General features: G+C 69.8%; 220 protein-coding genes and 1 pseudogene (2 of these 221 running past the window's edge). 113 read left to right on the top strand and 108 right to left on the bottom strand.

Going from position 1 to position 225,631, the window contains the following annotated elements; translation table 11 throughout:
* Positions 1-564: the 5' portion of an alpha/beta fold hydrolase gene (locus tag ACQEU1_RS14255; protein WP_433200633.1), read on the bottom strand. Its footprint begins 144 nt before the window's first position; 564 of the gene's 708 nt are visible here — the first part of the coding sequence; the start codon lies at positions 562-564; its stop codon lies off the left edge, out of view.
* Between the two features lie 156 nt (positions 565-720).
* Between ACQEU1_RS14255 and ACQEU1_RS14250 the strand changes: the two genes are divergently transcribed.
* The 3 genes from ACQEU1_RS14250 to ACQEU1_RS14240 are packed head-to-tail and all read left to right on the top strand — an operon-like array spanning position 721 to position 2,907.
* Positions 721-1,689 (top strand): hypothetical protein, encoded by a 969-nt coding sequence (locus ACQEU1_RS14250; RefSeq protein WP_433200630.1) that lies wholly within the window; start codon positions 721-723, stop codon positions 1,687-1,689.
* 13 nt (positions 1,690-1,702) lie between these two features.
* Positions 1,703-1,993 carry an antibiotic biosynthesis monooxygenase gene (locus ACQEU1_RS14245; protein WP_433200627.1) on the top strand — a complete coding sequence of 97 codons (291 nt, stop codon included), beginning with the start codon at positions 1,703-1,705 and terminating at the stop codon, positions 1,991-1,993.
* 26 nt (positions 1,994-2,019) lie between these two features.
* A complete protein-coding gene (locus ACQEU1_RS14240; RefSeq protein ID WP_433200624.1) occupies positions 2,020-2,907 on the top strand; it encodes an LLM class flavin-dependent oxidoreductase in 888 nt (295 codons plus the stop codon).
* Between the two features lie 50 nt (positions 2,908-2,957).
* Here ACQEU1_RS14240 and ACQEU1_RS14235 read toward each other — a convergent pair whose 3' ends face one another.
* Together ACQEU1_RS14235 and ACQEU1_RS14230 are read right to left on the bottom strand one after the other, a co-directional pair.
* On the bottom strand, positions 2,958-3,497 hold the full coding sequence (locus ACQEU1_RS14235) for a YceI family protein (protein ID WP_433200621.1): 540 nt from the start codon (positions 3,495-3,497) through the stop codon (positions 2,958-2,960).
* 31 nt (positions 3,498-3,528) lie between these two features.
* The gene (locus ACQEU1_RS14230) at positions 3,529-4,146 is read right to left on the bottom strand and encodes an isochorismatase family protein (protein WP_433200618.1); all 618 of its coding nucleotides are present in this window, start codon (positions 4,144-4,146) and stop codon (positions 3,529-3,531) included.
* Positions 4,147-4,259: 113 nt separating this feature from the next.
* Between ACQEU1_RS14230 and ACQEU1_RS14225 the strand changes: the two genes are divergently transcribed.
* Together ACQEU1_RS14225 and ACQEU1_RS14220 are read left to right on the top strand one after the other, a co-directional pair.
* Entirely contained in the window at positions 4,260-5,360 is a 1,101-nt protein-coding gene (locus ACQEU1_RS14225; RefSeq protein ID WP_433200615.1) for an NAD(P)-dependent alcohol dehydrogenase, read from the top strand.
* A gap of 17 nt (positions 5,361-5,377) precedes the next feature.
* Positions 5,378-6,220, top strand: a complete 843-nt coding sequence (locus ACQEU1_RS14220; protein WP_433200612.1) for an alpha/beta hydrolase family protein — start codon at positions 5,378-5,380, stop codon at positions 6,218-6,220.
* Between the two features lie 62 nt (positions 6,221-6,282).
* On the opposite strand, the gene ACQEU1_RS14215 is transcribed toward ACQEU1_RS14220, so the two are convergent.
* Positions 6,283-7,260 carry an NADPH:quinone reductase gene (locus ACQEU1_RS14215; protein ID WP_433200609.1) on the bottom strand — a complete coding sequence of 326 codons (978 nt, stop codon included), beginning with the start codon at positions 7,258-7,260 and terminating at the stop codon, positions 6,283-6,285.
* Between the two features lie 62 nt (positions 7,261-7,322).
* Positions 7,323-8,795, bottom strand: coding sequence for a tannase/feruloyl esterase family alpha/beta hydrolase (locus ACQEU1_RS14210; protein ID WP_433200606.1), 1,473 nt, complete (start codon positions 8,793-8,795; stop codon positions 7,323-7,325).
* 93 nt (positions 8,796-8,888) lie between these two features.
* Here ACQEU1_RS14210 and ACQEU1_RS14205 point away from each other — a divergent pair, with 93 nt between their 5' ends.
* A complete protein-coding gene (locus tag ACQEU1_RS14205; protein WP_433200603.1) occupies positions 8,889-10,493 on the top strand; it encodes a serine/threonine-protein kinase in 1,605 nt (534 codons plus the stop codon).
* 48 nt (positions 10,494-10,541) lie between these two features.
* Here the strand turns inward: ACQEU1_RS14205 and ACQEU1_RS14200 are convergent, their stop codons facing one another.
* Together ACQEU1_RS14200 and ACQEU1_RS14195 are read right to left on the bottom strand one after the other, a co-directional pair.
* Positions 10,542-10,736 (bottom strand): ferredoxin, encoded by a 195-nt coding sequence (locus ACQEU1_RS14200; RefSeq protein WP_382444937.1) that lies wholly within the window; start codon positions 10,734-10,736, stop codon positions 10,542-10,544.
* A 3-nt stretch (positions 10,737-10,739) separates the two neighbouring features.
* Entirely contained in the window at positions 10,740-11,948 is a 1,209-nt protein-coding gene (locus ACQEU1_RS14195; RefSeq protein WP_433200599.1) for a cytochrome P450, read from the bottom strand.
* Positions 11,949-12,017: 69 nt separating this feature from the next.
* Here ACQEU1_RS14195 and ACQEU1_RS14190 point away from each other — a divergent pair, with 69 nt between their 5' ends.
* The 12 genes from ACQEU1_RS14190 (at position 12,018) to ACQEU1_RS14135 (ending at position 26,810) form a co-directional block, all read left to right on the top strand.
* Complete coding sequence (locus ACQEU1_RS14190) at positions 12,018-12,656, top strand: TetR family transcriptional regulator (protein ID WP_433200596.1); 639 nt, start codon at positions 12,018-12,020, stop codon at positions 12,654-12,656.
* A gap of 602 nt (positions 12,657-13,258) precedes the next feature.
* The gene (gene pstC, locus ACQEU1_RS14185; RefSeq protein ID WP_433200593.1) at positions 13,259-14,272 is read left to right on the top strand and encodes a phosphate ABC transporter permease subunit PstC; all 1,014 of its coding nucleotides are present in this window, start codon (positions 13,259-13,261) and stop codon (positions 14,270-14,272) included.
* Positions 14,269-15,321 (top strand): phosphate ABC transporter permease PstA, encoded by a 1,053-nt coding sequence (gene pstA / locus ACQEU1_RS14180; protein ID WP_433200590.1) that lies wholly within the window; start codon positions 14,269-14,271, stop codon positions 15,319-15,321. The genes pstC and pstA overlap by 4 nt, the downstream gene beginning before the upstream one ends.
* On the top strand, positions 15,321-16,883 hold the full coding sequence (gene pstS / locus ACQEU1_RS14175; RefSeq protein WP_433200587.1) for a phosphate ABC transporter substrate-binding protein PstS: 1,563 nt from the start codon (positions 15,321-15,323) through the stop codon (positions 16,881-16,883). Before pstA ends, pstS begins: the two co-directional genes overlap by 1 nt.
* A complete protein-coding gene (locus tag ACQEU1_RS14170) occupies positions 16,880-19,258 on the top strand; it encodes a hypothetical protein (protein ID WP_433200584.1) in 2,379 nt (792 codons plus the stop codon). The genes pstS and ACQEU1_RS14170 overlap by 4 nt, the downstream gene beginning before the upstream one ends.
* 93 nt (positions 19,259-19,351) lie before the next feature.
* On the top strand, positions 19,352-20,332 hold the full coding sequence (locus tag ACQEU1_RS14165) for a hypothetical protein (protein WP_433200581.1): 981 nt from the start codon (positions 19,352-19,354) through the stop codon (positions 20,330-20,332).
* 20 nt (positions 20,333-20,352) lie between these two features.
* Positions 20,353-21,924: an Ig-like domain repeat protein gene (locus tag ACQEU1_RS14160; protein ID WP_433200578.1), complete on the top strand. Its 1,572-nt coding sequence runs from the start codon at positions 20,353-20,355 to the stop codon at positions 21,922-21,924.
* Between the two features lie 55 nt (positions 21,925-21,979).
* Entirely contained in the window at positions 21,980-22,960 is a 981-nt protein-coding gene (locus ACQEU1_RS14155; protein ID WP_433200575.1) for a DUF916 domain-containing protein, read from the top strand.
* A 40-nt stretch (positions 22,961-23,000) separates the two neighbouring features.
* Positions 23,001-23,636: a hypothetical protein gene (locus tag ACQEU1_RS14150; protein ID WP_433200572.1), complete on the top strand. Its 636-nt coding sequence runs from the start codon at positions 23,001-23,003 to the stop codon at positions 23,634-23,636.
* Positions 23,629-25,059, top strand: a complete 1,431-nt coding sequence (locus tag ACQEU1_RS14145) for a hypothetical protein (protein WP_433200569.1) — start codon at positions 23,629-23,631, stop codon at positions 25,057-25,059. Before ACQEU1_RS14150 ends, ACQEU1_RS14145 begins: the two co-directional genes overlap by 8 nt.
* Positions 25,056-26,033 carry a sortase gene (locus tag ACQEU1_RS14140; protein WP_433200566.1) on the top strand — a complete coding sequence of 326 codons (978 nt, stop codon included), beginning with the start codon at positions 25,056-25,058 and terminating at the stop codon, positions 26,031-26,033. The genes ACQEU1_RS14145 and ACQEU1_RS14140 overlap by 4 nt, the downstream gene beginning before the upstream one ends.
* Positions 26,034-26,042: 9 nt before the next feature.
* Complete coding sequence (locus ACQEU1_RS14135; protein ID WP_433200563.1) at positions 26,043-26,810, top strand: phosphate ABC transporter ATP-binding protein; 768 nt, start codon at positions 26,043-26,045, stop codon at positions 26,808-26,810.
* A gap of 7 nt (positions 26,811-26,817) precedes the next feature.
* On the opposite strand, the gene ACQEU1_RS14130 is transcribed toward ACQEU1_RS14135, so the two are convergent.
* The 7 genes from ACQEU1_RS14130 to cysD are packed head-to-tail and all read right to left on the bottom strand — an operon-like array spanning position 26,818 to position 33,333.
* On the bottom strand, positions 26,818-27,135 hold the full coding sequence (locus ACQEU1_RS14130; RefSeq protein WP_433200560.1) for a hypothetical protein: 318 nt from the start codon (positions 27,133-27,135) through the stop codon (positions 26,818-26,820).
* Between the two features lie 47 nt (positions 27,136-27,182).
* Positions 27,183-27,635, bottom strand: coding sequence for an SRPBCC family protein (locus ACQEU1_RS14125; RefSeq protein ID WP_433200557.1), 453 nt, complete (start codon positions 27,633-27,635; stop codon positions 27,183-27,185).
* Positions 27,632-28,411 (bottom strand): SDR family oxidoreductase, encoded by a 780-nt coding sequence (locus tag ACQEU1_RS14120; RefSeq protein WP_433200554.1) that lies wholly within the window; start codon positions 28,409-28,411, stop codon positions 27,632-27,634. Before ACQEU1_RS14120 ends, ACQEU1_RS14125 begins: the two co-directional genes overlap by 4 nt.
* On the bottom strand, positions 28,411-29,559 hold the full coding sequence (locus ACQEU1_RS14115) for a sulfotransferase family protein (protein ID WP_433200551.1): 1,149 nt from the start codon (positions 29,557-29,559) through the stop codon (positions 28,411-28,413). The genes ACQEU1_RS14120 and ACQEU1_RS14115 overlap by 1 nt, the downstream gene beginning before the upstream one ends.
* Entirely contained in the window at positions 29,556-30,611 is a 1,056-nt protein-coding gene (locus ACQEU1_RS14110; protein WP_433200548.1) for a hypothetical protein, read from the bottom strand. Before ACQEU1_RS14110 ends, ACQEU1_RS14115 begins: the two co-directional genes overlap by 4 nt.
* A gap of 59 nt (positions 30,612-30,670) precedes the next feature.
* Positions 30,671-32,446: an adenylyl-sulfate kinase gene (cysC, locus tag ACQEU1_RS14105; RefSeq protein WP_433200545.1), complete on the bottom strand. Its 1,776-nt coding sequence runs from the start codon at positions 32,444-32,446 to the stop codon at positions 30,671-30,673.
* Complete coding sequence (cysD, locus tag ACQEU1_RS14100) at positions 32,446-33,333, bottom strand: sulfate adenylyltransferase subunit CysD (protein ID WP_433200542.1); 888 nt, start codon at positions 33,331-33,333, stop codon at positions 32,446-32,448. The genes cysC and cysD overlap by 1 nt, the downstream gene beginning before the upstream one ends.
* A 317-nt stretch (positions 33,334-33,650) precedes the next feature.
* On the opposite strand from cysD, the gene ACQEU1_RS14095 reads away from it, so the two are divergent.
* Positions 33,651-34,262 carry a TetR/AcrR family transcriptional regulator gene (locus tag ACQEU1_RS14095; RefSeq protein ID WP_433200539.1) on the top strand — a complete coding sequence of 204 codons (612 nt, stop codon included), beginning with the start codon at positions 33,651-33,653 and terminating at the stop codon, positions 34,260-34,262.
* A gap of 9 nt (positions 34,263-34,271) precedes the next feature.
* Here ACQEU1_RS14095 and ACQEU1_RS14090 read toward each other — a convergent pair whose 3' ends face one another.
* The 8 genes from ACQEU1_RS14090 to ACQEU1_RS14055 all read right to left on the bottom strand — a co-directional run bounded on the left by ACQEU1_RS14090 (position 34,272) and on the right by ACQEU1_RS14055 (position 42,525).
* Positions 34,272-34,802, bottom strand: a complete 531-nt coding sequence (locus ACQEU1_RS14090) for a cysteine dioxygenase (protein WP_433200536.1) — start codon at positions 34,800-34,802, stop codon at positions 34,272-34,274.
* A 30-nt stretch (positions 34,803-34,832) separates the two neighbouring features.
* Entirely contained in the window at positions 34,833-35,828 is a 996-nt protein-coding gene (locus ACQEU1_RS14085) for a YeiH family protein (protein WP_433200533.1), read from the bottom strand.
* 69 nt (positions 35,829-35,897) lie between these two features.
* Positions 35,898-36,800, bottom strand: coding sequence for a LysR family transcriptional regulator (locus ACQEU1_RS14080; RefSeq protein ID WP_433200530.1), 903 nt, complete (start codon positions 36,798-36,800; stop codon positions 35,898-35,900).
* 16 nt (positions 36,801-36,816) lie between these two features.
* Entirely contained in the window at positions 36,817-37,458 is a 642-nt protein-coding gene (locus ACQEU1_RS14075) for a hypothetical protein (RefSeq protein ID WP_433200527.1), read from the bottom strand.
* 69 nt (positions 37,459-37,527) lie between these two features.
* Positions 37,528-39,246 carry a S8 family peptidase gene (locus ACQEU1_RS14070; RefSeq protein WP_433200524.1) on the bottom strand — a complete coding sequence of 573 codons (1,719 nt, stop codon included), beginning with the start codon at positions 39,244-39,246 and terminating at the stop codon, positions 37,528-37,530.
* Positions 39,247-39,389: 143 nt separating this feature from the next.
* Positions 39,390-40,526, bottom strand: coding sequence for an aromatic ring-hydroxylating oxygenase subunit alpha (locus tag ACQEU1_RS14065; RefSeq protein WP_433200521.1), 1,137 nt, complete (start codon positions 40,524-40,526; stop codon positions 39,390-39,392).
* Positions 40,527-40,558: 32 nt separating this feature from the next.
* Positions 40,559-41,113 (bottom strand): TetR/AcrR family transcriptional regulator, encoded by a 555-nt coding sequence (locus ACQEU1_RS14060; protein ID WP_433200518.1) that lies wholly within the window; start codon positions 41,111-41,113, stop codon positions 40,559-40,561.
* 50 nt (positions 41,114-41,163) lie between these two features.
* Positions 41,164-42,525: a cytochrome P450 gene (locus tag ACQEU1_RS14055; RefSeq protein ID WP_433200515.1), complete on the bottom strand. Its 1,362-nt coding sequence runs from the start codon at positions 42,523-42,525 to the stop codon at positions 41,164-41,166.
* Positions 42,526-42,574: 49 nt separating this feature from the next.
* Here ACQEU1_RS14055 and ACQEU1_RS14050 point away from each other — a divergent pair, with 49 nt between their 5' ends.
* On the top strand, positions 42,575-43,714 hold the full coding sequence (locus ACQEU1_RS14050) for a HEAT repeat domain-containing protein (RefSeq protein WP_433200512.1): 1,140 nt from the start codon (positions 42,575-42,577) through the stop codon (positions 43,712-43,714).
* On the opposite strand, the gene ACQEU1_RS14045 is transcribed toward ACQEU1_RS14050, so the two are convergent.
* On the bottom strand, positions 43,704-44,444 hold the full coding sequence (locus tag ACQEU1_RS14045; protein ID WP_433200509.1) for a DeoR/GlpR family DNA-binding transcription regulator: 741 nt from the start codon (positions 44,442-44,444) through the stop codon (positions 43,704-43,706). The genes ACQEU1_RS14050 and ACQEU1_RS14045 overlap by 11 nt on opposite strands.
* 49 nt (positions 44,445-44,493) lie before the next feature.
* Here ACQEU1_RS14045 and ACQEU1_RS14040 point away from each other — a divergent pair, with 49 nt between their 5' ends.
* Positions 44,494-44,853, top strand: a complete 360-nt coding sequence (locus ACQEU1_RS14040; RefSeq protein WP_433200506.1) for a DUF4406 domain-containing protein — start codon at positions 44,494-44,496, stop codon at positions 44,851-44,853.
* On the opposite strand, the gene ACQEU1_RS14035 is transcribed toward ACQEU1_RS14040, so the two are convergent.
* Complete coding sequence (locus tag ACQEU1_RS14035; protein WP_433200503.1) at positions 44,841-45,446, bottom strand: phosphoribosylanthranilate isomerase; 606 nt, start codon at positions 45,444-45,446, stop codon at positions 44,841-44,843. The two genes, ACQEU1_RS14040 and ACQEU1_RS14035, sit on opposite strands and share 13 nt — an antisense overlap.
* 274 nt (positions 45,447-45,720) lie before the next feature.
* Between ACQEU1_RS14035 and ACQEU1_RS14030 the strand changes: the two genes are divergently transcribed.
* Positions 45,721-47,445, top strand: a complete 1,725-nt coding sequence (locus ACQEU1_RS14030) for an L-aspartate oxidase (protein ID WP_433200500.1) — start codon at positions 45,721-45,723, stop codon at positions 47,443-47,445.
* 76 nt (positions 47,446-47,521) lie between these two features.
* Here ACQEU1_RS14030 and ACQEU1_RS14025 read toward each other — a convergent pair whose 3' ends face one another.
* From ACQEU1_RS14025 to ACQEU1_RS13995, 7 genes are all read right to left on the bottom strand, one after another.
* Entirely contained in the window at positions 47,522-47,854 is a 333-nt protein-coding gene (locus tag ACQEU1_RS14025; protein ID WP_433200497.1) for a LuxR family transcriptional regulator, read from the bottom strand.
* The gene (locus tag ACQEU1_RS14020) at positions 47,851-48,279 is read right to left on the bottom strand and encodes a cupin domain-containing protein (RefSeq protein ID WP_433200494.1); all 429 of its coding nucleotides are present in this window, start codon (positions 48,277-48,279) and stop codon (positions 47,851-47,853) included. Before ACQEU1_RS14020 ends, ACQEU1_RS14025 begins: the two co-directional genes overlap by 4 nt.
* Positions 48,276-48,647, bottom strand: coding sequence for a cupin domain-containing protein (locus ACQEU1_RS14015; protein WP_433200491.1), 372 nt, complete (start codon positions 48,645-48,647; stop codon positions 48,276-48,278). Before ACQEU1_RS14015 ends, ACQEU1_RS14020 begins: the two co-directional genes overlap by 4 nt.
* 51 nt (positions 48,648-48,698) lie before the next feature.
* On the bottom strand, positions 48,699-49,043 hold the full coding sequence (locus ACQEU1_RS14010) for a hypothetical protein (protein WP_433200488.1): 345 nt from the start codon (positions 49,041-49,043) through the stop codon (positions 48,699-48,701).
* Between the two features lie 150 nt (positions 49,044-49,193).
* Positions 49,194-50,084: a helix-turn-helix domain-containing protein gene (locus tag ACQEU1_RS14005; RefSeq protein WP_433200485.1), complete on the bottom strand. Its 891-nt coding sequence runs from the start codon at positions 50,082-50,084 to the stop codon at positions 49,194-49,196.
* 135 nt (positions 50,085-50,219) lie between these two features.
* On the bottom strand, positions 50,220-51,239 hold the full coding sequence (locus ACQEU1_RS14000; protein ID WP_433200482.1) for a CU044_5270 family protein: 1,020 nt from the start codon (positions 51,237-51,239) through the stop codon (positions 50,220-50,222).
* Positions 51,232-51,768, bottom strand: coding sequence for an RNA polymerase sigma factor (locus tag ACQEU1_RS13995; RefSeq protein ID WP_433200479.1), 537 nt, complete (start codon positions 51,766-51,768; stop codon positions 51,232-51,234). Before ACQEU1_RS13995 ends, ACQEU1_RS14000 begins: the two co-directional genes overlap by 8 nt.
* 266 nt (positions 51,769-52,034) lie before the next feature.
* On the opposite strand from ACQEU1_RS13995, the gene ACQEU1_RS13990 reads away from it, so the two are divergent.
* Positions 52,035-53,318, top strand: a complete 1,284-nt coding sequence (locus ACQEU1_RS13990; protein ID WP_433211494.1) for a glycosyltransferase 87 family protein — start codon at positions 52,035-52,037, stop codon at positions 53,316-53,318.
* Here the strand turns inward: ACQEU1_RS13990 and ACQEU1_RS13985 are convergent.
* Both ACQEU1_RS13985 and ACQEU1_RS13980 read right to left on the bottom strand, forming a co-directional pair.
* Positions 53,263-53,838, bottom strand: a complete 576-nt coding sequence (locus ACQEU1_RS13985) for a DUF4360 domain-containing protein (protein ID WP_433200476.1) — start codon at positions 53,836-53,838, stop codon at positions 53,263-53,265. The two genes, ACQEU1_RS13990 and ACQEU1_RS13985, sit on opposite strands and share 56 nt — an antisense overlap.
* 99 nt (positions 53,839-53,937) lie before the next feature.
* Positions 53,938-54,762: a class II glutamine amidotransferase gene (locus ACQEU1_RS13980; RefSeq protein WP_433200473.1), complete on the bottom strand. Its 825-nt coding sequence runs from the start codon at positions 54,760-54,762 to the stop codon at positions 53,938-53,940.
* Between the two features lie 100 nt (positions 54,763-54,862).
* On the opposite strand from ACQEU1_RS13980, the gene ACQEU1_RS13975 reads away from it, so the two are divergent.
* Positions 54,863-55,348 carry a hypothetical protein gene (locus ACQEU1_RS13975; RefSeq protein ID WP_433200470.1) on the top strand — a complete coding sequence of 162 codons (486 nt, stop codon included), beginning with the start codon at positions 54,863-54,865 and terminating at the stop codon, positions 55,346-55,348.
* Between the two features lie 43 nt (positions 55,349-55,391).
* Here the strand turns inward: ACQEU1_RS13975 and ACQEU1_RS13970 are convergent, their stop codons facing one another.
* A complete protein-coding gene (locus ACQEU1_RS13970; protein WP_433200467.1) occupies positions 55,392-55,880 on the bottom strand; it encodes a GlcG/HbpS family heme-binding protein in 489 nt (162 codons plus the stop codon).
* A gap of 111 nt (positions 55,881-55,991) precedes the next feature.
* On the opposite strand from ACQEU1_RS13970, the gene ACQEU1_RS13965 reads away from it, so the two are divergent.
* The 3 genes from ACQEU1_RS13965 to ACQEU1_RS13955 all read left to right on the top strand — a co-directional run bounded on the left by ACQEU1_RS13965 (position 55,992) and on the right by ACQEU1_RS13955 (position 58,554).
* The gene (locus tag ACQEU1_RS13965) at positions 55,992-56,954 is read left to right on the top strand and encodes a sensor histidine kinase (protein WP_433200464.1); all 963 of its coding nucleotides are present in this window, start codon (positions 55,992-55,994) and stop codon (positions 56,952-56,954) included.
* The gene (locus ACQEU1_RS13960) at positions 56,951-57,556 is read left to right on the top strand and encodes a response regulator (protein ID WP_433200461.1); all 606 of its coding nucleotides are present in this window, start codon (positions 56,951-56,953) and stop codon (positions 57,554-57,556) included. Before ACQEU1_RS13965 ends, ACQEU1_RS13960 begins: the two co-directional genes overlap by 4 nt.
* 116 nt (positions 57,557-57,672) lie before the next feature.
* On the top strand, positions 57,673-58,554 hold the full coding sequence (locus tag ACQEU1_RS13955; protein ID WP_433200458.1) for a hypothetical protein: 882 nt from the start codon (positions 57,673-57,675) through the stop codon (positions 58,552-58,554).
* 28 nt (positions 58,555-58,582) lie between these two features.
* Here the strand turns inward: ACQEU1_RS13955 and ACQEU1_RS13950 are convergent, their stop codons facing one another.
* Both ACQEU1_RS13950 and ACQEU1_RS13945 read right to left on the bottom strand, forming a co-directional pair.
* The gene (locus ACQEU1_RS13950) at positions 58,583-59,146 is read right to left on the bottom strand and encodes an ester cyclase (RefSeq protein WP_433200455.1); all 564 of its coding nucleotides are present in this window, start codon (positions 59,144-59,146) and stop codon (positions 58,583-58,585) included.
* A gap of 11 nt (positions 59,147-59,157) precedes the next feature.
* Entirely contained in the window at positions 59,158-60,207 is a 1,050-nt protein-coding gene (locus ACQEU1_RS13945) for a hypothetical protein (protein ID WP_433200452.1), read from the bottom strand.
* Between the two features lie 79 nt (positions 60,208-60,286).
* Here ACQEU1_RS13945 and ACQEU1_RS13940 point away from each other — a divergent pair, with 79 nt between their 5' ends.
* On the top strand, positions 60,287-60,952 hold the full coding sequence (locus ACQEU1_RS13940; protein ID WP_433200449.1) for a TetR/AcrR family transcriptional regulator: 666 nt from the start codon (positions 60,287-60,289) through the stop codon (positions 60,950-60,952).
* Here the strand turns inward: ACQEU1_RS13940 and ACQEU1_RS13935 are convergent.
* Positions 60,925-61,260 (bottom strand): hypothetical protein, encoded by a 336-nt coding sequence (locus tag ACQEU1_RS13935; protein WP_433200446.1) that lies wholly within the window; start codon positions 61,258-61,260, stop codon positions 60,925-60,927. The genes ACQEU1_RS13940 and ACQEU1_RS13935 overlap by 28 nt on opposite strands.
* 66 nt (positions 61,261-61,326) lie before the next feature.
* Here ACQEU1_RS13935 and ACQEU1_RS13930 point away from each other — a divergent pair, with 66 nt between their 5' ends.
* From ACQEU1_RS13930 to ACQEU1_RS13910, 5 genes are all read left to right on the top strand, one after another.
* Positions 61,327-62,157, top strand: a complete 831-nt coding sequence (locus tag ACQEU1_RS13930; RefSeq protein WP_433200443.1) for a phosphatase PAP2 family protein — start codon at positions 61,327-61,329, stop codon at positions 62,155-62,157.
* Positions 62,158-62,222: 65 nt separating this feature from the next.
* Positions 62,223-63,104 (top strand): class A beta-lactamase, encoded by an 882-nt coding sequence (gene bla / locus ACQEU1_RS13925; RefSeq protein WP_433200440.1) that lies wholly within the window; start codon positions 62,223-62,225, stop codon positions 63,102-63,104.
* Between the two features lie 187 nt (positions 63,105-63,291).
* Positions 63,292-64,986: a cellulase family glycosylhydrolase gene (locus tag ACQEU1_RS13920; protein WP_433200437.1), complete on the top strand. Its 1,695-nt coding sequence runs from the start codon at positions 63,292-63,294 to the stop codon at positions 64,984-64,986.
* 1 nt (position 64,987) lies between these two features.
* Positions 64,988-65,884 carry an NAD-dependent protein deacetylase gene (locus tag ACQEU1_RS13915; RefSeq protein ID WP_433200434.1) on the top strand — a complete coding sequence of 299 codons (897 nt, stop codon included), beginning with the start codon at positions 64,988-64,990 and terminating at the stop codon, positions 65,882-65,884.
* Positions 65,881-66,129 (top strand): DUF4419 domain-containing protein, encoded by a 249-nt coding sequence (locus ACQEU1_RS13910; protein WP_433200431.1) that lies wholly within the window; start codon positions 65,881-65,883, stop codon positions 66,127-66,129. The genes ACQEU1_RS13915 and ACQEU1_RS13910 overlap by 4 nt, the downstream gene beginning before the upstream one ends.
* Here ACQEU1_RS13910 and ACQEU1_RS13905 read toward each other — a convergent pair.
* Positions 66,126-66,482: an RNA-binding S4 domain-containing protein gene (locus ACQEU1_RS13905; protein WP_382446123.1), complete on the bottom strand. Its 357-nt coding sequence runs from the start codon at positions 66,480-66,482 to the stop codon at positions 66,126-66,128. The genes ACQEU1_RS13910 and ACQEU1_RS13905 overlap by 4 nt on opposite strands.
* A gap of 9 nt (positions 66,483-66,491) precedes the next feature.
* Between ACQEU1_RS13905 and ACQEU1_RS13900 the strand changes: the two genes are divergently transcribed.
* The gene (locus tag ACQEU1_RS13900; RefSeq protein WP_433200427.1) at positions 66,492-67,043 is read left to right on the top strand and encodes a chorismate mutase; all 552 of its coding nucleotides are present in this window, start codon (positions 66,492-66,494) and stop codon (positions 67,041-67,043) included.
* 8 nt (positions 67,044-67,051) lie between these two features.
* Here the strand turns inward: ACQEU1_RS13900 and ACQEU1_RS13895 are convergent, their stop codons facing one another.
* Positions 67,052-67,375, bottom strand: a complete 324-nt coding sequence (locus tag ACQEU1_RS13895) for an STAS domain-containing protein (protein WP_433200424.1) — start codon at positions 67,373-67,375, stop codon at positions 67,052-67,054.
* Positions 67,376-67,418: 43 nt separating this feature from the next.
* On the opposite strand from ACQEU1_RS13895, the gene ACQEU1_RS13890 reads away from it, so the two are divergent.
* The 5 genes from ACQEU1_RS13890 (at position 67,419) to ACQEU1_RS13870 (ending at position 73,435) form a co-directional block, all read left to right on the top strand.
* Entirely contained in the window at positions 67,419-68,411 is a 993-nt protein-coding gene (locus ACQEU1_RS13890) for a glycosyltransferase (RefSeq protein WP_433200421.1), read from the top strand.
* Between the two features lie 133 nt (positions 68,412-68,544).
* Entirely contained in the window at positions 68,545-70,212 is a 1,668-nt protein-coding gene (locus ACQEU1_RS13885) for a peroxidase family protein (protein WP_433200418.1), read from the top strand.
* A gap of 60 nt (positions 70,213-70,272) precedes the next feature.
* Positions 70,273-70,734, top strand: a complete 462-nt coding sequence (locus ACQEU1_RS13880; RefSeq protein WP_433200415.1) for a DoxX family protein — start codon at positions 70,273-70,275, stop codon at positions 70,732-70,734.
* Between the two features lie 58 nt (positions 70,735-70,792).
* Positions 70,793-72,010 (top strand): MFS transporter, encoded by a 1,218-nt coding sequence (locus ACQEU1_RS13875; protein WP_433200412.1) that lies wholly within the window; start codon positions 70,793-70,795, stop codon positions 72,008-72,010.
* 27 nt (positions 72,011-72,037) lie between these two features.
* Positions 72,038-73,435, top strand: coding sequence for a serine hydrolase (locus tag ACQEU1_RS13870; RefSeq protein WP_433200409.1), 1,398 nt, complete (start codon positions 72,038-72,040; stop codon positions 73,433-73,435).
* 21 nt (positions 73,436-73,456) lie between these two features.
* Here ACQEU1_RS13870 and ACQEU1_RS13865 read toward each other — a convergent pair whose 3' ends face one another.
* The 4 genes from ACQEU1_RS13865 to ACQEU1_RS13850 are packed head-to-tail and all read right to left on the bottom strand — an operon-like array spanning position 73,457 to position 75,472.
* Positions 73,457-74,047 carry a nitrile hydratase subunit alpha gene (locus tag ACQEU1_RS13865; RefSeq protein WP_433200406.1) on the bottom strand — a complete coding sequence of 197 codons (591 nt, stop codon included), beginning with the start codon at positions 74,045-74,047 and terminating at the stop codon, positions 73,457-73,459.
* Positions 74,040-74,306 carry an SH3-like domain-containing protein gene (locus ACQEU1_RS13860; protein WP_433200403.1) on the bottom strand — a complete coding sequence of 89 codons (267 nt, stop codon included), beginning with the start codon at positions 74,304-74,306 and terminating at the stop codon, positions 74,040-74,042. The genes ACQEU1_RS13865 and ACQEU1_RS13860 overlap by 8 nt, the downstream gene beginning before the upstream one ends.
* A complete protein-coding gene (locus tag ACQEU1_RS13855; RefSeq protein WP_433200400.1) occupies positions 74,299-74,550 on the bottom strand; it encodes a hypothetical protein in 252 nt (83 codons plus the stop codon). The genes ACQEU1_RS13860 and ACQEU1_RS13855 overlap by 8 nt, the downstream gene beginning before the upstream one ends.
* 1 nt (position 74,551) lies before the next feature.
* Complete coding sequence (locus ACQEU1_RS13850; protein WP_433200397.1) at positions 74,552-75,472, bottom strand: DUF1731 domain-containing protein; 921 nt, start codon at positions 75,470-75,472, stop codon at positions 74,552-74,554.
* A gap of 98 nt (positions 75,473-75,570) precedes the next feature.
* On the opposite strand from ACQEU1_RS13850, the gene ACQEU1_RS13845 reads away from it, so the two are divergent.
* The 7 genes from ACQEU1_RS13845 to ACQEU1_RS13815 all read left to right on the top strand — a co-directional run bounded on the left by ACQEU1_RS13845 (position 75,571) and on the right by ACQEU1_RS13815 (position 82,915).
* A complete protein-coding gene (locus ACQEU1_RS13845; protein ID WP_433200394.1) occupies positions 75,571-76,599 on the top strand; it encodes a substrate-binding domain-containing protein in 1,029 nt (342 codons plus the stop codon).
* Between the two features lie 33 nt (positions 76,600-76,632).
* Positions 76,633-77,931 (top strand): ABC transporter substrate-binding protein, encoded by a 1,299-nt coding sequence (locus tag ACQEU1_RS13840; RefSeq protein ID WP_433200391.1) that lies wholly within the window; start codon positions 76,633-76,635, stop codon positions 77,929-77,931.
* On the top strand, positions 77,928-78,803 hold the full coding sequence (locus ACQEU1_RS13835; protein ID WP_433200387.1) for a carbohydrate ABC transporter permease: 876 nt from the start codon (positions 77,928-77,930) through the stop codon (positions 78,801-78,803). The genes ACQEU1_RS13840 and ACQEU1_RS13835 overlap by 4 nt, the downstream gene beginning before the upstream one ends.
* Positions 78,803-79,630, top strand: a complete 828-nt coding sequence (locus ACQEU1_RS13830; RefSeq protein WP_433200384.1) for a carbohydrate ABC transporter permease — start codon at positions 78,803-78,805, stop codon at positions 79,628-79,630. The genes ACQEU1_RS13835 and ACQEU1_RS13830 overlap by 1 nt, the downstream gene beginning before the upstream one ends.
* Positions 79,627-80,577 carry a hydroxyacid dehydrogenase gene (locus tag ACQEU1_RS13825; RefSeq protein ID WP_433200381.1) on the top strand — a complete coding sequence of 317 codons (951 nt, stop codon included), beginning with the start codon at positions 79,627-79,629 and terminating at the stop codon, positions 80,575-80,577. Before ACQEU1_RS13830 ends, ACQEU1_RS13825 begins: the two co-directional genes overlap by 4 nt.
* Positions 80,578-80,682: 105 nt before the next feature.
* Positions 80,683-82,395, top strand: a complete 1,713-nt coding sequence (locus ACQEU1_RS13820; RefSeq protein ID WP_433200378.1) for a DUF2264 domain-containing protein — start codon at positions 80,683-80,685, stop codon at positions 82,393-82,395.
* A 37-nt stretch (positions 82,396-82,432) separates the two neighbouring features.
* On the top strand, positions 82,433-82,915 hold the full coding sequence (locus tag ACQEU1_RS13815) for a hypothetical protein (protein WP_433200375.1): 483 nt from the start codon (positions 82,433-82,435) through the stop codon (positions 82,913-82,915).
* Positions 82,916-82,942: 27 nt separating this feature from the next.
* Here ACQEU1_RS13815 and ACQEU1_RS13810 read toward each other — a convergent pair whose 3' ends face one another.
* From ACQEU1_RS13810 to ACQEU1_RS13800, 3 genes are all read right to left on the bottom strand, one after another.
* Positions 82,943-83,323, bottom strand: a complete 381-nt coding sequence (locus tag ACQEU1_RS13810) for a class I SAM-dependent methyltransferase (protein WP_433200372.1) — start codon at positions 83,321-83,323, stop codon at positions 82,943-82,945.
* A gap of 60 nt (positions 83,324-83,383) precedes the next feature.
* A complete protein-coding gene (locus ACQEU1_RS13805; RefSeq protein ID WP_433200369.1) occupies positions 83,384-83,791 on the bottom strand; it encodes a VOC family protein in 408 nt (135 codons plus the stop codon).
* A gap of 68 nt (positions 83,792-83,859) precedes the next feature.
* Positions 83,860-85,005, bottom strand: coding sequence for an acyl-CoA dehydrogenase family protein (locus ACQEU1_RS13800; protein ID WP_433200366.1), 1,146 nt, complete (start codon positions 85,003-85,005; stop codon positions 83,860-83,862).
* A gap of 94 nt (positions 85,006-85,099) precedes the next feature.
* On the opposite strand from ACQEU1_RS13800, the gene ACQEU1_RS13795 reads away from it, so the two are divergent.
* Entirely contained in the window at positions 85,100-85,759 is a 660-nt protein-coding gene (locus ACQEU1_RS13795) for a winged helix-turn-helix transcriptional regulator (RefSeq protein ID WP_433200363.1), read from the top strand.
* Between the two features lie 107 nt (positions 85,760-85,866).
* Positions 85,867-86,316: a DoxX family membrane protein gene (locus ACQEU1_RS13790; protein ID WP_433200360.1), complete on the top strand. Its 450-nt coding sequence runs from the start codon at positions 85,867-85,869 to the stop codon at positions 86,314-86,316.
* A gap of 297 nt (positions 86,317-86,613) precedes the next feature.
* On the opposite strand, the gene ACQEU1_RS13785 is transcribed toward ACQEU1_RS13790, so the two are convergent.
* A complete protein-coding gene (locus ACQEU1_RS13785; RefSeq protein WP_394621213.1) occupies positions 86,614-86,988 on the bottom strand; it encodes a PH domain-containing protein in 375 nt (124 codons plus the stop codon).
* Between the two features lie 83 nt (positions 86,989-87,071).
* On the opposite strand from ACQEU1_RS13785, the gene ACQEU1_RS13780 reads away from it, so the two are divergent.
* The gene (locus ACQEU1_RS13780; protein ID WP_433200356.1) at positions 87,072-87,599 is read left to right on the top strand and encodes an SgcJ/EcaC family oxidoreductase; all 528 of its coding nucleotides are present in this window, start codon (positions 87,072-87,074) and stop codon (positions 87,597-87,599) included.
* Here ACQEU1_RS13780 and ACQEU1_RS13775 read toward each other — a convergent pair.
* The 3 genes from ACQEU1_RS13775 to ACQEU1_RS13765 are packed head-to-tail and all read right to left on the bottom strand — an operon-like array spanning position 87,556 to position 89,713.
* Positions 87,556-88,824, bottom strand: coding sequence for an ATP-binding protein (locus tag ACQEU1_RS13775; protein ID WP_433200353.1), 1,269 nt, complete (start codon positions 88,822-88,824; stop codon positions 87,556-87,558). The two genes, ACQEU1_RS13780 and ACQEU1_RS13775, sit on opposite strands and share 44 nt — an antisense overlap.
* A complete protein-coding gene (locus ACQEU1_RS13770; protein ID WP_433200350.1) occupies positions 88,821-89,468 on the bottom strand; it encodes a response regulator transcription factor in 648 nt (215 codons plus the stop codon). The genes ACQEU1_RS13775 and ACQEU1_RS13770 overlap by 4 nt, the downstream gene beginning before the upstream one ends.
* Positions 89,469-89,506: 38 nt before the next feature.
* Positions 89,507-89,713, bottom strand: a complete 207-nt coding sequence (locus ACQEU1_RS13765) for a DUF6886 family protein (protein ID WP_433200347.1) — start codon at positions 89,711-89,713, stop codon at positions 89,507-89,509.
* A 183-nt stretch (positions 89,714-89,896) separates the two neighbouring features.
* On the opposite strand from ACQEU1_RS13765, the gene ACQEU1_RS13760 reads away from it, so the two are divergent.
* The 7 genes from ACQEU1_RS13760 to ACQEU1_RS13730 all read left to right on the top strand — a co-directional run bounded on the left by ACQEU1_RS13760 (position 89,897) and on the right by ACQEU1_RS13730 (position 100,676).
* Positions 89,897-90,925 carry a hypothetical protein gene (locus ACQEU1_RS13760; RefSeq protein ID WP_433200344.1) on the top strand — a complete coding sequence of 343 codons (1,029 nt, stop codon included), beginning with the start codon at positions 89,897-89,899 and terminating at the stop codon, positions 90,923-90,925.
* A 484-nt stretch (positions 90,926-91,409) separates the two neighbouring features.
* Entirely contained in the window at positions 91,410-92,387 is a 978-nt protein-coding gene (locus ACQEU1_RS13755) for an ABC transporter permease (RefSeq protein WP_382445880.1), read from the top strand.
* Positions 92,388-92,403: 16 nt separating this feature from the next.
* On the top strand, positions 92,404-93,381 hold the full coding sequence (locus ACQEU1_RS13750; protein ID WP_433200341.1) for an ABC transporter permease: 978 nt from the start codon (positions 92,404-92,406) through the stop codon (positions 93,379-93,381).
* Positions 93,381-95,510 (top strand): ABC transporter ATP-binding protein, encoded by a 2,130-nt coding sequence (locus ACQEU1_RS13745; RefSeq protein ID WP_433200338.1) that lies wholly within the window; start codon positions 93,381-93,383, stop codon positions 95,508-95,510. The genes ACQEU1_RS13750 and ACQEU1_RS13745 overlap by 1 nt, the downstream gene beginning before the upstream one ends.
* Positions 95,511-95,596: 86 nt before the next feature.
* A complete protein-coding gene (locus ACQEU1_RS13740) occupies positions 95,597-97,288 on the top strand; it encodes an ABC transporter family substrate-binding protein (protein ID WP_433200335.1) in 1,692 nt (563 codons plus the stop codon).
* A gap of 80 nt (positions 97,289-97,368) precedes the next feature.
* Positions 97,369-98,247, top strand: coding sequence for a hypothetical protein (locus ACQEU1_RS13735; protein WP_433200332.1), 879 nt, complete (start codon positions 97,369-97,371; stop codon positions 98,245-98,247).
* 41 nt (positions 98,248-98,288) lie between these two features.
* Positions 98,289-100,676 carry a caspase family protein gene (locus ACQEU1_RS13730; RefSeq protein WP_433200329.1) on the top strand — a complete coding sequence of 796 codons (2,388 nt, stop codon included), beginning with the start codon at positions 98,289-98,291 and terminating at the stop codon, positions 100,674-100,676.
* Here the strand turns inward: ACQEU1_RS13730 and ACQEU1_RS13725 are convergent.
* Together ACQEU1_RS13725 and ligD are read right to left on the bottom strand one after the other, a co-directional pair.
* A complete protein-coding gene (locus ACQEU1_RS13725) occupies positions 100,655-101,590 on the bottom strand; it encodes a DNA polymerase domain-containing protein (protein ID WP_433200326.1) in 936 nt (311 codons plus the stop codon). The genes ACQEU1_RS13730 and ACQEU1_RS13725 overlap by 22 nt on opposite strands.
* A complete protein-coding gene (gene ligD / locus ACQEU1_RS13720) occupies positions 101,580-102,524 on the bottom strand; it encodes a non-homologous end-joining DNA ligase (RefSeq protein WP_433200323.1) in 945 nt (314 codons plus the stop codon). Before ligD ends, ACQEU1_RS13725 begins: the two co-directional genes overlap by 11 nt.
* 60 nt (positions 102,525-102,584) lie before the next feature.
* Here ligD and ACQEU1_RS13715 point away from each other — a divergent pair, with 60 nt between their 5' ends.
* Positions 102,585-103,304, top strand: a complete 720-nt coding sequence (locus tag ACQEU1_RS13715; protein WP_433200320.1) for a thioesterase II family protein — start codon at positions 102,585-102,587, stop codon at positions 103,302-103,304.
* 9 nt (positions 103,305-103,313) lie between these two features.
* Positions 103,314-103,958, top strand: a complete 645-nt coding sequence (locus ACQEU1_RS13710; protein ID WP_433200317.1) for a maleylpyruvate isomerase N-terminal domain-containing protein — start codon at positions 103,314-103,316, stop codon at positions 103,956-103,958.
* A 123-nt stretch (positions 103,959-104,081) separates the two neighbouring features.
* Here the strand turns inward: ACQEU1_RS13710 and ACQEU1_RS13705 are convergent, their stop codons facing one another.
* Positions 104,082-104,444, bottom strand: coding sequence for a DUF5997 family protein (locus tag ACQEU1_RS13705; RefSeq protein ID WP_433211491.1), 363 nt, complete (start codon positions 104,442-104,444; stop codon positions 104,082-104,084).
* Positions 104,445-104,517: 73 nt separating this feature from the next.
* Between ACQEU1_RS13705 and ACQEU1_RS13700 the strand changes: the two genes are divergently transcribed.
* The 6 genes from ACQEU1_RS13700 (at position 104,518) to ACQEU1_RS13675 (ending at position 115,642) form a co-directional block, all read left to right on the top strand.
* A complete protein-coding gene (locus ACQEU1_RS13700; protein WP_433200314.1) occupies positions 104,518-105,228 on the top strand; it encodes a LysR family transcriptional regulator substrate-binding protein in 711 nt (236 codons plus the stop codon).
* 185 nt (positions 105,229-105,413) lie between these two features.
* Positions 105,414-108,149 (top strand): AAA family ATPase, encoded by a 2,736-nt coding sequence (locus ACQEU1_RS13695; protein WP_433200311.1) that lies wholly within the window; start codon positions 105,414-105,416, stop codon positions 108,147-108,149.
* Between the two features lie 551 nt (positions 108,150-108,700).
* Entirely contained in the window at positions 108,701-109,150 is a 450-nt protein-coding gene (locus ACQEU1_RS13690) for a hypothetical protein (RefSeq protein WP_433200308.1), read from the top strand.
* A gap of 152 nt (positions 109,151-109,302) precedes the next feature.
* Positions 109,303-111,900, top strand: coding sequence for a helix-turn-helix transcriptional regulator (locus ACQEU1_RS13685; protein ID WP_433200305.1), 2,598 nt, complete (start codon positions 109,303-109,305; stop codon positions 111,898-111,900).
* Positions 111,900-114,572, top strand: a complete 2,673-nt coding sequence (locus ACQEU1_RS13680; RefSeq protein ID WP_433211488.1) for an ATP-binding protein — start codon at positions 111,900-111,902, stop codon at positions 114,570-114,572. Before ACQEU1_RS13685 ends, ACQEU1_RS13680 begins: the two co-directional genes overlap by 1 nt.
* A gap of 395 nt (positions 114,573-114,967) precedes the next feature.
* A complete protein-coding gene (locus ACQEU1_RS13675; RefSeq protein ID WP_433200302.1) occupies positions 114,968-115,642 on the top strand; it encodes a PAS domain-containing protein in 675 nt (224 codons plus the stop codon).
* A gap of 259 nt (positions 115,643-115,901) precedes the next feature.
* On the opposite strand, the gene ACQEU1_RS13670 is transcribed toward ACQEU1_RS13675, so the two are convergent.
* Positions 115,902-116,612, bottom strand: a complete 711-nt coding sequence (locus ACQEU1_RS13670) for a Crp/Fnr family transcriptional regulator (RefSeq protein ID WP_433200299.1) — start codon at positions 116,610-116,612, stop codon at positions 115,902-115,904.
* Positions 116,613-116,718: 106 nt separating this feature from the next.
* Here ACQEU1_RS13670 and ACQEU1_RS13665 point away from each other — a divergent pair, with 106 nt between their 5' ends.
* Complete coding sequence (locus ACQEU1_RS13665; RefSeq protein ID WP_433200296.1) at positions 116,719-117,636, top strand: PucR family transcriptional regulator; 918 nt, start codon at positions 116,719-116,721, stop codon at positions 117,634-117,636.
* Between the two features lie 115 nt (positions 117,637-117,751).
* A complete protein-coding gene (locus ACQEU1_RS13660; RefSeq protein ID WP_433200293.1) occupies positions 117,752-118,516 on the top strand; it encodes a PucR family transcriptional regulator in 765 nt (254 codons plus the stop codon).
* Here the strand turns inward: ACQEU1_RS13660 and ACQEU1_RS13655 are convergent.
* Positions 118,510-118,935, bottom strand: a complete 426-nt coding sequence (locus ACQEU1_RS13655; RefSeq protein WP_433200290.1) for a YciI family protein — start codon at positions 118,933-118,935, stop codon at positions 118,510-118,512. The genes ACQEU1_RS13660 and ACQEU1_RS13655 overlap by 7 nt on opposite strands.
* 113 nt (positions 118,936-119,048) lie before the next feature.
* Here ACQEU1_RS13655 and ACQEU1_RS13650 point away from each other — a divergent pair, with 113 nt between their 5' ends.
* Together ACQEU1_RS13650 and ACQEU1_RS13645 are read left to right on the top strand one after the other, a co-directional pair.
* Positions 119,049-119,441 (top strand): CoA-binding protein, encoded by a 393-nt coding sequence (locus tag ACQEU1_RS13650; RefSeq protein ID WP_433200287.1) that lies wholly within the window; start codon positions 119,049-119,051, stop codon positions 119,439-119,441.
* A gap of 79 nt (positions 119,442-119,520) precedes the next feature.
* Positions 119,521-120,414, top strand: a complete 894-nt coding sequence (locus tag ACQEU1_RS13645) for a ParB/RepB/Spo0J family partition protein (protein ID WP_433200284.1) — start codon at positions 119,521-119,523, stop codon at positions 120,412-120,414.
* Between the two features lie 76 nt (positions 120,415-120,490).
* Here ACQEU1_RS13645 and ACQEU1_RS13640 read toward each other — a convergent pair whose 3' ends face one another.
* On the bottom strand, positions 120,491-121,594 hold the full coding sequence (locus tag ACQEU1_RS13640) for a helix-turn-helix domain-containing protein (protein ID WP_433200281.1): 1,104 nt from the start codon (positions 121,592-121,594) through the stop codon (positions 120,491-120,493).
* 121 nt (positions 121,595-121,715) lie between these two features.
* On the opposite strand from ACQEU1_RS13640, the gene ACQEU1_RS13635 reads away from it, so the two are divergent.
* Complete coding sequence (locus ACQEU1_RS13635) at positions 121,716-122,297, top strand: NUDIX domain-containing protein (RefSeq protein ID WP_433200278.1); 582 nt, start codon at positions 121,716-121,718, stop codon at positions 122,295-122,297.
* 328 nt (positions 122,298-122,625) lie between these two features.
* Here ACQEU1_RS13635 and ACQEU1_RS13630 read toward each other — a convergent pair whose 3' ends face one another.
* On the bottom strand, positions 122,626-123,585 hold the full coding sequence (locus ACQEU1_RS13630) for a hypothetical protein (protein WP_433200275.1): 960 nt from the start codon (positions 123,583-123,585) through the stop codon (positions 122,626-122,628).
* A gap of 240 nt (positions 123,586-123,825) precedes the next feature.
* On the opposite strand from ACQEU1_RS13630, the gene ACQEU1_RS13625 reads away from it, so the two are divergent.
* Positions 123,826-125,646: a S8 family serine peptidase gene (locus ACQEU1_RS13625; protein ID WP_433200272.1), complete on the top strand. Its 1,821-nt coding sequence runs from the start codon at positions 123,826-123,828 to the stop codon at positions 125,644-125,646.
* Positions 125,647-125,663: 17 nt separating this feature from the next.
* On the opposite strand, the gene ACQEU1_RS13620 is transcribed toward ACQEU1_RS13625, so the two are convergent.
* Positions 125,664-126,284 (bottom strand): L-threonylcarbamoyladenylate synthase, encoded by a 621-nt coding sequence (locus ACQEU1_RS13620; protein ID WP_433200269.1) that lies wholly within the window; start codon positions 126,282-126,284, stop codon positions 125,664-125,666.
* A 103-nt stretch (positions 126,285-126,387) separates the two neighbouring features.
* On the opposite strand from ACQEU1_RS13620, the gene ACQEU1_RS13615 reads away from it, so the two are divergent.
* Entirely contained in the window at positions 126,388-128,034 is a 1,647-nt protein-coding gene (locus tag ACQEU1_RS13615; protein WP_433200266.1) for a glutamate--tRNA ligase, read from the top strand.
* Between the two features lie 25 nt (positions 128,035-128,059).
* Here the strand turns inward: ACQEU1_RS13615 and ACQEU1_RS13610 are convergent, their stop codons facing one another.
* Both ACQEU1_RS13610 and ACQEU1_RS13605 read right to left on the bottom strand, forming a co-directional pair.
* Positions 128,060-128,878 carry a phosphotransferase family protein gene (locus ACQEU1_RS13610; protein WP_433200263.1) on the bottom strand — a complete coding sequence of 273 codons (819 nt, stop codon included), beginning with the start codon at positions 128,876-128,878 and terminating at the stop codon, positions 128,060-128,062.
* A gap of 9 nt (positions 128,879-128,887) precedes the next feature.
* A complete protein-coding gene (locus ACQEU1_RS13605; RefSeq protein ID WP_433200260.1) occupies positions 128,888-129,343 on the bottom strand; it encodes a glycine-rich domain-containing protein in 456 nt (151 codons plus the stop codon).
* Positions 129,344-129,499: 156 nt separating this feature from the next.
* Here ACQEU1_RS13605 and ACQEU1_RS13600 point away from each other — a divergent pair, with 156 nt between their 5' ends.
* The 3 genes from ACQEU1_RS13600 (at position 129,500) to ACQEU1_RS13590 (ending at position 134,323) form a co-directional block, all read left to right on the top strand.
* Complete coding sequence (locus ACQEU1_RS13600) at positions 129,500-130,567, top strand: helix-turn-helix domain-containing protein (RefSeq protein WP_433200257.1); 1,068 nt, start codon at positions 129,500-129,502, stop codon at positions 130,565-130,567.
* An 18-nt stretch (positions 130,568-130,585) separates the two neighbouring features.
* Positions 130,586-131,245 carry a YdcF family protein gene (locus ACQEU1_RS13595; protein ID WP_433200254.1) on the top strand — a complete coding sequence of 220 codons (660 nt, stop codon included), beginning with the start codon at positions 130,586-130,588 and terminating at the stop codon, positions 131,243-131,245.
* 468 nt (positions 131,246-131,713) lie between these two features.
* Positions 131,714-134,323: a glycoside hydrolase family 3 protein gene (locus ACQEU1_RS13590; RefSeq protein WP_433200251.1), complete on the top strand. Its 2,610-nt coding sequence runs from the start codon at positions 131,714-131,716 to the stop codon at positions 134,321-134,323.
* Between the two features lie 50 nt (positions 134,324-134,373).
* Here ACQEU1_RS13590 and ACQEU1_RS13585 read toward each other — a convergent pair whose 3' ends face one another.
* Positions 134,374-134,928, bottom strand: a complete 555-nt coding sequence (locus ACQEU1_RS13585) for a TetR/AcrR family transcriptional regulator (protein ID WP_433200248.1) — start codon at positions 134,926-134,928, stop codon at positions 134,374-134,376.
* A 91-nt stretch (positions 134,929-135,019) separates the two neighbouring features.
* Here ACQEU1_RS13585 and ACQEU1_RS13580 point away from each other — a divergent pair, with 91 nt between their 5' ends.
* Positions 135,020-135,799, top strand: a complete 780-nt coding sequence (locus ACQEU1_RS13580) for an alpha/beta hydrolase (RefSeq protein ID WP_433200245.1) — start codon at positions 135,020-135,022, stop codon at positions 135,797-135,799.
* Here ACQEU1_RS13580 and ACQEU1_RS13575 read toward each other — a convergent pair.
* From ACQEU1_RS13575 to ACQEU1_RS13555, 5 genes are read right to left on the bottom strand one after another with little or no spacing between them, the layout of a single operon-like run.
* Positions 135,796-136,395, bottom strand: a complete 600-nt coding sequence (locus ACQEU1_RS13575) for a YigZ family protein (protein WP_433200242.1) — start codon at positions 136,393-136,395, stop codon at positions 135,796-135,798. The two genes, ACQEU1_RS13580 and ACQEU1_RS13575, sit on opposite strands and share 4 nt — an antisense overlap.
* On the bottom strand, positions 136,392-137,456 hold the full coding sequence (locus ACQEU1_RS13570; protein WP_433200239.1) for an ATP-dependent DNA ligase: 1,065 nt from the start codon (positions 137,454-137,456) through the stop codon (positions 136,392-136,394). The genes ACQEU1_RS13575 and ACQEU1_RS13570 overlap by 4 nt, the downstream gene beginning before the upstream one ends.
* Before the next feature lie 15 nt (positions 137,457-137,471).
* Positions 137,472-138,581, bottom strand: coding sequence for an MAB_1171c family putative transporter (locus ACQEU1_RS13565; protein WP_433200236.1), 1,110 nt, complete (start codon positions 138,579-138,581; stop codon positions 137,472-137,474).
* On the bottom strand, positions 138,582-139,094 hold the full coding sequence (locus tag ACQEU1_RS13560; RefSeq protein ID WP_433200233.1) for a hypothetical protein: 513 nt from the start codon (positions 139,092-139,094) through the stop codon (positions 138,582-138,584).
* A 3-nt stretch (positions 139,095-139,097) separates the two neighbouring features.
* On the bottom strand, positions 139,098-139,535 hold the full coding sequence (locus ACQEU1_RS13555; RefSeq protein ID WP_433200230.1) for a helix-turn-helix domain-containing protein: 438 nt from the start codon (positions 139,533-139,535) through the stop codon (positions 139,098-139,100).
* A 200-nt stretch (positions 139,536-139,735) separates the two neighbouring features.
* Between ACQEU1_RS13555 and ACQEU1_RS13550 the strand changes: the two genes are divergently transcribed.
* Positions 139,736-140,125, top strand: a complete 390-nt coding sequence (locus ACQEU1_RS13550; RefSeq protein ID WP_394621164.1) for a hypothetical protein — start codon at positions 139,736-139,738, stop codon at positions 140,123-140,125.
* Here the strand turns inward: ACQEU1_RS13550 and ACQEU1_RS13545 are convergent.
* The 3 genes from ACQEU1_RS13545 to ACQEU1_RS13535 all read right to left on the bottom strand — a co-directional run bounded on the left by ACQEU1_RS13545 (position 140,122) and on the right by ACQEU1_RS13535 (position 142,775).
* Positions 140,122-140,529 carry a DUF3574 domain-containing protein gene (locus ACQEU1_RS13545; RefSeq protein WP_433200227.1) on the bottom strand — a complete coding sequence of 136 codons (408 nt, stop codon included), beginning with the start codon at positions 140,527-140,529 and terminating at the stop codon, positions 140,122-140,124. The two genes, ACQEU1_RS13550 and ACQEU1_RS13545, sit on opposite strands and share 4 nt — an antisense overlap.
* Before the next feature lie 68 nt (positions 140,530-140,597).
* Entirely contained in the window at positions 140,598-141,839 is a 1,242-nt protein-coding gene (locus ACQEU1_RS13540) for a ThuA domain-containing protein (protein WP_433200224.1), read from the bottom strand.
* 84 nt (positions 141,840-141,923) lie between these two features.
* Entirely contained in the window at positions 141,924-142,775 is an 852-nt protein-coding gene (locus ACQEU1_RS13535; RefSeq protein ID WP_433200221.1) for a lytic polysaccharide monooxygenase auxiliary activity family 9 protein, read from the bottom strand.
* A gap of 87 nt (positions 142,776-142,862) precedes the next feature.
* Between ACQEU1_RS13535 and ilvA the strand changes: the two genes are divergently transcribed.
* Positions 142,863-144,098 (top strand): threonine ammonia-lyase IlvA, encoded by a 1,236-nt coding sequence (gene ilvA / locus ACQEU1_RS13530; protein WP_433200218.1) that lies wholly within the window; start codon positions 142,863-142,865, stop codon positions 144,096-144,098.
* A gap of 86 nt (positions 144,099-144,184) precedes the next feature.
* On the opposite strand, the gene ACQEU1_RS13525 is transcribed toward ilvA, so the two are convergent.
* Together ACQEU1_RS13525 and ACQEU1_RS13520 are read right to left on the bottom strand one after the other, a co-directional pair.
* The gene (locus ACQEU1_RS13525) at positions 144,185-144,829 is read right to left on the bottom strand and encodes a DUF4360 domain-containing protein (RefSeq protein WP_433200215.1); all 645 of its coding nucleotides are present in this window, start codon (positions 144,827-144,829) and stop codon (positions 144,185-144,187) included.
* Between the two features lie 52 nt (positions 144,830-144,881).
* Positions 144,882-145,505, bottom strand: a complete 624-nt coding sequence (locus ACQEU1_RS13520) for a DUF4360 domain-containing protein (protein ID WP_433211485.1) — start codon at positions 145,503-145,505, stop codon at positions 144,882-144,884.
* A gap of 374 nt (positions 145,506-145,879) precedes the next feature.
* Between ACQEU1_RS13520 and ACQEU1_RS13515 the strand changes: the two genes are divergently transcribed.
* Positions 145,880-146,125: a mycoredoxin gene (locus tag ACQEU1_RS13515; RefSeq protein ID WP_090069138.1), complete on the top strand. Its 246-nt coding sequence runs from the start codon at positions 145,880-145,882 to the stop codon at positions 146,123-146,125.
* Here the strand turns inward: ACQEU1_RS13515 and ACQEU1_RS13510 are convergent.
* The 5 genes from ACQEU1_RS13510 to ACQEU1_RS13490 all read right to left on the bottom strand — a co-directional run bounded on the left by ACQEU1_RS13510 (position 146,122) and on the right by ACQEU1_RS13490 (position 150,410).
* Positions 146,122-146,613: a DinB family protein gene (locus tag ACQEU1_RS13510; protein ID WP_433200211.1), complete on the bottom strand. Its 492-nt coding sequence runs from the start codon at positions 146,611-146,613 to the stop codon at positions 146,122-146,124. The two genes, ACQEU1_RS13515 and ACQEU1_RS13510, sit on opposite strands and share 4 nt — an antisense overlap.
* A gap of 53 nt (positions 146,614-146,666) precedes the next feature.
* The gene (locus ACQEU1_RS13505) at positions 146,667-147,698 is read right to left on the bottom strand and encodes a glycoside hydrolase family 19 protein (protein WP_433200208.1); all 1,032 of its coding nucleotides are present in this window, start codon (positions 147,696-147,698) and stop codon (positions 146,667-146,669) included.
* Between the two features lie 209 nt (positions 147,699-147,907).
* Positions 147,908-148,603 carry a chitinase gene (locus tag ACQEU1_RS13500; RefSeq protein ID WP_433200205.1) on the bottom strand — a complete coding sequence of 232 codons (696 nt, stop codon included), beginning with the start codon at positions 148,601-148,603 and terminating at the stop codon, positions 147,908-147,910.
* Between the two features lie 120 nt (positions 148,604-148,723).
* A complete protein-coding gene (locus ACQEU1_RS13495) occupies positions 148,724-149,107 on the bottom strand; it encodes a VOC family protein (protein WP_433200202.1) in 384 nt (127 codons plus the stop codon).
* Between the two features lie 40 nt (positions 149,108-149,147).
* Positions 149,148-150,410 carry a BNR-4 repeat-containing protein gene (locus ACQEU1_RS13490; protein WP_433200199.1) on the bottom strand — a complete coding sequence of 421 codons (1,263 nt, stop codon included), beginning with the start codon at positions 150,408-150,410 and terminating at the stop codon, positions 149,148-149,150.
* Between the two features lie 41 nt (positions 150,411-150,451).
* Here ACQEU1_RS13490 and ACQEU1_RS13485 point away from each other — a divergent pair, with 41 nt between their 5' ends.
* Positions 150,452-153,658, top strand: a complete 3,207-nt coding sequence (locus tag ACQEU1_RS13485; protein ID WP_433211482.1) for a GH92 family glycosyl hydrolase — start codon at positions 150,452-150,454, stop codon at positions 153,656-153,658.
* A gap of 64 nt (positions 153,659-153,722) precedes the next feature.
* Here ACQEU1_RS13485 and ACQEU1_RS13480 read toward each other — a convergent pair.
* A pseudogene (locus ACQEU1_RS13480) lies at positions 153,723-154,619 on the bottom strand (acyltransferase family protein); the annotation flags it as partial.
* A gap of 124 nt (positions 154,620-154,743) precedes the next feature.
* Here ACQEU1_RS13480 and ACQEU1_RS13475 point away from each other — a divergent pair.
* Positions 154,744-155,637, top strand: coding sequence for a hypothetical protein (locus tag ACQEU1_RS13475; protein WP_433200196.1), 894 nt, complete (start codon positions 154,744-154,746; stop codon positions 155,635-155,637).
* Here ACQEU1_RS13475 and ACQEU1_RS13470 read toward each other — a convergent pair.
* Positions 155,632-156,540: an RluA family pseudouridine synthase gene (locus ACQEU1_RS13470; RefSeq protein WP_433200193.1), complete on the bottom strand. Its 909-nt coding sequence runs from the start codon at positions 156,538-156,540 to the stop codon at positions 155,632-155,634. The two genes, ACQEU1_RS13475 and ACQEU1_RS13470, sit on opposite strands and share 6 nt — an antisense overlap.
* Positions 156,541-156,633: 93 nt before the next feature.
* Between ACQEU1_RS13470 and ACQEU1_RS13465 the strand changes: the two genes are divergently transcribed.
* Entirely contained in the window at positions 156,634-157,497 is an 864-nt protein-coding gene (locus ACQEU1_RS13465; RefSeq protein ID WP_433200190.1) for an EamA family transporter, read from the top strand.
* Here the strand turns inward: ACQEU1_RS13465 and ACQEU1_RS13460 are convergent.
* On the bottom strand, positions 157,400-158,287 hold the full coding sequence (locus ACQEU1_RS13460) for a LysR family transcriptional regulator (protein WP_433200187.1): 888 nt from the start codon (positions 158,285-158,287) through the stop codon (positions 157,400-157,402). The two genes, ACQEU1_RS13465 and ACQEU1_RS13460, sit on opposite strands and share 98 nt — an antisense overlap.
* A gap of 80 nt (positions 158,288-158,367) precedes the next feature.
* On the opposite strand from ACQEU1_RS13460, the gene ACQEU1_RS13455 reads away from it, so the two are divergent.
* Both ACQEU1_RS13455 and ACQEU1_RS13450 read left to right on the top strand, forming a co-directional pair.
* Positions 158,368-158,970, top strand: coding sequence for a hypothetical protein (locus ACQEU1_RS13455; RefSeq protein ID WP_433200184.1), 603 nt, complete (start codon positions 158,368-158,370; stop codon positions 158,968-158,970).
* Positions 158,967-159,638 (top strand): fibronectin type III domain-containing protein, encoded by a 672-nt coding sequence (locus ACQEU1_RS13450; RefSeq protein ID WP_433200181.1) that lies wholly within the window; start codon positions 158,967-158,969, stop codon positions 159,636-159,638. Before ACQEU1_RS13455 ends, ACQEU1_RS13450 begins: the two co-directional genes overlap by 4 nt.
* Before the next feature lie 179 nt (positions 159,639-159,817).
* On the opposite strand, the gene ACQEU1_RS13445 is transcribed toward ACQEU1_RS13450, so the two are convergent.
* Entirely contained in the window at positions 159,818-160,471 is a 654-nt protein-coding gene (locus tag ACQEU1_RS13445; protein WP_433200178.1) for a hypothetical protein, read from the bottom strand.
* Positions 160,472-160,656: 185 nt separating this feature from the next.
* On the opposite strand from ACQEU1_RS13445, the gene ACQEU1_RS13440 reads away from it, so the two are divergent.
* From ACQEU1_RS13440 to ACQEU1_RS13420, 5 genes are read left to right on the top strand one after another with little or no spacing between them, the layout of a single operon-like run.
* Complete coding sequence (locus ACQEU1_RS13440) at positions 160,657-162,804, top strand: hypothetical protein (RefSeq protein WP_433200175.1); 2,148 nt, start codon at positions 160,657-160,659, stop codon at positions 162,802-162,804.
* The gene (locus ACQEU1_RS13435; protein WP_433200172.1) at positions 162,801-163,766 is read left to right on the top strand and encodes an AAA family ATPase; all 966 of its coding nucleotides are present in this window, start codon (positions 162,801-162,803) and stop codon (positions 163,764-163,766) included. Before ACQEU1_RS13440 ends, ACQEU1_RS13435 begins: the two co-directional genes overlap by 4 nt.
* Positions 163,763-164,869, top strand: a complete 1,107-nt coding sequence (locus ACQEU1_RS13430) for a DUF58 domain-containing protein (RefSeq protein ID WP_433200169.1) — start codon at positions 163,763-163,765, stop codon at positions 164,867-164,869. Before ACQEU1_RS13435 ends, ACQEU1_RS13430 begins: the two co-directional genes overlap by 4 nt.
* Positions 164,866-165,129 carry a hypothetical protein gene (locus tag ACQEU1_RS13425; RefSeq protein ID WP_433200166.1) on the top strand — a complete coding sequence of 88 codons (264 nt, stop codon included), beginning with the start codon at positions 164,866-164,868 and terminating at the stop codon, positions 165,127-165,129. The genes ACQEU1_RS13430 and ACQEU1_RS13425 overlap by 4 nt, the downstream gene beginning before the upstream one ends.
* Positions 165,126-167,123 carry a transglutaminase domain-containing protein gene (locus tag ACQEU1_RS13420; protein ID WP_433200163.1) on the top strand — a complete coding sequence of 666 codons (1,998 nt, stop codon included), beginning with the start codon at positions 165,126-165,128 and terminating at the stop codon, positions 167,121-167,123. The genes ACQEU1_RS13425 and ACQEU1_RS13420 overlap by 4 nt, the downstream gene beginning before the upstream one ends.
* Here the strand turns inward: ACQEU1_RS13420 and ACQEU1_RS13415 are convergent.
* From ACQEU1_RS13415 to ACQEU1_RS13405, 3 genes are all read right to left on the bottom strand, one after another.
* The gene (locus ACQEU1_RS13415; RefSeq protein WP_433200160.1) at positions 167,120-167,611 is read right to left on the bottom strand and encodes a hypothetical protein; all 492 of its coding nucleotides are present in this window, start codon (positions 167,609-167,611) and stop codon (positions 167,120-167,122) included. The genes ACQEU1_RS13420 and ACQEU1_RS13415 overlap by 4 nt on opposite strands.
* Positions 167,612-167,694: 83 nt before the next feature.
* Positions 167,695-169,320 carry a serine/threonine-protein kinase gene (locus tag ACQEU1_RS13410; protein WP_433200157.1) on the bottom strand — a complete coding sequence of 542 codons (1,626 nt, stop codon included), beginning with the start codon at positions 169,318-169,320 and terminating at the stop codon, positions 167,695-167,697.
* Positions 169,321-169,384: 64 nt separating this feature from the next.
* Positions 169,385-169,867, bottom strand: coding sequence for a DUF4230 domain-containing protein (locus ACQEU1_RS13405; protein ID WP_433200154.1), 483 nt, complete (start codon positions 169,865-169,867; stop codon positions 169,385-169,387).
* 258 nt (positions 169,868-170,125) lie between these two features.
* On the opposite strand from ACQEU1_RS13405, the gene ACQEU1_RS13400 reads away from it, so the two are divergent.
* Genes ACQEU1_RS13400 through ACQEU1_RS13390 form a run of 3 tightly spaced genes read left to right on the top strand, consistent with a single transcriptional unit; the run spans position 170,126 to position 171,897 of the window.
* Entirely contained in the window at positions 170,126-171,013 is an 888-nt protein-coding gene (locus tag ACQEU1_RS13400) for a proteasome assembly chaperone family protein (protein ID WP_382443345.1), read from the top strand.
* 11 nt (positions 171,014-171,024) lie between these two features.
* Entirely contained in the window at positions 171,025-171,384 is a 360-nt protein-coding gene (locus ACQEU1_RS13395; RefSeq protein WP_433200151.1) for an MmcQ/YjbR family DNA-binding protein, read from the top strand.
* Positions 171,385-171,897, top strand: coding sequence for a YciI family protein (locus ACQEU1_RS13390; RefSeq protein WP_433200148.1), 513 nt, complete (start codon positions 171,385-171,387; stop codon positions 171,895-171,897).
* Here ACQEU1_RS13390 and ACQEU1_RS13385 read toward each other — a convergent pair.
* The 8 genes from ACQEU1_RS13385 to ACQEU1_RS13350 are packed head-to-tail and all read right to left on the bottom strand — an operon-like array spanning position 171,894 to position 177,501.
* Entirely contained in the window at positions 171,894-172,442 is a 549-nt protein-coding gene (locus ACQEU1_RS13385; protein ID WP_433200145.1) for a cysteine hydrolase family protein, read from the bottom strand. The genes ACQEU1_RS13390 and ACQEU1_RS13385 overlap by 4 nt on opposite strands.
* The gene (locus tag ACQEU1_RS13380) at positions 172,439-173,626 is read right to left on the bottom strand and encodes an MFS transporter (RefSeq protein ID WP_433200142.1); all 1,188 of its coding nucleotides are present in this window, start codon (positions 173,624-173,626) and stop codon (positions 172,439-172,441) included. The genes ACQEU1_RS13385 and ACQEU1_RS13380 overlap by 4 nt, the downstream gene beginning before the upstream one ends.
* Entirely contained in the window at positions 173,623-174,051 is a 429-nt protein-coding gene (locus ACQEU1_RS13375; RefSeq protein ID WP_433200139.1) for a MarR family winged helix-turn-helix transcriptional regulator, read from the bottom strand. The genes ACQEU1_RS13380 and ACQEU1_RS13375 overlap by 4 nt, the downstream gene beginning before the upstream one ends.
* Positions 174,052-174,088: 37 nt before the next feature.
* Entirely contained in the window at positions 174,089-174,544 is a 456-nt protein-coding gene (locus ACQEU1_RS13370; protein ID WP_433200136.1) for a dihydrofolate reductase, read from the bottom strand.
* Complete coding sequence (locus ACQEU1_RS13365; RefSeq protein WP_433200133.1) at positions 174,541-175,338, bottom strand: thymidylate synthase; 798 nt, start codon at positions 175,336-175,338, stop codon at positions 174,541-174,543. Before ACQEU1_RS13365 ends, ACQEU1_RS13370 begins: the two co-directional genes overlap by 4 nt.
* Before the next feature lie 9 nt (positions 175,339-175,347).
* Positions 175,348-175,950 carry a nitroreductase family protein gene (locus ACQEU1_RS13360; protein WP_433200130.1) on the bottom strand — a complete coding sequence of 201 codons (603 nt, stop codon included), beginning with the start codon at positions 175,948-175,950 and terminating at the stop codon, positions 175,348-175,350.
* Positions 175,950-177,041: an acyl-CoA dehydrogenase family protein gene (locus ACQEU1_RS13355; protein ID WP_433200127.1), complete on the bottom strand. Its 1,092-nt coding sequence runs from the start codon at positions 177,039-177,041 to the stop codon at positions 175,950-175,952. Before ACQEU1_RS13355 ends, ACQEU1_RS13360 begins: the two co-directional genes overlap by 1 nt.
* Positions 177,042-177,063: 22 nt before the next feature.
* Positions 177,064-177,501, bottom strand: a complete 438-nt coding sequence (locus ACQEU1_RS13350) for a MarR family winged helix-turn-helix transcriptional regulator (protein ID WP_433200124.1) — start codon at positions 177,499-177,501, stop codon at positions 177,064-177,066.
* Between the two features lie 83 nt (positions 177,502-177,584).
* Between ACQEU1_RS13350 and ACQEU1_RS13345 the strand changes: the two genes are divergently transcribed.
* Positions 177,585-178,349: an SDR family NAD(P)-dependent oxidoreductase gene (locus ACQEU1_RS13345; RefSeq protein WP_433200121.1), complete on the top strand. Its 765-nt coding sequence runs from the start codon at positions 177,585-177,587 to the stop codon at positions 178,347-178,349.
* Between the two features lie 52 nt (positions 178,350-178,401).
* Positions 178,402-179,187 carry an aldo/keto reductase gene (locus ACQEU1_RS13340; protein ID WP_433211479.1) on the top strand — a complete coding sequence of 262 codons (786 nt, stop codon included), beginning with the start codon at positions 178,402-178,404 and terminating at the stop codon, positions 179,185-179,187.
* A gap of 510 nt (positions 179,188-179,697) precedes the next feature.
* On the opposite strand, the gene ACQEU1_RS13335 is transcribed toward ACQEU1_RS13340, so the two are convergent.
* From ACQEU1_RS13335 to ACQEU1_RS13310, 6 genes are all read right to left on the bottom strand, one after another.
* Entirely contained in the window at positions 179,698-181,026 is a 1,329-nt protein-coding gene (locus tag ACQEU1_RS13335; RefSeq protein ID WP_433200118.1) for an ABC transporter permease, read from the bottom strand.
* Positions 181,026-181,745: an ABC transporter ATP-binding protein gene (locus tag ACQEU1_RS13330; RefSeq protein WP_433200115.1), complete on the bottom strand. Its 720-nt coding sequence runs from the start codon at positions 181,743-181,745 to the stop codon at positions 181,026-181,028. Before ACQEU1_RS13330 ends, ACQEU1_RS13335 begins: the two co-directional genes overlap by 1 nt.
* Positions 181,745-182,737, bottom strand: coding sequence for an efflux RND transporter periplasmic adaptor subunit (locus tag ACQEU1_RS13325; RefSeq protein ID WP_433200112.1), 993 nt, complete (start codon positions 182,735-182,737; stop codon positions 181,745-181,747). Before ACQEU1_RS13325 ends, ACQEU1_RS13330 begins: the two co-directional genes overlap by 1 nt.
* A gap of 195 nt (positions 182,738-182,932) precedes the next feature.
* Entirely contained in the window at positions 182,933-185,800 is a 2,868-nt protein-coding gene (locus ACQEU1_RS13320; RefSeq protein ID WP_433200109.1) for an AAA family ATPase, read from the bottom strand.
* Positions 185,801-185,869: 69 nt separating this feature from the next.
* Positions 185,870-186,058, bottom strand: a complete 189-nt coding sequence (locus tag ACQEU1_RS13315; protein WP_433200106.1) for a hypothetical protein — start codon at positions 186,056-186,058, stop codon at positions 185,870-185,872.
* On the bottom strand, positions 186,055-188,661 hold the full coding sequence (locus ACQEU1_RS13310) for a type 2 lanthipeptide synthetase LanM family protein (protein WP_433200103.1): 2,607 nt from the start codon (positions 188,659-188,661) through the stop codon (positions 186,055-186,057). Before ACQEU1_RS13310 ends, ACQEU1_RS13315 begins: the two co-directional genes overlap by 4 nt.
* A gap of 141 nt (positions 188,662-188,802) precedes the next feature.
* Between ACQEU1_RS13310 and ACQEU1_RS13305 the strand changes: the two genes are divergently transcribed.
* Positions 188,803-189,975: a helix-turn-helix domain-containing protein gene (locus ACQEU1_RS13305; RefSeq protein ID WP_433200100.1), complete on the top strand. Its 1,173-nt coding sequence runs from the start codon at positions 188,803-188,805 to the stop codon at positions 189,973-189,975.
* Here ACQEU1_RS13305 and ACQEU1_RS13300 read toward each other — a convergent pair.
* Positions 189,972-190,562 carry a superoxide dismutase family protein gene (locus ACQEU1_RS13300; protein ID WP_433200097.1) on the bottom strand — a complete coding sequence of 197 codons (591 nt, stop codon included), beginning with the start codon at positions 190,560-190,562 and terminating at the stop codon, positions 189,972-189,974. The two genes, ACQEU1_RS13305 and ACQEU1_RS13300, sit on opposite strands and share 4 nt — an antisense overlap.
* A gap of 13 nt (positions 190,563-190,575) precedes the next feature.
* Positions 190,576-192,969: a hypothetical protein gene (locus ACQEU1_RS13295; protein WP_433200094.1), complete on the bottom strand. Its 2,394-nt coding sequence runs from the start codon at positions 192,967-192,969 to the stop codon at positions 190,576-190,578.
* 119 nt (positions 192,970-193,088) lie between these two features.
* On the opposite strand from ACQEU1_RS13295, the gene ACQEU1_RS13290 reads away from it, so the two are divergent.
* The gene (locus ACQEU1_RS13290) at positions 193,089-194,966 is read left to right on the top strand and encodes a S41 family peptidase (protein WP_433200091.1); all 1,878 of its coding nucleotides are present in this window, start codon (positions 193,089-193,091) and stop codon (positions 194,964-194,966) included.
* Between the two features lie 102 nt (positions 194,967-195,068).
* Here ACQEU1_RS13290 and ACQEU1_RS13285 read toward each other — a convergent pair whose 3' ends face one another.
* The gene (locus ACQEU1_RS13285) at positions 195,069-195,995 is read right to left on the bottom strand and encodes a LuxR C-terminal-related transcriptional regulator (protein ID WP_433200088.1); all 927 of its coding nucleotides are present in this window, start codon (positions 195,993-195,995) and stop codon (positions 195,069-195,071) included.
* Positions 195,996-196,177: 182 nt separating this feature from the next.
* On the opposite strand from ACQEU1_RS13285, the gene ACQEU1_RS13280 reads away from it, so the two are divergent.
* On the top strand, positions 196,178-197,974 hold the full coding sequence (locus tag ACQEU1_RS13280) for a S8 family serine peptidase (RefSeq protein WP_433200085.1): 1,797 nt from the start codon (positions 196,178-196,180) through the stop codon (positions 197,972-197,974).
* A gap of 52 nt (positions 197,975-198,026) precedes the next feature.
* Here the strand turns inward: ACQEU1_RS13280 and ACQEU1_RS13275 are convergent, their stop codons facing one another.
* Positions 198,027-199,259 carry a glycosyltransferase gene (locus tag ACQEU1_RS13275; RefSeq protein WP_433200082.1) on the bottom strand — a complete coding sequence of 411 codons (1,233 nt, stop codon included), beginning with the start codon at positions 199,257-199,259 and terminating at the stop codon, positions 198,027-198,029.
* Between the two features lie 97 nt (positions 199,260-199,356).
* Between ACQEU1_RS13275 and ACQEU1_RS13270 the strand changes: the two genes are divergently transcribed.
* The gene (locus ACQEU1_RS13270; protein WP_433200079.1) at positions 199,357-200,103 is read left to right on the top strand and encodes a PIG-L family deacetylase; all 747 of its coding nucleotides are present in this window, start codon (positions 199,357-199,359) and stop codon (positions 200,101-200,103) included.
* A gap of 58 nt (positions 200,104-200,161) precedes the next feature.
* Here the strand turns inward: ACQEU1_RS13270 and ACQEU1_RS13265 are convergent, their stop codons facing one another.
* The 4 genes from ACQEU1_RS13265 to ACQEU1_RS13250 all read right to left on the bottom strand — a co-directional run bounded on the left by ACQEU1_RS13265 (position 200,162) and on the right by ACQEU1_RS13250 (position 206,123).
* Positions 200,162-200,776: an LPXTG cell wall anchor domain-containing protein gene (locus ACQEU1_RS13265; protein WP_433200076.1), complete on the bottom strand. Its 615-nt coding sequence runs from the start codon at positions 200,774-200,776 to the stop codon at positions 200,162-200,164.
* Positions 200,777-200,911: 135 nt separating this feature from the next.
* The gene (locus ACQEU1_RS13260) at positions 200,912-203,782 is read right to left on the bottom strand and encodes an AAA domain-containing protein (RefSeq protein ID WP_433200073.1); all 2,871 of its coding nucleotides are present in this window, start codon (positions 203,780-203,782) and stop codon (positions 200,912-200,914) included.
* 174 nt (positions 203,783-203,956) lie between these two features.
* Positions 203,957-204,619, bottom strand: coding sequence for a Ku protein (locus ACQEU1_RS13255; protein WP_394621107.1), 663 nt, complete (start codon positions 204,617-204,619; stop codon positions 203,957-203,959).
* A 118-nt stretch (positions 204,620-204,737) separates the two neighbouring features.
* Positions 204,738-206,123, bottom strand: a complete 1,386-nt coding sequence (locus ACQEU1_RS13250; protein ID WP_433200070.1) for an SDR family NAD(P)-dependent oxidoreductase — start codon at positions 206,121-206,123, stop codon at positions 204,738-204,740.
* Between the two features lie 35 nt (positions 206,124-206,158).
* Here ACQEU1_RS13250 and ACQEU1_RS13245 point away from each other — a divergent pair, with 35 nt between their 5' ends.
* From ACQEU1_RS13245 to ACQEU1_RS13235, 3 genes are read left to right on the top strand one after another with little or no spacing between them, the layout of a single operon-like run.
* The gene (locus ACQEU1_RS13245) at positions 206,159-206,848 is read left to right on the top strand and encodes an HAD family hydrolase (RefSeq protein ID WP_433200067.1); all 690 of its coding nucleotides are present in this window, start codon (positions 206,159-206,161) and stop codon (positions 206,846-206,848) included.
* A 54-nt stretch (positions 206,849-206,902) separates the two neighbouring features.
* Positions 206,903-208,105, top strand: a complete 1,203-nt coding sequence (locus ACQEU1_RS13240; RefSeq protein ID WP_433200064.1) for a DUF4231 domain-containing protein — start codon at positions 206,903-206,905, stop codon at positions 208,103-208,105.
* Entirely contained in the window at positions 208,102-208,518 is a 417-nt protein-coding gene (locus tag ACQEU1_RS13235) for an SLATT domain-containing protein (RefSeq protein ID WP_433200061.1), read from the top strand. Before ACQEU1_RS13240 ends, ACQEU1_RS13235 begins: the two co-directional genes overlap by 4 nt.
* A 279-nt stretch (positions 208,519-208,797) precedes the next feature.
* Here the strand turns inward: ACQEU1_RS13235 and ACQEU1_RS13230 are convergent, their stop codons facing one another.
* Positions 208,798-209,481 (bottom strand): DUF2306 domain-containing protein, encoded by a 684-nt coding sequence (locus ACQEU1_RS13230; protein WP_433200058.1) that lies wholly within the window; start codon positions 209,479-209,481, stop codon positions 208,798-208,800.
* 91 nt (positions 209,482-209,572) lie between these two features.
* Here ACQEU1_RS13230 and ACQEU1_RS13225 point away from each other — a divergent pair, with 91 nt between their 5' ends.
* From ACQEU1_RS13225 to ACQEU1_RS13185, 9 genes are all read left to right on the top strand, one after another.
* Positions 209,573-209,788, top strand: coding sequence for an RNA-binding S4 domain-containing protein (locus tag ACQEU1_RS13225; RefSeq protein ID WP_433200055.1), 216 nt, complete (start codon positions 209,573-209,575; stop codon positions 209,786-209,788).
* A 377-nt stretch (positions 209,789-210,165) separates the two neighbouring features.
* A complete protein-coding gene (locus ACQEU1_RS13220; protein ID WP_433200052.1) occupies positions 210,166-211,659 on the top strand; it encodes a sugar transferase in 1,494 nt (497 codons plus the stop codon).
* Between the two features lie 14 nt (positions 211,660-211,673).
* On the top strand, positions 211,674-212,699 hold the full coding sequence (locus ACQEU1_RS13215; protein ID WP_433200049.1) for a Gfo/Idh/MocA family protein: 1,026 nt from the start codon (positions 211,674-211,676) through the stop codon (positions 212,697-212,699).
* Positions 212,696-213,682: an NAD-dependent epimerase/dehydratase family protein gene (locus tag ACQEU1_RS13210; RefSeq protein ID WP_433200046.1), complete on the top strand. Its 987-nt coding sequence runs from the start codon at positions 212,696-212,698 to the stop codon at positions 213,680-213,682. Before ACQEU1_RS13215 ends, ACQEU1_RS13210 begins: the two co-directional genes overlap by 4 nt.
* Before the next feature lie 307 nt (positions 213,683-213,989).
* Positions 213,990-215,114, top strand: coding sequence for a DegT/DnrJ/EryC1/StrS family aminotransferase (locus ACQEU1_RS13205; protein ID WP_433211476.1), 1,125 nt, complete (start codon positions 213,990-213,992; stop codon positions 215,112-215,114).
* 184 nt (positions 215,115-215,298) lie between these two features.
* Positions 215,299-220,038: a DUF4082 domain-containing protein gene (locus tag ACQEU1_RS13200; RefSeq protein WP_433200043.1), complete on the top strand. Its 4,740-nt coding sequence runs from the start codon at positions 215,299-215,301 to the stop codon at positions 220,036-220,038.
* A 7-nt stretch (positions 220,039-220,045) separates the two neighbouring features.
* Positions 220,046-220,693: an acetyltransferase gene (locus tag ACQEU1_RS13195; protein ID WP_433200040.1), complete on the top strand. Its 648-nt coding sequence runs from the start codon at positions 220,046-220,048 to the stop codon at positions 220,691-220,693.
* Positions 220,690-221,769, top strand: coding sequence for a DegT/DnrJ/EryC1/StrS family aminotransferase (locus tag ACQEU1_RS13190; RefSeq protein WP_433200037.1), 1,080 nt, complete (start codon positions 220,690-220,692; stop codon positions 221,767-221,769). Before ACQEU1_RS13195 ends, ACQEU1_RS13190 begins: the two co-directional genes overlap by 4 nt.
* The gene (locus ACQEU1_RS13185; protein WP_433200034.1) at positions 221,769-222,329 is read left to right on the top strand and encodes an acyltransferase; all 561 of its coding nucleotides are present in this window, start codon (positions 221,769-221,771) and stop codon (positions 222,327-222,329) included. The genes ACQEU1_RS13190 and ACQEU1_RS13185 overlap by 1 nt, the downstream gene beginning before the upstream one ends.
* A gap of 41 nt (positions 222,330-222,370) precedes the next feature.
* On the opposite strand, the gene ACQEU1_RS13180 is transcribed toward ACQEU1_RS13185, so the two are convergent.
* A complete protein-coding gene (locus tag ACQEU1_RS13180; RefSeq protein ID WP_433200031.1) occupies positions 222,371-223,102 on the bottom strand; it encodes a maleylpyruvate isomerase family mycothiol-dependent enzyme in 732 nt (243 codons plus the stop codon).
* A gap of 107 nt (positions 223,103-223,209) precedes the next feature.
* Between ACQEU1_RS13180 and ACQEU1_RS13175 the strand changes: the two genes are divergently transcribed.
* The 4 genes from ACQEU1_RS13175 (at position 223,210) to ACQEU1_RS13160 (ending at position 225,545) form a co-directional block, all read left to right on the top strand.
* Positions 223,210-224,058, top strand: a complete 849-nt coding sequence (locus ACQEU1_RS13175; protein ID WP_433200028.1) for a helix-turn-helix domain-containing protein — start codon at positions 223,210-223,212, stop codon at positions 224,056-224,058.
* Between the two features lie 37 nt (positions 224,059-224,095).
* Entirely contained in the window at positions 224,096-224,209 is a 114-nt protein-coding gene (locus ACQEU1_RS13170) for a DUF397 domain-containing protein (protein WP_433200025.1), read from the top strand.
* Positions 224,210-224,563: 354 nt separating this feature from the next.
* On the top strand, positions 224,564-224,938 hold the full coding sequence (locus ACQEU1_RS13165) for a DddA-like double-stranded DNA deaminase toxin (protein WP_433200022.1): 375 nt from the start codon (positions 224,564-224,566) through the stop codon (positions 224,936-224,938).
* A 67-nt stretch (positions 224,939-225,005) separates the two neighbouring features.
* Entirely contained in the window at positions 225,006-225,545 is a 540-nt protein-coding gene (locus tag ACQEU1_RS13160; RefSeq protein ID WP_433200019.1) for an Imm1 family immunity protein, read from the top strand.
* 10 nt (positions 225,546-225,555) lie between these two features.
* Here ACQEU1_RS13160 and ACQEU1_RS13155 read toward each other — a convergent pair whose 3' ends face one another.
* A protein-coding gene (locus ACQEU1_RS13155) for an O-antigen ligase family protein (protein WP_433200016.1) crosses the window boundary here: on the bottom strand, positions 225,556-225,631 show its final stretch. 1,253 nt of this gene lie beyond the right edge of the window; only the last 76 of its 1,329 coding nucleotides appear in the window; its start codon lies beyond the right edge, outside the window — the gene reads right to left on this strand; the stop codon is at positions 225,556-225,558.

The raw sequence follows: 225,631 nt of genomic DNA, 5'->3' as shown, positions 1-225,631 counted from the left end.
GTCCGCCTCGGCGATGACGAACCAGCTCGGCAGCCCGCGCCACGCCTGCGGGCCCTCCGCGGCCTCGTTCAGCGCGGCGATCGTGATCGGGCGCTGCGTGACCGCCATCAGCCGCGCCTGCTCCTCGGGCACGTCCGCCGCGAACTGCCGGTGGTAGAGCTCTTGCGCCACATAGGCGTCCTGGTTTCCGTCGGGCAGGTCGACCGTGCGCAACGTCTCGCCGAGCGTGCTGCCGGGGAACTTCCCGGACAGGCTCGCGCCGCTCTCCCCGGCCTCCGGCGCGAACGCGGCCACGTAGACCAGCGCCGTCACGTTCTCCGCGCCCGCACCGGCCTTGCTGATGACCATGCCGCCGTACGAGTGGCCGACCAGGACGACCGGTCCCTCGATCGAGTCGACGAGCGCACGGACCTGGGTCGCGTCGAAGGCGACCGAGCGCAACGGGTTGGCCGCCGCGACGACGTGGTGTCCCTCCGCCCGCAGGCGGTCCGCGACCGGACCCCAGCCGCCGGACTCCGCGAAAGCTCCGTGTACCAGAACGATGGTGGGTTTCATGCGGTCCATCCTGGTCGCGCCGCACGCCGTCAGTGCCCGTCACATGACTGTCGTCCGGCGGTGCGCGTGACGGTCGTTTCGACGACGGTCATTTGACAGACGCACGGACACCGCCTTGCGGAGGAACGTTCTCCCCATCGGAACGGACTGTCCACGGAGGACGACATGACCAGCACGCTCGTCCAGCCCGGCGCCCCAGCGCAGCCGGTGACGAGAATCCCGCTCACCACGTTCGCCATCGGCTTCGGCCTCGCGGGCCTCGCCGGCGCGTGGAGGTCGGCGACCCCCGCGCTGGGCCTGCCGGCCGCGGTGTCGCAGGTGTTCTACGCGGTCGCGGCGATCGCGTGGGTGTGGCTGGTCGTGGCCCACCTCGTCCGCGGTGCCAGAGGCGAGGAACGGCTGATCGACCAGATCAGGCACCCCGCCCAGGGGCCGGTCGCGTCGCTCGCCCCGGTCACCGCGATGCTGCTGGCCGCCCAGCTCCACACGTACTCGCACACCGCGGGGTGGGTGCTCTACCTGTTGGCGTTAACCGGATCCGCCGCGCTGGTGGTCGTCGTGTTCGGCTGGTGGTTCGAGGGCGGCCTGGAGCACGAGGCACTGCACGCCGGGTACCTGCTGCCGACCGTCGCACCCGGACTAATCGGCGCCGACGTGGCCGCGAAGATGGGCAACACAGGTCTCGCCTGGGGACTGTTCGCCACCGGCACGTTCTTCGGCATCGTCCTGACGGGGATCGTGGTGCAGCGACACTCGTTCCGCGCCCCGCTGCCGGACGCGCTGGCGCCCACCGCGATGATCCTGCTCGCGCCGCCCGCGGTCGGCGGCCTCGCCTGGTTCACGCTGAACGGCCACGTGATCGACCCCGTCGCGGACTCGATCGCCGGTGTCGGCGTGGTGCTGCTGCTGATGCAGATCGGCCTGCTTCCCCGCTACCGCAGGCTGAAGTTCTCGATGGGCTTCTGGTCGTTCACCTTCCCGCTGGCCGCCGCGGTCTCGCTCGCCGAGCAGTGGCTGAACATCGCCCAGCCGGACGGATGGCGGTGGATGACCGGCGCGTTGCTGCTGGCCATCACGGTGTTCATCGGCACGATCGGGTGGCGGTCGATCCCTGGCTTTAGTCACAAATCTTGACTATCATAAATTCATGACTACTTCAGTGGAACTGACCCGCTTCCGCGTGGCGCCGGAGAACGTCGAGGCGCTGCTCGCCGCCCGTCCGGGGATGATCGCCGACTTCGAGGCCGACCGCGAGGGGTTCCTCGGCGCCCGGCTCGTGCGGCTGGGCAACGACGAATGGCTCGACATCGTCGAATGGCGCTCCTCGCAGGACTACGCGTTGTCGAGTGCGAAGGGTCCGAACCTCCCAGGCATCAAGACGTTCTTCGCCGCGATCGACTCCCTTGTCAGTGCTGAGGAAGGCGTGCTCTCCGAGTAGGGGAGCGCACCTCGAAGGAGACAGTTGTGCTGCAGGCACTCAGCTTCGGCGTCTCGGTCGTGCCGACCGCCGACATCGACGAGAACAGGGCGGTCGTCGCGGCGGCCGAACGGGCGGGGCTCGACCTCGTCGGCGTCCAGGACCACCCGTACGTGGCGGACTACCTCGACGCGTTCGCGCTCATCGGCGACTTCATCGCCCACACCAGGAAGATCTCGTTCTTCCCCGACGTCGCGAACCTCCCGCTGCGGCCGGCGCCGATGCTCGCCCGCCAGGCGAGCGCGCTGAGCCGACTGTCGAACGGCCGGTTCCACCTCGGCCTCGGTGCCGGCGGCTACTGGGACGCGATCACCAAGCTCGGCGTGCCGCGCCGCAGCCCGAAGGAAGCCCTTGCGGCTCAAGCGGAAGCGATCGAGCTGATGCGCGCGTTGTGGCAGCCGCGCCAGAACGTGACGACGCAGGGCGACTGGTACTCGGTGTCGAGGCTGACGTCCCAGCCGCCCGCTCCCGGTGGCGTGGAGATCTGGGTCGGCGCGCAGGGGCCGCGCAGTCTCGCGCTCACCGGGCGGGCCGCAGACGGCTGGGCCGCACCGATTCCGTCGTACCTGCCGTACGAGAAGTGGGCCGGGAGCAACGCCCTGATCGACCGGGCGGCGACCGAGGCCGGGCGTGAACCGGGGTCGGTGCGCCGGATCGCGCAGCTCGTCGGCACGATCACGGACACGCCCGGACCCGTCGACCTGCAGGGGTCGGCGCCGATCCGGACGGACGCGCAGGGCTGGGCGGACGTGCTGACCAAGCTCGCGATGCAGTCGTTCACCGGGTTCGTGCTGTGGCCGGAAGGTGACGCGGCGGACCAGGCTCACCGGTTCGGTGAAGAGGTCGCGCCGGTCGTGCGCGTCCGGTTGGACTGACGGCAAAAAGCCGGGCGCCTTGCGGGCGCCCGGCTCGGTTCTCGCGGTGATCAGGCGGCGGGAACGGCCTGGATCTCCAGCGTCACGTCGGTGGCGTCCCCGATCAGCAGGGGCCCGCCGGGCAGGGAGGCGTTCCCGTTCACGCCGAACGCCTTGCGGGAAACCCTTGCGGTGGCGTGGAAGGCGACCCGGAACGAGCCGAAGTGGTCGGTGCCGGAACCCAGCGGGTAGAGGTCGAACTCCACGGGCTGGGTCACGCCGCGGAACGTCAGGTCGCCGCGCAACGCGAACCGTTCGCCGTCCGCGATCAGCTCGGTCGACGTGAACGACGCGCTCGGGTGGTTCTCGACGTCGAAGTAGTCGGCGGAGCTCAGGTGCGCGTCCCTTGGCGCGATGCCCGTGTGCAGCGACTGCGTGCCGATCTGGGCGGTGACCGAGGACTTCTCCGGATCCTCCGCGATCTCGACGGTTCCGGAGATGTCGTCGAAGGTGCCCCGCACCCGTCCGGCGACGAAGCGGGTGGCGAAGGTGACAGAGGAGTGGGCGGCGTCGATGACGTAGCTGCCGGCCGGGAAGGTGATGTCCATCATGGGTTCCTTTGTCTGCGTGGTCTGCTTCGGACTACTTCTGGTAGGACGCGACGACCTGGCCGAGCAGGGTGCCGAAGTCCATGTCGAGGGCGCCGTACACCTCGCCGGCGACCTCGCGGGCGTTGTCGCCGAGGATCTCGACCATCAACGTGGCGTAGTCGCTGACGATGACGCCGGCCTGCTGCATGCGGGCGATGCCTGCTTCCCGCTTGGTGGCGGAGAAGGTGCCGGACGCGTCCACGGCGACGTAGGTCTGGTAGCCGTCGGCGAGCGCCGCCATCGCCGGGAACGCGGCGCAGACCTCGAGGCTGATGCCCGCGATGATCAGCTTCGTCGCGCCGGTCGCCCGCACGGCGGCGCGCACTCGTTCGTCGTGCCAGGCGTTGACGGTGGAGCGGTCGTGGATCTCCTGCGATTCCGGCAGAACCGCGAGCAGTTCGGGAATCGACGGGCCCCACATGCTCGTCGCGGCCGTCGTGGTGTGGATCACCGGCACGCCCAGGGCCTGCGCCGCCTTCGCGAGCCCCACGACGTTGTGCTTGAGCTCGTTCACCGTGATGTCCCGGACGCCCGTGAACAGGCCGACCTGGTGGTCGACCAGCAGGACCGCGGCGTTCTCGGAGGTGAGCCGCTCGAGGAACGCGTTCATGGTGTTCTCCCGTTGAGGTCATGAACCTGGATAGTCACTAAGCTTGACTATCACGATACATGACTTATTGTGGGGTGCAAGAGCAACGCCCAACGGGCAAAGGGGTGAGTGAAGTGGGACAGCGCACAGCAGCGGCCGTCGTGTCCTCCGCCGGAGCGGACTTCGTCCTGCGGGACGTCGAGCTGGACGAGCCGGGGCCGGGCGAGGTGCTCGTCCGCGTCGAGGCGACCGGCATGTGCCACGCGGACCTGGCGGCGCGCGACGGCGACTTCCCGTTCCCGCTGCCTGGCGTCGTCGGCCACGAGGGCGCGGGCGTGGTCGAGCGCGTGGGGCCGGGCGTCACGTCCTTGCGACCCGGTCAGCGGGTCATGCTCACGTTCGACTCGTGCGGTGTCTGCCAGGCGTGCCAGGCCGGTGTGCCGTCGCAGTGCGCGGAGTTCCTGCCGCGCAACTTCACCAACGGCCAGGAGAACCTCGCGCTCGACGGGCAGCGCCTGCACGGCGGCTTCTTCGGCCAGTCGTCGTTCGCCGGGCACGCCCTGTCGACCGTGCGCAACACCGTCGCGGTGCCGGACGCGGCCGCGCACCTGCCGGCCGAGGTGCTCGCGCCGCTCGGCTGCGGCGTCCAGACCGGCGCGGGCGCGGTGCTGAACGTGCTGAAACCCCCGGCTGGAGCCAAGGTCGCCGTCTTCGGCGCCGGCGTGGTGGGCCTGTCCGCGGTGATGGCGGCCGCGCTGCTGCCGTTGTCCGAGATCGTCGTGGTCGACGTGCACGACTCGCGCCTCGACCTCGCCCGCAGGCTCGGCGCGACCCAGGTCGTCAACGCCCGCGTCACGGATCCCGTTGCCGCGCTGAAGGACCTGACCGGCGGCGGCCCCGGCTACGTGGTGGAGAGCAGCGGTGTTCCTGCGGTCTTCGCGCAGGCGTTGAAGAGCCTGCGCATCGGCGGCGCGGCGGCGATCGTCGGCGTGCCCCCGTTCGGCGTGACCGCGCCGGTCGACGTCGCCGACATCGTGAACGACAGCAAGCGCGTTCTCGGTGTGGTGGAGGGCGAGAGCAACCCGCCGATCTTCCTGCCGCTGCTCGCCGAGATGGTGGCGGACGGCCGGATGCCGGTCGGTGAGCTGGTGGAGACGTTCGCGCTCGCGGACGTGGAGAAGGCGGCCGAGGCGATGAAGTCCGGCCGCGTCGTCAAGCCCGTGGTCGTTCCCTGAGGGTGAAAGAGGACTTCATGTTTCGCAAGATCGCTTACGGTGCCGAGCCGTCGCAGTTCGGGTACCTGCACCTGCCGGTGGGGTCTGGGCCGTTTCCCGTTGTGGTCATGGTGCACGGTGGGTGGTGGGCCGCCATGTGGGACGACACCGCGGTGCAGCCGTTGATCGCTGACCTGGTGGGGTCCGGGTGTGCGGTGTGGAGCATCGAGTACCGGCGGATGGGGGAGGCCGGAGCCGGGTGGCCGGGGACGTTCGCCGATGTCGCCGCCGCGGTGGATCTGGTGGCCTCGTTGGACGCGCCGCTCGATCTGTCTCGGGTCGCGGTGGTCGGGCACTCGGCCGGCGGGCATCTGGCCACCTGGACCGCGCATCGTTCCGCATTGCCCGCCGGGGTGGTCGGGGCTTCGCCAGTCGTGCCGTTGGCCGGGGTCGTGTCGATCGCCGGGGTGCTGGACCTGGTCGCCGCTGACGGGGCTCGGCTGGGGACCGAGCTCGCGGATCTTTCCGGGGAGCCGCCGCGGGGTGCGCCAGGACCGTCCGGGCCTGACTTCTGGCCCGTTGTGGCGGCCGGGGTCGGGGCTGGGATGACCCGGTTCCTGATGGGGGTTTCGGCTGGTGAGGATCCTGGGGTCTACGCGTTGGCTTCGCCGGTGGAGATGGGGGACGGCGGGGTGCCGGTGCTGGCTGTGCACGGGTCTGCGGATGAGGTGATTCCCGCTGAGTTCAGCCGGACTTATGCGGAGCGGCATGCGTTGGCGGAGTTCGTGGACTCACCCGGTGGGGATCACTTCAGCGTGATCGAACCCGATGGGCACGCCTGGACCGTGGCTCGGAAGTGGTTGGCGGAGAAGCTTTCCTGACCGCGCACAACGGAAAGGGTGCCTGGCCGCTCTGTGGCCAGGCACCCTTTCCGTTGTGGGAATTAGAGAGTGATGATCACTCGGCCTGCCGCGCCCGTGCGTTCGGCGGCGTCCTGGGCCTCTGCCGTCTGGTCCAGGGTGAAGCGTTCCGCGATCGGGTAGGCCAGGTCGCCTGCCGCCAGCGCGGCGGTCAGGTCCCGGGCCGCCTGGTCGTTGGCCTCCTCCGGGAAGTCGTCGTTGCTCAGGTGCTGAACGGTGATGTTCTTGAACGCCAGTTGCCAGTACGGGAGCGGGGCTTCCGGGTCGCTGGTGGCGTAGGTGGCGATTACGCCGTTGTACTTCAGGATCTCCACGTCGAACTGCGCGTTGCCGGCCAGGTCGATCTCGGCCACTCGGTCCACGCCGTCCGGGGCGATGGTCTTGATCTGGGCGACCGGGTCTTCGGTGTCCAGGCTGATCACGTGGTGGGCGCCTGCTGCTTTGACCTCGTCGATCTGGGCGGAGTGGCGGACGGTGGCGATGACCGTGGCGCCTCCTCGGCGGGCCACGGCCAGGGCTGCTCTGCCCACTCCGCCCAGCGGGCCGGTGATCAGAACGGTTTTGCCCTCCACCGGGCCGCTGGCGAAGACCGCTCGATGGCCTGTGATGCCGGGGATTCCCACGATCGCGGCCTGTTCCAGGTCGACCTCGTCGGGCAGGTGCACGGCGTGGGCGGCGGGGACGACCACGTACTCGGCCGCCGTGCCGAACGGGCGGTAGGACTGGGCGAGGTAGACCCAGACCCGGTCGCCGACGCGGGTGGGCGAGACGTTGGTGCCGACCGCGTCGACGATGCCCGCGCCGTCGCCGTGGGGGACGACTCTCGGGAACGTCATCGTGGAGCCCCAGTAGCCGCGGCGTTTTCCCACGTCGCCCACGTGCACGCCGGAGACGGCGACCTTCACCCTGACCTCGTCCGGGCCCGGTTCTGGTCTTGGGACCTCGCCCACCTGGAACACCTCGTGGGCTGGACCCTGCTTCTCGTAGTAGGCGGCGCGCATTTCGGGCTCCCTCCGGTCGGATGTAGTAACTGTACTTGATAGTCACTAATCCTGACTAGTTGCTAGAGGCAGCGGTAGCTGGAGCTCGCCTTCGGGTCGCCGTGCAGGTAGCGGGAGGTGCGGGGGTAGGCGCAGAGGTCGCGGCTGCTGTCCGCGGTGGTGGCGGGCAGGGTCGCCGGGGCCTTGCCGCGTTCCACCCAGTCGACCAGGGACTTCAGCGGGTTCACCGGCTGGGGGCCGGTGCCACCGGCGCAGTGGTCGACACCGGGGGCGGTGAAGAGGCGGTAGAAGTCGTTGACGTCCCCCATGCGGCGTTCGACCTGCTCGCGGTACTTCAGCAGGCCGCCCGGAGGGATGAGCTGGTCGTTGGTGCCCACCCAGGTGATCAGCTTGCCGCCTGCTCGGCGGAACGCCGTGAGGTCGGGGTTCGCGGTGCCGATCGAGCCGTCGAACTCGCGGACGGACTGGCGGAAGAGGTCGCGGTACTGGGCGTAGGTGAGGGTCGCGGTGTCGAAGTTCGGTTGCTTCAACAGGAAGTTCTGCACCCACAGCGACGCCACCGGGAAGCCGGGGCCGGGGAAACCGGGGATGGTGCCCGCCAGCCAGATCGGGTCGGCGCCCTTCGGCAGGCCCGGCCAGAGGCTGCGGCCCCGTTCGTCGGTCGGGCCGTCCCAGATCTTGCGCATGACGTCGGCGTCGGCCTTGGAGATGGTGACCTCGGTGTTGTCGCAGAGGATCCTCTTGCCGACGAGCTGACGCGGGTCGTAGCCGCAGCGGTCCGGCCGGTCGACGATGCCGTTCGTGACGCCGTCGGTCGCGTCGCACGCGGAGATCGCCGCTGCGCGGAAGGCGTTCAGGACGCAGTTGCCGAGCACGTGCTTTTCGTTGGCCTGCACGGTTTGCGGCCAGAGGGTGGCCACGGCGAACTGGGACCAGTGCACGGCAGGGGCGACGGCCAGGACGCCGTCGTAGTCGTCCGGGTGGTTCTGGACCTCGGCGTAGCCCTGGCGGCCGCCGGTCGAGCAGCCGTTCCAGTAGGAGTAGGTGGCGGAACGCTGGTAGTGCTTGCGCACCACCTGCTTCGCGAGGACCGCCGCCTCGTGCACGGACCGGGTGGCGAAGTTGGTCAGGAGGGTCTGGTCGAGCCGGCCGTTCCGCACCGCCCAGCTCGCGTTCAGGCCGTCCAGGACGCCGGCGTCGGTGGTCACGGCCGCGTAGCCGTCTTGGAGGGCCTGCGAGAACGGGGCGCCGGTGTCGCCTGCCGCGTAGGCGCTGCCGCCGACGCCCTGGAGGCGTCCGGTCCACGCCTGGGGGAGGCCGATGGTGACCTTCACGTGGTCGTCGGTGTGCGTGAGCGTCACGGTGATCTCGCAGTGCGAGGGGTGGCTCACGGCGTCCACGGACTCGATCTTCGCGCCGGCCGGGGCGGTGACGGCCACCGGTGCGCAGTTCTGGGGTGCCGCCGAGGCCGGTGCTAGCGGGGACAGGCCGGTCAGGAGCAGGGTGGTGGCCAACAGCTTCGTCAGTCGTCTCACGCCCGGCGACGCTAGGAGGGGGTGCCCGGTGGTCGCGCCCGTCAGGTGACGGTGCCGGTGTACGTCACCGGACCGGGTGACAGACTTCCGCGCATGCGCGAGGTGGGGAACAGACGCTACCGGCTGGTCCGCGAGCTGGGGCGCGGTGGCATGGGGGCCGTCTGGCTCGGCCAGGACACCGTGCTCGGCCGGGACGTGGCCGTGAAGGAACTGTTGCTGCCCGGCAACGTTCCGGCAGAAGAGCGCGCGATCTACCAGGAACGCGTGTTGCGCGAGGCGCGCATCGCGAGCCAGCTGCGGGACCCCGCCGTGGTGACCGTCTACGACCTCATCTCCGAGGACGGCCAGACGTTCATCGTGATGGAGCTGATCAACGCGCCCACGCTGGAGTCGCTGGTCGAGAAGTCGGGGCCGCTCACCACCCGCGCCGCCGCGACGCTGGCCGGGCAGCTGCTGGCCGCCTTGGAAGCTGCGCACGAGTCGGGCGTCGTGCACCGGGACGTCAAGCCGGGCAACGTGATGGTGCCGGGCAAGGGCACCGCGAAGCTCACCGACTTCGGCATCGCCCAGTCCGTCGACGACCCGCGGCTGACGGCCACCGGCACGTTGATCGGCTCGCCCGCGTACATGGCGCCGGAACGCCTGGCGGGCGGCGAGGCCTCACCGGGCTGGGACCTGTGGGCGCTCGGGGCCACGCTGTTCTTCGCCGTGGAGGGGCGCGGCGCGTTCGACCGGCCCACCACCTCGGCGACGATCCTCGCGGTGATGAGCGAACGGCCGGTGCCGCGCGTGACCGGCCCGCTCGGCGAGCTGATCACCGGCCTGATGGAACCCGACCCTGGCCGTCGCCTCGGGATCGTGCAGGCGCACCGGCTGATCGAGCGCGCGCTGCTGATGGCGGAGCTCCACCCGACCGTGCCGCCCGCGTTCACCGGGCCGGTGGTCGACGGCAGGCCCACGATGGCCGGGCCGACGCTGAACGTGGACCCGGCGAGGCTGAACGGCTCGGGCCCGCTGCCGGCCTTCGGGCCGCCGCCCACGTCCGGGCCGGTGGTGATCGGGCAGTTCGCGCCCGCGCCGTCCGTGGCGGTGCCGCCGCGGCGCAAGCGGTCGGTCGGGCTGTTCCTGTCCGCGACGCTCGTGCCGTTGTTCCTCGTCGGCGCGATAGTCCTGTTGTACTTCACCGTGTTCAAGCCGATGATCGACAACATCGGCGGCGTGGGCATCGTCGACGGACCCGCCAGCACCGCCGCCATGCAGCCCGTGCTGACCCTCGGGCCCGACGGCGACCTGAAGCACGACTCGCTGATGTCGTTCCCCGACGCATGCCTCACCTGGACGCCGGCCAAGGACGTCCGCAAGATCGAGATCAAGGACCGCGTCGGCTGCTACGCCGAACACGAGACCGAGCTGCTCGACACCGTGCTCGCCAACACCGAGATCGAGAAGGACGTCCCGTACCCCGGCGTCGAGGAGCTGACGAAGGTCGGCGGCACCGGGTGCACGAAGACGTTCCTGTCCGGCAAGGTGACCGGGCAGGACAAGGAGAAGACCCTGCGGTACTGGGTGATCATCCCGACCGCGGAGGCGTGGAAGGTCAAGACCGAGAACGGCTACCGCAGCTCCGACCGGCTGATCTACTGCTTCGTCGGCAAGGCGGACGGCTCGAAGCTGGTCGAGCCGCTCATGAAGGACTGAGTCCGATGTGGACCTCGCGGGCGCAGGACGCGCCCGCGAGGCGCTTTTCTAGTCCTCGACCGCGATCGCCGACGCCGGGCACACCGCCGCCGCGTGCCGCACGTCCGCGAGCCGTTCGGCCGGCGGGCTCGCGTCCAGCAGGTCGACGAGGCCGTCGTCGTCGCGCTGGTCGAACACGTCGTCCGCGGCCAGCACGCACTGGCCCGCTCCGACGCACTTGCCCTGGTCCACCACTACCTTCACGGTCTACCTCCAGGTCACGGGCAGCTCGGCGACGCCACCGGTGAGCGTCGCGCGGACCTGCAGCTGGTCGAGTTCCTTGGCCAGGCGCATCTGCGGCAGGCGGCGGGCCAGCGCGCGGAACACCACGCGCAGCTCCGTGCGGGCCAGCGAGGCGCCGATGCAGAAGTGCGCGCCGTGGCCGAAGCCGAGGTGCGTCCTCTCCGGACGGTCGGGGTTGAACTCCTCGGCCTCGGAGTACACCGTCACGTCCCGGTTGGCCGCGTTGATGGAGAGCACCAGCGCGTCGCCGGCGTGGATTGTCACGCCCGCGAGGTCGACGTCCTCCTTGGCGTAGCGCAGCAGTCCCAGGTCGCCGGGGGCGCCGAGGCGCATGACCTCCTCGACCACCGCGTCGACGCGGCCGTCCGGGTCGGCGACCAGGGCGTCCCAGCGGGAGCGGTCGGTGAGCAGGAACAGCACGCCGAGGCCGATGCGGTTGACCGTGGTCTCGTGGCCCGCGAACAGCAGGCCGACGCACAGCCGCACCATCTGCACGTAGTCGAACGACGGGTCCTCGGCCTGCGCGCGCACGAGGTCGGAGATCACGTCCTCGCCGAGCCGGCCGCGCTTGCCCTCGACGAGCCCCACCATGTAGCGGAAGAACTCCTCCCGCGCGGCGTGGGCCTCCTCGCCGATCTCGGTGCTGGCCATGCGTTCGGACAGCGACGCGAACAGGTCGTTGTCCTCCTCCGGCACGCCGAGCAGCCCGCAGATCATGGCCACGGGCAACGGGAACGCGAGCCCGCGGTGCAGGTCCACGACGCCGGTCCTGGAGTGCTCCTCGGTCAGCGTGTCGAGGCACGCGTCGACCAGGCGTTCCATGTTCTCGCCCAGCAGCCGCATCCGCTTGGCCGAGAACGCGGGCGTGAGCAGGCGCCGCATCCGCGTGTGGTCGGCCTCCTCGGTCGCGTACTCGCCGGTCGGGCCGTCCTGCACGGCCGAGGTCGAGATGCGCGACGCCTTCTCCGGTTCCGGGTGGGAACGGCCGAAGCGCTTGTCGCCCAGCAGGAGCTTGACCTCCTCGTACCGGGTGACGAGCCACGCGGGGTCGCCCGCCGGTGTGGTCACGGGCGCGATCGGCGCCTCGCGCCGCAGCACCTCGTAGAGCGGGGCTAGATCGAGGACGTTCGGCCTGGCCAGCGGCAGCTGCAAGCGCTCTGCGTCAATGCTCATGCACCGACCGTAGCGCTTAATGGCAGATGGTGCCAATAAATGTGCTCTGCCGTGTGGTTGAATCGCCCGATGACGGACGTTGTGACGCAAAAGCCGCGCCGGGGCAGGCCCCCGGTGAGCGACGAGCAACGTCAGCGTCAGCGGCTCGACCTCTCCCGGCACGCGGTGCGCCTCTTCGCCGAACAGGGCGTCGCGGCCACGTCCGGGGAGCAGATCGCGCAGGCCGCGGGCGTCTCCGAACGCACGTTCTGGCGCTACTTCCCGCAGAAGGAGGCGTGCGTCGAACCGTTGCTCACCAAGATGGTCGACGCGTTCTGCATCGTGGTGCGCGCCTGGCCGCGCGAGCTCGAACTGATCGACCACCTCCGCGAGGCCTACACGCCGTTGCTCGACGCGGCCTCCGACGAGGACATCGAGGCCGTTCTCGCGGTCGTCCGGCTCACCCAGAACGAACGTGCGTTGCGCGCCGCGTACCTGATGCTGCGCGAACGGGCCGAGGACGCGCTCGCGGACGTGCTCGCCCAGCGCGCCGGGCTCGGCAGGGACGCCATCGAGGTGCGGGTGCAGGCGGCCGCGATGAGCGCGGTGCTCAAGGTTGCGACCGACGACGTCGCCAGGGCTGCGGCGGACGGGGTAACCAGGGCCACCCTGGAGGGGCATCGGGAGCAGATCGCCGCAGCGCTGCGAGGGCTTTCGCAGATGCTGTGACCGAACGGTCACGAATGGTCATGCAGTCTCCAGTGAGGAAACTGGTTACCTCTTGCAGGCTGGTTCTTAATCTGACGTCAACGTTGGAACCGAAACATTCCGAGTGGCGTCGGGGCCGAAACCAGTGATGGGAGAACCGCGATGGCGGTTGCCCGTTTCCAGATCTACAGATCCGCCAGTCGGGGTAGTGTCACGTGGCGATTGCTCTCCGCGAACAATCGCGGAATCGGAAAAGCAGCCGCTCCGTATCCGAGTGATGACGAATGCGCGAAAGCGGTTGCGCAGCTGAGGGAAGTGCTGTCCAGCGGTCGGGCCATGCTGACCAGGGACGCGCAGTTGTGGTCGTGGAGATTGGAACTCGGGGGAGTCGATCTCGCTGTGTCGTGCCGCAGTTACCAACGGCGACTTCAGGCCCAGTACGCGGTGCGCAGCTTTGTCGAATTGGCGGCTGACGCGCCGATAGCCGGTTCGGAGTAATACCGATCCCAAATCGCCGGTCGCGTTCGTTCGTTGTTCACGATCAAGCCGGGGCGGCGACATTTTCACGGGTTCTGCTTGCGTTCAGCTCGATTACCGGACTTTCCACGGACAGCGGAGCACCGATGACGCAGTTGATCGACGCCGAACCAGGGCAGCGCGCAGCCGACGGCCCACGCCGCCGGTTCCGCGCGCCCGGCGGTGCCGACCGCGTGTTCCGGCTCGTGCTGCGCGCCGCGGGGCTCGGCGTGCTGGTCATGATGGCGACGGTCGGGTCGTTCCTGCTCACCCGCGGTGCGGACGCGATCTCCAAGAGCGGGTGGGACTTCCTCACCACGCAGGAGTGGGAGCCGGACTCGCTCAACTTCGGCATCGCGTCGGTGCTGATCGGCACGCTGCTGATCGCGTCGGTCGCGCTCGTCGTCGCCTTTCCGCTCGCGCTCGGCGTGGCGCTCTACATCTCGGAGTACGCGCCACGCCGGCTCAAGCGGTTCCTCACGAGTCTCGTCGACCTGATGGCCGCAGTGCCCAGTGTCGTCTACGGCCTGTTCGGATCGACCTACCTGCAGTGGAAAGGCGTCGACGTCCCGCGCTGGCTGTCGATCCAGTTCGGCTGGGTTCCTTTCCTGCACGTGGACGGCGCCAACCCGGACGACCCGCTGGCGACCGATTCCGCCTACGTCACCTCGACTTTCTGGGCAGGCCTCATCGTCGGGTTCATGGTGATGCCGTTCATCTGCTCGGTGATGCGGGAGGCGTTCACCACTGCGCCGCAAGGAGAACGCGAAGGCGCCTACGCCCTGGGGGCCACGCGCTGGGGCATGATCCGCAGCGTCGTGCTGCCGTTCGGCCGCAGCGGCATGATCGGCGGGACGATGCTCGGCCTCGGCCGCGCGCTCGGCGAGACCATCGCGGTCGCCATGATCATCGCGCCGGTCTTCGTGATCCAGACGCAGATCCTCGGCAGCGGCGGCAACTCCGTGTCCGCGCTGATCGCCTCGCGCTGGGGAGCGGCCAGCCCGTTCGGCCTCTCCGCGCTGATGGCCGCCGGGCTCGCGCTGTTCCTGCTCACCCTCGTCGTCAACTTCGCCGCCTCCGCGGTGATCGCGCGCAGCCGTTCCGGGCAGGGATCCGAATGACCACAACAGAAGTACGCCGCGTCACGAACGCGGCCAGGCGCACCGACGTCACGGCGGCGCTCGGGTCCCTGGTGGCCGCGTCCGCGCTCACCGGGCTGCTGTTCGACCAGATCGCGCCGTTCTCCGGCGTCGTCGGGTTCGCCGCCATCGCGTACGGCGTCTTCCTCGCGCTGTACGCGTTGATGGTGTCGCTGGACGGCGACGCGCTGGCGGTGCGGGACAAGCTCGCGTCCGCGGTCGTGCACAGCCTCGCGTTCATCGCGCTCGGTGCGTTGATCTGGATCGTGGTCTACCCCATCTACATGGGGCTGCCCGCGTTGGGGCACCTCAACTTCTTCACCGAGGACATGGCCGACGCCGGCACGCTCGACCCGCTGGAACTCGGCGGCGTGCTGCACGCGGCGGTCGGCACCCTCCAGCAGATCACGATCGCGCTCGTCATCACCGTCCCCTTGGGACTGACGTGCGCGGTGTTCCTCAACGAGACCAGGGGAGTCTTCACCCGGCTCGTCCGCACCGTCGTCGAGGCGATGACCGCGCTGCCGTCGATCGTCGCGGGTCTCTTCATCTACGCGTCGCTGATCCTCGTGCTGGGATTTCAAAGGTCAGGCTTCGCGGCGGGCTGCGCGATCAGCGTGATGATGCTGCCGATCATGATCAGGGCCGCGGACGTGGTGGTGCGCCTCGTGCCGAGCTCGTTGAAGGAGGCCTCGTACGCGCTCGGGGCAGGGCAGCTGCGGACGGTCTGGTACGTCGTGCTGCCGACCGCGCGCAGCGGCCTCACGACGAGCGTTCTGCTCGCCACCGCGCGAGGAATCGGCGAGACCTCGCCGGTGCTGATCACCGCGGGCTTCACCCCGTTCCTCAACTGGAACCCGTTCGCGGACTCCCAGGTGTCGCTGCCGCTCGCGACGTTCCAGCTGGTGACGTCGTCGGAGGAAACCATGAAACAACGCGGGTTCGGCGCCGCCGCCGTGCTGATGGGACTGGTGCTCGTGCTGTTCGTGCTCGCCAGGCTCATCGGCGGCCGCGCCCACGGAGGAAGATGATGAAGAAGCTGGCAGTCCTCCTCGCGGTGCTGTTCCTGGCCGTCCCAATACCGATCGGCACAGTCCCCACAGCGCAGGCGCAGAACTACACGCCGATCTCCGGCGCCGGGTCGACGTGGAGCTACAACGCCCTCGACCAGTGGCGCAAGAACGTCGTGCAGTACGGCATGCGGATCAACTTCGCGGGCACCGGCTCGACCGACGGCCGCAACCAGTTCAAGGCGGGCCAGGTCGACTTCGCCGTCTCCGAGATCCCTTACGGGCTCACGGACGCGGGGGTGCGGGACGTCCCGCCGAAGGACGGCACGTACGCGTACATGCCGATCGTCGCCGGCGGCACGGCGCTGATGTACAACCTCAAGATCGGTGGCAAGCGCGTCACCAACCTGAGGTTGTCCGGGGAGGTCGTCACGAAGATCTTCACCGGCGTGATCACGTCGTGGGCCGACCCGGCGATCGCGAAGGACAACCCCGGCCTGAAGCTGCCGGACCGCAAGGTCGTGCCGGTGGTCAGATCCGACGGTTCCGGTACCAGCGCGCAGTTCACCGGCTGGATGGCCGCGCAGCACGGCGGCATCTGGGACGACTACTGCCGCAAGGCCCGCCGCGCCACGCCGTGCGGCTTCACCTCGAACTACCCGCTGATCGCGCCCGCCGTCGGCCAGTCCGGCTCGCTCGGCGTCGCGAACTACGTGCGCCAGGACGGCAGCGAGGGCTCGATCACCTACGTCGAGTACTCCTACGCCCGCAACGCCGGGTTCCCGGTCGCGAAGCTGTTGAACAGCAAGGGCTACTACGTCGAACCCAAGGCGCAGGCCGTCGCCGTCGCGCTGATGCAGGCGAAGATCAACTCGGATCTGACCCAGGACCTCGGCGCGGTCTACACCAACGGCGACGCCCGCAGCTACCCGATGTCGAGCTACAGCTACATGATCCTGCCGATCGCCGAGGGCGGGAAGTTCAACAAGGACAAGGGCCGCACGCTCTCGGACTTCGCCTACTACTTCCTGTGCGAGGGCCAGCAGCAGGCCGACCGGCTCGGGTTCTCGCCGCTGCCGATCAACCTCGTCCGCGCCGGCGTCGACCAGGTGGCCCGGATTCCCGGCACCACCCGGCAGAACAAGGACATCAGCAAGTGCAACAACCCGACGTTCTCCGCGGACGGCTCGAACACCCTCGCCACGACCGCGCCGCAGCCGCCCGAGTGCGACAAGCAGGGCCCCACGCAGTGCAAGGAGGGCACGGGCGGCGCGACGGAGAACACTGAGCCCAACAACAACGGCGGCACGAACAACAACAACACCGCAACCAACGGTGACAACCCCACGGGCAACCCGACCGACGCGCCCGCCGACGCGTCGCAACCCGGCGAGGAGACGGTCGACCCGGTGACGGGGGAGACCGTGCGCCGGTCGAGCCAGAGCGCAACCGCCACCCCGGTGTCGGTGTCGTTGCGGCAGAGCAACTCCGCGCTGCTGATCGTCGTGATCACCATTCTGCTGGTCGTGCTGGTGTTCGGCCCGCCGCTGGTGTCCCGCTGGCTGCGCGGAGGTGGCCGATGACCAGGCTGGTGCTCGCCGCGCTGCTGTTGTTCGGGGCGGTCGTCGTGTGGCCCTCCGACGCGGTCGCGCAGGACTCGTCCGCCGTCACGGTGTCCGGCAAGGGCGACTACGCGAACCTCAAGATCACCGTCGCCCAGACCAGGGACCTGATCAACCAGACCGTGCACGTGAACTGGACCGGCGGCAGGGAGACCGGCCCGGTCGGCCGGTTCGCCACCAACTACCTGCAGGTCATGCAGTGCTGGGGCGACGACCCGGCGGGCCCGGCCCGTGAGCAGTGCCAGTTCGGCGGTCTCGAGGCGCAGAACGGCCTGGGCCTCGGCAACTTCACCAAGAGCAGGCAGATCGCCTACAACGACCCGAAGGACCCCGTCGAGCCCACGCCGATCCCGCCCCAGGGCGCCGCGTTCGCGCAGTTCCACGCCGTCACGGGCAAGACGACCCCGTCGTACGGCGAGTTCTTCGACGCGGGCACGACCAACGAGGTCCCGTTCGCCAAGACCCGCGCGGACGGCACCGGCGAGATCGACTTCGAGGTGCAGACGGCGCTGGAGGCGTACGGCCTCGGCTGTGGCAGCGTCACGAACGGCACCCCGCGGCACTGCTGGCTCGTCGTGGTTCCCCGTGGCGACAAGGAGGTCAACGGCCGGACCGTCGGCGTCGACCACACCAGCAACAACCTCGACTCGTCACCGCTCAGCCAGAGCAACTGGAACAACCGGATCGCGGTGAAGCTCGACTTCCGCCCGGTCGGCCGCGCCTGCCCGATCGGTGCCGCCGAACGCCCGCTGACCGGTCACGAGTTCGTCGCCGACGCCGTCGCCCGCTGGCAGCCCGCGTTGTGCGCCAACAACGGCACGGTCTTCGGCTTCACCCAGGTCCCGGACGGCATCGCCCGCGACCAGCTCGGCCTCGACGCACCCGGCGTGGTGTTCACCAGCGAACCCGTTGCCACACCGGCACGTCCGACCGTCTACGCGCCGGTCGCCGTCTCCGGGTACGCCATCGCGTTCGTGCTGGAACGCCAGTCGCGCGGCCCCGAGGTCGAGACCGATCCCAAGGTGTGGCAGCGGGACGGCCAGCTGATCACCTCGCTGAACCTCACGCCGAGGCTCGTCGCGAAGCTGCTCACCCAGTCCTATCGGGACGCCGTGCCGGGCAACCAGACCTACCTGCAGAAGAATCCGCGCAGGCTCAACGACGACCCGGACTTCCTGGCGATCAACGAGGAGTTCAAGACCTACGGCGCGTTGATGAACGCACTCGACATCCTCGCGCCGTCAGTCGACCTCGACGCCACCAAGGCGTTGTGGACGTGGATCAACGCCGACACGGACGCCCGCGCGTTCCTCGACGGCTCGCCCGACCCGTTCGGCATGGTGGTGAACGAGAAGTACCGCAACCTCGCGCTGCCGTTGCCGAACTACCCGAAGGCCGACCTGAGCTGCAAGGACCTCGCGTTCCCGCTCGGCCCCGACTGCGCGCTGATCTCCCGGCCGCTGTCGGCGGACCTGCACGAGGGCGGCCGCGCGATCAGCCGCGGCGACACGCTCGGCAAGCTGCCCAACGGCCTGCCGGACCCGCTCGACCCGTCCAAGCCCGGCTACTCGAAGTCGCCGCGCCAGCCCACCGGCGAACGCAGCCTGCTCGCCGTCGTGGACACCGCGACAGCACAGCGGTACGGCCTGCCCACGGCCTCGCTGCGCAACGCGGCGGGCCAGTTCGTCGCCCCCACCCCGGAAGGCCTCGGCGCGGCCCTGGACCAGCTCTCGCCGACCGAGGTCGCGGGCGTGAAGATCGCCAACCCGGCGGGCAGGAACGCCAAGGCCTACCCGCTGCCCAACGTCACGTACGCGGCCGCCGTGCCGTCCGCGATGGACCAGGCGGCCGGCGCGGACTACGCCAAGTTCCTGAGGTTCGCGGCCGGACCCGGCCAGACGCTCGGTGAGGCCGACGGCCAGCTGCCGCGCGGCTACCTGCCGCTGCCGGACACCCTGCGCGGTCAGGCGAACGACGCCGCCGCGATCGTGGAACGGGACGCGGGCAAGCCGATCACCACGCCGGAGAACACGCCGCCCCCACCGCCGGCGGACAACGTGGTGAACAACCCGCAACCGCAGGCGAACAACCCGGCCACGCCGCAACAACCGCCCGTCGCGCCGCCGGTGCCCGCGAAGCCGTCCGACCAGCCGACGCCGAAGCCCGTGGCCGCGCTGCGGGACACGCCGTCGATGCCGGTGACCTGGCTGCTGCGCCACCTGCTGGCCGTCGCGCTGATCGCGGGCGCGCTCGCGACCGCGGCGGGACCTGTGCTTTCACGGCTGTCGAGCCGTGTGAGACGCGAACCCGAGGAGGTGAGCCAGCCCGGCCCGTGACGGAGTTGCCCCTCCACACGGACCGGTCCGACCGGTTTGCACCGTGCGCGGACACCAGTCCACGCACACCCTTTCGCAGAAAAGGATACTGCAGTGAGCCCGAAGCGTTTGCTTTGTGCTGCCGTCGCCACGATGGCCGCGGCCGCCCTGGTCGCCGCACCCGCCGCCCAGGCGGACCCGACCGGTACGCCCAACTTCCGCGACATCGTCGCCGTCGGCTCGGACACCACGCAGACCGTGATGAACGGCCTGTCCGACGCGATCACCATCAACGGCAACAAGGTCATGGGTTCGTACGACGCCCGTGGGTCGGCCACGATCCAGACCAAGGAGACCGGCTGCACGATCCCCAGACCGGCCTCGTCCGGTGAGGGTGTCAACGCGCTCGTCGCCGCGGTCGAGGGCAACACGAACTGCGTGCAGGTGGCGCGGTCGTCGTCCAACAGCGCGTCGACGTTCCCCGGCAAGAACCTGACCTACATCCCGTTCGCCGTCGACGCGATGACCTACGCGGTCCGCAGCGACAGCACGGTGTCGAAGAAGCTCACCACGGCGCAGCTGAAGTCGATCTACAACTGCACCGCGCCGGGTGTCGGCACGAACTTCAAGCCGTTGCTGCCGCAGTTCGGTTCGGGCAGCCGCGACTTCTTCCTGAAGCAGCTCGGCCTCACCAACACGGCGAACTACACCACGCAGTTCCCGTGCGTCATCGACACCGACGTGAACGGCGAGCCGATCCAGGAGCACGTCGGCACGTACCTCACCGACACCAAGCAGATCCTGCCGTACTCGATCGCCGTGTACGCCTCGCAGATCTACGGCAACGCGCCGGCCGCGCAGGGCAAGGCCGTGCTGGCCACGTTCAACAACGTCGCGCCGACGGTCCTCAACACGTCGTCGTCGTTCAAGCGCGACGTCTACAACGTCGTCCCGTCGCAGAAGCTCTCCGAGTCCGCGTACTCGCAGCTCTTCGTCGGCGGCACGTCGCTCGTCTGCACCCGGACCGACGTCATCACCCAGTTCGGCTTCGGCGTCAACCCGAACTGCGGCTCCACGCAGATCGTCACTCCCTGATGGCTTCGGAAAGGTCAGCTGTGCGCACCAACCTCCGCCGCATCGCCGCGGGTGCCGCCGTCGTCGCCGTCTCGGTGATGGCCGCGCTCGGCACCTCCGGCACCGCCCTCGCCGCCCCGCCGGTCGGCAACCTGGGCACGCTCTCGGTCAGCAAGCAGTCCGGTAACGACCTGGACGCCCTGACCTACGTCACGTCCGCGCCGTGCGCGTCGGGCTCGGACGGCTACAACCTGTTCGTCTACGGTCCTGGCGGCTTCACCAACGGCCTGATCGGCACCACGCCGACCGACGTCGGCTTCTCCACCTCGGCGCCGATCACCGTGCTGCAGGGCCTGTCGTTCCGCGACATCGCCGTGGACAACACCACGACGATCACGCCCGGCACCTACACGATCGCCGTGAACTGCGTCGACCTGTTCTCGCAGGAGGTCGTCGGCACCTTCACCCGCACCATCTTCTTCACCAGCGCGACGGCGTGGCAGGCCACGGACCCGAGCGCCCCGGTGACCACGACGACCGCGCTCTCCGTCGCCCCGAACGCGCCCGTCGTCCAGGGCACCTCGGTGACGCTGACCGCGAACGTCACCCCGGCCTCGGCCACCGGCACCGTCCAGTTCAAGGACGGCGCGGGCAACCTGGGCAACCCGGTCGCCGTGTCGAACGGTGTCGCGTCCCTCGTGACGACGGCGCTTCCCGTTGGCGCGCGCCAGCTCTCGGCCGTGTTCACGGGTTCCGCCGGCAACATCACGGGCTCCACGTCCGCCGTGGTCTCGTACCAGGTCAACGCTCCGGTCGCGACGCCGACGACGACCTCGCTCGCCGTCACGCCGGGTGGCACGGCCGCGCAGTTCAGCACGGTCACGCTGAACGCGACCGTGGCTCCTGCCGGTGCCGCCGGCTCGGTGCAGTTCCTCGACGGTGCCGCGAACCTGGGCAACCCCGTCGCCGTGTCGGGTGGTTCTGCCACGCTGACCACGTCGGCGCTCGCCGTGGGCTCGCACAGCCTGACCGCGCGTTTCGTGCCGGCCTCCGGCGCGTTCGAGACCTCGGTCTCGGCCGCGATCCCGCTGGAGATCACGGCGTTCGCGGGCGTCTCGGCGTCCGAGACGATCACCACCGAGGTCAAGGCCGGTGAGCTGCTGATCAGCGTGGCGAACCAGAACGTGACGCTGCCGTCCCCCGTGATGGCCGCCGACGGTTCACTCCTGACCACGGCCGGTGCGCTCAATCCCATCACCGTCACGGACACCCGTGCCGGCAACCCCGGCTGGAACGTCTCCGGCCAGGTGACGGACTTCGCCAGCGGTGCCAACGCCATCAACGGCGCGAACCTCGGCTGGACCCCGAAGATCGTCGACAAGTCCCCGGTGCAGAACATCACCGCGGGTCCGAACGTCGACCCCGCCAACGCTCTGGTCCCCGGCGCCTCGGCGCCGAACGGCCTCGGCCTGGCGGCCGCGCGCACGCTCGCCACGGCGGCGTCGCTCGGTGGTAACGGCACCGCGAACCTGTCGGCCGACCTGGCGCTGAAGGTGCCGACGTCGACGCAGGCCGGTACCTACACCGCCACGCTCACCCTCACCGCCATCTGATTGCCCGTGGGTGGTGGCTCCGGCCACCACCCACACCTTCTCCGAAGGGTTCCGCATGTTCTGGCGCCTTCTCGTTCCCTGCCTGCTCCTGGTGGGCTTCGCCGTCCCCGCGCACGCCGCCGAACCCGCGACGTTCGGTGTGCGGCCCGCGACCGCGGAGGCGCCGGACAGCCGTTCCGACTTCAGCTACAGCGCGACTCCCGGCGCCGTGGTGAAGGACTTCGTCGCCGTGTCGAACGTGTCCGCGCAGCCGTTGAAGCTGCGGGTGTACGCGAGCGACGCGTTCAACACCCCCGAGGGCGGGTTCGACCTGCTGCCGTCCGGCCGCGAGTCGACGGACCTCGGCAAGTGGGTGGTCGCCGACCGGCCAGAGGTCGAGGTCGGCCCGCGCTCCACCGTGATCGTCCCGTTCGCGCTGACCGTGCCCGCGAACGCGACCCCCGGTGACCACACCGCCGGTCTGGTGGCGTCGCTGACGACCGAGGCCACCGGCACGGACGGCCAGCGCGTCGCCGTCGAGCAACGCGTCGGTGCCCGCATCTACCTGCGCGTCTCCGGTGACCTGGCGCCGCGGCTGAGCATCGAGGGGCTGACGGCCTCCTACCACGGCCGGTGGTTCGGTTCCGGTGAGACCAAGCTGAGCTACGTCGTGCGCAACACCGGCAACGTCCGGTTGGGCGGCAAGCAGAAGGTGTGGGTCGAGACGCCGTGGGGGTCCGTTGTGGACGGACCGGCGCTCGGCGACCTGCCGGAGCTGTTGCCCGGCAGCACGTTCCGGGTGAGCGCGGTGGTACCCGGGGTGCTGCCCGCCGGGTGGATCGACGGCGTCGCGCACATCGACCCCGTCGCCCAGGCCGGCACCTCGCCGCTGCCCGCCGTCGCCGAGGCGCGGACGACCACCGCCGCGCCGCCGTGGATCGTGGTCATCGCCCTGCTGGGCATCGCACTCGTCCTGGTGCTTCTGACGCTGCGGCGCCGCCGCTCGAAGCCGTCCCCTGTCACTCCTGCGCGGGAGGTCGAACGTGTTGGCGCGTAGTGTTCTTGTTGCCCTGATGGTGTTCCTCTGCTTGCCAGGGGTGGCTTTTGGCGCCCCGCTGGGCAAGCTCGTCGTCACGCCGGGGGAGAGCCGCGACGCCGCGCCCGTCCGGCTGACGACCGCCGCCGGGTGCCCCGCCGCCGCGACCGGGTACTTCGCCACCATGAACGGCCCGGGGTTGCCGGGCGCGGGCATCGTGATCGTCGCGAACGGGGACGTCGGGATGACGCACGACGCGCCGTTCGAGGTGCCGGTGGCGTTGACGTTCAAGGACCTCGCGGCGGACAACAACGTGACGTTCCAGGGCAAGTACGAGCTCTCGCTGCACTGCATCGACTCGTTCAGCCAGCAGAGCTTCGGCGCGTTCACCGGCTCGGTGGACTTCGGCACGGACGCCCGCTACGTCGCCATCGGCGAGGCGAAGGGCCCGCAACGCCCGGCGGCGCCGCTGATGCCCAGCGTTCCGGAGACCGCGTCCGATCCCACGCCCGACCCGGACGCCGCTCCGGAGCCGTCGACGCCCGAGGAGATCTGGCCGGAGGCCGCCGGTGCCGAAACCGGTGGCGCCCAACCGTTCCTGTACATCGCGATCGGCGTCGTCGCAGGCGGCGCCCTGATCGCGCTCGGCATGGCGTTGCTGCGACGCCGGCCTTCCAAGGGAGACAACGATGCGTAAGAGATACCTGCTGGCGTCCGCCGCCGCGGCCGTGGGCCTCGCGGGCCTCGCCGCACTCGTCGCCGTGGCCCCGAGCCAGGCCGAACCGCCGGTCGCGACCCTGGGTGTGCTGTCCGTGCAGCCCACGACCGGTCTCGACATCACCGCGCCGACCTACACCACCTCGGCGGGCTGCCCGACCGACTCCGACGGCTACAACCTGTTCGTCTACGGCCCCGGCGGTTTTGTGGACGGCCTGATCGGCACCACGCCGACCGACGTCGGGTTCTCGACGTCGTCGCCGTTCCCGGTGCTGCAGGGCCTGTCGTTCAAGGACATCGCGGTCGACAACAGCACCGCCGTCGTGGCAGGCAAGTACACGATCGTCGTGTCCTGTGTGGACCTGTTCACGCAGGAGGTCAAGGGCACGTTCACCCGTGAGCTGTTCTTCACCGACGCCACGCACTACCAGGCGACGGACCCGAGCAGCACCACCACGACGACCACTACGACGACGACTCAGCCCACGACCACGACGTCGTCCAGCACCACCACGACCCAGCCCACCACCACGACGACTCAGCCGACGACGACCACGACTGAGCCGACCACCACGACGACTGAGCCGACCACCACCACGACCACGACTCAGCCGACGAGCACCACCACGACGACCACGACCGTTCCCACCAGCACCACCACCAGCACGACGTCGTCCACCACGTCTTCCACGACGACGAGCACCACGACGTCGACGACCACGTCCTCGACCACCACCACGACCCAGCCGACGACGACCACCACCAACCCCGGTGGCTCGTTCACGCTGGCCGTGAGCAAGCAGACCGGCAAGGACATCGAGGCGCCCACCTACACGACGTCCACCGGCTGCGGCGAGAACGACGCCGACAACTACCAGATGTTCATCCACGGCCCCGGCGTCTTCCAGGGCGGCCTGATCGCCGCCACGCCGTCGGACGTCGGGTTCTCCAAGACGAGCCCGATCAACGTCCTGCAGTACCTGTCGTTCAAGGACATCGCGGTCGACGCGGGCGGCGAGATCGTGGCGGGCGACTACCGGGTCGAGGTCGACTGCATCGAGTCGTTCGGCGGCACGAAGCACCGCACGTTCACCACGGGCATCCGCTTCACCAACGCCACCGACTGGCAGGTGATCGGCGCCCCGCCCACCACGACGACCACCACGCAGCCGACCACGACGACGACTCAGCCGTCCACCACCACACAGCCGACCGACACGACGGACACGACCACCACCGACACGCCGACGGACACCACGACCACCACCACTGCCGGTGGTGGCACCCAGACCATCGGCCTGGCGGTCACCGGTTCGCCGTTGCAGAACGTGCTGGTGCTCGGCGGCCTGCTGGTCGTGATCGGTGGCCTGGTCCTCTACATCGCCCGCCGGCGCCGCGCGTGACCACGACCGAGATGCCGGTGCCACCGGAACCCCCGGTGGCACCGCACGGCGACACGCTGGTGGCGGAGGCCCCCAACCTCTGGGCCCCGCCACCGGCGGCACCCGACCGCCCCGCCGTCCTGGTCGAGGAGGCCCCCGCCCTGCGCACCGCGGGGCAGGCCCTCGGCATCGTCGGCGCGCTGCTGCTGTGCTTCGTCGTGCAGTTCACCCTGGTTGGCGCGCTGAAGCACGAACGCGACCAGTCCCAGGCGCACACCGACTTCCGCGTGCACCTGGCCAACGCCACGGCCCCGGTCTCGGCGCTGACCGAGGACGGCCGCCTGATCGAGTCCGGCACCCCGGTCGCCATCCTGGAGATCCCGCGCCTGGGCGTGCGCGAGGTCGTCGGCGAGGGCACGTCCTCGTCGGCGCTCGCGTCCGGCCCCGGCCACCTGCGCAGCACGGTCATGCCGGGCCAGGCGGGCACCGCGGTGATCCTCGGCAGGCGCGCGGGCTACGGCGGGCCGTTCGCCCAGGTCAACAAGGTCGTGCCGGGCGACGAGATCCGCGTGACCACCGGCCAGGGCGAACACCGCTACCAGGTGCAGGGCGTCCGCAGAGCCGGTGCGCCCCAACGACACGTGCCCGCCGCGGGCAAGGGAGCGCTGACGCTCGTCACCGCCGACGGCCCGTACTTCATGCCCACCGACGTGCTGTGGGTGGACGCGAAGCTCACGACCGAGGTGATGCCGACCTCGGGCGCGCTGCCGTCGTTCGCCGTGCCGGACAACGAACGCGTGATGGCGAGCGACCTCACCGCCCTCGTGCCGGTGGCGGTCTGGGCGCTCGTGCTCGTGGCGGCCGCGTTCGCCGTCGTCTACCTCAAGCAACGCGTCGGCCGCTGGCAGGCGTGGGTCGTCGGCGTGCCGGTGCTGGGCACGCTCGGCCTCACCCTCGCCGACCACGCCGCGGCGTTGCTGCCCAACCTCATCTAGGGGAGTTCCATGCTCGACGCGCGTTCGATCTCGGCCTGGTTCGGCGACCGCAAGGTCCTCGACCGGGTGTCCCTGGACATGCCCGCGGGCACCGTGACCGCCCTGATCGGCCCGTCGGGCTGCGGCAAGTCGACGTTCCTGCGCATCCTCAACCGCATGCACGAGCTCGTGCCCGGCGCGACGCTCGCCGGCGAGGTCCTGCTGTCGGGCGAGGACATCTACGACGCGGGCCGCAAGCTCACCGACGCCCGCAAGCAGATCGGCATGGTGTTCCAGAAGCCGAACCCGTTCCCGGCGATGTCCATCTACGACAACGTGGTGGCGGGCCTGAAGCTCACCGGCCTGCGGGCTGGCCGCGGCCAGAAGGACGCGCTGGTCGAGGAGTGCCTCTCGAAGGCCGGCCTGTGGCTGGAGGTGCGCGACCGCCTGCGGCAGCCGGGCGGCGCGCTGTCCGGTGGCCAGCAACAACGTCTGTGCATCGCGCGCTCGCTCGCGGTGCGCCCCAAGGTGTTGCTGATGGACGAACCCTGCTCGGCCCTCGACCCGACGTCGACCCGCCGCATCGAGCAGACCATCGCCGAGCTGGCCCACGAGGTCACGATCGTGATCGTCACGCACAACATGCAGCAGGCGGCGCGCGTCTCGCAGCAGTGCGCGTTCTTCCTGGCGGAGCAGGGAACTCCGGGCGTGATCGTGGAGTCGGGACCCACCCAGCAGATCTTCGAGGCGCCGGTGGACCAGCGCACGTCCGACTACGTGCACGGCCGGTTCGGTTAGACCGCGGTCACGGCACGGACAGGTTCGACAGGGAGTACGCGACCAGGACGAAGAACGCGATCAGCAGCACCACGCCGAACGTGCCGCCGATGATCAGCCCCGTGCCGAACGCCTTCCAGCGCGCGGACGACCGCACCTTCAGCACGACTCCGGCCACGACCGACCCGAGCGCGATCCAGATGAAGGCGTAGGCGTACTGGCCGCCCTGCCACCCGAGTGACTCCAGCACGTCGTTCTGCATGCTGACGAAGGTGAGCAACAACAGCCCGAGAGTGGTGGCGAAGCCCGCCACTCCCGCGACTGTGTGACTCTTGGTGTCGTTCACACGTCGAGAGTGCCGCGAGCGTCCGACGGGGGCATCGGTACAACTACTCACCCGCCGCCCAGCGCCTCCACGCGGTCCCGCAGCGCGTGTGCGACCGAGTCGAAGCCGTTCTTCACGTACGCCCCCTGCGCGGCGAAGATCGCGTCCGCGTGCTCGCCGGTGAACGTCTCGAACGTCCGGTAGCTGCACCGGTCCGAGCCGAGAGGCGTGATCACCTGGTCCCGCACGCCGAGCAGCCCCGGGAACGTGTGCCCGGTGTCGTAGCGCAGCAACGTCGGCGGCTCCACCACCCGGAGGTACTCCCGGCTCACGAACGTCCCCGGTCCGCCGTCCGGCCGCGGCAACGTCAGGTCGATCGGTGTGCCGATCTCCAGGGTCGTGGCCACGGCGAGCGTGTAGGGGTTCCACCGCGGGTAGTTCGGGTAGTCGAGCAGCACGGACCACACGAACGCGGCGGGCGCCGGGATCTCCACGACCACGGACTCGATGAGGTGGCTCATGCCGGCATGTACTCCCCGCCGTTGACGTCCAGCACCGCGCCCGTCACCTCGGAGGCCAGGCGCGACAACAGGAACAGCACCGCACCGGCGCACGCGTCGTCGGCGGGGATGCGGCCCAGCGGGTTGCGGGCGGCGATCTCGTCGTAGACGTCCTGCTCGGTGATGCCGCGCGCCTCGGCGGTGAACTTCAGGTAGAAGCGGACGCCCGGTCCGTCCAGCCAGCCCATGACGGCCTGGTTGGCGCGGATGCCGTGCTCGCCGAGCTCCAGCGCGAGGAACTGGGTCGCGGTCGCCATGGCTGCCTTCGCCACGGCGTAGCCGCCCTCGCCGCGCATCGGCTTGCGGGTGGTCATCGTGCCGACGTTGACGATCGAGCCGCGCCCGGCGGCCTTCATGTGCGGCACTACCTCGCGCGTCACGTTCATGGCCCCGAACAGGATGATGTCCATCGACCGGCGGACGGCCTTCTCTGGCGTGTCCAGCAGGTCGAACCAGCCGGGGTGCCCGAACGCCGAGTTCACCAGCCCGGTGATCGTGCCGAACCGGTCGACGGCGGTGGCGACCAGGCGCGCCACCTCGTCCGGGCGGCGGACGTCGCACTGCACGCCGACGGCCTCGCCGCCCGCCGCCGCGACCTCCTTCGAGACCTGCGTCATCACGTCGGCGGAACGGGCGGCCATCACGACCTTCGCGCCCTCGGCGGCGGCGCGGACGGCGAGCTTCGAGCCCAGGCCGGGACCGACGCCGGTGATCACCACGACCTCGTCTCGCAGCATCACAGGTAGACCTCCGAGTAGAAGGCGAAGTCGGTGCGGAGCCGGTCCTCGGACAGCCCGAAGTCCGCGGGGGAGTAGGAGTGCGAGCCGTGCCGTTCGGTGCGGTTGCGCGTCAGGTAGGCCTCGAACGCGGCGTCGTCGGCGGGACCGGGAGGCAGGCCCAGCGCGGTCAGCACTTCACGGGCCACGTCGAGCGGTCTGCTGACGGTGTCGGCGAACCGCACGTCCACGAACCGCTCTGGCCGCGCGGACCGGGCGGAGGCGAAGCCGCGCAACGTCCTGGCGAACCGGCCCGACCAGTACCGTCCGATGTGGACGGGATCGACGTTCTCGCTGTACTGCGCCGACATCGCGCGCACCATCGACGCGTACGACGGCACGGCGTTGACCGGCGACCGGTGCGTCATCACGATCCGGCAGTCCGGGAACTCGTCCAGCACGGTGTCGACGGCGGTCAGGTGGTGCGGCGACTTGAGCACCCACGGCAGCGACCGATCGGCGTGCTGCCATTGCAGCACCTGCAACCACTCGCGCAGCTCGCGGTACGCGGGGCGCTGGTCGGCGGACCTCAGCCAGTCGCCGTACGAGGGCACCCAGTAGAACGAGTCGAAGCTCATCGACACGAACGTCCGGTCCAGCAGCAGCACGTCCTCCTCCGGCCCGTCCCACACCACCGTGTGCAGGTCGCCGAAGTCGGGGGAGAGCTGCGCGAACACCTGCATCCGTTCCCTCGCGCGGCTTTTGCGCCGCTCGGCGTCCGGACCCTCGCCGGGGAACGGCAGCGGGTAGGCGACCTCCCACGACAGCGTCGACGTCACCTGCGGCGAGGCGGCCAGCAGCCGGTGCAGCAACGTCGACCCGGTGCGCGGCAGCCCGCAGATCTCGGCCGCCACCCGCACCTCGACGTCGAGCACCTCGGGGTGGTTGCGCTGGAGTTCGCGCAGCCGCAACCGGTCCGCGAGCAACGCCGTCAACCGGTGCCTGGTCAGCTCGAACCCCAGCGGTGACAACGAGGCCTCGGTGTTGAGGCTGCGCACCAGCACGTCGAGCGGCTCGCGGAACCAGTCGTCGCCGAAGTCCGCGAGCCCTGTCTTGGCGCTCGCCCGGCCGAGGAGGTCCGGCACGTTCAACTCGGTGGTGACCGTCATCGGACTTCCTCCAGGGGGACCACGCGGCACTTCGGGATCGGGTGTTCGCTCGCGCCGAGCCAGCGCAGCAACGCGGTGCCGGACGTGTGGCCGCAGGTGTCGATCCAGTTGCCCACGCCGGGATCCTCCGCCGCGACCACGACCGTCAGCCGCCCGTCGGCCAACGACGCCGTGTGCTTGTTGACGGTGATGGACCGCCGGTGGTCGAGCGACTCCATCCACCAGTTGCCGAGCTGGAAGTTCCAGTACGGGCAGTCCGGCACGCCGGTCTCGATCACCCACGCCTCACCGGGCCGCAGCGTCCAGTAGCCGTGCAGGTAGAAGATCTCCGGATCGCCACCGGCCCGCTGGAACATCTCCTGGCCGAAGTCGGGCAGTTCGTTGGGGCGCTTCATGAACGTGCGCGTCCAGTGCGCGAACGTGGCCGCGGTGCCGTGCACCGACAAAGCCGCCCGCTGCAACGCCTTCGCGAGGAACTCGGGTGTGAGCTCAACCGGCTGCGAGGGGCCACCGATCTGCTCGATGTGCCACGTGCCGGGCACTTCCGACGTCCGGTCGAGGTACGTCTGGCGCACCACGAGCCCGGTGGAGTCGGGGGCGAGCGGCAACCAGTTCCCGTCGTGCTCGGTCGCGCTCGCGATGATCTCCGCGGTGCCGTCCGGCGCGATCACCAGGTCGGCGCCGGACAGCTCGCCGGTCGACGCCATCGTGCCGTCCTTGGCGTACCGGTTGGCCTTCGACCCGATGCTGAAGTACGCGATCGTGCCGCGCGTCCCGGTGATCCGGTACTCGCGGTCACCCCTGATGTTGGCCGACAGGTAGACGTTGTCCGGGTTGTCCGCGCCGATCTTCACCAGGTCGAGCTCGTGGAACCGCGGGAAGTCGGGATCGGCGTTGTCCAGGCAGGAGTACAGCATCTCCCGGGTCAGCCGGGAGAGGTACCGGTAGCCCTCCGCCCGGTCGAGCGGGGTGTCCGGCGCGTGCTCGGACAGCACCACCTCACCGGCCTTCTCCAACGCCCGGCAGAACTGCGACCACGCCTGGTCAGGCACCGCGAGCCTCCCGAATTTAGAACGTGTTCTAGCTGAAGTTACACGATTCTGGACAACGTTCAACAGACACCGAGCGCACGAAGCGCGGCCAGCACGGCCTCCGCTGCCTCGTGCGGTTCCAGCGTTGTGGTGTCGACCCGCACCTCGGGGTTCTCCGGTGGTTCGTAGGGCGAGTCGATGCCGGTGAAGTTCGCCAGCTCACCCCTGCGCGCCTTGCGGTACAGGCCTTTCGGGTCCCGTTGCTCCGCGACCGCCAGCGGTGTGTCCACGAAGACCTCGCAGAACTCCTGCTCGCCCACCAGGTCGCGCGCCAGCGCCCGTTCCGCGCGGAACGGCGAGATGAACGACACCAGCACGATCAGCCCTGCGTCGACCATCAACGCGGCCACCTCGGCGATGCGCCGGATGTTCTCGACCCGGTCGGCGTCGGTGAACCCGAGGTCGGAGTTGAGGCCGTGCCGCACGTTGTCGCCGTCGAGCAGGAACGTGTGCCTGCCCTCCGCGTGCAGCGCCTTCTCGACCAGGTCCGCGATCGTGGACTTGCCCGCCCCGGACAGCCCGGTCAGCCACACGACGCACGGCCGGTGCCCGTTGCGCGCGACCCGCGCCTGCTTGTCCACGGTCAGCGTCTGCCAACGCAGGTTGGACGGGCTCACCGGGCGGATGATCATCCCGGCGCCGACCGTCGCGTTGGACAGCCGGTCGAGCACGATGAACGACCCGAGGTCGCGGTTGTCGGCGTACGTCTCGAACGGCACCGGCGCGTCGAAGTGCACGGTGTCGACGCCGATCTCGTTGAGCCGCAGGGGTTTCGCGGCGGTGCAGCCGACGGTGCGCGCGCCGATCTTGGCGAGGTACTGGCGGCCGGGCATGAGCGCCGTCTCATCCATCCACACGAGGTGGGCCTGGAACGCGTCGGCGAGGCGCGGCGGGTCGTCGGCCGGGCCCAGGACGTCACCGCGGCTCGCGTCGACGTCGTCCGCCAGCACCACGGTCACCGACGACCCGGCCGGCGCCTCCTCCAGGTCGCCGTCCATCGTGACGATGCGCGCCACCCGGCTGGACCGCCCGGCGAGACGATACGTTTCGTCTCGTTTCAGCACGCCGCCCAGAACGCGCCCCGACAGGCCCCTGAACTCGGCGTTCGGCCGGTTCACCCACTGCACGAGGAAACGAGACGATACGGATCGTCTCGTCGGCGGGTCCACCGACTCGAGCCACCGCAGCAGGGTCGGGCCGGAGTACCAGGGCGTCAGGTCGCTGCGCCCCACGACGTTCACGCCCTCGGTGGCGGACATCGGCACGCAGGCCACCTCGGCGAGTTCCAGTGCGCCGGCGAACTCCCTGAACTCCCCGCTGACCTGCTCGAACGCCTCCCGCGAGTACCCGAGCAGATCGAGCTTGTTCACCGCCACCACCACGTGCCGGATCCCGAGCAACGACACGATCCGCGCATGCCGTCGCGTCTGCTCCAGCACGCCCTTGCGCGCGTCCAGCAGCAGTACCGCCGCATCGGCCGTGGAAGCCCCGGTCACCATGTTGCGCGTGTACTGCTCATGCCCCGGTGTGTCGGCCACGATGAACCGCCGAGCCTCGGTCGCGAAGAACCGGTAGGCCACATCGATCGTGATGCCCTGCTCGCGTTCGGCCGCCAGCCCGTCGACCAGCAGGGCGAAGTCCAGGTCGCCGCCACGCGTCCCGACCCGCCGCGAGTCGGCCTCCAACGCGGCCAGGTGATCGGCGTAGAGCAGCTTCGACTCGTACAGCAGCCGCCCGATCAGCGTGCTCTTGCCGTCGTCCACGCTGCCGCACGTGATGAACCGCAGAAGCTCCATCAGAAGTACCCCTCCCGCTTCTTGCGCTCCATCGAGCCGCTCTGGTCGTGGTCGATCACCCGGCCCTGCCGTTCCGACGTCGTCGCGGCCCGCATCTCCTCGACGATCTCCGCGACCGTGCGCGCCTCGCTGCGCACCGCGCCCGTCAGCGGGTAGCAGCCGAGCGTGCGGAACCGGACGAGCTCGTGGCGTGGTTCCTCGGTCAGCGGCATCCGGTCGTCGTCGACCATGATCAGCGCGCCGTCGCGCGAGACCACCGGGCGCAGGGCCGCGAAGTACAGCGGCACCACGGGGATCCGCTCGCGTTCGACGTAGCGCCACACGTCGAGCTCGGTCCAGTTCGACAGCGGGAACACCCTGATGCTCTCGCCGGGCGCCACCCGCGTGTTGTAGAGGCGCCACAGCTCAGGTCTCTGGTGGCGCGGGTCCCACTGGTGCTGCGCGGTGCGGAACGAGAACACCCTCTCCTTGGCACGCGAGGCCTCCTCGTCGCGCCGGGCCCCGCCGAACGCCACGTCGAACCGGTGCTCGTCCAACGCCTGGCGCAGACCCTGGGTCTTCCACAGGTCCGTGTGCCGGGCGGAGCCGTGGTCGAACGGGTTGATGCCCGCCGCCACGCAGTCCGGGTTGCGGTGCACGATCAGCCGCAGGCCCAGCGCCGCCGCGGTCGCGTCCCGGAACTCGATCATCTCGCGGAACTTCCACGTGGTGTCGACGTGCAGCAGCGGGAACGGCACCGGCGACGGGTGGAACGCCTTGCGCGCCAGGTGGAGCAGCACCGAGCTGTCCTTGCCGATCGAGTAGAGCAGCACCGGCCGTTCGGACTCCGCGACGGCCTCGCGGAAGATGTCGACGCTGTCGGCTTCGAGCCGGTCGAGGTGGTCCACGTCACCGAGGGTAGGAGCAAACCGAACAACGTTCAATACGCTTCTGAACGTTGTTCGGTTTGCTTGGCGCGGCGGGAAGGCGGGAACGGCCAGGCGTGCTACCTCGAACCTCTGAGCAAGCGGTAATGGTGACGTGCCAACGCAACTCAGCCACGCACTCGAAGAGATCGGGCTTGACTTTGGGCGCGAGGTGCTAGCTTCTCGAGCTCGGCCGGGCGCCATCGCACTGGCGACGTGACGTGACGCCCCCCGCAACAAGCGGCACACCGACCTTGCCGACCAACAACCGAACGTTGTTCAAAGTAGGCTGCGCACTCGTGAGCACCGAGCAAACGGCCTGGGGTGACGCGGAAGGCAGGCGGCGCGACATCCTGGCGTCGGCCGAGCTGATCGTCGAGGAGCAGGGCTACGCGGGCCTGACCATGCGCGCGATCGCGGTCGGCGCCGGCGTCAGCTCCGGCACCGTCTACCAGTACTTCTCCGGCAAGGAGGACGTCTTCGCGGCCCTGATGGAACGCCGCTTGGAGGAGCTCCAACGCACGCTGGCCACCGTCGACCGCGGCCTCGGCATCGCGGGCGTGCTGAAGGAGATCGAGCCCCAGATCACCGACCTGTGGCGCAGGTTCGGCCGGTCGGCGGCGCAGTGGGAGGCCAAGGTGCTCTCCGGCGGCAGGCGTGGCAAGGAGGTCGCGAGCTCCGCGCAGGACTACCGCAAGACGCTCAGGGCGTTGGCGAAGGCGCTCGACGAGACGGCGAAGGCGACCGGCCAGGAGCTGGTCGACGATCCCGCGCTGCCGCACTGGGTCTGGGACTCGCTGATCGGCCTGGCGGACGACCTGCTGCTGCAGGGCGCCCGCATCAACCGCGTGAAGCCCGCGCACCTCATCGAGTTCGCGACTCAGGCGATAGCACGGGGAATCACCCGCTGAGCGGGGGAGTCACCTGCTGACCGGCTGGTCGTACCGCCGGCGGATGCTCGTCCCCAGCACGCTCACGTCGGCCCCGTAGACGTGGATCGAGATCGCCACCGAGCTGGAGTTGTTGCACACCTTGTGGATGTCGCCGGGAGGCACCAGGTACGCGGCCACGCCCTCCGGCGTCTTGTTGACGCGCAACGGAACCAGCCGATTCCCGCGCAACCGGTACGTCGTCTCCTCCTCCTCGCCGACGTAGGTCCCGACCACGCACCAGGACACGTGGTCGTGGATGCAGGTCTCCTGACCCGGCAACCACACCAGCGCGACGACCGAGAACGACCCGTCCGGTTCGACGTGCAGCACGTGCTGCCGGTACGCCGCCGGGTCTGGCTCGCGCTGCGTCGCGCTGAGCAGGAACGGGTCGGTGAGGTGACCTTCCAGCGTCCGCGCGACTCGTGCCGCGACGGCCTCCTGGGAACCGCCGCGCGTGATCGCGGCCCGGAGCGAACCCACCAGAAGCGTGGCCGTGGGGGAGAGCAGGCTGTGCGTCATGAGCGGGTCCTCCTCTGAGGAACGGGGCGATCAGCCGATCAGCACCGTGCCGGTCAGCACGAGCACGACGATCACCGTGGTGGAGAGCAGGCCCAGCAGCAGCACCGCCGGGCCGGAACGCATCAGGGAACGCAGCTTCACCGCCGTGCCGAGCGCGAACATGCCCGCCGCCAGCAGCACGGTGTCCACGAACGTCGCCGCGGACAGCACCACCTCGGGCAGCAGCCCGGTCGCCCGCACGCCGGCCATCAACAGGAACCCGACCACGAACAACGGCACGATCGGCGGCCGCTGCCCCGACGCCGGGTACTTGAGGCGTTCGGCGAAGCTCACGGCGGCGAGCATCGGCGCGAGCAGCACGACCCGGGTCAGCTTCACCGCGACGGCGATCGCCAGCGCACCGGTCACCGGTCCGGCGGCGGCCACGACCTGCGCCACCTCGTGCACGCTGCCGCCGGCCCACACGCCGTACTGCGCGGGCGTGAGGCCGGTCAGCGGGAACAACGCGGGCAGGCTGAACATCGCCACCGTGCCGAACAGCGTGACGAGGCCGAGCGCCTTCGCCACGTCCTCCTCGTCCTGCTGCCGCACGGAGTTCATCGCGGCCACGGCCGACGCGCCGCAGATCGAGAAGCCCGTCGCGATCAGCAGCGAGAGTCCCTCACCGACGCCGAGCAGCCGTCCGAGCCACCGCGTCACGACGAACGTCACCACCACGGCGACGGCGGCGAGCAGCAGGATCTCGTAGCCGAGCTTCAACACGTCCTGGAACACGAGCTTCAACCCGAGCAGCACCACGCCGAGCCGCAGCAACCGCCGCCCGGCCAGCTTGATCCCGGGAGACATGGACGCGGGCAGCGTCACGACGTTCGCCACGATCGCGCCGAGCAGCACCGCGATCGTCAACGCGCTGATCGACGGCTGCAGCCACGACACCGTCATCGCGATCGCGACACCGGCGGCGACCAGGGAGAGTCCGGGCAGGACCGAGTCGGTGGTGCGCGGGGTGGTCCTGGCGATGCCCATGCTGACAACCATGACCAGCGCGAGCTAACAGCAGTAGAGGGCCATCCCTTGGGGCCCCATAAGCCGCGCTTATGCCCGGCCGGCCGCAGAGATCAGCGCGTCCACCGTCGCCCGCATGATCGGCAGCTTGATCAGGTCCGGCCACGTGTAGAGCGACGTCAGCCGCTGCGCCGCCGACTCCACCTCGACCGTCGTCAGCCCGGGGTGCTGCAGGAACGACAGCAGCAGGCGAGGCACCAGCGCAACGCCCAGACCTGCGGTGACGAGGCTCTGGATGGCCAGGTTGTCGTCGGTCGAGCAGGTGATGTCCGGCACGAACCCCGCCTTGTCGCACGCCTGGTGCAACGCGCGCTGGCACCGGACACAACCGGCGATCCAGCGTTCCTCCGCCGCCTCGGTCAGCGAGACCTTCTCGCGCCCGGCGAGCCGATGTCCGGCCGGTACGAGCAACGCGAGCGGCTCTCGCAGCAGCGGCACGCCCAGCATGCCGGTCACGGTCGCCTCGTCCTGCGGTTCGTCGAGGTAGCTGAAGCTCAGCACCAGGTCGGCCTCACCGCGCCGGAGCAGCGCGAACGAGTCCGGCGGCTCCTCCTCGACGAGCTCGAGCCTCAGCTGAGGCCGTTCCTCGGCCAGTATCGCCGCGGCCGCCGGCACCAGGGACACGTTGGCGCTGGGGAACGCGCAGATCCGGATCGTGCCTATGTCGTGCGTCGCTATGGCGCTGACCTGCTGGTGCGTCGTCGCGAGCTGGTCCAGCAGGTCGGAGGAGCGTTCGGCGAGGATCCGCCCGGCCTCGGTCAGGTGCAGGCCCCGGCCCGTGCGCACGAACAGCGGCCCGCCGACCTGCCGTTCCAGCGCGCGCATCTGCTGGCTGACGGCGGGCTGGGTGCAGTGCAGCAGCCGGGCCGCCGCGCTGAACGACCCGGTCCGCGCGACCGTCGCGAAGACCTCGAGCTGGCGGGTGTCGAACACACCCGCACTCTAGGTGCTACTTCCCGGTGACGAGCGAGTCCAGGGTCGCGCCGCTGTTCTCGCCGCAGTGCCGTTTCGACGCGTCGAGCGTCATCGGCTTGTTCGCCTCGTCCGGCCTGCCGACCTGCCCGAACAACCGCCTGAGCAGCTCGATCTGCTCGTCGCCGCCCGCGCGCAGGAAGTCGCCGCAGCTGGACTTCACGGTGAGCCTGCTGTCGGACGGGATCAGGTCCACCGGCCCGAGGACGAACAGGAACGCGATGATGATCGCGAGCCCGAACCCGATGACCGCGCCGCTCGCGGAGCTCCTGCGCGGCGCCAGCCAGTTCTCGGCCTGCTCGATGAACGGCTCCGCGGGCGACAGCTCGGTGTCGATCCAGAACTCCAGGCTGTCGCCGCCGGTCACGTCGAACTGGACGTGCCCGGCGGCGAGCATGATCCGCACGATCTGCTTGCGGTCGTACGACCCGGTCCAGAACGGGTCGGGTCGCACGAGCACCAGCCGGTCGGGCAGCAGGAACACGACGTCGCGTTCGCCGCGGGCCAGGCGCGAGGTCTGGCCGGGCCCGACGATCGTGCCCGCCAGCCGTGCCATCACCTGGGCGTGTTCGTGCTCGTCGAGGGCCGCGGCGGCCGCCGACCACAGATCCGGTTCCACGTCACTGCTATCGCTGCAGGTGGTGCCGTTGGTTAGCCGCGGCCGCCGAGGTTCCTCCGAATGCCCGTCCTAAAAGGTCAGCTTCCAGGAGTTGATGGAGCCCGTGTCCCGTGCCGCGACATCCTTGACCTGGAGTTTCCAGGTGCCGTTCGCGACCTCGGACGACGCGTTGACCGTGTAGGTCGCGACGATGTTGTCGGCGGAATCACCGCTCGACCTCTGCAGCGAGTACACCGTGCCGTCCGGGGCGACCAGGTCGACGACCAGGTCACCGCGGTAGGTGTGCACGATGTCGACGTCGACCTTCAGCGTCGCCGGGGCGTTGCCGGTGATGCCGGAGACCGTGATCGGGCTGGTGACGGCCGGGCCGTTGTCCGGGATGGCCACGTCGGTGGTGTTCTCGAACGTGCGGCCGGGAGGCTGCGTGCCCTCGACCGCCGCCAGCGCGTCCACGCGGCCCTCGCCGAAGAAGTTGTTCTTCGCGGTGGTGCCGGAGCAACGGCTGTCGGTGCAGGCCAGGTCGTCGGCCTGGGTGGCGAGCAACGCCTTGAGCTGCGCCGGGGTGGCCGCCGGGTTGGTCGACTTGAGCAGCGCGGCGACGCCCGCGACGTGCGGGGAGGCCATCGACGTGCCGGACTTCGAGCCGTAGCGGCCGCCGGGGACGGTCGAGTAGACGCTGTCGCCAGGCGCCGCGAGGTGGATCTTGTCGGTGCCGTAGTTCGAGAACGACGACTTGCCGTTGCCCGAGGTGATCGAGGCGACGCTGACGACGCCGGAGACCTCGGTCGGGACGCTCAGGCAGGCGTTGGTGACGGTGCGCTGCACCGGCGTGGAGTCGTTGGGGCTGGAGGTGTCGCGGGTCTTGTTCGCGAGGTTGTAGTTCTCGTTGCCGGCCGCCGCGACGTTCAGCACGCCCTTGCCCTCGGCGTAGGCCACCGCGCGCTTCACGCCCTCGAGGATCGCGTCCTGGTCGGCGTTGTCCGGGCAGTTGAACAGCCACGGGTCGGAGTAGTAGCTGTTGTTGGTCACGGCGAAGCCGCGGTCACCGGAGAAGACCATCGCGCAGATCGTGTTCTCGGCGTAGAACAGGCCGCTCGGCTTCTCCGCGATGCGCACGCTCGCGATCTTCACTCCGGGCGCGACGCCGACCATGCCGCTGCCGTTCTTGGCGGCCGCGATCGTGCCGGCGACGTGCGTGCCGTGCGTGTCCGTGTCCCGCCACGAACCAACGCGCGTGTCGAGCTTGCCGTAGGCGCACGACGCGGAGTCGGCGGCGTCGAAGTTCGGCTTGAGGTCCGCGTGCTGGTCGTCGACGCCCGTGTCGAGCACACCGACGGTGACGTCGGGCGAGCCCAGGTTCTTCGCCCACGCCTTGTCGGCGCCGATCTGGGTCATGTCCGACCGCAGCGGCTCACCGGTCGCGGGGGTGACCTGCGACGGGTTCGCGGGCAGCGGCGGGTTGGCGGCCTCGGCGGGCACGTCGGACGTGCGCGTGGCACCGACCTTCTGCACGCCCGAGACGGTCCGCATCTTCGTGGCGAAGTCGGTGGCGGTCGAGTGCGCGACGATGACGCCGATCGCGTCGTAGCTCGTCCACACGACGCCACCGTTGCCGCTCACGGCCGACGCGGCACCGGCCGTCGCACCGGGCGCCGTGATGACGAGGTAAGAGCGGTTGCCCGCGGCGGCGGGGGCGGCCGAGGCGGGGGTGGCCGCCGTCAGCACGCCGGCGCCCACGACCGCGGCGATGACCGCGGTGCGCAGGCGTGATCGTGAACCCAGGAACACGGATTCCTCCAGCTCTCAGCGGGCGATGCCCGCGCACGTCGCGCGGGTGCAGGGGCCCGTCAGAGTCATTAGAGGAGGTCAACGCGGATTCGGGACGCCTGGTTCCAGAAATGCCCCTTTCGGCTTACGACGAACGTCGCACGTCAGGCGTGCACCGCGTTCCGATAGGCGTCGAGCAGCAGACCGTGGAAGTGGTGCACGCCGTGTTCGGACAGCCCCGTGCCCGCCGGGTCGTAGACGATCCGGCCCTGGTCGAACGCCGGCGTGCGCATGCCGCGTTGGACGCTCTCCACGATGGCGATGTCCTGCTGCTGCAACACCTCGTCGATGTACCGGACGCCGTCGAGCTCGGCGTTCGTGAGCTCCGCGGTCTCGAAGTAGAAGTCCCACGTCTCGCGGGTGCGTTCCGGGCCGTCCGGGAGGATCTGGAGCACCATGAAGTTCGCGCGGCCGGGGTAGCGCAGTAGGCACGTGTTGGGCCACAACCACCACACGGCGTGCTGGTTGACCGTCGCGGCGGACACGTCGTACGCGCTGTTGGCCTGCTTGCCCGCCTCGGCGAAGTGGCTCGACCAGATGCCGTGCGTCTTCACGTCGTACGTGCCCATGTCGACGAGATCGACGAACTCCGGGTGCGCGATGTGGCAGTGGTAGCACTCCAGGAAGTTGTCGACGACGTTCTTCCAGTTGGAGCCGATGGTGTAGCCGAGCCGTCTGGCGTGGGTGAGCCGGGCGACGTCCGGGGCCCAGAACTCGATCTCCGCGGCCAGGTCCGGCGCCTGTTCGGCGAGCTTCTTCGCCGCCGGGTCGAGGTTGACGTAGACGAACCCGCCGAACTCCTCCACCTGCACCCGGTCGAGGCACACGTCCGACTTGTCGAACGTCTCCATCCGGTCGGCTCGGCGCGCAGCCTTCAAACCGCCGCTCAGGTCGTACGTCCACGCGTGGTACGGGCACACGATGTTCCTTGTGACGCCAGAACCCGTGAGCAGTTCGTGCGCGCGGTGCTTGCACACGTTGTAGAACGCGCGCAGCTCGCCGGAACGGTCACGCACCACCACGATCGGCATGCTGGCCACCGTGGACGCCGTGTAGCTGCCGGGTTCGGCGAGTTGCTCGACGTGGCAGACCCATTGCCACGTCCGGGAGAACACCGCGCGGTCCTCGAAGCTCGACCACGCGGGGTCGACGTAGGCCTCGGCCCGCAACGACATCGAGCGCGCGGGGTCGGGGTGGTAGCCGGTTGCGATGCGATGAACGTCCTCAGCCGTGACCTTCATGCACACCAAGGTAGAACTGTTTGAACGTTCGTTCAAGAGAGGGCGATGTCCTCGCACAGCCTGACCGCTCGGCGCAGCGAGGCGCGGTCCAGCCCCAGCAACGCGGTGAGCCACATGCCGTTCTGGATCACGTCGATGTCCGCCGCCCGTTTCGCGCACTCGTAGCGGGACAGGTCCGGCCGGGCCGCGCGGATCAGCCGGGCCAGCCCCGACCGGTACCGGCCCTGCGCCTCGGTGTTGATCCGCTCGAACTCCTCGGCGGCCTGCGCGAGCGACCACAGCTGCAGCCGCAGCGACAGGTACTCGGTTGTGAGGAACTCGGGGTCGGCGACCCGGCTGAGCGCGATCCGCAGGCGTTGCTCGGGCGGCAGGCCCGGATCCGGCTCCACCAGGGCGATGTCCTGCTCCTCGATGCGGCGCAGCGCCGCGCCGATCAGGCCGGTCTTGTCGGTGAAGTGGTAGTTGACGAGACCCAGCGCGACGCCCGCCTCCCGTGCCACGGCCCGCATGCTGACGCCGCCGATGCCGTGCCGGGACAACAGGGTGAGGACGGCGTCGAGGATCCGTCCGGCCGAGTCTGTGCTCACCCGCCGATCGTAGTGAGACCGCCCGGAAGGCGTCGCCGGCGTGGCCTGGCTCAGCCGCCCGGCGCGGTGAGACTGGTCGGCAGGCGTTCGAAGCCGCGCAGGATGCGGGTCGGGCGGCGGCGCGCGCCGGGGAGCGGTGCCAGGTCCGGGAACCGGTCGAAGATCGTCCGCAGCCCGATCTCGCCCTCCATCCGCGCGAGCTGGGCGCCGAGGCAGTAGTGCCGCCCCGCGCCGAACGACACGTGGTCGCGCGCGTTGGGCCGGCTCACGTCGAACGCGTGCGGGTTCTCGAAGACGTCCGGGTCGCGGTTCGCGCCGGCGAGCACGGTCGTGACGAGTTGCCCGCGCTGAACCTGCACCCCGGCGACGGTCGTGTCCTTCGCGCACATGCGTCCGGTCAGCAGCACGGGCGGGTCGTGGCGGAGGACCTCGTCGACGGCGTTGCTCCACAGCGCCGGGTCGGCTCGCAGCGCCGCCAGCTGCTCGGGGTGCTTAGTGAGCAACGAGATCCCATTGCCGAGCAGGTTCACCGTCGTCTCGAAGCCCGCCGCCAGCACGAGTCCGGCGGTGGCCTTCAGCTCGCGTTCGGTGAGGCCCACGCCGTCCTCGCGGGCGGTGATGAGGCGGCTCAGGAGGTTGTCGCCGGGGTTCGCGCGCAGGGCGTCGAGGTGCTGCGACAGCCAGGCGTCGAACGAGTTGAGCGTCGACTCGACGCTGCGGAACACCCGCCACGACAGGCCGAGGTCGAGGCTCGGGGCGGCGGCCGCGCCGAGGGCGAGGACGGTCGAGCGCTCCTGCGGCGGCACGCCGAGGATCTCGCTGATCACCGTGACGGGCAGCAGGCCGCAGTAGGTCTCGATGAGGTCGACCGGGTTGGCCGGGTCGAGGCCGTCGAGCAGGTCGTCGGCGATCTCCTGGGTGCGGACGCGCAGCTGTTCGACGGCGCGCGCGGTGAAGACGCGGGTGACGAGCTTGCGGTAGCGGGTGTGCGCGGGTGGTTCGACGGCCAGCAGCGACGGCGGTTGGACCGGGTGCATGACCTCCGTGGCCGACCACGCGGCGAGCTTGCCGAGGAGGCCCGCGCCGAAGCGCGGCCTCGCCGTCACGAACGCGTCGTCGGCCAGGACCGCCTTGACGATCTCGTGCCGCGTGGTGGTGAACCCGACCTTCGTCGCGGCCAGCGGGCCGCGGCCGCGGATCTCGTCGAAGAGTCCGGTCAGGTCGGCGCCGGTGGTGGCCTCGACGGTGATGCGGCCCTGCAGGTCTCCCTTGCGGGCCGCGAGGCGCAGGACCGCGCGCGGCAGGGCGTGGCCGATGCTCCAGCGCACCGCCGGTTTGACGTGCTCCTCAGCCAGGCTCGTCACGGTTCGCAGCCTGGCCGGTGGGCCGCCGCGAGTCAAGGTCTCGGCCATCCGGGCGAAAGGAGAGTCCACTTCGGACCAACGGGTAGCCTGCCGCGCCATGGAGATCCGGGCGCTGATCGACCGCTTGAGCTCAGACCACTGGAAGTCCGTGATCGAGGACTTCGTGCGCGAGCAGGGGATCACGACGTTCGGCGAGCTGGTGGACCTGATCACCACCTCGGCCGACAGCGCGGTCATCCGCGAGGGCTACCGGGTGTTCTCGCTGGTCGAGGCCACGGAGCTCTACCCGGGCCTGCTCAAGCACGAGCACCACGGAATCCGGCGCGCGGCGGCGGGCCAGTTCCGCGGCGAGACGGCGTTCCGGATCGCGGACGACCTGCTGCCGTTGCTCGCCGACGAGAACCATTACGTGCGGCGGGAAGCGCTGTGGGCGTTCGGCACGATGGGGCCGGACGTGATGCCGCTGCTGCAGGAGACCCGGCGCACGGCGCGGGGAGCGTTGCGGCGCGGCGCGTTGATCGGCATCGCCGAGGTCGGCGGGCCCGACGCGTTCCTGCCGGAAGATCGCCGCGTGATCGACCGGTTCATCCAGTACAAGATCGAGGACGACAAGTACGACACCGACGAGATCCACCTGTGCGGTGGCTGGTACGCGATCAGGACCGAGGACCAGGCGGCGGTGCTCGGCGTCTGCGGCCTGACCGACCCGGTGCCGGTGACCACCGTGCTCGGCGCCGACGCGTGGAACAACGACCACCACGCGTGGTCCAAGGACGAGGAACACGTCCGTTGCGCGCGTGTCTTCGTCACGGGCTCGTGGGACGGCTGGACGCTGGTGTTCGGCGAACCGTTCGAGCACGGCACCCGCCCGGTGACCGAGATCTGCGCGGTGCTGAGCGCGGTGTTCGGCGAGGCGCACTACTACGGCGAGAGCTGCGGCGACGGCTGGACGGCGTGGTGCATCGCCGAGGGCGGCGAGATCATCCGGTACTACGACGCCTTCAAGGAAGACGAGCAGATCGGGTCGCACGAGGTCGAGGAGGGCTGGTGCCTGCCGCACGACCTGAGCGACGAGAACGAGGACCTCGACGACATCTACGCGACCGACGTGGCCGAGGCGTTGTCGGTGAATCCCCGGTACTTCGAGGGCGACGTCGAAGGGCCCGGCGTGCTGGCGTTGACGCAGTGCGGCGTGCAGTACGGGTCTCCCAAGGGGTTCCTGCGGATCAGCAGCTGATCACCGGGACCTCCAGCGCGCGCACCACGTCGTTGTCGGCGTCCGTGATCACGCCGGCGATGTCGGCGAACGGCAGCACGGTGAACCTCGACGCCGTGCCGATCTTTTCGGAACTCGCCAGCACGTAGGTGTCCGCAGCTCTTTGGGCGAGCGCGCGTTTCATGGCGGCCTCGTCGGCGTCACCGGTCGTGAGGCCTGCTTCGGGGTGCACGCCCGTGACGCCGAGGAAGAAGAGGTCGGCGTGCACGCCCCGTGCGGCCTCCACGGCTGCGGCACCGCACGCGACCATTGAGTGCTTGAAGAGCCTGCCACCGATCACGTAGACGTCCACGTGGTCGTGTTCTTCCAGCGCGCTCGCGATCGTCGGACTGTGCGTGACGACCGTTGCGTTCGTGTCCAGCGGTAGCGCGCGCACGACCGCGAGGGTCGTCGTGCCGCCGTCGAGGATCACGGTGCTGCCCGGTTCGATCAACGCCGCTGCCGCGCGTGCGACCCGTTGCTTGCCATCGACCTGCACGCCCTGACGTGTCGCATAGTCGGCGATAGCGGGGGATACGGGCAGTGCGCCGCCATAGACCCGTTGGCACAGGCCTGCTGCTGCGATATCGCGCAGGTCACGACGGATCGTGTCCTCGGAAATGCCCACCTCGGCGGCGAGGTCCTTGGCGACGATCCGGCCGTCGGTGCGCAGTCGTTCGAGCAGCAGATCACGGCGTTGGGCGGCCAGCATGCACGTTTCTCCTTGTTTTTGCCGAGTCTTGCACATTATGGTCGGTCGCATGCTGATTCTGATCGCCGGGCCCTACCGCTCCGGCACCGGGGACGACCCCGACCTGATGGCACGCAACCTGGCCGCGCTGGAAGAGGCGGCGTGGCCGATCTTCCGCAGCGGGCACGTGCCGATGATCGGCGAGTGGGTGGCGTTGCCGGTGCTGCGCGGCGCCGGCGGCACGTCGGTGACCGACCCGGTCGCCGCGGAGATCATGTACCCGACCGCCGAACGCCTGCTGCGCCACTGCGAGGCGGTGCTGCGGCTGCCGGGGGAGTCCACTGGCGCGGACGAGGACGTCCGGATCGCCCGCGAACGCGGCCTGCCGGTCTACGAACGGGTCGAGGACATCCCCGGCTACGCCGCCTGACCTCGCGCGGCCGCCACGAACGCGCGCATCCGCCCGTGGTCCTTCACCCCGCGGCTCGACTCGATGCCGCTCGACACGTCCACGCCCCAGGGCTTCGCGACGCTGATCGCCCCGGCCACCGTCTCCGGCGACAACCCGCCCGCCAGCAACCACTCCCCGGTGGGCGGGTTCTCGGCGAGCCGCGTGATGTCCCACTGCTCACCCGACCCGGCGACGGGCGAGTCGATCAGCAGCCAGGACTCCCCGAACGCCCCGGTCCGCACGTCCGTGCCGGGTCCCAGCGCGGTCGCCCGCACCAACCCGAACGGCATCCCGGCCAGCTCGTCGAAGGCCTCACGCGGGTAGTCGCCGTGCAGCTGCAACGCGCGCACGCCCGTCTTCAACGCCAACTCACCACTCTCGGCCGCCGTGATACCGCGCACCACGGCGACGGTCAGCACGTTCGCCGGCACCTGCGCCACGAGCCGTGCGGCGAGGTCGACCTCGATCTGGCGGGGGCTGCTCGTCAGCACGAAACCGACGGCGTCCGCCCCGGCCTCGACGGCGACGGCGACGTCGGACTCGTTGCGCAGACCACAAAGCTTCACGAACACACTGCTCACCTTAGTGCCGCGCCAGCCGACCTTCGCCGCGTCTTCGGCGCTCAGCGGGCCGCCTCGCGGCACCGGCCCCGCGCCCCGGTACAACCAGTACAGGGACGCGGGGCCGGCACCCCGATGCGACCGTCTGACCACCGAACACGGGGCAAAGGCCGACTGGCGCAGCACTAGTGGTGTGGCGACGGACGCACTGTCACGCAGCTAACAGTCACAAGCTCCGACGCTGCCCGGTCCTATTTATTGGAAGACACGGGCAACGGAGGCCGCGATGACTGAACATCAGGTAGCCACATCGGTTTTGGTGATCGGCACGGGTGGCGCGGGGCTGCGCGCCGCCATCGAACTCGCCGAACGGGGCGTCGACGTGACGGTCGTCGGCAAGCGCCCCAAGGGGGACGCGCACACCGCACTCGCCGCGGGCGGCATCAACGCGGCGCTCGCCACGATGGATCCCGCCGACACGTGGCAGCAGCACGCCGCCGACACCATCAAGGAGAGCTACCTCCTCGCCAACCCCGACATCGTGCGGACCGTGGCCGAGCAGGCGCCGCGTGGCATCGCCGACCTGGAGCGGTACGGCATGCCGTTCGCGCGCGAGGACGACGGCCGCATCTCGCAACGGTTCTTCGGCGCGCACACGTTCCGCCGCACGTCGTTCGCGGGCGACTACACGGGCCTGGAGATCCAGCGCACCCTGGTCAACCGGGCCGCGCAGCTGAACATCCCGATCCTCGACTCCTGCTACGTCACCCGCATCCTGGTGCAGGACAACGTGGTGTTCGGCGCCTACGGCTTCGACCTCGGCACCGGCAGGCGGTACGTCTTCCACGCCGACGTGGTGATCCTCGCCGCCGGCGGCCACACCCGCATCTGGCGCCGCACGTCCAGCCGCCGCGACGAGAACACCGGCGACTCGTTCCGCCTGGCCGTCCTCGCGGGCGGCAGGATCCGCGACCCCGAACTGGTCCAGTTCCACCCGTCCGGCCTGCTCGAACCGGAGAACGCGGCCGGCACGCTCGTCTCCGAGGCCGCGCGCGGCGAGGGCGGCGTCCTCACCAACGCCCTGGGCGAACGCTTCATGGCCCGCTACGACCCGCAGCGCATGGAACTGTCCACTCGCGACAGAGTGGCGCTCGCCGCGTACACCGAGATCAAGGAGGGTCGCGGCACCCCGAACGGCGGCGTGTGGCTCGACGTCTCGCACCTGCCGCGCGAGCAGATCATGCAGCGCCTGCCGAGGGTCTACCAGACCCTGCTGGAACTGCAGATGAAGGACATCACCCAGCAGCCGGTGGAGATCGCGCCCACCGCGCACTACTCGATGGGCGGCGTCTGGGTGGCCCCGGCCGACCACTCCACCGGCGTCGAGGGCCTGTACGCGATCGGCGAGGCGTCCAGCGGCCTGCACGGCGCCAACCGCCTCGGCGGCAACTCCCTCATCGAGCTCCTCGTCTACGGCCGCATCGTCGGCGAGGCGGCCGCCGAGTACTCGGCGCAGCTGACCGCACAACGCCGTTCGCAGGAAGCCGTCGCCGAAGCAAGGTCCGAAGTGGACTCCCTGCTCGCCGCGGACGGCCAGGAGAACGTCCGCGCGCTGCAACGCTCCCTGCGCAACACCATGACCGAGCACGCCGGCGTCGTCCGCGACGAAGCGGGCCTGCGCAAGGGCCTCGCCGAGCTCGACGACCTGGAGGCCCGCATCGCCGACGTCGGCGTCCACCCCGACCTGGCGGGCTACCAGGACCTGGCGCACGCCTTCGACCTGCTGTCGTCGGCGCTCTCCGCCCGCGCCACCCTGGAGTGCGCCCTCGAACGCCGCGAGACCCGCGGCTGCCACAACAGGTCCGACCACCCGGACCTGGACCCGGCGCAGCAGGTCAACCTCGTGTGGGCGGGCCCCGGCCAGGTCGCCCGCGAGGAGATTCCCCCGGTGCCGCAGGAGATCGCGGCGCTGATGAGGGACGTCGACACGGCCGGCAAGCTGGTGGAGTGACGGCAGCGGAAGGGGGAACCGTCCCGCCCTTCCGGTCACGGTGACAAGGGGGCGGAGTCACCCCCGCCCCCTTCGCTCACGGAAGCCGCAACGCCGTGGTGAACAGGAACGCGCTGTCCTCCAGCGCCTCCACCCGATGCCGCCGATCCGGCAGCGTCAGCAGGTCGCCGGGCACCGCCTCCCACGAGTCGGCCCCGGCCACCAGCCGCACCCGCCCCAGCAGCACCTGCACGGTCACCTCATCGGGATGCTCGTGCTCGTGCAGGTGCTCGCCACCGCGCAACGCCATCACGGTCTGCCGCAACGCCCGCTCGTGTCCACCGTGGACAGTGGCGGCACTGCGCCCGCTCGAAGCCGCGCGGGCCAGCCCCGCGTGATCGCGCGCCAACGCCGTCAGCGACGTCTTCACGACCGCGGCGCCCTGAGGTGCTTGCGCGCCTCCAGTTCGTCCGCCTCCACCACCGTCAGCATCGGCTGGCCGGGCGCGCAGAACATCGTGACGACGAACTGCGACTCCTCGTCCGCCAGGTGGTTCCCGTCCTGGTAGTGGATGACGTCGCCGCCCGGCTCCCAGAACGTCCCGCCCGCGCGCACGACCCGCGCCGGCTCGCCTTCCAGCTCGAAGACGATCGCGCCCTTCACCACGTACCCGTACGCGGGCCCGGAGTGGCGGTGCGGTGGGGCGCCGGGGCTGGCGGGCGGCAGGGTAACGCGAATCGTCATCGCCTCGGCGCCGTCGGGGATCTGCGGCGCGCCCGGCACGGTGCCGATCACCTCGATGACGGGCGGCGGGCCGCTCTTGTCGGGGTTGTCCAACTGGTGTTCGTGGCTCATGCGCCCGCCCCCAGTTCCTCAGCGCTGACCAACGTGAGCACCGGTGCGCCGGGCTCGCAGATCATGGTCGCGATCAGCGCGGACTCCTCGTCCGCCAGCAGGTTCGCTCCCTTGAGGTGGATGACGTCGCCGCCGGGCTCGAAGAACGCCTCACCGGCCTTGAGCGTTCGTTCCGGCTGGCCTTCGAGCTGGAACAAGATCGCGCCTTCCACGACGTAGCCGTAGACAGGACCTGGGTGACGGTGCGGCGGAGCGCCGGGACTGCCGGGCGGCAGGGTCACAAGCACCGTGCGCCCGATCAGGCCTTCCGGCACGGGTGTGGTCGCGGGAGCCTCGGCGAGAATCTCGACCTGGGGATGTGCGCTCATGCTAAGGAAGACCGGACAGGCCGCCGTGTTGTGACAACAGAGCCGGCCTCGTCACTGGGAAATTGTGTCGGTGGCGCGGGGCGGGTCGACTGCCGCGGCACTCTCTTCTGCGGAGGGTTGAGGGTCTCGGACCGGAGCCTCAGTCACGGCCGCTCGTGAGCTTGAAGCCTCGGCCTGCGTCGCATCCTCGTCGTCCAGTTCACTCAGCCGCCTTCGGAACTCGATCTCGAACGACCCTGCCTTGACCCGCACCTCCATGTCAGGGTTCGGAGGCGCCAGCTTGAGGACCATCCAGATCGCGACGAGCGGCTTGGCCAGGAGCATGACGGCGATCGCCGCGCTGAGCCACGGGCTGGCTTTGGCTGCGGCCTCCAGCAGGCCGGACCACTCCGACACGACGCGCACCTGTCCGATGACCGGTCCCGAAGCCGCCGATCACCTGCCATGCCGGGTCGTTTAGAGGTGACCCCGCGGACCATCAGCTTCGGAAGGCGGCAGGTCGTGGATGGCTGACCTGCCGACCCTGATGATCCATGGACGAAGAGTTCAGCCGCGTGCTTCCTGCTCGCCTGACGGCGCGGTCTGAGCGAGCGAAGTCCTGACGGCCCGCACGAACGCGTCGTTCTCGTCGCCGTCGAAGAACTGCTCCCACCAGCGGTGCGGATGCCAAGCCAGATACGGACTGTCGATCGATCCGTAGATCATGCGGGTGAAGTCCGGCATCCAGATCATCTTGAAGTCGAGGTCCCCGTCGAAGAGTGCTTCCTCGACCTGTTCCCAGTCGTCCTCGATATCGCCGTGATGCCCCAGCAGTGCGCTCGTCTCGTCGTCGTCCTGGATCATGTCTTCCTCCAGGTCGGCGTCCCGCGCGAGGACATGATCGAGAACGATGGCCAGTGCAACCTGCTCGGCCATGCACCGCGGATAGGGCACTTCGCCGCTGTCGATTCGGCGGCCGATTTTCTCGATCGTCGTTCGGAACCGCTGGAGCCACACGTTGTTGGCGATGAACAACACCCAGTCGGGCAGCTCGGACAACATCCACAGGTCGTCGACCCCGCAGTCGCCCTTCATGTAGTCGTCCCACTGGACGAACGCGTCGTCCTCCATGCCTGCCGTGCACATGGTGATCTTGAAAGCCTGGCGCGGTGTCAACGGGTCGCCGTCGAACGAACTGGCGATCCGCTTTATCCAGTCGGAAATCCGAGCGTGAGCGTTGTTCGTGAGTGGTGGCGGTTCCCCGCCCGCTTTGAGCAGCGCGAGCCCGCCGCGAGGCAGCCGGAGCACATGCTCGACCGCGCGGACTGTGGTCTGACGGAACGACGCGTCGTCGTCAGTCTCCATCCGGCGCCAGGTGGCCAGGGAGATGCCCGCTTTGGTTGCGGCTTCTCCTTGTGTCATTCCCAGCTGTTCCCGCCGGTCGCGGACCCCAGTCACCTCTACGCCTCCGAGTGCTCATTGAGCACTCTAAAGCATGGCGCTCATTGAGCGCTAATTTCCACACGAGCTGTCATACGACGAAGCCGGCCCGCCGCATGATCGCGACGAGCCGGCTTCAACGACAAACCCAGGTCAGGAGGCGAGCCCCATCCCCGCCACGACCTCGGTCGTCACCGACGTGGTGCCGATGACCTGGCCCTGCTTCAGGCCCCAGGCGTCCTTCGCCAGCACCGTGCGCGACCCGAGGTACGCGCCGGTCGTCTGGTCGATCACGATCTGCTCGGTGGTCTCCTTCTCGGTGACGCCGAGCGCGGTGCCCGTCCTGCCGTCGAGCACGGCCGCCTTCTCGACGACCTCCAGGCCTGGCAGGTAGGTCAGCGCCTGGTAGACCGCTGCTCGCACGTGCGCGGGGTACGCGCCGGTGTCCAGGCCGTCGTTGACCATCTGCAGGAAGACCAGGCCCTCGTTGCCCTGCGCCTCGTCGCGGAGCTTGCGGTACAGGTCCTGCGGGTCGGCCGGCAGCGTGGCGAGGTACTCGGGTGACGGGTCGCGAAAGCTCACCTTCACCTTGTCGCGCAACGCCGGGCCGCCGTCGGAGCGGTACTCGCTCGCCCCGTCGAACGGGCTCTTCAGGTCCGGCGGGAGGTCCTTCTCGGAGCCGATCAGCCACTGGCGGGTGCTCGCCTGCTCGCGCCGGTAGAGCCACGGGCCGTTGCGGTCGGCCGGGATCCACGTCTGGAGCTTCTGGTCCTGCAGGAACATCCAGTCGTGCTCGTACTCGGTCATCGACCAGCGCGCGTCCTGCCGCACGAGCAGGTACTGGTCCGGCCGCAGCTTCGCGTCGCCGGTGAGGTTCGCGGCCTTGTTCAGCAGGTCGGCCGCCGCCGCGCTGCCCACGCTCGGGCCGTTCACCCGCGACACCAGCGACGGGGCGAGCAGGGCGGCACCGGCGAGCACGACCATCGCGGCGGCCGCGGCCACCACGGGGATGCGCCGCCTGCGCAGCGGCACCACCTTCTCCGGCGCGGGTTCCGCGTCGATGCGGGCCAGCAGAGCCGCGCGGCCCCGGTCGAACGCCTCGTCGCTCATCGGGGCGACGTCCGACATCGCCCACTTCACGGTCTCGTCCTCGACCTGACGGATCTCACGCACCGCCGTCACCCTCCTGTCCGTTGATCTTCGCCCGCAGCTTGGCCCGCGCACGGAACAACCTGGTCCGCACGGTCGCCACCGGCGTCTCGGTCACCTCGGCGACCTCGGCTGCGCTCAGGTCGCCCCACGCCACCATCAGCAGCACGTCGCGTTCCTCCGGCCGCAGGTCGGCGAGCACCTCGCCGAGGTCGCTCATCAGCGACTCGGCGTCCACCACCGACGCCGTGCGGTCGTCGACGTGGTCGGCCACCGCGCGCCTGCCGTGGTCGCGCGCCCAGGCACGCAGGCGCCTGCCCTCCGACCGCACGTGCTGGCGCAGCAGGTTCGTCCCGATCCCGAACAGCCACGCCTTCACGCTCGCGCGGGCGGGGTCGAAGCTCTGCCGCCGTTCCCAGGCGATGAGGAACGCCTCGGACACCAGGTCGTCCGCGATCGCGGTGTCCACCCGCAGCGCCAGGTAGCGGTGCAGGTCGCGGGCGTGCCGGTCGTACAGCTCGACCCAGGCGTCCCGGTCCAGAGGCTTCGTCACCCCCGGCCCTCCTGTTCGCGCCGGTGGCGCTGTCTCGGTGCTCACGGAAACTATTGGCCGATGGGCGCGAAACCATTCCCGGCGCGCAGGTGTGAGGTGCTCCACAGTGCACTCCCACAGTGCCACGGCCGCACGCACCGCGCCCGTGCTCCTCCTCGCGCCCGCGCGATTGGCCCGCGCGGCACCGGCCGTTCCCATGAGGACGGTCACATCCCGTTGGCGGAAACGGGAAAGCGCGCAGCGACCAACAACCTTCCGTGAACGAGATGCAGCTGCTGAGCCGGGCAGCCGGCGAGATCCCGCCGATGTCCGCCGACGCCTTCGAGGCCGGCCGGACCAGGCTCCTCACCCGGCACCGCTGGACCACCGCGCGCAAGGTCGTCCGCGCGATCTGGGTCGTGGTGCTGCTCGTGCTGCCGATCAAGATGGCCGCGATGGGCGCGTACTACCTCGACCTGCAGGTGTACCGCACCGGCGGGCTCGCGTGGCTGCGGGACGTGCCGCTCTACGTCGGCTTCCCCGGCCCGCTGGACGGCCCGAACCTGCCCTTCACCTACCCGCCGATCGCCGCCGTGCTGTTCAGCGGGCTCACGTTCGTGCCGGTGCCGGTGGCGAACGCGCTGGTGGTGGCCCTGAACTTCGTCTGCCTCACCGTGGTCGGCGTGCTGGTCACCAAGACGCTCAGCCGTCGCTCGGACGTGGCGTGGACGGTCGGTCCGGTCGTCGCGATCCTCGGCGTCTCCCTGGAACCCGTGATCTCGACGTTCCTCTTCGGCCAGGTCAACCTGGTGCTGATGGCGATCGTCGTGGTCGACGCGCTGGCGGTGCGCGACCCGAGGTTCCGCGGCCTGCTGATCGGCGTGGCCGCCGCCATCAAGCTGACCCCGTTGGTCTTCCTGCTCTACTTCCTGGTGCGCCGCGAGTGGCGGGCCGCGGCCATGGCACTCGCGGGCTTCGCGGGCATGGCCGTGCTCGGGTTCCTGTTCGCCGCGAAGGACTCCGCCGAGTTCTGGTTCAACGCGATCTTCGACACGAGCCGCGCCGGTGGCCTCGCCTACGCGACCAACCAGTCGTTGCGCGGGGTCCTGCACCGGATCAACCCCGGCGAGCACGCCGAGTCGCTGATCTGGACCGGCCTGTCGCTGATCGTCGTGACGCTCGCGGTGGTCGCCGCCTACCGCGCCCGCGACGAGGTCGTGGCGCTCACCGCGATCGCGACGGCCGGGCTGCTCGTCTCCCCGGTCTCCTGGTCGCACCACTGGGTCTGGTGCGTGCCCGCGTTCCTCGCGCTGGCGTTCACCCGCCGCACCTGGGCGCGGCCGGTGCTCGGCGTGCTGCTGGTGATCTTCCTGGTGCACCCGTTCGGCTGGCTGCCGAGCACCGGCGACAAGGAGATGCTCTGGAGCTGGCAGGAGCACGTCTACGGCGACGCCTACACATGGGTCGCGCTCGCGGGCCTGGTGGCGGCCGCGATCACCGCCACCAGGCTGACGCTCAGCAGCGCTTCACCCGGACCGCGCCGCGGCTCGACTCCACGATCGCGAAGTTGAGCCGGTCGGGGTCCGCCGAGCCGAGCGCGACGCGGACCTCGGCGTTGATGTTGATGTCGCGCTTCTCGCCGCACGGCACCCACTGGACGTCGGCGGGGCTCGGCCGGTAGTGGGTCTGCCAGGAGTCGCTGAACGGCCCGGTGAACGGCTGGCTCACCGTCGCGGTCGGCGTCGTCCCCTGCACGTAGGTGCTGACGCGGCTCAGCCCGGTCGCTCCCGTTTGCAAGTGGGTGTAACCGTTGTAAGAGGTTCTAACCAACGCGAAGGTGTATCCGTCCGGGACGTTCACGCGCAGGCTGACCTGGCAGTTCTTGCGCTGGTCGACCGGCGACGAGCCGTTGCCCGCCCTGGCGAGGAACTGGTGGTAGCCGATCGTGAAGGTGCGGTCGTCGGTCTTGACGTCGGCGTCGCCCGCCGCGCACCCCGATCCGTTGACCGTGACGACCTCCAGGACGGGTGCCTGGGCCGCCGGGGTGAGCGTCGATAGGGCGATGAGTGCTGCCGCTGCCGTGGTGAGCATGAGGAACCTCTCCGAGGGGTCCGTGGCGGCGGCAGCACCAGACGCTATGACGGATCGGGGTTCGTCGGCTGACGGTTGCCTGACGATTCCCGGCACCCGTCACGGCTTGAACGGGACGAGCTCCTCCTCGACGCCCGTCCGGACGATCACGCACGTCGACTCGGGCACCTCCTGCCAGGCCCCGACGAGGTCGCCCAGCGGCTCCGACACGACGAGGCGCGAGTCGTCGGTGAGGTCGTGCAGCGCCGGGTTGTCCGGGTACTGGCGGCGCAGCGTCGTCACGTCGGTGCTGTGGAAGAGCGACCGCGACCTGCCGCGGCTCGAGTAGCGGAACGCCCAGGTCGTCGAGCCGTCGGTGACCGCGACGGTCATCTGGATCGGGTACTCGACGCCCGCGCGCCGCCCGACGTCCTCGACGAACTCGACCATGCGCGCCACCGCGGCGGGCGGGTCCTGCACCAGCCCGAAGCTGATCGCCAGGTAGAACATGATCTCCGAGTCGGTCGACCCCTCGACCAGCGGGAACAGCGCCGGGTCGATCGCCAGCATCAGCTCGCGCCGCACCAGCGGGAACTTGGCGATCAGCCCGTTGTGCATCCACAGCCAGTTCTGGTGGCGGAACGGGTGGCAGTTCGACCGCTGCACCGCCCCGCCCGTCGACGCCCGCACGTGCGCGAAGACCCGGTCCACGGTGATCTGCGCGGACAGTTCCCGCAGGTTGCGGTCGTTCCACGCGGGCTCGGTGCTGAGGAACAGCCCCGGCGTGCTCGTGCTGCCGTACCAGCCGATGCCGAACCCGTCGCCGTTCACGGCCGTCGCCCCGAGCCGGGCGTGCTTCGACTGCATGACGAGCGAGTTCTCCGGCGCGTAGAGCAACTCCTCCAGCAAGACCGGCGAACCGGAGTAGGCGAGCCACCGGCACATCGCGAACCTCCTCGAAAACCCCCAGCGCTACATGGGAACACGTAGCAGACCGGAATGGGAGGTTTGCGGCGACGCGCCTTCCTCGGGCAGCATGGCGGGGGTGACGGTCCCTCCCGGCTTACGGCAGCCGCCCTACGAACCGCCGCGCGCGAACTTCGAGACGATCGAGGTCTACGCGCCGGTCACGCAGGTGGCGCCCCCGGCGGAGCCCGCCCCGGTGCCTGCCCAGGCGTCGGAGGAGCGCTCGGACATCGCCGTCATCGGCCCGATCGCGGCCCTGGTGCTCGCCCTCACGATCTCCACCCTGATCCTCGAGCACCCTGCGGCCCGCGCCGTGGCGGCGGGCCTCGCGACCGTCGGCCTGCTCCTCGCCGTGGCGCTCATGCTGATGGGCAAGAAGCCGAAGCCCGGCCGCCACGTGGCCCGGCACGCCGTCGCGCCCGAGTCCGTCGATCCCGAACGGACCGTGCGCATCAACCAGGGCCGGCCCTACCAGGAACAGCCCAACCAGGGGAAGGTCTACCAGGGGCCGCCCAACCAGGGGCAGGTCAACCAGGGCTGGGGCACCACCGACCGCCGCAGGTGACCGTTCTGGAGGCCGCCCTGTCTTGGACGGCCTCCAAGCCACGTCACCGCAGGGTGGCCAGGCCGGCCTTCGCGAACTTCTCGTCCAGGTCGCCGCTGGGCGCGCCGCCCACGCCGATGCCCGCCACGGACGTGCCGTCGACCGCCACCGGCACGCCGCCCGCCAGGAACAACGTGCCGGGGATGTCCCGCAGCGTCGCGCCCTGGCCGGTGACGCGGCCGGCGAGCTCCGAGGTCGGGGCGTTGAACGACACGGCCGTGAACGCCTTGCGCCGCGCGGACTCCTCGGTCTGCGGGCCCGCGCCGTCCCCGGCGAGCAGCACCACGAGGTCGCCGCTGCGGTCGACGACGGCGACCGTGACGCGCTGGTTCTCCTTCTCGGCGGCGTCGAGGGTGGCCTGCGCCGCCTTGATCGCCGCGTCGATGGTCAGCACCTTCTCCGCGCGGGTGGGGGTGCGCTGGTCTGCCGCCGCGTAGCCGCCGCCGACGCTCAGCACGACCAGGGTGGCGACTGCGATCTTCTTGATGTCCATGGCTCATACGGTTCCGCGTTCGCGCCCGCGTTCCATGGTGGTGACGGTTGAACCTCGGTTCAACCCATCGGTTGACCCGCAGCCGCCTGGGACTCGCCTACAGTCGCCGACGTGTGGCTGCACAGGGCGATGCACGCGGGTTTCTACGTGCTGCTGACGGCGTCGGCGGCGCGGTACGTCGCGTACCACGGCGCCGACCTCGTCGTGCTCGGCCTCGCCCTCGCGCTCGGCGTCGCCTATCCCGCCGGCGTGCGCTGGACCGGCGCGTTGCCCGCCGTGCTGGCCGTGTGGCTGGTGCTCGTGTGGCTCGCGCCGAGCTTCGGCTGGTGCGCGATCCCGTTGTTCTTCCAGTGCCTGCGCCAGCTCAAACCGCGCGTGGCGCTGCCGATCGCGGCCCTGCTGACGTTCGCCGTCGTGCTCGCCCAGATCAGGCTGGCGGCGACGTTCGACTGGTCGCTGGTGCTGGGCCCGGTGGGCGTGGCCGTGCTGACCGCGGCGGTGTTCTTCGACCGAGCCAGGCTCCTGCACGAGGCAGGTGTCCTGGAGGAACGCCAACGCCTCGCGCGCGAGATCCACGACACCCTCGCGCAGGGCTTCTCCAGCATCAACCTGTTGCTGTCACTGGGAGAATCCGACCGCGCGGCCTCCGTCGCCCGCGAGAACCTGGCCGAGGCCCGCCGCTTCGTCCGCGACCTCTCACCGCTGCCCGGCACCCTCGTGGACGCCCTCCACCGCCTCTGCCCGCACGTCGAGGTCGACGGCGACCCGTACCCGCTGAGCGTGCAGACCGAGGTGGCGCTCCTCCGCGTGGCCCAGGGCGCCGTCGCCAACGCCTCCGAGCACGCGCACGCCTCCCACGTCGCGATCACGTTGTCCTACCTGGGAGACGCCGTGACGCTGGACGTCGTGGACGACGGCCGGGGCTTCGACCCCAGCGCCACCCGCACCACCGAGGGCCGCGGCTACGGCCTGGCCTCCATCCGGGGCCGCATCACCGAACTGGGCGGCACCGTGTCCGTCGAGAGCGCGCCGGGGGAGGGAACCGCCGTGGCCGTGACGGTGCCGACGCCGTGAAGGTCCTCGTGGTCGACGACCACCCGGTCGTCAGGTTCGGCCTGGCAGGCCTGCTGTCCCGCGACTTCGAGGTGATCGAGGCCGCCACGGGCGAACAGGCGGTCGGCAAAGCGTCCACAGTGGACGTCGTGCTGATGGATCTCCAGCTGGGCAAGGGAATCGACGGCGTGGAGGCCACCCGCCGCATCCGCGCGCTACCGGACGCCCCGCAGGTCGTGGTGCTCACCACCTACGACTCGGACGCCGACATCGTCCGCGCCGTGGAAGCCGGCGCCATCGGCTACCTGCTGAAGGACTGCGCGCCGGAAGACCTCGCCAAGGCCGTCCGCACGGCGTCGACCGGCCAGACCGTGCTCTCTCCGGACATCGCGCAACGCCTGCTGCGCCAGGTCCGCGGCCCGGCCCCGAAGCTCAGCAGGCGTGAGGTCCAGATCCTCGAACACCTCGCCCGCGGCCTGTCGAACCGGGAGATCGCGAAGGCGTTGTTCATCAGCGAGGCCACCGTGAAGACGCACCTGGTGCGGATCTTCGCGAAGCTCGGCGTGGAGACGCGCACGGCGGCCGTGACGACCGCCGTGGAACGCAAGCTGATCCGGCTCTAGGTTTGCTGACAATGAAATGGACAGCGAGACTGTGCTCTTCTGGTCATCTCGTCTGGTTGTCGTAACACGCCCCTTCATCAGCGCGACTGCACGTTCGCGAACTGCGTGGATGCGAGGTGCTCATGGACAACGGAGGATGCCCAGGTAACGGCTGGAGCGTGATCACCTCGGCGCCGACGAACTCGCAGCTAGCAGGCGTTCTTGCCGGATTTGTGTTCACCGGGATTCTCATCCTCTTCGGCAGACCTGGTCCGAAGAACACTCAGACGCTGAGTCTGTTCGCCGCGACCTTCGTGATACTCGGATTCGACAGCTACCTCTTCAGCCTGATTTCCGGAGGTGACTCGGATCCAGTCTGTTCGCGCGTGTGGACGGAGTCCATGGCAGCTAGTGGAATGCTGGCTGCGGGCGCCACCGCACTCATCGGAGGAATAAGGTGGCTGCTCGCCCACCACCTCGATGACGAGGCTGAGGGCGAGGTGCCCGACTCGAACACGGTCGACCTGGACCGGCTGTCGCTCTACATGCTCTACGGCGTGGCGACCGCGGTAATGCTTCTGCTGGCCGCGACGACACTGGACTACTTCCAGGTCGTCTTCGAACATCGTGCGCCTGGATGGTTGAACTGGCTCGTGTCGCTCTCTCCGCTGGCGGTGGGCGCCACCGCGGTCGTTCTCACTCGGCGTCGTGCACGCAGAACCGCTGTGGACGACTCTCAGCAGAGATCGAACCGGGCGACGCGGTCCCTTTCGGTGACAGCCTTCGGATTGCTGGTCTACGCCGTGGTGGGTCCGGTGTTCGCCGGTGTGCTCACGAACCTGCCCACGAGTCTGTGGTCGCCGACACCCGCTCTGCTCATCGTGATGGGCGTCGTGATCGGGTTGGTGTTTCCGGCTGTCCTGCTGGTCGCTTTGATCGTGTCGGCCCCTCCGATCTCCGGTGTCGTCAAACGAACCGCGGCTGAGCGGCCAGTGGAGGTAGAAGGAGCAGAGCAATGATGACCCGGATACCGCCCGCTCGGTGGCTCTAGTCGTCCAGCGCGGGCGGCGTGGTCCTGGTCAGGCGCGCGTCCGGCTGGCTGCCCGACATCGCGAGCATCCCGCGCAACACCTTCAGCAGCTTGGCGATCCCGCTCGGCTTCTTCCGGTCGATCCCACCGATCACCTGCTTCAGCACCGAAAGCTGGTCGAAGTAGATCCGCTCGGTGACGAGGTTCTCGTCGGCGTCGAAGATGAAGTACGCGTTCATCCGCGTGCGGTGCCTGCCGCCGGTGGCCGGGATCCTGCCCAGCGGGCCGAGGTGCGTGCCGAGGAGCCAGAACTCGACGATCACGGCGTCGACGCTGTGCCGGAACGCGATCAGCTCGTGGTGCTGGTCGGGGAACGCCACGCGGGTGTCGGTGTAGTACTGGCGGACCGCGTCGTCGCCGTCGTGGACGACCATCTGCGCGATGATCTCGTAGTGGGGGTGCGGGAACGTCGAGAGGGTGGCGTCCCAGTCGTGGGCCACCTCGTCGCGGAAGTGGTCCAGCACCAGCTTCTCGCGGGCTCGCAGGACCTCTTCCGGTGGCAGGACGAAACGTGACGTCATGGGGGCGCTCCTCAGTGGACGATCTGGCCGTGGGTGAAGGTGGGCCTGGTGCCGGGGTTCGTCCAGGCGCCGGTGAGCTCGCTGGACGGGAAGAACTGGAGGAAGCGCGGATCCGCGGTGCTGCGGTCGGCGATGGTCTTCTCCAGCACGATCGAGTTGTACTGGTCGGCCGTGGTCTCGACGGTGTTGGCGTTGAGCACGACCTCCTGCTGCCACCGGCTCGACCAGGCGGAAAGTCCTGGCAGCTTTGAATGTTCCGGCGTCAGGGCCTCGGCCGCGATCACGTTCTCGCTGCTCACCCAGATGCCGGTCGAGGTGTTGACGACGAGGCTCTGGTTGCCGAACACGTGGCCCGGCGTCTTGATCACGGCGACGCCGGGGCCGAGCACGACCGAGCCGTCGATCGGCAGGAACGCCTCCGGCGGCACGTCCGCGTAGGTCGCAGGCTGGTACCAGGGCTTCTGCAACGGGTGGAGCTCGGCCATCGCCATCAGCTCGTCGCGCTGCACGATCACCTTGGCGTTGGGGAACAGCGCGGGCGTCGCCGACGTGCCGATCCACCGCCGCAGGTCCTGCGTGTGCAGGTGGTCGAACATCAGGTAGTCGATGTCCTCCGGCGCGATGCCGAGCCGGTCCAGGTGGCCGGGCACGGTGCCGTGGACCTTGACCATGCGGCGTTCCACCACGTCCGGGGTGCGTTCGGACAGGTCCTCGAAGTACGGCGTGTAGCGGCCGTGCTCGTGGTCGCTCGGCTCGAACAGCAGCACCTTGTCGTCCCAGCGGATCACCAGCATGCGGTTGGTGATCGACAGGAACGGCGCGATCGCCCGCGACGCCCGGAACAGCCCGAACCGCGTCGGGTAGGGCAATGTCACCAGGTCGCGCGTGACGATGCTGCCGGGCGTACCGGTCGTGGCGAACTCGCGCCGGAACGCCAGCCCGCGCTCGCGGGCCACCCGCAGCCGTGCGCCAGGGCCGCCCTCGACGTCCATCGCGGCGAGCGTGTCGATCTCGGTGCCGATCGTCGGCAGGTCGGCGGCCGTGCCCCACGGGAAGCGCATCACTCCTCCAATACCCACGGCGTGGGTTAATTCGAAGGTTAAACCCACACCGTGGGCATCCGCAAGGCACAATGGCCAGGTGACTGACACCCGCCGCGGCCGCCCGCGCACCCCGCTGCTGTCCCGCGAGTCGATCGTCGCGGCGACGTTGCAGGTCATCGGCGACGAGGGCGTGGCGGCCGTCGGCATGCGGTCGGTCGCGCGCCTGCTCGGCGTGGACGCGAAGAGCCTCTACAACCACGTCGACGGCAAGGACGGCCTGCTCGACGCCGTCGCCGAACACCTGCTGAGCGGCCTGGCCCTGCCGGTGCCGACCGGGGACGCGCGGCACGACCTGCACGCCATCGCGCACGCCTTCCGCGACCGCGCGCTGGCCCACCCTGGCGCCGCGCCGCTCGTGCTCACCCGGCAGCTCTCATCGTTGGAGGGCCTCCAACCGGTCGACGCGGTGCTGACCGTGCTGCTCGCGGCCGGGGCCGAGCCGGCGGAGGCCGTGCACCTGCTGCGGATGCTGCTCGCCACGTTGATCGGCACCTTGCTGCGCGAGGTGTCGGCCGCACCGACGTTCGGTGGCGACGACGGCGAACGCTTGGAGGCGCTCCAAGCCGCCGGGCTGAGCGCGATCGCCGCGACCGCGCCGCACCTCGCCGAGTTCGACCGCGCGGCCGAGTTCGAGTACGCGGTGGACCTGGCGATCACCGCGGTCCTGGAGCGGGTTCAACGGTCGGGGTCGAGGTCCTCGTAGAGGCCCTGGACGAGGCGCCCGGTCAGCTCGCCGCCGACGGTCTCGACCAACGCCCAGCCGGGTCCGGGGTCGTCGTCGGCGGGGTCGTCCAGGAAGTACAGGGCCGAGTGCAGTGCCTCGTAGGCGACCAGCCGTGCGTACGCCCGCAGGTCGTCGGCGGAGGCGCCCAGGGCTTCTAGGCGTTCGCGGGCCGCGTCACCGCGCACGTACGTCGGGCCGGGGCCGTGCTCGTCGACGATCTCCCACATGCCGCGCAGGAACCTCTGCCGCGCGCGTTGGGGGATGGTGCCGCCGTCATCGAGGTCCATGCCGCACAGCATGCCCGTTGATCTTCGAACTGCGGGCCGGCCGGAACGGCGGCAGACTTCCCAGGCGTGAACCTTCGACGGTGGCCCGTGGTCGCGGTGGCCGGATTCGTCTTCGCGGCGGTCGTGTACGTCCTCGCCGTGCTGACGCGCGCCGGTCAGACCATCGAGAACGCGGCCCTGCGCGGCGCCGACCAGGACGACGTCGACACCGCCGACGCCGCCTGGCAGTCCCTCGGCCAGATCACGATCTACTCGCTGGCCGCGGCGGTGGTCGCCGTGGCGCTGGTCGGCGTGCTCCGCAAGCGGTGGGACCTCACCGTCGCGGCGGTCGGCGTGATCGTCGCGGGGCAGGTGGTGGTGCAGGCGCTGAAGCGGTTCATCCTGCCGCGCCCGCACCTGGTGGAGGTCACCGGCGACTACGCGCACAACAGCCTCCCGAGTGGACACACGACGATCGCGATGACGGTGCTGTTCGCGGCGATCATCGTCGTGCCGTGGAAGTGGCGCGGCGTCGTGCTGTTCTTCGTGCTGCCGTGGGCGACGGCGATCGGCCAGTACACGCTGACCGCCAAGTGGCACCGCCTGAGCGACACCCTGGCCGCCGACGGCATCGCTCTCGCGATCGCCGCGCTGGCCGCGTGGTGGTTGCAGCGCAAGGGATCGCTCGAGCCCTACACCGGCCCTCGCCGCGTCGGACGGGTCGTGCTGGTGGTCTTCTGGTCGCTCGTGGCCGCCGCGACGCTCGCCCTCGGCCTGATCCTGTGGGTCTTCCCGCTGGCCCGCGAAGGCCTGAACGCCGACGAGTGGGTGATCTACCTCGGCGCGGGCTCGCTGGCCTCGGCGGGATCGCTGATCGCCGCGCTCACCTACCTGGCGTGCTGGCGCCGGATCGCATGACAACCAGTTGATCTCCCGTGCGTCCTGTCCTGTGGGAGAGGTTTCCACAATGAGGGGACAGGACGTTGAGCGTTAACCGACGTGCCGTGCTGGCGTGGGGTGCGGGAGCGGCCCTGGCGGTGACGGTGCCCGCCACGGCGCAGGCCTCGACGGTCACCGGCAGGCTGCGCGACCTGGAGGAACAACACAACGCGCGCCTCGGCGTGTTCGCGACCGACACCGGCACCGGCCGCACCGTGCTGCACCGCGCGGACGAGCTCTTCCCGCTGTGCTCGACCTTCAAGACCATCGCGGCGGCCGCGATCCTGCGCAAGGACCGCGACGGGACGTTGCTGGGCAAGGTGATCACCTACACCCAGTCCGATGTGGACAGGTCAGGCTACGGCCCGATCACCGGCAAGCCCGAGAACCTCGCGAACGGCATGACCGTCAAGGCCCTGTGCGAGGCCACCATCACCTACAGCGACAACTGCGCCGCCAACCTCCTGCTGAAGGAACTGGGCGGCCCCACCGCCGTCAGCCGCTTCAGCCGTTCGATCGGCGACCCGGTCACCCGCCTGGACCGCTGGGAACCGGAGCTCAACTCGGCAGAGCCGGGCCGCATCACCGACACCACCTCCCCGCGCGCCATCGGCCAGAGCTACGCGCGCCTGACCCTCGGCCACGCCCTCAACTCCAACGACTCGGACCAGCTCACCAAGTGGCTGCTGGCCAACACGACGGGCGGCAACCGGATCCGGGCGGGTCTCCCGTCCGCCTGGCGCTGGGGCGACAAGACCGGCACCGGCAGCTACGGCACCACCAACGACGTGGGCATCGCGTTCCCGCCGGGCCGGGCCCCGATCGTGATCGCTGTCCTCTCCACCCGCAAGGACGACCCGACCGGCCCGGCCGACGAACCCCTGCTGGCCAAGACCGCGGAACTGGTCGCCGCGACCTTCAGCTGACCGGCATCCTCGTGGACTCCACGGCAGGACCGATCCGCCCGTGCAACGCGGGCGGATCGGTTCTCCAGCACCGGTACGTCCGAGCGGCTGATCACGTCAGTGCGCGCCTCGCCGCCCCTAGCCGCGCCGCCGTCCGACCGGCTACGGTGCAATGCGAATCTCGTTCACGTTCCCAAAGGCGGCGGCGATGCGGCGAGCGGTTCTCCTGGCGGTCCTCTTCCTCCTCTCCCTGACCACCCCGGTCCGAGCAGAGACCTTCGACGGCACCGAGCTGCGGGTCGAGAACGGGGTCTTCCGCGACGAACACGGCCGCGAGGTCGTCCTGCGCGGCTTCAACGTCTCCGGCACGGCGAAACTGGCCGAGTACCGCGGGCTCCCGTTCGCGACGACCCAGGACGCCCGCACGTCGGCCCAGGCCATGAAACGGCTCACCGGCGCCAACGCCGTGAGGTTCCTCCTCACCTGGGCCTGGATCGAACCCCAGCGGAACCAGATCGACCGCACCTACCTCGACAACGTCACCACCCAGCTGCGCCAGTTCACCGACGAGGGCATCCGCGTCTACCTGGACTTCCACCAGGACCTGTACTCGCGGCACCTGTTCAACAAGGACAGCTGGTACACCGGTGACGGCGCCCCGGCGTGGGCCGCGAGCGGGTATCCCAAGGAGTCGTGCGGGATCTGCGTGCACTGGGGCCAGAACATGAAGAACAACAACGCCGTCACCGCCGCCACCTACGACTTCTGGCACAACCGGAACGGCGTGCAGGACTCGTTCGTCAACGCGGCCGGCGAGGCGTTGAAGCACGTCAAGAACGCGTTGCCCGCCAACGAGTTCAAGCTCGTCGTCGGGGTCGACCCGCTCAACGAGCCGTACGCGGGCAAGTACGACGCCGGGCAGACCTCGCAGACGTGGGAGCGCGACCTGCTGATGCCGTTCTACCAGCGCTTCCGCGGCGAGATGGACGAGGCGGGCTGGGCCGGCAAGCCCGCGTTCGTGGAGCCGTTGGTGTTCTGGAACCAGAACGTCGACTTCTTCGCCGAACCCGGCGGTCTCACCCTCGCGCAGCCCCTGGGTGACCGGTTCGTGTTCAACGCGCACTTCTACGACGGCAAGGCGCAGTCCGGCATCCTCATGCCCGGCAAGGCGGGGGACGGGCAGTACACCCAGGCGTTCAACACCATCCGGGACCGCGCCAAGGCCCTGAACACCACCGCGATCGTCTCCGAGTTCGGGCATCCCGTCTCGGGCTTCACGTCCGACAAGACGCCGTCCGTGCTCAAGGCGATCTACCAGGGCCTCGACTCGACGGCGTCCGGGGCGCGGTGGTGGTCGGCGCCGAGGGGGAGCGCGATCTCGGGCAGCCAGTGGCACTGGGACACCAACTACGGACGCCACCGCGAGCTCATGAACGACAACCCGGGCAAGGTCAAGACCGACGGCGACGCGATGAACGACGAGCACTTCTCCGCGGTCAAGCTCGACGCGAACAACACCCCCGTCCTCAACGTCGACCGGGCGCTCGTCGACCGCGTGTACCCGCAGGCCGTCGCGGGCACGACGCTCGCCTTCACCTACGAGGACCGCGCCTACCAGACCTGGCAGCAGATCCCGCTGCCGAACGTGCGCGCGCTGGTCGGCAACGCGCCGTTCGCCGTCCTCGTCTGGGACGCGCACGAGAGCGCCGCGCCCACCGAGATCCACCTGCCGGAGTCGCTCCGCTCGCCGCTGGTGATCAGCTCGGCGCAGTCGGCCGTCCAAGGCGACGAACTGCTGCTCACCTCCGGCCCCGGACGGCAGTTCGCGCTGGTCACGGCCCCGTCGAACGGGAACGTCGCCGCGGCGGAGGCCGAGATTCGACAGTGGTACGTAAGCTGGTGAAGTGCGAACAAGGCCCACTCTGAGCTGGTCGAACACGGGCCCGTCGCTGCCGCGCACCACCGACCTCACCGGCGTCGTGCCGATCGTCGCCGGCGGTGGGGTGCTGGTGCTCAGCGGCGCGGGCCTGTCGACCGAGTCCGGCATCCCCGACTACCGCGGCGAGGGCGGGTCGCTGCGCAAGCACACCCCGATGACGTACGAGGAGTTCACCACCAGCGAGGCGGGCCGGCAGCGCTACTGGGCGCGCAGCCACGTCGGCTGGCGCACCATCGCCCGCGCGCACCCCAACGCGGGCCACCACGCCGTCAGCAGGCTCGGGCCGCTCCTGGCCGGCGTCATCACGCAGAACGTCGACGGCCTGCACCAGGCAGCGGGGTCGCCGGACGTGGTCGAGCTCCACGGCGGCCTCGACCGGGTGATCTGCCTCGACTGCGGGCTGCTGAGCCCCCGCCTCGACCTCGACCGCCGCCTGCGCGAGGCCAACCCGGACTTCCACGCCACGACGGACGAGATCAACCCCGACGGCGACGTCTTCCTGCCCGAGCACCAGGTGCGCGACTTCGAGGTCGTGCCGTGCGAGGAGTGCGGCGGCGTGCTCAAGCCGGACGTCGTGTTCTTCGGCGAGAACGTGCCACGCCCACGCGTCGACCAGTGCTACGACCTCGTGGACAACGCACGGTCGTTGCTCGTCCTCGGTTCCTCGCTCACGGTCATGTCGGGGCTGAGGTTCGTGCGGCGCGCGGCCACCGCCGGCATCCCGGTCGTGATCATCAACCGGGGCGAGACGCGCGGAGACCCGCACGCGTCGCTCCGAATCGACCTGCCCTTGGGGAAATCGCTGACGGAGCTGGCCGAAGCCGTTCTGCAGTCCGGGAATGGTGACCTTCCCGGTCGATGACGTCACACCGACGCCCTGCCGACCCGCCCGGTCGCCGACCTGTTCCCCGGAGCACGCGAGACCGGTGGCCGGGCGCGGGTCGTCCAGCCCAACGGCGTGCACCCGCTGCTGCACGCCGTCCTAAGGCGTTCGCGGAACACCGCCCGCTGGTGCTGTCCCCGGACGCGGTGTGGCTGACGATCACGCGCGGCATCGCCCAGCGCGTACGGCGCCGACCACGCCACCGGCCAGAGCCACACCACTAGTTCTGCGAGCGGAACCTGTCCAGCTCGCGGCGTTCGCGCTTGGTCGGCCGTCCGGCACCGCGGTCGCGCCGCGCGATCGGCACCTCCACCGGCGGCTTCGGCGTGCGGTCGATGAAGCACATCGCCGCGACCTCCGCGCCCACCCGCTTCGAGATCACCCGCACCACCTCGACGACGCGGGTCCGGTCGCCGACGCGGGCGCGGACCTGGTCGCCCGGCACGACGGTGGCGGAGGGCTTCGCCGGCTTGTCGTTGATGCGCACGTGGCCGCCCCGGCACGCCTGGGCGGCGTCCGGCCGGGTCTTCGTCAGCCTGACCGCCCACAGCCAGCTGTCGATGCGCGTGGACTCCACCCCGCCATCATGGCACTCTCGGAGATCATGAGGCTTCTGGCGGTCGCACTGACCCTCGCCGCGTCGCTCACCCCGGTCGGCCCGCTCGGCGAGCTCACGGGCCTCGCCGTGCAGCGCGTCCAGGTGGGGGACCTGGTGGCGGCGGCCAAGTTCGGGACGACGCAACCGATCGACGACCCCGTGCGCGAACAGCAGGTGCTCGACACCGTCCGCACCAAGGCGGCCGAACTCGACCTCGACCCCGAGAACGCTGCCCGGTTCTTCCGCGCCCAGATCGAGGCGAACAAGATCGTGCAACGCGGCCTCTACGCGCGCTGGACCGCGCATCCCGGGGAAGTGCCGCAGCACCGGCCCGATCTCGCCACCGAGGTGCGGCCAGTACTCGACCGGCTCACCACCGGGATCCTGGCCGAGCTCAAGGACACCGAACGGCTGCGGCGCCCGACGCTGAGGTGCGAGATCCAGGCGACCGTCGCGGAACGCTCCGCCGTGGTGCTGCACCGCCTCGACCGGTTGCACGAGGACGCGCTGGCCGAGGCGATGCGCACGGTGTGCGAGTAACAGATCCCTCAGATGTCCACTGTGGACTTCAGGCCCAGCATCCGTGCCAGGCCGGACAGTTCGAGCACCTTCGTCACCTGCGCGGACGCGGCGGACAGGCGGAGTCCCCCCGCCGCGGCGGACGCGCGGGCGTGGCCCCGCACCAACGAGCTCACGCCGCTCGAGTCGCAGAACGTGACGGCTGTCAGGTCCAGCACGACGTAGCGGTGTCCCTGGTCGAGCAGCCGGTCGAGCCGGGCGAGCAGTCGTTCCGCTCCAGGGCCTGCGAGTTCGCCGGAGACCGTGACCAGGGTGGAGGCAGGCGACGACTCGGTCACCGTGACTTCGAGCATTTCGCAGCTGTACCCACTGGTGGCCGCCGCGAAACTGGTTCGCGTGCGCATTCTGCTGACGGCGTTGCCCCTCCACTCCCACCTGGTGCCGGTGATGGTGCCGCTGGCCAGGGCGTTCCGGGAACGGGGCCACGAGGCCGTGCTCGCGACCGGTCCGGCGATGGCGCATCTGCCGCACACCGTCGCGCTGCCGGACGTCCCCGTGCCGTCCGGTCTCGGGCCGCCGTGGTCGCACGAGGCCGTCGTGGCCTTCGCCGCGAACGTCCTCGACTTCGCCCGCACCTGGCGTCCCGACGTGATCGTGCGCGAGACCAGCGAGCACGGCGGGCAGATCGCGGCCGAGGTGCTCGGGATCCCGCACGCGCTGGTGGACGTCGCGCCGTTCGCGCCGCTGGAGATCCCGCTGCTCGACGAGCTGGTGGACAAGGTGCGCGCCAGGTTCGGCGTCGCGGCCACCGACCCGGTGCTCACCGCCGGCCTCGCCCCGGCCGCCTGGCACCCCGCCCAGCACCACTTCCGCGTGCCTCTCGATCCGGGTCGCGTGGACGTCGCGCCGGAGATCGTCGCGACCTTCGGGACCCGCGTGCTGCCGGACCTGCTGCACACCGCCGTCGAAGCGCTCGGCGAGATCGACGCCCATTCCGTTGTCGCGACAGGCCACGCGGAGTGGAAAGGCCCACGTCCGGCGAATGTTCGCCTGGAGCCGGAGATCTCGCGGCAACGATTGTTGAACAACGCGAAGCTGTTCGTCACGCACGCGGGTTGCAACAGTGTGCGGGAGGCGTTGACGGCTGGTGTGCCGATGGTCGCGCTGCCGTTGTTCGGCGATCAACACCGCAACGCGGCGCGAATCCGGGAACTCGGCGCCGGAGTCCATCTCGGCGTGAAAGGCCTGACCGCGGCCGTTCTCGCGGAGCGGATCAACCACGTGCTGAACGCGAAGACGTATCATGAATCAGCTGGGGATCTGGCCGCGAAGATCGCCGTTCTGGAGGATTTCCGGAACATTCCGGACCACCTCGTATCCGCTGTGTGACAACTTTTTGGTTGTGGCCAAAAGCTTCGACGGCATTTTCGTCCGTATGGAGACTGGCGGTGGGGCAGGTGCTTGTTGGGGAGAACAGGTTGCCTGACACAGGGGATCAACAGGGGGATTTATGAAGAGGCACGTGCGCGACAGTTTCTTCGTCGTGGGCGAAGGAGTGCTGGAATTCGGCGACAACGGTGAGGCCACCACGCGGCAGCCCTCCACGGCGGAGGAGTTGCGCAGGTTCCGGTTCTCACGGCTGGGACCCAAGGGGCCGCGGACGGACGAGGAGACGCGGGTGGCCCTCGCGACCGCGATCACCGCGAACGTCCCGCAGCCCGACTCGGCAGACCCGGCCGTTCCGGCGGGGTTCACCTACCTCGGTCAGTTCGTCGACCACGACCTGACGATGGACCGCACCGAGTCGCAGCTCGGGCAGGACGTCAACCTCGACGAGCTGCTGCAGGGCCGTTCGCCGGCGCTCGACCTCGACTCGGTCTACGGCCGCGGCCCGCGCGACAAGGACGACCAGGTCTTCTACGCCGAGGACGGCGTGAAGCTCAAGGTCGGCACGACGACGCCGGTGCCGTTCCCGGACGAGGGCACCAACGTCCCGTTCGAGGGCTTCGACCTGCCGCGCCGCGGTGGCACGGCGGGCACGGCCGCGGACCGGCGGCTGCCGCTCATCCCGGACGCCCGCAACGACGAGAACCTCGTGGTGGCGCAGACGCACCTCGCGTTCATCCGCTTCCACAACCGCGTGGTCGACGAGCTCGCGCTCACCGGCCTGTCCGGCGAGCGGCTCTTCCGCGCCGCCAAGGAGCTCGTGGTGCGGCACTACCAGTGGCTGCTGCGGACCGACCACCTGCCGCGGATCGTCGACCCGGCGATCGTGGACGACGTGTTCACCAACGGCCGGAAGTTCTTCGAGGTGCCGGGCCGCCACTACAGCCGGGACAACTCGCCGACCATGCCGGTCGAGTTCTCGGTGGCCTCGTACCGCTTCGGGCACAGCCAGGTGCGCGGCGCGTACCAGTGGAACCGGGTGTTCAACAGCACCGGGCCCGGCGGGATCGCGACGTTGTTCGCGCTGTTCACCTTCACCGGCGTCAGCGGCAACTTCGACCCGAGCTCCGGCACGCCCGCCGACCTCGACGACGTCGACCGGGGCCCGCTGTTCACGTTGCCCAGCAACTGGATCGCGGACTTCCGGCGGCTCTACGACTTCACCGAAGCCGACCGCGAGGACCTGGTGCCGCCCGCACGGTTCGGCGGCGGCAACGTCACCAAGCGGATCGACACGCTGCTCGTCGACCCGCTGACGCAGCTGCCTGCGGGCACGTTCGGCGGGCGCGGCACGCAGTTCCGCGAGATCGAGCGCAACCTCGCGTTCCGCAACCTGACCAGGGCCTCGATGATGGAGCTCGCCACCGGTCAGCAGATCGCCGAGCTCTTCGGCGCCGAACCGCTGACGGCCGAGCAGATCCTGGTCGGCAACGGCGGCGCGGTCGTCGAGGGCCTGTCCGAGGAGCAGAAGGCGCAGCTCGTGGCGAACACGCCGCTGTGGTTCTACATCCTGCGCGAAGCCGAGGCCGGCGGTGGCCTGATGGGTCCCGTCGGCGGCCGGATCATCGCCGAGGTGTTCCACCGCGCGATGGAGGGCAGCCGGATCTCGATCGTGCGCTCGCCGTACTGGCGGCCCACGCTCGGCCCCGACTCCAGCACGTTCCGGATGGTCGACCTGCTGCTGTTCGCGTTCGAGGGCAAGGCCGACCTGCTGAACCCGCTCGGGGACCCGGCCGGCGCCTGATCTTCCTCGCTCCTCTTGTCTGGCCGGGTGGTGGCAGTCAGACAGGAGAGGGAGATCGTCATGCGTCCAGGAACCACACGTCGTCGCGAAGGCGCGGAAGAACGGGTTGCTCGGTTTGCGCGCGAGTCCGGAATTCCGCTGCTGCGCATCGGACTGGGGGTCGTGTACCTCTGGTTCGGCGTGTTGAAGCTCTTTCCCGGTGGCAGCCCTGCCCAGGATCTCGTCGAACGCACGGTCTCCGCGCTGACGTTCGGGATCATCCACGGGGATCTGGCCCGATTGAGTGCCGCGATCACCGAAATCGGGATCGCACTGGTGTTGCTGAGCTTCCGCGCACCGCGGTGGTGCGCGGTCCTGCTGGTCGGCCACGTCGTCATGGTGTCGACACCGCTGGTGTTGTTCCCCGGTGAGATGTGGTCCGGTCCGCTGCAGGCGTCGTTCGAAGCGCAGTACATCCTGAAGAACCTGGTGACCGTCGCCGCCGCGGTGGTCATCGCCTCATCGCAGCCGAGGGTGCGATGACCGGGAGCCGTCCGATTCTCACGTGATCGGGCGGCTCCCGCCGTTGTAGGTTCGCCCGATGGGGGACACGTTCGCGCCTTTGGCGCATCCTGCTTTTCGCTGGCTGCTCGCGGCCCGCGTCACGACCGTCGCCGGCAACGCGATGGCACCGATCGCGCTGGCCTTCGCCGTCCTCGACCTGACGTCGTCGATCACCTCGCTGGGCGTCGTCGTCGCGGCCCGCTCGCTGACGAACGTGGTGTTCCTGCTGTGGGGAGGCGTGGTCGCGGACCGGTTGCCGCGCCACCTCGTGCTCGCCGGGTCGTGCGTGGTGAGCTGCGCGAGCCAGGCGCTGATCGCAGGGCTGGTGCTGACCGGGTCGGTGTCGGTGCCGTGGTTCATCGTGCTGTCGGCGGTGAACGGCATGTCCGGCGCGTTCTCGCTGCCCGCCTCCTCGTCCCTGGTGCCGCAGACCGTGCCCCTGTCGATGCGCCTGCAGGCCAACGCGTTGCTGCGGCTCGGGACGAACTCCGCCAACATCGGCGGCGCGTCGCTGGGCGGCCTGCTGATCGCGTTCACCAGTCCCGGCTGGGGGCTCGCGGTGGACGCGCTGACGTTCGCGCTGGCGGGCGTGTTCTTCGCGTTCGTGCGGGTGCCTGGGGTTGTGGCCAGGGACAAGCCGTCCGTGCTGGCCGAGCTGAAGGTGGGCTGGACGGAGTTCGTGGCGCGGCAATGGGTCTGGGTCGTGGTCGTCGGCTTCACGTTCGTCAACGCGGCCCTGGTCGGCGGGGTGATGGTGCTCGGCCCGGTGCTGGCCGACTCGACGTTCGGGCGCGAGACGTGGGGCCTGGTCCTCGCCGCGCAGACCGCGGGCATGGTGGCCGGCGCGGTCGTCGTGCTGCGGGTCAGGGTGCGGCGGCAGCTGATGGTCGGGGTGGCGTGCGTGGCGGGGTTCGCCGGACTGCCGCTGGTGATGGTGCTGCACCCGGAACCCTGGCTGCTGATCCTCACGTCGTTCGTGTGCGGGATGGGCATCGAGCAGTTCGGGGTGGCGTGGGAGACGACGTTGCAGCACCACGTCCCGGCCGACCGGCTCGCGCGCGTCTACTCCTACGACATGGTCGGGTCGTTCGTCGCGATTCCGCTGGCACAGCTCGCGATCGGGCCGTTGTCGCACGCGTTCGGGGTCACCGCGGCGTTGCTCGGCTGCGCTGCCGTGCACGTGCTCGCGACCGCCGCGATGCTGGCGTCGCGGTCTGTGCGCTCCGTGGAGAACGTTGATACGGTGCGTGTGTAGTTTGATTCCACTTCACTGGGGGAGTGAATGAACCGCAAGCGTTTCGCTGCGTTCATCACCGTGCTCTCGTTGACGAGCGCGGCTCTGGCACCGGCGGCCCACGCCGGAACCGATCACCGGCCGCTGGCCGACCGGCTGCGCGAGGCGATCGTCGCGCAGAACTTCAAGGACGTCATCGACCTCACCCCGCCCGAGCTGACGGCGCGGTCTTCCGGCAAACGGGAGAAGTACGACGCCTCGCCCGCCGAGCTGATGAACCGGGCGCAGGCGCGGTCGCTGGCGGCGGGCAAGCCGTTGCACCAGTCGCCGAACATGGACGCGGCGATCTTCGAGCTCGACGCGTTCGGCCGTACCAGGGCCGTGGCGAACGTGCTGCTCAGCCCCCAGTACCCGGACGGCGTGGTCGTGCCGGTGGACCGCAGGGGGCTGTCCACCGACCAGGTCCGCTACCGCTGGTGGGACGACACCGAGTGGGACGTCAACGGCGGCAAGGGAACCGTCGACGTGCTGCCCGGCAGGGAGAACGCTCCCATCGACTTCTCCTCGCCGTACCCGGCGTCCGTGCTGAAGCTGATGGTCGGCTTCGGCGTGCTGCGCCTCGCCGACCAGGGCAAGATCGACCTCGACGCCGACTACACCTACGCCCCGAACCCGGTGCGCGAGGCGTGCGGCGGCCCGTCGGTGAAGAAGATCCGGCAGCACTTCGACGAGATGATCACCAAGTCGCAGAACGAGTCCACCTGCGCGCTGATCAAGCTGATCCACGACCTCAACGCGTGGGACGCCGTCAACCAGACGTTCGCCGACCTCGGCATGCCGACCCTCATGGTCACCGGCACGATCCCGGGCAACGGCGGCCGCTGGATCGGCTCGAACATGAGCGGCCTTGACACCGCGAAGCTCCTGCTGCTGGTCAACGGCGGCGCGGGCGTGCTGTGGACCACCGGCAAGGGCAAGCCGGTCACCCGCCACGAACTGTCCTACTCCTCGCGGAAGTTCTTCCAGGACACCCTCGCGGGCCAGGGCCACAACGAGATGCTGTCGACCCCGAACTGGTGCGGCCGCGACTACCCGACGCAGGGCATCCCGCAGCAGGTGCCGGCGCGCTGGATCAAGCCGGACGGCACCGTGACCGTCGGCGACGCCGTCTACGACCGGGACGTCCGCCCGTGCAACGACGCCGCCGAGGTGACGTTCGCGCACAAGACCGGCTGGGTCGACACGACCGGCTCCGACGCCGGCATCGTGAAGTCGTTCCGCGGCAAGGACAAGCGCAACTACATCGTGGTCGTGTTCTGCAACCTGGGCACCGACTACGTGGACGCCGCCCGCCCGGCCGACCCGCCCGGCGTGTACCCGGTGCTGTACACGCAGAAGTACGCGCAGCTCGGCAAGGCGATCGACGGGATCATGAAGTCGCTGTAGCGCAAGGGATCGGCACCGCGGTCACACCGCCGCGGTGCCGATCAGCCCGTTGCGCGTGACCAGGTCCGCGAGCGCGGCCTCGTCCAGGTCCTCCGTGCCGTCCGGGCGGCGCGGCAGCACCATGTACCGGGACTCGGCGTTCGCGTCCCACACCCGGATCTCGGTGTCCTGCGGCAGTTCCAGGCCGAACTGCGCCAGCACCTCTCGCGGCCGGTCGACCACCGCGGACCGGTAGGCCGGGCTCTTGTACCAGGTCGGTGACGGGCCGAGCAGGGAGAGCGGGTAGCAGCTGCAGAGCGTGCACACGATGACGTTGTGCACGTTCTCGGTGTTCTCGACGACGTGCAGGACCTGCGGTTGCAGGCCGCCGCCCATCGACAGGCCGAGTTCGGGCAGCGTGTCGTTGGCGTTGCCGAGCAGGCGTTCGCGGAAGCCCTCGTCCACCCAGGCGTGGGCGACCACCCGGAAACCGTTGGCGGGGGAGGCCCTCGCGGCGAACGCCTCGAGCACCTGGTCGAGCTCGCGCGGGTCGATCAGGCCCTTGGCCTCCAGGAGTGCTTCGAGGTCGCGGACCTGGGCGGCGATCGGGGAGTCGTCGTGGTCGTCACTCATGGCTGAGGTAGTCCTCCCAGAGGGACAGCGTCACGCTGTGGTCGCCGTGGCCGAAGAGTTCGTTCGCGGAGAACCGCACGAGGTAGACCTGTTGGCGTTGCTGGATTCCCTGGGCGCTCAGGTCCGCGAGCGGGTGGACGCCGTCGTGGCCCACGATCGTGCCGACGTGGCCGCGGGCGTAGTGCGGCAGGCGGGTGTGGTGGTCCGGGTCCACTGTGGACGTCCGCACTCGGTCACCGGTCCGGTAGCGCTCAGACAACGCCCTTCTCCTTCAGGAGCGTCTGGATCGCGCGGAACCAGTTCTCGTAGTACGAGGACTCGTGCGACATCGTCCGTTCGACGGCGTCGCGGAACTCGTCGAGGTTGTAGATCTCCTGGCCGATCAAGGCGCGGTTCATCGCCATGACGTGCGCTTCCCAGTCGTGGTGGAACGGCGGTTCGTCCAGTTCCTCCACCACCGGGCCGAAGCCGTCGAGTCCGCCGACGTCGTTGATCCTCGGCATCTCACCTCCTGCGCTCCACCAGATTCTGCGCCGCCGACGGCCAGTTCGGGAAGTGGAAGTCGAAGCCGGCCTCGACCAGTCTGCCCGGGGTGACCCGGCGGCTCTTGAGCAGCAGTTCGGTGTCGCTGCGCAGCGCGAAGGCGCCCACCGACGCCATCAGGCGCGTCGCGGGCAGGCCCACCGGCACGTTCCAGGCCCGGCGGAGTTCGCGCATGAAGTCCCGCTGCGGCAACGGGTGGGGCGCGGCGAGGTTCACGGCGCCCTCGATCGGTTCCCTGATCAGCAACGCGACGGCGCGCACGAAGTCCTCGTCGTGGATCCACGACACGTACTGCCGGCCGCCCGCGAGCGGTCCGCCGAGGCCGAGCCGGGCGAGCCACGACAGGTAATCGAAGACGCTGCCGCGGTCGGGGCCCATCACCATCGCCGACCGCAGCGCGACCTTGCGCGTGCCGGGCGTGTGCGCCTCGAAGAGTTCGGCCTCCCAGCGCTTGGCGATCTCGACGCTGTACGTCCAGTAGCCCGGCACGTCCGGCTCACGGCCGCCGAGCACGCCGGTCGCCTCGTCGTTGGGCGCGTCGAACCGGTGCGCGTAGATGGTCGCGGTGCTCATCTGCAACCACACGCCGGGCGGGTTGTCGGCCTTCGCGATGGCCTCGCCGACGACGCGCGCCGAGTCGATCCGCGACCGCATCATCTGCCGCAGGTTCTCGGCGTTGTAGCGGCAGCTCACGCTGCGCCCGGCCAGGTTGACGACCACGTCGGCGCCGTCGATCTCGGCCGCCCACGCGCCGAGCGAGTGGCCGTCCCAGCGCACGCCCGAGGTGCGACCGATGATCACCACCTCGTGGCCCGCCGCCTGGAAGGCGCGGGTCAGCACGCCGCCGACCTGGCCCGTTCCGCCTGGAATCACGATCTTCATGGTTGTTCGTCCCCCTCGCCCGCGACGCTAGTCCCGGGTCGCTGAGAGCCCTGTCAGTTATGCTCGCGCAAAACGCTCAAACGAACAGGCGGTCGGTCATGCGGGAGTCCAGCGAGGCACGACGGCAGCGGATCCTGGCCGTCACGGCGTCGCGGGGCACGGTCAAGGTGAGCGATCTGGCCGAGGAGCTGGACGTCTCGATCGTCACGATCCGCCGTGACGTCGAGGAGCTCGCCCGCCTCGGCAGACTGCGCCGCGGCCACGGCGTCGCACGGTCGCTCACGCCCGTCGCGCAGCCGGAACCGGTGCGAGCGACGAACGGCTCTATCGCGCTCGTGGTGCCCGAACGCCACACGTACCTCTACGAGACGATGAACGGCGCACGGCGCAGGCTCGAAGAAGCGGGCATGCGCGTTGTTCTGCACATCGCGCCGCAGGTCAGGGGTGCCGAACGGCCGATCGTCGAGAAGGCGCTGACCGAACCGGTGCTGGGCCTGCTGATGTCGCCGCGCTGGCGCACGTCCGAGGAGGAGTCCGAGGACGACTGGCTCGCGGACACCGGCGTGCCGACCGTGCTGATGGAACGCCGGCCGAGCGGACACCTCAGAGCGATGAACTCCGTGTGCTCGGACCACTGGTACGGCATGCATCTCGCCGTACAGCACCTGACCGACCTGGGCCATCGTCGGATCGTGCTGGCCGCACGCGACGACAGTCCGACAGCGCGCGTGTTGCGCAGGGCGTTCAAGGAGGTCTCCGCGGGTCTGGACGACGCCGTCACGGTCAGCAGCGCGCCGGACGCCGGGCTGGTCGAGGTGCTGCGGCGGCGCCGGGCCACCGCGGCGGTGCTGCACGGCGACGAGGACGCGTTGATGCTGGTCCAGCAGCTGGTGCACGCCGGGATCGAGGTGCCGCGGATGTGCTCGGTCGTGTCGTACGACGACGTGGTCGCGTCGCTCGGCAGCATCCCGCTCACGGCCGTCGCGCCACCGAAGGCCGAGGTCGGCCGGGTGGCCGCCGAGCTGCTGCTCAGGAAGCTGAACGGCGAGGTCACGGCCCCGGAGCGGATCGAGCTGCTGCCCTCGTTGAAGATCCGCTCATCGTCTGAGCGTTTGACCGTTTCTTGACGGCAAACCGATCAGGCGATCAGGATGCGATTCATGCGCCTGAGTCGTCGCACCCTCCTAGCGGCAGGTCTCACGGCACCGTTGGCGGCCTGCTCCACTCCGCAACGCCGCGGTGCCGGAGGCCCGGTAGAGATCACGTTCTGGTCGGCCCTGCGCGGTAGCCAGCAGGTCGTCGACGCGTTCAACTCCTCACAGAACCGCATCCGGGTGATCTTCCAACAGATCCCCTCCGGCGGGCAGGGCGGTTACGCCAAGCTCAGCAACGCGGCTCGGGCGGGCAACGCACCGGATGTGGCCACCATCGAGTACCCGCAGGTCCCGGGGTACGCGATCGACGGGGTGGCCCGCGACATCACCGACCTCGTGACCGACCGCGTGAAGCAGAAGCTGCTGCCGCAGGCGCTGAAGCTCACGACGTTCGACAACCGCGTGTTCAGCGTCCCGCTCGACATCGAGCCGATGGTCCTGCACTACCGCGCCGATCTGTTCCAGGCTGCCGGTTTCGACATCCCGACGACCTGGGACGAGTTCGCCGACCTCGCCCGCGCGGTCCGCTCCCGGAACTCCGCGCAGCGGCTCGCGATCTTCCCGACCGACGGCGGCATGCAGTTCGCCTGCTACGCCTGGCAGGCGGGCGCGCAGTGGTTCGACACCGCCGGTGGCAAGTGGCGCGTCTCGCTGGCCGACGAGCCGACGCGGAAGGTCGCGGCCTACTGGCAGCGGCTGATCGACGAGGACCTGGTGTTCCGCAACGCCGCCGACAGCAAGCAGCACGACGCCCAGCTGGGCCAGGACAAGGTGATCACCCGGCTGAGCGGCGCGTGGGACGCCGGCGCGCAGATGCGGGCCCGTCCGGCGCAGAAGGGCAAGTGGCGGATCGCGCCCATGCCGATCTGGGGCGAGCAGGTCGTCGGCACGCACGGCGGGTCGACGTTCGCCGTCACGAAGGACTCGCAGGAGCCAGAGGCCGCGATGGAGTTCATCGAATGGCAGTGCACCCACCCGGACGCGCTGACCGCACGGCTCAAAAGCGGGACCAGCAGCCAGTTCCCGGTCGCGCCCGGCCTCGTGGAGGCGGGTGCCAAGGCGTTCCCCGGCGAGTACTACGGCGGCCAGGACATCTACCGGCTCTTCGAGCAGGAGACCCAGAAGATCCGCGACGGCTGGGTGTGGGGGCCGAGGATGACCGCCACGCAGAAGGTCATGCAGGACGGGTTCGCGCGGGCCGGTGCCGGTTCCGGCACGGTGATCGACGCCGTGCGCGAGGCACAGAGCGGCACGATGCCGGACCTGCGCGCGCTGGGTCTGTCCACTGAGGAGGGTGCGAGGTGAAGGGCAAGCTCGCCTGCGCCGTCCTGATGGCGCCGTTCTTCCTGTTGCTGGTCGTCGTGTTCCTCGTGCCGACGGGCACGGCGATCTGGCTGAGCTTCTTCGCCGCCGACCAGCCGGGGCTCGGGTTCGGGCCGGAGAGCACGGTGTTCGTCGGCCTGCGCAGCTACGGCGCGGTGCTGAGCGACCCGACGTTCCTGAACGGCCTCGGCACGGTCGTCCTGTACTGCCTGATCTACATCCCGCTGATGGTCGTGGGTGCGTTGACACTGGCGTTGCTGCTCGACTCGGGCGTCGCGAAGTTGCGCAGCTGGGCGCAGATGAGCCTCTACCTGCCGCACGCCGTTCCCGGCATCATCGCGGCGTTGATCTGGCTCTACCTGTACACGCCGGGTCTCAGCCCGATCGTCGACCTGTTCGCCAAGGCCGACATCCAGATCAACTTCCTCGGCATCCACACCGTGCTGCCGTCGATCGTGAACATCGCGCTGTGGAGCAACCTCGGCTACAACATGGTGATCTTCTACGCCGCGTTGCAGGCCGTGCCGCGCGAGGTGCTCGAAGCGTCCGTCGTGGACGGTGCCGGACCGGTCAAGCAGGCGTTGCGGATCAAGACACCGCTGGTGCGCGGTGCGATCGTCACGGTCGGCATCTTCACGCTGATCTGGGCGCTGCAGCTGTTCACCGAGCCCGTGCTGCTCAGCCAGTCCACGCCGATGATCAGCGCCCGGTTCTCGCCGAGCATGTACATCTACGACGCCGCGTTCACCCGCAACAACTACGGCCTCGCCGCGGCCGCGTCCGTGATCCTGCTGGCCTTCACGGTCGCGCTGTCCTACGGCGTCACCCGCTGGACGAACAGGAAGGCCGCCTGATGACCCTGCTCGGCCGGACAACGGTGAACGTGGTCGTCGGCGTCTCCGTCCTCTACACCCTGCTGCCGGTGATGTGGCTCGTGCTCGCCGCCACCAAGAACGTCGACGCGCTGTTCAACAGCGAGCTGTTCGGCGGCTTCTCGTTCGCGGAGAACGTGAAGAACCTCTTCGCGATGGACAAGGGCCTGTACTCGCGCTGGTACGTCAACAGCCTGCTGTACGCGGTGATCGGCGCGGGGGTGAGCGCGTTCATCTCGATCGCCGCCGGGTACGCGTTCGACAAGTACGCCTTCCGGCACAAGGAGAAGCTCTTCGGCCTGGTGCTGGCCGCCGTCATGGTGCCGCAGACCGTCCTGGCCCTGCCGCTCTACCTGATGGCGTCCGAGGCCGGCCTGGTGAACACGTTCTGGGCGGTGTTCATCCCGGCCCTGTTCAACCCGTTCGGCGTGTACCTGGGGCGGGTGTTCTCCCAGGGGTACGTGCCGGGCGAGGTCCTGGAGGCCGCCCGCATCGACGGCGCGGGCGACCTCGCCACGTACTTCAGGGTCGCCCTCCGGATGCTCGGCCCCGGCGTGGTGACGCTCTTCCTGTTCCAGCTCACCACGATCTGGAACAACTTCTTCCTGCCGATGGTGATGCTGTCCGACCAGAAGCTCTACCCCGTCAGCCTCGGCCTCTACCAGTGGAACAGCTCGGCCACTGTGTCTCCCGAGTACTACCCGGTGGTGATCATGGGTTCTCTCTTCGCGGTGCTGCCGCTGATCCTCGCTTTCATGCTGCTGCAACGGTTCTGGAAGGCCGGCATGACCGCGGGAGCAGTCAAGTGAGGGCCGCGGGCGTGATGTCGGCGGAGGCCTCCGCCGCCGTTCTCACGCCCGTGCTTGCCGAGTTGTCCGCCTCGTGCGACTTCCTGGGCGTTTTCGCGGATTTCTCGTCCGTGCCCGACGTCGACCTGCTGGTCACGGGCTGGGGGTGCCCGCCGATCACCGCCGAGGTGCTCGCGCGGCTGCCTTCGTTGCGGGCGATCGTGCACACGGCCGGTTCGGTGCGCGGCTTCGTCACCGACGCCTGCTGGGACCGCGGCGTGGTGGTGTCGTCGGCCGCCCCGGCCAACGCCCTGCCGGTGGCCGAGTACACGGTCGCGATGATCCTGCTGACCGGCAAACGCGTCCTCGAACGAGCCCGCGACTACCGCGAGACCAGGCGGATGGCGGTCTACGAGGTGCCGCCGACCGTCGGCAACTTCGGCGCGGTGGTGGGCATCGTGTCGGCGTCGATGATCGGCCGCCGGGTGATCGAGCTGCTCGCGCCCTACGATTTCCACGTGCTGGTGCACGACCCGTTCGTGACCGAAGTGGACGGTGCCGAGTCCGTGAGCCTCACCGAGCTGTTCTCCCGCAGCGACGTGGTGAGCGTGCACACGCCGTTGCTGCCGGAGACCGTCGGCCTGGTCAGCCGGGATCTGCTGGCGTTGCTGCGGGACGACGCCGTGCTGATCAACACGGCCCGCGGCGCGGTGGTCGACCAGGAGGCGCTGGTGGCGGAGGCGGGGCGGATCCGGGCGGTGCTGGACGTGACCGACCCGGAGGTGCTGCCGGCCGGCCACCCGTTGTGGCGCAACGACGCCGTGCTGATCACGCCGCACCTCGCCGGGTCGCAGGGCAACGAGTGGGTGCGGCTGGGCCGGCACGCGGTCGACGAGGTCAGGCGGTGGGCGGCGGGGGAGCCGTTCGCGACGCCCGTGCCCGCCGAGCGGAGGGAACAGATCGCGTGAGGCGGGCATGAGCCGATGGGACAGGAGCCAGGTGCGGGCGGACCGCGTCGCGTGAGCAGGCGCGGCGGAAGCCAGGCACCCGACCGAGCGAAGGGAACAGACCGCGTGCAGCTGCCCGAACCCGACCACACCCTCAGCCCCCACACCGGCCTCACCCGCGACCACTGGGTGGCCGTGGCGGACGGACTCCTCGCCGCCGCCTGGCGGCACGCGTCGCCCGACCAGGCGTTCCTCGACCTCCCCGGCCGGCCGTCCCGCAGCGGCGTCCGCTCCGACGGCCTGGAGGGCTACGCCCGCACGTTCCTCGCCGCCGCCTTCCGCACCGCCCACGGTGACGACCCCGGCAACCTCCTCGACCGCTACGCCGCCGGCCTCACCGCGGGCACGGCAGGGGAGTGGCCGCAGATCTTCGACGTGGGCCAGCCCATGGTCGAGTCCGCGTCGGTGGCGCTGGGCCTGCGCCTCACCAGGCCGTGGCTCTGGGACAAGCTCCCGGAGGCGGTCCAGGACCGCGCCGAGGCCTGGCTGCGCGGGGCGCTGCGGCACGTCCCGGCCGCCAACAACTGGTACTTCTTCCCGTACACCGTGGCGTCGTTCCTGGAACACGCCGGCCGTGGCGACGACGAGACCCGCCGGGCCCAGGACCGCGCGATGGAGCTGCTGGAGGGCTGGTACCGCGGCGACGGCTGGTACTCCGACGGCGACGGCCGCGCGTTCGACCACTACAACGGCTGGGCCCTGCACCTGTACCCGGCGCTCGACGCCCACCTCGGCGGCCGCCCGATCACCACCCACCTGCGCGAGCACCTGCAGAGCTTCAGCCTGCTGTTCGGCGCGGACGGGGCACCGATCTACCTCGGGCGGTCCCTGACCTACCGGTTCGCCGCCGCCTCCGCCGTGGCACTGGGCGCGGTCACCGGCGAGACGCCGCTCCGCCCCGGCCGTTCCCGGCACCTCATCAGCAACTCGCTGCGGTACTTCCTGGACCGCGGCGCGCTGACCGACGGCCTGCTGAGCCTGGGGTGGCACGGGCCGCACGAGGCGAGCCTGCAGCCCTACTCCGGCCCGGCCTCGCCGTACTGGGCGTCCAAGGCGTTCGTCTGCCTGCTGGCCGCGGCCGATCATCCACTGTGGACCTCGCGGGAGGAGGCCGACGACGAGGATCGTGTCGTCGCGGTGCCGGGGCCGGGCTTCCTGGTGCAGCGGCACGGCGGTGTGACCAGGCTGCACAACCACGGCAGCGACCACGTGCGGCCGTTCGAGGGGGAACGCGCGGGCGACGACGATCCGCTGTACAGCCGCTTCGCCTACTCGACCAGCACCGGGCCGACCTCGAAGCACAACGTCGCCGACAACCACCTCGCCGTGATCGTCGACGGGGACCGCAGCGTGCGGCGGCGCATCCACCCCCTGGGGGCGCGGGAGAACTGGGCCGCTTCCTGGCACCGCCCGGTGTTCGACGCCGACCAGCCGATGGTGCCGGGGTTGCGCGTTCTGAGCGTCACGGCGGTGTGGGGCGACCAGGAGCTGCGGATCCACCGGGTGGTCGGTGCGCCGCCCGGTACCCGCGTCGAACTCACCGGCTGGGCCACCGACCTGCCGTCCGAGCTGACGAACGTGGTGGGCTGGACCGGCACGACCTCGCACCCGGCACCCCAGGGAACGGCCTTCACCGGCGGGGTGCGGGTTTCCGCGCTGACCGCCGAGGTGGAGGGGACGGCGACGCTGGCCGCCGTGGCCGTGCTGAACGGCAGGCTGGTGGAGGCGGACTGGGAAGGCCGTGTCGACGAGGTCCTCCGGCAGGTCGACGGCTGGTGAGCGGGTAACGCGGTGGCGGCAGGCCCGATGAAGGGATGTGCGCATCACCCTTCTCGCCGCCGCCGCGTTGCTGCTCGCCGCCTGCACCTCGGAGCCGGAAGCCGCCCCCACGCAGGCCCCGCAGGTGCCTACCACCGCGGAACAGGCCGCCGGCAACGGTCCCACCTGCGCCAACGCCAACTCGTCCGTGGTCGGGAAGGCGCTCAACCTGCGGTTGCAGGGGCAGCGGGAGACCGTGGACAAGGCCGTCACCACGTGCAACTACGTGGGTGCCGGGATGCCGGTCGAGGTGCGGTTCACGACCAACGCCTCCGCGGCCACGTTCGCCAAGAGCAGGCCGGAGAAGGCCAAGGCGATCGAGGGGCTGTTCGACGAGGCCTACGAGTCGTCGGCCGGTGGTGCGGAGACCGCCCAGCACACGGTGGCGGCCCGGAAGGGGAAAACGCAGATCGAGGTCATGTCACCGGCCGGGGTGGAGCCGTCGAAGAAGCTGATCACGGACCTGTTCAGCCGGGTCTAGTCGCGGTTGCCGGTTCCGGTCCAGCGCCTAGACCGGCACGTCGAAGAACGACTGCACGCGGGCGCCCGGTGCCAGCCACGGTGCCAGCAGGGCGCGGGCGCGGTCCGGGTCGCGGTGGAACAGGCCCACCCGCACGGCGAACACCAGGTCGAAGCGGCGGTCGCCCAGGTTCGCGTCCTCCAGCGAGGCGATCAGGAACTCCGCCTTGCCCGAGGCCACGTAGACCGCGTTGCGGCGGGTGGCCGCCTCGATCATCTTGGTGGAGCGGTCGATCGCGGTGAGGGTGCCCGTGGAGAGCAGCTGGCAGACCATGGTGGCCGCCACTCCCTGGCCGCAGCCGATCTCCAGCACTCGGTCGGCCGGGCGGACCGCCAGCTGGCCGACCACATCCCGCAGACGCTCGCTCATGGTCCACATCATGCGTCAGCCTGGCGGGCGGGGCTACTCCCGCAGCCCCGCCGGGGTTTGTCAGCCCAGGCCGCCCAGGTTGACCATCCAGTTGACGCCGAACTGGTCGACGAGGTCGCCGTACTCGTCGCCCCACATCTGCTTCTCCAGCGGCGTGCCGACCTTGCCGCCCACGGCGAGCTTGGCGAAGTACTCGCGGAGCACCTCCTCGTCGCCGGACAGGGAGACCGTGATGCGCGAGCCGGACTGGAACGCCATGCCGGGCGGCGTGTCGGAGGCCATGATCGTGTAACCGAGCTCGGTCTCCAGCTGGGCGTGCATGATCTGGTCGGCCTGCGGCGTGTCCTGCATGCCGAACTCGCCGAACGTGTTCATCTTCAGCTCGCCGCCGAAGACCGAGTGGTAGAACTCCATCGCCTGGCGGGCCTGGCCGTCGAAGCTGATGTACGGGTTGAGGCGAGTTGCCACCGGAATCGCTCCTTCAGAAGAGACGGGACCGAATCCTCGCAAACCCTTGGCGTACCTACAACTTGAACTTATTCCGTGATTCCGGGGTCACCCTGCGCGACCTTGCCTGCGTACAGAAGTGTGGCCTCGGGTGTCAGCGGGTGGAACGTGCCGGCGCGGACGTCGCGGTAGGCGCGTTCGAGAGGTGAACGTCTGAAGAACGACCGTCCACCCAGGACCTCCATCGCCAGGTCGACGACCTCGACGGCCTCCACGACGGCCTGGCGCTTGGCCAGCATCACGGTGACGGTGGACGTGGCGTCGGCGGTGTAGCCGGTGCCGAGCTCCTCGATCGAGCCCATCAGCGACCACCACGCGGTGCGCAGCTTGTAGTCCATGAGGCCGATCTGGCGCACGGCGTTCTTCGACGTCGACCGCACGGCCACGTCGCGCGCGCCCGCGGCGATGCCGAAGTACGTGGCGCCGCAGATCGGCGCGAAGTGGACGATCGCCGCGAACAGGGGCGCGCCGAACTCGCCGTACGGGCGTCGCGCCGCGATCTTGTCGGCCGGGATGAACACGTCCTCCAGCACGACGTCGTGGCTGGCGGTGCCGCGCATGCCGAGCGTGTCCCAGGTTTCCTCGATCCGCACGCCGTCGGCGTTCAGCGGCGCGCTGAAGTGCAGCACCTCCTCGCCGAGGACGGCGGAGGTGGCGACGACCTGAGCGCGCGGCGACTGGCTGCAGAACGCCTTGCGGCCGCTGACCAGGAACCCGCCGTCCACGGCCGTCGCGGTGGTCGTCGGCCACAGCCAGTCCGAACCGCCGCTGGTGGCGATGACCAGGCCCTCGGCGGCGACGCGGCGCAGCACGCCCTCCGCGTCCGGCGCGCCCTTGCCTCTGCGGTACACCTGCATCAGCGTCAGGTAGAGGTGCATCGTGACGGCGAGGGCGGTGGCGCCGTCGTGCCGGGCGAGCTCGGCCTGCGCGTAGCAGACCTGGCGGGTGGTGGCGCCGAGCCCGCCCAGTTCCTCGGGTACGGCCAACGCCAGGTAGCCCTCCTCGCGCATGGCCTCGTAAGCCTCGCTCACGAACGTGGCGTCGCGGTCGTGCTCGGAGGCGTGCCGGGCGGCGACGGCGCCGATGCGGGCGGCCACGTCCACGAACTTCGCGTCGTCGTCTCTGGTGACGGTCGGGAACGTGCCGGTCACCCTTGGTGTCTCAAGTGTTGTCATAGGACGAAAGTAGGAACGCGCAAGCCCCGCGGGTAGTTCTGAAAGTGAACCGGACGGCGGTAACGAAACGCTCGTCCGCGCGGAGACTTCCCCTGTGAGGACCTACGCGCAGTACTGCCCGATCGTCCGCGCCGTGGAGGTGCTGGGCGACCGGTGGACGTTGCTGATCGTGCGGGACATGCTGATCGGTGCCTCGCGCTTCAACGAGATCTCCCGCGGCCTGCCGGGGCTCTCGCGCGCGTTGCTGTCGCGGCGGTTGCGGCAGCTCGCGAACGCCGGGCTGGTGCGCCGCACCGGCGACGGGTACGAGCTGACGCCGTCAGGGGAGGCGTTGCGGCCGCTGGTGTTCGGGCTCGCCGACTGGGGTGCCCGGTACGCGTTCGGCGACCCGCGCGCCGACGAGCTCGACCCCGAGGTGCTGATGTGGTGGATGCACGGCCGCGTCGACACCGGGGCGCTGGACAAGCGCGCGAACATCGAGGTGCGCATCCACGACCGGCGCCGCACGTTCTGGCTCGTCGTCGAACCCGGTGACGCCTCCATCTGCTACACCGACCCCGGCCTGGAGGTCGACGCCGTGCTGGCGTCCGACATCGCGACCCTCTTCCGGATGTGGGAGGGCGAGGTCGACCTGCTCGACGCGGTGCGGGCGGGCACGATCGAGCTGACCGGGTCGCGGTGGGTGGTGCGGGGGCTGCCGGCGTGGCTGAAGCTCAGCCCCGTCGCCGAGATCGTGCGAGGCGCCCGCGTCTGACCAGCGAAAACCAAATAACCAAAGATTTCTGGGCTGTCGTGTCGATCCGGGGTGGTGCCCGTTCGACGCATCAGTGGAAGGACACGACAGCCCAGGAGGAACTCGACATGACCGCCACGATCACCGCCCCCGCCGTCGCCGAGACCCGCGTCGTCCGCAAGTCCGCGTTCTCGCGCCACCTCACGATCGTGACCCGCGTGCTGACCGGCCTGCTGTTCACCACGACCGGCTTGAACGGGTGGTTGAACTTCATGCCCGCCCCGGATCCGAGCACGATGGCGCCCGCCGGGGTGGCGTTCACGCTGGCACTGGCCGCGACCGGGTACATGCTGCACCTGGCGTCCGCCGTCCAGGTCGTCGCGGGCCTGTTCCTGCTGACCGGCCGGTTCGTGCCGCTGGCGCTCGCGCTGCTGGCCCCGATGATCGTGAACATCGTGCTGTACCACGTCTTCCTGGAGACCGAGGGCCTCGCGATCGGGTTGTTCGTGACTGTCGCCGAGATCGGTCTCGCGTGGGCGTACCGCGACAAGTTCCGCCCCATGCTGCAGGCTCGCTAGACCGCACAAGCGAAATCCCCCGCAGGCAACGCGCCTGCGGGGGATTTTTCGTTGTGGGACACGGTTTCTGCGCGCGGGTGTCGATTTCGGACGGTCTGGTTCGACGTATCTGTGAGAGCCGGAAACGCCTGAGAGGACACGGAAATGTCCACCACCCGCTGCGCCACCGTCATCATGCGAGTGCTGGTCCGCAGCCGGGTCGCGCCCGTGGTCCTGACGGCGCTGAACCTCCTGCTCGACACGAGCCACCTGCTCACCGCGGCGCTGATCGCGCTGGCAGAGCTCGTGGTGGCGCTGCTACCGGACGAACGCGGCCAGCAGCGCCTGCACCTCGTAGACGTCGACGCCCTTGCCGAACTGCTTGGAGATCGGCACGTCGTGGCTGGAGACCCAGATCTTGAGCTCGGCGTCGAGGTCGAAGTGACCGGCCGTCTCCACTGAGAACTGCGTGATCGCCTTGTAGGGAATCGAGTGGTACTCGACCTTCTTGCCCGTCATGCCCTGCTTGTCGACCAGGATCAGCCGCCGGTCGGTGAACAGGAACGAGTCGCGCACCAGCTGGTACGCCGCGTGGATCTGCTCGCCGTGCGAGAGCAGCCGCCCGAACTCCTTGGCGGCGTCCCGCGGGTCGAGCTTCGAAGCGTTCCCCATCATTCCGCTGAGAAGTCCCATACGTCCACGTTTACCAGGCTTTCCGAAAGATTGTCCCGGTACTGGGCTGCTCCTGTCCGAGCGCTTCCCCGGCTAGCCCGAAAGTGGATCTCAACAGCCACTCGATCGGGGAGAACGACACGATGCGCAACTACCTCATCGGAGCCGCCGCACTGACGGGAGCCACCGCCCTGCTCGTCGGATGTTCCAGCGCCCCAGCGCAGACCACCGCCAGTACGGACGTGGCGCCGACGCCCGAGCAGGTCAAGGCGTTGTTCGCCGACTGGAACGCGTCCCTCGCGACGGGGGACGCCCAGAAGGTGGCCGATCGCTACGCTCCGAACGCGGTTCTGCTGCCGACCGTCTCGAACCAGGTGCGGTCCACCCGCGCCGAGATCGTCGACTACTTCGAGCACTTCCTGCTGGGCAGGCCGAGCGGCAGCATCCTCGACTCGCACGTCGCCGTCCTCGACGCCGACGACGCGATCGACGCGGGCACCTACCGGTTCGCGCTCACCAAAAACGGCAAGGCGACCACGGTCGACGCCCGCTACACGTTCGTCTACGAGAAGATCGACGGGAAGTGGCTCATCGTGAACCACCACTCGTCGGCGATGCCGGAGCAAGCCTGATCCGCACGCACAGGCCGCCGCTGCCGGCCGCCTCCAGCGACACGGTGCCGCCGTCGTCGGTGACGAGCTGCTTCACGATCGCGAGGCCGAGCCCGGAACCGCCCTTGCCGGTGAGGCCCTGGCCGCGCCAGAACCTGTCGAACGCCCGCGCCCGATCCGCCTCCGGCAGGCCGGGGCCGGCGTCGATCACCTCGACCACACCGGGCCGGGTGGTGCGGACCAGGATCGTCGCGCCGCCGGGGGAGACCTCCAGCGCGTTGGACAGGACGTTGTCCAGCACCTGCTCCAGGTGACCGGGCGTGGCCAGCACGCGGATGTCGAAGCCCTCGCTGACCAGCGAGACGGAGCGTTCGTCCGCGGCCGCGCGCCACGCGGTGAACCGTTCGGAGACGACGTCGAGCACCTGCACCGGTTCGGGGTGGGCGACGTCGGCTTCGGCGCGGGCCAGCGCGAGCAAGCCGTTGACCAGCCTGGACATCCGCACGACCTCGGCCGTCGCCATCTCGACGTCCTCGCGCACCAGCGGGTCGTCCACGCCGTCCGCCACGTTGTCGAGCGACAGCCGCAACGCGGTGAGCGGCGTGCGGAGCTGGTGCGAGGCGTCGCCGATGAACGCCCGTTGCGAGCCGACCAGCGTGCCGATCGTCTCGGTGGCGGTGTTCAGCGTCCTGGCGAGCGTGCGGGTCTCCGGCGGCCCGGTCTCCTCGGCCCGCGCGGTCAGGTCGCCGTCGCGCAGCCTGCCCGCCATGGCGTTCAGCTCCCGCAACGGCCGGGTGACCCGTTTCGCGAGCCACAGCCCCAGAAAAGCCGCCACGATCAGCACGCCGACGGCCAGCGCGGCCCGGAAACCCCAGATCTGCCAGAGCCGTTGCGTGATGGGACCGTCTGGATAGGACAGCCGGATCGCGCCGACCACCGTGCCGTCCGGTGCCTTCGCCGGCACGGTGAGCTTCAGCCCCTCGTCGTCCCAGACCTTCGACTCCGCCCGCGGCTCCAGCACGTCGATCTGGCCGGGCGTCTGGCGTTCGTAGGCGTCCACCAGCGCGTTCAACGACCGGGTGTCACCGGACGCGAGCAGCAACGCGGCGGTGTCGGCCTCGCGGCGCGCGGTGTTCTCCGCGTCGCCGTAGAGCTGCTGGTTCAACGTGAACGCCACCGGCACCGTGAACGCCGCGATCGCCACCGCGACCAGCAGCAGGTAGCTCCAGGCGAGCTGCCGGATCACGGGAGCACCAGCCGGAAACCCACGCCCCGCACGGTCTCGAGCGACGCCGCGTCACCGAGCTTGCGGCGCAGCACCCCGACGTGCACGTCCAGCGTCTTGGTGGGGCCGAACCAGTTCTCGTCCCACACCGCCTCCATGATCTGCTCGCGGGTGAACACCGTGCCGGGGTCCTCGGCGAGGAACGCGAGCAGGTCGAACTCCTTCGGCGTCAGCTCGACCTCGCCGCCGTCGAGGTGCACCCGCCGTCCACGCCGGTCGATGCGCACCCTGCCGTGGTTCTCGGGTTCCCTGGCCGGCCGCGCGCGCCTGAGGACCGCCCGCATGCGCGCCACGACCTCCCGCACCCCGAACGGTTTCGTGACGTAGTCGTCCGCGCCGATCTCCAGCCCGACCACCCGGTCGACCTCGTCGGACCGCGCGCTGATCACGATGATCGGCACGTCCCCGCGCGCCCGCAGCTCACGGCAGACGTCGAGCCCGTCCACGTCGGGCAGCCCGAGGTCCACCAGGACGATCGCGAAGTCCTCCGCCGCCAGCGCCTCCGCGCCCGTGCGCACCCACCGGACCTCGAACCCGTAGCGGGACAAGCCTCGCGTGAGCGATTCCGCGATCGGCTCGTCGTCCTCCACCAGCAGCACCCGCATGGCCGCTGATCATTCCACTGATCGCGGCAGGGCGTTCCTCATGCGGATGCAGCTGAACTCCTGCCCGCTCGCGGTGACCTCGTCGCAGTACGGCCCACGCGTTCGGCAGACCCGAGCCGCGCCACCGTGTCCGGTACCGCGTGTGTGTGGTCCTCGAACGGCTGGAACCGCGCCGCGTCGAAGCGGTTCGCGTACAGCTCGACGGTCCGCATCCGTTCCAGCCACCTGTACTCGGCCGCGTGCACTCGTGTGCGCAGTTCACGTCAGCACTTGCGGGCACTGCCGCGGAAACCGGTGGTCCGGCTTCCGCCCGGCGTCCGCCACTCACACGCCGCCGCCAGGTGCGGCACGAACCGGGTGATCGACGGATCCTCGGAGAAGTGCATTACCTGATCGGGTGCGGGCCGCATGTGGTCATACTGGCCCGCATGCGGAGGCTGACGCTCGCGGTTTTGCTGCTCCTCACCGGCTGCTCATCGGGCGGCGCGGACAACGCGGCCGGCTTCACCGCGGTCGACCTCACCGCCACGCCCGAAGCGCTGGCCACCCACAACGACCTGCTGGTCATCGGCACCCGGCCGGTCGACCACCCGGAGCTCGTCACCCGCTCCGCCGACGGCAGGATCAGCAACTCGCGGCTGACCCCCGCCACGCCGTACGGCAAGGAAGCGCACTGGTACGGCATCACCTCCGACGGCACCACGATCACCGGCGTGGGCGGCGAACGCGGCGGCGCGCACGGCAACGTCCGCTGGAGCGCCTGGACCGGCGACACGCGGGCCATCACCGAGAAACCGCAGGCCTTCAGCACGTTCGGCGGCTACGGTGCCGGCGAGCTCATCGGCCCGGTCCGCACCGCCGCCGGTCCGTTGATCATCGGCACCTGGCAGAGCGCCAAGGCTGGCCTCGACATCGCGGCCTGGACCTACGCCGCCGACACCTGGACCCGGCAGCCCTCCGCCGGCACGGTCCTCGAGAGCTCGCAGGAGCTCCTCCGCTTCCCGCTGGCCGTCACGCAGAACGGCGACGGCGCGCTGGTCGTCGGCTGGCAGATCGCGAAGGGCGTGGTCAGCGCCGCGGTCTGGCAGTACGACGGCACCACCTGGACCACCGCGACCCTCCCGGACGGCGACGCCGCGCTGGCCGCCCGCTGCTGGAACGGCACCTGCCAGGTCGTGGGCCGCGCGAAGGGCAAGCTCGCCTGGTGGTCCGGCACCGGCGCGGACTGGCGGAAGATCACCACCCCGGACGTCCCGGTGAACGACGACATGACGCTGGCCGCCCCGGTCGACGTCAACGGCACGCCGACGCTCTTCGTGGACCACGGCGGCGTCAAAATGGTGTCCGAAAAGGACGAACGTCCCGCGGACGGCCCGTCCGGCGCGGTGGTGGCCGCGGAGAAGGCGGGCGGCCAGGTGTTCGTGATCGCGGGCGGACGGCTCTGGCGCCTTTCTTAGGCTTGCCTAAGCCATCTGGGCGCGTTCCCTGTGACGCGGTTCACCCCGTTCGGACCAGTCCGTCCTGAGCTGCTCGGACGTCCGTGCTGCTCCGCATCGGTGCAGTTACACTCGACGTACGAGGCGCTCCGCAGAGTGATGTCGCTTTCTGATCACATTGCGCTGCTTGTCCCACGTCTTCTGGTCAATGCATTCACCCAGATGCGTCACATCCATCGTGGGGAACCGGAACTTCACGCTGAATACAGCGATACGGCCGCACAATGGTCACGCTTGAGCACACAATTCACGAGAGTCAACTGTGGATGTGGCTGTTCCGCCCACCTTTCCTCCACGCATGGGTGACTATGGCCCGGTCAGTGGGCCTCCACGCAATGGTGGGGGTGGGCAGCGGTCCGCCTGAACGGCGGTTAATCTCTTGCAACTCGTCCACTGCAATCCAGTGAGCCGAAGTCGCAACCACCGGGGAGAGGACTGAACACGGGTGGCCGGATTTCTGTTGCGGCGGTTGGTCAACTACGTGGTGCTCGCCCTCGTGGCGACGTTCCTCGCGTTCACGTTGGCCTCCGCCACCTTTGACCCGATCGGGGTGTTGCAGCAACGCAACCCACCGCCACCGGCGGCGTCGATCGAGGCGAAGAAACGAGACCTGCACCTCGACCAGCCGATCCCGCAGCGGTTCGTGACCTGGATGAGCGGTGTGGTTCAGGGCGACTTCGGTCGCACCGTCGCGGACCGCCCGATCACCGACGAACTCGGCAGGCGCATCGGCGTGAGTCTGAGGTTGTTCCTGCTGGGCATCACGTTCGGCATCGCGTTCGGCGTGCTGCTCGGCGTGGTCAGCGCGATCCGGCAGTACAAGTTCAGCGACTACTTCGCGACCCTGTTCAGCTTCATATTGCTGTCCATGCCCGTTCTCGTGCTCGGACCGCTGCTCAAGCTGGGAGCGCAGGGCCTCAACGACGCGATCGGTAGCAACGTGCTGATCTTCGTCGGCGAGACCACCCCCGGATTTCAGGGGAACTGGTTCGAGCAACTGGGTGACCGGTTGCAGCACCTGATCCTGCCGACGCTCGCGATCGCGCTCGGCCAGATCGCGTTCTACAGCCGCTACCAGCGCTCGTCGATGCTCGACGTGCTCGGCAGCGACTTCCTGCGCACCGCCCAGGCCAAGGGGCTCACCCGCCGCAAGGCACTGTTCAAGCACGGCCTGCGCACCGCGCTGATCCCGATGGCGACGCTGTTCGCGTTCGGGTTCGGCCTGCTCGTCGTCGGTGGCACGTTCACGGAGAAGATCTTCACCTGGTACGGCATGGGTGACTGGCTGGTCGTCGGCATCGGCTCGCAGGACGCGAACATCACGGCCACGGTGACGCTGTTCGTCGCCGTCTGCGTGCTGTTCTCCGGCTGGCTCGCCGACGTGCTGTACGCCGCGCTCGACCCCCGAATCCGCGTGAACTAGGCAAGGTGACGACGACGTGACCGTGATCCTCAACGAGGGCGACGCCGCCGGAACCACCGGTGCCGCCTCCGGCAGCCCAGTCGACGCTGCCCCCGAACCCGAGAAGGCGATGACGCGCGGCAGGCTCGTGCTCATCCGCTTCCTGCGCAACAAGCTGGCCCTGGTCGGCCTGGTCGTCATCATCGGCATGTACCTGATGGCGTTCGTGGGCCCGCTGCTGTCGAAGTGGACCTACGACCAGCAGGACTACGCGGCGTTCCTCGAGCCGCCCTACGCCGACCACATCTTCGGCACCGACAAGATCGGTACCGACATGTTCGCGCTGACCATGCGCGGACTGCAGAAGTCGCTGATCATCGGCCTGCTCGTGGCGCTGATCTCGACGACCATCGCCGCGATCGTCGGCGCGGCCGCCGGGTACTTCCTCGGCATCGCCGACAAGACGCTCATGTGGGTCGTCGACCTGCTGCTGGTGCTGCCGTCGTTCCTGATCATCGCGATCCTGAGCCCGTGGTTCAGGGGCAAGTCGTGGTGGCTGCTGGTGATCATGCTGGCGGCGTTCCAATGGATGATCACCGCCCGCATCGTCCGCGGCATGACGCTGACCTTGAAGGAACGCGAGTTCGTCAAGGCGGCCAAGTTCATGGGCCAGCCGGCGCGCAAGATCATCGCCAAGCACATCGTGCCGAACATGGCGTCGCTGCTCATCATCGACGCGACGATCAACGTCGGCTCGGCGGTGCTCGCCGAGACGGGTCTGAGCTTCTTCGGGTTCGGCGTGCAGTCGCCTGACGTCTCGCTCGGCACCATGATCGGCCTGTACGCGGAGTCCGCGACGACCTTCCCCTGGCTCTTCCTGTTCCCGGCGGGCTTCCTCGTCGTGTTCGTGCTGGCGGTGAACTGGGTCGGTGACGGACTGCGGGACGCGCTCGACCCGACGTCCACCCGCGTGCGCCGCAAGGAGAAGAAGGAAACCAAGGAGAAGGCCGCCTGATGACCACCTCGGAGATCCAGTTCGACACGCCGGACACCCCGGCCACCGAGGGCCCGGTCCTGCAGGTCGAGGACCTTCACGTGTCCTTCCCCAGCGAGGCGGGCCGGGTGCGCGCGGTGCGCGGCCTGAGCTACCAGGTCTCGCCCGGCGAGGTCCTCGGCATCGTCGGCGAGTCCGGTTCCGGCAAGTCCGTGTCGTCTCTCGCCGTCATGGGACTGCTGCCGTCCTCGGCGCGCATCAGCGGGTCCATCAAGTTCCAGGGCCGTGAGCTGATCGGCCAGAGCGACACCGAGCTGTCGAAGATCCGCGGCCGCCGCATCTCGATGGTGTTCCAGGACCCGCTGTCCGCGCTGACGCCGGTCTACACCGTCGGCGACCAGATCGCCGAGGCGATCCTGGTGCACAAGAAGGGCGCGGTCTCGAAGGCCGCCGCGAACAAGCGCGCGGTCGAGCTGCTCGACCTGGTCGGCATCCCGAACGCCGTCGAGCGCGCCAAGGCGTTCCCGCACGAGTTCTCGGGCGGCATGCGGCAGCGCGCGGTGATCGCGATGGCGATCGCCAACGACCCCGACCTGATCATCGCCGACGAGCCGACCACCGCGCTCGACGTGACGGTGCAGGCGCAGGTGCTCCAGCTGCTGGAGACCGCGCAGGAGGTCACCGGCGCCGGCATCGTGATCATCACCCACGACCTCGGCGTCGTCGCCGGGTTCGCGGACCGCCTGATGGTCATGTACGCGGGCCGCGCCGTCGAGACCGGCCTGGTGGACGACATCTACCAGCAGCCGCGCATGCCGTACACGCTCGGCCTGCTCGGCTCGATCCCGCGGCTCGACGTCAGCGAGAAGCAGGCGCTCGTGCCGATCAAGGGCCAGCCGCCGTCGCTCACGGACCTCCCCGACGGGTGCCCGTTCGCGCCGCGCTGCCCGATGGTCGTCGACGCCTGCCACACCGCGGAACCGCCGCTCGTGGACGTGGACGGCTCGGCGGAGCACCACGCCGCGTGCATCCGCACCAACGAGATCGCCGAGACCGACGCCGAGGGCGCGGAGGCCGCGGTCGAGATCTTCGGTGCCGAGGTCGCGGACGAGCCCGAGGTCGCGAAGATCCCGCGCGACCAGCGCGAGATCGTGCTGGAGCTCGACAAGCTCGTCAAGGAGTACCCGGTCAACAAGGGCGTGGTGTTCAAGCGCCGCGTCGGCACCGTGCACGCGGTCGACGGCATCACGTTCGACATCCGCGAGGGCGAGACCCTGGGCCTCGTCGGCGAGTCGGGCTGCGGCAAGACCACGACGCTGATGGAGATCCTCAACCTGCAGAAGCCCATGGGCGGCGGGATCTCCGTGCTGGGCACGAACGTGTCCGATGTGGACAACAAGCGGCGCTTCGCGATCCGCCGCGACATGTCCGTGGTGTTCCAGGACCCGATGGCGTCGCTCGACCCGCGCCTGACGATCCACGACTGCATCGCCGAGCCGATGCAGGTCCACGGCTACGCCAAGAGCGACATCAACCGGCGCGTGCCGGAGCTCATGCGGCTCGTCGGCCTGCGTCCCGACCAGCTGTCGCGCTACCCCGGTGAGTTCTCCGGCGGTCAGCGGCAGCGCATCGGCATCGCGCGGGCGCTCGCGCTCGAACCCAAGCTCGTCGTGCTCGACGAGCCGGTGTCGGCGCTGGACGTGTCCATCCAGGCGGGTGTCATCAACCTGCTGGAGGAGCTCAAGTCCAAGCTGGGCCTGGCCTACCTGTTCGTGGCGCACGACCTGTCGGTGGTGCGGCACATCGCGGACCGGGTGGCCGTGATGTACCTCGGGAAGATCATCGAGATCGGCGAGGTGGACTCGGTGTTCGACGCGCCGCGCCACCCGTACACGCAGGCACTGCTGTCGGCGATCCCGATCCCCGACCCCGTGAAGGAGCGGCAGCGGGAGAGGATCATCCTCACCGGCGACCTGCCGAGCCCGGCGAACCCGCCGTCCGGCTGCCGCTTCCGCACGCGCTGCTTCCTGCACGCGTCGCTGCCGCCGGAGAAGCAGCGCCAGTGCATCGAGGTGGAACCACTTCGCGAAGTCCAGGCCGACGACCACGAGGCGGCCTGCCACTTCGCCCAGATCCGTCAGGTCCTCTGATGCATCCGTCGCCTCAGACGACCTGCGAGCACGAAGGAACAGTGTCCCCGGCAACTGGTGTCCGGGCACGAGGGAGGTTCACGACAGTGAGTCGACGTACCAAGGTGGGTGTGATCTCCATTGCGGCGGTCGCCCTCACGCTTACCGCGTGTGGTGGGCCCAGCAACACTGGGGACTCCGGGCTCAAGGGCGCGGACAACACGATCGGCCAGGCGGACATCAACCCGCAGGACGCGTCCAAGGTCAAGGACGGCGGCGAGTTCCGCTGGCCGGTCGACCAGCTGCCCGACAACTGGAACTACAACCAGCTCGACGGCACCAACGCGGACGGCCGTCGCATGATCGACACGATGATGCCGAACCTGTGGAAGCAGAAGGCAGACGCGACGTTCGAGATCAACAAGGACTACCTCGAGGACGCGAAGCTCGCCTCCAGTGAGCCGCAGGTCCTCGAGTTCAAGCTCAACCCGAAGGCCAAGTGGTCGGACGGCACGGCGCTGTCGTGGCAGGACTTCGAGGCGATGTGGAAGTCGCTGAGCGGCGCCGACAAGGCCTTCGAGGTCGCAGGCACCACCGGCTACGAGGACATCGAGAAGGTCGAGAAGGGCGCTTCCGACCAGGACGTCAAGGTCACCTTCAAGAAGAAGTTCGCCGAGTACAAGGGCATGTTCTCGCCCCTGTACCCGAAGTCCATGTCCTCGGTCGCCGAGGAGTTCAACAAGGGCTGGGCGGACGCTCCCAAGATCACCGCGGGTCCGTTCAAGGTCGGCACGATCGACCGCACCGCGAAGCTCGTGACCGTGGTCCAGGACCCGGCGTGGTGGGGCGACAAGCCCAAGCTGGAGAAGATCACGTTCCGCCAGGTCGACCGTCCCGCGCTCGCGGACGCGCTCGCCAACGGCCAGATCGACTTCTTCGACATCGGCTCGTCGATCGACAACTTCACGCGTGCCAAGTCGATGCAGAACGTGACGATCCGCCAGGCGATCACGCCTGACTACTCGCACATCACGTTCAACGGTGCCGACTCGTCGATCCTCAAGGACCCGAAGCTCCGCGTCGCGCTGACCCGCGGCATCGACACCAAGACCATCACCAAGGCCCTCCTCGGCCAGATGATCAAGGGTGACGCGCAGGTCACCGGTAACCACTTCTTCCTGCTGGGCTCGGCCGGCTACAAGGACAACTCGGCCGTCGCGTCGTTCGACAAGGAAGCCGCGAAGAAGCAGCTCGACGAGCTGGGCTGGAAGCTCGCCGGTGAGACGCGCGCGAAGGACGGCAAGGAGCTCGTCGTCCGCTACGTCATCCCGACGCCGAACCCCACCTCCGACCAGATCGCGAAGCTCGTGCAGTCGCAGCTGAAGGAGATCGGCGCCAAGGTCGACATCCAGGCCGTTCCGTCGGCTGACTTCTTCAAGCAGTTCGTGAACGTCGGCAACTTCGACATGACGGGCTTCCGCTGGCTGGCCTCGGCCACGCCGATCTCGGACAGCAAGGGCATCTACTACCTCGACCCGGCCAGCACCAACCAGAACTACGGCCGCATCGGGTCCGAGGAAGTCAACAAGCTGCTCGAGCAGGCCGTCGGCGAGCTCGACGACACCAAGCGCCTCGAGATCGCCAACGAGGCCGACAAGAAGATCTGGGAGCTGGGCCACCAGCTGCCGCTGTACCAGCTGCCCGGCGCGGTCGCGGTGAAGAGCACCGTCGCCAACTTCGGTGCCGTCGCGTACGCGAACCGTCCGTACGACTACGTCCACATGGGCTTCACCGGCTGACGCAGTGACGTGCCGTTAGGCTCGTGAACGGCCCGGCGGGTCTTCTCCGCCGGGCCGTTTCTTCCTGTTTGGAGCTTGTCTTGCTGCGTTCCCGGGTTCCCGCGCTGCGGTACGGCCTCACGACCACGGCGGTCGTGCTGCTGGTCTGCCTCGTGGTCGCACTGCTGTCCTGGCTGTCCTATTCGGACGGACGGGCGGCGCTGTCGTCGATGACCGCGCGGGGCATGGGCGACGTGGTGTCCTATTCGGACGGTGCGGTCGAGGTGCGCTGGCCCGCCGGTACCGCGCGGGTCGCCTACGAGAACGGTGACCGGGTCGTCGGCAAGCAGACGCAGATCGCGTTCGACCCGGCCGACCCGTCGCGTGCGGTGATCCCCGGCTCGGACCTGTTCGTGTCGACCGACCGCGCGCTGGGCGGCGTGACGTTCGCGGTGGCCGTGGCGTTGCTGGTGCTGTCCGTCGGCGGCGTCCGGCTGCTGCTGGCGGTGCGTTCCGCCCGTTCTCCGGCCGAGACGGTGTCCGTGCGGCGCATCCGTCTCCAGTCGGGCCTGATGGTGCGGTCGTGGCTGGAGATCGACGGCCCGGTGGAGCGCTGGCTGCCCGTCTACTACGACCCGGTGCTCGTGACGCTCCCGTCGCCGGCCGACGTCGAGCTGCGCGGCGGCCGCGTCGCCGTGATCGACGGCGTGACGGTCTACCCGTCCGGCCGCCCGGTGACGAAGCACCCGCGCGGCCGCCGCCTGGACAACCCGGTGCGCCCCGACCCGGAGACCCGCGCGCCCTCTGGCCTGTTCGCCCAGATCCGCGTCGACGCGGTGTTCCTCGTCCCGGCGCCGTTCGTCGGGCTCTTCTGGGCCTACCTCGACGGCACCGGTTTCACCGGCTGGATCACCACGACCCTGGTCGCCGCGGTCCTGGGCTTCTGGTGGGGCGCCTTCCGGGGTTCCGACCCGTCGTAATGCTTTGCCGCCGGTGAGCGACCTCCTGGCAGGAGGCCGCTATGACCGAGGTCACACTGCGCGTGCGCGAGGACGGCGCCGACGACGAGCGCGTCGAGCAGCTCACCGCGTTCCTGCGCACCGAACTGTCCGAACTGCTCCCCGTCTCCTCGGCTTCCGGCCCGGCCCCCGAGGGCGCCAAAGCCGTGGACGTGGCCGACCTCGGCACGATCCTGACCACGGTCTCCCAGTCCACCGTCCTGGCCGCGCTGATCAACGCCGTGTCGACGTGGCTCGGCCAGCGCCGCGACCGCGCGGTGACGATCGAGGCCGACGGCGACCCGCTGGAACTGACCGGCGCCCCCACCGCCGACGAACTGGCCCACCGCTCCGAGTGGCTCGGCCGCCACCTGCACCGCCACGCGCTGATCATCGCGAGCCACGTCTTCGCCGACCCTGGCCTCTCGTCGTTGCGCGCCCCGGCCCACGACGCGGCCCGCCTGAGCGAGGTCCTGGCCGACCCGCGCATCGGCGGCTTCCACGTCCGCACCCTGATCAACTCGTCGGCCGCCGAGATCAACGAGGCCGTGGAGGACTTCTTCGCCGACCGGGCCCCGGACGACCTCCTGGTCCTGCACTTCTCCGGCCACGGCGTCAAGGACGAGGCGGGCGAACTCCACTTCGCCACCTCCAGCACCAAGCTCTCCAGGCTCGCGGGCACCGCGGTCTCCGCGGACTTCGTGGCCCGCCGCATGAACCGCTCCCGCTCCCGCCGCATCGTCCTGCTCCTGGACTGCTGCTACTCCGGCGCCTTCGGCCGGGGCATGGTCGCCCGCGCGGGCGGCACCGTCGGCCTCGAGGAACAGTTCGGCGGCAGCGGCCGTGCCGTCATCACCGCCTCGTCCGCGATGGAGTACGCCTTCGAGGGCGCCGCGGTGGCCGACGCCTCGGAAGGCGAACCCTCCGTCTTCACCTCGGCCCTGGTGGAGGGCCTGGAGACCGGCGACGCCGACCGCGACCAGGACGGCCACGTGGGCCTCGACGAGCTCTACGAGTACGTCTACGACCGGGTCCGCCGCGTGACCCCGCACCAGACCCCGGGCAAGTGGATGCTGGACGTGCGGGGCGACCTCCGCATAGCCCGCCGGGCCCGCCCGGTCTCCGTCCCGTCGGCCTTGCCGGCGGAACTGCAGGACGCCATCGACCACTCGCTGCCGGGCGTGCGGGCGGGCGCGATCCCGGAGCTGCGCCGCATGCTGACCGTCGCGCACGAGGGCAGGGCGCTGGCGGCGCGGCTGGCGTTGCGGCGGCTGGGGGAGGACGACAGCCGGATGGTGGCGTCGGCGGCCCGCGAGGCGCTGGGTGAGAAACCGGCTCCGTCGCCGACCTCGAACCTGCCTGCGGTCTCGCCACCTGCCGCGTCGCCGACCTCGAACCTGGCTGCGGTCTCGTCACCCGCCGCGCCGCCGTCCGCCCCGAAACCGCCCGCCGCCGCCCGCACGCCGCGAAAACTGTCGGTGCTGCCTGAGACGATGGGAGTGGGGCCTCAGACCTCCCCGGCGGGGGGCGAGTCCGGATCGATTCCGAAGGCGCCCACGGAGCCTGCGGAGCCGACGCAACGCCCAGGCCTCGCCGAGCTGCCAGGCCTCGCCGCGCTGCCACGCCTCGCCGCGCTGCCACGCCTGGCCGCCGGCGCCGCCCTCGCCCTGCTCCTCATCGCCATGATGGCGATCCCCGGCGGCATCCTCGCCCACCTCGGCGACACCAGCCCGAACACGTTCGTCTTCGCGGCGATCTGGCCCTGGGCCCTGGTCGCGGCCCTCTTCACCCTGACCGTCCGCGACCACCCCTGGCTCCCCGGCGCCACCGTGGGCCTCCTCGCCGGCACGACGGGCCTGCTCAGCGGCGGCGAGACCTTCGCATGGACGCCCTACGCCCTGGCCGCCACCGCCGTCGCCGTCACCCTCGTGGCCACCGCGACCCCGGTTTGGCTGACCCTGGCCGCCGGAGCCGTCGGCACCGCGGGCGTTTTCGTCATCGCGTACGCCGCCCACGACCTCATGAGCATCAACGGCGACGGCGAGGACATCGCCGTTCTCGCCACGTCCGCCGCCCTGACCGTCGCGGCCGCCTACCGCACAAGCCGCTCCCGGCAGTGGCCACAGGCGATCGCCCCGGCCCTCCTGCTGGCGGACGCCGTCCTGATGCTCACCGCCGAGGTCCCGCCGTACATCACCCACGCGGCCCTGGCGGCCCTGATCGTCGTCCCCCTCACCGCCACGATCACCACCGGCCGGGCGGCCGTCGCCGCCTACCTCGTCATCGCGGCCGGAATCCTCATCAGGGCCAACGACTACGTCTCCGCCAACGAACCGACGTTCACCAGCGTCGCCCACGTGGCCCTACCCGTAGCAGCAGCGGTAGCCGCCTACTTCTCCGCCTCGCGCTGAGCTGCCTTGCGCCGCTTGCCCTCGTGCATCGCCACGACCCTGGCAACGGGAATCGTGTGCCCTTCAGCGATCAGATCCTCGGGCAGGGTCTGCGGAGCAGGCATCAACGACGCCCAGGGATCCCCGTCGAAACGGGTGCGCACGGTGAAGTCGGCCGGGGTGACGTCCGGCAGCGACTCCCAAGGCACCGGGAACGAGATCGGCAACCCCTCCCGCAGCCGGGGCGAGTAGGCGGCCACCACCGTGGCGCCCCAGGCACGGGTCGAGTCCAGGAAGACCTTCCCGCCCCGCTCGGCCCGGATGTAGGCGGTGGTCGCCAGCGCGGGGTCGAGCTTCTCCGCCCGCACCGCCACCGCACGGGTGGCCGCGGCGACGTCGTCGGGCGAGTGCGCCACCAGCGGCACGAAGATGTGCACTCCCTTGGCCCCGCTCGTCTTCACCACGCCGGACAGCCCTGCGTCGGCGAGAGCGGCGCGCACCAGCAGCGCGGTCTGCACGACGACGTCGAAGCCGGAACCCTCCGGCGGGTCGATGTCCATGACCAGGTGCGTCTGCACGTGGTCCTCGCCGAAGTGGTCCCCGAGGTACAGCGGCACGTGGTACTCGACGGCGCGCTGGTTCGCGAACCACATCAGCGTCTGCTCGTCGTCGCAGATCGCGTACTTGATCGTCCGGTGCGAGGCCTCCGCCCACACGTCGACGGTCTTCACGTAGGACGGCGTGTACTTGGGGACGTTCTTCTGCATGAACGGGTCCTGCCCGCGCAGGATCCGCCACACCGACAGCTGCCGCCCGGCCAGCACCGGCACGAACCGCGACGCCACGAACTCCAGGTACGAGACCAGGTCACCCTTCAGCAACCCGCCGAACAACGGCTGGTCCAGCGAGGAGAACTTGATCGGGCTACTGCTCATCGGGGACCTCCAGGGAGTCGCGGGCGGCCCACTCCAGCAACGGTTCGATCGACCACACCGCGTCGTCGATCCCGGCGTGCAGGTCCCCCAGGGAAGCGAAGCGCGCCGGCACGGTGGCGATGGTGAAGTCGTGCGGGTCGACGTCCGGGATCTCGTCCCAGCGCACCGGCGTCGACACCGTCGCCTCGGGGTAGCCGCGCACCGAGTACGCGCTGGCGATCGTCCGGTCGCGCGTGTTCTGGTTGTAGTCCACGAACACCAGGGACGGGTCACGGTCCTTGCGCCACCAGGTCGTCTCGACGTCGTCCGGGGCGCGCCGCTCGACCTCGTGCGCAAACGCCAGCGCCGCCTTCCGCACGTCCTGGAAACCGAACGAGGGCTTGATCCGCACGTAGATGTGCAGCCCCTTGGACCCGGAGGTCTTGGGGAACCCGGTGGCACCGAGCTCGGCCAGCACCTCCTGCACGACCAGCGCCACCCGCCGCACCCGGTCGAACGTGCAGGTCGGGCCGGGGTCTAGGTCGATGCGCCACTCGTCGGGCTTCTCGGTGTCCGCGGCGCGCGAGTTCCACGGGTGGAACTCCACAGTGGACATCTGCACCGCCCAGATCACGTCGGCGAGGTGCGTGACGCACAGCTCGTCCGCGTGGCGGTTGTAGCGCGGGAAGTGCACGCGCACGGTCCGCACCCACGGCGGCGCGCCGTGCGGAAGCCTCTTCTGGTGCACCTTCTCGCCGGTCACCCCGGACGGGAACCGGTGCAGCATGCACGGCCGTTCCCGCAGCGCCCGGACGATCCCGTCACCGACGGACAGGTAGTACCGCGCGAGATCCAGCTTCGTCTCGCCGCGCGCCGGGAAGTAGACGCGGTCGGGGTTGGAGATCCGCACGACGCGGTCCTCCACCTCTAGCTCCACAGCCGGAGACTGGCCCATGGCCGCCACGCTAGCTCTTTCTGGTCGTTTCCTCAGCCCGAACGGTGCTTGCATCGACGCGTGGCGTCCACACTCGATACCGGCCTCTGGTTGCGCAGGCTCACCGAGGCACCCGCGCACGCACCGCGGCTCGTCTGCTTCCCGCACGCGGGCGGCGCGGCGAGCTGGTACCAGCCGTTCGTCCAGCACCTCCAGGGCCGCGCCGAGCTGCTGGCCGTCCAGTACCCGGGACGGCAGGACCGCAGGTCGGAGCCGTTGGTCGACGACGTCAGAGCGCTCGCCGACGAGATCGCGCCGCTGCTGCCCGCCGGCCGCCCGCTGCACCTGTTCGGGCACAGCATGGGCGCGATGGTCGCGTTCGAGGTGGCGCTGCGGCACGAACCGGACCACCTGTTCGTCTCCGGCCGCCGCGCCCCGCAGGTCGTCCGCGACGACCGGGTGCACGAACGCGACGACGCCGGGCTCATCGCCGAGGTCCGCAGGCTCGCCGGCACGAACGCGAGCGTGTTCGACGACGAGGACGTCGTCCGGATGGTGCTCCCGGCGATCCGCGCCGACTACCGCGCCGCCGAGACCTACCGCTACCGCCCCGGACCGGACCTGGGCTGCCCGCTGACGGCGCTGACCGGCGACGCCGACCCCAAGGCGTCGGTCGACGAGGTCGAGCGGTGGCGCGAACGCACGACGGGCGAGTTCACCCTGAAGGTCTTCTCCGGCGGCCACTTCTACCTGTCCGACAACAGAAGCGCGGTCGCGGACGCCCTCACCGCCGCGCGGTAGTTTGCGGGTGTGGACCTCTTTTCGCGCTCCTTGGGGGAGTTGCTCGACGTGGTCGAACGCCTCACCGACGAGGACTTCGGCCGGCCGTCCGGCTGCGCGGGCTGGCTCGTGCGGGACCTGGTGTGCCACTTCGTGATCGACGCGCAGGACGTGCTGATCACGCTCGTGACGCCGGCGCCGGACGAGCCGACGCACGACGCCGTGACGTACTGGCGGGTGGCGCACGAACCCGCGGACGACCCGCTGTCGGCGTTGACCGTCCGGCTCGCGCAGGCCTACGGAGAGCCGTGGATGCTGAAGTTCCACGTCGACGACGTGGGCAGGGCGGCGCAGCGAGCGGCAGGCCTGGCCGCACCCGACGCCCGTGTCCGCACGCAGGACATGGTGCTCACCGCGGCCGGCTACCTCGGCGCCTACGTCTGGGAGTGGACGCTGCACCACCTCGACCTGGTCGCACACCTGCCGCGGCACGCGGGCCCGTCCGCCGAGGCACTGGCCCGCTGCCGGGAGGTGCTGGAGCAGATCGCCGGAACGGCGTTCCCCGCCGGGTTCTCCGACACCGACGTGCTGCTGGTGGGAACGGGCCGGCGCGCGCCGACCGCGGCGGAACGCGCCGAGCTGGGGGAGCTGGAGATCCCGTTCGTCCTGGGGTGAGGAACGCGGTCGCGGCTCGGGCCTGGTGCGGGCGAACCTCGTGGCGCGAGGGCGGCTAGGCCGAGGCGAACCGGTTGGCGGCCAAGGAGAAGGACCACCCGGCACTGTCCGAGGAGTGCTCGCTCACTCCGACTCGGCTTCGAGGCGCGCCTTCTCCGCCAGGCGTGCCTCCTCTGCCTTGAACTCCTGGTAGGTGTTGCGCTCGCGGACCAGCCAGTCCGGGTTCTCGTCCTTCAGCGCGGTGATCTGCTCGGTGGTGAGCGCCTCGGTGATGCCGGCGCGCACCAGGCCGCTGGTCGAGATGCCGAGCTTCTGCGCGATCAGCTGCTTGGGGTGCGGGCCGTTGCGGCGCAGGTCCGCGAGCCACTGCGGCGGGTTCGCCTGCAGCGCGTTGAGCTCGTCGCGCGACACGACGCCCGCCTGGAACTCCTCGGGAGTGGCCTCCAGGTACACGCCGAGCTTCTTCGCGGCGGTGGCGGGCTTCATGGTCTGCTCGGCCTTCATGACGCCCAAGGGTAATGCCACAGGGAGCAACGGCTGCGTCCGGTAGCCTCAGCGCGTGACCGGATCGTTCACGCTCGCGTACGTCCCAGGCGTGACGCCGGGCAAGTGGGCGGGCGTCTGGCAGGAACGCCTGCCGGAGACCCCGCTGACCCTCGTGCAGGTGACCATCGCCGAAGCCGCCCCCAGGGTGCGTTCCGGTGAGGCCGACGCCGCGCTGCTCAGGCTGCCCGGCGACCGCGAGGACCTGCACGCGATCCCGCTCTACACCGAGACCACGGTCGTCGTGTTCCCGAAAGACCACGAGTTCGCCGCGGCCGACGAACTGTCCCTTGAGGACCTCGCCGGGCACGTGCTGTGGCAGCCGCTCGACGACCCGCTCGGCTGGGACGAGGTGCCGGGCGAGGCGCCGGTCGAACGGCCGGAGACGACCGCGGACGCGATCCAGATCGTGGCGGCCGGCGTCGGGCTGCTGGTCGTGCCGCAGTCGCTCGCGCGGCTGCACCACCGCAAGGACCTGAAGCACGTGCCGCTCATCGACGCGCCGCAGTCCCGCGTCGCGCTGTCGTTCCCGATCCGCGACGAGAACCCCGACCTCGTCGAGCACATGATCGGCATCGTCCGCGGCCGCTCGGTCAACAGCACCCGCGGTCCCGCACCCGAGCAGGCCAGGCAGAAGCAGGCCCCGAAGCAACAGCAACGGCGAGGTCCCGCACCGGCGCAGAAGAAGCAGCCCGCCAAGCGCGCGAAGCCGCGCAGGGGTCGTTAGCCCAGGCGTCCGGGACTCCAGGAGAAAACCTAGAACCGGCGCGCACTGAATTGTGGGGGGATCCGCTCTCCTGCGACGCTCGACGCCGACCCGTCGTGCCCGCGCTCCCGGGGGAACGCGGTGGTGCCTCGACCGCACCCACCGCGCCGCGGCACGGCGGCACTCTCGGCGAGAGGTGCTCCATCATGACCGGGACGTCCGACAGCGGTGCGACCAGGGCGAGACCCGCGGGCCTGATCGAGCGGGACGGCCAGTGGGCCACGCTGGAGACGTTGCTGGCCGACTCCCTGTCAGGATCCGGAAGGGTCGCGCTGATCGCCGGTCCGGTGGCCTCCGGCAAGACCGAGCTGCTGCACGCGTTCGGCGAGGCCAGCGGCGTGCTGTTCGTGAAGGCGACCTGCTCGGCGTTCGAACGCGACCTGCCGCTGGGCGTGGCGAGCCAGCTCTTCCACCCGCTGGACGTGCCCGCGTCGGTGGGTTCCCTGCTGGACGACGCGGCCCGCGCGGCGGACGGCCCCACCGCGCACCAGCTGCACGCGCTCTGCCTGGCGTTGCTCGACCTGGTGGCCGAGACGCCGCTGGTGATCGGCATCGACGACGTGCAGCACGCGGACCCCTCGTCGCTGGACTGGTTGCTGTACCTGATCCGCCGGCTGGGACAGGCGAAGGTGTTGCTGGTGCTGAGCGAGACCGCGTCGCCGCGGGCCGCGCACACCGCGCTGCACACGGAGTTGTTGCGGCACCCGCACTGCCGGGACGTGCCGCTGGCGCCGCTGACGGCCGTGGACGACCTGTTCGAGTCCGGCGCCGGCGAGGCGATGGCCCTGTCCGGCGGCAATCCGTTGCTGGTGCGGGCCTTGCTGGAGGACCAACGGCTCGGCCCGCGCGACGACGGTGGCCTGGTGGTCGGACCCGGCTACCGGCGGGCCCTCGTCAGCTGCCTGCACCGCTGCGACCACCCCGTGCTGGCGGTGGCGCGGGCGCTGGCCGTGACCGGTGAACAGTCCACTGTGGAGTCTCTGGGGCGGCTGGCCCGCGCGGACGCCGAGACGGTGGCGTCCGCCCTGGACGCGATGAACCAGGCGGGACTGCTGGTGGACGGCTGGTTCCGCGATCCCGCCGCCAGGGACGCGGTGCTGGACGATCTGTCCACTCAGGACAGGAAGGAGATGTACCTCGGGGCGGGTCTCCTGCTGCACGACGAAGGCGCGCCCGCGACCGAGGTCGCCCCCTACCTGATGATGGCCGACCACTCCGAGAACCCGTGGATGGTGCCGGTCTTCGAGCAGGCCGCCGAGCACGCGCTGCGCGACGAGCAGATCGACACCGCCCTGCGCTACCTGGAACTGGCGCACCGGGCGTGCGTGGACGTGCACGCACGGGCGGCGATCGCGGCGAAGCTGGTGCGCGTCGAGTGGCGGGTCAACCCGTCCGCCGCGGGACGCCGGCTGGCCGCGGTGATGCCGGCGCTGCGGTCCGGTCAGCTCTCCGACCACGACGTGACGTCGCTGGTGCAGCCGATGCTGTGGAACTGCCAGGTCGACGAGGCGGGCGAGGCCGTGGACCGGGTGCGCAGGGCGTCGTCCGCCGGCGCCGGCCTGCGCGCGATGGAGCTGTCGCTCGCGAGCTCGCACCCGGCGCTGGCCCGGCGCACCTCCAGCCCCGACCCGGTGCGGACCAGGACCGTGAGCCTGACCTCCGGCCCGATGCTGAAGGCCGTCACGGCGCTGGCGAGCGTGCTGACCTGCGGCGGCAACGCCGGGGCCGCCACCGACGCCGAGCACGTGCTGCAGGCGGCGCGGCCGTCCGACTCCGGGTGGTGGGGGCCGGAGTCGGCGATGCTCGCGTTGCAGGCGCTGGTGTACGCGGACCGGCTGGACGTCGCCGCGCTGTGGTGCGACCGGCTGCTGGAGGAGGCCCAGGCCAAGAACCTCGCGGTGGCCAGGGCGTTCTTCTCCTGCGTGCGGGCCGAGGTGTCGCTCCGCCGCGGCGACCTGACCTCGGCCTTCGAGCACGCGCAGACCGGCGTGGACGTCATGCCCGCCGGCGGGTGGGGGGTCGCGGCGGGGCTGCCGCTGGGGATCCTGATCAACGCGGCCACCAGGATGGGACGCCACGAGGACGCGGCCTCGTTCCTGGAGCAGCCGGTGCCCGAGGCGATGTTCCAGTCGCGGTACGGGCTGCACTACCTGCACGCGCGCGGCCACCACTACCTGGCCACCTCCCGGCACTACGCGGCCGTGGCCGACTTCCTGTCCTGCGGCGAGCTGATGACGTCGTGGGGCGTGGACCAGCCGGGGCTCGTGCCGTGGCGCACGTCGGCCGCGGAGGCCTGGCTGTCGCACGGCGCCAACCTGGCCGAGGCGAAGCGGCTCATCAACGAGCAGCTGGACCGGCTGGGGCCCGGCGCGTCGCGGACCAGGGGGACGGCGTTGCGGCTGCTGGCGGCGGCGAGTCAGCCGCACCACCGGCCGCAGCTGCTGCAGGACGCGGTGGTGGTCCTGGAGGAGCACGGCGACCAGTACGAGCTGGCGCGCGCCCTGGCCGACCTGTCCAAGGCGCACCAGGCGTTGCGCGAGCACCGGAAGGCCTGGACGGTGGCGCGCCGGGCCAGGCACCTGGCGACCGTCTGCGGTGCGGCGGAACTGGGCGAGGAGCTGCTGCCGTCGCGGGCGAAGGCAGACGAGGACGTGCCCGCGGACGAGAAGCCCGTGGACCCGATCGCGACGCTGACCGACGCGGAACGGCGGGTGGCGGCGCTGGCGGCCGTCGGGTACACGAACCGGGAGATCGCGTCCAAGCTGTTCATCACGCCGTCGACGATCGAGCAGCACCTGACCCGCGTCTACCGGAAGCTGAACGTGAAGTACCGCAGGAACCTCCCGGCGGACCTGCACTCGTACCTGCCCAGCACCGCCTGACCCGCCGGAGGAATGGCCGGCGCCCGCGAGGGGCCGAATCTGGCTGTTCCCGGCCAGATTCACGCGGAAAGGCCGGACGCCGGCGCGGGACCGGTCGCCGGGAAAGCGCTGTGCGGCAACGCATCGGCCCGGCCCGCAAACCCGGCGTGATCATCGCAGGCGGCACACCGGGCCTTTCCGGTGCGGTCCGTGCGAACGCCACGAGCCGCTCGCGTGACGGCATCGGCCGCATTTCCCCGGCCCGGCGTCGGGCGTGAAGTGGCTGCGCAGGACCGGCGTGCCGCCCGTCCGCCGGGGCACAGGACCCTGCGCGTCGGGATTGGTCACGGCATCTCGCTCGCGATTCCGGAGAAGCCCGTCGCGGCCGCGCCGATCGGGCAGCCGACATCTGTCGAGGAACTGCGCGAACCGGAACCCGTCCGCCGACTCGGGCACGAGACGGGCAGCGGGCGCACGTTCGCGAACAATGGGAAAGTCAGGGATTCCCCGAGCCCGAAATGCCGTACAACGGCATCAGGCACCACGTCGTTCGCAGAAGGAGGCCATTGCCGATGACCGAGGAGATCGGCACGGGACGTCGGCATGTGGCGATCTTCGCCAATCCCGAGCAGGGCCAGGCGCTGCCCGCGCTCGCGGTGATCGAGGAACTGGTGCGGCGCGGCTACCGCGTCACCTACGCCACCTCGTCCGAGGTCGCCGCCCGCCTGTCGCTCAGCGAGGCGACCGAGGGCAGGTGGGACGTGGTGGGTTTCCTCGACGACAGCGCGTCGCCGGTCTCCCTGGCACGCGGGTACTTCGCGGGCGACCTGCCCGACCTCGTCGTCTACGAGGGCACCGCCGTCGAGGTCGCGCGCGGCGCCGCCGGGACGTGGGACGGCCCGCCGGACGACGACTTCGTCGACGCGGCCTTCGACGAGTTCCTGACGCGGTTCGGGCTCGCGTTTCTCCCGGAGAAACCGGGCCTCTACCGGGTTGTGCCCGGCCGCGCGGTGGCGTATTAGTTCACTGACTGGAACCAGCGCGGATTCGCTGCCCGCGCAACGCGAAACGCCGTGCCCGACTTTGCCACTTGCCATGCGGAGTTTGCGGTCCTGTCACATGAGGCATTTATCCTGAGGACCTGGGTCATTCTTCGAGTCTGAGGCGGTAGGCGGTGGACGAGCAGCCGGAGCTCATCGGACGTGAGAGCGTGCTCACCGCTGTGGCGCACCAGACGACCGCCGCCCGCAGGGGCCGGGGAGCGCGGGCCGTGCTCGTCCGCGGTGGCCGCGGCTGCGGCAAGTCCGCCGTCCTGCGGCTGGTCGCCGCGACCGAGACGAAGGCCGGGACCACCGTGCTGAGCGCGGGCGGGCGGGGCGACCGCCGGCCGCTCGCCGCCGCGCGCAGGCTGCTCGGCCAGGCGGGGCTGCGGGTCCCGGAACTCGCCGACCCGTCCGCCGCCACCCTTTACCGCGCGTACCGGGGCATGTGGCGCGACGTCGTCGCGCTGGCGCAGCGCACGCCCGTCTGCCTCGTGCTCGACGACCTCGACGCGTGCGACGACGCGACCGTGCACTGGGCCGACTTCGTGGTGCGCAGGCTCGGCGGCGAACCGGTCAGCCTGGTGCTGTCGCACAACAGCGCGTTGCAGGCCGATCTCGCCAGCGCGCACGTGGTGGACCTGCCGCCGCTCACCACGCCGCAGGTCGTCGACATGATCTCCACGACCCTGAACTTCCCGCCGGACGCGGTGCTCACCAGCCTGTGCCTCAAGCTCTCCGGCGGTGTCCCGAGCCATCTCACGACCGTGCTCGCCGACATCCGCGCCGCCCACGCGTTGCGCCAGGAGTCCGTCGAGCTCGTCGCCGCACGCCGGCTGCGCGACCAGCCCGCCCACCTGCGCGCCATCGCCACCGCGCTCGTCGTCGTGGACCGCGAGGAGCTCGTCGGCCCGCTCGCCGGGGTGTCCGAACGCGTCGCGGAGAACGGCATCTCCGCGCTGCGCCGCCAGGACCTGCTGGGCGACGGCCTGCCGGACCACGTCCGCGACTGGTACCGGGCGGGCGTGCTCGACGTGCTCGACCCGGCCGAGGTCGTCGAACTGCGGCACCGCGCGGCCGTCGTGCTCGACGAGTCCGGGCACGACGCGCGGGCGGTCGCGGACCAGCTCGTGCACCTACCGGCCGTCGACGCGCCGTGGATGTCGCAGGTCCTGCACGAGGCCGCGGCGGGCGGGCAGCCGCAGGACGCGTCGAGGTACCTGCACCGGCTGGTGGAGCTCCACCCCGACGACATCGAGCTGCGGGTGAACCTCGCGACCGAGCTGTCCCGGCACGACCCCGACCAGGCGTGCGAACACCTCGCCGCCGCGTTCCACCGCACCACCGACCCCGACCTGAGGGCCGCCGTCGCCGTCAAGCACGCGCTGACCGGCCGGACGCGCACGTTCCTGCGCCTGGCCCGCGACCCCGCGCTGCCGCAGGACCTCACCACGCTGCTCGACGCCGTGCAGCTGTCGATCGACCTCGATGACGCGCACACCGCGGCGGCCGCCGCCGCCAAGGCCACGCCGCCGCCCGCGAACGACACGACCGCCCAGCGCTGCCTGCTCGGTGTCGTCGCCGAGGCCACCATGCGCGGCGGCGGAACGGTGCACGACGCCGTGGGGTGCGCACGGGCCGCGCTCGCCGACTCCGACGCGCTGTCCGACTGGTCGATGCTCTCCGCCGCGTCCGTGCTGCGGGTGGCCGGGCACACCGCGGACGCGCTCGCCGTCCTCGACCGGGCCGTGGACGCCTTCTCCTGCAACGGGGACTCGCTCGCGTTGTGCCGCTCGCTGTTCCAGCGGGCGCTCGCCCACATGTCGCTGGGCGATCTGCAACGGGCCACCGCGGACGCCGCGGCGGCGGTGCAGGCCGTGCGCGACGGTGGCTGGCACCTGCCCAGGGCGACGATCCTGCTGGCGTGGCTGTCGGTGCAGACCGGCGACACCCTGCTCGCGGAACGGCTGCTCGGCGAGGTCGACGAGGACGAGATCCGGCACGTGACGCCGGCCCACCGCGAGTACCTGCGCACGTCCGCGTGGCTCGCGTACACGCAGGGCGACCTGGCGGTGGCGGCGGAACGGATGGCGGCCTGCCAGACGGCGCTGACGGCCGTCGGCCTGAGCGACCCCAGCGCGTTGCCGTCGTGGATCGACATCGTCCAGGTCCTCACCGAGGCTGGCCACGACGCGTCGGCCGCCGTGCGCGAGGCAGACCGGCTCGCCAGGGCGTGGCCGTCCCGCGAGGCGGCCGCGTTCTCGCTGCTGGCCAGGGCCTACACGACGACGGGGCACGGCGCGCTGGACATGGCGAAGGCCGCCTCCGACGGGTTCGCCGCCGTGCCGTCGCTGCTGCAGCAGGCGCGCACCGAACTCCTGCTCGGCACGCGGCACACCGAGTTCGAGCAGCCCAAGCAGGCGCGCACGCACCTGCGCGCGGCCGTCGGGCTCGCGATGCGCGCGGGCAGCCGTCCGCTCGCGGACTCCGCCAGGTCGTTGCTGCTCGGCGTCGGCGGGCGGATGCGTGTGCCGTCCACTGTGGACGGAATGGCGGTGCTGACCGCGAGTGAGCGCAAGGTCGTGGAGCTGGCCGCGGCCGGCGCGACGAACCGGGCCATCGCCGAGCGCCTGTCCGTGACGCTGCGGACGGTGGAGGTGCACCTGACCCGGGCGTACCGCAAACTCGGCATCTCCAGCCGTGCGGAGCTGGCGGACCACCTGGCCTCGTGATGACGCTGCTCGAACGCGCCGACGACCTGCGCCTGCTCACCGGCGCCCTGGAGCGCGTCCGCGCGGGCTCCGGCGACCGGATCGTCATCGCAGGGCCGCTCGGGTCGGGCAAGTCCGCGTTGCTCGCCGCGCTGGCGGAGCGGGCGGAAGGCTGCCAGGTCCTCAGCGCCACGTGTTCGTTGCTGGAGCGGGACTTCGCGTTCGGCGTCGCCCGGCAGCTGTTCGACCCGGCGCTCGCGGGCGGTTGCGCGGACCTGCTCACCGGTCCCGCCGGGCTCGCGAGGCCGGTGTTCGAGGAGGACACGGCGGCCGACTCGGCGTTCGCGGTGCAGGACGCGGCGAACAGCGGCCTCATCGCGCTGACCCGCGCGTTGAGCGCGCGCCGGCCGGTCCTGCTGCTGGTCGACGACCTCCAGTGGGCCGACGAACCGTCCAGGCGGTGGCTCGCCGCGCTGGCGGCGACCGTGCGCGACCACCCGGTCCTGCTCGTCGCCGCCACCCGCGACGTCGAGAACGACCTCTGCCAGTGCCCGGCGATCCGTCCGGCGCCGTTGTCGCGGGCCGCCATCGCGACGCTGGTCGAGCAGCGGACCGGCACGCGACCCGACGACGAGTTCGTCGCCGCCTGCCACGAGGTCACCGACGGCAACCCGATGTTCCTGCGCGCGGTGCTCCAGCACATCACCAGCCCGTCCGCCGACCAGGTGCCGCACGTCCTCGAACTGCGGCCGGCCCGGCTGCGCGAACGGCTGGTGCGCGACCTCGCCGCGCAGCCGAGGCACGCGCAGGACTTCGCGCGGGCGGTGGCCGTGCTCGGCGACGACGAACTGGCCGGGCGGCTCGCCGGGCTCACCGAGGCGCAGGCGGCGCAGGCGCAGCGGGTGCTCGACCAGGCGGGCCTCGTGCTGCGCCGGCCGGTGATCAGGGACGCGATCGAGGAGTCGATGCCCGTCGCCGAACGCGAGGACTGGCAGCGCAGGGCCGTGCAGGTGTTGCACGACAACGGAAGGCCGGCCGAACAGGTCGCCGCGCGGCTGCTCGCTGCCGGTTCCGCGCACGGGGGATGGGCGGTCGAGACGCTCGGCGAGGCCGCCGCGACCGCGCTGCGCCGGGGTGCTCCCGAGGTGGCCGCGCGGTACCTGCGGCGAGCGCTGCGGGACGTGCCGGCGGAGTCCGAGCAACGCGCCCGGCTGCTCGTCGACCTCGCGACCGCGGAACGGTTTTTCGACCCGGCGGCGTCCGTCCGGCACATCACGGCCGCCGTGCCGCTGTTCCGGACCGTCGAGGAACGGGCGGCGGCGCTCGTGCGGATCGCGCCGACCGCGCTCGGGTCCGCGCCCAGGCCCGTGCGCGACCTGATCGACGACGTCGCCGCGGGCCTCGGCCACGACCAGGAGCTCGCGTACCGGCTGGAGGCGCGGCAGCGGTACGTGTGGCACTCCGACCCCGCGCTGCTCGCCGACTCAGCCCAGCGCCTCGAGCAGATCGGCGGCACGACCCCCGGCGAACGCGAGCTCCAGATCGTGCTGCTCGAAGCCGCGATGCTCACCGCCGGGCTGCCCGCGCGTCAGGTCGCGGACATCGGGCTGGCCGTGCTGAAGCAGGAACCACCGCATCCGCGGCAGGTGCACACCGCGCTGCCGCTGCTCATCAAGGTGCTCACCACCGCGGACGCCGCCGCCGAGACCGTGCCGTGGCTCGACGAGGCGTTCGCGCAGGCCACCGGCAGCGTCGAGCAGGCGCTGATCCTCGCGCAGCAGTCGTTCGTGCACATGCACCTCGGCCGGCCGGGGGAGGCGCACGCGGCGGCGGAACGCGCGGTCGACCTCGCCGTGCTCGACTGGCGCGGCGACACCACGACCGCCGCCGTCGGGCTCATGGCCGTCGCGATCGACCTGCGCGAACCCGAGCTGATCGCGCGGCTCGTCACGTCCAGGCCCGACCGCGACGAACCGCCGGGCGTCGAGGCCGTGTACCGGATGCTGCACGCGGCAGGGGCGGCGACCGCGGGCGACTACCGGCAGGCGCTCGACCACCTGCTCGACTGCGGGCGCGTGTTCGACGCCATCGGCTGGCGAAATCCCGTGCTGCTGCCGTGGTGCGTGCTGACCGCACGGCTGCATGCGCAGCTCGGTGATCTGGCGGCCGCACAGGACTACGCGGCGCAGGCTTGGGAGCGGGCCGTGGAATGGGGTGCTCCGCTCGGCATCGGGCGGGCGTTGTGCATGCTCGGCCGCTACACGCCCGGCGCCGAAGGGCTCGGCATGGTGCGCGAGTCCGTGGAGATCCTGCACGCGAACCCGTTCGAACGGGCCAAGGCGTTGCTCCAGCTCGGTGCCCGCGAACGGGCCGACGGCTCGGCCTCGGGGCAGCAGCACCTCCAGCTGGCGTATCAACTCGCGCTGGAGAGCGGCGCGGAAAGGCTCGCGTCCCGAATCGCGCGGGAACTCGACGGTAATTCACCCGGCACGGTCGTGGTGCTGACCCGCGCCGAGTTCACGGTGGCGCGCCTGGTCGTCCGCGGGCTCACCAACGCCGAAATAGCGGAAGAACTCGACGTGACGTCCCGCGCGATCGAGAAACACCTCACCAACTCGTTCCGCAAGCTCGGCATCCGCCGCCGCACGGAACTGCCGGGCGCACTCGCGCGGGCCTGCCCTCCCCCGGCGTAACGCGGGCGAAACACTACGAATTTCTTGTGCGCCCATCCCTCATAGTTGAGCCGCACCTCAGTTACCGGGCTGTGGCGTCTCGATCGGTTTTCACGCCATCGCCGCAGCTCAGGGTGGTTCCTGTGGCATCAGGTGAGACGCACCCGAAACGTCCTACCGAAAGACGCGGACGCCTACCCGAACCCCCGCCCCAGCCTCACCACAACATCAGGGCACACCCCTCACGCCTCGGTGACCGGGCTCGCTGAATCTTTCTACGATTCACTCGATCGAGGTCGAAATCGAGAAATCAACCTAGATCACCTCGCGCCACCTCAAGTTCCTCTTCCGCCCGTCTTGTTGCACCGCGGACAGGGAAACGCCGAGTTCGACGAGATCGAGAGGGATTCTGTCCGATGTACACCGCTGCCGCAGGCTCGTTCGCCACCGACCACACCGCCGGCGTTCCGGACGCCGACGTGTACCGCTCCCTGCTCGAACGCTCCGGGCTCTGCCTCGCCCGCCTCGACCTCCAGCTGCGCGTGGTCGAGGCGAACGACGACTTCGTGAAGCAGTTCGGCCACTCCCGCGAGTCGCTGCTCGGCACCAGCTTCTACGAGCTGCTGCACCCTGGCGTGCACGGCCCGATGCGCAAGCAGTTCGACCGCCTCGTCGAGGGCCACCGCCAGCGCTTCGTCGAGCACCTCGCCGCCATCGGCCCGCACCACGCCGTCTTCACCGGCGACATCACCGGCATCGCCGTCCACGACGTGCACGGCGACCTGGTGCAGTTCGTCGTCGTCGTGAACCCGGAGAAGGGCGAGCAGCCCAACGCCGTCGTGGTCGACCGCAACCGCATCCTCACCGAGCTCGACGCCCGCATCCTCGAGGGCATCGCCACCGGCGTCTCGACCGTGCGGCTCGCGTCGCGCCTCTTCCTGTCGCGGCAGGGCGTCGAGTACCACGTCGGCACCATGCTGAAGAAGCTCAAGGCCCCCAACCGCGCCGCGCTGGTGTCGCGCGCCTACAGCCTCGGCGTGCTGAGCGTCGCCAGCTGGCCGCCCGTGGTCTCCGCCGACTACATCAAGTAGCACGGACCCGGGTCGTAGCTCCTGCCGCACGTGGTCGCCAACGACGAGCTGACCGCGAGGGGTGACACGACCGGCGAACCGTCCGACCGCACCACCCTTGCCGGCGGCGCGATGCCGTGCCGCCCGGCACCACGTTCTTCACGACGGCGGATCGCGAGATCTTCGGGCACGCGGAGACGGCCGGGAGGGCAGACCTCCCGGCCGTCTCCGTCTGGCAGGGGAGACCCCCGTCCGAGGACCTCCCCGCGACTCGGGCGGGTCAGCGCTGCGCGGGCACGGCGGGCATGCCCACGCGGACCCGCCGGGCGAGCTGGGCAGGGGCGGTGAGGAAGATGCTCTTGCGCTCGATCGCGATCCACCCGCGCTGCGCGAAGTCCGCGAGCGTCTTGTTGACGGTGTCGCGGCGCGCCCCGATGTACTGGCCGAGCTCCTCCTGGGTGAGGTCCTCGATCATCAACGGCGCGGTGCGGCGGTCCGCCGAGAACCGCCCTGCCAAGCGCAGCAACGCTTTCGCGATCCGTGCGGGGGCGTCCAGCTGCACCACGTCCATGCGCATCTGGTGCGACTCGCGCTGGCGGCGGGCGACGCAGCCCAGCAGCCGTTCGGTGATCTCCGGGCACAGCGCGAGCCACTTCGTGAGGTCGGCCCGTGCGATCCGGCCCGCCCGCACGTCGGTGATCGCGATGGTCGTCGACACCGACGGCGCCGCGTCGAACAGCGTCGGCTCCACCAGCAGGTCGCCCGCGCAGTGGAAGTCCAGCACCAGCTCGCGGCCGTCGGGGGAGGTGCAGCACGTCTTGGCCTTGCCCGACCGCAGCACGTACAGGTGCTCGGTGGGGGCACCGAGCCGCAGCAGCACGTCGCCGCGGCCGAACGCGACGGGTTCCAGCGCCTGCGCGAACTGGCGCCACGCCTCGTTCGACGGCGTGAGGATCGGCGGCCGCGCCGGGGCGAGCAGCTGGGGTGCCATGCGCCTGACGCTAGGGCGGGCGGGACTGGCGTACCGCTGGAGAACGCTGGGGATTTCCCCACTCCTCCCGCTGAAACCCTGCAGTGGTGCGAAGAAGGGAGCGCCCGTGCTGTTCGACGTCGAACGCCTGCTGCACGAGGAGTTCCTCGCCGTCTACCGCGCCGCCGCCGCGGCCGCTGACTGGGAGGACGTCGCCGTGACGGCCGCGCACCGCGCCGGAGCGCGGCTGCGGTCCGCGAAAGTCCCCGTCCCGCAGGTGGTGTCGGCCCTGCGGGCCACCGGCGGTGTGCTCACCGAGGCGATGCTGGCGGGCGGCGGTGACCCGCGTGCCGTCGCCGCCGCCGGAACCGCGGTGTCCGCCGAGCTGATGGCGGCGTTCTGCGTCGGTGACGACGGGCTGGCGGACGCCGTGCTCGCCGGTGACGCGCCGGACTCCGCCGCCGCGTCCTACACGGTCGTGTCGGTACGCGGAGCGTTGGCGGATCAGGTGGTAAACGCTTTCCGTCAGCGAGGGGCCGTGCTGCTGACGTCGTCAGGGCACCTGCTGCTGCCGCTCGCCGAACAGGCCGCGCTCGCCGCGTGCCAGGACGTCTGCCAGGAGCTCGGCGGCGAGGTGTGGCTGTGCGTCGCGGAACGGCCGGCGGCCCTCGTTCCCCTGGCGCGCAGGGAGGCCGACGAGATCGACGCGCTGGTGGCGTCGCTCGGGCGGCCGCCCGGCGTGTACCGGATCGACGACGTGCTGTTCGAGAGCGCGCTGACGGACACGCCGGAGGTGCGGGACGAACTGGACAGGGTGGTCGCGCCGCTGCTCGCGAACCCCGTTCTGGTGGACACGGTCCTGGCGCTGCTGGAGGCCGAGGGCAACCGCGCGGTAGCTGTCAAGAAGCTGTTCATCCACCGCAGCACCATCGACTACCGGCTCTGGCAGGTCGAACGGCTCACCGGACTCAACCCGGTCAACCCGCGTGACCTCGCCGTTCTCGGCACGGCGATCAGCACGAGCCGCGCGAACGCCTGGGGCTGAACGACTTCAGTCGATCTTGGGCGAATGTCAAGCCTCCCTCAAGCCCGCTGTGCGGCTCCAGGCGGTTCCCTAGCGTTCCGGTGGGACACCACGGCGACACCCGAGGAGGCGACGCGTGACCACCGTGCTGGACAGCGGGCTGCTGGGCGACGTGCTGCGGGACATCCTCAGCCCGTTCGACCTCCCCCCGATCGAGGACGTGGCGACCCGCAGGGAGCTCGCCGAAGCCCTGCTCTCCGGGCGGGACGACGGCAGCCGCGCCGGGCTGGCGCTCGCGTACGCGGTGGTCGCGTACTGCGCGTCCACAGAGGACACCGCGGACCTCGTCCTGGAAGCGTTGCGCGACAACCCCGACGCGCTCGTGCTCGACGGTGCGCGCGGCGGGTTCGTGCTGCTGCCGTGTGCGCAGGACGGCCAGGCCGCGCTCGCCCGCTCGCTGCACGACCGGGTCGGCGCGGACGTCTGGCTGGCCGTGGCCTGGGCGCCCCGGCGCGACCTCGCGGCCGCCCGCGCGACGGCGGAGGACGTCCTGCGCGTCGCGTCCGGCCGCGCGCCCGGCGTCTACGAGCTGCGGGACGTGCTGGCGGACTTCGCGGTGCTGCGCAGGCCGCACGTCGCCGCGCGGCTGGCCCGCGTGGTCGAACCGGTGGTGGCGCGACCGGGGCTGCTGGACGCGCTGCGGGCGTTCATCGCCGAGGACGGCAACCGCACGGCCGCGGCGCGCACGCTCGACATCCACCGCAGCACCCTCGACGACCGCCTGCGGCTGGTCGAACGGCTCACCGGCTGCCGTCCGACCTCACCGCGCGCGTTGCTCACGCTGAGCGTCGCGCTGACCGCCCACTCAGCGCCGCAGGTGCCGCTCCCGCGCGTTCACTGACCCTGGCGGGCCGCGACCTGCTCGCGCAGCCGGTCCTCCTGCGCCTGGATCTCCGGCGTCAGGGCGTCGCCGAACGCCTCCGGGCCGTGGATCTGGCGGATCTCGACCTCACCCTCGGAGAACGGCGCCTTCTTCAGCCACTCCACGGCGTCCTGCAGGCTCGGCAGCTCCCAGATCCAGAAGCCCGCGACGAGCTCCTTGGCCTCGGTGAACGGACCGTCGATGACCGTCGTCGAGCCCTTGCCGTCGAACGCGACCCGCGCGCCCTTCGCGCTCGGGTAGAGGCCGTCACCCGCGAGCATCACACCGGCCTTGACCAGCTCCTCGTTGTAGTTGCCCATCTCGGTGAGCTCCTCCGTCGTCGGCATCCTGCCGCTCTCGGAGTCCTCGTTGGCCTTGACGATCACCATGAACCGCATCTCGATCTCCTCACGTGTCCGGTGCGTTTCTACCCACGCGTCGATCGGGGTCCCCGCTGTTTCGACCGGCTTCCGCCGAATGTGACCGGGGTCACAGGGTTAGTGTTGAGGGCATGCGCGAAGACGTCGACTGGATCCTCGAGAACTGCCAGGTCTGGGCCGTCGTGGGGCTCTCGGACAACCCGTCCCGCGCGGCCCACGGCGTGGCGCGGTTCCTGCAGCAGCGCGGCAAGAAGATCGTGCCCGTGCACCCGGCCGCCGAGACCGTGCACGGTGAGCAGGGGTACGCGACGCTCGCCGACATCCCGTTCCCGGTCGACGTCGTGGACGTGTTCCGCCGTTCGGAGGACGCCGGGCAGTTCGCCGACGAGGCCGTCGCGATCGGTGCGAAGGCCGTGTGGTTCCAGCTCGGCGTGGTCGACGACGACGCGTACGCCCGCACCCGCGCGGCCGGGCTGCACATGGTGATGGACGTGTGTCCGGCGATTGAGTGGCGCTCCCGTTGAACGAGTAGCTAACCTTCTGGGGTCTTACCCGGACACCTGGGGGTTCTGGGGGACATCAGCCTGGGGGGCTTGATTTCGCATGCTCGTGGACATCACCGCCTTGCGGTCCGCCGACTCGCCGCGGCTGCGCGGCCACAACGACGACTTCGTCCGATCGCTGGCGTCATCCGGCGCCCACCTGCCGCCGATCGTGGTGCACCGCCCGACGATGAAGGTCGTCGACGGCACCCACCGCCTGAAGGCCGCCGTGCTGCGCGGCTGCCGCGCCGTCGAGGTCGAGTACGTCGACGGACCGGCGGAGGACGTGTTCGGCCTGTCCGTGTCGCTCAACCTCGCGACCCTCTCCACCGCCGACCGCGAGGCCGCCGCGCGCCGCCTGCTGCGCTCGCACCCGCAGTGGTCGGACCGCGCGATCGCCGCCGCCACCGGCCTCGCCGCCAAGTCCGTCGGGGTGCTGCGGCGCGCCGTGGGCGGGCAGGCGCCGGTGCGGGTGGGCCGCGACGGCAAGGTCCGGCCGGTGAACTCCGCCGCGGGCCGCCGGCTGGCGGGCCGGATGGCGGAGGAACGGCCCGACGCCTCGTTGCGCGACATCGCCCGCGCGGCCGGGGTGTCGCCGGGGACCGTGCGCGACGTGCGGCGGCGGCTGAGCCTGGGCCTCGACCCGGTGCCGGAGCGGATGCGGGCCGCCGAACGGGCCGAGGCCACGCTGCCCGCGGCGCGCGGCGACGTCCGGGACCCGGACGCCACGCTGCCGATCCTGCGCCGGGACCCGTCGTTGCGGTTCAACGAGCACGGCCGGCTGGTGCTGCGCTGGCTGGAGGCCCATGCCGTGTCGCAGGGGGAGTGGGCGACCGTCGTGTCCGGGGTGCCGTCGCACTGCCGCGAACTGGTGGCGGACATGGCCCGCGGGTGCGCCGAGGCGTGGGTGGAGATGGCGGAGGCGCTGGAACGCGAAGGGCGCGCGGCCGTCTGAGGCGTTCGCGCCGGACGGCGGGTTCCGGCCTCCGGGTGCTCCGGCGGCCGCCCGAGCACCCGAAACCGGGACACCGCTAGGCGAAGAGGATCTCGGCGATCTCGGCCGCCACCTCGCGGCCGGCCGCGGGACGCAAGCGGGACAACAGCTTGCTGAACGCCGTCAGGTCGATGTGGACGGTCGCGGACTGCACCTGGCGGATGTCGTCCAGCAGGTCGACCACGAGCCCGCAGGCGTGGTCGACCTCGCCCGCCGCCGCGTGGGCGAGGGCCCGGCGCAGGCCGAAGCGGGTGCGGGCGCGCAGGGCGTCGGGGGCGATGAGCGGCATCTGCGTGTCGAGGATGCCGGCGGCCTCCGCGTGGCGGCCGAGGTCGTGGAACGACCAGGCTCGGGCGATGGCCACCTGGTCGATGAGACTCGTTGTGCCGTAACGGGATTCGCTCACGGCGCGCTGGAGCTCGTCGGCGCGGTCGAGGGCGGCCTGGCAGCGGTCGGCGGCCCCGGCCAGCGCGTAGCCCTGCGCCTCCCTTTGCGCGGCCACGGCCTGCACGGCCGTCGAACGGGACTTGCCCGCCTTGCGGGCGAACGCCACCGTGGCGTGCGCGTCACCCCGGTACAGGGCGAACTCCGAGGCGCGGACGTAGGCGTAGGCCTCCAGGTCGGGGTCGCCGCCCTTGGACGCGTACTGGACGGCACGGCGGGTGAGCTCGGCCGCGGAGGCGTCGTCGCCGCGTTCCTGCTCCATCCAGCCCGCGTACTCGGCGTAGCGGGCGGCCAGCAGCCACAGGCCGCGGCCGAGGCCGGGGTCGTCGGCCGAGCGGGCCATGGAGCTCAGCACGTCCACTTGTGGACGAAGACTGGACAAAACCACGTCAGGGCTCAGCCGGTGGCCGAGCGCGCGGTGGTGGTCGAACATCGAGTCGAACGTGAGCAGCGTGGTGTGGTCACTGGGAATCGGGCGCGCGGGGGCGTCCGCGAGCTCGATCAGGTGACCGTCAGCCTGCAGGACGGAGTCGAAGAGCCTGGCCATTTCGGGATTCGGGTGAACCTGGCCGTTCTCGATCTTGCTGAGGTGTCCCTTGCTGTACGGTACGTGACCGGTCATCTGGCTGAGCGAGATCCCGCGCTCGTTGCGCAGGCGGCGAACCTCCTGGCCGAACGTGGGCGACAACGACTTCACCCCCCTCCCCCGGAAGTGTGGACGTGGACAAAGTTGCCAATGCCGAATGTCCACTTATTGGCCGGAGATTGACGATCAACTGGGGCTAACTGAACCGGTCGGCGATGGTTCCATGTGAGTCATGGTGATGACGCGGTCCGACGAGGCGGCTGGTGTGGTGATGGTCTGGCAGCGCTTGGCGACCAACGTGATCCACCGGTCGCCTTGGTTCGAGGTGCGCTCCGACAGCGTCGTGAGACCCGACGGCGGGCGGGACGTCTACACGCACGTGGTCGCGCCGGGATCGGTCACGATTCTCGCGCTGCGCGACGACGACGAGGTCGTGCTGACCCGGCAGTGGATCTACACGCACGGCGGCACGGAATGGCGGCTGCCCGGCGGCGCCGTCGACGAGGCGGACGCCGACCCGCTGGCCGCCGCCCGCCGCGAGCTCGCCGAGGAGACCGGGCTGCGCGCGGCGAAGTGGGAGTCGCTCGGCCAGATCCACGGCGCGGACAGCCTCAGCAACCACGTCGACCACATCTACCTGGCGACCGGTCTCACCCAGGGCGAACCGTCGCTCGAGCCGGGAGAGGCCGACCTGCGGGTCCGCACCATGCCGTTCTGCCACGCCCTCGACCTGGTCGCGCAGGGCGCGCTGCCGCACGCCGGCAGCTCGCACGCGCTGCTCGTGATGGCGTTGCGCCGCAAGAGCCTGCAATAAAGCGTTTCCGAGGGTTTCCACATTCGGCGTGAAACAGGAAACCCGTTCTCAATCTGCTGGCGGAAAGCCACTCTTGAGGCATCGGCGAGAACACAGCCGAAATGCCAGTCAGATTGAGGAGGTGAATTTCTCGATGAGAATGATCTGCTCTCTCGCCACCGTCATGAAGGTTGCCGCCATCTGCCTTTTCGTGGGATTCATGGTCGGTAGTGTCTTCATTGCAACGGTGATCTGACTCCATTTCGGACTGCGGTTCTCCCCCAGCCTTTCGAGGGAGGTGTCAGCCGTGGAACCGCACTTCTGCATCGAGATGATCTGATCAGCCGGACTAGTCCCGAGGGGTCCACTGCACGCCGTAACCCCTGCCCTGACGCGGATGAGGGAACATCACGTCGATCTCCCCGATCTCGTCCAGCGGCAAGGCCTGCGGCCAAGGGGACAGGTCGTCGGTGTCGCGCGCGAGGGCTTCCTCGACGCGCCACACCGCGTCCGGAAGGTCGTCCCGGTCGAACCGCACCCGCAACCGGAACGACTCGCACATCCGCTCCGGCCAGAACACGTAGGTCGGACGCATCGATTGTCCGCGCGGCACACGCACTTCCAGTGCGAACTGGTGCGTCTGCCCCGCGTTGAGGGGTCGGGGCAACCGCAGCTTCATCAGGAACCGCCGCGGCGAAGGACGTTCGTGGCCGATGAGCTCCACCCCGTGCAACACCTCCACGTCCAGGTCGCCTGGAGCGCCGTCGGGCGTGGGGGACGGGATCGTGATCGACCACGCGATCTCGTTGACACCGTCGGTGTCGGCCACCACGGTCCGGCGCTCCGTGCACGCGGGCGTCGGACCGTCCAGCTTGAGCAGCGCGTCGAACTCCTTGACGTGCCACAGCTCCGACGGCGCCACGTGCGTCGTCGAGGGGGCCGGCTGCAGCGCCACCTCCACCAGGCGCTGCAGTCCGGCGTCCATCCGCCGCCGGACCGTGCGCGCGCCCCTGTCCTGCTGCTTCGCGAGCCATTCGATGCGTTCGTTGAGGAACCGGAACTGCGCGTCGTCGTGCAGCCCGAGCGGCGCCAGCACCGCGTTGCGGACCTCGACGGGGAAAGCGCGCGCCGCGTTCGCGACCCAGTCGCGCAGCTTCTGCCGCACCGCCTCCGCGCCGTCCGACTCGACGATGCCGCACACCTGGCGCAACGCCGGTCCGACGTGCAAGTCGATACCGGGCGTCTGGACACCGCGCCCCCGGCACAGGGTGCGCAGTTCTTCCATCAGCTGCTCAGGTGCGACAGACATCCGTCCTCCGCGCGGAAATGCTTTGCCGGGCATGTCGGGCTTACCTGATCGGACGTTACTCCGGATGCACCATCCAGGTGAACGTGTTCGGTGGCGGGCGAACGAATTCTGCTACACCGGCGGACAAGATGATCACCGCCGAACGACTGATGTCCTGACCAGGCCTTTACCGGTAACGTGCTGGTCACGGGCGGTGACTCCCTCCGGTCTCCGCCACCCCTGCCGATGGAGGTTTTCTTAGTGCTGCGCACAATATTGTCTGTTGCGACGGCGTTCACGCTGGTCAGCGGCGTTCCTGCAGTCGCCGCACCAGCGGAGAGCGCTTACCTGCTCCAGTTCCGCACGACCCTGTCCGACGGCCAGCGGCACCAGCTGCAGGGCCTCGGCGTGCGGCTCGGGGCGTTCGTGGAGAACGGCACCTACCTCGCCCGCATGACGAGCACCACGCGCGTCTCGCGGCTGAGCTACGTGCGCGAGGTGCGGCCGTTCCAGGCCCAGCCGCAGATCATGGCGCTCGGTTCCGCCGACTACCTGATCACGCTGGTGCAGCAGGACGCACGCGACCAGCAGGTCGTCGCCGACGAGGTGAAGTCCCTGGGCGGCAAGATGAACACCATCTCCGCCAGCCGTGAGCACATCCTCGCGAACCTGGACGCGGGGCAGGCGGCGCAGCTCGCGAAGCTGCCCGCCGTGGCCGCGATCGACCCGACGTCCGCGCCCGAGACCGACATGGCGATCTCGCGCGAGTCGTCCGGCGCCAACTACATCGAGAGCGTCGGCAACTACCGGGGCCAGGGCGTGCGGGGCGAGGTGATGGACGGCGGCCTGCGCACCACGCACCAGGAGTTCCGCGCGCGTCCGCCGGTCATGCACACCGGCAACTCGGCGAGCACCTCGCACGGCACGTCGACGTACGGGCAGATCTTCGCGTCCGGCGTCTCGTCCGCGCACCGCGGTCTGCTGCCCGAGGCGCAGGGCATCTTCGCGATCTACGGCTCCGGCGACCGCTACACGCACACCAAGCAGCTCGTCGACCCGGCGGGCCAGTACCGCGCGGTGTTCCAGTCCAACAGCTGGGGTGACGCGCTCACCACGTCGTACACCTCGATCTCGCAGCAGATGGACCGGATCGTGTTCGACCACGACATCCTGATCTGCCAGTCGCAGAGCAACGCGGGCACGCGGAGCTCGCGGCCGCAGGCGTGGGCGAAGAACGTGCTGTCCGTCGGCGGGCACTACCACTACAACACGCTCGACCGCGCCGACGACAAGTGGAACGGCGGCGCGTCGATCGGCCCCGCCGCCGACGGCCGCATCAAGCCGGAGATCTCCAACTACTACGACCGCATCGACACCACGACGTCCACCAACGACACGGCGTACACGACGTCGTTCGGCGGCACGTCCGGCGCCACGCCGATCACCTGCGGCAACGCCGGTCTGATGTTCCAGATGTGGGCGGACGGCGTGTTCGACGGCGGCCCCGGCAAGGGCCGTGACGTGTTCACGGCGCGTCCGCACGCGGCGACCGCGAAGGCGTTGCTCGTCAACACCGCCAACCAGCACACGTTCTCCGGCACCACGCACGACCAGACGCGCACGCACCAGGGTTGGGGCACCGCGTCCGTCCGCAACATGTACGACCGTGCGAAGGCCGGCGGCTGGAAGCTGCCCGTGCTGGTGAACGAGACCGACCTGCTCACGACCGGTCAGTCGCGCAAGTACACGTTCACGTCCAACGGCCAGACGCCGTTGCGCGCGACTTTGGCCTACACGGACCCGGCCGGTTCGCCGACCGCGGCCAAGGCCACCGTCAACGACCTGACGCTGAAGGTCACCGCCCCCAACGGCACCGTCTACTGGGGCAACAACGGCCTGCTGGCCGGCAACTACTCCACCGCCGGCGGCGCCGCGAACACCGTCGACACCGTGGAGAACGTGCTGCTCCAGACGACCGCCGCGGGCACCTGGACGATCGAGGTGATCGCGACCGCCGTCAACGTGGACGGTCACGTCGAGACGGCCGCGACCGACGCCGACTACGCGCTGGTCGTGTCGTAGTTTCCTGAAAGCGGCTGTTATTCGAACCGTGCCGGGTCGCCCGCGCCGTAGCGGATGATCTCGGCCTCGCCGCTGGAGAAGTCCACCACCGTGGTGGGCGTGGTGCCGCACTCCCCGGAGTCGATCACCGCGTCCACCACGTGGTCGAGGCGTTCCTTGATCTCCCAGCCGTCGATCAGCGGCTCCGCCTCGTCGGGCAGCAGCAGCGTCGACGTGAGCAGCGGCTCACCCATCGCCTCGAGCAGCGCCTGCGTGACGACGTGGTCGGGGATGCGCGCGCCCACCGTCTTCTTCTTCGGGTGCATCATGCGGCGCGGCACCTCCTTCGTCGCGGGCAGGATGAACGTGTAGTTGCCCGGCGTGGAGGCCTTGATCGAGCGGAACACCGCGTTGTCCACCACCACGAACTGGCCGAGCTGCGCGAAGTTCTCGCACATCAGCGTGAAGTGGTGCTTGTCGTCGAGCTTGCGGATCTCCCGGATGCGGTCGATGCCGTCCTTGTTGCCCAGCCGGCAGCCGAGCGCGTAGCAGGAGTCGGTCGGGTACGCGATCAGGCCGTCCTCCTGCAGGATCCGCACGGCCTGGTCGATGGCGCGCTTCTGCGGGTTGACCGGGTGGACGTCGAGGTACTTGGCCATGACCCGGCAGCTTAGGCCGATCATCCGGGGGCCGGCATTTCGGCTGGCCGACGTTGCTAACCTGGGACGACTTCTTCCACCCCGGTTATGGAGACCCCCAGCGATGCTCGACCGTGCCGTCGTCGACGCCCTGTTCCCCTCGGACCTGCCTGAGCCGTCCTTCTGGGAGGAGCAGTACCCGCCCCGCGGGCTGGCTGAAGGCGCGAAGGTCGTCCGCCTGGGCCCGTCGCCGACCGGGTTCCTGCACATCGGCGGCCTCTACGTGGGCTCGATCGACCGCGACATCGCCACCCACTCGGGCGGCTCGTACATCGTGCGCGTCGAGGACACCGACCAGGCGCGCGAGGTTCCCGGCGCCGTCGAGCAGTTCAACAAGGCGTTCGCGTACTTCGGCATCGAGCCCGACGAGGCCGACTCCGTGGGCGCGTACGGCCCGTACCACCAGTCGCAGCGCGAGCAGATCTACCTGACCTACGTGCGCGAGCTGCTGCGCTCCGGCCACGCCTACCTGTGCTTCGCGACGAAGGAAGAGCTCGCGGACATCACCGCGCGCCAGCAGGCCACCAAGCTCCCGACCGGCTACTACGGCCGCTGGGCGATCTGGCGCGACAAGACGGCGGAGGACGTCGCCGAGGCTCTGGAGGCGGGCCGCCCGTACGTCGTCCGCTTCCGCTCGCCGGGCAAGGCGGGGGAGCGCACGTCGTTCGTGGACGCCATCCGCGGCACTTTGGAGCACGAGGCCAACCGCAACGACGTGGTCATCCTCAAGGCCTCCGACCAGTCCCCGCGCCTGCCCACGTACCACTTCGCGCACGCCGTCGACGACCACCTGATGCGCGTGAACCTGGTGATCCGCGGCGAGGAGTGGATCTCCTCCGTCCCGACCCACCTGCAGCTCTTCGACGCCCTGGGCTTCGAGCGGGTCGAGTACGCCCACATCGCGCCGCTGATGAAGCAGCAGGGCGGCTCCCGCCGCAAGCTCTCGAAGCGCAAGGACCCGGAAGCCTCCGTCGAGTTCTTCATCGAGGCGGGCTTCCCGGCCGAGGCCGTCCAGTACTACCTGCGCGGCCTGGTGAACGCCCGCCTGGCCGACATGCCCCTGGCCGAGGCCCTGCAGGCGCCGATCAACCTCGCCGAGTGCGGCGTGGCGGGCCCGCTGGTAGACCTCGTGAAGCTCGACGACATCTGCGCCGACTACGTCGCCACCCTCTCCGGCGAGGAGATCATCGAGCGCGTCTCGGCGTGGGCCGCGACCTACGACCAGGAACTGGTGACCGTTCTCGCCGGCGAGCGGGACGCGGCCCTGGCGGCGCTGAAGGTCGAACGCGGCCCGGAGGTCGCGAACCCGCGCAAGGACCTCCGCAAGTGGTCCGACTTCCGCACCGCCTACGGCTTCTTCTTCCCGTCGCTCTTCCCGCTCGTCTCCGACAAGGCCGACGAGCGCCTCGGCGGCCTCGCCCCCGAACTCATCGCCGCCTTCACCGCCGACTTCGCCGACGGCTACGCCGACCTCGAAGACGGCCAGGAGTGGTTCGGCCAGATCCGGGAGCTCGCCGCCAAGCACGGCTTCGCCCCGAACCCGAAGGAACTGAAGAAGAACCCGGACGCCTACCCGGGCTCGATCCGCGAGGCAGCACAACTGATCCGCGTGGCCCTCACCGGTTCGAAGGCGAGCCCGGACCTGCACGCCGTGGCCCGCACCCTGGGCACCGACGAGGTCCTCCGCCGAGTGCGAGCCCTGGCAGGCTGACCACCCCCGCAACGGCCCCCAGCTCCTACCGGAGCCGGGGGCCGTTCGCTTTCCGGTGTTCCGTCCAGGTCCTCGCGGCCTCAGTGGCCGCTGTGTGCGTGAACTTCCGTCCCCACAAGCACACCAGTGACGCCGCGAAGGCGGTGACAGCCTCAGCGGGCGCCTTCCTGAACTCCTCGAACTGCGCGGCCCACTCTTCGGCCTGCCTGGGACTGTGGCCTTCGGCGACCAGTCGTACGACGGTGAACGCCGGGTCGATCCAAGCCGCGCCGATCCGCCACCACGCCCAGTCGACGACACGAGCGGTGTCGGAGACGAGGATGTTCAGCGGATTGAGGTCGGAGTGGACCAACGTCGCACCGCGCATGTGACGCGGTGCTCGTGCCGCCCACTCGTTGGCAGGCTCGTTCGCGAGTGCCGCTTCCCAGTGATCGGCGATCATTCGTCGCGCTGCAGGTGGCTGGACCGTGCCGATCTTCTCGATGGCACTCGCTACGAAGGGGAGATCGGGAGAACCGGGGGAGAGGTCGGCGTGCCTCCCGGAAACGTGCTCGAAGCCGAGCAGCAGCCAGCCGTCCTGCTCGACACGCCACAGCAAGCGCGGCGCGAGCTCAGCCGGAAGAAACGGGTTCACTTCGGCCTCGTTGCGGTGCATGACCGCCTGCGGGCTGTCCGTTGGACCGCCTTTGCAGAAAACCGGCCCGTCAGTGGTGTGCAGCGACGCGGCGAACGCGGAGTTGCGGCCGACGGAGGCGCTCTCCGCGTTCCGCACGAGTCCTGTGCGGTCCTCAACGGCCTTGCGCACGTCGGCCGGCAACTCCTGCCAATCGAGGCGGCTGCTCATCAACGTTCCTCAGTTCGCGGTCCCGCCGCCCTGGCCGCAGTCGGTGCAGCCCGCGTGGCACTGCGAGCAACGGCCGCTGCCGCTCAGCCACAACTCGGCGTGGAACGGCAGCCCGGCGGCCTTGATCGCGTCCACAGTAGGGCTGAGGACGTCCGCTGTCGCGCGCCCCACCGGCGCGTCGAACTCGTCCGGCACGTGGTGGATGAACCTTCCGGCGACCCTCTCGCAGAAGTCGGCGTAGTCACGGGTGTTGAGGATGAACTGGTGCCAGCCGAGGTCGACCTGCCTGCTCGGCCGGAAACGGCTGTGCGGACTGGCGGCGCACACCGCGAGAAAGCTGATCGTGTCGGTCACGATCCGATCGGCCTCGACCACGGTGATCGAATGTTCGGAGGTCAGTTGCAGGCGCAGGCGGTGCCGCACCTCGGTCGGCACGGCCGAGGGGGCACAGGTGGTCGCGGCCATCGGGTTCTCCTGATCCTCGTGCGGGTGTTGATGTCTGCTGACCAGCCTGTTCGCGAACAGGATCGAGCGGAATGAACCGGTGTGGCACTTCCGTGGCACTTGCGGTGCGCCGGCACGCGCGCACCTGGTTCCATGAGGCCGGGAGGAGGTCGCGCCATGGGGTCTCTGGCTCACTGGACGGGCCGCGAAGCCGGCGTGCTCCGGCGCGCGCTGAGGCTGAGCGTGCGTGCGTTCGCGGAACGTCTAGGCGTTGGCGTCCGCACCGTGACCAAGTGGGAGTCGCTCGGAGCTCGGACCACGCCGCGCCCGTTCATGCAGTCCATTCTCGACACCGCGCTGTCCGCGGCGGATGCGGAAGCCAAGCAGCGCTTCGAGTTGCTGCTGCGGCAGGACGGCGAGACGCCGGTGCGCGACTACTACCGCGGCTGCCCGAAGGAATGGGACTACGAGACCTGGACCGACGACCTGGGACGAGCGGCGGCGTGCCTGACCCAGCAGGACTTCACGTTCGCGGGCAGCCTCGTCGACCGCTGGCTCCGGCGCTTCTCGCCGCTGGAGCTCGACGGTCACGGCCTGCACCTGCACGCCCGGTCGCTGGTCCTGCTGGGCGACCTGCAACGAGACCAGGGCGATGTGCACGGACCCCTGTCCGCCTCGCACACCTACCGCCGCGCGCACCAGCTGTTCCGCGACCTGGGTGTGCCACGCCGAACAGCGCAGATCGAGTTGTCGCTCGCGGTCGTGGAGGAGATGAACGGACGGCTGGAACTGGCCGCCACCAGGTACGAGGCCCTGTCCTGCGACTCTCGCCTGAGCCCTCGTGACCGCACACGTGCCCTCCTGTGGGTGGGAACAGCCCTGAGCAAGAAGGGCGCCAACGAGCACGCGACAAGGGTGATGACCGAGGCAATCCGCCGCTTCGAACAATTGGAAGAACCAGAAGACTGGTCAGTCGCCCACCAGAAGTTGGCCCTCGCACACCGCGGGCCGGTCGGCTCAGCGAAGCGATCCGCTACATCGACATCGCCCTCGAGAACAGCTCGGACTCCCCGATGCAGCGAGTCCGCCTGCAGACAGCGCGCGCCCACATCTTGCTGTCCGACCACGAGACCTCAGCAGGTGGCTTTCAACTGCTCCAAGAGGCTGCCGGAACGTCACGTAGGTTCGGCATGTCTCATCAGCTGGCCAGCATCGAAGCCATCCGCAGCGCCTTCGAGCACGTGAACTAGGAGTCCACCACCCGTGAGCAGGCCGATCACCGACGAGCAGAGGCGCGACGCGGAGACCATCTGGGACTATCACCAGATGGGGCACGATCCGCGCCCGGTCGACGTGGCCATCGGCCTCGGCAGCCACGACCTGGGCGTGGCGACCTACTCGGCCGAGCTGTACCGGGCGGACTTGTTCCCACTGCTCGTCTTCAGCGGCGGCAACAGCCCGACGACGGCAGCCCGTTTCCCGCGCGGCGAGGCCGTGCACTACCGCGAGCACGCCTTGTCGCGAGGCGTTCCGGACACCGCGATGCTCGTGGAGCCGCACGCGGGCAACACCGGGCAGAACGTGACGTTCTCGCGCGCGCTCCTGACCGCCAACGGCCACGAGCCGCGCTCGGTTCTGCTCATCTCCAAGCCCTACATGGAACGCCGCGCCTATGCCACGTGCCGGAAGGTGTGGCCGGAAGTCGAGGTCTTCTGCGCCTCGGAGGCACTGAAGTTCGACGACTACGTTCAGTCGATCGGCGACGAGAAGCTCGTCGTCGACATGCTCGTAGGCGATCTGCAACGAGTGGTGGAGTACCCGAAGCAGGGATTCGCCGTGGAACAGGACGTACCGGCAGACGTCCTGGCCGCGTACGGACGCCTCATCGAGGCAGGGTTCGACAGCCGCATGCTGCACGCCTGACCGCCACGACGGCGAAGCCGAAGGCGAGCCCGACAGAGCGCAGGCACCGGGGTAGGGCTGCCGAGCGCAATGCCGCAGGCGAGGCGCCCTTCCCCCTCACCGCCGTCAAACCGGTGTGGTGACGTACAGCCCCAATCTCTATCGTCGCGAAGCGGCGATGACTGAACCACGCTCGTCAGGGCCCAACGCAACCAATCCACAAAGGTGACCAGCTCAACCCGGCCACCCCGCAGGAACCGGAACCAGCCGGCGCAACCCGCAGGAACCGGAACCAGCCGGCGCAACCCGCACCCGAGCACCCACCCGACCCTCACCACCAGGGCCCAACAGAGCGCCCCAACACCCCACAACCCCACCCAACCGAACCCATCGGCCCGGTATGGGAACTTCGTCCTGAAAGTTTCCGGAACAAAGTCGTGAGAGCGTTCCCATTGACGTGGACGTAACACGCCGTTGAGGATCGGCGGCATGCATTGGAGAAGCACTCTCGCCGCAGTGCTGGGGCTGACGCTCGCCGCCGGCACGACCTCGGCGGCCGTCGCGCAGGACGCGCAGCACTGGCCGCCGAAGCCGACGCAACCGGTCATCGGGCAGCCCAAGACGGAGCACGGCTGTGCCCGCATCGAGAAGTCCCTGCCGGAGCTCAAGGACTGGCCGAAGGTCGACAGCCAGCTCGACGGCGACCGCAAGGACGAGGCGCGCATCAAGGCGATCCTCAAGGACATGACGCTGGCCGAGAAGGTCGGCCAGATGACGCAGCCCGAGATCAACGCGATCACGCCTGCCGACGTCACGACCTACGGGTTCGGCTCGATCCTCAACGGTGGCGGCAGCTGGCCCGGCGCCAAGAAGAACGCGACGCCGCAGGAGTGGCTGGCGCTCGCGGACGCCTTCTTCGAGGCCTCGAAGCAGACGCGCACCAAGATCCCCGCCATCTGGGGCATCGACGCGGTGCACGGCAACAACAACGTCTTCGGCGCGACGGTCTTCCCGCACAACATCGGCCTGGGCGCGACGCAGGACCCGTGCCTGATCCGCGACATCAACGAGGCCACGGCCGAGCAGATTCGCGCGACCGGCCAGGACTGGGCGTTCGCGCCGACGCTCGCCGTCGTGCAGGACGACCGGTGGGGCCGCACCTACGAGGGCTTCTCCGAGGACCCGCGCATCACGCGTGCCTACGGCTACGAGGCCGTTCGCGGTCTGCAGGACAACGCCAAGAAGCGCATCAGCGAGGACGGCGTCATCGCCACCGCGAAGCACTTCCTCGGTGACGGCGGCACGACCGGCGGCAAGGACCAGGGCGTCAACGCCTTCTCCGAGAAGGACATGATCAACCTGCACGGCCAGGGCTACTACGGTGCCCTCGCCGCAGGTGCGCAGACGGTGATGATCTCGTTCAACAGCTGGACGAACGACGTCATCAACGAGGGCAAGGTGCACGGCTCGAAGTACGTGCAGTCCGGCATCCTCAAGGGCAAGATGGGCTTCGACGGCCTGCTCGTCGGCGACTGGAACGGCCACGGCCAGGTCACCGGCTGCACCAACGGCGGCTGCCCGCAGGCGGTGAACGCCGGTCTCGACATCTTCATGGTGCCGAACGACTGGAAGGCGTTCATCACCAACACGATCGCGTCCGTCGAAAAGGGCGAGATCCCGATGGCGCGCATCGACGACGCCGTCACCCGCATCCTGCGCGTCAAGCTGCGCGCCGGCATCTTCGAGGCCAAGAAGCCGTCGCTGCGCGAGCACGCCGGTGACGCGAAGGCGTTGCAGCACAAGGAACTGGCGCGCGAGGCCGTGCGCGAGTCCGCGGTGCTGCTGAAGAACGACAAGCGCGTGCTGCCGTTGTCCAAGCGCAGCAAGGTGCTCGTGGTCGGCAAGAGCGCCGACAACATCGGCAACCAGACCGGTGGCTGGACGCTGTCGTGGCAGGGCACCGGCAACACCAACGCCGACTTCCCGAACGCCACCAGCATCCTCAAGGGCATCCAGGACACCCTGGGCACCTCGAACGTGACGTTCTCCGCGACCGCGGACGGCGTGGACGCGTCGCAGTTCGACGCCGTCATCGCCGTCATCGGTGAGACCCCGTACGCGGAGGGCGTCGGCGACCTCGGCAAGCGCTCCTTCGAGGCCGCTCGCCTGCAGCCGCAGGACCTCGCCGTGCTGGACAAGGTCTCCGGCAAGGGCAAGCCGGTCGTCACCGTCTACGTCGGCGGCCGCGCGCTCTACATGAACAAGGAGATCAACCGCTCCGACGCGTTCGTCGCGGCGTGGCTGCCCGGTTCCGAGGGCGGCGGCATCGCCGACCTGCTGATCCGCGGCCGGCACAACGGGTTCAGCGGCAAGCTGTCCTACTCGTGGCCCGGCGAGGCCTGCCCGGCGCTGCCCGGTGAGCCCGCCAAGAAGCCGCTGTTCAAGCTCGGCTACGGCCTGCGCGACTGGGAGACCGGCCGCGTCGGCAAGCTCGACGAGACCAGCCCCGGCGCCCTGTGCTCCGGCGGTGGCGGCGGCACGGCCACCGAGGACCTGGAGGTCTTCAACCGCACCGACATCGCGCCCTACCAGTCGATGATCGGCTCGGCGGAGAACTGGGGCGGCACGGTCATCGGCCCCGACGGCCAGGCCTCGCACGCCGAGATCAACGTCGTCCAGTCCGACGTCAACGTCCAGCAGGACGCGCTCAAGACGACGTGGACCGGCACCGGCCCCGGCCAGGTGTACCTGCAGAGCCCCGCGCCGAGCGACCTGCGTGGGTACGGCAACGCCAACTCGGCCATCGTGTTCGACGTGATCGTGCACCAGGCCCCGGCCAACCGCACGGTCATCAGCTCGCACTGCCAGTACCCGTGCATGGCCGAGATCGATGCCACGCAGGCGTTCCGGAACCTCCCCGTCGGGCAGAAGTCGACCGTCAAGATCCCGGTCTCCTGCTTCTCCGACAAGGGACTGGACCTGGAGCTCGTCAACACGCCGTTCCTCGTCTACACCGACGGCGCGTTCCAGGCCTCGTTCGCGAACATCCGCTGGGTGCCCAAGGCGGGAGCTGATCCAGACGCCTTGCCCTGCACGTAACCGCACGAACAACGAGCCCTCGCCGGGAAACCGGCGGGGGCTCGTTCCCGTCAGGACTGTTCCAGGAGGAACCGCGCCGCCTTCCGCGCCTGCCGCGCGGGCTCCGACGACACCGTGATCGCCGTGTTCGTCATCGCCCCCTCGAACAGCAGGAAGATCGAGTCCGCCACCCACTCCGGCTTGCCCAGGCCCGCGACCATCGCCGCGATCGCGCCCCGCACCCCGGACTTCTGGTGGCGCACCACCGCCGTCACGCGGTCGGACGACGGCCCCAGCTCCGCGTAGGAGTTGATGAACGCGCAGCCGCGGAAGTCCGTCGTCCCCGACGAGTCCGCCATCCAGTCGAAGATCGCGAGGATCTGCTCCTCCGGCGTGGCCGCGCGCGCCACGTACTGCATGGTCGCCGCCGTGATGGCCTCCTCCCGGCGCCGCAGCACCTCCTCGACCAGCGCGTCCTTGCCGTCGAAGAGCTGGTAGAGCTTCTTCAACGAGACGCCGGCCTCGGCGCGCAGCTCGTCCATGCCGACCGCGTGCGCGCTCTTCGCGTAAAAGAGCCGGTCAGCGGCCTCTAGCACCCGCTCCCGCGCCTCTGTGTCCGTCGTCACGCCGATAACCCCTTGCTCTGGAGAACGCTCGTTCTCTACCTTAGCACTCATGCCGGAGAACGATCGTTCTCCACAACTGAGGGAGACGGACATGTCGAAGATCGTGCTGGTTCACGGACTGTGGCTCACCGCGGGCAGCTGGAAGAACGTCGCCGAACGCTTCGAGGCCGCCGGCCACGAGGTGCTCACCCCGACCTGGCCCGGCTACGGCGAGGTCGCCGAGATGCGGGCGCACCCGGAGGTCGCGAACGGCCTCGGCGTCGTCGAGATCACCGACCACGTGGAGAAGTTCATCCGCGACCACAACGCGGAGGACGCGATCATCATGGGCCATTCGTTCGGCGGCCTGATCACGCAGAAGCTGCTCGACCGCGGCCTCGGCAAGGCAGGCGTCGCGATCCACTCCGCGCCCGCCAAGGGCACGCTGGGCCTGCCGTTCTCCTCGCTCAAGGCCGCGTTCCCGGTGCTGAAGAACCCGGCCAACGCCAAGCGCAACGTCGCCCTGACCGCCGAGGAGTGGCACTTCGCCTTCACCAACACCCTGCCGGAGGCCGAAGCCGAGGCCCTGCGCGAGAAGTGGGCCATCACCGCCCCCGGACGCCCGCTGTGGCAGGCCGCGACCGCCAACTTCACCACCCACAACGCCACGAAGGTCGACTACAAGAACCCGAACCGCGCGCCTCTGCTGTTCATCGCGAGCGAGAGCGACAACGTCGTGCCCGCGTCGATGAACCGCGAGAACGCCCGCCGGTACAGGACGGCCAGTGTCACGGAGATCAAGGAGTTCCCGGGCCGCCCGCACTTCGTCATGGGCACCGAAGGCTGGGAAGAGGTCGCCGACTACGCCCTCACCTGGGCCGACAAGTTCTAGCCGTCGAGGTCCACGGGCTCGCCCCTGATGGCGGTCACCGCACCGCCGGTCGCAGCGGCGAGCCAGACCTCGAAGTCGTCCGGGTCCTTCGTGAGAACGGTGAAGGTGACGTCATGACCGTAGTCGGTGTCCGCGACGTGGTACCCGGCCGCGCGCAACGCGTTCTCGAGCTTCCCCGCCTGGTCGTGCTCCACGGCCAGCAGCACGCTCTCGTGCCGCTCGCGCGTCAACGTGCCGAGAGCGTCGACGGCCTCGGAAACAGCCCGTCCGTACGCGCGGACCAGGCCACCGGCCCCGAGCTTGATCCCGCCGTAGTAGCGGGTGACGACGACTGCGGTGTCCACGAGGTCCCGCCGCGTCAGCACCTCCAGCATCGGAACCCCGGCCGTGCCGGCGGGTTCGCCGTCGTCCGACGAACGCTGCGTGTCCGCCGTCCGGAACGCCGTGCAGTTGTGCGAGGCCTGCCAGTGCTCCTTGCGGACCCGCGCGAAGAACTCCGAGGCCTCGGCGTCGGAGGTGACGCGGGCGACGTGGCACAGGAACCGCGACCGCTGGATCTCGATCTCGTGCGTGCCGTCCCGCTTGATCACCTTCACGAGTCGATTGTCCGCCGCCGTTCGGCCTCGCCGAACAGCGCGTCCAACTCGGCCGGCGGCACCTCCTCCAGCTGCTCGTACGTGCACTCCGGCGGCGTCTTGTCCGAGCGGAACCGCACCAGCCGCGCGGTGTGCCGGAAGCGTCCGCCCTGCACGTGCTCGTACCGCACCTCGGCCACCCGCGACGGGTCGAGCAGCACGACCTGGAGCTGCTTCTCGGGGTTCCACCGGCTGTTCATGCCGGGCCCCTCGTAGGTCGCCCACGCCGCCCACGGGTGGTCGGCGGGGTTCAGCAACGGCGCCAGCTCCTCGACCAGCTCCCGCCGCCGCGCCGCCGTGAAGCTGCTCGCCACGCCGACGTTGTGCAGCTCGCCGTCCTGGTAGAGCCCGAGCACCAGCGACCCGACCGTCTCGCCGTCCTTGTGCCACCGGTAGCCCGCGACCACGCAGTCGGCCGTCCGCTCGTGCTTCACCTTGAACATCACGCGCTTGTCCGGCTCGTACACCCCGTCCAGCGCCTTGACCACCACACCGTCGAACCCGGCGCCCTCGAACCGGGTGAACCAGTCCTGCGCCACGTCCGGGTCCGTTGTGGACGGTGTCAGGTAGACGCCGGGCACCTCCGCGACCACCTTCTCCAACCTGGACCGCCGCTCCGCGAGCGTCAGCCCGGTGACGTCCTCGTCGCCCAGCGCCAGCAGGTCGAACGCCACGAAGCTCGCGGGCGTCTCCACCGACAGCTTCCGCACCCGCGACGCGGCGGGGTGCAGCCGCAGCTGCAACGTGTCGAAGCTCAGCCCGTCCGGCGTCACCAGCACGATCTCGCCGTCCACCACGCACCGCGGCGGCAGGGCGGCCTTCAGCAGCTCGACGACCTCGGGGAAGTACCTGGTCAGCGGCTTGTCGTTGCGCGAGCCGAGCTCCACCTCGTCGCCGTCGCGGAACACCACGCACCGGAACCCGTCCCACTTGGGCTCGTACGCGAGCCCGTCCCCGCGCGGCAGCGAGGGGACGGACTTCGCGAGCATCGGCTTCACCGGCGGCATCACGGGCAGGTCCACACCGGGACCATAAGCTCAGCGCAACGACACCGCGAGCTTTTCGAGTTCCCGCACGTCCGCGTCCATGCCGTCGTCCTCGGGGATCGCGAGCGCGATCGGCCGCCGCAACGTCACCGCACCCGACCGGCGCGTCTCCAGCCCGGCCCGCAGCCGGTCCGACAGCGGCAGGTCCTCCGGCGTCTCCGCCACGTACGGGCTGATCCGCACCAGTCCGTCGCGGCACTCGATCACCCGGCGGTAGTAGCGCCGGTGCACGCCCCGCAACGACACCGCGTCCCGCCGCGACGGCACCCGGTGCAGGGCGTCCTCGGGGAACGACTGGTGCAGCAACGTCCACAGTGGAGCGAGCCGGTGGTAGGTCCGCAGGTGCCGCAGCCACAACCGAGATGCGGCGAACCGCATCGCGAAGATCGGGTAGATCACGCCGACCACGCAGAACAGCACGCCCGGCAACAGGAACCACACCGCGGTCGTCAGCAGCCAGCGGGGGAGCGGCTCGCCGAAGTAGCGGGACACGTTGGACGCCACGAAGATCGCGTCGGCGGGTACCAGCAGTGCGAGGCCCGTCGAGGTGATCAGCAGGCCGCGGCGCAGCCGGGGCTCGGCGCCGCGGGCGTACCGGCGCGCCCACACGAACATCGTGCCGAAGCCGTAGAGCAGGTAACCGTTGCCCAGCGCGTAGAACACCGTGATCGCGAGGACTCCGGTCGGGCCGCCGCCGAGGGAGTTCGGCACGCGCGCCGCCGCCACCCTCAGGTCGTCGGGGATCGAGAGCACCGCCCACGTCATGACGGCGATGCACAACGCCAGCGGCGCCAGCTGGAACAACGCCTGCCGCTTGGCCCGCACGTCGTCCAGCGCGGAGAAGATGAAGAAGCAGATCAGGCCGTACACGCCGACCTGGAGCATCGCGTGCTGGATCAGCTGGCACACCATCGGGTCGAGCCCGAGGAACCACCGCCCGTTGGCCGCGGCGCGTCCGAACGGGTAGCCGATCGCCCAGCCGGCGACCAGACCCGTGACCGACCGCAGGCGCGGGTCGTGGGGTCTGCGCACCAGCAGGTACAGCACGACCGCGAGGGCTGAGAACGCGACGATGCCCTGGGTTTCCTTCAGGTACTCCACTTACAACCACCCCAGGCGGTCCGCGAGCGACTTCGACATGCGCCGGGCAGGGCCCTCCGACGCGCGCGGCGCCACCTTGTCCAGCACCGACGCCCACTCCAGGATGATCGTCGCGACCGTCTCGGCCTCGCGTTCGTGGTCCGAGTCGTAGGACGTGCGCCGCAACGCCCGCCGCACCGCGTCCGGCTCGAGGTCGGGGTAGAGGCCCGCGAGCAGGTCGTCGTCCTGCTCGTCGCTCGTGTGCCCGGCCAGCAGGTGACCGAGCTCGTGCAGGATGATGTGGTTCTGGTGCGCCTTCGACGTCTCCTGCTGGTACAGGATGTAGTCGGCCTTGGCGGTCGCGATCCACACGCCGTACGGGCCGGGCACCGGGATCGGGTGCGCGATCAGCCGGATCGGCCTGCCGCGCTGGTCACCGACCCGCCGGCACAGCTCGTGCACGTCGAGTGGTGGCTGGATGTCCAGCTCGTTCAGCAGGCGGCGGCACCGCTTGCGCAAATCTCGTTCGGCCACGAGTCATCCTTCGCCGCGCTCGGCCTGTTCCTGTCGGTAGACCACGTCGAGCAGCTCCATGACCAGGCGGCGGCGGTCCGGCGACAGTTCCCCCGCACGCATCGCCATGAGCTGCGCGTCACTGCCCGAGGCGATTTCGTTCAGGCGCGACTGCTCGTCCTGCAACGACTTCAGCTGCTCGTCGACGCGATCGGTGACCTCGTCGTCGAAGAAGTAGCTCACGGGCACACCGAAGAAGCCTGCCAGTGCCTGCAAGTGCTTGAACGTCGGGTTGTCCTTCTTGCCCTTGCGCAGCTGCCAGATGTAGCTCTGCGAGATCGTCAGGCCCGTGTCGGCGATCGCGGCGGCGACCTGTTCGTTGCTGTACTCCTGGCCTGACCTGGAGGTATGTCTGGCGAAGAGGTGGTTGAGCTTGTCCGCCAGGGACCGTTGCACCGCCATTGCCGCCTCCCCCGTTGCTCGCGGTGAGCGTCTCCACCCACGGAAAGGGCTATCTGGGTGACGGGATTTTCACCAGTTGAAAGCCCTCCAATGGCCAACATAGACTCCCCCCGTGCCTGTCTCAACTGCGGAGGGTGTTCGCGTGGTCCGGGACGGTCACAAAAGTCCACCTGATCGCCACTTCGCGGAGGTTCCGGGACATGGCGCTTGCTGAACGACAGGGGTCGTTCCACCAGTCGGTGATCGACGTCGTCTACAAGACCATGAACCAGCTCGCGCAGACCGACTCGCCCGACGAGGTCTTCGAACTGCGCGAGCAGCTGCGTGCTGCCCTGCCCTGGTGGCGGGGCCTGCTGCGGATGCACGAGCCGAACGAGCGCCACCGGTGCAAGTCGTGCCACACCTGGTACGGGCGGCACCGCGCGTGGCCCTGCCCGGTCTGGCGGGACGCGGTGCAGGCGCTGCACCAGCTCAACGACATGTACGGGTTCCTCGGCGCCCCGCACCCCACCGACCCGTTGCCGGGGGAGCGGGTCGTGGTGAGCGGTTCCGGCCGCCTGGGCGAGCAGAACCGCTCACGCTCGACCTAGAAGGACACCTTGTCCGTGCTGTCCGCGCGCAGCACCGACTGCTGGCCGAACTGGGACTTGTAGTCGCGCCGGATCTCCTCGATCTCGCGGTTCGCGGCGCGGTCGGAGAGCGGGTACAGCAGGATCAGGACGTAGGAGTCCTCCTTGCCGCCCTTCCACTGGCCGTGCGCCTGGATCCAGGTGAGGCCGTCGGGGAAGGCCGGGGTCACCTCCGCGTCGAGGAACGACTCGAACTGCGCCGGGGTGATGGGCGTGCCGTTCTGCAGGTTGCCGCCGAAGTACAGCTCGGTGCGCTTGTACTGCTCGCCGGGGGACGGGGCGGCGGTGCCGGCGGCGCTCGCCGAGGTGAGGCCCAGCATGAGGGCGCCGACCAGCCATGCCACCGTTGCGCGTCGTGTCGTCATGAGCACATCCAACCGGCCGGAACCCGGCCGGCTGAACGTGTTTCGCTCCTTGGGAACCTGGTGGCGCTCTAGCCGATCTTGAAGCTCTGCGCGGCCGAACCGTTGCAGGTCATCTGCACCAGCTGCACGCCGTCAGCGCTACCGCCGTTCGCGGCCAGGCACTTGTTCGAGTGCCTCGCCGTCAGCGTCGAGTAGCCGTCGGACCCGGTCGTGACCCGCCACTGCTGGTTGGTCGAACCGAAGTTGTCCCACAGGTGGATGCCGGTGTTGTCCGCGGTGGACGGGCCGCTCACGTCCAGCACCTTGTTCGGGTCGTTGCGGTACTCGACCCGCGAGAACCCGTCCGTCGTCGCCACGACGCGGAAGTTCTGCGCCGTGGTGCCGTTGCACGCGTACTGCTGGATCACGGTGCCGTTGGTCAGGCCCGCCCCCGCCGCGTCGACGCACTTGCCGTTGCCGCGGTTGGTGATCGTCTTCCACTCGCCCTGCGGCGGCGGGGTGCCGCCACCGCCCAGCCAGAGCAGGCTGTCGATGAGGAAGTTGTTCTGCGTGGCGCTCGCGAACGTGGACGACAACGGCCGGTTCGCCGCGTAGTCCATGGCGTTGTGGCCGAAGTTCGCGTAGATCATCTTGTAGTTCTTGTTCGTCCACATGATCGGGTAGTAGCCCGAGCGCCACTGCTGGTTCGGGTCGGTGCCGAGCGGGAAGCTCGACGGGTCGACGCTCGCCAGGATCTGGATGTTCGGGTTCTGCCGCAGGTCGCGGTCCCAGCTGTACCACTCGCTGACCGCGGAGGTGAACCTCTCCGGCAACCGCAGGGTCGACGGGTGCGTGCGGGTCTCGACCTTCAGCGTCGCGGTCGTCGGGCCCCACGTGTTGCTGACGAAGTTGCCCTTGGCCAGGAACGTGTTGTGGTACCACGGCCACTCGTTCGCGTTCTGGGTGAACGCGCTGACGTGGAAGCCGAAGAAGCCGCCGCCCGCCTCGATGTAGCGCTGGAAGCCGGACCGCGCCGCCGCACCCGTGGGCGCGTCGTCGAGGAAGATCACGACCTGGGCCTGGGCCGGGGTGAGGTTGTTCAGCCGGTTCCAGTCACGGGTCGACTCGTAGGTGAAGCCGTTCTCCTGACCCGCGCGGGTCAGCCAGGGGTTCGCCTCGTTGACGAACGCGATGTGCGCGGCGTCCCAGGTGCCGTTGTAGAACGCCAGCACCTTGAACGGTGCCGCCTGGGCCGTGCTCGCCGCCGAGAGAGAAACCGGGACGAGGGTGGCGGCGAGCATTGCCAGCAACGCCAACAGTTTTCTGGCCATTCGGGTACACACCTTCGTGTAGCAGGGGTTGCGCGCCCGAAGATCATCGTAGAGAAGGTCTAGACCTCCTGGGGACCGGTACGTTCACAGAATTCTTTTGCGCCACAACATGAACCCGCCGAGCACGGCGAGCCCGCCCAGAGCGGCGACCACGGCCGACAAGCCGATCCTGGTGGCGTCGGACGGCGGTTGTTCGGCGCTCGACGCAACGGGAACGGGCCGGGGCGTGCTCTGCTTCGCGCTGGACGGTGCCGACGACGACGACGTGGCCGAGGACGGCGGCGTCGCTTTGGCGGCCGGCGGTGGCTGCACAGGCGGGGCGGCGGCCGCCTGCTGCTGGGCCTGGGTCTGGACGGGTTTCGCCGGGGCGGCGATCTCGACGTCCGTGCACGAGTAGTACGTGTCCGGTGTGTCGGTGTTCTGCCAGACCGTGTAGATCAGGTGCCGCCCGGTGAGGCTCTTCGGTAACCGGACCTGGAACTCGTAGGCGCCGTTCACGAGCGGGGGCGACGGCACGTTCAGGAACTGGTCGAGGTCGGCCCAGGTCAGCGGCTTCGCCGGCTGGTAACCCGCGCGGGTGACGTAGAAGCGGAACGAGCCCTGGTGGGGGATCGTGGCCCTGTAGGTGAAGCCGGTGTCCTTGAGCTTGGTCACAGGCCACTGCGCGCTCGGGGCGTCCAGGCCGGTGTACTTCGCGAGGCCCGCGCTGCACAGCCGCCCGTCGGGGACCTTCTGCTGGTCCAGGCCCCGCACGTCGGGCAGCCGGATGTTGTCCCACTCCTTGGACGGGAGCCCCGCCGCGATGGCGGCGCGGCACGGCGGGGATGATGCTGTGGGCTGACCTGGCGAACACAGGAAAGCCCTGCTCGGCGGGTCAGTGGGCGCACCGTGGGCGTGCGCGGGAACCACAGAGAGCATCATGAGCAGCGTTAGCACGCCCAAAAGGCGAAACACCGGGCACCTCCCCTGTCTTTCCAGGAGTACGCGTGCCAGACCCGAGTCGTTCACGGAAGATGTAATGTCATGTCCTTCGCTGATGAGGTGTCCGCGGCCGCAGCCCGGCTCGGTGGAGTCGCGCGCACCACGCCGCTAGAGGTCAACCAGCGGTTGTCCGAGAAGACCGGCGCCCGCGTGTGGTTCAAGCGCGAGGACCTCCAGGTCGGCCGCTCCTACAAGCTGCGCGGAGCGTTCAACCTGCTCTGCCAGACCGAGTTCGCGTTCGGCGGCGCCGTCTGCGCCTCGGCGGGCAACCACGGCCAGGGCATGGCCTACGCCTGCCGCCGCCTGGGCATCGAGGGCCGCGTCCACGTGCCGAGGACCACGCCCCGCCAGAAGCGCGACCGCATCCACGCCCTCGGCCAGGGCATGGTGCAGCTGATCGTCGACGGCGACACCTACGACGACGCGGCCGCGCTCGCCAAGGAGTACGCCATCGCCACCGGCGCCACCCTGGTTCCGGCCTTCGACGACCGCCGCACCGTCGCCGGCCAGGGCACGGTGGGCCTGGAGATCGTCCAGCAGCTCGGCGGCGCCCCGGACGTCGTGATCGTGCCGATCGGCGGCGGAGGCCTGCTCTCCGGCGTCGGCACGTGGTTCCGCGAGCGCTTCCCGAAGACCAGGATCATCGGCGTCGAACCGGCCGGTGCCGCGTCGATGATCGCCGCCGTGCAGGCGGGCGAGCCGGTGACGCTGCCCAACGTGGACTCGTTCGTCGACGGCGCCGCGGTGCGCAGGGCGGGCGACGTGACGTTCCCGATGGTCCGCGACTCCGGCGCCGAGCTGCTCACCGTGTCCGAGGGCGCGGTCTGCACCGAGATGCTGGAGCTCTACCAGATCGACGGCATCATCGCGGAACCCGCGGGCGCGCTGGCCTCGGCCGCGCTGGTGGAGGAGATCGCCGTGGCACCGGACGCGACGGTCGTGTGCCTGCTGTCCGGCGGCAACAACGACGTGTCCCGGTACGCCGAGATCGTCGAGCGGTCGATGATCCACCGCGGCCTCAAGCACTGGTTCCTGGTGGAGTTCCCGCAGGAGCCCGGCGCGCTGCGGCGGTTCCTCGACGACGTGCTCGGCAAGGACGACGACATCGTGCAGTTCGAGTACGTGAAGCGGGACAACCGGGAGACCGGGGCCGCGCTGGTGTGCGTCGAGCTGGGCCGGCGCGAGGACTACGACCTGCTGTGGGGGCGGATGAAGGAGTCCCCGCTCAAGATCCAGCACGTGGAGCCGGGGTCGACGGCGTACCGCTTCCTGATCTGACGCGAGGGCGTGCCGGGCACCCCGTTCGCGGGATGCCCGGCACCTAGCGGGTACTGCGGCTCGGGCGGGTACTGCGGCTCTGGCGTCTACGGCTTGGGCGGGCAGACCTTCCACGCGAAGTGGTAGGTCGTCTCGATCGACCCGTCCGTCGAGTCCATCGAGATGAAGCTGGTGACCTTCTTCGGGTCCGACGTGCCCGCCATGACCCGCAGCTCCGTGTTGATGTTGAAGTTCCGCTTCTCGCCGCACGGGTGGTAGACGATGGCGGCCACGTCGGTCGTGTCCGTCGCCTGCCAGTCATCGCTGAACGGGCCCTTGTAGTTGTGCTGCCGGTACTCGGTCTGCGACATGCCCTGGAAGTAGTAGTTGGCCTTCTCCAGGGCCGTGGCGCCGCGCTCCAGGTGCGCGAAGCCCCGGTAGTCGGTGGACGCGATGCCGTAGGTGAAGCCCGACGGCACGTTGACGCGCAGGTTCAGCTGGCAGTTCTTGCGGAAGTCGGTCGGCAGGGCCTGCGGGCCGACCTGCGCCATGAACTCGCTGTAGGTGACGGTGAACGCCTTGTTGTCCGGGCTGACGGCCACGGCGGCCGTGCCCGCCCGGCAGCCGGAGCCGTTGATCGTCACGACGTCGATGGTGATGTGGTCCGGCGGGGGAGTGTCACCGGGGGCGCCGCCGGGCGGGACGATGATCGTCGACATCGCGAGCGCGGCCGCGGCCAGTGTGTTGAGCATCGGGCACCTTTCCTGTCGGAACGTTCGGGCGGCGGCGGTCGATGCCGGGAGATCAGCAGCGCTTCCAGGAGAACTGGTACTTCGTGCTCACGCTGCTGTCGGTGGAATCCATCGTCATGAAGCTGTTCGCCTTCGACGCCGTTCCCGCGTTCACGCGCAGTTCGGTGTTGATGTTCAGGTGCCGGACCTCACCGCAGGGTGCGTAGATGATTTCCGAGACCTGGGCACGGTCGGTCGCCTGCCAGTTGTCGCTCTTCGGGCCGGTGAAGGTGTGGGAACGGCTCGCGGTCTGCGACATTCCCTGGAAGTAGTAGCTCCCCTTTTCCGTGCCCGTCGCGCCCTGCTGCAGGTGGGCGAATCCGCGGTAGTCGGCCTGGGCGATGCCGAACGTGAACCCCTGCGGATAGGACACTCTGATGTTGAGCTGGCAGTTCTTGCGGAAGTCGGTGGGGCCGGAACCCTGTCCGGCCTGCGCCAGATATTGGCTGTACGTGACGGTGAACGCCGTGCGGTCGTCCGCTGCCGCGACGGCCGCGGTGCCCGCGGGGCAGCCGGAACCGTTCACGGTGACGACGTCGATCGTCACGAAATCGGGGACGTCGGGCGCTGCGTGGGCGGCCGGCGCGGCGAGGACCGCGGACAGCGCGAGGGCAGCAGCCGCCACCTTTTTCAGCATGGCCAGCCTTTCTGGGTGACTTTTGCGGTGTGCGGCGGCGGAATTACGACGATATCGGAAACCCTGCGTGGCGGCGGGCCGCCGATTGGGTGACTGAATTGGTGGGTGGTGCCCCCGAAAATGCACGACCAATTGCGCGACCGAAATTTTCTGCCGCGCGCGAACTATGCTCACCCACCGTGCAGAGAATTGACCTGACGATTGCCTGACGATCGCCGTTCGCTGGTCCGAACGAGTGGCGACGGATTGCGCAGACGTTCCCGGTGACGTGCGGGGCTCGCTGTTGCCGTGACCTGGCCCGCCCTGGGAAGAAGCACTCCCCGGCGGGTGTTGATACTGGTGACACAGTCCAACCCCGATGAGGAGTGCGCCTGATGGCTCCCGACCAGCTGACCGTCTACTCGACCTCGTGGTGCGGCTACTGCCGGATCCTGAAGAGCTCGCTCGACCGCGAAGGCATCGAGTACGTCGAGATCAACATCGAGGAGACGCCGGGCGCGGCCGACTTCGTCATGGAGGTGAACGGCGGCAACCGCACGGTGCCGACGGTGCACTTCCCGAACGGCGCGGCGCTGACGAACCCGTCGCTGGCACAGGTCAAGGAACAGCTCGCGGCCTAGTTCTCGTAGAGGGTCGCGGTCGTCGACTGGCCGTCGAGCATCTCGCGGATGATGTCCGCGTGGCCCGCGTGCTGCGCGGTCTCCCGGATCAGGTGCAGCGCGATCCGCCGGATCGACATGGGCTGCGGGTCCTGGTCCCAGGGCGCGGAAGGCAACGGGACGAGCTTGTCGAGCGAGGCGGTGCGCAGGGCCTCGTCGGTCCCGCGCACCGCCTCGTCGTACGAGCTGAGCAGTTCCCCGAGGTCCGTGCCGGTCCAGGTGTACTGGTCGAAGTCCAGCATTCCCGGCGGTGGGAGGGGCTGCTCGGTCAGGATGTGGGTCCAGCCGCGCTCACACCAGGTGAGGTGCTTGAGCAACCCACCCAGCGTGAGCTCGCTGACGGTCGTGCGCTTCTTGGCGTCCGCCTCCGACAGGCCCTGCATCGTGACGCGGAACGTCCTGCGCTGATCGTTCAGCTCGTGCAGCAGATCGTTGAGCTCCATGGTCATGCAGTGAAGCTATGACCGAACCAGGACCGCTCGAGTCCTAGTCAGGCCGACCACTAGCAGTAGAGGCCTGCTCCGGGGTCCACGCCGAGGATGCGCGAGAAGTCCTGGTAGCTCTTGACGCGGCTCTGGACCTGAGCCGGGTTGCGGCCGTCGCACTCCAGCGATCCGTTGATGCTGCGGATCGTCTGGCCGAACCCGCGCGAGTTGACCATCGCTTCGTGCGGGGTCATGGTGCCGGGGCCGCGCTGCGTCATCCAGTACCAGATCGCCGTCCGCCACGCGGTGGTGGAGTTCTGCGCCACCTGGTACGGGTTCTGCAGCAGGTTCAGGCCGAGGTAGTCGCCCGCGGCCTTGTAGTTGAAGTTCCACGACAGCTGGATCGGACCGCGGCCGTAGTAGGCGTAGGTGCCGGCCGGGCAGCCGTACGGCTGGCTCTCGTCGCAGAGGTCGTTGTTCTTGTTGATCTCTTCGATGTAGACGAGGCCACCGGTCTCGTGCGACGCGTTCGCGAGGAACGCCGCGAACTCCTGCTTCTTCACCGTGTCATTGCCGGTCGTGCCGAACGCGGGAATCGTCTTCGTCGCGTCGATGAAACCCTGGTAGGTGTAGAAGCTGTTGCGGCCGGGGAACATCTGGTTGAACTGGGCCTCGGTGGGGACGGTGCCGCCACCGCCGCCTCCGCCGCCACCGCCGCAGTTGTGCGGCTCCCAGAACCACGTCGAGATCGTCGGGTCGTAGCCGGGGTTGTCGTGCTCGGCGATGTAGTAGGAACCGTTGTACCGCACGATGTTGCCGGTGTAGTACTGACGGCCCGCTACCCAGTCGACGGCGCCGCTGCAGGTGCCGCCGCCGCCACCTCCACCACCGCCGTCACAGCTCGTCGGCTCCCAGAACCAGGTCGAGATGATCGGGTCGTAGCCGGGGTTGTCGTGCTCGGCGATGTAGAACTGGCCGTTGGTGTACTTCACGATGTTGCCGGTGTAGTACTGCGTGCCCGCGGCCCAGTTGGTGTACGTGCAGGCCTGTGCGGACACTTCCGCCTGTGAAGCCGCGGTGGGTGCGATGACGGCCACGGTCGCCGCCATCACACCCGCCGCGATAGACGCCAAGATGCGATTTCTCAGCAAGGTCACCCACTCCTGGAGTCTGCGCGCCCTAGGAATCACGGATGTGAACAGTGCTGAGATTGGCACCGGTGGTCCAGACCAGTCAAGGGTCTAGACCTTTTTCATCACTGGCGGTAGAAAGCGATCACCTGCGTGGCGTCGAACGACCGGGAGAGCGCTCTCACTTCCTAGCAGTAGAGGTTCGATCCCTGCGCGACGCCGATGATGCTGGTGAACTGGCGGTACTTCGACACGCGCGACTCCACCGTGCCCGGGTTGCGGCCGTCGCACTCCAGGGAGCCGTTGATGCTGCGGATCGTCTGGCCGAAGCCGCGCGAGTTGAGCATCGCCGAGTGCGGGGTCATGGTGCCAGGGCCGCGCTGCGTCATCCAGTACCAGATCGCGGTCTTCCACGCCGTCGTGGCGTTCTTCGCGACCTCGCTCGGGGTCTTCAGCAGGTTGATGCCCAGGTAGTCGCCGGCCGCCTTGTAGTTGAAGTTCCACGACAGCTGGATCGGGCCGCGGCCGTAGTACTGCTTGACGCCTGCCGGGCAACCGTACGACTGGCTCTCGTCGCAGTAGTCGCCGTTCTTGTTGATCTCCTCGACGTACTTGAGGCCGCCGGTCTCGTGGAAGACGTTGGCCAGGAAGGCGGCGAGCTCCTGCTTCTTGATCGTGTCGCTGCCCTCGTTCGCGAACTTGCCCGACCAGTTGATCGCGTTTCGCAGCCCCGCGAGCGTGTAGAAGCTGTTGCGGACGTTGGACGGGAACATCTGGTTGAACTGGGCGTCGCTGATGACGTAGGGCGCCGCCGTCGCCGGCTGAACGAGCGTGAAGACGCCGATCAGCGCGACGAGCAGGGCGGCGGCGCGGGTCCTGAGCATGGGGGACCAACTCCTCGGAGTGTCAGGGCGGCCACTGCGTGTTACCGCTCTCACGGTGGCAGCCGGGATGCTCCGAGCACAAGAGGTGGTCTATACCTTTTAGATACGTGAACCGGTTCGTCAGCTGCCGGAGCCGTACGGCCGGGTGATGATCTCCAGCGCGTGACCGTCAGGGTCGCGCCAGTAGACGCCGCGGCCGCCGTCGTTGTGGTTGATCTGCTGCGGCATGGAGCCGTGCGGGTCGCCCCAGTACTCGAGGCCGCGCTCCTGGATGCGGCCGAAGATCTGGTCGAACTCCTCCTCGGTCACGAGGAACGCGTAGTGCTGCACGGTGATCGGGCCGGGCACGGTCATGTAGTCGAGCGAGACGCCGTTCGCGACCTCGACGACGGTGAACGGGCCGAACCGGACGCCGTCGGGCAGGCCGAGCAGTTCGGTCAGGAACCGGGCGTGCCGCTCCTGGTCGGACGAGTGGACGATGGTGTGGTTGAGCTGTACGGGCATGACACCTGCTTACTCCAGGTGTCATGCCCGCGCAGCACCATTAACCTCGGATGGAGAACACCGGCCACGTCCCGGTGTGGTTGGTCTTGCGGGTCTCGTAGTCGATCGTGTTGGCGATCAGGTCGCTCGGCCGGTTCTCCACGAAGTTCGCGTAGAACGTGGTGTCGGCGCCCGCCGTGTACGGGACGGTCAGATCATGTTCGGTGGCAACGGATCCGCCGGGCGTCCACGACTTCACCAGCAAGCGCTTGCGGTCCGCGCTGGCGTAGGAGAAGCCGACGCCGTTGCCCGTCGCGACGAGGTCCTTGAACAACGACGTGGAGCTGTCGACGGTCGTGGAAGTCCAAGTGCCACCGGAGAAACGCGCCAGCACGATCTTCGCGCTGGTGCGGGTGTGCACGCCGTAGCCCAGCACGAGCGAGCCGTCGTTCAACGGCACCGTCACCGGGTTCTCCTCCGGCAACGCCTTGTCGGCGGGGAGATCCGTCGGGCTCGTCGTCACCACGCGGGTCTTGTCGGTGTCACCCGAGTCGATCACCGTGCCGAGCGACGCGCCGCCGACCGTGAAGAGGGTGCCGGAGGCCGTGTCGAAGTAGGCGACGTAGATGTTCTTGCCGCCGCCGTTGTGGCCCTTGGGTCCGCCGTGCAGCGACCAGGTCAGGTAGACGCGGCCGTTGCGTTGCGTCACGCCGAACGCGTACACCTCGGCGTACCTGTCGGCCGTGCGGCCGGAGTCGATGATCGTGCGCGGCGCGGACCAGGTGGCGCCGTTGTCCGTCGACTTGATCACCTTGTACGTCCGGTACGGGTACGAGAGATCCGTGTTGTGGCTGTAGAACAGGTGGATCGTGTTGCCGGTGACGACCGGCTCGGGGTAGGTGTTCCTGTCGGTGCTGATCGTCCGCGCGGACCAGGTGCCCGTGATCGAACGGGGCGTCGGCGCGGTGTAGAGCTGCATCGACGCCGTGTGCGTGGCGCGGAAGATCGCGAGCCGGCCGTCGCCGAGCTGCGTGAGCACCGGGTAGTCGTGGTAGGCGTTGTCGTGGGTCAGGTTCAGCGTGGCGACCTTGACCGCCGCCGACCACGTGTTCGCGGCGTGGTCGAACGCCTTGACGTAGATGTCGTGCCGGGTCCCCGAGTACGTCACGAACGTCTTGTCGACCGTCGCGTCGTACACGCCCGCGCCGTTGGTGCGCAGGCACCCGTAGACGCTCGCCGTGGTGACCGTGTCGAGAGCGGGCGCGGCCTGCGCCGGCTGACAAAATGCGACAAGAATCAGCAACACCGCTGCAAAAGCGCGCATCGCCGACCTCCGATGGGTGTCGGGGCGGCGACGATCAGACAATACTGCCTTCCATGCGGACACTGGTTGTAGTCGGACTGTTACTGGCCTTAACAGTTCCTGCCCAGGCAGCACAGGCGCAGGAAGATCCCTCATCCCTCGTGAACCCGTTCGTGGGGACGCAGAACTTCGGCAACACGTTCCCCGGAGCGTCGGTGCCGTTCGGAATGGTGCAGGTCAGCCCCGACACGGGAGGGCAGGGCGGGTACGACTACAAGGCGAGCTCGATCTACGGGTTCTCGCAGACGCACCTGTCGGGCGTCGGCTGCGGCGTCATGGGCGAGCTGCCCGTCATGCCGACTGTCGGGTCCGTCGACAACGTTGACATCAACGCCTACAAGTCCGAGTTCAGCCACTCGGACGAGGCCGCGCAGCCCGGCTACTACCGGGTGGGGCTGTCGAGATACGGGGTGAACGCCGAGCTCACCGCCACGCAGCGGACGGGCTGGCAGCGCTACACGTTCCCGTCGAGCGGCGCGGCGAACGTCCTGTTCAACACCGGGAAGTCGAACCAGACGGTGCTGGACTCGGAGATCCACGTCGTCGGGGACCGCACGATCGAGGGCCGGGTGCGCAACGGCCGGTTCTGCGCGGGCAAGGACGAGCACACCGTCTACTTCACCGCGACCTTCGACCGCCCGTTCGCCTCCTTCGGCGCGTGGCGGGGGAGCGTTCCCACGGCGGGCGCCAGGGACGCGGCGGGAACGGGCGGGAACGGCGCGTGGGTCACGTTCGACGCGACCGCCGACCGGGACGTCGTGCTGAAGCTCGGCCTGTCCTACACCGGCATCGAGGGCGCGCGGAAGAACCTCGCGGCGGAGGCTCCATCCTTCGACTTCGACGCCACGGTCAGCGCGGCCAAGGACGTCTGGAAGAAGCAGCTCGACGCCGTCAAGATCACCGGCGGGACGCGGGACCGCCAGGTCGCGTTCTACACCGCGCTCTACCACTCGGTGCTGCACCCGAACCTGGCCGGCGACGTCGACGGGAAGTACACGGGCTTCGACGGCAAGGTGCGCACGGCGTCGGGCTACACGCCGTACCAGAACTTCTCGTTGTGGGACACGTACCGTCCGCAGAACCAGCTGTTGCAGATCCTCGAACCGAAGGTGGCGCGCGACGTCGCACTGTCCGTCGTGGCCAGTGGCCGGGACGGGGGATGGTTGCCGCGCTGGGCGTTGGCGTCGTCCGAGACCAACATCATGACGGGTGACCCGGTCACGCCGTTCCTCGTGGAGGCCTGGTCGAAGGGGTTGCTGAAGGGGTACGAGGAGGAGACGTACCAGCTTCTGCGCACCAACGCGACCTCGCTGCCGCCCGCCGACTCGCCGTACAACGGACGGTCGGGTGTGCAGTTCTACCAGGACCGCGGCTACATCCCGTCCGGGCTGGAGCTCGGCGAGGACTGCGCGCACAAGGGCGGCGACAACGACTGCGTGCACCCGGCGTCCGCGACGCTGGAGTACTCGGCGGCCGACGCGTCGCTCGCGTTGATGGCCAAGGGCCTCGGCAAGCGTTCGGACGCGCGGATGTTCGCCGACCGCGGCCAGTGGTACCGCAACCTGTGGGACTCCTCGATCGGCCAGTTCCGGCCGCGCACCGCCGCCGGCACCTGGCTCTCGCCGTACAACCCGGTCGACGCCGCGCACCAGTTCCACGAGGGCGGCGCCTACCAGTACCAGTGGCTCGTGCCGCAGGACCCGGACGGCCTGGTGTCGTTGATGGGCGGCCGCAAGGAGACCGAGAAGCGGCTCGACTCGTTCTTCGTCCACGACAAGCTGCTGCTGGACCCGGCCGGTACCGCGAAGCGCGACTGGATCACCGAGCCGTACGACTACTACGGCAAGCCGACCTACAACCCGAACAACGAACCCGACCTGCTCGCGCCGTACATGTACCTGTGGGCGGGCACGCCGTCGAAGACCGCGACGGTCGTGCGGGCGGCGATGACGTTGTTCACCACCGGCCCGGACGGCATGACGGGCAACGACGACCTGGGCACGATGTCGGCCTGGTACGTCTTCTCGTCGCTGGGTCTCTACCCGACGTTCAACGGCGCGGACTTCCTCGCGCTGTCGTCACCGCAGTTCGAGACGGCGACCGTCCGAATCGGACAGTACGGATCGCAGGGCGGTGTTCTGAACGTCTCGGCGCGTGGCGTCTCGGACACCAACCGGTACATCAAGAACGTGTCGTTCGGCGGCCGCGACGTCCGCAAGACCTGGCTGTCGTGGACCTCGTTGCAGCGCGGCGGGAAGCTGGAGCACGAGGTCTCGTCGAAGCCGTCGTCGTGGGGCACCGGGCGATCGGACGCCCCGCCGTCGCTCAACGACGGCAACCCGGACTCGCGCCGGGACCTGTCGGCGTCGTTGCGCAGCACCGAGATCGTGCTGCCGACCTCGGAGACCGCGCAGTCGCTGACCGTGCAGCTCGACGTGCTGGCGCAGTCCCCCGCGGCGACGACCGTGCGGCCTGAGGTGATCGCTCCCGCGGGCTGGAAGGTGAGCGGCGCCAAGCCGTTCGTGATCGTGTCGCGGCACCTGCCGACGCAGAAGACGGTGCCGCTGACGTTCACCGTGCCCGCAGGCGTGGCGCCCGGCAGCTACGAGGTGGCCGTGAAGGTCGGGGACGTGCCGCTGAAGGCCGTCGTCGAGGTCAAACCGGCGGCCCTGTGCGCGTTCTCGACGTGTTCGGTGGACGTCACGCCGGAGCTCAACCACGACGGCACGGCCACGGTCGCGGACTCGGCGGCGGGCGACTTCGACGGCGGCGGCTGGAGCTACGACGCCGCCCTGCTGCCCGCGGCCGGACCCGTGACCTGGGGCGGCATCACCTACCAGGCACCGGACCCGACCGGCACGGCGCCGAACTTCGTGGAGGCACGCGGCCAGGGCATGCTGCTGCCCACCGGCCAGTTCTCGTGGCTGCACGTCGTGGGCTCGTCGCACAACGGACCGGTGTCCGCCGCGTTCACCGTCTGGTACACCGACGGCACCTCGGCCGAGGTGGCCGCCACCGTGCCGGACTGGGCGGGCGGCGGCCCCACCGTGCTGGAGATGCCGCACCGGATCAAGGCAGGGCAGGGCGTTGACGGGCCGCCGGTCCGGCTGTTCGGTCAGTCGCTGCGGCTGGACCCCGCGAAGACGGTCCGCTCGGTGACGCTGCCGGACGACCCGCGCGTCGAGCTGTACGCGATGACGCTCGCCTGATCTGCGCTGGTCGAGGTGCCCGCAGGAACCGTTCCGCCGGCACCTCGACCACCCGGTACAGCAGCCAGGCCGCGACCATCGACACCGCGAACATGCCGAGCGCCGCGGCCAGCGGGAACGCGTGCACGTCCAGGAACTTCTCGGCGACCCGGATGACGATCTGGTGGACCATGTAGAACGCGAACGACACGGTCCCGAGCCACACCATGGTCTTCGAGCGCCACGGCGACCACCTGCCGGTCAGGTCCGCGACGGCCGCCGCCGGGATCAGCAGCGCCAGCGGGATCACCGTGCCCGCGACGTAGGGGAACGACGCCGGCAGGTACCACGACCCGACGTACGCTCCCGCGAACAACGCGGACGCGGGCCACAGCCCGAGCCCGATCCACTTCCCCTGCTGCACGACCCTCGCCATCGCGATGCCGAGCAGGAACTCCAACGCGCGCACCGGCGGGAAGACGAACACGAACCAGTATTCGAGCGGGCCTGGCATTGACAGCGCGATCAACGGAACTGTCAAAATCGCGATCACCGCGCTACTTGCAATCAGCCAAGGTTTGCGCATCCGCCACTTGATCAGAAGTGGAAAAGCCAGATAGAACGCCATTTCGCACGACAATGACCATGCCGGCGTGTTCAGGCTGAAGTAGACGGACTCGTCCGGGATCCACGCCTGGGTCAGCGAGAGGTTCGCGAGAGCGGCGCCGGGTGTGACCGCGTCCACCAGGAGAACCAGCAACCACGTCGCCACGTGATTTGGGTAGATCTTCGCAGCTCGGCGGCGCCACGAGGTCCGCGCCGCGGTCTCCGGCCTCGCCGACCAGGTGAGCACGAAACCGGACAGGATGAAGAAGAAGCTCACCCCGGTGGCGCCCTGCCGGAATGGTACGTCCAGATACGGCCACAAGCCTGCCGAGTTGATGTGGAATCCGAACACGATGAACGCCGCGATGAATCTCATGCCGGTCAGCGAAGGCAAACGCCCCAGTTTCGCTTCCGTCCCCTGATTCTGCACGACGGTGGATTCGTGCCGTTCATGTCCATTGTTACAAAATTCGTCATGGGCATGGAATAGGATGATTCGCGTGGAACGGCTCAAGAGCGGTGACCGGTCACGGGTCTGGCTGGACGGCGACCGGATCGTCAAGCAGGTGGTCGGCGACCCGGCCGCGTTCGAACGCGAGGTGACGGCGCTGCGGCTCGCCGCGCACACCGGCGTGGTGCCGCGGATCCTCGAGGTCGACCACGAGCGGCGGACCGTCGTGCTCGAACGGCTGCGCTCGGACCCGTTCGGCGAGGACTGGGTGATCGCCTACGCCCGCGGCCTCGCCAAGCTGCACCAGGCCACCGGGCCGGAGCACGCCGGACTGCTGCCGCGCCAGGCGGTGCCGGACCCCGAGCCGTTCCTGAGGTTCGTGCACGCCATGGGCGTGGACATCGGTGGCGCGGAGCACGAGCTCGTCTTCGAGGACAGCGGCAGGTTCGACCTAGTGCACGGCGATCCCTGCCCAGGCAACGACATGTACTCGCCGGACGGCGCGAAGTTCGTCGACTTCGAGGGCGCGGCACTCGGCGACGGGCTGACCGAGGTCGTGTACCTCCGCATCGGGTTCCCGACCTGCGCGACCGTCTCCGAGACCCCACGCGAACTGAGGGAGGCGGCGGAAGCGGCCTACTTCGAGGAACGCGGGTTCACCGCGCCGCTCGAAGACGCGTGCATCAGGTGGTTCGTGAACGGCGACGCGCTGGTGCAGCGCGCCGAACGCGACGGCACCGACCACCTCGCCAGGGCCGTTGCCGACGACTGGTTCTGGTACAGCACCACGGCGCGCGGCCGGCTGATGTTCCGGGCGGCGATCGTGGCGACGTTCACCGAGACCCACCCCGAGACGAGCGCGCTGGCCCGGCGGTTGCTGGAGCGGATGAACCAGGTGTGGGAACCGCAGCCGATCGACACCCGCCGCACCCACGTCTCATGACCAGGCGGCGAGCTTCAGTCCCGAGGTGAACGACCGCTCCGCGCCTGAGACCGGGTCGGGAAAGGACAACGTGCGGGCCAGCAGCTGCAACGGCGACGAGAAGTCGTCGAGCGGACGTTCCCGCAACACCGGGTAGAAGTCGTCGTTGACGATCGGCACGCCGAGCCCGGACATGTGCAGCCGCAGCTGGTGCGTGCGCCCCGTCACCGGCCTCAACCGGTAGCGCCCCAACGACCCGCGATGCTCCACAAGGGACACGTGGGTCTCGGCGTTGGGTTCGCCGTCGACCTCGAACGCGGTGATGATGCCGCGTTCCTTGATGATCCGCGACCGCACGACTCGAGGCAGTTCCAACGCCGGGTCGTACGGCGCGATCGCCTCGTACTCCTTGGACACCAGGCGGTCCCGGAACATCGTCTGGTACTTGCCGCGCAGCTCGCGGCGCACCACGAAGAGCACCAGCCCGGCCGTGACGCGGTCCAGCCGGTGCGCGGGCGAGAGGTCCGGGAGCCCCAGCGAGTCGCGCAACCGGACCAGCGCCGTCTGCATGATGTGCTGGCCGCGCGGGATCGTCGCGAGGAAGTGCGGTTTGTCGGCCACCACGATGTCGTCGTCCTGGTACACGACCCCGACCTCGAACGGCACGGGCACCTCGACCGGCAGGTCGCGGTGGAACCAGATGTACGAGTCGGGCACGAACGGCGTGTCCAGGCCCAACGGTCCGGCGACGCCCCAGATCCGTTCCTCCGCGAGCATCTCGTCGATGCGTGCGGCGGCCACGCGCGGAAGGCGTTCCACGAGGTGGTCGCGCAACGACAGCCACGGGCCCTCGGAGGGCAGCTTCAGCCGTGCCGCGTCCAGGCCCGCGCGCTGGGGGAGAGGGGAGGAGGGTTTGCGTCTCATCGCACCGACCAGTTTAAAGCGTCGGCAAAACCGAACGATATCGCTCGGAAACATTCGCTGTACTGAACGGATGGCGAAAACAAGACTGGGCTCATGTCGGTCTTCCTCGTCCTCGGCTCCGTCATCTCCCTGCAGTTCGGAGCGGCGTTCGCGAACCAGCTCTTCGGCCAGATCGGCGCGCCCGGCGCCACGGCGCTGAGGCTCGGGATCGCGGCGCTGATGCTCGCCGTGGTGGCGCGGCCGAAGATCAGGCAGGAGACGATCGTGCTCGGCCTGACGCTCGCCGGCATGAACGGCACGTTCTACCTCGCGCTCGACCGCATCCCGCTCGGCGTCGCGGTGACGATCGAGTTCCTCGGGCCGCTCGGGCTCGCGGCCGTGCTCAGCAGGCGCCCCAGGGACTTCGTGTGGGTCGGGCTGGCGCTGGTCGGCGTGGTCGTGCTGGGCGTGCGCGAGTACACCGGCGCGAAGCTCGACCTCATCGGGGTGGCGCTCGCGTTGTTCGCGGCCGTGTTCTGGGCCTGTTACGTGCTGGCGGGGCGCAAGGTCGCGACGGCCGGGCTCGGCGTCGGCGGGGTCGCGGGGGCGAGCATGATCGCGGCCGCGCTCACGTTGCCGTACGGGCTGGCGGCCGCCGGCCCGAAGCTGTTCGAGCCGAGGATCCTGCTGTTCGGCACGCTCGTGGCGCTGCTGGCGTCCGCGATCCCGTACGCGCTGGAGATCAAGGCGCTCAAGGCGATGGAGGCCAGCACGTTCGGCGTGGTGCTCGCGCTCGAACCCGCTGCCGCCGCGCTCGCCGGGGCGTTGCTGCTCGGCCAGCACCTCGGCCTGGTCTCGCTGGGCGGCATGGCGCTGGTGATCACGGCCGGGGTCGGAGCGGCGCTACGGAAAGCGCCAGCGCCTCGCGAAACGCCCGCACAGCGGGATGCTGACCTCGTCCTGCCCGTGCCGCAGTGAACAGCAGCCGCGACATCGGCACCGGCAGGTCGTGCAGGTCCACGGAGATCTCGCGGTCGTACCAGATCAGGTCGGGCAGCAGCGCGACCGCGAGCCCCCGTTCCACGAACCGCAGCTTCACCAGCACGTCGACGGACGCGGAGCGCACGTCGGGTTCGTAGCCCTGGTGCCGGCACCAGTTGACGTTGAACGTCCGCTGCGGGAACCCGGTGGGCTCCATGATCCACGGATGCGCGGCGACCTCGGCGAGCGGTAGTCCACGTGGGACGGCCAGCCGGATCGGGTCCCGGACCAGTTCCCGGTACTCGAGGCCGGGCAGGCGGGCCTCCGGCTGGTCCGGCCACTCCTCCACGAAGACGAGGTCGAAGTCCCTGGCGTGCAACGCGGAGAGCGCTTCCGCGGGGTCGAGGACCTGGAACTCGATCCGAAGTGACGGATGCTCGTCTCTCATGCGCGCCAACGTCGCCGGGATCAGCGCGAGCGCCGCCGTCTGGAACGTCGCCACCCGCAACGTGCCGGTGATCTCGTGCAGCGACGCGGCCACCTCGGACTCCGCCTGGTCGAGCCGCGCGAGCACCTCCTCGGTGTGCCGCACCAGGATCTCGGCCTGCGGGGTGAGCTTCACCCGCCGCCCGACCGGTTCCAGCAGCGGCACGCCGACCTCGGTCTCCAGCAGCGAGAGCTGCTGCGACACCGACGACGGGCTGTAGTTCAACGCCTGCGCGACCGCGGCGAGCGTCCCCCTTTGGGAAAGTTCGCGCAGAAGTCGCAGACGGTGGAGGTCGAACATTCGATCAGTATCCGCTAGTCTCCGGCTACCGCCCCCTGAGAGAACGTGCTGTCCTCAGCACGTTTTGAGGAGGTATCGGTATGTCCAAACGACTCCGCATCGCCGCGGGGATCGCTCTGGCGACCGGTCTGCTCGTGTCGGTCTCACCGGCGCAGGCTCAGGTCGAGACGGGTCCGTGGACCAGCTACTCGCCGTCGTTCACCGTTCAGGAACGCGGCTGTGGCAACGTCAACAACCTGACTTTCCAGCTCACCTGCTCCACCGCGAGCGGTGACCAGCGTGCCGAGCGGCGTTACGCCACTTACACCGGCGGCACGCGCCAGTTCGAGGGGAGCTTCCGGATCACGAGTCTCGGCGGCACCCGCATCAGTCTCAAGCAGACGTTCCGGGAGGCCCCCAGCGCGGGACCGTTCTGGATGCTCGCCGTGGAACGCGGCGGCCGGCTCTACGCCGTGCACGGGGGCGCCACCATCGCCACCGGCGCGACCGTGGGAGCGACTGTTCGCGTGAACACCGTGCACAACACGGCCACGGAACACCGCACGTACATCAACGGCTCGCGTGCGCACACCTACGCGAGCTCGGGTACGAGCTTCTACGACAAGTTCGGCGCGTACAGGACGTCCAGCGGCCAGGGACCGGCGACGGTCGTCTGGAGCAACGTCCGCTTCTGGCGCAAGTGACCAAGCGCATCTCGGTGGTGCTCCTGCTGTTCTTGGCTGCCTGCGGCCAAGAACAGCAGGACCCCGTGCTGACGTCCGAGCTGACCTCGCCTGTGGACGTGACGCTGCACTGGCGTCCGGAGGCGGGGGCGGCCGGGCAGGTCGTCGAGTACGCGAACTCCGCTGACGGCGACTACACGATCCTGGAGTTCAGCCCACCTTCGCGGGACACCTACAGGCATCCCGACCTGATTCCGGAAACCCAGTTCTACTACCGGGTCCGGCCGTTCACGGGGCCTCCGTCGGCCACTGTGGACGTTTCGCTGCCCCCTGGCGACGAGGTGCCGGAGATCGAGGGGCCGGACTGGACGGCTGCCGTGCAAGGTGGCGGGGGCACGCACGCCGTGTCGTCGCCCGAGTCGGCGGCCACCGGACTCAGGGCGGAGGTGAAGCACGCCAACGGGATCCTCTTCACGTGGGAGGACCGGGCGGCGGACGAGGACGGCTACCTGATCGAGGTGAGACCGGCCGGCGCGGCGGACTACCGCGTCGCCGTGCAGCTCGACCCGGACACCACCTCGTACGGGGTGATCACACTTCCAGACGAGAAAACCGCGACCTATCGGGTGCGGGCGTTTCGCTTCGGAGCACCGTCGAACCTGACTCATCAGACGACGGGGAAGGTCTGAGCGCCTGTCTGGCGGTCCACGCGCTCGCGGCGAGGAGTACCGCCGCGAGCGCGTAGGGCCAGGTCGCGCGTTCGGTGAGCGCCAGCAGGGCGTTGGTCGCGGACAGGAGTCCGAACACGCTGCTGATGAGCCACAGGGTCAGTCGGTCGGGGTGCAGGCGGGCCGTCATGGCGGCCCGGTTACCCGTTCTCGACCGCCTTCACACCTTCTTCCTCCTCTTTTTCTTCCTTCTTCTCGCCGCGGCGGCGCATGAACCCGAAACCGGGGATGCCGAGGATCGCCTGGCGCATGTCGCTCGTGACCTCGAGCAGCTGGTGGACCTCGGGGCCGACCTTGTCCAGGGTGGCGAGGATCGGGAGGATGTCGCTGGTCAGGTGCTCGGTGAGGACCGGGAGCTCGTCCACGAGCTTGATCGCGGCCTCGACCTCCTGCGGGGAGAGCTCGTCGACGAACCGCTGCGCGAGGGGCTGGGCCTTCTTGGCGAGCGGCTCGTAGATGGCGATCAGCTCGTCGGCCGTGCTGGCGGTGTGGCCCGCCGTCACGACGACCTGCGCGGCCCGTTCGGAGACGTCACCGGCGCTCGCGGTGATCGCGCGGACCTCGTCCACGGCCTTCTCGGCGTCCGCGACGACGTTCGCCGTCCTGTCGACCAGCGCGTCCGCCTTCGCGACGATGCCGTCGACGGCGTCGATCGTGCCGTTCACCTTGCGGACGAGCTGTTCCACCTCGCCGATGAGGCTCAGCACGCGGCTCGGGACGGCCGCCACGGCCGCTGTCGTGTCGAGGGCGGTGTTGAGCGCCTGCTTGGCAAGTCCCATGCCGGGGATTTCCATGCGTCCACTCTGCCTTAAGCGTTGGTCGGTTCGGCGTAACGCCATTCGGTTTTCAAAAGTGTCAGACCCCGTCATTACCGTTCTTGATGTCGGCCATACGGCTGCCGGGCGAACCGGGAACCATCGGCCGTCCGAAGTTGTCTGAGTCGAGGGTTAGCATGCCCGGCGGCGAGGGAGGGCGCTTTATGTCGTGGTGGCACCGGATCAGACGCATCATCTCCGGTGGAGGGCGGGAGTCGGCGAGTTTCGTCGCGGCGCTGCTGGGCGTGCTGGTGCTCGCGGGCGCCGCGCTCGGGCAGGGCATCTCCCGTACGTCGGTCGCGGTGTCGGACGGGCTCACCTGGCTGGGCGACGACCAGCGCGGTGAGGTCGTGCAGATCAACCCCGTTTCGGGCAGGCCGCAGACCCGGTTGCAGGTCAGCGGGCCCGACTCGCAGCTGGAGATCGCGCAGGAGGACGGCCGGCTGATCGTGCTGAACCGGCGCACCGGCGAGATCACCGTCGTCGACCTGGCCACCCTGCTCGCCTCGGGTCGCCGGCAGGCGCCGCCCGGTGCGACGAGCAAGGTGCTGGTGTCCAACGGGATGGTGTTCGTCGTCGACCGCGCGGCCGGCACCGTGCACACCGCCGACCCCCTGACGCTGGCCGACATCGGGCAGTCGTGGCAGGCCGGGCAGCCGCTCGCGGACGCCGTCGTGGACGAGCGCGGCGTGCTGTGGCTCGTCGACCACGGTGGCACGCTGCGGTCGCTCGACTGGTCGGACGGGGACGAGAAGTTCCAGGAGCGGTCGCAGCGGCAGGTCACCGGTGCCGGGCCGCGCACCGTGCTGGTGCCGCACGACCAGGGCGTCACGCTGATCGGGCTCGACGGCGGTGTCGTGGTGCGCGACGGCACGGGGGAGGACGTCGACTCGTCGACGGACCGCTCGGACGCCGAGGTGATCGCCGCCCAGTCCTCGCCGCTCGACCTGGTGCCCGCGTCGGTGCCGTCCTCCTCGGTGGTCGTTCTCGTCGTCGGGCGTGAGGTCTTACGTGTCGACGTCGGTGCTATGGGGTGTCCGAAACCGGGGCGTCCCGCGGTGTTCCGCGACAAGGTCTACGTGCCCTGCAAGGGATCCGGCAAGGTCATCGTGCTCGACCGGGGCGGCAGCCGCGGTGGTGACGACGTGCGGACGTCCGGCGGAGCAGACCCCGAGCTCGTGTTCGACGACGGCCGGTTGTTCGTGAACGTGCCGGGTTCCTCGACGGGTGTGCTGGTCGACCCGGACGGCGCGACGCGCTCGCTGATGATCCGCGACCCCGAGGTGCCGGTGAAGGACCCGGACCGCTCGCCGCCGCCGTCCGTGCCGCCGCCCCCGCCGCCGAACCCGAACGAGCCGCAGAAGCCGCCGCGCAACCCCGGCACCAACACCGGCCCGCCTCCCGAGACGGGTGGCTCCACGCCGCCGTCGGTGCCCTCGACGCCGCCTTCCGCCGGTTCGGCGGCACCCGGCGCGCCCGCGGGCGTGACGGTGCGGGAGAAGTCGCGCACCGCCTCGGCGCTGGTGGTGACGGTGAGCTGGAGCGCGCCGCAGTCGGCCGAGGCGATCGTCGGGTACACGGTCGCGGGTTCCGGTTCGTTCAGCGGTGGGTCGGTGTCGGCGCAGACGGCCGCGACCTCGGCCGACCTGTCGGTGCCCTGCACGGGATCGGCGTTCTGCTCCGGCGGGCGCCTGGACGTGACGGTGCGCGCCTCGACGGCGTCGACGGCCGGTGCCGCGGGCATGGGCGCGTTCACGGTGTCGCCGCCCGCGAACACCCCGCCGCCCAACACCCCGCCCCCGAACACGCCACCTCCCAACACGCCGCCGCCCAACACCCCGCCGCCGGTGACGACCACGACTCCTCCGCCGCCTCCTCCGCCCTCGTTGCCGTCGGCGGGTGCCGCGGTGATCACCAGCATCACCGGTGGTGTCCGCATGCCGACGCGCACGGTGAACATGGCACCGCCCGCGGACTGGGCCACGCACAACGGCCGGTGCGAGGTCGTGAACACCACGTGGGAGTACGCGGTCGGCATCCCGTGCAACGCGACGACCGCGCGGATCACGTTGGAAGAGGGGCCGAACAGGATCGTCGTGCGCGCCTACGCGGCTACGGGCGGCGGCCAGGTCGAGTCCGCGGGCCGCAACGCGAGCCTGATCCTGGACGAGTGCGGCGGCAAGCCGGGGTGCATCCCGAAGCTGGCCCCCGCCGGGGCGGGGACCGCGCCGATGGGCGTGGGCGGCCTGGGGTTGCTGGCGTGCGCGTTCCTGCTGCGCATCGGTGGTCGTCGTGGAGATGAGGACAAGTGATCGACACCGGTGAGGTTTCCGCCTTCCGCGACCTGCACACGCGGCTGGGTGACGCGGTCGAGGGCGCGGTGCGCGGCAAGCGGGACGTGGTCGACCTGGTGCTGGTGGCCATGTTCGCGGGCGGCCACGTGCTGCTCGAGGACGTGCCGGGCACGGGCAAGACGACGCTGGCGCGCGCCGTCGCGGGCGCGTTGGGCGGGGTGTCGCGGCGGGTCCAGTTCACGCCGGACCTGCTGCCGTCGGACGTGACGGGCACGTCGGTCTACGACCCGCAGACCGGGCAGATCCGGTTCCGGCCTGGCCCGGTGTTCGCGAACATCGTGCTGGCGGACGAGATCAACCGCGCGGCGGCGAAGACGCAGTCCGCGTTGCTGGAGGTCATGGAGGAGCGCACGGTCACGATCGACGGCATCGGGCACGCGGTGCCCGACCCGTTCCTCGTGGTGGCGACGCAGAACCCGATCGACCTCGACGGCACCTACCGCCTGCCGGAGGCGCAGCTCGACAGGTTCATGCTGCGCACCTCGATCGGCTACCCGTCGGTCGAGGACGAGCTGGACGTGCTGCGGCCGGGCAGCGGCGCGGGCCGGATCGCCGACGTGCACACGGTGTCGTCGCCGCGCGAGGTCAGCTCGTTCAGCGCGCGGCTCTCGCTGCTGCACGTGGCCGACCCGATCCTGCACTACATCTCCGCCCTGGGCACGGGCACGCGATCTGACGAGCGCTTGCGGCTGGGCACCTCGACCCGCGGCCTGCGGACCCTGGTGCGGTGCGCGCAGGTGTACGCGGCGTCGAAGGGCAGGCACTTCGTCGTCCCGCAGGACGTCCAGGACATCGCCGACCCCGTGCTGGCACACCGCCTGGTGCTCACGCGCGAGAGCGTGCTGTCGGGCGTGACGACGTCGGAGGTGCTGGCGGACGTGCTCTCACGCGTGCCGGTGCCCAAGCCCGCCGCCCAATGAGACTCACCCTGCGCGGCACCGGAACGGCGGTGCTGGGCCTGCTCATGCTCGGCATCGGCCTGTGGTGGCGCTACGCGGGCATGGCGGCGTTCGGCCTGGCGCTGACCGCACTGGTCGTCGCCTCGATCGTCTCCGTGCTCGTCGCCTCACCGCTGACGGTGACGCGCACGGTCCGCCCGCGCACCGTCCCCCGCCTGGCCCGCTGCACCGGCCGCCTGGAACTGGCGTCCTCGGGCCGCTGGCCGGTGGCCCTGGACGCGGTCGACCTGGTGGCGGGCACCGCGACCGACGTGGACGTGCCGCTGCTCAAGCCCGGCGTGGTGGAGGCGGTCGACTACACGATCCCGACCGAACGCCGGGGCGTGTTCGACGTGGGCCCGCTGACGTTGCGCCGCAAGGGCCTAGCCGGCCTGGCCCAGGCCCGCACAGTGCTGGGCGAGGTGGTCCAGGTGCGCGTCGTACCGCGCGTGCTCCCGGTGCGAGGCCTGCCCTCCGGCGCCCGCCGAGGCCAGGTGGGAGCCGACGAACGCGTGGAACGCGGCGGCACGGACCTGGTGGGCCTGCGCGAGTACGTGCCGGGCGACGACCTGCGCCGCCTGCACTGGGCGACGTCCGCGCGCACCGGCACGCTGATGATCCGCGAGGACGCCGACCCGGCGCGCCCGCACCTGGCCGTGCTGCTGGACGACAGCGACTCCTCCTACGCGGACCCGCAGCGCTTCGAGGAGGCCGTGGAGGTCGCCGCGTCGCTCGTCACCTCGGCGTTGGAACAGGGACACCCGGTACGGCTGCTGACCTCTTCCGGTGGGACGGACCTGGAGGAACAGCAGGACTCGGCGCCGATCCTGTCGGCACTCGCGGACCTGGAACTGCAGGACGTGGACGGCCGGCCGACGGTGCCGGTGCGAGACCTGGACGTGGTGGCGGTGATCAGCGGCCGCACCGTGCCGGCCTTGGTGCTGGAGGCGGGGCGGGCGGCGTTCGGGACCGTGCTGGTGGTGGACGAGAAGAAGCCGGTGAGCGCGGCGGGGTCGGTGCTGGTGATCAGCGGGGCCGGGGCCGAGGACCTGGTGGACTCGTGGAACGCGGTGGTGTCGCGATGAAGCGCGAGCGGGTGGGCGTGCTGGAACGCGGCGGTGCCGCAGCGAGGCGCGCGCAGGCAGAGGCGCAGGGCTGCGGTGAGGCCTGGGGGAGGGCTGCGGACCGTGGTGTGACGGTGCGGGTGGCCGGCCTCGGTGGCGTCGTACCGAAGCTCGCTCCTGCGCTGCACCGGTTCCGGCACCACGAAGCCGCCGATCGTCCCCTCGCTGACGCTGCCGGGCTCGCGTGTGCGGGCGTGGTGGAACGAGGTGGCGAGCGTTGAAGTTCGCGTGGGTCGCCGCCCTCCTCCTCGTCGGTTCCCTCCAGCTGGCCCAGGCCTGGGACGGCGCGTTCGTCTACTTCGGACTCGCCGCCTTCTCCGGGTTCCTGGCCCTGCTGCTCAAGAAGTTCGTGCCCGCCGGCCTCGCGGCACTGGCCGTCATGGTCCTGGCGATGACCGGCGGCTTCCTCATGGCCCGCGGCGCGTCGCCGGACCGCGACCCCACGTGGGTGCTGCTCGACACCGTGCCCCGCCTGCTCACCGCGGCCCGCCCGGCCCCGGCCACGCCGGAACTCCTCGTGCCCGGGCTGTTGCTGATCGTCGGCATCTCTACCGGCGCTGTGTTGTCGGTGACCAAGCGGGGCACGGCGTTGTTCGTGCCCGCGCTCGGGGCGGCGACGCTGTACGTGGCGGCCGCGCTGCTCACCACGGGCCGTGCGGACGGCTACGGGTTGGTGGCGTTGACGTTGGTCGTGGTGCTGGCGCTGGGCTGGCTCATCATCGACCGGCGCGGGCCCGTGGTGCCGCCCGCGGTGCTGGCGACAGCCCTGGCGGCGTTGACGTTGCTGGCGTTCGTGTTGCCCACCAACGGTTTTGAGCCGCGCAAGCTGGTGACGCCGCCGGTGACCGACCTCGCTCTGTCGAACCCCTTGCCGCAGCTGGCTTCCTGGGCGGCGCAGGGGGACACCGAGTTGTTCCGGATGCGCGGGCCCGAGGTGCCGGTGCGGCTGGTGACGCTGAGCCGGTACTCGGGGGCCTCGTGGGAGGCCGCGTCGACGTACGGGCCGCTCGGTGTCGTGGACCCGCCGGACCTGCCCACCGGCGGGAAGGTCCAGGACGCGAGTGTGGACCTGCGGATCACCGGGTTGCAGGGGGAGTGGCTGCCGGGGATCGGGAAGCCGCAGTCGGTGTCGTTGAGCGACGCCATGGTGGATCCCGACACCGGGTCGCTCGTCGTGGCGGACGGGCTGAAGACCGGGTTGAGCTACACGGTCCGCGGTGTGCTGGAGACGCCCGGCGACAACGACCTCGCCGAGGCGCAGGTGCCGGTGAACGTCACGAGGTACACGGCGTTGCCGCGGTTGCCCTTCACGTTGGCGGACTACGCGCGGCAGGCGACGCAGAACGCGCGCACGCCGTACGAGAAGGCTGTTGCGCTGGAGCAGGTGGTGCGGCTCAACCGCAGGCCGGACGCGGAGGCGCCGGTCGGGTCGTCGTACGCGCGGCTGGAGACGTTCCTGTTCGGTGAGCAGGGCGAGTCCGGGGCGGGCGCGGGGACGGCCGAGCAGTTCGCGTCGGCCTACGCGGTGCTCGCGCGGGCCGTCGGGCTGCCGACGCGGGTGGTGGTCGGGTTCCAGCCGGTGCCCGAGCAGAACGGCGAACGGATCGTGCGCGCCGCGGACGCCACCGCGTGGCCGGAGGTGTACTTCAGCGGGTGGGGCTGGGTGGCGTTCGATCCCGTGTCCGGCAACGGAAGCGGGCCGAGCGCCGCGTCGAAGCGCGAGGTGCTGAACCGGCTCGCGTCCACCACCGCGAAGCCCACGCCGACCTCGCTCGCCTCGGTGCCGCCGCTGGTGCAGCCGAGCGCCGTGCAGGGGGACGCCGTGGCGGCGCCGGCAGCGCCGAAGTCGTTCCCCCTCTGGGTGTTCACGCCGGTCGTGCTGCTGATCGTCCTGTACGCGGCCCGCACGTCACGGCGGCTCCGGCTGCGCGCGGCCGGGCCCGTGGGAGCGTGGAACGAGGTGCTCGACGCGTTGCAGCTCGCCGGGCTGCGGCCGAAACCCAGCCGCACCGTCCCGGACGTCGGGCGCGAATGGGGCGAAGCGGGTGCACGGCTCGCGGTCGCGGTCGACCAGGCCGCGTTCGCACCGCAACCCGCGCACGACGAGAACAGCTGGAAGCTCGCCCGGACCGTGAAAAAAGCGGTGCGGCGCAAGGCTTCCTGGTGGCGCAGGCTGGTGTGGTCCGTCGACCCGCGACCGTTGTTCCGCCGCTAACGCACGACCTGCGCCGGAATGCAGTTCCTGCCGGTGACCTTGAGCAACGCCTCGCACAACGCCGGCGCGGTGTCCGAGGGGAACGGGCCGATCCAGATGAACTGGGTGAAGCGCGTGTCCTCGGGCACGATCACCGGGCACACGTCGTCGCGTCTGCTCAGCTGCGCGGTCTGCCCGCGCAGCGCCGGGTTCGCGCCCTCCCGGTACTGCACCCACAACGTCTCGTAGTCGAGCAGCACGCGGACGTCCGACTCGCGCATCGCGCCTTCCAGCGAGTGCAGGACGAGGACGGACGAACCGGGATCGCACGGCATGTCCGTGTATTCGAGCTGATCGGGCACAGCGGGTGACGTCGGTGTGGCACCGGTGTTCTCGGTGGACTCCGGCCGGAGGTTGCCACCGATCAGCACACCGATCCCGATGCCGACGACGAGCGGAACCGCCGCCAGCAGAACGAGTGTGCGGCGCTTTCGTCCACGAGCGAACATCGGTGGGCCGGCATAACGAGCGCTTTGCACCGGGGGACCGTACGCCAGTTCGTGCACCCGCAACAACATCGGGGCCACAACGTTCAGTTCTTGTTGGCGCAGACCTTTGCCGAGCTGCCGCGCTCCCCGCTGTAGCCGAACGCCGCGATCTGGAAACACCGCCGGTCACCGCCGCCGTCCTCGACGACGAACTTCGTGCCACCACCGGTCACGCGCGCGAGAGCGTTCCCCTGCTCGCCCGTCACGTCGATCACCACGAACTCGGCCTGGCCGTCGCTGGGATCGCTCCACTCCAGTTCGATCGCCCTGCCCTGGTATTCCGCGCGCTTGAGCACCGGCACGAACCGCGGATCGGTGTTCGGTGCCGGCCCCAGGTCGGCGGAGTCCGACGTCGGCACCGGCACAGTCGTGGTCACGGGGACTTGCGCCTGCCGGTCGTCGCCGCGGTTGAGGAAGATCCCCGCGGCGAGCCCGCCCGTCACCGCCACCACGGCCAGCAACGCGAGCACCGCACCGCGCTTGCTCTTGCGGACAGGGCCTGTCATCGGTTCGACAGGCAGGTCCGCGGGAGGCGGTGGCAGGTCCGGCAGCAGCACCTGGGGCAGCTGCGGCACCTGGCGCGGCTGCGGCGGAGGCGGCGGCACGAGATCGGTCTGCCGGTAGGTCAGGTCCTCCAGCCGGCCGCGCCACGAGTCGTCGGGCTCCACGACGGGTTCCGGTTCGCGTTCCGGTTCCGGCCGGAAGCCGCGCGGGCCGAAACCGGGCGCCTCCGTCGGGCCCTCGGGGTAGAAGTCCGAGCGCTCGCCCAGCATCGCCGTCGCGTCGGGGTCCACAGAGGACAGCGCGGTGCCGGAGTTCGCCGCCAGCAACGCGTCCCGCAGCTCCAGCGCCGAGGAGTACCGTTCGGCGCGGTCCTTGCGCAGGCAGCGGTTGATCACGGCGCCCAGCCACGCCGGCACGTCGAACCGGGTCAGCGCACGGGGTTCGCCGCCGCTCACACGCCCCACGTAGGAGAGCAGCGTGTCCTCGTCCGGGTTGTCCGAGGCGAACGGCGGCTTGCCCTCCAGCAACGTGAACAGCGTCGAGCCGAGCGACCACAGGTCGTCCGCGAACGACGGCGTGGCGCCCTCGATCATCTGCGGTGCCGCGTGCCGGTAGCTGACCATCTGCAACGACGCGGAATGCCCCGCGTCCGCGCCGCGCGCGATGCCGAAATCGGCCAGCACGTAGGAAGTCGGCAGGACCAGGACGTTCTGCGGCTTCACGTCCCGGTGCAGGATGCCCTGGCCGTGCGCGAACGCCAGCGCGTCCGCCACCGCGATGCCCGCCGCCACCACGTCGGCGACCGGCAACGGCCCCATGGCGCGCAACCGGTCGTGCAGCGACCCGCGCTCGTAGAACTCCATGACGATGCACGGGCGGCCGTCCGGCAGCGTGCCGGTGTCGAGCACCGTGACGATGTGCGGGTGCTGGCGGCCGAGTTCTACGGTGATGGCGAGCTCGCGGCGGAACCGCGCGACCGTGGCCGGGTCCGTCACCTGGAGGACCTTGACCGCGACGTCGCGGCCGAGGCCGTCCTGCCGCGCCCGGTAGATCGTGCCCTCGCCGCCCTGTGCGATCACGCGGAAGGCGCTGTAGCCGGGCAACGCGATCCCGGGCGCCGTCGCGGCGCCCGGAGCGGGGGCCCAGGCCATCAGATCGTCTTCCACCAGCGGATCCTAACCCGGAGCGATGAGGTCACCGCCCGACGTTCGGCAGGATCGGCTCGAAGGTTCAGTCCGTGCGGACCTTCACCTGGAACCCCAGCGCCTGCAGCATTCCGGTGAGCATCACGCGCGTGTTGTCCTCGGCGCGCTTGCGCAGCTCGGACTTGTCCGCCGCCTCCGCGAGCTTCTGCTCGGCCGCGACGTAGAACCGTTGCAGGTCAGGAGGTCCCGCCAACGCCTGGAAGTCGTCGATGAGGCCGCGTTCCTGGCTGTAGACGTACGAACGGTCGTTGTGCAGGTTCGGTTTGTCCAGTTGCGCCTTCGGCAGCCGCAGTTCCACGGTCTTGCCGTCGGGAGAGACGACCAGCCCGTCGTCGGCGAGCGTGCCGAAGTCGACGTACGCGTTGACCGACCCGGCCGCGACGAACAGCGTGCGCTGGCCCGCGAGCGCTGCCGGCACCCACTTCACGTCGTCCTCGATGTCGAGCACGATCTGGAACTCGCCCGCCGCCGCGTGGTACTGGCTCAGGTCCCGGACGGACTTGAGCATCGCCGGTTGGCTGCGGTCTACGGATTCGTTGCCGAAAGGAGTCATTGGACCGAAGGCGAAGACCGCCGCGCCGAGGAGAATCACCACGGCTGCGACCAGAGCTCCACGCGTCACCCAGCGCCTGTACACCGCCTTGGTGTACCCGTGAGGTAATGCGCACACACGGTCCGTATGGGCTAATCGACCCGAGCGGAATCAGTTCCGTCTCCACGTGGTTGGCTTGGACGAGACGAAAGCGATTGATCCAGGAGGCGTGCGGTGGACCCGGAGAACCTGTACGAGGTGGACTCGGAGGTGCCGGACCTGACGGGTGCGGTGCTGCTGCACCACTTCGAGGGCTTCATGGACGCCGGCGCCGCGGGCCGCCTGCTGACCGAGCACCTGCTGGAGACGCTGGAGAGCCGTGTCGTCGCCCGGTTCGACGTGGACGGCCTGATCGACTACCGCTCGCGCCGCCCGCTGATGACCTACGCGACCGACCACTGGGAGGACTACGCCGCCCCCGAACTGGTCGTGCACCTGCTCTGGGACAGCGCCGGGCACCCGTTCCTGCTGCTCACCGGCCCCGAGCCGGACCGCAGCTGGGAGGCGTTCGTCGAGGCCGTGAAGTCGCTGATCGACCGCTGGGGCGTGCGTCTGACCGTGGGTTACCACGGCATCCCGATGGGCGTGCCGCACACACGGCCGTTGAACGTCATCGGCCATGCCACGCGCCCCGAGCTCGTGTCGGAGTACCAGCCGTTCTTCAACCGCGTCCAGGTCCCCGGCAACGTGTCCGGCCTGCTGGAGTTCCGCCTGGGCCAGGCGGGCCACGACGCGATGGGCTTCGCCGCGCAGGTGCCGCACTACCTCGCGCAGTCGCAGTACCCGACCGCCGCCGTGACGCTGCTCGACGCCGTGGCGCGGGCGTCCGGCCTCGCCCTGCCGATCGGCTCGCTGATCGACGCGGCGCAGGCGGCCGACGCCGAGATCCACCGGCAGGTGGCGGAGTCGGAGGAGGTCGCACAGGTCGTGGAAGCGCTCGAGCGGCAGTACGACGCGTTCATCCAGACTGTGGGCAACACCGACCTCCCCAGCGCGGACGAACTGGGGGCCGAGTTCGAACGGTTCCTCGCCGAGCAGCAGCGTCCGCCGGACCACCTGTAGGAGCTTCCGCCATGGCCACCTGGGACGACGTGCGCAGGATCGCCACCTCCATGCCCGACGTCACCGAACGGGTGCGCGAGGGCGTCGTCGACTGGCGGGTCAAGGAGAAGCTCTTCGTCTGGGAACGGCCGTTGCGCAAGACCGACTTGACTGCTTTGGGTACTTCGGCGCCCTCCGGCCCGATTCTGGCGGCTCGGGTCCCGGATCTGGGGGCCAAGGAGGCGCTGCTGGCCTCCGACCACTCCGTGTACTTCACGACGCCGCACTTCCAGGGCTATCCGGCGATCTTGGTGCGTTTGGAGCACATCGAGGTCGGGGAGCTGGAAGAGTTGATCGTGGAAGCTTGGCACGCACGGGCGCGGAGGCGTTAGGTGTTGTTCTTCTGCTGTCACCGGGATCGACCTGGTTCGATGCCGTTGCGCGAGAAGCTGGTCGAGGCGCACTGGTCGTACATGGACGGGTTCGAGCTCATCGCGCGCGGGCCCACGTTCACCGACGGTGAGCTCACCGGCAGCGTGCACGTCGTCGAGGTGCCGGACGCGGCCGCCGCGCGGGCGTTCGCGTTCGAGGAGCCCGTCTACCAGGCCGGTGGCTTTCGCGACGTGCTGGTGCGGCGGTGGCGCAACGTCCTCGGGCGCACGATGTGGGACTCGCCCGGTGGCGCCGGGCACCTGGTGATCGGGTTCGGGTCCGGCGAGGCCGTCGACCTCGAGCCCGCCCGGTCCGAGGGCCTGGTCGCGTACGGGCCCTTGCTGTCGGACGACGGCGTGGAGTGGCTCGGGACGGCGGCGCTGGTGCGGTCGGCCGATCCGGCGTCGGTGCTGAGCGTGGACCGGTACGACGCCGTCGAGGTGCACGAGTGGGAGCCCGGCGGGCGGCGCTAGAGCTCCGCGGTGGTGATCACCTTGCCGTAGCGCGGGTAGAGGGTGCCGACGAGGAACTCGTGCGTGGCCGGGTCCGGGTCGGCGCAGGCGTCGGACAGCACGGTGATGGCGTAGTCGCGGTCCATCGCCTCCCGTGCCGTGCTGAGGACGACGCCGCTCGTGCTGATGCCCGCGAGCACCAGCGAGGTGACGCCACGGTTCGTGAGCTGCTTGTCGAGGTCGGTGGTGGTGAACGAGCCGATGCGCGTCTTGCGCACCACGATGTCGTCCGGTTGCTGGGTGAGCTTCTCGTGGAACTGGGTGGCCTCGGCGTCGGCGTGCATCGAGGCACGGACGACGGAGCCGGCCATGCGGGCCATCACGCTCGTGGACGGGATGGCGTCGAACTCGTCGTCGGTGAACCCCACGCGCACCCAGCCGACGTGGCCGCCGTCCGCGCGGACCTTCTCGATGGCGGCGGAGACGTTGCCCAGCAACGCTTCCGCGCCCGGGATGCGGCCGACGAGGCCGTTCTGGAAGTCCATGACGAGCAGTGCGGTGGTCATCGGGTTCCTTTCAGGGAACGGTCGAACACGTTGATCAGCAGGTAGAGCACGCCCGCGACGACGAGGAGCGCCGCGAGCTCGTGCAGGCCGCCGGTGTCGGCGCGTTCGCCGAACACGAGGCCCTGCACGGTGGACGAGACGATGGCGCCGAGGTAGCCGAACGTGCGCAGCAGACCGGCGGCCGCGCCCACGTCGGCGGGATCCGCCTGGCGGTACACGGAGTTCTGCAGCGCGAGGCTGTTGAGGCCCTGCGGCACGCCGGTGACCACCACGACCAGCAGAAGTATCCACAGTGGACTGGACGGACCCAGTGCGAACAGCAGGGCGCAGGCGGCGATCTGCGCGAACGACGACACGACCAGCTTGCCGCGCACGGCTTCGCTGCGGCCGGTGAGCGCCGAGACGAGGATGCCCACGCCGAACATCGGCAGCATCACCAGCCCCGCCTGGCCCGCGGTGAGGCCCCGGCCCGCCTCCAGCCACTGCGTGAAGCCGTAGACGAAGCTGTACGACACGAGGTACGCGAGCAGCGCGCGACCGTAGGTGACGAGCAACGGCCGGTTCAGGCCGCTGAGGTCCAGCAGCGGTTTCCGCTCGGACGGCGCGGGCCGGGAACGCGGGAAGTACCGCCACCCCAGTGCGAACGCGGCCAGGGCGAGCGGGACGTTGATCGCCAGGGTGCTGCGCCAGCCGCCGAAGTCGACCAGCAGGCCGCCGAGCGGCGGGCCGATCACGGACACGGTCTGGGTGGAGATCGCGAGGATCGTCAGGATGCCGCCGGGGCTGTCCTCGCCGGTGCGGTCGGCCTCGTCGCGCAGCAGGCGCATCGCGGCCGGATAACCGGCACACGTGCCGATGCCCAGCAACACACGCGCGACGACGAGCACGGTCAGGTTCGGCGCCAGTGCTCCCAGCACGCCGGCGATGCCCACCAGCGCGGTGGCGGGCAGGAACAGCCTGCGCGGGCCGTAGGTGTCGATCAGGCGCCCCGCCACGGGCTGGCCGATGGCGGTGGCGACGTACAACGACGTGATCAGCCACGCGGTCGCGGACGGCGGCTCGCCGAACGACGCGCCGATCGGCACCAGCGCGACGGACAGGATCGTGGTGTTGATCGGGTTCAGCACGGCGCCCGCGACCAGCGGCGTGATCAGCCGCCGGTCGAAGCCGGTCGCCGCGGTCATTCCTCCACCACGCGTTCCAGCAGCGTCAGCGCCTCGGCGATCACCTGCCGCTCGGGCTCGCTCAGCCGCTGCGACAACGCGTCGGTGAGCCACTCGATCCGGGTGGCGCGGGCGCCCTGGGCGGCGGCGCGGCCGTCGTCGGTGAGGGTGATGAGCTGACGGCGGCCGTCGGACGGGTCGGCGGCGCGCCGGATGAGGCCCTGCTCGTGCAGCGCGACCAGCGTCTTGGCCATGGACTGCGGCTTCACGCGTTCGGCACCGGCGAGCTGACTGGCGGTCGACGGCTCGTCCAGCAGCAACAGCCTGGCCAGCGCCGACGCCTGCGGTGCGCTCAGGTCCTGCACCGACGACTCGTCCTGCAGGCGGCGCCGCAACCGTCCGACGAGCACGCGCAGTCGTTGGTTGAGGGCGGCGGGTTCGGTCACGATAGACAGCCTAGACTGAACAGTCTGGGCTGTCGATTCAGTAGCTCACGAACCGGTAGTGCAGCCCGCTGCTCGACTCCAGCCACTCGCCGACGCTCACCGGTTCGCGGTCCACGGCGGGTGCGTAGGTGTCGCCCTCGACGGTCTCGCGGATCTCGGTCACCTCGACCCGGTCGGCGAACGGCAACGCCGCCGCGTAGACCGCCGACCCGCCGATCACCCACACGTCACCGGTGACGTCCGCGAGCGCCTTCTCCAAGCTGTCGAACGTCTCCGCGCCTTCCTGGGGAGTCCGCGACAGCACCAGGTTGCGGCGGCCGGGCAACGGGCGGAACCGCGGCGGCAGCGACTCCCAGGTCAGCCGTCCCATCAGGACGGCCGCACCGGCCGTGGTCTCCCGGAAGTGCTTCATGTCCTCGGGGATGTGCCACGGGATGGCGTTGTCGCGGCCGATCACCCCGTTCGCGGCCTGCGCCCAGATCAGCCCGATCACACCGCCACCGGCGCCTTGATGCCGGGGTGCGGGTCGTAGCCCTCGATCGTGAAGTCCTCGTAGGCGTAGTCGAAGAGCGAGGGCGCGTCAGCCACCTGGAGCGTCGGGAACTCCCGCGCGTCGCGGCTGAGCTGCAGCTCGACCTGGTCCAGGTGGTTGTCGTAGATGTGGCAGTCGCCGCCGGTCCAGACGAAGTCGCCGACGCCGAGGCCGGTCTGCGCGGCGATCATGTGCGTCAGCAGCGCGTAGGAGGCGATGTTGAAGGGCACGCCGAGGAACAGGTCCGCGCTGCGCTGGTAGAGCTGGCAGGACAGCTTGCCGTCGGCGACGTAGAACTGGAAGAACGCGTGGCACGGCGGCAACGCCATGTTCGCGATCTCGCCGACGTTCCAGGCGGAGACGATGATCCGGCGCGAGTCCGGGTTCGTCTTCAACGTCTTCAGCACTTCGGCGATCTGGTCGACGTGCCCGCCATCGGGCGTGGGCCACGAACGCCACTGCACGCCGTAGACCGGGCCGAGCTCACCCTCCGGCGACGCCCACTCGTCCCAGATGGACACACCGTGCTCCTGCAACCACTTCACGTTCGAGTCGCCGCGCAGGAACCACAGCAGTTCGTACGCGATCGACTTGAAGTGCACCTTCTTGGTCGTGATCAGCGGGAAGCCGGCGGCCAAGGGGTAGCGCAGCTGGTGGCCGAAGATCGACCGCGTGCCGGTGCCGGTGCGGTCCTCCTTGCGCACGCCCTCCTTCAGGACGTGGCGGAGCAGGTCTTCGTACTGCGTGTCGGGCATGCCCGCACCCTAGCTCCAGCGGTTGAAGGACGTCAGCTTCGACACCTCGCGTCGTTTGGCTATGGAGAACTTCTCGGCGGGGTGCCCGAGCGGCACCATCGCGGCGATCTCCCACCTGTCCGGCACGCCGAGCAGGTCCAGCGTCTCGGCGTGGTGGACCCTGATCACCGTGGTCAGCGTCGTGCCGAGGCCCAGCGCGCGGGCGGCCAGGCAGAAGTTCTGGACGGCCGGGTAGACCGACGCGTGCACCGGCCCGATGTCGACGCCCTCCACCAGCGACGGCAGGCGCGGCATGAGGAAGAACACGATGACCGGCACGGACGCGAGGGTGTCCGCGAGGTGGTTCGCCGACGCGTTGATCCGCAGGCCCGCGGCGTCGGTGCGTTCCGGTGCGATCTCGGTGTACCTGGTGAACGCGCTGCGGTAGAGCCTGCCGACCGCCGTGCGCACGTCCGGGTCGGTGACGACGAGGTAGCGGGTGGGCTGGACGTTGCCGCCCGACGGCGCCTGCTGGGCGGCGCGCAGGCACGTCCAGACGTCGTCGTCGGACACGGGCTCGGCGGTGAACCGGCGGATCGCCCGCGTGGTCATGATCGCTTCGAGGGCGTCCATCAGAACCTCGTCATGTCGGGGCTGAGGCCGAGCTTGAGCATCGAGTAGGTCTCCAGCATCCGCCGTGACACCACCGTGTGTTGTGCGGCCACGTTCACGTCGCGCAGGCACCGTTGCAACGCCGACGACTCGAACACCGAGCTGCCGCCGCCCGCCGCGAACGCCCGTTGCGTCACGTCGACCGCCTCGCCCGTGACGAACGAGCAGGCCAGCCGCAGCCGTGCCTTCACCTGATCGGGTGCGGGGGAGCCCTGCAGAGCGGAGTCCCAGGCGGCGCTCAGCGTCTCGTGCAGGAACGCCGTCGCGGCCGACAGCCTGGCCTCCATCGTCGCGAGCTCGATCTGCACGCCGGTCTGCTCGGCGAGGCGGGAGGTCGCGTACTGCGGGACCTTCGCGACGGCCAGCGCCTCGATCTCGTCGATCGCGCGGCGGGCCACGCCCAGGCACACCGAGGCGACGCCCACGGCGAGGAAGCTGAAGTACGGGAAGACGGTGACCGGGCCCTCGATGCCCGGGGTGATGCCGATCGGCCACACAGCGCGGTTCGGTGGCAGGAGAGCGTTCTCGACGGAGAACTCGTGCGAGCTCGTTGCGCGCAGGCCGGCGGCGTGCCAGGTGTCGTGGATCGTGACGTCTGTACGCGGGTACACGGCCAGACGCGGGCCAACGGGCGTGAGCGTGCCACCGATGACCCACTCCGAATACGCGACGGCGCTGCCCCAACCCCATCGGCCCGTGACGCGGTAACCGCCGTCTGCCTCGATCGCCTTGCCGAGCGGCGCGGCGGTGCCCGCGATCAACGAGCGCGGGTCGCCGAACACCTCGTCGGCGGCGTCGGCCGGCAGGTACCAGGCGAGCGACGACGAGATGGTGGTCGTCATCGCGGTCCAGCCCGTGGAGGCGTCCGAACGCGACAGCTCCTGGACGATCCGGCTCCACTCGGGCAGGCCTGTCTCGGCGCCGGCGTAGCGCTTCGGGGCGATCAGGCGGTGCACGCCGTGGTCGACGAGCGCGGTCAGCACCGGGTCGGTGAGGGCGCGCTGCTGCTCGGCCGTGGCCGCCTCGGCGCGGATCAGGGCGTGGAGATCCATGCGCGCGATCTTGCCGCTGGTGCTACAGCTTGGCGAGCGCCTCAACGAGTGGCTTCAGCTCGGGCACGTCGCCCGCCTCCGCCAGCGACTCGGTCAGCACCTCGTCGTGCGTCGGGCGGGCGTCGGCGAGCAGCGCGTGGCCCTTCTCGGTGACCTCCGTGTAGATGCCGCGCCGGTCGGTGGGGCAGAGGTAGCGCGAGAGCAGACCGCGGTCCTCGAGTCGCGTGACCAGCCGCGTTGTGGCTGACTGGCTGAGCACGACGGCGTTCGACAGCTGGTTCATCCGAAGGTGGAAGCCGTCCTGGCGGTTGAGGACGTCCAGAACGGTGTACTCGCTGACGGAGAGCTCGTGGGCCTTCTGCAGCGCGCGTTCGAGGCGGTCCTCGATGCGGGCGTGCAGCGCCGCGAGTGTGCGCCAGCCCTGTGCACGCGCCTGGACGGCGTCGTCGTCCAGTGACATAGGTCAACCCTTCTCGAATAGACAGCGTGTGCAACTATTGCGTACGCTCGTAATCGTCTTCAACAAGTCTACCGGGGAGAGACATGGATCTGTCGGGACGCACGGCACTTGTGACGGGCTCCACCGCCGGCATCGGTTTCGCGGCGGCGGAAGGCCTGCTCAAGGCGGGTGCCGCGGTCGTCGTCACGGGCCGCAGCGAGGAGACCGTGGCCGAGGCCGTCGGCAAGCTCAGCGGACACGGTGACGTGCGCGGTGTCGCGACGGACCTCGCGACCGCCGCCGGTGCCGCGGCGCTGGTCGAGCAGGTGCCGGACGTCGACGTGCTCGTCAACAACCTGGGCATCTACGGCGCGCAGCCGGTCTTCGAGATCGACGACGCCGAGTGGCAGCGCTACTTCGACACCAACATCATGTCCGGCGTCCGCCTGGCCAGGCACTACACGCCCCGCATGGTCGAGCGCGGCTGGGGCCGGGTGATCTTCGTCAGCAGCGAGTCCGGCGTCTTCACGCCCACCGAGATGGTCCACTACGGCATGACGAAGACCGCGCAGATCGCGATCTCGCGCGGCATGGCCCAGGAGGTCAAGGGCACCGGCGTCACCGTGAACTCGGTGCTGCCCGGCCCGACCCTGACGCCGGGCGTCGAGGAGTTCATCCGCGACCGCGTCGGCGACGGCGGCGAGGCGGAGTTCGTCCGCACCGAACGCCCCACGTTGCTGCTGGGCCGCCTGATCCGCCCCCACGAGGTCGCGAACCTCATCACCTACGTCGCGTCGGACCTGTCGTCCGCGACGACCGGAGCCGCGTTGCGCGTCGACGGCGGCACCGCACCGACGCTGATTCCGTGACAACCGTAAGGATTTCGCTTTGAACACCGTGAAGCTCAACAACGGCGTCACCATGCCCCAGCTCGGCTTCGGCGTCTGGCAGGTGCCCGACGCGGAGGCCACCCCGGCCGTCGCGGAGGCGCTGAAGGCCGGCTACCGCAGCATCGACACGGCCGCCGCCTACGGCAACGAGGCGGGCACCGGCGCGGCCATCGCGCAGTCCGGTGTGGACCGTGACGACGTCTTCGTCACCACCAAGCTGTGGAACGACGACCACGGCTACGACAGCACCCTGCGCGCGTTCGACGCGTCGATGTCCAAGCTGGGCCTCGACGTCCTCGACCTGTACCTGATCCACTGGCCGACCCCGGCCCGCGGCCTGTACGTCGACACCTGGAAGGCGTTCGTCGAACTCCAGAAGGAGGGCCGAGTCCGCGCGATCGGCGTCTCCAACTTCCAGCCCGCGCACCTGCAGAAGCTGATCGACGAGACCGGCGTCGCCCCGGCCGTCAACCAGGTCGAGCTGCACCCGTACTTCCAGCAGGCCGAGGTGCGCGCGTTCAACGCGCAGCACGGCATCCAGACCGAGGCCTGGTCCCCGCTCGGCCAGGGCGGCGACCTGCTGACCGACCCGGTCGTGCAGAAGATCGCGCTGGCACACGGCAAGTCGGCCGCGCAGGTCGTGCTGCGCTGGCACCTGCAGGTCGGCAACGTCGTGATCCCGAAGTCCGTGACGCCGTCGCGGATCCAGGAGAACATCGACGTGTTCGACTTCGAGCTGCCGGACGCCGAGGTGGAGGCGATCGCGGCGCTGGACAGGGGCGGCCGCATCGGCCCGAACCCGGACGAGCTCAACTAGCCCGGTAGTCCGCCGGCTCGTGTCACACGTCGTGACGCGGGCCGGCGGACTCGTACGACGGTGCGATGTCCAACGAGCAGGACTACGACATCGAGGTGCCTGTGGAACTGCTTCACCCGCACGTCGCGCATCTGAAATCCGATGATCACACGCCTGAACCGATGCCGAAGGTCGTTCCGCGAGGCTTCAGCGTGTACGCGGAGCTCCAGTCAGTGTTCGACCACCTCGCTGACCAGTTCAGGGAAGCAGCGCCTCGACATCGTGAAAGGCACCAGACCTCACGACGGGCAACTGGTGTTCAGTCCGGCCGGTAGGGGGAGCGGCTCTCCTGGAAGCATGATCGCTACAGCGAGGCCGTTCTTCGACAGACTCTGGGCCAGGATCATCCATTGCCTCGAACAGGCCTGAGAAACACGAAGCCCCGGCCCGCATCTCCGCGGTCCGGGGCTTCGCCGGCAACGAGCCGAAAGCACCGCGGCCGTCGAACCCCCGGTTCGACGGCCACCGCGCTCACGCCCGCATGACTGTGGCGATCGGGATCCGCGCCGCCCGGATCGCCGGGATCAACCCACCCAGCACGCCCGCGACCAGGCCCGCGATCACCCCGGCAACGCCCGCCTCCCAGGGAAAGGTCGTCCCCTCCAGCGACGGGAAGCGGCTGCCGAACATCAGCAGCGCCACGTGCAGCCCGGCCACGCCCGTGCCGATCGCCAGCCCGGCGGTCAGCAGGCCGGTCAGCAACGTCTCGGCGAGCACGATGCCCGCCAGCAGCATCCGGGACATGCCGACGGCGCGGCGCAGTGCGAACTCCTCGACGCGTTCGCCGACCGTGGCGAGGCCTACGTTGAGGATGCCGGCGACGCCGATCAGCAGCACCATGAAGGCCATGCCGAGGAAGATCAGGCGCATGATCCTCAGCTCGGACTCCATGTTCTCCTTCGACTTCACGACCTGGAAGTGCAGCTGCTCCTGCGGCACACCCGCGGCCACGATCTTCGACTTCAGCAGCTGCTGGAGGTCCTCGGTGCCGGGCTTGAGGTAGAGCTCGAGGCTCGTGCCGCCGCCGCGGAACTTGTCCGTCTCGCTGGGTTCGACGCTGGACGGCATCCAGGTGCGGAGCTCGTCGAGGCGCATGTAGGCGCGCGGCTGGCTGTAGCCGTCGGTGACGACGCCGAGGATCTGCGGCGTCATGTGGTGGGTGGCGCCGTCGATCATCATCTCGCCCGGCACGCGGTACTGGTTGAGGCCCTTGGCGGCCTCCTCGTTCAGCACGATCCGCGGGGCCAGGGAGGGTGTCGTGCCGAACTCGAGCCAGCTGCCGGAGACCGGGCGGAACGGCTTGAACGGGCGGATGTCGCCGGTCAGGGCCACCAGGCCCACCTCGATGGCCTGGCCGTCCGGCTTCTTCTCCTGCTGCTTCTGCTCGGTGCAGGTGCCGTTGACGTCGCAGTAGACCATCGGGCCGCCGTAGTCGCCGCCGCGGCCCGCGTACTCGAACGGCATGCCGCCCTCGTTGACCGGACGGACGCCCGGCTCGCCGATGACGGCCCGCGAGCTGATCATCGCGACGCCGTCGGTGCGGCCCTTCAGGGTCGACTCGACGATGCCCGGCGCGCCCTTCTCGCCGGGGACGTAGCCCATGATCGTGCCGTCTTTGCCCGCCTGGAGCTCGATGTTGGTGAGCATCGCGCGTTCGGCGATCTCGGAGCCCGCCTGCACCGCCACGACCGCGAGGACGCCGAGGAACAGCGACACCATCGACAGGAACGTGCGCAGCTTGCGGGCGCGGATGCCCTGTCCGCCGATGACCACGGCGGACCGGAACTTGCCGGAAAGCATCAGTTGAACCGCCCGTCGCGCAGCTCCATCACGCGGCCCATCTTGGCGGCGTGGTCGTGGTCGTGCGTGACCAGCACGAGGCCGCAGCCCTGCCTGGTCGTGTTGAGCAGCACCTCGACGACGAGGTTGCCGGTCTCGGTGTCGAGCGCGCCCGTGGGCTCGTCGGCGAGGATGATGCGCGGCTGCCGCACGAGCGCGCGGGCGATCGCGACGCGCTGCTGCTCACCGCCGGAAAGCCTGCTGGGCTTGGACTTCGACAGGTGCGCGATGCCGACCTGCTCCAGCGCCTCCATCACCTGCTTCTTGCGCTTGCTCCGCGACGACCAGCCCTGGCCGTTCACCAGCGCCATCGCCACGTTCTGCGCCGCGGTGAGGTGCTTGAGCAGGAAGAAGCGCTGGAACACGAACCCGAACTCCGCGCTGCGCAACGCCGCGGCCCTGCGTTCGGCGAGCTTCGTGATGTCGTTGCCGTGCAGGAGGTACTGGCCCTCGTCGGCCTTGTCGAACAGGCCGATCAACGACAGCAGCGTCGACTTGCCGGAGCCGGAACGGCCGAGGATCGCGACGCTCTGCCCCGCGTGCACGGTGAAGTCCACACCGGACAGGATCGTGCGCGGTTCCCCTTGGCCCTTCAGGACTTTCGTGATCCCGGTGAGCTGCAGCAGCGGCGCCTGGGCCGGCTGCACCCGCACGGTCGGTTGGTCGAAGGACTGCGTCATCACGGTCCCGTCGGCTTGCTCTGGTCGCCGCCCTGCTGCTGGCCCTCCGGCAGGTTCGGACCCGGCACCGCCAGCTCCTCGTCCCCGGTCAGGCCCGACTTGATCTCGATGACCTTGCCGTCGGTCAGGCCCAGCGTCACGTCCGTGGTGCGGCGCGAGCCGTCCTGCGCGATCACGTCGACCTTGCCCTTGCCCTGCTGACCCGCCACGGCCTCGACCGGCACGACCAGCGCCTGCGCCGACTTGCCCGTGGTGACCTCGATCGACGCGCTGGCACCGTTGATCATCTGCACGTCCGCCGGCGCCGTGCACACGATCCGCAGCCCCGTCGAGGAGCTCGGCTGCTGCTGAGGTTGTTGCGGCTGCTGGGGTTGCTGCGGCTGGTCCTTCTTCTCGCCGTCCTTGTTGTCCGGCGTCACCGGCGGCTTCTCCGGGATCGTGCCGGACGGCAGCGCGGCGATCGTGCCGAGCACCGTGCACGGGAACGGACCGGGGCCGTTCTTGATCTGCGCCGTCACGTCGGTCAGCGCCCCGTTGATCTTGTACGCCTGCTGCCCGTCGATGTCGCCGACGAGCGCGTACCCCACGTGCTTGGCCGACGCGATCGGCATGCCCGCCTTCACGGTCGCCTTGTCGTCCACCAGCCTGCCGCTGAACGTCGACCCCGGCGGGGCCTCGACGTAGTTCGGCGTCTGGCCCTTCCACACCGTCGCGACCCGGATCGGCCTGGTCGGCGTGCCGTTGGGCGCCGGGACGTCGAAGTACCTGACCTCGCCCTCGACCGGCGCGACGAGCCCGAACGTCGGGTTCATCTCGACCTTGCCCGCGATGCTGAGCTTCGTCGTCAGGTCCTGCTTGGCCGGCTTGACCTTGGTCATCTGCGTGCCGCGCGGCGCCAGCTCCGGATTGGCCTGGTCCGGACCTGACGGACTGCACGCGGCCACGCCCACCGTGACCAGCGCGCACAGCGGCGCGAGAAGAATTTTGCGCACGAATGTCCCCCATGTCGTTTCGGCCAACCTACCGATAAGGACACCCGATGACGCCGGGAGGTTGCATCGGACTTTCGGCCGATGTCGCATCGACCTGGTGGTCATGGGTTTTCCGCGCGGGACCACCCGTGAATGCGCTTGCCTCGGTGTGCGGTAACCTCTTCGAGGTTGTGGGCCTGCGCGAAAGGCTTGACGTCAGCGGCCCAGCTCCGCGGCGTACGCGGAAAGGGATTCCCGGTCGGGGTGCCCGGTCTTCGCGATGAGCGACGCCACGTGCTTTTCCACCGTGCGCGGAGAGATGTGCAGCCGCGTGCCGATCGCTTTGTTGCCCATCCGGTCAGCCAGCAGCACGAACACCTCGAACTCGCGCACCGTCACGCCGTGCCCGCGCAGCTGCGACGGCACCGAGTCCGTGCCGCTGCGCCGTTGCTGCACCGGCACTCCTGCCTGCCGCAGCAGACCCCGGCAGGCCGACGCGACGGCGGGCACCGTGGCCTGGTGGAAGAACTCCTCCGCCGACCGCAGCCACGCCACCGGATCGCCCCACCCGGCGGCCGAGACCGCCACCAGCCGCAGCCCGAGATGCCGGGCCAGCGGGTACGGCGCGGCGGCCTCCTGCGCGCGGTCGAACGCCTCCAGCGCCTCGGTGAACCGGCCGGAACGCCCGAGCAGCACGGCGTGCGCGAGCTCGGTGAACTGGCGGTTCCAGCGCATCGCGGCGGCAGAGGCCGCCGTCAGCGCCGTGTACTCGGGCCAGTCGAACCTGCCGTCCAGCACACCTAGCAGCACCCGCAGCCCGTGCGTGCCGGACAGGTGGAACGTCGAGGGGTTCTGCGACTCCAGGTCGAGCGCGCGGTCGAGCTCGGTCATCGCGAGGCCGTGGTTCTCCTCCAGCAACGCGCAGAACGCGCGGGCGAGACCGAAGCACAGCGGGTACTCCTGGGCGCCGCTCTTCGCCACGGCCTCGAACTCGGCGATCGCGTCGTCGGTGCCGGCGCGGTCGCCCTGGTGCGCCGCCAGGACGGCCTTCGTCATCAGCAGGTACCGGGTCAGCGCGTGGAACCGCAGCCGCGTCGTCGTGCGCAGGCACCGGTCGACCTCGCCGGCGGCCACCGCGTAGTCGCCGGTCAGCGCCGACTGCAGCGCGAGGATCGCGTCCACGTTGTGCGCCACCGTGATCGCGCCGACCCGGCACGCCTCCGCGTGCGTGCGGTCCAGCGACGCCGTGCTGCCGTGCTGCAGCCAGTCGTTGCCCGCCAGGCGAACCAGCGCGTAGACGTGCTGGATCGGCAGCTGATGTTCGTCGGCCAGCGACAACGCCTTGCTGAAGCACGCGTTCGCCTCGTCGATGTCCTGCTCGCGCGCGATGATGCCGAGCAGCTGCCACGCCTCGCACGCGACCATCGGCAACCCGGCGCGGTCCGCCGCGAGCGCTGCCTGCCGTGCGAGTCCCGCGGCTGAGGAGATCCGGTCCGCGCTCGCGATGTTCAGCGTCAGGTAGGCGGAGTTGACGTCCAGCTGCGCGGCGAGCTCGTCCGGGGCGTCCGGCCCGAGCAACGTCCGCGCGATCCGCACCTGCTCCACGCCCTCGGTGAACCACCCGGCGAGATAGGCCACCCGCGACAGTCGCGTGTGGAGCTTCGCGCGCAGAGTTCCTTGCAGGTCCCCGACTTCGAGGGCGAAGGCGCGTTCGAAGTCGCCGGTCTCCGCCAGTGCGGGCAGCAACGTGTCGAGCACCTCGGCCCGCGCGCCGCACTCGGAGTGCAGCAGGTCCTGCGCGCGGTCGAGCAACGCCACGGCCGACTCGGCGGCACCACCGGCCAGCGCGCGTTTGCCCGCCTCGGCGAACAGCAGTCCCGCCTGCGCCTGCGAACCTGCGTCGAACCGCAGCTTCGCGACCAGCGGGCACCAGTCGCCGGGCAGGCCGGGGTGCAGGTCCTCGATCGCGTCCGCCGTGCGCGCCGACAGGTCCACCCGTTCGGCCGGGGTGAGCTGCGCCAGCAGCGCGTCGGCGGTCAGCGGGTGGCGGAACGCGTACCAGTCCGGTGCGGGCTCGTCCGGCGTCACGAGCTGCGCGGCCACGCCGGCGTGCAGGTGGCTGAGCAACGCCCGGTCGTCCGTGCCGGTCGCCTTCTGCACCACCGAGAGCGGGAACCGGTGCCCGAGCACGGCCGCGATCGACAGCACCTCACGCCCCTGCGGCCCCAGCCTGTCGGTGCGGTGCGCGACGCTGCGCACGAACGCCGCCGGCACCGGCAGCTTCAACGAGCCGACCACCTGCCAGCCCTGCGCGCCCGCCACCAGCAGGCCGCCGCTGACCATGCCGTGCAGCAGTTCCTCGATGACGAACGGGTTCCCGGCGCTGTCCGTCCACAGGCGATCGACCAGCTCGGCAGGCACCAGCTCGCTGTCCAGGCAGGCGGACGCCATCCGGCCGACCTCGTCCTGCGAGAGCCGGTGCAGCTCGACCAGCCCGCCGGACCCGCGCTGCACCATCCGGTGCACGAGCTCCAGCGCGTGGCCGGGCTCGGTGCGGATCGTCGCCAGCAGCAGGACCGGCTGGTCCTCCAGGTTGTCCGCGAGGTACTCGACGACCGCGAGCGTCTCCGCGTCGGCCTCGTGCAGGTCCTCCAGGACGAGCAGGCACGGCGTCTTGCGCGCGACCGACGCGAGCAGCCGCAGCACCGCCTCTGCCAGCACGACGACCGACTCGGTCGTCGACCTGTGGTCGTGCCAGTCCGGGATCAGGGTGCCCAGCACCGGCTTGTACGGCCCGAGCGCCGAGTCGTCCGGCGGGTCACCGCGGAACAGGCCGAGCAACGCCTCCGCGATCGGCCGGAACGGCACCATCGGGCCGATGGTCGTACCTCGTCCTTTGAGCACCCGCATGCCCGCGTCGTACGCCTGACCCGCCGCGTAGCGGGCCAGGCGCGACTTGCCGATGCCCGCCTCCCCGGTCAGGAAGACGGCGCCACCGCGGGACTCGCGTGCGTGCACGAGTGCCCCCGTGATGGCCGTGACCTCGCGATCACGGCCGACCACGTGGGGCGCTCGGGTCTGCATGTCTGGACCCTAACGTTCCCGTGTCGGGTTCCGTATCGGCTGCCCAGGCGTATTCGGGGTGAAAGTTTCTTACTTGTTGCTGACCGTCGTGTCCGAGATGGCCGGGGTGATCGCGACGAACGCGCTCATGGCCATCGTCACACCCATCAGCGCACGGGCCCGCGCACCGGCGAACGTCTTGGGTGCGAGCTCCATCTCCCCGATCGCGTCCTCGGCCGGTTCGTGCTGGTCGGCGGTGCGGTGCAGGGACTCGTTCATCTGCGGGACTCCTCTTGTTCGGCGGATTGCGACAACAGCACTGACGGGATCGGGAACCCTTGCCGCAGCAGGCCGTGGCCGATGCCGGCCAAGCCTGTCAGCAGTCCGGGCGATGGGACACCACCAGGCGTGGCGCAGTGTGCGCCATTGTCGTCCAGTGCTCCCAGCAACAACGCGGTGCGCCGTGTCGCGGCGCTCGGGTGGTGGACGGCGAGCGCCTCGATCACGCCCAGCTCACCGTGGCAGAGACTCATGTCCCGCAACGGTTCCCGGGACGCGAGCAGGCCGCTCAGGCGTTCGTCGTCGCGCGCGAGGGCGACGCCGGCGAGCCCGGAGCACCAGCCGAGATCGGTCGGGTCGAGGTCGTCGTTCTTCAGCAGATCTCCAGCGGCCATGTGAGACGGTTCGTCACGAACCGTTGCCGCGTAACGCTTCAGCGCCCATCCGATACCGGCGCGGCCCCGTGCGAAACCGCTTGCGGTGCTGAAGGACCTACGCAGAGTAGAAGCGTAGTGATCTGCGAGTTTCCGCGCTTCGGGCGTGCCGACGGCGAGCATGGCGACCAACGAGCCCGCGACCCCGTCCACGACCGTGCACGACGAATCTTCCTCGGGCATCAGCCGCACGGCCAGCGTCAGCAGCTCAGGGTCGAGGTCGAGCAACGGCGTGAGGCGCGCGAGGCCGTAGGCGATGCCGCCCAGGCCGTGGAGCCCGCCGCCCGCGGCCGTGACGAGCTCCGGTTCCGCCGAGAACATCTCCAGCAGCGCCGGCAACGGCCGCAGGGCGTCGCGGGCGAAGTCGACGTACCGCGCGGCGCCGGTGAGCGCGCCCAGCTCGGCGAGGAACAGCGCCACACCCGTGTACCCGTTGGTGAGGCTCGCGCCGAGCGGCTGCACGGTCCAGTGCCGGTCGTCGACCAGCTCGAGACCGAGCCAGTTGACCCGGTCCCGCCCGGTGACGGCGTGCGCGAGGATCTGGTCGGCGATCCCGCACGCGGCGGACAGCAGCCGGGCGGGGTCGGGGTCGACGGGGGCGACGTGCGCCGCGACCGGGGCGCCGCTGTGGTGCGAGACCGGCCGCGGCCGCGAGGCCAGCAACGCGGTGATCACCCACTGCTGGTCGTGCCGGTCGACCTCGCTCATGCCGAGGATCTTGCGGGTGACCGCGTGCAGCCCGGGCTCCGGCAGCATCCCCGGCAGCCGGAGCCCGGACGCGGTCCACAGGTCGGTCGACCCCGGCCTGCACGTGAACAGCGGCACGTCCCCGCGCCACAGGTCGGACACCTCGAACGGCACCAGCCGGTCGAGCAGCGGATCGTCCACCACCAGCACGCCGAACGCCAGGTCGCGGTCGAGCGCGTCGGCGAGCACGGACGGGTGCGTGGACTCGTCGAGCAGCCGCGCGTACTGCCGTGTCGCGCGCGCAACGAACCGCACTTCTTCGTTGCTGCACTTCCTGACGAGCCGCAGCAGCTCGTCGCGATGCGCGACTATCGCGTCGTACGCCGTCTGGAACCCGGCCAGCAGCGAGTCCTGGTAGTCGGCGGGTTCGGCCGCGACGCCGTCGAGGATAGGCCTGTTGGCGGCGCCACCTGCCGGTTTGGGCCGCCTGACCAGCCGCATCCGGTCCGTGCCGGGATCGGCCCAGTCGACGACGTCGAGCGGTGACAGCACGCCCCGGTCGCCACCGACACCGGACACGTCCGCGATGCCGTTGTCACCCAACAACACGTGGGGGAGCAAGGCCGTGCGGTGCACAGAGTCGACCAACGCCCGTGTGGCGGGATCGGTGTCGGGCGCGAGCGTGGGGTGGAAGAGCGTTTCGACGTCCACGAGCACCGGCTGGTCACCGCACGCGATGAGGTTCTCGTAGTGCATGTCGGTGCCGTCGGTGGCGTACAGCAACGCCAGCAGCGCGCCGAGCCGTTGGTAGAACTCGGCGACCCCGGCCACGTCCGCGCACGGCTCGTGCGGGATGTGCTCCAGCCAGCCGTAGCCGTCCCTGGGCAGGAGCCTCGGCGTCTTCAGCGTGATCCCGGTGCGGGCGGACAGCCAGTCGAGCTGTTCCGCGAACCGGACGTGCAGGCCGATCGGGCGGGGCCGGTAGACGAGCTTCGCGCCGGTCTCGAACGTCAGGATCGCCACGGTCCTGCCCTGCTGGTGGGCGTCGCCCTGGCCGGTCTCGACGGAGACGAGCGCGCCGGGGTCGTCGCCCGCGAAGAGCGTGCGGACGATCTGCGAGCGGTCGCGGGTGAACCGCGACGACAGCTCGTGGTGCGTGGACACCGCCTGCTCGCAGGCCTGCGCGAGGAGCCGCGCGAGCACCGGGTAGCGGGTGAAGATCGCGGACAGGCTGAGCGTGCGGGTGAACTCGGTGAACCGCTCTTCGCTGGTCGGACTCGTGAGCGCCGGCTTGGCCTCGTGCAGCTCCCGCACGAGCGTGCGGGCCGCGATGCCGACCAGCCGCCTGCCGAGCTGCTCGGCGAACGCGGCGTCGAACGGCGGCGCGACCTCCGAGCGGGACGCGTCGACCAGCGGGTGCAGGGCGTGGGCGAACGCCGCTGTCCAGCTCTCGCCCGTGCTGGTCTCGGCCGCTGAGGTCACCGGGTCAACCTCGCACGCGCGGGCGCGCGGCACATGGGGACCAACCCCCCAGATTTAGGTGGGCGACGTGAATATGGGGGATCGCCACCCATGTATCGCCGCCCGATCGGCCCGAGACTCAGTGTCGAGGGAGGGAACGGGATGAGGGAGTTCGGAGAACTGCTGCGCACGCATCGCATCGGCGCTGGCCTCACCCAGCAGCAGCTGGCTGACTTCGCGATGGTGAGCGTGCGGGCGATCCGGGACCTGGAGTGCGGACGCACCCGCTCGCCCAGGGCGGAGACGGTGAGGCTGCTCGCCGAGGGGCTGAGGCTCGACGAGAGCAGCCGCGCGGACTTGCAGCAGGCGGGGGGACGGGCAGCGGGCCGCACGGCCGTGGCACCGCCCGCGCCCGCCGGGTCGTCCGGGGTGATCGTGGGACGCGAGGCGGAGGCGGCGGCGTTGACGGCGCTGCTGCTGGAAGGCCGGCCAGGGGTGGGGGCTCCGGCCGGCGTCCCGCAGGCGCGTGGTGCCGGTGACGTGCGGGACGTGGCCGGGGTCGTGTTCGGCGCGCCGCTGGACGTCCGCACGTCCGGGCGGCTGATCACCGTCACCGGGGTCGGCGGCGTGGGCAAGACGCGCCTCGCCCTGGAGGTCGCGGGCGACCTGCACTTCCGGCACGGCTGGTCCGTGCTGTGGCACCCGGCGCAGGCGAGCCCGGCGGTCGACGACGAGCAGAACACGGTCCTCGTCACCGACCAGCGGCCGGACCCGCGCCTGCTGGAGGAGCACCCGCGGCTGCGGATCGTCGTGACGGCACTGGCACCCACCGGGCTGCCCGGCGAGCACGTGTTCCCGCTGGGAGCGCTCAGCGACGACGCGGCCGTCCGGCTCCTGCTCACGCACGTGCACCGGGTGCGGCCCGCGTTCAAGCCGGAGCCCGCGAACCAGGCCGCGCTGACGGGGCTGGTGCACGAGCTGGACGGACTGCCGTCCGCGCTGGAGTTCGCGGCCGGGTGGTTCATGGTCTACTCGCCGCAGCACCTGCTGGAACGGCTGCGGTCGAACCCGCTCGACCCCACCTCGGCGCACCTGCGGGACTCGTTGCGGCGTTCGCTGTCCACATTGGACGAAGAGGGTCGCGACCTGCTCGTCAGGCTGGCCGAGGGCGAGGAAGCCGGGCACAGCGGCCCGATGAGGGACCTGTGCGTGCGAGGGCTCGTGCGTCGTGCCGGACCCCGGTACGAGGTGCTGAACCTCGTCCGCGCGGCGGTGCGGGAACCGGTGGCAGGGCCACACCTGAGCGCGGGAGTGACCCTGACCTGGCCTGTCTAGAAAGCGGCCGTGAGGCAGGCGAGGCGGTCACCTGCGGTGCCCGCCTTGCCGTGCTCGGTGCTGGAGTGCGTGGCGTGCACGATGACCGAGTTGGCCTCGCCCTTGCGGAACTCCCACTTCACGGCGGCCTCGCCGGTCGCGGCACCCGAGGCGTCGGTGGTGAAGTCGAGCCAGATCTCGTTCTGCACGTTGGCGTACTTCGAGTCGACGCTCGGCGACACCGGGTCCTTATCGTTCTGGTAGTGCGGGCCCGCGTCGGCCCCCTTGGCGCCGCACGGCTTGGTGTGCACGTGCGCGCCGTACTGGGTGTTCGGCAGCAGGCCGGAGACCTTCAGCTCGACCGAGGTCTGTCCGTTGTCGACGGACGAGCCGGTGGAGAGCTTGGCGCCCACCGGGATGCGCGCCACGTCGTAGGTGATGCCCTTCGGCTGGTCGCCGGTCGCGGCGGGCGCGGCCACCGAGGTCTCGGCGATCGGCTTCACCGCCGGCGCCGCCGGGGGAGCGGGCGTCTCCTGCGTGCTCGAACAGGCGGCCAGCCCTCCGACGAGCAGAACGGCACCAGCGAGGGTCGCCACAGTCGTGCGCATGTCTCTCCTTGAGTCAACTGCGTTCCAGGTTCCCACCCCCTGCACGTCCACGATCGGGCGACTGGTTCAGATCAATCGAGACGAGGGCGGCGAACGCGTCTCGGTAGGCGGCGCACAGGTGGTAACCGCCGTGAGTCTCCACTTCGTCCGGTGCGCCGTCGGTCTCGTCCGCGCGGCGGTCGTGCGGGTTGTCGGCCCAGCCGTGCACGGGGAAACCGAGGTAGTCGGTGCGGCGCCACAGGTTGAGCCAGTTCGCGCCGAGCAACGCGGACAGCCCTCCCGGCGAGGACGACCCCGCCGCGCGCACCCACGGGTCGCGCGAGAACATCGCGCCCGCGCGCACCGCGGGCGTCCCGAGAACGGTGGGCCCCAGCAGTTCCGGGAAGATCCGGCCGAAGTACGGGCGCAGCTGCACGCCGTACGTCAGCAGCTGCACCCGGCGCAGGTAACCGGCGGGCAACGCGTACAGCGCCGCGACCGCCAGCACCGCGCCCAGGCTGTGCGCCGACAGCACCACGCGGTGGTCCGGTGACTCGTCGAGGAACTCCCGCGTCCGGTCCGCGATCTCCGGCACCGCGCGTTCCGCGTAGCAGGGCGGTGCGAACGGATGGGCCGTGCGCGGCAGGAAGCACATCAGGTCCCACACCAGCCCGAGCGGACGCCGGTTCGTCAGCATCCCGGCCCCGACGAACGACCCGACCACCGCGACCCCGGCGAGCCCGGTCACCCAGTCGCCCTTGCCCACCACCCAGCCGACACCCCACCACGACGCCCACGACGGCGCCGCGAACGTGAGATAAGTGGTCAGCAGCAAGGAGAGCACGCCCAGCACCGACAGCACGCCCGCCACGTTCTCCGCTCGGTGCGTCACCGCCACCACGTGCCGCACCCGCACGACGAGCGCGTCGGCCTGCGCGTCCAGCACCGCGGGCGTGATCAGCCGCGACAGCAACACGAAAGCCTCCGCCAGCACCAGCAACACCAGCGGCACCAACGCACACGCGAACGCGGCGGAGAACCACGAGTAGAACGACGGCGCGGCCAGGCCGGTGCCCACCCAGCCCCGGAAGGTCAGCACCAGCACGGAGTTCAGCATCACCGACGCCAGCAACGACAACCCGAGCAGCACCCCGGGCCCGGCACCGCGCCACGCCTGCCACTCGTCACCCGCGCGCGGCCGGGCCCGCCACGCCAGCGCCCCGCCGAACACCACCGCGCCGGCCCAGGCGAGCGGAACCCAGTACGTGGCGACCATGAACGCCACGAACAACACCAGCAGCACCAACGGCCCCTTGGCGTCGTTGCGCCGCCACGACCACGCCGCCATCACGGACCCGAGCAACGCCACGGTCACCACCGGCGGCCCCCACGACGTGAGCCACAACGGCCCGTCGAAACCCGGCTCGACCAGGTACAGCCCGAACCCGTGCACCACCAGCAGGACCACGGCCGAGACCATCAGCAGCCACGACCACAGCCCGCCCTTCTCGCGCGTGGGCACGTCCGGGCAGTCGGCCGTCGTCACTACCACCCGTGCCATCACGACCGCCAGCACCCCAGCGGCCAGCACGGTCATCACGAGGAAGAAACCGTGCCGCCACAACGCCGTGCTGGTCGCCAGCACCACCACGCAGCACCCGGCCGAGATGTGCAGCCGCGAGAGCCGGCGGATCCGCGGGCTGCCCTCCCACATCGACTTGCGGCTGAGCATCACGCCGTTCCGCGGCTCCGGTTCCATCCGCGACGACGCCGACTCGTACCTGCTGCGCGACAACGACGTCAGCGCCAGCAACCCGAGCAGCAGCACCACCGGCACGGCGGACGCGGCGAGCACCCGGACGTGCCGCGCGGGGTCGCCGAGCACGTCCAGGAACTCCGGCACCCGCTTGCACGTGACGCCCGGCAGCGAGCACTGGACCGCGAAGAGGTCGATGGCCACCTCGCACACGGCGAGCACCAGCAACACCGTCAGCCCCAGCCCGAACAGCCGCGTCGACGCCGCCCCGCGCCCGGCGTTCCACCACGCCATCCGCCGCGCGCCGGTGTACGAGCCGTCGGGCAGTTTCCGGGACCAGTAGGCGACGTTCGCCAGCCCGAACGGCAGCAGCAACGCCCATCCCACGCGCCCCAGGGCGTTCGCGAGCACCGACGGCACGCCGCTGCCCGGCACTCCGGGGGTGCTGCGCGCCATGCCGCCCCACGAGTACGCCTCGCGCCGCACGCCCGCGGGCACCTGACCGGCGTGATCCGGTGGCAGCTCGGCGAGTTTGTCCTGTTTCGGCCGCCAGAAGCTGCCGAACCTGTCCCCGCGGAACTGTTCCACGGCATGATCGGGGAGGGCGAGCATCGCGTCAGGGGGCGTGTTGTTGACCCCGTGGATGCGCAGTTCCAGGACTTTCGCAGTCATCGGCGCCTCCCCTTTACTCCAGTTGTCGTCCTGAAAAGTGCTCCGGTTAGCGGCCGAACGGGTGAAATAGGTGTATCCAGACGGCCTGCGAAGCCTCTACTGAGCAAGGAGGCCCCACCATGACCGCAACCGCTCACCCGAACGTCGCAAACTCCGTCGGCCTGGCCGAGTTCCTCGCCACCGCGGGCACGCTCACGCTGGCGCAGCGCAAGCTCCTCGTCGACCAGGCGCTCGTCCTGCTGGAGCAGAACTACGCGCACCTGCCTCTGAAAGTCGCCATGCACGCCGTGAACCCCGTGCAGAGACTCAGGGTGCTGAGAGCAAGGCTCGAGAGACAGACCGACGCCACGGCCGAGCCCGAGTGGCAGTTCCACCGCGAGCTGTCGAGCACCTTCCACTCGGTGCGCGACCTGCACACGAACTACCTGCTGCCCGCGCCGTTCGCGGGCAGGATCGCCTTCCTGCCGTTCCAGCTGGAGCGCTGCTTCGCCGCCGACGGCACGGAGCAGTACCTCGTCGCCCGCACGGTCGCGGACTTCGACGGGCTCGCGGTCGGCGCCGAGGTGACGCACTGGAACGGCACGCCGATCGCGCGGGCGGTCGCGCTGAACGGCGCGATCTTCGCGGGCAGCAACACGGCGGCCAACCTCGCCCGCGGCGTGGAGTCGCTCACGTTGCGCCCCTTGGTGATCCAGCTCCCGCCGGACGAGGACTGGGTCGTCGTCAGCTACCGCGACGAGGCCGGTGCGGCCGGGGAGATCCGGGTCGACTGGCAGGTCACCGAGAACCTGCCGCCGATGACGGACGTCGACTCGCTCAGCCCGGCCGCGGCCGCGCAGGGCGTCGACCTCGACTCCGACGAGAAGGCCCGCGCGAAGAAGTTGTTGCACGCGCCCAAGGTGGTGCAGGCCGAGGCCGCCGGGGGAGCGGTCGCGATGGCCGCGCAGGACGTCCCGACGACGATGCCCGGCGTGTTCCGCGCCCGTCCCGTCGTCACGCCGTCCGGCACGTTCGGGCACCTGCGGATCTTCACGTTCAGCGTCGACGACCCGGACGCGTTCCTCGCGGAGTTCGTCCGGTTAGCAGGTTTGTTGCCGCAGAACGGACTCATCGTCGACGTGCGGGACAACGGCGGCGGCCACATCTTCGCGTCGGAGTTCCTGCTCCAGACGATGACGCCGCGCCCGATCCAGCCGGAACCCGTGCAGTTCCTCAGCACGCCGCTGAACCTGCGCATCTGCCGCCGGCACGCGGAGGACCCGACCGGCCAGATCGACCTCGGCCCGTGGTTCCCGTCCCTCGACAGCTCGACGGAGACGGGCCAGGCGTTCTCCTGCTCGCACACCATCACGCCGCTAGACGGCGCGAACGCGGTCGGCCAGACCTACCACGGCCCGGTCGTGCTGGTCACCGACGCGCGCTGCTACTCGGCCACCGACATCTTCGCGGCGGGCTGGGCCGACCACGAGCTGGGCCCGATCCTCGGCGTGGACGACAACACCGGCGCGGGCGGCGCGAACGTGTGGACGCACGGACTGCTGATGACGCTGCTGAAGATCCCGGCGCCGTTCGACGCCGAGTCGCCGTACAAACCGTTGCCCAACAAGGCGAACATGCGCGTGTCGATCCGCCGCACGCTGCGCGTCGGCAAGCTCGCCGGCACGCCGGTGGAGGACCTGGGCGTGCGCCCGACGCACCAGCACAAGGTGACGCGCACGGACCTGTTGGAGGGCAACAAGGACCTGCTCGCCCGCGCGGGCGAGCTGTTGAAGGAGCTGCCGGTGCGGCGGCTCGGCGTGGCGGTCGCGGGCACGACCGTCTCCCTGGACACCGTGAACCTCGACCGGGTGGACGTCTACGTCGACGGCCGCCCCACGACCTCGCTGGACGTGACCGACGGCGCGCACACCGCGACGTTGACCGCGACCGGGCAGGAGGTGCGCGTCGAGGGCTTCGCGGACGGACGGCTGGTGGCCGCGCGCAAGGTCGCCAGCTGACCGAGCGGGCGCTTCCGGTAGCTTCCACGACCGGAAGCGCCCGCTCTCTCTCTGTTCGTTCGTGAAGGGCGCGCTCAGCCCGCACCTGGCCGCGTCGGCGACCTACAGCCAGCCGCGCCGCATCGCCTGCACCCCGGCCTGGAACCGCGTCTGCGCCCCGCACCGGTCCATCAGCTGCCGCACCCGCCGTTGCACGGTCCTCGGCGCGAGCCCGAGCTGCCGCGCGATCGACTCGTCCGTCAGCCCGGCCGCCAGCAACCCCAGCAGGTTCGGGTCCACGTCCGCCGCGGCCGCGTAGATCCCACCGGGGCTGAACGGGATCCCCTTCTCCCAGTACAGCTCGAACGTCGACCGCAGCACGTCCAGCAACGCCGACGGCCGGATCAGCAGCACCTTGTCCACCACGTCGCCGTTCACCACCGGCAGCACGGCCGCGTGCGCGTCGATCACCGCCAGCTTGAACGGCAGCGTCGGCGTGACGCGCGCCCGTTCCCCGGCGGCCACCAGCTCGATGATCTCGGTGACCCGGCCGGGCAGGTCGACGGCGGACCGGTCGTAGACGACGCGCCACTGCACGTCCCGCGACCGCGTCTCGTCCTCCAGAGCCACGTGCTGGCCGAGCGGCGTCACGTACGGCGGCTGGTCGAGGACGCAGACCTCCTCGCGGGCCCCGCGCAGCAACGTGTGCCACAGCTCGCGCACCGCGTCCACCCCGGAGATCACCTCGACGAACGCGTTGTCCGCCAGCTCCTCGTCGCGGTTGCGCAGGTACAGCTCCATCAACGGGCCGACGTCCGCGCGCGCCCTGCGGTTGGCCTCCTCGCGGGCCGCGATCAACGCCTCGACGGCGAGGTCCGGCGCGACGGCCTGCCACACGTCGCCGGGCAGGTGCCGCACGAGGCCGAGCTCCCGCATCTGCTCCAGCACAGCGGAGGAAACGCCGATTTCGTCCGTGGTGCGGCTTCCGCCCGTTACCAGAAGCTCGTAAACGACGGTCAGCTCCGGCGCGACGCCCAGGTGTCCGAACACGGCCACATTGTGCGCCATTCAGCGCAGTACCCCTGTCGTGAACACGCCAGTGTCGTTTATCGGACTCGTCCAGACCTGTTTTCGCAGGTGTGACGCGACTTACGGTCCCTCCACCTCCGCAGCCGGTTCAGAACACTGACGCCCTCAACGGCACGCGAAGGCCCTGCGTGGAAGGACCTCACGTGAACGGATTGCGACGCACGAGTGTGTGCGCCGCGGCAGTTTCCGCCGCCGTGCTCAGCGTTGTCGCCCCATCGGCGACCGCTGCCCCCGCCCAGATCCAGTCCCAGCCGGACTCGACCCAGGTGAACCGTCCCTTCGAGCGGCTGATCGTCGGCTACAAGCCGGGCACCGCCGAGGCCTCGTCCGACTCCGCTGCCACGGACGACGCCCGCAAGAAGGGCAAGTCCGTGCACCGCCGCATGTCGAGCGGTGCGGTCGTCGTCGATCTGGGGTCCAAGACCACCAACGCCGACAACACGATCCAGGCGTTCAGGAACGACCCGAAGGTCGCCTACGTCGAGCCGGACCTGCTGATGCAGCCGCTCGCCGACCCGAACGACACCGAGTACTCCCGGCAGTGGGACCTGTTCGAGGCCACCGCCGGCATGAACGTGCCCGGCGCGTGGTCCAGCTCCACCGGTGCGGGCGTGACCGTCGCGGTCATCGACACCGGCTACGTCACGCACAGCGACCTGGCGGGCAAGGTCGTCGCGGGGTACGACTTCGTCTCCGACGCCGCTCGTGCACGCGACAACAACGGCCGTGACTCCAACCCGGCCGACGAGGGCGACTGGACCGCGCGCGGTGAGTGCGGCACGGACGCCAACGGCCAGCCCGTCCCGCCGTCCGACCAGGGTTCGTCCTGGCACGGCACGCACGTCGCGGGCACGATCGCCGCGGCCACCAACAACGGCAAGGGCATCGCGGGCATCGCCTACGACGCCAAGATCCAGCCGTTGCGGGTGCTCGCCAAGTGCGGTGGCGCCACCTCGGACATCGCCGACGCGATCACCTGGGCGTCCGGCGGCACGGTGAGCGGCGTGCCCGCGAACCAGAACGTCGCCAAGGTCATCAACATGTCGCTGGGCGGTCAGTCGTCCTGCTCCACGACCTACCAGAACGCGATCAACGGCGCCATCAACCGCGGCACCACGGTCGTCGTCGCGGCGGGCAACTCGAACGCCAACGTCGCCAACTTCACCCCGGCCAACTGCAGCGGTGTCATCACCGTCGCCGCCACCGGCCGTGAGGGCAACAAGGCGTTCTACTCCAACTTCGGCACCCGCATCGACATCGCCGCCCCCGGTGGCGAGACCCGGCGCGGCACCGACACCCCCGGCACCGTCACCACGCCGGAGAACGGCATCTGGTCCACGCTGAACGCGGGCGCCACCACCCCCGGCGCCGAGAACTACAAGCCCTACCAGGGCACCTCGATGGCGGCCCCGCACATCGCGGGCCTCGCGGCGCTGCTCGTCGCCAAGAAGCCCTCGCTGACGCCGGCCCAGATCAAGGACCTGATCAAGACGAACTCCCGTCCGCTGCCGGGCACCTGCTCCGGCGGGTGTGGCGCGGGCCTCGCGGACGCGGCCAAGACCGTCGCCGCCGTCGACTCCACGCCGCCGCCCTCCGGTGGTCTGGAGAACACGACCGACGTGGCCATCCCGGACCGCGGCGCGGCCGTGACGTCGTCGATCACCTCGACGCTGACCGGCAACGCCTCCTCCGCCACCAAGGTCGGCGTGGACATCGTCCACTCCTACCGCGGTGACCTGGTGATCGACCTGATCGCGCCGGACGGCACCGCCTACCGGCTGAAGAACTCGTCCTCTTCGGACAGTGCCGCCAACGTGGTCGCGACCTACACGGTCAACGCCTCGTCCGAGGTCGCGGCGGGCACGTGGAAGCTGCGGGTCCAGGACGTGTACTCCGGTGACACCGGGTACATCAACGCCTGGAACCTGACCCTGCGATAGCTCCACGAGTTCGCCGAGGGGCGGCGCCCTCCCTGCGGGGGCGCCGCCCTTTTCACGTGCTGACCTTCTTGTGGTTGCGCTCCACGATCCGTTCGAGGTACCTGGCCACGTCCCGGATCGGCGGCAGGCCCAGCAGGTGCCGTTGCGCGCGCCGCACCCCGGCCCGGATCCCGTCGTCGCGCAACGCGTGCTCGCACGCCCGCGCGACCGCGTCCGCCCGGAAGTCCTGCACCCTGACACCGAGTTTGAGGTCGTTGACGCGATGAGCGTTGTGCATCTGATCGTGCAGGACCGGCAGCACCGCGATCGGCACGCCGGCCCGCATGGCCTCCCGCACCGAGCCGTACCCGCCGTGCGACACCAGCAGATCCGCGCCCTGCAACAACAACGCCTGCGGCAGCTCCTCCACCAGGTGCACGTTCGGCGCGGCCGACTCCACCGGCAGCCCGCCGGTGAGCACCACGGCCTCGCAGTCCACGGTGGACAGACCCCGCGTCATCGCCTCCAGGTGCGCGAGCGGCGAGCGTTCCAGGACCTGCGCCGGCAACTCGTCGAAGTCGAACAGGTTCAGCGCCGACTCGGACTCGAACACCCCGCCCGACGTGCTGGTGGAGGCCACCACCAGCGGCCGCGCCGGATCGAGGTCGGCGAGCCACTGCGGCAGCCGTTCCCCCGCGCCCTGGTGGCAGGGCTGCTGGAACGCGAACGCCGGCGGCATCGGCTGGCGGGCGAACGAGTAGCCCGGCGGCACCGCGTCCAGCCGGCCGTACCGGTGCGCCGAGTCGAGGGACTCGTGCGACGGCTGCCGCAGTTCCGCACGGCGTTCGTTCAGAGCGTTCAGCAACGTCAGCCGGTCCACGTACTGCCCGACCCCTGTGGGCGCGGTCACGTGCGGGATGCCGAGCCGTTCCGCGACCAGCAGCCCCGCGAACTCGATGCCGTCCCGCAGCACCAGGTGCGGCCGGAACTCCGCCGCCACCTCCAGCAACGCCTCGATCGCCGCCGCGATGTGCGGGCCAGCCGCCAGCTCGACGATCATCTCGTCGGAGAACGGGTCGTAGTTCGGCGGCAGCGTCAGGACCTCGCCCTGCAACAGGTCGGCGAGCTGGTCGGCGATCTCGGGGAAGACGGGGGCGACGTTCACCGGTTCGTCCGCGAAACCGCGCAACACCGACCGCGGGCCCGCCACCAGGACCTCGTGGCCGAGCGAGGTGAGCGCGGCGGTGAGCGGAAGGGTGGTACGGGCGTGGGCGGCCGAGTACGCGACGGTGCACAGCACGCGCACGGCATCCTCCCCGCTGCCAAGGGCTTGATCCCCACCATAGGGAACGGCGGGGGCGCGAGGGGATGGTGTGGTTCCACTGCCGGGTAACGTCGAGGACATGGCCACACTGGTGACGTTCCACGCCCACCCCGACGACGAATGCATCGTGACGGGCGGCGTGATGCGCAAGGCGCACGACGAGGGGCACCGGGTCGTGCTCGTCGTCGCGACGCGCGGCGAGGCCGGGGAGGTGCCGGACGACCTGGCCGAGGGCGAGGAGCTCTGGCAGCGACGCGTCGTGGAGACGCACGCGTCGGCGGACCTGCTGGGCGTCGCCCGCGTGGAGTTCCTGGGCTACCGCGACTCCGGGATGATGGGCGACGAGCTCAACGCGCGGCCCGGCTCGTTCTGGACCGCGGACGTCGAGGAGGCCGCCCAGAAGCTGGCCGCGATCCTGCGCGAGGAAGACGCGCGGGTGCTCACCACGTACGACAGCTTCGGCGGCTACGGCCACCCCGACCACATCCAGGTGCACCGCGTCGGCATGCGCGCGGCGGAGATCGCCGGCACGCCGGTCGTCTACCAGGCGCTGGTGCGGGAGTCGGAGTTCCGCGAGGCGTTCCGGCTCGCGGGCATGGAGGAACCGCCGCCGCTCGACGGCGCGGTGCCCGAGTCGGAGATCAACGTCGGCGTCGACGTGCGCGAGTACCTGGCGCTCAAGCGGAAGGCGATGCGCGCGCACGCCTCGCAGATCACGGAGGACTCGTTCTTCCTGACGCTCGACGAGCCGACGTTCGCGCACGCGTTCGGCACCGAGTGGTTCATCCGCGCGGGCCATGGCCCCGCCGACGCATTGGACCTGTAGAGAGCAAAACGGGGGCGGTCCACTTCGGACCGTCCCCGTTCTCCGTCCTCGCGCTGGTTCAGGCGCTGCGACGGCGGCGCAGGAACAGCAGGGTGCCGGCACCGGCGCCCACCAGGCCCACACCCGAGAGCAGCAGCCACATCGGGGACGCGCCGGTCGCCGCGAGGGGCGGTTCCGGAGCGCTGCCGCCGGGGGCGGCGGGGGTGGTCGACGGCGGGACCTCGGCGGAGGACGAGGGCACCTCCGGCGACGTGGTGGCCGGAGTCGTGGTCGTCGTCGCCGGCTTCGTCGTCGTGGTGGTGGGCGGGGTGCCCTTCACGCACGGGAGGACCGTCTTCGAGTCGGTCTTGTTGTACCCGTCCCACGAGGTGACGGTGATCGTGAACTCGTGCTTGACCGTGGCGTCGAAGTCGTTCTTCTTCCAGTGGAAGGACTCCGGGAACTCCTCGGTCTTCAGCACTTCCTTGCCACCGTCGGTGAGCTTGACGGTGTTCTTGCCCTTCTTGCTGGCAACGTACTGCGTGAGGTCGATCGACACCTTGGTCGCCTTCGCGCCCTCGTCACAACCCGCGGACCAGTTGGGGTTGTGGGCCTGCGCCGTGCCCGTCAGCGCCAACGTTGTCAGCGCAGCGGTGGCGGTCACCGCGAAAACGCCCAGAACTCTCCTTGCCAACGAATCTCTCCTGCTCTGCGTTGATGCGTGGCGGATCGAGCAAACATTCATGATCTGAATCACCCGACCGGGTGAACCGCGCCACGCTAACAACACAGAGGGGTCAAAAGGTCACCGTATGACAACGCTACGGTGTCACCACGGATAGATCCTCATGTTTTCTGTTAGGCCGATCGTGCCGGCGACCAACCTCATCTGCTCCACTCCTCGCACGTCGGCGTCCAGCAGGCGGGGCGAGCAGATCATCACGGCGAGCGTCTGGGCGCGCGACAACGCCACGTTCAATCTGTTGCGTGACAAAAGAAAGTCCAGGCCACGGGGCAGGTCCACGGTGGACGACGACGTCATGGACATGATGACGGCCGGTGCCTCCTGGCCCTGGAAGCGGTCCACTGTGCCCACCCGAGTTTCGGTGAACCCCGCATCGGCGAGCCTGCGGCGGATCACCCGGACCTGCAGGTTGTACGGCGCCACCACGAGAATGTCCGCATCGGTCAGTTCGCGCGATTTGCCGTTGTCCGTCCACGTACGACCGACGATCTGCCGCACGGTGTCGACCACGGCGTCGGCCTCCTCGGTCGACGACGTGATGTTGTGGCGGTGGTCGACCTCGCGCAGGTAGATCCCGGGCTCGACGCCGGAGATCGACCGGTTGGCCGCCGATTCGTGCGAATGGAGCAGACCGGCATAGGAGAGTTCGGACACCGGCTTGCACACCGCCGGGTGCATTCGCCGCGTCTCGGCGAGGAAGTAGCCCAGATGCGGAGGAATCACGTCCGCGTCGCCGAGCAGATGGCCCAGCGCGGACGCGTCCGAGCCCGGCGGGTGCACGCCCTGCACGACCTGGGGGAGTTGCTGGGGGTCGCCGAGCAGCACGAGGTTGCGTGCCGCGGTGGCCACCGCCACGGCGTCGGCGAGTGCGAACTGGCCCGCTTCGTCGATGATCATCACGTCGAACGGCTGTGCCTTGATCACCATGTTGGAGAAGGTCCACGCGGTGCCGCCGACGAGGTGGCCCTGCGGGTGCTCCTCGCGCCACCGGGCGAGTGCGCCGTTGTCCTTGGGCTGGTCCCAGGGGAGGCCTTCTTCCGGCTTCTTCTCCTTGGGGCGCTTGGCCATCGGGATGTCGGGGTCGACGGACGACAGCACGTTCTCGACGGCCTTGTGCGACGTCGAGGTGACCGCGACGGTCTTGCCCTGGTCGATGAGGTGCCGGACGAGCTTGGTCGCGAGGTACGTCTTGCCGGCGCCGGGCGGGCCCTGCACGGCCAGGGTGCCGCCGTCGAGCTGGTCGACGGCCTTGATCACGGCCTGCACCACGTCGTCGTGCTGCGGCAACGGTTGCGCGGGCGGTGTGCGCAGCAGCAGGTCGATGCCGGGGTTGCGGGGGAGCAGCGGCAGCAGCCCGACGGCCTGCTCGGCGAGGTCCGCGACGGCCTCGTCCTTGGGCGACGCGGGCACCGGACTGCCCGGCAGCACGGCGATCGGCATGTCCCCGTGCTCGACCGCGTTGCTCTCGGTCAGCACCAGCTCGTACGGGTTGTCGTCGGATACCGCGGCGTTGCGCGTGACGTTGCCGGGGTAGAGCAGCCGGACCTGTTCGCCCGCGCCGAACGGATGGGGGCGTTCGGGGTCGATCCGCGCGTGCACCTGCCGTTTGTGGGTGCGCACCCGGCCCGCGGGCGGCACCCAGTCCTCCGCGCGCACCGTGATCGGCACCGCGCAGTTCGAATCGGTCTCCAGGTCGGAGATCGGCGCGAGCGCCTGCCGGAAGTAGTCGCCCCACGCCGGACTCGCCTCGCGCCGGTGGTACCCGACCGTCGCGGCGAACAAAGCATGTCCCTCGGCCATCAGGGGTTCGGTCAGCGCGGCCATCCGGCGCGCCCGTTCGGCCGCCTTCTCCAACGCGGCCTCATCGCGCTCTTCCCGGACCGCGGTCTCGATCTCGCGCTCGGTCTTGACGCGGTGCAGCAGATCTCTGATGCCGCGCGTGGGAACCTCGTCGTCCAGCAACGGTTTCAACGCCGGCAGCGTGTACTCCCTCGTGGACACCCGCAACACCCGACGGGTCAACGCCCCGAGGTCCACGGTCCGCCGCACGAGCTCGTCCACTTCGGACTCCAGCGTCGCCGACCGAGCGGCCCGCCCCGGCAGGTCGTGCGGCGTGAAGTGGTAGACCGTGCCCTCGGGCGTGCGCTCGACGAACTCCGCGAACGTCCCCGACCACCCCGGCGTGCGGAACGTGTCGCCGTCGACCTCCAGGAACACGTCGTCCTCGGCCGGTTCCGGCAGGTTCGCCAACGCCTCGGGTGCCACGACCTCGTAACTGGTGACTCCGGTCCGTTCCTGCTGCACCTGGAGCCGGGCCTGCGCGGTCAACGCCGTGAACGACGCCGGCGACAACGTGGCGGGTCGCTCCTCGGTCTCAGCAAGAGCGTCGATGGTGTCAATGCCGGCTGAAACGAGCTTCCGCCGCTGATCCGCCCGCAACCCGGCCACCAGCGACAGGTCCCGCGCCTCCTCACGACCAGAAGCGCAGTGACGAGCGAACCGGCACCCCACACACGCAGCCCGCACATCACCCCACGACCGCGCAGGCGCAGGCCCGGGCTTCGCGAGCCGCGTCCGCAACCGCGCCACCAACGGCAGGAAGTCAGCGACCCGGAACGTCGACCGCCGCCCGTCCACCACGAGGTGCGCGCGCTCGGCCCCCACCGCCTCCGCCGCCGCGACCAGCGACAACACCGCCAGGGGCGTGGCGTCGGCCGCCTCGTCGCACGGCTCGTACCCGCCGTCCGTGCGCACGAGGGTCTGCGCGGAGCAGTGGAACACGCCGTCGAAGAACACCGCGTCCTCGACCAGGTCCGCGCCGGACCGCATCGCAGAGGCGGTGCGTTCGGCAGCGCGCGCCAGCTCGGCCGGGTCACCCCGCCGCTCGTCCCGCGCCAGATAGCTGCGGTGCTCACATTCGAGCAGGTCGACGAGATCGGACGGGCTGGCGAGCATGACCGCCGATGCTAGTGGAGTGGCTCGGAACGTCGGCGAGGTGATCCGCGCTCAGCAGGGCGCCTCGCGGCACCGCCCCCACGCCCCCGTACAACCAGTACGAGGGCGTGGGGGCGGCACCGCGATGCACCCGTCTGACCACGAATCCCCCCGGCGACGTTCCGAACCACACCACTAGACGTTCGCCTCCACCAGGTGCAGCAAGGCCTCGTGCCGCGTGTTCGGGTAGTCGTGCGGCCGGAACGGGCGGGTCTGCGCCCGCACCAGCGCCGCCGCGGCCGCCAGTTCGCCGGTGCGCACCTCGGTGTCGCGGTGCAGGAACGCGAAGTGCGGCTCCCGCACCTCGTCCGGCCACAGCAACGTGTGCAGCACCAGCACCCCGGCCTGTGGGCGCAGTGCCGCCAGTGTCTCCTTGCCGCGCAACGCGAACTTCACGATGGCAGCCGCCTTCGTGCGCTCCAACGTCTCCCTCAGCAGCACGTACGAGCGCACGGCCAGGTCGTCCGGCTCCACGTAGTAGCTGCGGTGCAACGCGACCGGGTCCACGTCGGTCTGCGGCGCGAACTGCTGCACGTCGATCACGCCGTCCTCCGGCGCCGGCAGGTCACCGGGGTCGATCTGCACGATGCGGCCGTCGTCGAGCTCGTAGCCCCGTCCGATGTCCTCCGGGGTCAGCCGCAGCGAACATTCGCCGCACACCTGTTGATGGCGCACGCGGCCGCTGTCCTCGCGGTGCACCAGGTGCACCTTGCTGCGGTGCTCGGTGGCCGCCGAGACCAGCCGCACCGTCATGGTCGTCATCCCGAACCGGAGTGCTCCCCGCCACACAGTTCTCATGACAAATGAGTACTCGAACAGATGTTCTAGTAGTCATAAGGCCTGGTGAAAGGACTCGTTCAGACGCGTCCGAGAGGAGTCCCGGACGCGTGTATTCGACGAAAGTCACCCAGAAGACCTACCAGGGAGACGGCGCGTAGTCCTTCAGGAAGCACCCGTACAGGTCCTCGCCCGCCTCGCCGCGCACGATCGGGTCGTACACCCGCGCCGCGCCGTCGACCAGGTCGAGAGGGGCGTGGAAGCCCTCCTCGGCGAGCCGCAGCTTCATCGGGTGCGGGCGCTCGTCGGTGATCCAGCCCGTGTCGACGGCGGTCATCAGGATGCCGTCGGCCTGCAGCATCTCCTCGGCGCTGGTGCGCGTCAACATGTTCAGCGCGGCCTTGGCCATGTTGGTGTGCGGGTGCCCGGAACCCTTGTAGGCGCGCGAGAACTGGCCTTCCATCGCCGACACGTTCACCACGTACTTGCGGCGGTACGACGACTTCGCCATCGACGCGCGCAGCCGGGAGATCAGCAGGAACGGCGCGGTGGAGTTGCAGAGCTGCACCTCCAGCAGCTCGACCGGGTCGACCTCGTCCACGTTCTGGATCCACGAGTTCGAGGAAGCGGTGTCCGGCACGAGGCCACCGGCGTCGATGTCCTTCGAGCCCGCCATCAACGCCAGGGTCGTCACGGAGTGCGCCTCGGGCACGGCGGTGCCCGGCAACGCCAGCTGACCGTGGCCGCCGAACGAGATCAGCTCCGGGCGCTGAGCGTCGCCCGTCAGTTCGGAGTGCTCGGCGTGCGCCAGGGGCGCGTAGGCGTTGGCGGACCGGCGCACGGTCTGCGCGGCGTTGTTGATCAAAACGTCCAACGGGCCGCGGGAGGCGACCTCGTCGGCCAGCGCGAGCACCTGGGACGGGTCGCGCAGGTCGATGCCCACGATCTTGAGGCGGTCGATCCACTCGTCGGCGTCCGGCATCGAGGCGAACCGGCGGGCGGCGTCGCGGGGGAACCGGGTGGTGATCGTGGTGTGCGCGCCGTCGCGGAGCAGGCGCAGCGCGATGTACATGCCGATCTTCGCGCGGCCACCGGTCAGCAGGGCGTTGCGGCCGGTCAGGTCGGTGCGGGCGTCGCGCTTGCCGTGGTTGAACGCGGCGCAGGCCGGGCAGAGGTTGTGGTAGAAGGCGTCCACCTCGACGAACCGCGACCGGCACGTGTAGCAGGAACGCGCGCGCAGCAGCGTGCCGGCGGTGGCGCCCTGAGCGGTCGACACCAGCGGCAGGCCCTGGGTCTCGTCGTCGATGCGGTCCGGCGAGCCGGTGGCGGTGAGCGCGGTCACGGCGCGGTCGTTCGCCACGATGGCGGCCTTGCGCTCGGACTTCCGGAACTTCTTCGCGGCCTTGAAGATCTTCGCGGTGGCCCGGCGGACGCGCACGGCGTCGTCGTGTTCCGCCGGCAGGTCCTCGACCTGGGCAAGCACGCGCAGGCAGACTTCCAGCTCTGCGGGGTCGATCGAGGTCATGAACAGGCATTTTACGGGAGTTGGGGGGTGGTCCGGTGACCGGGCCGCAGGTGCTGGTGCTGTGGGACATCGACAACACGCTGATCTCGGCGCGCGGATTCGGCGGACTCATGTACGGCCACGCGTTCCACCGCGCGTTCGGCCGCCCGCTCGAAGGCCCCGTCGACCTCGGCGGCCGCACCGAGCGGGACGTGATCGAGGAGGTGCTGCGGCGGCACGACATCGAGACCACCGAGCACAGGGTGCTCAGCGCCGCCCTCAGCACCTCGTTCGAGGATCGGCGCGCGGAGCTGCCGGACCACGGCGAGGTGCTCCCCGGCGCCCTGCGGGCCCTCGAGCACTTCGCCGACGACCCGCGCGTGCACCAGGCCGTGCTGACCGCGAACCTGGCGAGCGTCGCCCGGATCAAGCTGGAGGAGTTCGGCCTCGCGCACCTGGTCGACTGGGACGTCAGCGCGTTCGGCGACGACCACCTGGACCGCGCCGAGCTCGTCACGGTCGCCCGCGAACGGGCGCGGCACATCCGGCCGTTCGCGGACGACGAGATCGTCATCATCGGTGACACCCCGCACGACGTGCACGCGGCCACGAAGGCGGGCGTGCGGCTCGTCGCGGTCGCCACGGGCCGCAGTTCGAGACAGGATCTCCACCAAGCTGGAGCCCAGATCGTGATCGACGACCTGAGCGACCTGGAACTGCTGATCAGGAGCGTGCTCGCGACCTGAGACACGACTGTTCGGCCCTGGCCTCACCTCGATCACACCGTTATGGTGCCCGGCATGCCCACAGCAGGCGGCCCGACAGTCAAACGGCTGTCCCAGCCGGACGCCGACATCAAACCCAAGGCCCTCGGCTTGCCCCGGGGGCGGACGGTGATCTCGGTCTTCGGCTCCACCCAAGACATCGAGACGGATCTCGCCGCGAAGTTGTTGCCGGTGCTGAGATCCGTCGTCGTGACCGCGGCGCGCAACGGCGCCGTGTTCGTCACGGAAGGCACCGACAGAGGCGTTGTCCACTTGCTGGGCATGGCTTTGCAGGCGTGCGAGCAGCGCTGGCCCGTCGTGATCGGGGTCGCGCCGAGCAGCAAGGTGCACGACCTCACCGAGAGCTCCAGCAACGGCCAGGTCGCGCTGGAACCCAACCACAGCGTCGCCGTCATCGTCCCCGGTTCGGAGTGGACGGACGCGACCCCGGTGCTGTTCCGCACGATCGACGCCGTGCGCCACAAGAAGCCCGTCGTCGCTCTCGTCGTCGGAGGCGAGAACGAACGCGAGGTGGTCGACCACCTCAGCGGCGACAACCCGTTGCTGGTGCTCGCCGGCACGGGCGGGCTCGCCGACCGCATCGCCACCGGTGACCTCACCGGCGACCTCGCGGTGCTGGTGCGCAGCGGCAAGATCTTCATCATCCACGTGGATGAGGGCGCTGGTAAGGCCGTCACCGCCCTGGAACGGCTGCTGGGCAAGGAGAAGCCCGTCCGGCCGCCGGGGATCTGGCCCAAGGTGCGGTACAAGGCACCCGACGCGCGGCCGTTGGTCGACCCCGGTTTCGTGGTCGCCTACCCGACGCTCGCCGACGCCATCCACGACGCGAACCAGGTCGTCGCGCCGGCGTTCCAGGAGCTCGACGCCGAGGCCGAGGTCGAGCAGAACCGCTACCGGCTCACGGCCGTGCTCGCCATCGCGGGCGGCCTGACGACGACGGTGTTCGCCGCGTTGCAGATCTGGCTGAAGGACACGCCCTGGCCCGGCGTGCTCGTCGTGGCGGGCGGCGCGTTCGCCGCGGCCATCACGATCGTGGCGCGCAAGCGGGAGTCGCTCGACAAGTACCTCACCGCGCGTTCGCGGGCGGAACGGTTGCGCGCCTTGTACTTCGCGCACCTGGCCTCGGTCGCTCCCGCCTCCGTCGAGGAGCGCCAGGACAAGGTCGCCGATCTGGAAGCCGCGGTCAGCAACCGCAAGCACGAGGTGGTGAGGACATGACCGACAAGCTCCGTCAGGCCCAGTTCGTGGAAGCCTATCTGCGCCACCGCTTCCAGGACCGGCTCGACCACTTCGAACGGGCCCGCAAGCGCTACTCCCGCGCCCGCACGTGGACGGTCGCGATCGCCGCCACGCTGTTCATCGCCGCCGCGGCCGCCGCTGCCGTGGGGATGGCGGACGGCCCGCGCAGGGCCATGTGGGGTTTCGTGGCAACGGTTCTGGCCGCCGCGGCCACCGCCGTGTCGCTCTACGAGGCCACGTTCGGCTTCCGCCGCCTGGCGCGGGAGAGCGCCACCACTTCCGTTGCGCTGCAACGGCTCGCGGTGGACGGCCCCACGCCCGACGACGTGGACGACGAACGGCTCGTCGCATTCGTGACCGAAGTGGAGTCGGTGCTGAGGTACGGCCGGTAAAGCCAAAACCTGGCGACGAACGCACGAAGTTCGTTCCAGGGAAACGTTTCCACGATTTGTACGCTGCGTGGACGGCCGATTACGGTAAGCACGGGTTCTGGTGTTTTGGTCACCCAGTTGTCATGATGGCCACATCCCCCGATGCGGAAGCAGGCACGACATGACTTGGGCGCGTCCCGCGATCGCCGAGCCCGAAACCGGCACGTTTGCCGAGGCCAAGGCTCTGGAGAAGGAGCACAGCACGATTCAGAACAGCAAGGCGGCACGCACCGTGGCCTGTCACGCCACGGACGCGCTCGACTGCGCCGACCTGCTGGAGATGCTGGGCCTCAGTGCTACGGAGGGCAAGGTCCGGGTGTAACCCCGAGCCTGGATCCACCACTCGGCGACCAGCAGGTTCACCACGAACGACAGCCAGTTCGCGGTGGCGAAGACCAGCAGCCCGTCCCCGTCGGGCACGAGAACACCGAGTGAAAGCCCCCACAGACGACCTGTGATGGCGGCGCCAGTGAGAGCGAAACCGCGGATCATCCAGATGCGGTGCTCGCCGAACTGGCGCCGCCTCGCCGTTTTCAGGCCCTGCACGGCGCTCGCGAACCACAGGACGGACAACACCGTCAGTGGTGCCGAAGACGCCAAACCGGCCAGCGACAGCTGCGCGCACACAACGCCCAGAAGCGACGACGGCAGCACAGCCCCGAAGTAGACGCGGCCCATCACCCGGTGCACCTTCGGGTGACGTGCCCGCAGGCGCGGCCAGAACTGCGAGACACCCGCCAGGACGGCGACCGTTCCGGTGAAGATGTGCGCGACGAGAAGGCCGTAGTGCACCGGTCCGTGCAACGGCGGCCGCGCCTGCTCCACGTCCAAAGTCACATAAGCGCTCGCCGCGAAGATCGTTATCGCGACGCAGACGAATCCCGACACCGCCAACCAGGCGGCGTACCCCCACGAAGTTTTCATACTCGTAAGGCTGTCAACGGTTTCACTCGAACGCGCTGGTGTGCGCCCCCGAGCAGGCGGTGAGGTGCGCCCTACTGGGATGATGTGACTCATGCGGACGGTCGAGATCTCCGAAGAGCCGATCAGGCTAGGACAGTTCCTCAAGCTGGCGCAGCTGGCCGAGGACGGCGGACACGCCAAAGAGCTCGTCGAGGACGGGGAAGTCCACGTCAACGGCGCTGTGGAGGTCCGGCGCGGTGCCCAGCTGAGGCACGGCGACGTGGTGGTCGTCAACGGTGACGAAGTTCGCGTTTCCGTTCGGCCGTAGCTCATTGCTCCGTTCAGCGGTAAGTGCATGCACAATGGCAGTCGATCAGACTAGGGCCTGAAGGCCTGTTCTGAACGAATCACCCCGCGGCACACGTACTCATTGTGTCCCTTTTGGACATGTGGAAACGCGTTACGTCGCTTTGGTTTCCAGGTGGTGAGACGCGCGTCACGTCCGGTATTAGGACTTCGGGGAAACTTTTTTCCAGGGTCTGTAACGCCGATCCCGGTACGCGCGAATCACCGGTTGCGAGCTTCGGCTGCCGATCTAGTTCTGCGGCGTCCACGAAGATCGCGGAGTCCGAAGAATCAAGGTCCTCGGGGTGACCTGTGCACGTGCACGTCCGGAATCGCCGCTGAGCCGGGGAGATCAGAACGATGAGTGAGCAGGTCCGCGCCACCCGTGACGTCGACGGGCTGCGCTCCACGCTCAACACGCTGTCGGAACGCAGACAGACCCACCCACCCGTAGCGCGTTGGGAAAGTCGTTACCGCTATGCCGTGATCACCGCCGATGTGCTGACCGTTGCCCTGGTCGTCATCGCCGTCGGTGCCGTCATGAGCATGCGGCACACCGCTTTCGGTCCGCTTTCCCTCGCATTGCTAGACATACTCACAGTAGTTCTCGTCGTCGGCTCGCTCGCGATCAACCGCGTGTGGCAGCCGGCTGTCCTCGGTCAGGGGGCCGAGGAGTTCCGAAGACTCGGCCGGGGTCTGTTCGGCGCCGTCGTGGCGCTCGGCCTCGGAGCGCTCGCCGTCGACATCCCCGGCGCCCGCCTGTGGATCTTCGTCGTAGTCCCCGCGATCGCCCTGGTCGCGTTCCCCATGCGCTACCTCCTGCGCCGCCCGCTGCACCGCGGCCGCAGTGAAGGACGTTTCCTGCTCTCGGTCCTCGCCGCGGGAAACCTGGACACCGTAGAGGACCTCATCCACCGCACCAAGCGCGTCGCCCACCTCGGCTGGCGCGTGGACGCGATCTGCACGATCGATGGCCGCGGCCGCTCCGGCACCGACGTCGACGGCGTGCCCGTCGTCGGCCAGCTGCGCGAGCTCGCCGAGCACGTCCGCCGCGGTGGGTACCGCATCGTCGCCGTCACGCCCGACGCCTACTGGACACCTCGCCGTCTCCAGCAGCTCGCGTGGGCACTCGAAGGCTCCGGTGCCGAGATGGTCGTGTCACCCGGACTCATGGAGGTCGCCGGCCCACGACTGCACATGAGCGCCGTGCTCGGCATGCCACTGCTCCGCGTGAGCGAACCGGCACTGAGTGGATTCCGCCGCCTGGTCAAGGAAGTCGTGGACCGTGTGGGAGCGTTCCTCCTCCTCGTCCTGCTGGCGCCGCTCATGTTCGCCGTCGCCGCGTTCGTGATGATCGACAGCCGGGGGCCCGTGTTCTACCGCCAGAAGCGGGTCGGCAAGACCGGTGTGCCGTTCACGATCATCAAGTTCCGCACGATGGTGACCAATGCCGACGCGTTGCGCGCCAGGCTCGCCAATGTCGACGAGGGCAACGGCGTGCTGTTCAAGATGAAGAAGGACCCGCGCATCACCAAGGTCGGCACGTTCCTGCGCCGGTACTCGATCGACGAGCTGCCCCAGCTGTTCAACGTCCTCGCGGGCAGCATGTCGCTCGTCGGCCCGCGCCCGCCGCTGCCGGAGGAGACCGCCAAGTACTCCTCGGACGTGCGGCGCCGGCTGCTGGTGAAGCCCGGCCTGACGGGGCTGTGGCAGGTGAGCGGACGCAGCGATCTCTCGTGGGAGGAGTCGGTGCGGCTCGACCTGCGCTACGTCGAGGACTGGTCGCTCGCACTCGACCTCGTGATCATGTGGAAGACCTTCCGCGCCGTCTTCGGCGGGCAGGGGGCTTACTGATGGGGAACCAAGACGTGATTGGCCTTGCAGTCATCGGTGCCGGGTACTGGGGGCCGAACCTCGTTCGCAACGCCCAGGCCACCCCGGCGCTGCACCTCCGCTACCTGTGCGACCTCGACGTGGACAAGGCCCAGCGCGTGCTGGGCCAGTACTCGACGGTCCGCGCCACGGCGTCGCTCGACGAGGTTCTCGCCGACCCCGACGTGCACGCCGTCGCCATCGCCACCCCGGCCGCCACGCACCTGCCCGTCGCACTGGCGGCGCTGGAGGCCGGCAAGCACGTCCTCGTGGAGAAGCCGCTCGCGGCCAACTTCGAGGACGGCCTGAAGCTCGTCGAGACCGCGGAGCAGCGCGGCCTCACCCTGATGCTGGACCACACCTTCGCGTACACGTCGTCGGTGCAGCACCTGCGCAAGATCATCCGCAACGGTGACCTCGGTGACATCCAGTACATCGACTCCGTGCGCATCAACCTCGGTCTGGTGCAGCCCGACGTCGACGTGCTGTGGGACCTCGCCCCGCACGACCTGTCGATCTTCGAGGCGATCCTGCCCGACGACGTCCACCCGGTGGAGGTCTCGGCGCACGGCTCGGACCCGATCGGCGCGGGCGTCGCGTGCGTCGGTCACCTGACGGTGCGGCTGTCCAACGGCGCCATCACGCACGTGCACGTGAACTGGCTGTCGCCGACGAAGATTCGCACGATGGTCATCGGCGGTTCGCAGCGCACGGTCGTGTGGGACGACAACAATCCCGCACAGCGACTGTCCATTTACGACCGGGGCGTCGACCTCTCCCCGGAACAGCAGAAGATCTCCTACCGCACCGGTGACATGGTCGCGCCGGCGCTGGTGGAACGCGAGGCGCTGCGCTCGATGATGGCGGAGTTCGCCGCGTCCATCACCGAGAAGCGGGCTCCTCTCACCGACGGCCGCGCGGGCCTGCGCGTGCTCGCCGTGCTGGAGGCGGCGTCGGAGTCGCTGCGCTCCGGCGGGCTCTTCGTTCCCGTTCAACAAGTCGAAGGCAGGGTTTCTTCATGACGGCACAGCCGATCACCGGTCAGCGCGCGCTCGTGACGGGCGGCGCTGGAACCATCGGGTCGTCGGTCGTGGACCAGCTCGTCGAGGCCGGCGCGGCCGAGGTCGTCGTGCTCGACAACTTCGTGCGCGGCCGTCGCGAGAACCTGGCGTCCGCCCTGGAGTCCGGTGTCGTCCGCATCGTCGAGGGCGACATCAACGACAAGGCGCTGGTGCGCGAGCTGACCGAGGGCATGGACCTCGTCTTCCACCTCGCCGCCATCCGCATCACCCAGTGCGCCGAGGAACCGCGCCTGGCGCTGGAGTGCCTGGTCGACGGCACGTTCACGATCCTGGAGGCCGCCGCGGCCGCCGGGGTGAAGAAGGTCATCGCGTCGTCGTCGGCCTCGGTCTACGGCCTCGCGGAGTCGTTCCCCACGAACGAACGGCACCACCCGTACAACAACGACACCTTCTACGGCGCCGCGAAGGCGTTCAACGAAGGCATGCTGCGCAGCTTCAAGGCCATGTACGACCTCGACTACGTGGCGCTGCGCTACTTCAACGTGTACGGCCCGCGGATGGACGTCCACGGCCTGTACACCGAGGTGCTCATCCGCTGGATGGAACGCATCGTCGACGGCAAGTCCCCGCTGATCTTCGGCGACGGCGCCCAGACGATGGACTTCGTGCACGTCCACGACATCGCACGGGCCAACATCCTCGCGGCCAAGGCACCGGTCACGGACACGGTCTACAACATCGCGTCCTCGCAGGAGACCTCGCTCAAGGAACTCGCCCTCGCGTTGCTCGCGGCGATGGACTCCGACCTGCCCCTGGAGCACGGCCCCGAGCGCAAGGTGAACGGCGTGACGCGCCGGCTCGCCGACATCAGCCTCGCGGCCACCGAGCTCGGGTGGAAGCCCGAGATCGAGATGGACGGCGGACTGCGCGACCTCGTCGCGTGGTGGCGGGCCGAGAAGGCCGCCGCCGAGCAGAACGCCTGACAGCTCAACCGGAAGACGCTCGACCGGAAGACCGCGAACGAACCAGCAACGCGTTCGCCCGCAGGACAGCACGACCAGCACCACCCGCGAGCGCGGCGGCCCCGCCAGGTCGCCGCCGCACTCGCGTCCAGCACCACCCGCGAACCGCACGATCGTTCGCACCCCAAGACCGCGGACGCGGCCGACACCCCCAGGTCCGCCGCGTCCGCACCCACTCCGCGACCGCCGCTCTGCTCCACCCGCCGTCGAGCAGAGCGGCGGCCGCGGACACCAACTCCGCTGACGAAGAGGTAGAGCTTTGATCCCGGTGATGCGGCCGTTGCTCGGCGAAGAAGAGGCGCTCGCCGCCGCCGAGGCCGTCCGGTCCGGCTGGGTGGCGCAGGGCCCCCGAGTCCGCGAGTTCGAAGAGGCGTTCGCCGCGTCCGTCGGCGCGCACCACGGCGTGGCGGTCTCCTCCTGCACGACAGGTCTGCACCTCGCCGTGCACCTGCTCGGCATCGGCGCCGGCGACGAGGTCGTCGTGCCGTCGCTGAGCTTCATCGCCACCGCCAACGCGGTGCGCTACACCGGCGCGACCCCCGTCTTCGCCGACGTCGAGGTCGGGACCGGCAACCTCAGCGCGTCCACAGTGGAACCCGTGCTGACGGACCGCACCCGCGCGGTCATGGTCGTGCACCAGGCCGGCGTGCCCGCCGACGTCGACGCGATCAAGGCGCTGTGCGAACCGCGCGGCATCGCCGTCATCGAGGACGCGGCCTGCGCCGCGGGCTCGACGTACAAGGGCAAGCCCGTCGGCACCAACGCGACGATTGCCGCCTGGTCGTTCCACCCCCGCAAGCTCCTCACCACCGGTGAGGGCGGCATGGTCACCGTCGACGACGCCGAGTGGGCCACGCGGCTCAAGCGCCTGCGGGAGCACGGCATGAGCGTCTCGGCCGCGGACCGGCACCACGGGGGCAGCGCCGTCATCGAGCAGTACCTCGAGACGGCGTTCAACTACCGCATGACGGACATCCAGGCCGCTGTCGGACTCGTCCAGCTGTCCAAACTGGACGCGATCATCGCGCGCCGCAGGGAGCTGGCCGCGCGGTACCAAGAGCTGCTCGAGGACGTGGAAACCGTTCGTGACCCCGAGTACGGGACGACGAACTACCAGTCGTTCTGGGTCTGGCTGCCGGAAGGCGTGAACCGGCAGGAAGTCCTCGCGGGTCTCGCCGAACGCGGCGTGAGTGCACGGCGCGGAATCATGGCGTCACACCTCGAACCCGCCTACGAGGGTCACCCCGCCGCGGATCTGCCCGTCACGGAGGCGTTCACGAACCGGACGCTGATCCTGCCGCTGTTCCACGACATGACCGAGTCCGAACAGGACACCGTCGTGTCAGCGTTGTCGGAAACTCTCCACGCACAGCGACTGACCGTGCGTGGTTGAAAAATAAAGATTGAGCCAGGACCGGAACATTTTTGTGTTGCCCAGTAACAGCTTCTATCGCATCGCCGACGTTCGGAGTAGCAGCCCTGTGCTGTCCAGCGTAGTGCGTGGATCACACACGGTAACTCCGTCCGAGAGGTGAAACCCAATGGTGGCTCAGCAGTCGCGTCTCGTGCGGGTGCTTGTGATCACGGCATTAATCGCATCCACGATGTTCGTGCTCGGTGTCTTCAACCCCGGCAAGGCCAACGCCGCCCCGTGTGACTTCCCCGTCACCAACAAGGTCGCGTGTGAGAACACGCAGACCGGCGCGGACGACTGGCAGGCGCAGTACCGGGACGACACGATCCTCGGGTACACGACGGACATCAGCTACAACGTGGGCCAGACCGTCAGCTTCAAGATGCTGACGTCGGCCTCGTCGTACAAGCTCGACATCTACCGGATGGGTTGGTACAACGGCAAGGGCGCCCGCTACATGGGCACGGTCCAGCGCAACACCCCGCAGAACCAGCCACCATGTCTGCGGGAAGAAGCGTCAGCGCTGATCGACTGCGGCAACTGGGCCGTCTCCCTCACCTGGAACATCCCGTCCACCGCGGTGTCCGGCATCTACTACGTGCGCATGACGCGCACCGACACCGGCGCCGAGAACGAGATGGCGTTCGTCGTCCGCGACGACAGCTCGCAGTCGAAGATCTTCTTCCAGACCTCCGACGCCACCTGGGTCGCGTACAACCGCTACGGCGGCAACAGCCTCTACTTCGGTGACGGCCCCGGCCAGGGCGGCTCCTCGTACAAGGTCAGCTACAACCGCCCCTACACCGGCGGCGACGGCGACGAGAACTTCATCTTCAACGCCGAGTACCCGATGCTCCGGTTCATGGAGCGCAACGGGTACGACGTGAGCTACACCACCGACGCCGACTCGGCGCGCCGCGGCCAGCTCATCAAGAACCACAAGGTGTTCATGGCGGTCGGCCACGACGAGTACTGGTCGAACGAGCAGTGGAACAACGTGATGGCCGCCCGTGACGCGGGCGTGCACATGGCGTTCCTGACGGGCAACGAGATCTTCTGGAAGACCAAGTGGGACAAGAGCATGGACTCGTCCCAGACGGACTGGCGGACCATCGTCTGCTACAAGGAGACCAAGGGCGCCCAGAACGACGGCACGAACACGTGGACCGGCACCTGGCGCGACCCGAGGTACAGCCCACCTCAAGACGGTGGCAGACCCGAGAACGCCCTGCTCGGCAACATGTTCACGGTCAACGGCCGGCGCGACGACTCGCTCCAGGTCCCTGCCGCGTACGGCAAGATGCGGCTCTGGCGCAACACCGACCTGGCCAACCTCGCCGCCGGCACCACGTACACGTTCCAGCCCGGCACGCTCGGCTACGAGTGGAACACCGTCTACGACAACGGCTTCCAGCCCGCCGGCGTCGCGCAGATGTCGCGCACCACGGTGAACCTCGACGGCTACTACGCGCTGAAGAACTACGGCGACGAGTACGGCTCCAGCACCGAGACGCACGCCATCACCTACTACCGGGCGCCTTCGGGTGCGCTGGTGTTCGGCGCGGGCACGGTCCAGTGGGCGTGGGGCGTGGACGACGAGCACGCGTTCCTCACCAACACGCCGACGTCGGACAAGCGGATCAAGCAGGCCACCGTCAACCTCCTGGCGGACATGGGCGTGCAGCCCTACCAGCTGTGGGGACCCGACCAGCTGACGATCTCCGGCGCGATCAACGACAACACCGCACCGGGCGTGCAGATCACGACGCTGCCGGCGCAGGCGACGGTCGGCCAGGCCTACACCTTCAGCGGCACCGTGATCGACGCCGCCGGCAAGGTCGCGGGCGTCGAGGTCTCGACCGACGGCGGCACCCGCTGGCACTACGCCACCTGGCAGGCCGGGCAGACGTCGTGGAGCTACACGTACACGCCGAACCAGTCCGGCACGGCGCAGATCAGGGTCCGCGCGGTCGACGACTCGCTGAACCTGTCCGCGCCGGTCAGCGCGACCCCGAACGTCACCGCCAAGACCTGCCCGTGCGGCATGTTCGCGGGTACCGAGGTCCCGAAGGTCACCTCCGCCGACGACAGCTCGCAGCTCGAGCTCGGCGTGAAGTGGCGGGCCGCGAGCAACGGCTACGTCCGCGGCGTCAAGTTCTACAAGGGCACCGGCAACACCGGCACGCACACGGGCTCGCTGTGGAACTCGAACGGTGACCTGCTGGCCACCGGCACGTTCACCAACGAGAGCGCGACGGGATGGCAGACCCTGCTGTTCCCGCAGCCGGTCGCGGTGAACGCCAACACCACCTACATCGTCAGCTACTACACGCCGACCGGGCACTTCGCGTACGACACCGGCGGTTTCTACCAGCAGCAGGCGTACATGCAGCCGATCACCGGCCTGCAGTCCGGTGTGGACGGACCGAACGGCGTCTTCCGCTTCGGCGCCGGCTTCCCGAACCAGACGTTCGACCACACCAACTACTGGGTCGACGTGGTGTGGGCGACGGACCCCGGTCCCGACACCCGCGCGCCGATCCAGAGCGCGATGTCCCCGGTCAGCAACGCCGGTTCCGTCGCGCTCAACACCGCGGTGTCCGGCACGTTCGACGAGAACGTGACGCTCAACTCGGCCCAGGTCACCGTGACGGGCCCGAGCGGTGCGGTCACCGGCACCAAGACGATCTCCAACGACGCCCGCACGATCACGTTCACGCCGTCGGCACCTCTGGCGGCGGCCACGTCCTACACCGTCTCGATGAGGGCGGCGGACGCGGCAGGAAACCTGTCCCCGCAGACGAACTGGACGTTCACGACAGGCTCGCCGCGCCCGGCGACCTGCCCGTGCACCGTCTGGGACGACTTCGCGGCACCGGCCGTGATCGACTCGGGTGACACCAGCGCGGTCGAGGTCGGCACGAAGGTCCGCTTCGACGGCAAGGGCGAGGTCCTCGGCGTCCGCTTCTACAAGGGCACCGGCAACACCGGCACGCACACCGGCTCGCTGTGGACCTCCACGGGTCTGCTGCTCGCGACCGGCACGTTCACCGGCGAGACCACGTCCGGCTGGCAGAAGCTGATGTTCAGCTCGCCGGTCCAGGTGCAGGCCAACACGACGTACGTGGTGTCCTACACCGCCCCGAACGGCCGGTACTCGGTCACCTCCGGCTACTTCAACGGCCAGGAGGCGAGCTACCAGTCGCTGCACGCGTTGCAGAACGGCGCGGACGGCGGCAACGGCGTCTACAAGTACGGCACGGGTTTCCCGAACAGCTCGTACAACGCCACGAACTACTGGGTCGACGTCCTCTACCGCAACGGCCTCAACGGTGACACCACGCCGCCGACGATCACGAACCGCACGCCGGCCGTGAACGCGACGAACGTGGGCCTGCAGAGCGCTCTCACGGCGACGTTCAGCGAGCCGGTCGACCCCGCGTCGGCGCAGATCTGGCTGAAGGACCCCAAGGGCGCCAAGCTGTCCGGCTCGATCTCGCTCTCGGGCGACCAGAAGACGGTCACCTGGACGCCGTCCGGCAAGCTCGTGCCCGGCACGCAGTACCAGGCGCACGTGGGCATCGCGGACGTCAACGGCATCGCGATGCCGAACGCCGCGGAGTGGAACTTCACGACCACGACGACACCGACCTGCCCGTGCTCGCTCTTCAGCACGGCGACGGTGCCGGACGAGACGTCCGCGGACGACTCGGGTGCCTACGAGCTCGGCGTCCGGTTCAGCCCGACCCAGTCGGGCCAGATCACGGGTGTCCGGTTCTACAAGGGCTCCGGCAACACCGGCACGCACACCGGTTCGCTGTGGAACGCCAACGGCACGCGTCTCGCCACCGGCACGTTCACCGGCGAGTCCGCGACCGGCTGGCAGACCCTGACGTTCGCCCAGCCGGTGATCGTCAGCGCCGGCCAGACCTACACCGCCTCGTACACGACGACCACCGGGCACTACGCGGTGAACGCCGGGTACTTCGGCACGGGCCCGGTCAACTCCGGTCCGCTGTCGGCACCGCAGGAGACCAACGGCGTGTTCGTGCCCGGCAACGGGTTCCCGACCATGACGTACGGCTCCGGCAACTACTGGGTCGACGTGGTCTACCAGCCCAACGCCGACAACACGGCCCCGGTGGCGCAGTCGCACACGCCGCTGACCGGCGCGTCGGGCGTGGCGCTCAACACCACGGTCACCGTGTCGTTCGACGAGCCGGTGGACCTCAACTCGGCGCAGTTCGACGTCACCGACCCCGGTGGCGCGAAGATCGCCGGCACGAGGGCGCTGTCGCCGGACAGCAGGATGATCACGTTCACCCCGGCGGCACGGCTCGCGGCGTCCACTGTGTACTCGGTGAGCGCGAAGGCCGCGGACACGTTCGGCAACATGATGGCCAACCCGGTCACGTGGTCGTTCACCACGACGAACACGCAGACCTGCCCGTGCACGCTCTTCAGCGGGGCGACCGTTCCGACGGTAACTTCGGCTGATGACAGCGGAGCGTACGAGCTGGGCGTCAAGTTCACGTCCGCCACCAACGGCCAGATCACCGGTGTGAAGTTCTACAAGGGGGCCGGCAACACGGGCACCCACACCGGCTCGCTCTGGTCCGCGGACGGCCAGCGCCTCGCCACCGGCACGTTCTCCGGTGAGACGGAGTCCGGCTGGCAGACGCTGACCTTCAGCTCGCCGGTGACGATCACGGCGAACACCGAGTACACGGCCTCGTACACGACCACCACGGGGCACTACGCGGTCAACGCGGGCTACTTCGGCACGGTGACCTCACCGCCGCTGACCGCCTCGCCGTCGGCCGGTGTGTTCACCTCCGGGTCCGGGTTCCCGACCTCGACCTACAACGGTGGCAACTACTGGGTGGATGTGGTTTTCCAGTGATGAAACGGTGACCGCAAGGCCACTGCTGCTCGTCGGAGCAGGCGGACTCGCCCGCGAAACTCTCGCGGCGGTCCGCCTCCTCCCGGAGACGTGGAACCCGATCGGGGCCCTCGACGACTCCACCGCCCTGCACGGCACCCTGATCGACGGGGTGCCCGTGCTGGGCGGGCTCGACGCCTTGAGCGAGTACCCGGACGCGGCTGTCGTGCTCTGCATCGCCAGCGCACGACGGTCGCTCGTCCGGCTGAACGTGGCTCGGCGACTGGACCTGCCGGACGAGCGATGGGCGACCGTCGTGCACCCGGCGGCCGTCACCTCCGGCGCCTCTGTGGGCGCCGGATCGATTTTGCTGGCGGGTGTCGTGATCACGACCCCGCTTTCTGTTGGACGGCACGTGGTGGCGATGCCCCAGGTGCTGATCACCCACGACGACGAGGTGTCGGACGGCGTCACGTTCGCCGGCCGCGCCTCGCTCGCGGGAACCGTGCACGTCGGGGAGGCCGCGTACCTGGGACAGGGAGCCATGGTGCGCGAGGGGTTGAAGATCGGCGCCGGTGCCGTGATCGGCATGGGAGCCGTTGTCCTGCAGGACGTTCCGGCAGGAGAGACGTGGGCCGGCGTGCCGGCCCGCCCGTTGCGTGGGGAGAGCGCGTGATCGAGATTCCGCTGGTGGACCTGCGTGCCCAGCACGAGCAGGTGGCCGACGAGGTGGCCGACGGCTGGGCAGAGGTGCTCAAGACGACGGCCTTCATCGGCGGCCCCCAGGTCGCCAGGTTCGAGTCGGAATTCGCTGCCTACCAGGAAGTTCCGCACGTCATCGGTGTCGGCAACGGCACCGACGCCATCGAACTGGCGCTGCGTGCGCTGGGCGTCGGCCACGGCGACGAGGTCGTGCTGCCCGCCAACACCTTCATCGCCACGGCCGAGGCCGTCGCCCGCTGCGGCGCGACGCCCGTGCTCGTGGACTGCGTGGACGACACGCTGCTGATCGACACGTCGCAGGTGTCCTCTGTGGTCACTTCGCGCACCAAAGCTGTTGTGCCGGTGCACCTGTACGGCCAGGCCGCCCCGGTCGAGCTGCTGCCTCCTGGTGTGCCGGTCGTCGAGGACGCCGCCCAGGCCCAGGGTGCCCGCCGCAACGGTGTCGCCGTGGGTGGGCTGGGCGTCGCGGCCGCGACCTCGTTCTACCCCGGCAAGAACCTCGGCGCGTACGGCGACGGCGGTGCCGTTCTGACCACTTCGGACGCTGTGGCCGAGTCGGTCCGCCTGCTGCGCGAGCACGGGTCGCCGCGCAAGTACGAGCACCCGGTGCTCGGCTTCAACAGCCGCCTCGACACGCTCCAAGCCGTGGTGCTGTCCGCAAAGCTGCGCCGCCTGGAGGCCTGGAACCAGGCCCGCCGCGCGGCCGCCTCCCGCTACACCGAGATGCTCGCCGACGTCGCCGGCGTCCGCGTTCCTGTGGTGTTGGACGGCAATCTGCCCGTCTGGCACCTCTACGTCGTGCGCGTGGCCGACCGCGACCGAGTGCTGTCCTCGTTGCACAAGGCCGGAATCGGCGCCGGCATCCACTACCCGACGCCGCTGCACAAGACCGGCGCGTTCGCCCACCTCTCCGGTACCTTCCCGGTGGCCGAGTCTTCGGCCGCGGAACTGCTGTCGCTGCCGCTGTTCCCGGAGATCACCGAGGCGCAGCAGGCCCGCGTGGTCCAGGCCCTGAAGGAGGCGCTCTGATGTCCGGTGTCCGCGTGCACCCGCACGGCCTGTGCGAGTCCGACGACGTAGGCGACGGCACCCGCGTGTGGGCGTTCGCGCACGTGCTGCCAGGCGCGCGCATCGGCCGTGACTGCAACATCTGCGACGGCGCGTTCGTCGAGTCGCGTGCCGTCCTGGGCAACAACGTGACGGTCAAGAACGGCACGTTGGTCTTCGACGGCGTGACGTGCGAGGACGACGTGTTCCTCGGCCCGAACGTGCTCTTCACCAACGACCTGCGCCCCCGCGCGCACGTCAAGAAGACCGGCGACGCCCTGGAGACCACCCTGGTCCGCCGCGGCGCCACCCTGGGCGCCGGCACGGTCGTGGTGTGCGGCACGGAGATCGGCGAGCACGCGTTCGCGGCGGCCGGCGCGGTCGTGACCAAGTCGGTGCCCGCGCACGCTTTCGTGGCGGGCAACCCGGCGGTGGTGAAGGGCTGGGTCTGCGCCTGCGGGGCGAGGCTCTCAGATGATCTCTCGTGCCCCGAGTGCGGCACCCGGCACGAGCAGACCCCGGACGGCCTGAAAGCCGTCTGAGCAGTCGTCGAGGCCCCCGGAATCCGGGGGCCTCGCTCGTGTCATTCGGGTTCCCAGGCCACGAACTGGTCGAACACCCGGACATCGCCTTCGAGCCGCAACGGTTCGAGCCCGCCACGCCCGTACAGCGACATCAGGAAGTCGTGCGCCGCCCCGCGCGCCGTGGCGTCGGCACCGCCCTGAGCCTCACCGATCCGCGCACCCGCCTCGGACACCGTGATCCGCCACGAACGGCCCTCGTCGACGTAGTACTCGGCGACGGCGGGCTCCCACGGGAACGGGGTGGACGTCGAGAAGCACGTCATCAGGAACTCGTCCACGCCATCGACCGCGATCTCCGCCGGCACGGGCCGCGGCGCGCCCGCCGAGAGCTGGGCGTCGTAGGTGTGGACCGCGATCTCGTGAACCTGGCGGCGAGCCGCAGCGGCCACGGTCAGCGGCGTCTGCGAGTCGCCCCACCAGCCCCAGCACTCGCGGTCAGGACCCGCCTTCTCCAGCGCGGCGACGAGCAGCCGGGCCGACTCCGCCATCCACTCCAGCAGGCCCTCGCGCGAGGGTTCCTCCGGCTGGAAGTCGGTGGGGCCGTCGACGACGATGCCCGCCCACTTGCGGCGGCCGTTGCCGAGGTGCGCGACGAGGTCGAACAACGTCCAGCCGGGGCACGTCGGCACCGAGGCGTCGAGGTCGGGCGCGGCGGCGATCGTGTCGCAGAACGCGGCGGTCCGCTCCTCGATCAGGCGGAGGAGCTCGGGGAACGCGGGTGGGGTGTGCACGTTCGCTGTCTACCACTGACGTTAAACGGTCTGCCAGCGGTTTTGGCGTCCGTTTTCACCCGTACGAGCCGTTCATTGGAGCTGCTTCAACAGTTAGCGTCCGGGAGATGACTGCGATCATTTCCACCGCGTACAGCCGCGACCTGGGCGACGAACTCCGCAGCCTGCGCGAAGCCGCCACCAGTCTGGGTGGCCGCGCGATGGCGGTGAAACTGGGGTGGGACCCGAGCAAGGTCTCCAACATCGAGACCGGCAAGGTCCGGCCGACCGAGATCGACCTCGCCCAGTACCTGGCGGTGTGCGACAAGGGCCTCGACTACCTCCAGGACTTCGCCAACCGCTATCGCCACGCCTTCGATCTGTACTTCGTGCAGACCCCAGACAACCTGCGCACGCTCGCCATGGTCGAATCGATGGCCAAGAAGATGTTCGTGTACGAAATCCTGTCGATCCCGGGCCTCCTGCAAACGGAGGCCTTCATGCGGGCGATGTTCTTGGACTCAGGTCTGACACCGCAAGACGTCGGGACTGGCGTCGAGCGCCGAATGGGGCGGCAGAGCATCTGGCAGCGGCCGTATCGCCCACACACCGTGTTCTACGTGCACGAACTGGCACTCCAATGGCGAATTGGCGATGCCAAGATCATGGAAGATCAATACCTGCGTCTCATCTACAACGCGGGCATCGTGCGAGTCGTGCCGGCTCACATCAGGGGTGAGGCGTTCCAGTCGAAGTGCTCGGTGTTCGAGTTCGACAAAGCGGCTCCGCTTGCCTACATGGAGACGGGCTTGGCCAAGGTGTTCGCCCAGGACGCCGCTGCCCTGACGTGGAGCCGGACGCTCTTCGAGCGACTGGATGAGGTCGCGCTGAGTGAGGAACAATCGAAGGCCAAGCTGGTGGAGTACATCAGCGGCCTTCGAGAGGACCTTCATGACTGGCGAACGGACCTGGCGTAAAAGTTCATACAGCACCGACAACATCGACAGTGACTGCGTGGAGGTGTCGTTGGCCCAGGACGCCCTCATCCGGGACTCGAAGAACGCGGACGGTGACGTCCTCGCGTTCTCCTGCCCCGCCTGGCGCAGCCTGGTCAGCTGGCTGAGCTGACCTGAGCAAACCTTCTCCGCCGGCAAGTCGCGCCAGATCCCCTGGATCGGGGACGGGGGTGTACGTGGCGACGTTCGAAGAGATCGCCGATGCTCTGAATCGCGTCGTGACCAAGGCCGACGAGTCGAACGCGGCCCTGCTGCAAGCGGGGCTTTTTGCCGAAGAGGCAGCGAGGCTGCTGGCCGAGGTCATGCGGGGATCCGGCCGCGCCGAGGAAGAGTTCACTGCGGCGGTTCAGGCGTGGTCTGAGGTCGTGGACGGGTCGCGCGACTGTCCGAGATCATCGCTGTTGGGTGTCAACGGGTTGAGTCGTACCGCGCGACCTTTGGCGGTACCGTCCCCGCCCCACCACCGGTGCTTCCCGGTCACTCGGCGCGTGCGGCACCGAGCCTGCCGACACCCACGCCCCCTGAACCGGCCTGGGCCGATCGGCAGCGAGAGCATCTGCCGACCTACGTCACCAGCGGGTTCTACCGGGATCAGGACGGCAACTCCGATGTGGTTCAAAGCGGTCAGGACTCTCGGGGTGAGTATCAGGCGATCGCTGAACACCTGCGGACCGAGGGCTTCCCGCGAACCGGGCCTGGAAGGGTCACCACCGGCGAGCACGTGGAGGGCAAGGTGGCGTGGCGACTCCGCAACAGTGGGGACACGCACGTCGACCTGGTCATCAACTCTCCGATGTGCGCTGGTCCTTACTCCTGCAAGAACCTCGTACCCTCATCCTGAAACCGGGACAGTCCATGACGGTGCACGATCCGAGAAAGACCCGTACTTTCCACGGCAGGAGCACAAGTTGAAGCACGCTCTCGACTTCTGGTACTTCACGGAAACGAGCGATGCGGACGATCCCGTCACCGTGGAGTCGAGTGCCGATCTCGATCGTGTCCTCGGCGAGGTGCTCGCGCACGAGCAGTTTCACCCGACGGTGGTCTGTGTGAAGGACCGTCCCACTTGCGATGGTCCCCTGAACTTGCCAGACCACCAGCTCAAGTTCGCCTTCGACGTGGATCGCCGTGTCGCGGCGATCCACGTGATGGGGCTGCCCGGCTTCCTACCGGTTGGCGATCGGGTCGACGAGGGAGACGACACTGCTGAGGAACCGCCCGAGGGCGTGATGCGGGCCTGGGTCACGAAGGGCTCGTGCACACCGGGCGTGGCTGTTCGTCGGCCAGACGATCACGAGGCCGATCTCTTCGTGGACTTCGACACCCGTACGCGGTTCCCGGCCGATGCTGCCATCTCGTGGGAAAAGCTGTGCGAGGCGCTGAAGGAACTGGCCGAAACAGGGCAGCGTCCCACATGTGTCGACTGGCAGGAGTCGGACGTCTTCTGAACGGAGGCGGTCAGCTGGCTGCGCTGACCTCGGCCGCCTTGCGTTCGTCGGCCTCCCGTTTCGCTATTCGCAGCAACGCCCCCGAC

The sequence above is a fragment of the Lentzea sp. CA-135723 genome (assembly GCF_050936595.1).
In the GTDB taxonomy this organism is placed as follows: domain Bacteria; phylum Actinomycetota; class Actinomycetes; order Mycobacteriales; family Pseudonocardiaceae; genus Lentzea.
The sequence above is the reverse complement of the archived record's forward strand: the minus strand, read 5'-3'. Positions and strand labels throughout refer to the sequence as shown.

Excerpts from the sequence above, each read along its gene's own strand:
- ACQEU1_RS13300 (WP_433200097.1), bottom strand. The coding sequence starts at position 190,562 with ATGCGCACGACTGTGGCGACCCTCGCTGGTGCCGTTCTGCTCGTCGGA.
- ACQEU1_RS13690 (WP_433200308.1), top strand. The coding sequence starts at position 108,701 with ATGACCGAGGAGATCGGCACGGGACGTCGGCATGTGGCGATCTTCGCC.
- ACQEU1_RS13460 (WP_433200187.1), bottom strand. The coding sequence starts at position 158,287 with ATGTTCGACCTCCACCGTCTGCGACTTCTGCGCGAACTTTCCCAAAGG.
- ACQEU1_RS13935 (WP_433200446.1), bottom strand. The coding sequence starts at position 61,260 with ATGGACCTCGATGACGGCGGCACCATCCCCCAACGCGCGCGGCAGAGG.
- ACQEU1_RS13470 (WP_433200193.1), bottom strand. The coding sequence starts at position 156,540 with ATGAGACGCAAACCCTCCTCCCCTCTCCCCCAGCGCGCGGGCCTGGAC.
- ACQEU1_RS13295 (WP_433200094.1), bottom strand. The coding sequence starts at position 192,969 with ATGACTGCGAAAGTCCTGGAACTGCGCATCCACGGGGTCAACAACACG.
- ACQEU1_RS13605 (WP_433200260.1), bottom strand. The coding sequence starts at position 129,343 with ATGGCCGCGACCACCTGTGCCCCCTCGGCCGTGCCGACCGAGGTGCGG.
- ACQEU1_RS13405 (WP_433200154.1), bottom strand. The coding sequence starts at position 169,867 with ATGCTCAAGTCCGTCCGGGACCTGAGCCAGTACCACGCGGCGGCGGGC.
- ACQEU1_RS13615 (WP_433200266.1), top strand. The coding sequence starts at position 126,388 with ATGCTCGACCGTGCCGTCGTCGACGCCCTGTTCCCCTCGGACCTGCCT.
- ACQEU1_RS13270 (WP_433200079.1), top strand. The coding sequence starts at position 199,357 with ATGGCCACACTGGTGACGTTCCACGCCCACCCCGACGACGAATGCATC.
- ACQEU1_RS13360 (WP_433200130.1), bottom strand. The coding sequence starts at position 175,950 with ATGGACGCCCTCGAAGCGATCATGACCACGCGGGCGATCCGCCGGTTC.
- ACQEU1_RS13630 (WP_433200275.1), bottom strand. The coding sequence starts at position 123,585 with ATGTCTGTCGCACCTGAGCAGCTGATGGAAGAACTGCGCACCCTGTGC.
- ACQEU1_RS13225 (WP_433200055.1), top strand. The coding sequence starts at position 209,573 with ATGCGGACGGTCGAGATCTCCGAAGAGCCGATCAGGCTAGGACAGTTC.
- ACQEU1_RS13620 (WP_433200269.1), bottom strand. The coding sequence starts at position 126,284 with ATGGCCAAGTACCTCGACGTCCACCCGGTCAACCCGCAGAAGCGCGCC.
- ACQEU1_RS14190 (WP_433200596.1), top strand. The coding sequence starts at position 12,018 with ATGACGGACGTTGTGACGCAAAAGCCGCGCCGGGGCAGGCCCCCGGTG.
- ACQEU1_RS13445 (WP_433200178.1), bottom strand. The coding sequence starts at position 160,471 with ATGGAAATCCCCGGCATGGGACTTGCCAAGCAGGCGCTCAACACCGCC.
- ACQEU1_RS14245 (WP_433200627.1), top strand. The coding sequence starts at position 1,703 with ATGACTACTTCAGTGGAACTGACCCGCTTCCGCGTGGCGCCGGAGAAC.
- ACQEU1_RS13950 (WP_433200455.1), bottom strand. The coding sequence starts at position 59,146 with ATGACGTCACGTTTCGTCCTGCCACCGGAAGAGGTCCTGCGAGCCCGC.
- ACQEU1_RS13415 (WP_433200160.1), bottom strand. The coding sequence starts at position 167,611 with ATGTTCGCTCGTGGACGAAAGCGCCGCACACTCGTTCTGCTGGCGGCG.
- ACQEU1_RS13525 (WP_433200215.1), bottom strand. The coding sequence starts at position 144,829 with ATGCTCAACACACTGGCCGCGGCCGCGCTCGCGATGTCGACGATCATC.
- ACQEU1_RS14250 (WP_433200630.1), top strand. The coding sequence starts at position 721 with ATGACCAGCACGCTCGTCCAGCCCGGCGCCCCAGCGCAGCCGGTGACG.
- ilvA (WP_433200218.1), top strand. The coding sequence starts at position 142,863 with ATGTCCTTCGCTGATGAGGTGTCCGCGGCCGCAGCCCGGCTCGGTGGA.
- ACQEU1_RS13770 (WP_433200350.1), bottom strand. The coding sequence starts at position 89,468 with ATGCGGGTGCTGCTGGTGGAGGACGACGAGCCGATCGCGGAATCGCTC.
- ACQEU1_RS13515 (WP_090069138.1), top strand. The coding sequence starts at position 145,880 with ATGGCTCCCGACCAGCTGACCGTCTACTCGACCTCGTGGTGCGGCTAC.
- ACQEU1_RS14030 (WP_433200500.1), top strand. The coding sequence starts at position 45,721 with ATGACTGAACATCAGGTAGCCACATCGGTTTTGGTGATCGGCACGGGT.
- ACQEU1_RS13680 (WP_433211488.1), top strand. The coding sequence starts at position 111,900 with ATGACGCTGCTCGAACGCGCCGACGACCTGCGCCTGCTCACCGGCGCC.
- ACQEU1_RS14115 (WP_433200551.1), bottom strand. The coding sequence starts at position 29,559 with ATGACGGTCACCACCGAGTTGAACGTGCCGGACCTCCTCGGCCGGGCG.
- pstA (WP_433200590.1), top strand. The coding sequence starts at position 14,269 with ATGACCACAACAGAAGTACGCCGCGTCACGAACGCGGCCAGGCGCACC.
- ACQEU1_RS13635 (WP_433200278.1), top strand. The coding sequence starts at position 121,716 with ATGGTGATGACGCGGTCCGACGAGGCGGCTGGTGTGGTGATGGTCTGG.
- ACQEU1_RS14085 (WP_433200533.1), bottom strand. The coding sequence starts at position 35,828 with ATGGGCATCGCCAGGACCACCCCGCGCACCACCGACTCGGTCCTGCCC.
- ACQEU1_RS13430 (WP_433200169.1), top strand. The coding sequence starts at position 163,763 with ATGAGACTCACCCTGCGCGGCACCGGAACGGCGGTGCTGGGCCTGCTC.
- ACQEU1_RS14090 (WP_433200536.1), bottom strand. The coding sequence starts at position 34,802 with ATGACGCACAGCCTGCTCTCCCCCACGGCCACGCTTCTGGTGGGTTCG.
- ACQEU1_RS13580 (WP_433200245.1), top strand. The coding sequence starts at position 135,020 with ATGTCGAAGATCGTGCTGGTTCACGGACTGTGGCTCACCGCGGGCAGC.
- ACQEU1_RS13980 (WP_433200473.1), bottom strand. The coding sequence starts at position 54,762 with ATGTGCCGGTGGCTCGCCTACTCCGGTTCGCCGGTCTTGCTGGAGGAG.
- ACQEU1_RS13395 (WP_433200151.1), top strand. The coding sequence starts at position 171,025 with ATGGCCACCTGGGACGACGTGCGCAGGATCGCCACCTCCATGCCCGAC.
- ACQEU1_RS13855 (WP_433200400.1), bottom strand. The coding sequence starts at position 74,550 with ATGCCGAGGATCAACGACGTCGGCGGACTCGACGGCTTCGGCCCGGTG.
- ACQEU1_RS13305 (WP_433200100.1), top strand. The coding sequence starts at position 188,803 with ATGAGGGAGTTCGGAGAACTGCTGCGCACGCATCGCATCGGCGCTGGC.
- ACQEU1_RS13945 (WP_433200452.1), bottom strand. The coding sequence starts at position 60,207 with ATGCGCTTCCCGTGGGGCACGGCCGCCGACCTGCCGACGATCGGCACC.
- ACQEU1_RS13335 (WP_433200118.1), bottom strand. The coding sequence starts at position 181,026 with ATGCTTTCCGGCAAGTTCCGGTCCGCCGTGGTCATCGGCGGACAGGGC.
- ACQEU1_RS13760 (WP_433200344.1), top strand. The coding sequence starts at position 89,897 with ATGCGGAGGCTGACGCTCGCGGTTTTGCTGCTCCTCACCGGCTGCTCA.
- ACQEU1_RS13910 (WP_433200431.1), top strand. The coding sequence starts at position 65,881 with ATGACGTCACACCGACGCCCTGCCGACCCGCCCGGTCGCCGACCTGTT.
- ACQEU1_RS14015 (WP_433200491.1), bottom strand. The coding sequence starts at position 48,647 with ATGAGCGCACATCCCCAGGTCGAGATTCTCGCCGAGGCTCCCGCGACC.
- ACQEU1_RS13985 (WP_433200476.1), bottom strand. The coding sequence starts at position 53,838 with ATGCTCACCACGGCAGCGGCAGCACTCATCGCCCTATCGACGCTCACC.
- ACQEU1_RS13670 (WP_433200299.1), bottom strand. The coding sequence starts at position 116,612 with ATGGCACCCCAGCTGCTCGCCCCGGCGCGGCCGCCGATCCTCACGCCG.
- ACQEU1_RS13610 (WP_433200263.1), bottom strand. The coding sequence starts at position 128,878 with ATGAGCAGCCGCCTCGATTGGCAGGAGTTGCCGGCCGACGTGCGCAAG.
- ACQEU1_RS13455 (WP_433200184.1), top strand. The coding sequence starts at position 158,368 with ATGTCCAAACGACTCCGCATCGCCGCGGGGATCGCTCTGGCGACCGGT.
- ACQEU1_RS13520 (WP_433211485.1), bottom strand. The coding sequence starts at position 145,505 with ATGCTGAAAAAGGTGGCGGCTGCTGCCCTCGCGCTGTCCGCGGTCCTC.
- ACQEU1_RS13850 (WP_433200397.1), bottom strand. The coding sequence starts at position 75,472 with ATGAAGATCGTGATTCCAGGCGGAACGGGCCAGGTCGGCGGCGTGCTG.
- ACQEU1_RS13465 (WP_433200190.1), top strand. The coding sequence starts at position 156,634 with ATGTCGGTCTTCCTCGTCCTCGGCTCCGTCATCTCCCTGCAGTTCGGA.
- ACQEU1_RS13260 (WP_433200073.1), bottom strand. The coding sequence starts at position 203,782 with ATGCTCGCCAGCCCGTCCGATCTCGTCGACCTGCTCGAATGTGAGCAC.
- ACQEU1_RS14040 (WP_433200506.1), top strand. The coding sequence starts at position 44,494 with ATGCTGATTCTGATCGCCGGGCCCTACCGCTCCGGCACCGGGGACGAC.
- ACQEU1_RS13355 (WP_433200127.1), bottom strand. The coding sequence starts at position 177,041 with ATGGATCTCCACGCCCTGATCCGCGCCGAGGCGGCCACGGCCGAGCAG.
- ACQEU1_RS13695 (WP_433200311.1), top strand. The coding sequence starts at position 105,414 with ATGACCGGGACGTCCGACAGCGGTGCGACCAGGGCGAGACCCGCGGGC.
- ACQEU1_RS13895 (WP_433200424.1), bottom strand. The coding sequence starts at position 67,375 with ATGCTCGAAGTCACGGTGACCGAGTCGTCGCCTGCCTCCACCCTGGTC.
- ACQEU1_RS13845 (WP_433200394.1), top strand. The coding sequence starts at position 75,571 with ATGCGGGAGTCCAGCGAGGCACGACGGCAGCGGATCCTGGCCGTCACG.
- ACQEU1_RS13600 (WP_433200257.1), top strand. The coding sequence starts at position 129,500 with ATGGGGTCTCTGGCTCACTGGACGGGCCGCGAAGCCGGCGTGCTCCGG.
- ACQEU1_RS14155 (WP_433200575.1), top strand. The coding sequence starts at position 21,980 with ATGTTCTGGCGCCTTCTCGTTCCCTGCCTGCTCCTGGTGGGCTTCGCC.
- ACQEU1_RS13865 (WP_433200406.1), bottom strand. The coding sequence starts at position 74,047 with ATGAGTGACGACCACGACGACTCCCCGATCGCCGCCCAGGTCCGCGAC.
- ACQEU1_RS13500 (WP_433200205.1), bottom strand. The coding sequence starts at position 148,603 with ATGCTCAGGACCCGCGCCGCCGCCCTGCTCGTCGCGCTGATCGGCGTC.
- ACQEU1_RS13490 (WP_433200199.1), bottom strand. The coding sequence starts at position 150,410 with ATGCGCGCTTTTGCAGCGGTGTTGCTGATTCTTGTCGCATTTTGTCAG.
- ACQEU1_RS13250 (WP_433200070.1), bottom strand. The coding sequence starts at position 206,123 with ATGACCTCGATCGACCCCGCAGAGCTGGAAGTCTGCCTGCGCGTGCTT.
- ACQEU1_RS14020 (WP_433200494.1), bottom strand. The coding sequence starts at position 48,279 with ATGAGCCACGAACACCAGTTGGACAACCCCGACAAGAGCGGCCCGCCG.
- ACQEU1_RS13540 (WP_433200224.1), bottom strand. The coding sequence starts at position 141,839 with ATGGCCAGAAAACTGTTGGCGTTGCTGGCAATGCTCGCCGCCACCCTC.
- ACQEU1_RS13240 (WP_433200064.1), top strand. The coding sequence starts at position 206,903 with ATGCCCACAGCAGGCGGCCCGACAGTCAAACGGCTGTCCCAGCCGGAC.
- ACQEU1_RS13185 (WP_433200034.1), top strand. The coding sequence starts at position 221,769 with ATGTCCGGTGTCCGCGTGCACCCGCACGGCCTGTGCGAGTCCGACGAC.
- ACQEU1_RS13725 (WP_433200326.1), bottom strand. The coding sequence starts at position 101,590 with ATGAGCAGTAGCCCGATCAAGTTCTCCTCGCTGGACCAGCCGTTGTTC.
- ACQEU1_RS14055 (WP_433200515.1), bottom strand. The coding sequence starts at position 42,525 with ATGGCCGAGACCTTGACTCGCGGCGGCCCACCGGCCAGGCTGCGAACC.
- ACQEU1_RS14045 (WP_433200509.1), bottom strand. The coding sequence starts at position 44,444 with ATGCTGGCCGCCCAACGCCGTGATCTGCTGCTCGAACGACTGCGCACC.
- ACQEU1_RS13230 (WP_433200058.1), bottom strand. The coding sequence starts at position 209,481 with ATGAAAACTTCGTGGGGGTACGCCGCCTGGTTGGCGGTGTCGGGATTC.
- ACQEU1_RS14145 (WP_433200569.1), top strand. The coding sequence starts at position 23,629 with ATGCGTAAGAGATACCTGCTGGCGTCCGCCGCCGCGGCCGTGGGCCTC.
- pstS (WP_433200587.1), top strand. The coding sequence starts at position 15,321 with ATGAAGAAGCTGGCAGTCCTCCTCGCGGTGCTGTTCCTGGCCGTCCCA.
- ACQEU1_RS13645 (WP_433200284.1), top strand. The coding sequence starts at position 119,521 with ATGCTCGTGGACATCACCGCCTTGCGGTCCGCCGACTCGCCGCGGCTG.
- ACQEU1_RS13315 (WP_433200106.1), bottom strand. The coding sequence starts at position 186,058 with ATGAACGAGTCCCTGCACCGCACCGCCGACCAGCACGAACCGGCCGAG.
- ACQEU1_RS14215 (WP_433200609.1), bottom strand. The coding sequence starts at position 7,260 with ATGCGCGCCGCCTACTACGAGAAGCAGGGTCCAGCCCACGAGGTGTTC.
- ACQEU1_RS13345 (WP_433200121.1), top strand. The coding sequence starts at position 177,585 with ATGGATCTGTCGGGACGCACGGCACTTGTGACGGGCTCCACCGCCGGC.
- ACQEU1_RS13380 (WP_433200142.1), bottom strand. The coding sequence starts at position 173,626 with ATGACCGCGGCGACCGGCTTCGACCGGCGGCTGATCACGCCGCTGGTC.
- ACQEU1_RS13970 (WP_433200467.1), bottom strand. The coding sequence starts at position 55,880 with ATGGACATCAAGAAGATCGCAGTCGCCACCCTGGTCGTGCTGAGCGTC.
- ACQEU1_RS13440 (WP_433200175.1), top strand. The coding sequence starts at position 160,657 with ATGTCGTGGTGGCACCGGATCAGACGCATCATCTCCGGTGGAGGGCGG.
- ACQEU1_RS13650 (WP_433200287.1), top strand. The coding sequence starts at position 119,049 with ATGCGCGAAGACGTCGACTGGATCCTCGAGAACTGCCAGGTCTGGGCC.
- ACQEU1_RS13235 (WP_433200061.1), top strand. The coding sequence starts at position 208,102 with ATGACCGACAAGCTCCGTCAGGCCCAGTTCGTGGAAGCCTATCTGCGC.
- ACQEU1_RS13920 (WP_433200437.1), top strand. The coding sequence starts at position 63,292 with ATGCGGCGAGCGGTTCTCCTGGCGGTCCTCTTCCTCCTCTCCCTGACC.
- ACQEU1_RS13290 (WP_433200091.1), top strand. The coding sequence starts at position 193,089 with ATGACCGCAACCGCTCACCCGAACGTCGCAAACTCCGTCGGCCTGGCC.
- ACQEU1_RS13555 (WP_433200230.1), bottom strand. The coding sequence starts at position 139,535 with ATGGCGGTGCAACGGTCCCTGGCGGACAAGCTCAACCACCTCTTCGCC.
- ligD (WP_433200323.1), bottom strand. The coding sequence starts at position 102,524 with ATGGGCCAGTCTCCGGCTGTGGAGCTAGAGGTGGAGGACCGCGTCGTG.
- ACQEU1_RS13545 (WP_433200227.1), bottom strand. The coding sequence starts at position 140,529 with ATGACGACACGACGCGCAACGGTGGCATGGCTGGTCGGCGCCCTCATG.
- ACQEU1_RS13590 (WP_433200251.1), top strand. The coding sequence starts at position 131,714 with ATGCATTGGAGAAGCACTCTCGCCGCAGTGCTGGGGCTGACGCTCGCC.
- pstC (WP_433200593.1), top strand. The coding sequence starts at position 13,259 with ATGACGCAGTTGATCGACGCCGAACCAGGGCAGCGCGCAGCCGACGGC.
- ACQEU1_RS13785 (WP_394621213.1), bottom strand. The coding sequence starts at position 86,988 with ATGGGACTTCTCAGCGGAATGATGGGGAACGCTTCGAAGCTCGACCCG.
- ACQEU1_RS13705 (WP_433211491.1), bottom strand. The coding sequence starts at position 104,444 with ATGAAGCCCGCCACCGCCGCGAAGAAGCTCGGCGTGTACCTGGAGGCC.
- ACQEU1_RS13210 (WP_433200046.1), top strand. The coding sequence starts at position 212,696 with ATGACGGCACAGCCGATCACCGGTCAGCGCGCGCTCGTGACGGGCGGC.
- ACQEU1_RS13220 (WP_433200052.1), top strand. The coding sequence starts at position 210,166 with ATGAGTGAGCAGGTCCGCGCCACCCGTGACGTCGACGGGCTGCGCTCC.
- cysC (WP_433200545.1), bottom strand. The coding sequence starts at position 32,446 with ATGGAGCTTCTGCGGTTCATCACGTGCGGCAGCGTGGACGACGGCAAG.
- ACQEU1_RS13350 (WP_433200124.1), bottom strand. The coding sequence starts at position 177,501 with ATGTCACTGGACGACGACGCCGTCCAGGCGCGTGCACAGGGCTGGCGC.
- ACQEU1_RS14135 (WP_433200563.1), top strand. The coding sequence starts at position 26,043 with ATGCTCGACGCGCGTTCGATCTCGGCCTGGTTCGGCGACCGCAAGGTC.
- ACQEU1_RS13990 (WP_433211494.1), top strand. The coding sequence starts at position 52,035 with ATGCAGCTGCTGAGCCGGGCAGCCGGCGAGATCCCGCCGATGTCCGCC.
- ACQEU1_RS13810 (WP_433200372.1), bottom strand. The coding sequence starts at position 83,323 with ATGAGCGAGCGTCTGCGGGATGTGGTCGGCCAGCTGGCGGTCCGCCCG.
- ACQEU1_RS14125 (WP_433200557.1), bottom strand. The coding sequence starts at position 27,635 with ATGAGCCACCTCATCGAGTCCGTGGTCGTGGAGATCCCGGCGCCCGCC.
- ACQEU1_RS14220 (WP_433200612.1), top strand. The coding sequence starts at position 5,378 with ATGTTTCGCAAGATCGCTTACGGTGCCGAGCCGTCGCAGTTCGGGTAC.
- ACQEU1_RS13875 (WP_433200412.1), top strand. The coding sequence starts at position 70,793 with ATGGGGGACACGTTCGCGCCTTTGGCGCATCCTGCTTTTCGCTGGCTG.
- ACQEU1_RS14120 (WP_433200554.1), bottom strand. The coding sequence starts at position 28,411 with ATGCTGCGAGACGAGGTCGTGGTGATCACCGGCGTCGGTCCCGGCCTG.
- ACQEU1_RS13900 (WP_433200427.1), top strand. The coding sequence starts at position 66,492 with ATGGCACTCTCGGAGATCATGAGGCTTCTGGCGGTCGCACTGACCCTC.
- ACQEU1_RS14195 (WP_433200599.1), bottom strand. The coding sequence starts at position 11,948 with ATGAGCATTGACGCAGAGCGCTTGCAGCTGCCGCTGGCCAGGCCGAAC.
- ACQEU1_RS13365 (WP_433200133.1), bottom strand. The coding sequence starts at position 175,338 with ATGCCCGACACGCAGTACGAAGACCTGCTCCGCCACGTCCTGAAGGAG.
- ACQEU1_RS14205 (WP_433200603.1), top strand. The coding sequence starts at position 8,889 with ATGCGCGAGGTGGGGAACAGACGCTACCGGCTGGTCCGCGAGCTGGGG.
- ACQEU1_RS13800 (WP_433200366.1), bottom strand. The coding sequence starts at position 85,005 with ATGACAACACTTGAGACACCAAGGGTGACCGGCACGTTCCCGACCGTC.
- ACQEU1_RS13675 (WP_433200302.1), top strand. The coding sequence starts at position 114,968 with ATGTACACCGCTGCCGCAGGCTCGTTCGCCACCGACCACACCGCCGGC.
- ACQEU1_RS13830 (WP_433200384.1), top strand. The coding sequence starts at position 78,803 with ATGACCCTGCTCGGCCGGACAACGGTGAACGTGGTCGTCGGCGTCTCC.
- ACQEU1_RS14050 (WP_433200512.1), top strand. The coding sequence starts at position 42,575 with ATGGAGATCCGGGCGCTGATCGACCGCTTGAGCTCAGACCACTGGAAG.
- ACQEU1_RS13175 (WP_433200028.1), top strand. The coding sequence starts at position 223,210 with ATGACTGCGATCATTTCCACCGCGTACAGCCGCGACCTGGGCGACGAA.
- ACQEU1_RS14065 (WP_433200521.1), bottom strand. The coding sequence starts at position 40,526 with ATGAAGGTCACGGCTGAGGACGTTCATCGCATCGCAACCGGCTACCAC.
- ACQEU1_RS13880 (WP_433200415.1), top strand. The coding sequence starts at position 70,273 with ATGCGTCCAGGAACCACACGTCGTCGCGAAGGCGCGGAAGAACGGGTT.
- ACQEU1_RS13550 (WP_394621164.1), top strand. The coding sequence starts at position 139,736 with ATGGCGCTTGCTGAACGACAGGGGTCGTTCCACCAGTCGGTGATCGAC.
- ACQEU1_RS13510 (WP_433200211.1), bottom strand. The coding sequence starts at position 146,613 with ATGACCATGGAGCTCAACGATCTGCTGCACGAGCTGAACGATCAGCGC.
- ACQEU1_RS13655 (WP_433200290.1), bottom strand. The coding sequence starts at position 118,935 with ATGCGGTTCATGGTGATCGTCAAGGCCAACGAGGACTCCGAGAGCGGC.
- ACQEU1_RS13745 (WP_433200338.1), top strand. The coding sequence starts at position 93,381 with ATGACCACCTCGGAGATCCAGTTCGACACGCCGGACACCCCGGCCACC.
- ACQEU1_RS14170 (WP_433200584.1), top strand. The coding sequence starts at position 16,880 with ATGACCAGGCTGGTGCTCGCCGCGCTGCTGTTGTTCGGGGCGGTCGTC.
- ACQEU1_RS14230 (WP_433200618.1), bottom strand. The coding sequence starts at position 4,146 with ATGAACGCGTTCCTCGAGCGGCTCACCTCCGAGAACGCCGCGGTCCTG.
- ACQEU1_RS13340 (WP_433211479.1), top strand. The coding sequence starts at position 178,402 with ATGCCCCAGCTCGGCTTCGGCGTCTGGCAGGTGCCCGACGCGGAGGCC.
- ACQEU1_RS13505 (WP_433200208.1), bottom strand. The coding sequence starts at position 147,698 with ATGGCGGCGACCGTGGCCGTCATCGCACCCACCGCGGCTTCACAGGCG.
- ACQEU1_RS13495 (WP_433200202.1), bottom strand. The coding sequence starts at position 149,107 with ATGCCCGTACAGCTCAACCACACCATCGTCCACTCGTCCGACCAGGAG.
- ACQEU1_RS13870 (WP_433200409.1), top strand. The coding sequence starts at position 72,038 with ATGAACCGCAAGCGTTTCGCTGCGTTCATCACCGTGCTCTCGTTGACG.
- ACQEU1_RS14235 (WP_433200621.1), bottom strand. The coding sequence starts at position 3,497 with ATGATGGACATCACCTTCCCGGCCGGCAGCTACGTCATCGACGCCGCC.
- ACQEU1_RS13840 (WP_433200391.1), top strand. The coding sequence starts at position 76,633 with ATGCGCCTGAGTCGTCGCACCCTCCTAGCGGCAGGTCTCACGGCACCG.
- ACQEU1_RS13730 (WP_433200329.1), top strand. The coding sequence starts at position 98,289 with ATGACCGAGGTCACACTGCGCGTGCGCGAGGACGGCGCCGACGACGAG.
- ACQEU1_RS13255 (WP_394621107.1), bottom strand. The coding sequence starts at position 204,619 with ATGAGAACTGTGTGGCGGGGAGCACTCCGGTTCGGGATGACGACCATG.
- ACQEU1_RS13330 (WP_433200115.1), bottom strand. The coding sequence starts at position 181,745 with ATGACGCAGTCCTTCGACCAACCGACCGTGCGGGTGCAGCCGGCCCAG.
- ACQEU1_RS13385 (WP_433200145.1), bottom strand. The coding sequence starts at position 172,442 with ATGACCACCGCACTGCTCGTCATGGACTTCCAGAACGGCCTCGTCGGC.
- ACQEU1_RS13790 (WP_433200360.1), top strand. The coding sequence starts at position 85,867 with ATGACCGCCACGATCACCGCCCCCGCCGTCGCCGAGACCCGCGTCGTC.
- ACQEU1_RS13320 (WP_433200109.1), bottom strand. The coding sequence starts at position 185,800 with ATGCAGACCCGAGCGCCCCACGTGGTCGGCCGTGATCGCGAGGTCACG.
- ACQEU1_RS13425 (WP_433200166.1), top strand. The coding sequence starts at position 164,866 with ATGAAGCGCGAGCGGGTGGGCGTGCTGGAACGCGGCGGTGCCGCAGCG.